Genomic DNA, 230,686 nt, shown 5'->3' on the forward strand with positions numbered 1-230,686 from the left:
AATGCCCTTAGAAAGGGTAATTTTCGGAGATAATACCTACCTTGTACCCAAACAAGACGGCAGATTAATTGTCGGGGCAACGGTAGAAGATAAAGGATGGCACGAAGGCAACACCGCCCAAGGTATTAATGAACTATTGAAAAGAGCGATAAAACTTTATCCTCCTTTAGCAGATTGGCAATTATTAGAAACATGGTATGGCTATCGCCCCGGCACTCCCGATGAAAAACCAATTTTTGGTTATGGAGATGCCCAAAATCTGATTCTAGCGACAGGGCATTATCGCAATGGTATTTTATTAGCACCGATTACCGCCCAACTAATTAGTAACCTAGTAAGTGATAAAATTACAGAACCTTTAATTAAACCTTTTACTTATCAACGTTTTCAAGAAAATTTATCCCCCTCTACTTCTTCGATTATGAACTATCCTACCCCTCTTAATAACGGTAAACTAATTTCTACTTCTACTCCTGATTTGAGTAGCGATGATGATACTTTGATAATTGCTGGACGAAAATTTAATTCTCGTTTAATGACAGGTACAGGTAAATATAAAACTATCCCCTTAATGCAACAAAGTGTGATTGCTAGTGGTTGCGATATTGTTACGGTTGCCGTTAGACGAGTACAAAGTAATGCACCGGGTCATGAGGGATTAGCCGAAGCCCTTGATTGGAAGCGTATTTGGATGCTCCCGAATACCGCAGGATGTACTAATGCAGAAGAAGCCATCAGAGTGGCGCGTTTAGGAAGAGAAATGGCAAAATTACTTGGTCAAGAAGATAATAATTTTGTCAAACTGGAAGTTATACCCGACTCTAAATATTTATTACCAGATCCGATCGGAACACTACAAGCGGCGGAGCAGTTAGTTAAAGAGGGTTTTGCGGTGTTACCCTATATTAATGCAGATCCTTTACTATGCAAACGTTTAGAAGAAGTCGGATGTGTTACAGTTATGCCATTGGGTTCTCCCATTGGTTCAGGGCAGGGTATTAAAAATTTAGAAAATATCAAAATTATTATTGAGCAGTCTAATGTTCCTGTTGTGATTGATGCGGGGATTGGCACTCCTAGCGAAGCCTGTTTAGGTATGGAAATTGGTGCAGATGCTTTATTAATCAACAGTGCGATCGCACTTGCTCAAAATCCCGTGAAAATGGCAAAAGCTATGGGATTAGCTACCCAAGCAGGTAGAATGGCTTATCAAGCAGGACGTATTCCGATTAAAACTCATGCTAATGCTAGTTCTCCTTTAACTGGAGTTATTAAATAGGGCAAAGTTAAAAGGGGAAAGGGTAAACCCCCCTTTATCCCCCCTCGAGAGGGGGGAGGGCAAAGGTAGATAGTTGATAATTAAGAATTAAAAACCCCTAACTCTTGTACTGGCGAATAGCCATTCGCCCCTAACTAACTCCAAACTCTCTCTTCTGTCATCTCCCTATCCTCCCAATACCCCAACACCCTAAAACCTAACTAAATCAAACATTTCTGCTGAACAACAGAGGTAAATTAATGATGATACCCGGTTGCTTCTTGGGCAGTTAAAGGTTTAGAAATGGGATGTTTTTCAAAATAATCAAGACAACGCTTCATATCTTCAACTAATAAAGATGCTAAGTCTCGACTGACACCATGGCGAACTAAAATACGTTGAATAACCATATGTTGGCAATTAGCAGGTAAGGAATAAGCAGGAACTTGCCAACCACGAGAACGGAGGCGATCGGCAAAATCATAAAGGGTATAGCCTTTTGTGTCATAATTATCTTTGATTTTCCAACTTATGGCTGGAATCCCTGATTTTTCATCACCATTATATAGAATCTCGAAAGGCTCTATTTTTGCTATTTCTTCAGCTAAATATTGGGCAGTTTCATAACAGGCCATTTGAATTTTGCGGTAGCCTTCTTTTCCCAGACGCAAAAAATTATAGTATTGACAAATTATTTGACCCCCAGGACGAGAAAAATTGAGAGCGAATACCGACATTTCTCCGCCTAGATAATTGACTTTGAAAATTAGTTCTTCGGGTAAGTCTTCTTTATCACGCCAAATAATCCAACCACATCCCAGAGGTGCTAAACCAAATTTATGTCCAGAGCTATTGATGGATTTAACACGAGGTAGGCGAAAATCCCATTCTAATTCTGGAACACAAAAGGGAGCAAGAAAAGCACCACTAGCCCCGTCCACATGAATTGGTATATCCCAACCTTTTTCCTCTTGTAGTTTATCTAAAGCATCACTAACCGCTTTTACTGGTTCATAGCCACAGGTGAACGTTACTCCAAGGGTTGGCACAACACCGATGGTATTTTCATCACAACGCTTAATCACTTCTTCAGGAGTCATTAATAAACGGTTTTCTTCCATCGGAATTTCTCGCAACTCTATATCCCAATAACGGGCGAATTTATGCCAACATATTTGCACAGGTCCACAAATTAAATTAGGTTTGTCTGTTGGTTTGCCTAGGGCTTCCATTTTTTTGCGCCAACGCCATTTCATCGCTAATCCGCCAAGCATTGCCGCTTCGCTAGAGCCAGTGGTAGAACATCCCATGGTATTTACCGCATCAGGGGAATTCCAAAGGTCTGCTAACATATGAACACAACGAGATTCTAGTTCTGCTGTTTGGGGATACTCGTCTTTATCTACCATATTTTTATCTATGCACTCATCCATGAGTTTATGAACTTCTGGTTCGAGCCAAGTTTGACAAAATGTAGCTAAATTCTGACGAGCGTTACCATCAAGCATTAATTCATCGTGAATCAATTGATAAACATGGCGGGGTTCGTTTTCTTTGTCAGGAAACCGATACTTCGGCATCGCTTTAGATAAATCGACTGATGCGTAAATATCATCGTTGATATATTCACGAATAAAATCTTTTTCTGAAAGTGCCATAACTAAAATTTATTGAATCCTCAACATCAGGTTAGCTGACAAATTGATGATTTCAACAAAAAATATCCTTGATTAATTTAAACTTAGTTTAGGTGGGAGAACTAACCGAAGCGATGACAAAGGGTTGCACAATCAAGGTTTTAAATTTTATTTCTGGTTCTTCATTCCAGTTACTCAATTCTTCTGAAGAGGGTTTTTTTATTAACTGCTCACTAATCCAATTTTGTACTAAGAAAGTATCATCAAGTGCGATCGCACATCCTACTTCAATAAGATCTAGTTGAGGGTGTACAATAATAAGAGCATCTCTTTGAGCGTGGGGTATTAAATCTTTCCAATCAACTTCTGCTAACTGTTCTTTTAATTGTGCTTTAAAATCTGACATGAATCAATAATTACTTAATATCACTTTTGGTTATTGTACCAGTGATTGATAATCGGAAAAATAGACTATTTAGAAATAATTATGCTTAATAATCAACAATTTTTAACTCAAGAAGAATCTTTAGCGGTGGAGGCAAGTCTATTAACTTCGGAAGAAAAATTTTTAACTCGATTGACAATTTCTTCCTTGAGAGTTTTACAGTTAATAGCTCAAGATTTAGGTGTTTCAGTAGATTCTTTAAGTAGTGAACAAATTATTGCTTGGATGGAAAAAGATAGCAAAGTTAGACGAGAACAAGGAATAGATAAAGCTATTTTAAAATGGTAAAGATGTTTCACAACTAATATAGTATTACCATATCGAACTTTTTTAGTTCTTCTGCTGAAAAAAGTTTAATTATTTTTGATCAATATTTCCCTATTTTTGACTTGAGCAATTTTATTTTTAATTAAAGTAGAAGTAGCAGTGAGGTTAGGGGATTCAATTAACTTAACAACCGCTTCTATCTGCTCAAAATTAGGCATCTTTTGCAAGTTTTGGGCTAAAAAATCCTTAACAATTCTTCTTTGGAAATTAAGACTAATTTTTCTGAGTTCTTCACATTTTAAGCTGTTATTTTCTGGATTATAAACTTGTTCATAAAGTCTGGCTGTTTCCCGTTTTAAATAGGTTAAATCTGCCCTAAGAATTTCGGCAGTTTGGGTTAAATGTTTTTCTATTTGAGGATTAAATTCTGTTTGTAAGTAAGGCATTAAATCTAAACGAATGCGATTACGAGCAAATTTACGCTCTTGATTATATTTATCTTCCCATACTGGTAACTGCCACTTATGACAAAATTGCCCTGTTTCTTGCCTTGTAAAATCGAGCAAAGGGCGTACAAGGGTTAAATTATCATTTATTTTTCTCCTCCAATTCAACGCAGTTAACCCTTCTATTCCTGCTCCTCTCATTAAATTATAGATAAATGTTTCGGCGCGATCGCTTCTTGTGTGTCCTGTTAAAAGATAATTAAAATCATACTCATTAGCAATATTAATCAAGGCTTCATAACGATATTTTCTTGCCTCTCCTTCCCTTTCCCTAATTTTTTCTTGGGCTCGAGATAGATAAAAATTAACCCCCCAATCATCACATATCTTAGCAATATGAGAACTTAAACCTCGATCGCATTCCCATTGATGATCAAAATGTGCGATCGCAATTTTCCAAGACCATTTAGACTGTAAATCTAAGCACAAACGAGCTAAACAGAGAGAATCCTGGCCACCAGAAACAGCAATCAAAATTCTGCTCGATTTAGGCAATAAGTCTCTATCTTTTAATAACTTATGCAACCTAGCATGATTTAAAGTCCAAACAGATTCACCCATAAATACAGATTGAATAAAATCTTGATTATGATTAACCAGATATAAGATTAAGTTTCTTTTGTTTAAGAACAGTATATTTAGCGATTGCTTCAAAATCTCTATCACAATGATATAAGATAAAATTACTCTCCATAGCCATAACTGCGATGGCACAGTCAATATTACTGCGAATAGTAACTCCCTTACGGCGAAGCTCAAAATATAACCTAGCACAATTATCCCAAATGGAAGAATAATCAGGTTCAAGATAATTTTGTCTTGTTAGATAAGAACTTATTTTTATCCACTCAATCTCGTCTTTGCATCCTTGTAAAAGTTCCATTCTGGCAAAAATAGGAAGGAAATAATTTCTTCCATCAATCATCTTTTTGAGTTGTGCTGACTTAATCTTGGACTTATCCCGTAACACTTCAATCCAAATTGACGTATCAATCAATAACATAACGATTTGTTCTTACCATATTAGTGCCAAAACCATCGATAAATTCAATCTCCCCCGCCAATTCTAAAAGGTCTTTTTGAGTGTGATTTTTGACTAATTCAGCTAAAGCAAAATTCACTAATTCTTTTTTGGTTCTCAATCCTGTGATAGCAAAGCCTTTTTTTACAAGTTTTTCATCCAGATCAATATTTGTTTTCATAATAGCAAACAATCAACACAATATACAATATTATAAACACTATGTACAAAGTTAGCTGAATTCCCAACACCCTTAACACTCTAACACCCTAACTTCAAACTCCGAACTATTCAATAATTATCATTGTCTGATTGACCATTAACCAATAAACTTTCTAATAAAAGCTATTTGATAGAAAAATTTTATGAAAAGAGTACTAAGCATCATCTTAGGCGGAGGCGCAGGTACAAGACTTTACCCCCTCACCAAACTACGGGCAAAACCAGCCGTGCCTTTAGCGGGGAAATATCGTTTAATAGACATTCCTATTAGCAACTGTATCAACTCAGAGATATTAAAAATCTACGTTTTAACCCAATTTAACTCTGCTTCCTTAAACCGTCACATTAGCAAAGCCTATAACTTTTCAGGCTTCAGTGATGGATTTGTAGAAGTATTAGCCGCCCAACAAACCAAAGAAAATCCTGATTGGTTTCAGGGTACAGCAGATGCAGTACGTCAATACTTATGGCTATTTGAAGAATGGGATGTAGATGAATATATTATCTTATCAGGAGATCATCTCTATCGCATGGATTATAGTAAATTTGTGCAACATCACCGTGACACTAATGCCGATATTACTATATCCGTTGTACCCATTGACGAACAAAGAGCCTCAGCTTTCGGTTTAATGAAAATCGATGATAGTGGCAGAATTATCAGCTTCAGTGAAAAACCAGAAGGAGAAGCCCTCAAACAGATGGCTGTAGATACCTCTATTTTAGGTTTAAATCCTGAACAAGCTAAAGAAAAACCCTATATTGCTTCAATGGGTATTTATGTCTTCAAAAAAGAAGTATTAGAAAAACTACTAAGACAAAATCCCAATCAAACAGACTTCGGAAAAGAAGTTATCCCCTTTGCCGCAAAAGATCATCGCATTCAGGCATACTTATATAAAGGTTATTGGGAAGATATTGGAACTATTGAGGCTTTCTATGACGCAAATTTAGCTCTAACCAATCAACCTCAACCTGATTTCAGTTTCTACGACGAAAAAGCACCTATTTATACTCGTTCTCGTTATTTGCCTCCCACCAAACTCTTAAATTCTAATGTAACCCAATCCATTATCGGCGAGGGTTGCATCATCAAAGAATGTCGTATTAATCACTGTGTATTAGGAGTTCGTACTCGCATAGAAAACAACTGCATTGTCGAAGATACTTTAGTAATGGGTGCTGATTTCTACGAGCCTTTTAGTGCCAGAAAAAGCAAAATTGAACAAGGTAGCGTTCCAGTTGGAATTGGAGCAAACTCCACCATAAGAAGAGCTATTATCGACAAAAATGCACGAATAGGTCAAAACGTTATCATCACAAATAAAGACAGAGTGGAAGAAGCTAATCGAGAAGATGAAGGTTTCTTAATCCGTAATGGCATTATCGTCATTATCAAAAATGCTGTTATTCCTGATAACACAGTTATTTAGAGAATTTATCGTAAAGGTTTAGGGTGTTGGGGTGTAAGGTTGTTGGGAGATTAGGGGATTGGGGTATTAGAGAGAAGTTAATTATACACTTTTGCCCTCACCCCTCGAAAGGGGGGATAAAGGAAAGGGGGTTTACCTCTTGCCTACCCTAACCTACAATTTTGGATTAAACTTAGATTAACTCCAATCTTCTCTGTCTTCATCCCCTTTCACTTTTTTGCGATAGATAGATCTATCTTGATGCAACTTCCTTGATTCTGCAAATAATTCATCTTCCGTCATTTCCCATTGTTGTAAGATGGAGTCCAAGTCAAATTGAATATCTCTAGCACCGGGAAAATTTTGGTAGCGTATTTTTAGCCTTGCCACTTCCGCTAAATTATAGTCATTTTTCCCCTCAACAAATATTTGTTTAACTATTTCTCTATCTATGTGTCCTAAAGGATGTTTTTGATCTATTGCCATGATGTTATAAAAATTATTTTTATCATTTATTGCCCTTAATCCAAAGTATTATAGTAAAAAGTCATATTGAAGATGAAACAAAGTAGATGTTTACTGGATTAGTACAAGGGATTGGACAAATCAGAAATTTAGGAAATGATTTATATCAGATAGATATTGACTCTCAAGCCCAACATCTTATTTGTCATGATTTGGAAATAGGAGATAGTGTTGCTGTTGATGGTATTTGTTTAACAGTAGAAAAGATTTTGCAAGGAGGCTTTACCGCTACTGCTTCCCCTGAAACTCTGCAACGTACAACATTGGGAAAAAGTACTATTAAACAGAAAAAAGTTAATCTCGAAACTTCGCTCAGAGTGGGTAGTAAGATTGGGGGACATTTTGTGAGTGGTCATGTAGATGGAATTGGTTGTTTAATAGAGTCAGTAAATAAACAGCAGTCGTGGGAAATGACTTTTTCTTTCCCCTCTGAGCTAAAAAGGCAATGGCAAGAATATATTGCTCCTTATATTGTTTCTAAGGCTAGTATTGCCGTTAATGGGGTTAGTTTAACTATTGCAAGGTGTGATAGTCAATCTGGGGAATGGTTTACTGTTGCGGTTATTCCTCACACTTATGCTCAAACTAATTTATCTTTATTACAAGCGGGAGATTGGGTTAATTTAGAGAGTGATATTTTGGGTAAATATGTGGACAGATTAATTAGTCATCGTCTCGGAAAATCTATTCAAGAAGATATTAGCTTAGATTTTTTGGCAACTCACGGTTATCTATAAAATCGCCTCAGTTTGACCCCAGGTCGATATAAAATTGTCGGTTAAGGTAGGCAAAGAAAAACCCCTCTGTATCTCCCCTTAAAAGGCAGGACTGTTTCAAAGTAGAAATACAAAAACGCTAAAACTATTGCCAGTAAAAGAATATAGGATTTTAGAGCTTTGAGGATTAAGAAGTAGTTAAAAATGTTTAGATTATCAATTTATAACCATAAACCATTAAAAACTATTGCAAGAGTGCCTATTCCCCATTCCCTGCCCTTAAAAGGGGAGAAGGGCAAAAGGCAATAGTACTAATAATTGATTGACATAAACTACCTTGTTTAAAGCTATTTGATTTAGCTAAGTAAGGCTTTAGTTTCAGACTCTCCAGCTTTATTCAACATTTTTTTAAGCTGATAATTAAAACCAATAATTACCACAATCTGAGTTAAGAAACTAACTAACAAGGGTAAAAATGAAACCTCTGCTACTGCTACTGCGGGGAAAGGAGAAAATAGCCAAAAATTAGCCAATCCAGAACTACCTGTAATAATAACACTCCAAAATGGAGCAATAATTAAGGTACTGACTACAGTGGTAGCAATGAGATTTCTTTTTTTGGTTTTTAATAATAATAATAGTTGATAAATCGTAGCGTAAATTACCATCATCAGTGCCCCAAGAATTAATCCTGTGAGCATCAATACCTTATCTTCACCCCATGAAAAAATTACAATAGCAGGGGTTACATATAAGTTTATCAGTAAAATATTAAGTGCGATCGCACCTATAGCAGGACTTTTCTCTCCTAATAATAAATCTTTAGCTAAATGTCGATGGTTAAAATTTTCGTACCGAAAACGACTCCAATCAAGTAAAGTTTGTCGTTGAGGAGTTAAAGCAAGAGTTATCAATAAAAGATAAAAGAAATTAACAATCAGAAAAACGATTAACTTATCCTTAAAATCAGAACCTGAAAGACTATTTTCTTGTAACGTAAAACCAAGGTTGAAGACAATAAAACAAGCGGAAATTAAATAACTATGATATTTGGAAATCGCTACCTCATGGGGATTATGAAAACGACGTTTAACACCCTTCCATAACCAGAAAGTCCAAACACCATAATTGGCGATAATTAAAGCAAAACCACTCCAACTATTTTGCCACCAAAAATTACCATACCAATTAAGATTACTTAATCCTTCTGCAGATAAATAGCCAATGGTATTAGGAGAAAGAAAAGTTGCTTTAACTAAATAGACTAGAAACATTCCGGGATAAAAAAGTGCAAACCAATCAAAAGACGTTGCACTCCAGCGATAAGCCTCTAAAGAAACCCCCATATTGGTTAAACAGAAAAAGAAAATAGCTAAACTACCTAGCCATGCCTGAAAACCACCTAAACCATTAGAAACTAAACTAAACAATAAACTAGCTGTATAGAAGAATAAACAACTAGCCCCTAACACTAGATAAAAACCGAAAATTAAAATAGGGGGGATATTTGCTTTCAAACCTGTGAAAAAATGTAAAGGAAGAGCTAAAGCACCAAAGAGATAGACTAATATAGGTACACCAAGCATTTTTCCCGCCAGAATAGTCATGGCAGATTGAGGAGTTAGACGGAGAAAATTAAGAGTATTTCGAGTATTTTCTTTACAAATATCGTCAATTAACATATAACTACCAACTACCAAGAGAATAAAAATACCCATAATGCTCATGGTAGTAAATACATCTAACCACCATAATTCTTTCAGAGTCATAATATTGCCTAATAAATCTTCTTGGCACACTCCAAAATGAGAATAAGAATCGGCAGGAGTAGCAGTGCAATAACGGTTACTATATCGATGTTTTACCGTAGGTAATAAATTATTGAAGTAAAGATATAGTAATATTTGACCAATAATTGATGCTAAAGAAACGATGGCAACATTTTTGGGTTTCAACTTACCTTTCACTTCTCTAAACAATTGGGGGTTTCTCGCACCTATAGAATCAACAACATGGGGATAAAATTGCCTGAACATACTCCCTATCTCTCCTTATTTATTTACTCAATGAATTATTCTTTTCTCATAATAACGTTAGTTATGGTTGTTAAGTTCCTAAATTTCAAGTCAAAAAGTCAAAGGGCAAGGATAACGGGCAAAAGGCAAAAATGCTTAATTCACTTCTCTCTAATACCCTAATACCCTAAGCCCCTACTTACTTCTCTCACCTAATCACCTATCTCGACTCAAAGTTAGACAAGAGGCCCTAAACCAACTTTAGGAGCATAGACAGCTCGATCGCCCAATTCATGTTCAATGCGCAATAATCTATTATATTTAGCCACTCTCTCGCTACGACACAAAGAACCAGTTTTAATCTGCCCTGCACGAGTAGCTACCGCCAAATCAGCAATAGTAGTATCTTCTGTTTCTCCAGAACGATGACTAATTACAGAAGTATATCCCTTACGGGTCGCTAAATCTATAGTGAGTAAAGTTTCAGTTAAAGTACCAATTTGATTTAATTTGATTAAGATGGAATTGGCAACTCCTAAATCGATACCTTTTTGTAAGCGGGTGGGGTTAGTTACGAATAAGTCATCTCCCACTAATTGAATTTTTGAACCTAATTTTTCAGTCAAAATTTTCCAGTTATCCCAGTCTTCTTCTTGTAAACCGTCTTCAATGGAAATAATTGGATATTTACTTACTAATTCTTCTAAATATGAGATAAACTCACTGGGAGAATGGGCAGAACCATCATAGACATATTGTCCATCCTTGTAAAATTCACTAGCCGCTACATCCATCGCTAAAGCTACATCCGTGCCGGGTTTGTAACCAGCAGATTCGATCGCAGCTACTAATAAATCGAGAGCTTCTTGGTTAGAAGCCAAATTAGGAGCATAACCTCCCTCATCACCCACACCAGTTAGTAAGTTTTTCTCTTTTAAGACTTTACTCAAACAACCAAAAATTTCAGCACCCCACCTTAAAGCCTCAGAAAAAGACTCCGCCCCAACAGGCATAATCATAAATTCCTGAAAGTCCACATTATTATTGGCATGAGAACCACCATTTAAAACGTTCATCATCGGCACAGGTAAAACATTAGCCAGAGGGCCACCTAAATAACGATATAAAGGAATTCCCAACTCAGCCGCCGCCGCTTTTGCATTAGCCAAAGAAACCGCTAAAATGGCGTTTGCCCCCAAATTTTTCTTATTTGTTGAACCATCTCTATCAATCATTGCCGTATCCACAGCAACTTGATCAAAAGCATCTAAACTTAACAATACAGGGGTAATTTTTTCAATGATGTTATCTACTGCCTTTAAGACACCTTTACCTTCGTAACGACGGGAATCACCATCACGCAATTCATGGGCTTCAAATGTACCAGTAGAAGCACCACTGGGAACTTGAGCAATACCTACCGCACCACTTTCTAAACGCACCTCAGCTTCTACAGTAGGTTTTCCCCGAGAATCTAAAATTTCTCTAGCGATAATATCTTCAATTAACATGGACTCTTGTTCTAACATAAATCAACTCTACTTAATTTCTTGTCTATTGTTCAACAAAATCTAAACCAATAATACTCCTAGAACTGTCAAAAATAATGACAATTTGCTCATCAGCACGATTGAATTGCAAATCCATCACAACTATATCCGTACTATCAATAGTCGAGCCTAATCTAACTCGCATATCCTTAATGCCTTTAAAATCACCATTTTGAGCAATAATTTGATTCCATCCAGTTTCTATTTGCTTGGAAAAAATAGTTTCCTTGAGGAAGGGATGGAGAAAACCTCTAGCTTCACCATAATTCCCTTGTGCTATATCTTCCACAAATTGTTGGGCGATGGTTTCAATATTTTCAAAGGTAGGAAAGTCAACGCCTACAACTTCTTGGCTATCATTAAAAATAACCATCCAATCTTCGGTGATATTTTCAAATTCTAAGGTAACGATAACTAAATCACTGCCGGGGGTTTCAATAACTCGAGTTTGCTTTCTCGCTTTGAAGTTACCGTTATTGGTATTCACTCTATTCCATAAACGCTCCATTCTTTCTTGAGATAAATCATCTCTTAACTCTGGAGTTGCATAAGGAGTTATTTTCTCAAAATCCTGAGCGAAAAAAAGCTCAATCATTGTTTCCGCTTTTTCTTTGAGGATTGCTGATGTATCTTGAGTGTCTGACTGTGCCGCTAGGAAAGGTAAATGTAACTTTTGAGCATAGCCAGAGGTTTGATAACTAAATCCTGCCAATAAAGCGGATAAAGTACCAACAGCGATAAAACGACTAATTTTCATGAAAATTAAATAACTAAATCTGAGTAGGTTAATACTAAAAATAATCGTTAGCCTAGTCTTTATTAGACTACTGCTTAATCTTACACCATTAGAATTACCATTTCTCTTTTAGTAATTGGACAAAATAGGTTGTAAATTTTAACTTTGTCTGCTTTTAATTTTTGTTTAGGTCATGGGAATTATCTTGATCTATAGTCATTAATCATTGATAATTGATCAAGAATCAGATCAAAGCATACATCGTAATTATATTGTCAATACAATGGTAAAAACCGATATTAAACCTAATATAAATAGCCCTTTTAACTTAAAAGTTTATTTACAAGAAAAGAAAGAAATTGTTGAGAAGGCACTAGATGACTCTTTGCCCATAGAAAAGCCGGAGAAAATTTATGAGGCAATGCGCTATTCTTTGTTGGCTGGGGGAAAAAGATTACGTCCTATTTTGTGTTTAGCGGTAGCTGAATTGTTAGGACAAACTGAGGATGTGGCTATGCCTACGGCTTGTGCTTTAGAGATGATTCATACTATGTCATTGATTCATGACGATTTACCAGCGATGGATAATGATGATTATCGTCGGGGAAGATTGACAAATCATAAAGTTTATGGTGAAGATATTGCAATTTTAGCGGGGGATGGTTTACTCGCTTATGCGTTCGAGTTTGTGGCTATCAAAACATCTTGTATTCCATCGGAAAGGATTGTTAAGGTTTTGGCTATTTTAGGTAAAGCAGTTGGGGCAAATGGTTTAGTTGGTGGGCAGGTTTTAGATTTAGAGTGTGAGGGAAAAGCGGATGTTACTGCAGATACTTTGAGTTTCATTCATCGTCGTAAAACAGGAGCTTTATTAGAAGCCTGTGTTTCTTCTGGTGCTGTTTTGGCTGGTGCTTCTGAGGATGATTTAGCTAGATTGTCGGTGTATGCCCAAAATATTGGTTTAGCTTTTCAAATTGTTGATGATATTCTTGATGTTACTGCTACTTCTGAGGAGTTGGGCAAGACTGCGGGAAAAGATATTTCTGCTCAAAAGGCTACCTATCCTCGTATCTGGGGTTTGGATACTTCCCGTCAAAAAGCAGAAGACTTAATCAAAAATGCGATCGCACAGTTGGACATATACGGAGATAAGGCTCAACCATTACGTGCTATTGCTGAGTATATTATTAACCGTAAAAATTAGGAAAAGGAAGAAAATGGAAGTATTAAGGGATATATTTTCTAATAAACTTTTAGTTATCCCCTTATTAGCCTGTTTTTTGGCTCAAATTATTAAGGTTTCTGTGGATACTATTGCTAATCAGAAATTTAGTTTTCGCTATATCGTAAGTACAGGGGGAATGCCTAGTGCTCATTCTGCTTTAGTGGGTGCATTGGCTACAGGTACAGGACAAATTTTAGGTTGGTCATCTCCAGAATTTGCGATCGCAACTATTTTTGCGGTAATAGTTATGTATGATGCGGCAGGAGTTAGACAAGCGGCGGGAAAACAAGCGAGAATTTTAAATCAAATTATGGATGAATTTTTGCGTCATGAGGACTTTAACGAAGAAAGATTAAAAGAATTATTAGGGCATACTCCTTTTCAAGTTTTAGTAGGCTTGTTATTGGGGATATTAAGTTCTTTATTTTTACTTCCTTTATTCTCTAAATAAATTCTGTTAAACACAAATTATCTATGTCAATTGTGTGAGGAAAAATAACAATAAATTTTACTTTTAATAAACCATTTTTAGTTTATTTCCAACTTTAAACCTGGTAGAAACTTCTGTAAATTTTTTAGAGATTTTTTTTGCCAAGGAATCTGCTCTGATCCTAAAATAATTAATTGTAATTTCTTTTTTTTTCTCAAACTAATTACGAATTTTGACAACATACTAATACCAGAACTGTTTAAAAAATGTAGCTCTTTGAGATTAATTGTCATATTTTCTGGGTCATTATCTGCGACTGATTCTAGCAAATCTTTAATGGGGGAATATTCTTGAGGACCACTTAAACTCAATTCTCCTTTGAATGTAACTGCCCAATTATCAGCGTTAAACTCTACTAAATAATCTTCTCCTTGAATTTTTTGATCTTGCATATTTTCTATGTTTAGTAAATACTTTTTTAATTACTATTAAATATTTTATAACAAAAAATGAGATTAAAATTATTGATAATAATATAGATAGTATATAGGAATTTAAACCTCTATCTGTACCATTGTAGTGACTAGAAAAAAACTTTTATGGTTTTGAGAAGACATTTTTTCAAACTTCCAACCGACTTCCCCGTTATAATCATTAATAATAGTTAAAATTCCCAAACCAGAACACTGTTCTTCTTCTAAGGCATTTTTTTCTAAGTGTTCTATATACAAATTTTCTGGGTCATTATTTTGCAGTTTATTAATAAAATTTTCTAATTTTTTTTGATTATTAATAGTAACACTATTACTGGCAAAAACAACAGCTATTAAACTACTATTTTGCAGAAAGTGAACTCCAAATTTTATTTGGGAATGTGCTTCCTCGTAATTATATTTCATTGCATTTTCTAAAAGTTCATTAGCTACATAAGAAACTGCAGATTTACTTTCTTGAATGCGTTTTTGTTCCTCTATTTGGCTATCATCTAAGGGTAAAAAAGTAGTAAAATAATCTGCAATAAAATAAGCAGATAAGCGATTATTACGCCAACGTTTTTTAAGAGGAATAGAAGTAGGTGTAAAAGTTAATTCTAGGGAATCTTGTTCTGGAGGAAATTTATCAATAAAGTTACCAAAAGTTTGCATTCTATGACCAATTTTAATTCTATGATATTGCATCTATTTTTATTATAATATTTTGCTTAACTCTCAGAACTAAAGAAGTTGAGTAAATCTTTCCTGATTCTGCACCGAACATACTTAATAATTTATTCGCAAACTCTAAAGCATTATTTCCCACACAAATTGATAATTTAAAATGTAGAATGTAAAAATAGCGGAAGTAGCGGGGAAATTTTTATCAGCAAAATCCAATTCTTGCCCTTACTGAAAGAATGTGACTAACTAGACACTTTTTCCGCTTCTTCTCATTGAAAAAAGACCAATTACATTTATTCTCAGACTTATGAATCAGTCAGGTAACGAATCTAGCAGAAAAAAACACCCCCTTTTAAAGTCGTTTCTCGCTTCTTTTGCCATTGGTGGGTTTTTAACCTCTTCTATTCCTCAACAAGCCCGTGCGGAAATGGTGGATAGCCCTAAAGTAGTGGTAGATGAGGTGTGGCAAATTATTAATAATGAATTTGTCGATCGCAATTTTAATCGGATTGATTGGATTAAGAAAAGAGAAGAATTATTAGAAAAGAATTATAGTAGTAAAAAACAAGCCTATCGTGCCATTAACCAAGCCTTAAAAGAATTAGGTGATCCCTATACTCGGTTTTTGCCTCCCGAACAATTTGAAACTCTTACCAGTCAGACATCGGGAGAAGTATCAGGGGTAGGTATTCGTATTGCTATTGATCCTCGTACCCAAGATTTATATATTATTGAAACTATTCGTCAATCTCCTGCAGAAGAATCAGGTTTACAAAGAGGCGATCGCATCGTCAGAATAGATGGAAAACCAACGGCTTTAATGGATTTAGATCAAGCCTCAGAAGCCCTGAAAGGAGAATTAGGAACAGATGTAAACCTAGAAATAGCCAGAAGAGGAAAACCTGCCTTTAATGTAAGCGTCACTCGCGCCCAATTTGAAGTTCCTTCCGTAGATTTTGCCATGAAAAGAGAAGGAGAATTGAATATTGGTTATATCAAACTAGAAGAATTTAGTTCTCATGCCGCCGAACAAATGCAAAAAGCCATCAGAGAATTAAATCAACAAAAAGCCCAAGGTTTTGTCTTAGACTTACGGGGTAATCCGGGGGGATTATTATTTGCCAGTGTGGATATTGCCAGAATGTGGATGTCTCAAGGAGAAATTGTAGATATAGTTGACCGCCAAGGAGGACATCAAACTTTTTCTGCAGATAATTCCGCCATTACTGATTTACCCTTAGTGGTTTTAGTCGATGGTGATTCTGCTAGTGCTAGTGAAATTTTGGCAGGGGCATTAAAAGAAAATAGTCGAGCTACTCTTGTAGGTACAAACACTTTCGGTAAGGGTACAGTTCAATCAGTTCATTCCCTTTCAGATGGTTCAGGGTTAGCTGTGACAATTTCCCGTTATTACCCCCCTAGTGGCACAAACATCAACAAAAAAGGTATTGCGCCCGATATTGTTCAAGCCTTAACCAGAGAAGAACAGTATTTATTAAGTCAAGACCCATCATTAATCGCTACTAAAGCTGATTCTCAATACTCAAAAGCGATCGCAATCTTACGCACAGTGGGTAAGTTAAATCATAACAATAATAGTTATGGCAGTATTTTAAAATAACGTCAGTTCGGTTTAAGAATATCGGATAAGGTTAGGTTTCAGGTTTCAGGTGCTAGGGAGAAATGAGTTCGGGGAGTTCACCTTCGGCTCTTACACTCCTTTCAGTCGTGAACGAAATTAGGAGTTTTTAATTCTTAATTCTTAATTATCAACTATTTAACGTCAGTTCGGGTTAAGGCAATTTTATGGTTATTTCTAAGAAGCTATAAGGTTTTCCGATTACGAGAAAATAACGCTTTCAGCTTATCCAAAACTCAGGTTAAAATTAGGCAAAGAGCAAAGTAAAAAAGGCAAGGGGCAAGAGGCAAAAGAGTTTAATTAACTTCTCCCTAATGCCCCAATTCCCAAATTCCTCACCCCAAACTCCCTATTAACTACTCAAAAAAATATACTAAACAGAAATATCACTTAACTCACGAGTAAGATGGTCAAAAGGAGCATCCACTAAATTAACATCATCCATTCCCGCTTGAAATGCCATATCCTTAATCATTTCTTTCATGATTTGAATACCGCGCACAGTGGGGCCAACAGGTACACCTAAAGAGTTATAGGTTTCCTTTAAACCCTGTAAAACACGCTCATCTAAAATAGCGTTATCTCCTGCCACTAAAGCATAACTAGCATAGCGAAGATAATAGTCCATATCTCTTAAACAAGCCGAATAACGACGAGTAGTATAAGCATTACCACCAGCACGGATTAATTCGGGTACTTCTTCAAATAATTGACGAGAAGCATTTTTAACGATGTCGGGAGAATTACCGTTAATCATCGTAGCAAGTTTAATTCTGGTAGTGCCAGACTGAAAATAGGATTTTAAAGAATCTAGGGCATTACGATCTAAATAGCGCCCCGTAACATCATAGTTTTTGATTAAACTGGTGACAGCATCAACTAACATTTTTTTCTCCTAAACAAGATTTTATAAATTCAAGTTAAACAGTTAGTTTTGATCTTATATCTGATTATGTGATAAAAGCCAATATGCTAAGGAATTACCTTTTTACAAATAAGACTACTGTTAACTCATTCAAGGAAAGAGTGGCTTCCTTTTACAATAATGATTATAAACAGCGAGACTATTATCTTATTTCTTTACCTCAATTGATAAGAAAAGTATAAAATCTTTACATCTTGTTGATAGTCTATGAAAATCCACCAATTCTATCCGCAAGTTTATTTAATCTGAGTAAAAAGGGCAAAGGGCAAGAGGCAAACCCCTCTCTTTATCTCCCCTTAAAAGAAACCCCCCTTTATCCACCCTAAGCAGGGGGAGGGTAAAAGTGTTTAATAAACTTCTCCGAATACCCCAATCCCCTAATTCCCTCTACTTAGACCTTGAGATATGCTAAGATTACTTAGTTGAAACTCTGAAATAATTATCGGAAAAATTCAATATCAATGACTAAATTAAAACGCCCTAGCTACCCCCGCTTAGAAATACATCTCCTCAGAGAAGGAATTGTCGAATCAATACATCAAGCTGAGGTTGTAGTTGCTGATGATCGAGGAAGAGTTCTTGCAGTGGCTGGGGATGCAGAAACATTCTCTTTTATGCGTTCAGCAATGAAACCCTTTCAGGCTCTTGCTGTTACTAGCACAGGAGTTATTGAGCGTTTTGATTTAGATGATCAGGATTTGGCTATTATTTGTAGTTCTCATCAGGGTACGATTGAACAAGCTAGGCAAGTTTTTAATATACTTTGGCGTGCGGATATTGAGCCTAGTTTTTTGAAATGTCCTATTCCTGCGGGAAAAAATAGTGCTTTACAACATAATTGTTCAGGAAAACACGCTGGAATGTTAGCTACTTGTAAGCAGAGAAACTGGAATTTAGACACCTATTACTACAAGTCTAATCCGATTCAAGAGTTAATATTACATAAAATTGCGGAATTATTGTCTATTCCTGCCGATGAGATTATGAGTGCTAGAGATGATTGCGGTGTACCCACCTATGCTTTAGAATTATCACAAATGGCCACTCTTTACGCTAAGTTAGCAAATGGCAATAGTATTGATTTAGAGCGAATTGTAAGAGCAATGACGAATCACCCCACTATGGTGGCAGGAGAGGGGGCTTTTGATACGGAATTAATGAATTTAACTGATGGTATGTTGGTAAGTAAGTCAGGGGCCGAAGGTATTCAATGCGTGGGAAATATTGGACAGAATATGGGGTTAGCAATTAAGGTTTTGGATGGTGCAAAAAGAGCAAAATACGCCACTGCAATTCATGTTTTAAAACAAATGGGGTGGATAACTCCTACAGTAGCGGAAAATTTAGGAGAAATGTTCTTAAGAATTGATGATTATAGAAGGTTGGAAGTAGCAGGGGAATTAACTTTATTATAAGTTGGAAAATTTACTACTTATTTATTAGAACCTATTGAAAGAGTTATAGTTTTTCCTTTAAAAATCATTAAATTAAATTGAGGAAAAAACGCATTTCAAATCAATTCAACCCTAGTTAACATCAATTAGAAATTTAGAAATAATGTTACCTATTCCCCACCCTAACCAACAATTTTATATGCAACTCTGATGAAATCAGTTTAAATTGATAAGCAAGAAGAAGATAACTGAAGAAAAATAAATTGCTTAAATTGCTCCCATAATTCAGGATTACGCCATCCTTTGATTACTTCTTCTTCAAGAATAGCGAGGGCAGATGAAGGAGTATAAGTGGTTTTATAATGACGGTTTTGAGTTAGTGCATAGTATATATCAACTAATTGAAAGACCTGTGCTAAATAAGGTATCTGCTTCATCGTTAAACCATCTGGGTAGCCACTACCATCATATTTTTCATGATGATGACGAATGATTTTTAATAAGTTGGGGCGGTTATGTAGAGGTTGGCAAATTTGTTCTCCGATAACACAGTGTTGATGAATTATTTGTTTCTCTTCTAATGTTAATGCTCCATGTTTGTGGAAAATATAATCAGGAATATTTACTGTTCCTATATCATGAAGATAAGCGGCGAATACTAAGTCTTCTATATCGCTATGAGGTAATTCTAAATGCTCTGCAAAACCTCTAACTAAATTGGCTAACTGAAATGATGATTGATGATCATAACCAGATTTTGTTTTGATTAAGGTGGCGAGATTGAGTAAAACTTTTTGAGTTTGATTTAAAACTTCATTGAGGCGTTTTTGTTGAGCGAGATTTTTTAGTTTTGGATACAAAATAGTGTGATCAAGAGGTTTTAATACTACATCTTCTGCACCAGCTTTTAAGGCTTGATGACGTAGTTGAGATTCTTCTGTAACAGACATCAATAAAACAGGGATTGATTGAGTATGAGGTTCAAGTTTTAGATGTTTAGTTAATTCCACACCATTAATTTCTGGCATTACTACATCCGCCAGAATAACGTCGGGTTGTTCTTCAAAGGCGATTTTTAAGGCTTGACGACTATCATTGACTTCTACCACTTTATAACCTTGGTATTGGACTAAATCAACAGCGTGAAGTAAGCTCAAAGGTTGATCATCTACTACCATAATAGTGCTAGGTGTAGAAACGGTGGGAAGGGCTATTTCTTGAGTGCTTAGTTCTTGCACTTGTTTGCATTTAATCATAATTAATCACAACCCTCTATATTTTTCTGTTTTTTATCTAATTTGTATAGCAATTCGTAACAACATTTATTCCTGTAAAAAAGAAGGAATGAAAGGAGTATTTTCCACAAATGATTGAGAAATGCTACATAAAAATAAAAGAAATATTAAATTTAGATTTTTTACTTTATTTATACTTCTATTGTTAGATATTTATAATTGATTGTCATCAGTTAATTTACGCAATTTTTTCGGATTAAACCATCTTTTTTTCCACTTACTTGTTGGTTCTAAATTGCTTAATAGTTGCTCTTTTTCTCTTCTTTTTTTGATAATTTCCGCAGTATCCCTTAAGGATAAATCTCGAAAGGGAATTGATGCTCTAGTTTGTAAATGCTCTAATTCCATTAATGATAGAGGGGGTAATATTTCTTCAGTATAACTAGCTAAAGTTCCGGGCGATCGCCTCCCGATACAAAAGTTTGCACCTAGTTTTAATCCTGCTAATTGTAGGGCTGTGCGTACTGCGGCAGAACAGGAATAAGTTGCTAAAATACCTTCCTGATTAAGACATTTAGCTACTAAAGACAAAAATTCTACTGTCCATAATTGAGGGCATTTAGGAGGAGAAAAAGGGTCAAGAAAAATAGCATCTCCTTGCCAATTTTGTTCTACTAAAGATGTGATCGCATCTCTTGCATCTCCAATTAATAAACTTAATTTAAAGTTAGGTGAAATTACCTGTTTGTTAATAATTAATTCTTTTAAAATATCAACAACTGCTGGTTGCCAATCATTTAGCAGATTATTATTTAAGGCTTGAATGGGAACATTTTCATCTAATTCTAAACCAATGATTTCTATATAACACCGAGGATTCTCTTTCAGAATATAGTCTATAGCCGCCGCCGTGTTATAACCCAAACCAAAACAAATATCGAGAATACGTAAATGATTTTGATGTTTAATTTTTTCTGGTATCCGACAACCTTTTATATAAGTTATTTCTGCTTCCGTTTTTGCTCCATATTTAGTATGGAATGTTTCTCCAAACTCTGACGAGTAAAAAGTTTTTGAACCATCTTCCGTGATTCTTGTTTCAAAAGATGTCATAAAGAAAAAAGAGTTAAGAATTGGGATTTGAGGTTTTTAGAATTCAGAGATTAACTAGAGAAAAAATCATTAATAGTTTGAGCAACAAATTCTATATTTTCCTGAGTTAATTCAGGGTAAATTGGTAAACTTAAAACTTCCTCAGCTAACTTCATTGAAATAGGATTCGGAAAGTATTTATCTTTATACACAGGTAATTGATCTTGAGGAATGGGATAATAAATCATTGAGCCTATGCCTTGTTGAGCTAAATATTCTTTCAGTTGATCCCTTTTTCCATTTATTACTCTGATGGTATATTGATGAAAAACATGACCTTTACTAATATTAGGAGTAATAATATTTTCGTTATTTACTAATAATTGATTATAAATTTCTGCAACTTTTTGTCTTGTTTTATTCCACTGATTTATATACTTTAATTTTACTCTTAAAATACAGGCTTGTAAACTATCAAGACGTGAGTTATAGCCTAATAATTCATTATGATAATTCTTTTTTGAACCGTGAACTCGCAACATTTTAGCTAACTCAGCGAGTTCATCATTATTCGTGACAATCATTCCTGCGTCTCCGTATGCCCCTAGGTTTTTGGTGGGATAGAAAGAATAAGCACCAACATCGCCTAAATTACCCACATATTTACCAACTAAAGAATCCCTTAAGGGTTGCTGACAATAATTTTCCTGACAATCTGGACAATCACCATAGTATATTGCACCAAATGCTTGAGCACAATCTTCGATAACCCTTAAGTTATACTGTTTGGCTATTTCTTGAATTTTAGCCATAGCGGCAGGTTGTCCATAGAGATGTACGGGTATAATTGCTTTGGTTTTCGGAGTAATTTTTTCTAAAATTGAGTTGGTATCAATGTTGAAAGTGGTAGTAGAAATATCAGCAAAAATAGGTGTAGCCCCGACAATACTGATAGATTCAGCCGTAGCATAAAAAGAAAATGAAGTGGTAATAACTTCGTCTCCCGCTCCTATATTTAAAGCTCTCAAGGCAATAACTAAGGCATCTGTCCCAGAATTTACCCCAATAGCGTGTTTTACACCTAAATAATCGGCTACTTCTGTTTCTAGGGCTGTTACTTCTGAACCTAGAACAAATTGAGTTGATTCTAACACAGAGGCGATCGCACTATCGATTTCCCCTTTTAAGGATTGGTATTGAGGCTTTAAATCAAGAATGGGAATTTTCATGAATGACTACTAAGAGGATGATTAATCTAAGAGTTTACACTATTTTTTCATCGGAAAAAACTATCATCATTCAGAAGATTGAGAAGGAGGATTTGGCGTATTTGTAGATGGATTATTTTGCTGTGCTAAACCTTGTTTAATAAAACTGAGGGCTTCTTGATAACTTTGGTTTTCTGGTTGAAGACTTACTAATTTCTCCATCGAGGGTAAAGCAGACGCTAAATCTCCACCAGATAAGTAAATTTGAACTAGCTTTTCTAAAGCAAAAATGTTATCAGGTTCTCTTTGCAAAACCAATTTATAACCCTGAGCCTCTTTTTCTAAAAGTGCTTGAGCCGAATCAGTTTCTTGTTGTTGAGGTTGATTGGCATTACTAGGGCTTTTCAGCATTTTTATAACGCCAAAAATTGAAAAAGAGAAAAAAGAAAGCCCAGATAAAATAACAAAAACTCGGCGAAAAACTTGTTTAGGAGTGGTTTTTTTGTTTGCGTTAACCATTAGTTATAAAAATATTTTTAAGCAAGTGTTATTAACTATTTTACCCTCGACAAATCCAAAACCATGCAACATTTAGGGTAGAATTATTTTTATACTCGTAATGTGATTGATGTTTATAACCCATGATTTTTCCCGATTTTTCTGCATTTTCTAACCTTGTTCATCAGGGAAATTTTATTCCTGTTTATCGAGAATTGGTAGCGGATTTAGAAACCCCTGTTTCTGCTTGGTATAAAGTTTGTGCAGATCAACCTTATAGTTTCTTATTAGAGTCAGTAGAAGGTGGGGAAAATTTAGGAAGATATAGCTTTTTAGGATGTGATCCTGTTTGGATACTAGAAGCAAGAGGAAGTCAGACCAAACAAATTCATCGTGATGGTAGAATCGAAACTTTTTCAGGAAACCCCTTTAACATCCTTTCTCAATGTTTAGAAACCATTAAACCTGTTAAATTACCAGAGTTGCCTCCCGGTATTGGTGGACTATTTGGCTATTGGGGTTATGAATTAATTTCTTGGATTGAACCACGAGTCACTGTTTATCCTGCCTCTGGGGAAAGTTTGCCCGATGGTATTTGGATGCAGGTAGATAATTTATTGATTTTTGATCAAGTTAAAAGAAAAATATGGGCGATCGCATATGCAGATTTAAGACAGAAACATTTAAGCCTAGAAGAAATCTACAATCAGGCTTGTGACAAAATTTCCAAATTAGTTTTAAAACTACAATTACCTTTACCCGTTTCCGCAAAGCCCCTTGAATTTAACCCTCCCCCAAAAACTCAAAAAAATCCCCGCATTCAATACAAAAGCAACACCAGTAAAGAAGCCTTTTGTGCCAATGTGGAAAAAGCTAAAGAATACATTAAAGCAGGAGATATTTTTCAAGTAGTCATTTCTCAGAAATTACAATCTAATTATCAAGGTCATCCTTTTGAGTTGTATCGCTCCTTACGTTTGATTAACCCTTCCCCTTACATGGCTTACTATAACTTTCACGGATGGCAGTTAATCGGCTCTTCTCCCGAAGTAATGGTTAAAGCAGAAAAAACCAATGATGGCAAAACCAAAGCCGTAGTCCGTCCCATTGCAGGAACACGTCCAAGGGGCAAAAACTATCAAGAAGACCAATTTTTAGCCCAAGACTTACTTAATGATCCCAAAGAAAGGGCAGAACACGTCATGTTAGTAGATTTAGGCAGAAATGACTTAGGCAGAGTCTGTGTAAAAGGAAGTGTGGAAGTCGATGAATTGATGGTTATTGAACGTTATTCCCACGTAATGCACATAGTTAGTAACGTTGTGGGAGAGTTAGCAGGGGATTACTGTGCATGGGATTTATTGAAAGCGGCTTTCCCTGCTGGTACAGTCAGTGGAGCACCTAAAATTCGGGCAATGGAAATTATTAATGAACTTGAACCCGAAAGAAGAGGTCCTTATTCTGGGGTTTATGGTTACTATGATTTTGAAGGGCAGTTAAATACTGCTATTACCATTAGAACGATGGTTGTGGAAACTCTTTCTGGGAAGGAAAATCATTTAGTATCTGTTCAAGCTGGAGCAGGTTTAGTCGCCGATTCAGATCCAGACAAGGAGTATCAAGAAACTTTGAATAAAGCTAGAGGTTTGCTAGAGGCGATTAGTAGCTTAAGCTAAGTGAAAATTCGTAATAAAAAAAGGGCAAAGATAAAAGGCAAACCCCCCTTTATCCCCCCTATTTAGGGAGGAGGACAAGAGGCAAAAGTGTTTAACCAACACCCCAATATCCCAACAACCTCACATCTGCAACCGTCAAACCTGTTTCATAACTCCAAACCTAAATAATGATTCAGGTTGCTTAAACTCAGAGAATACTTAATAATTGATTCTTGTTAACTCAATTGTCATTTTTAACATGGGTGTTGAACTCCGAAGCTATGTCTATCTCGATCGATTACAACCTCAACACGCTTCCTATATAGGTACGGTTGCTCTAGGATTTTTACCTTTACCCGGTGATGCTTCTTTATGGATTGAAATATCCCCCGGAATTGAAATAAATCGAATCACTGATGTGGCTTTGAAGTCTGCGGTAGTCAGACCGGGAGTTCAATTTGTGGAACGTCTTTATGGCTTATTGGAGATTCATTCCAGTAATCAAGGGGAAGTGAAAACTGCTGGAATGGCGATTTTAGATGCTTTAGGAGTGAGTGAAAAAGATTCTCTGAAGCCAGAGGTGGTTTCTAGCCAAATTATTCGTAATATTGACCCTTATCAAGCTCAAATCATTAATCGTAATCGTCGAGGACAAATGTTGTTAGCAGGAGAAACTCTTTATGTGTTGGAGGTAAAACCAGCTGCTTATGCGGCATTGGCGGCAAATGAAGCGGAGAAGGCGGCTTTGATTAATATTTTGACAGTTCAGGCGGTGGGTAGTTTTGGACGACTTTATTTAGGGGGTGCTGAAAGGGATATTAAAGCGGGGGCGGCGGCGGCTTTAGATGCGATCGCAAATATCGGTGGAAGAGTTAGTGTTTCTAAAATACATGAATAAACTTGGGTTCAGATTTAAAATTAATAGATTTTGACGAAAACATTTAACATAAGCTCATTAAAAAAACTCTTTGTTTATGGTTGTTATAAATAATCCTCATCCTCAGTTAAGTTAAGACAAACCTATAATGGTTTAATAAGATAAAAAATTATTATTAAAGAGGATTTAATTTATGGTAGCAACCACCGTTCAAAAAACCTCTCATCGTTTAACTACGCAAATTGATATTATTGCTAAGGATACTACCGCAATTCGTTCTTTAGATTGGGATCGCGATCGCTTCGATATAGAATTTGGTTTGCAAAACGGCACAACTTATAATTCCTATGTAATTGAGTCAGAAAAAAAGGCTTTAGTTGATACTTCCCATCTCAAATTTAAACAGTTATACTTTGAAGCATTAAATCAGGTTATTAATCCCCAAGATCTTGATTATCTCATTATTTCCCACACTGAACCTGATCATAGTGGCTTAGTTAAAGACTTGTTAGAAATTGCCCCTCATATTACGGTCGTGGCTTCTAAAGTTGCTATTCAATTTTTAGAGGGATTTGTTCACCTCGATTTTAAAAAACAAATTGTCAAAAATGGCGATCGCCTCGATTTAGGTAATGGTCATGTAATTGAATTTGTTAATGCTCCTAATTTGCACTGGCCTGACACCATTTTTAGCTACGATCATGGCACTGGTATTATGTTTACCTGTGATGCTTTTGGGATGCACTATTGTAGTGATTATCTCTATGATGAAAATTTACAAGACATTGAACCAGACTACCGCTTTTATTATGAGTGTTTAATGGCACCTAATGCCCGTTCGGTTTTATCCGCCATGAAAAGAATGGACGCATTGGGGGAAATTAGTCTTGTCGCTAATGGTCACGGACCTATTCTCAAGTATAATGTCAAAGAATTGCTCGATCGCTATCACCGTTGGAGTAGTGAACAAAGTAAAGGAGAAAAAACGGTTGCAGTATTTTATATTTCTGATTATGGATACAGCGATCGCATCTCTCAAGCCATTGCCAAAGGAATTACCAAAACTGGGATTACAGTAGAAATGTTCGATCTCAATGGTATAGAAATTCAAGAAATACCCGAAATAGTAAGTTCTAGTGCAGGAGTAGTCTTGGGAATGCCCCCCCTATCATCTCAAGCCTTAAACAACAAAGTTGGTACAATTTTAGCTACAGTTAACAGCAAACAATACTTTGGTTTATACGAGTCTTATGGTGGCGATGACGAACCTATTGATCCTTTAGGGACTAAATTAAGAGATTTAGGCTTAAATGAAGCCTTTGCCTCTATTCGGATTAAAGAGACTCCCCAAGAAACCACCTATCAAATATGCGAAGAATCTGGAGTTGACTTAGGACAGTTTTTAACCAAAAAAGCAACCATTAAACAAAGAAAAGCCCTTGATAGTGACCTAGATAAAGCGATTGGGCGTATAAGTGGCGGTTTATATATTATCACTGCCCAAAAAGGTGAAACTAACGGGGCTATGTTAGCTTCTTGGGTAACACAGGCTAGTTTTGAACCCCCCGGATTTACCGTTGCCGTTGCTAAAGATCGTGCGATCGAATCTTTGCTACAAGTAGATGACACATTTGTCTTAAATATCCTTGAAGAAGGAAACTATCAAAACTTAATGAAACACTTTTTAAAACGTTTCCCCCCCGGTGCTGATCGTTTTGCAGGGGTGAAAGTCCAAACAGCCAATAATGGTTCACCTATCCTTATTGATGCCTTAGCTTATTTAGAATGTCAAGTCGTTAGTAGAATGGATTGCGGAGATCATTGGATAGTTTATAGTAAAGTTACAGCAGGTAGAGTTTCAAAATCAGACGCTTTAACCGCCGTACATCATCGCAAAGTCGGTAACTACTACTAAAAATAGGAAAGAGGTGTCAGGGTGTTGGAAGATTGGGGTATTAGGGTATTAGGGGGAAACAAGTGATGAGTTCGGAGTTCGGAGTTCAGAGTTCAGAGAATTCGCTACGCTCGTACACTTCTTTTAGTCGTGAACGGAGTGTTCGGAGTTTTTAATTATTCACCCCAACACTATTTACCTTTGCCCCTTGCCCTTTTAACTTTGCCCTTCTAACAAAAAAAGAATTAAAAGCTAATCAAAAGTGAGAAAAATAGGCAGTTTAGGAGAGAAAATAATTGCCCAGTGGTTAACAGATAAGGGTTATTCTGTTATAGAATCAAATTGGCATTGTCGTTGGGGTGAAATTGACCTCATAGTAATAAATAAAAGTTTGAAAGAAATTATATTTGTTGAAGTTAAAACTCGCAGTAAAAACAATTGGGATGATAACGGGCTTTATTCTGTTAATCATAAAAAACAAGAAAAAATCTGTTTAACAGCTAGTTCATTTTTAGAGAAAAATCAAATATTTACTGATTGGAATTGTCGTTTTGATATTGCATTATTGACTTACAAAAAATTAACTAACTCTGAGGTAATATCTTCCATTAGTGATAATTGTCTAAAACCAAAGTTCAACTATGAAGGCTATCAATTTGAAATTTTTGATTATCTGGAAAATGCTTTTTAAGTCTATTTTAGAATATTTAGTATCAATGTACTTATGTGTGTTCTCCGCCTCTCATCCCGAACTTAAGTAACTCTATTGCATCATATATAAATTAGTTATTACACTATTAGACTTAATCTAAAAAACTTTTTCTTTACAAAAAAACTGATCGCCAGAAGTAATATATAAGCAAATAATGAACCAACAAGAAAAACAAGGGAAACTAATTGTTATTACAGGGCCTAGCGGTGTGGGAAAAGGAACAATAGTCAAGCAATTACTGGCTAAACATTCACAAATTTTTATCTCTACTTCGGCTACGACTCGCAAACCCCGTGAGGGAGAAATTCATGGTCAGGATTATTTTTTTCTTTCTCAAGATGATTTTAAACAGATGATTGATAACTCTCAATTGTTGGAATGGGCGGAGTATAGCGGTAACTATTATGGAACTCCGAAACAACCAGTTATTGAACAAATTGAACAAGGGAAAATCGTTATTTTAGAAATTGAGGTTTTAGGGGCAAGACAAGTTAAGGAAACTTTCCCAGATGCCCTTAGAATCTTCATTTTACCCCCTTCAGAAGGGGAATTGGAACGGAGATTAAGAGGTAGAGGAACAGACCCAGAATCGTCGATTATTAAGCGTTTAGAAAAAGCTAAATTTGAGTTATCTACCTGTAATGAATTTGACTATCAAGTTATTAATGATCAATTAGAAAATGCGATCGCATCTATTGAGCAAATTATAACAGGGGTGCAGGGTTAATATTACCTAAAACCTGTTACCTGAAACCTGCCTAAATCCAGATACTTTTGCTGAACAAATGAGATTAAATTATGTTTAATTATTTTAAGGGAATAGTTAATAGTATAAATGCTTATAATAATCGTTATTTTCTAATATTAGAAGTTAATAATACTGGCTATGAAATTCAAGTTCCTAGTCGCTTTATCAGACAATTAGAGTCAAATTCAGATCAGATTATCAGTGTTTTTACTCATTTTCAAGTAAGAGATGATCAATACATACTATATGGTTTTGAAAATTCTGCTCAAAGAGATTTATTTCGACAATTAATCAGTGTTTCTGGAGTTGGTTCTCAAACTGCGATCGCACTTATTGATACTTTAGGATTAGAAGACTTAGTTCAAGCCATTGTTACGGGAAACATTCGTTTATTATCAAAAACTCCCGGTATCGGACAAAAAACCGCCGAAAGAATAGCCTTAGAGTTAAAAACGAAACTTGCCCAATGGCGAGTTAATGCGGGGGTTAGAGTTGACAGTGGTAATTTTTTACCTAGTGAGGAAATTATGGCAGACTTGGAAATGACTTTATTGGCACTAGGATACACCAACAACGAAATTCAACAAGCGATTTCTGTTATCAGTCAAGATAATTTATTACAGAAAAATCCCCATGTAGAGGAATGGATTAGAAGCGCGATCGCATTTTTATCTCTGAATTGATAAATCTTGATTTTTATTTAAAATCTAACAGAGAAACTGGTTCTAAAAGAAAACGACTGGCATTAGAAGCGATAGCCTCCCTAACATTCATTTGTTTTAAGGTAACTAAATTATCAGCAACAAAAGCATCTCGCACTAATAACTTATTTCCTGAATTAAAATTAGTCTCGTAAAATACTTCTCTAATTCCTGCTGAAATAATTAATTTCAAACAAGCAATACAGGGTTCAAGAGTTACATAAATAGTTGCCCCTTGGGTAGCAATACCGTGTCTGGCCGCCTGTGCGATCGCATTTGCCTCCGCATGAACCGCCCGAGAAGGTAGAGTTTTACTTGCATCACAACTGCTCAACCCCTCATAACAATAACCCTGTGTAGTACAATGGGCAGAGCCTGATGGCGAACCATTATAACCCGTAGCTAACACTTGACGATCCTTAACAATTACCGCACCAACGGGAAAAGCGAGACAAGTTGATCTAGTCGATGCTAACTTAGCCATCAACATAAAGTATTCATCCCAAGTAGGGCGATGTATTTCTCTTTCTAATGTGGACATGATTTTGAGTTCGAGTTCAGAGTTAGTTAGGGGCGAATGGCCATTCGCCCGTACAGGGATTCGGGGTTGAGACAGAGGTGTCAGGTTTAGGGGAGTAATGAGTAACGAATAAGGAGTAATTATCAACTATTCACCTTTGCCCATTGCTTTCCCCCCTCTCGAGGGGGGAAAAAGGGGGGTTTGCCCTTTGCCCTTTGCCTATTGCCTTGTCTTAATTACTAATTACTAATTATTTTTCCTACCATAAAGATAAGTTAAATAACGAAAATGACCAGTAACATCAAGGTTTAAAGCCCCTTCAGGAAAACGCCAAGTCCAATTATTCTCTATAGTGCCGGGGGTGTTCATTTTTGCATCTGAACCTAAACCTAATAAGTCTTGTAGGGGGAATATTGCCCAGTTAGCAACAGAGGATAAGGCTAATTGAATCATACTCCAGTGAATACCGCGATCGCAAACTGCCCCTAAATAATCAATTACTTTTTGTTTATCTTCGTGAGAACGTTTTTCAAACCAACCGATAGTCGTATCATTATCGTGAGTACCAGTATAAACAACGCAATTATTCTGGTAATTATAAGGTAGAAAAGGATTATCTCGATCAGAGTCGAAGGCAAAATGTAAAACTTTCATACCGGGGAAACCATATTTATCCCTCAAAGCCTCTACTTCAGGAGTAATAACCCCTAAATCTTCCGCCACAATAGGTAAAGTACCTAATTCCTGCTTTAATACCGCAAAAAATTCATCTCCGGGGGCTTCCTTCCATTCTCCGCTCATAGCAGTAGTTTCTCCTTGAGGTACTGCCCAATAAGCCTCAAAACCCCTAAAATGGTCAATACGCATTACATCTACATATTCCAACATCCCTTTAATGCGTTTAATCCACCATGCAAACTTAGTTTCCTTGAGCTTTTGCCAATTATAAACAGGATTACCCCAAAGCTGACCAGTGGCACTAAAATAATCTGGTGGGACACCTGCCATCGAAGCCGCTTCCCCTGTTTCTTCATCCAAACAAAAAATACTTTGATTAGCCCACACATCGACGCTATCATGAGCAACGTAAATGGGAATATCTCCAAAAATACTGATTCCTCTTTCATTGGCATAGTCTTTTAAATTACACCATTGACGAAAGAAACTGAATTGTAAAAATTGATGGAAAAGTATTTCCTCCGCCAGTTTTTCTTGCCAAGTTTTAATGGCTTCTGGTTTTCTTTTGGCAATATCTTCATCCCACTGAAACCAAGGTTTATCTTGGTAGTAATCTTTTAAAGCCATGTAGAGAGAATAGTTTTCTAGCCAGTCTTTATGAGTTTGGCAAAAATCAACAAATTCTTTGGCATATTCGTCTTTTTCTCTTTCTTGGAAAGCGTTAAAGGCTTTGCGTAAAATAGGATACTTAGTTTGAATAACTAAATCATAATCAATATGAGTGGGAGAGTGAGAAGCGAAAGCATTGCTAAGATTATCTAAATCTTCTTGAGTTATTAAACCATCCCCAAATAAAATATCTACACTGATTAGAAGAGGATTCCCCGCTAAAGCAGAATAAGCTAAGTAAGGTGAATTTCCAGCCCCCGTAGGACCCAACGGTAAAATCTGCCATACCCCTTGATCACTTTCGTTCAAAAAATCTACAAAACGATAAGCACTATTTCCTAAGTCTCCAATACCGTAAGCATTGGGCAAAGAGGTGGGATGGAGCAAAACACCGCTCAATCTACGATTTAACATAAAAACTATATCCTAAAAATGTTGTCTATAAGCCTGTTTGCGTAACTTGCAGGGGCAATGAAAAATAAAAACAAAGAATATTCTGACTCTACAAAGGGGTTTTGTGTTGTCAACTGTCAAGGGTCAATTGATAGTAATAATTACTCGAACTAAAGTAATTTAGAGATCTCCACGCAAAGCATAAAGAATAAACACAATTACAGGACCGGCAATTAATATAAAACTAACAGAGGTCAATTGTAAAATGACTTCTAAGTTTAGATTACTAAAAAAATTGCTAATAAAATCCATAGTAACTCCTAGCTTTTTAATTGATAATTTTAAATTTTATTTCTTAGTCTCACCAGAATATATCATACTAGGAAAAGTTCTCCTATTCATCTGTCTGTTTAGGGAAAATTTATTAAGTTTTGTTACAGATTTTATCTTCTATGAATCAATGGCGTTGTATTGAAAACTGTGGTGCGTGTTGTAATTTAGATCCGAGCGATCGCCCCGATTTAGAGCAGTATTTAACTCAGGAGGAATTGACCTTATATTTGAGCATGGTGGGAGAAGATGGTTGGTGCATTAACTATGATCATGAGCTACGGAAGTGTAATATTTACGATGATAGACCTCGTTTTTGTCGTGTAAAACCTGATATTTTTGAGCAGATGTATGACATACCCTTAGAAGAATTTGAAGAATTTGCGATCGATTGTTGCCATCAACAAATTGAGGCTGTTTACGGTGAGGAAAGTGAAGAAATGGAGAGATATATTAGTCAAGTTAATTAGGTTTCAATATTCCATCGAACTGAAATTATATTTTTGTCCAACAACTTTTTAATTGTTATACCTTGTCATACTGAATGTAACACCATTATGCTTTATATTCTAATCTCAGGAAAGTTAAGGGGTGCGATGCCAAAGGCACAGCGTAATGGTAATTTGAGAAATTTTTGTGCAAAAATAGCCTAAAATACGGTCAGCGTAAGGGATTTAGGTAAACACGATAAAAATGGCTGAAACTCCTACTATCAAAGGAAAAGTTATCAATCGATGTAAAATCTTTAATTCATAAGGATTTGAGACTCATAGTTTGATATTTTTAGCTTAAGTACCGCTAATTCCCCAACAACCTAATACTTACCCTATATTCTTAAACCAAACTGAGGTTAGATAATAACATTCTCCTTCAGCCACTTGCTAAACATTTTTAATATTGAGGTAATGTTACAGCCCCTTTGAGAAAATTTAGCTCATTGGTGGTGCTAAGAATTTAACTGTTAAAGTGATGACTGCTAGGAGTAATCCACTGACAACGGTTATAAAAATACCTCTGTTAGTAAACTCAAGATTATCAAGTCTTTTGCTAAACCCTTCTTGATTACCCTTAATTGATGCTATTTCCACTCTCATATCATTTAATTTGTTATCTACTTGCTCAAAACGAGAGTCTATTTTTTCATTAACTTGCTCAAATTTGCGATCAACTTGCTCAAATTTAGAGTTAATTAAATCCTTTAACTCTTTTAAATCGTTATCTGTTACTGTACTCATGTTAAAATTGTTAATGGATAAAAGAACTCAGAGGATAGAAGTATTATTAGCCTTACTCCCGTCCTTGCTTCAATTTTACACCGACCGAATGAATTTATCTAACCTACTCATTCCTTTTTCAATGGTTGTCATATCCGTTGCGTAAGAAAGACGGATGCAATTATCATCACCAAAAGCAATACCGGGGATAGTAGCAACTTTTTCTTGTTGTAAGAGTTTTTCACAAAATTCGAGGGATTTTAAGCCAGTTGAGCTAATATCCACAAATAGATAAAATGCTCCGTAGGGTAAAGGGCAACTAATACCCTGAATAGATTGTATGGCAGAGTACATAAATTTTCTTCTTTCGGTGAAGGCTTCTAGCATTTCTTTCACACAGTCTTGGGAAGATTCTAAAGCTGCGATCGCGCCATATTGAGCAAAACTACAAACATTAGAGGTGGTGTGACTTTGAATTGTTGTCATGCCTTTGATGATGTCCACGCTACCTGCAATATAACCCACACGCCAACCAGTCATAGAATAGGCTTTGGCAAATCCATTACAAACAATAGTCCGTTTAAAAACTTCTTCGTTGACAGCACCGATACTCAGATGGGTTGCTCCTTCGTAAAGGATTTTTTCATAAATTTCATCTGATACTACTAATATATCTTGTTTGACAACAATTTCTGCAAGAGAGCGGATTTCTTCGGGGGTATAGACTGCTCCTGTGGGATTAGAAGGGGAATTGAGGATTAAGAGTTTAGTTTTAGGAGTAATAGCCGATTCTAACTGCTCAGGGGTGATTTTATAATTATTTTCTGCGGAGGTAATAACAAAAATAGATTTTCCTCCAGCTAACGTCACCATTTCAGGGTAACTTAACCAATAGGGTACGGGGATTATAACTTCATCTTCAGACTCAATTAAGGCGAATATAAGGTTAAATAAGGCGTGTTTTCCCCCATTAGTAACAATGACATTTTCCGCTTGATAGTTTAAATTATTATCCCTTTGCAATTTAGATGCGATCGCATTTTTGAGGGGTAATTCTCCCGCCGCCGCTCCATACCTAGTTTTACCCTCATCTAGCGCTTTTTTCGCCGCTTCTTTAATATGATTGGGGGTATCAAAATCTGGCTCTCCTGCACTGAAACTACATACGTCTAAGCCCTCAGCTTTCATTGCTTTAGCTTTTGCAGAGATGGTTAAGGTAATAGAGGGAGTTACTTGGGAGATGCGTTCTGCGAAGCAGTTCCCTTTGGGGTCGGCTAATTGTGTCATGGAATTTATTATAAGAAAAAAATTATCTATTAGTAAATAATAATTATTTAATCTTGATCAGTAAAAAACATTACCATAATTTGCTAAAAAAGTATTAGCCATGTTCAGAAAGAGCTGTCAGGTTTCGGGTTTGACGGTTGCAGGTGGTAGGGGGAAACAAGTTAGGAGTTAGGAGTTAGGAGTTATTAATTATCAACTATTTACCTTTGCCCCTTGCCCTTTTCCCTTTCCTTTTTGCCTTTTTTGTCTTACCCCTTGCCCTTTGCTCTTTCGCTGTTAGAATCTTAACAATTAATCAAAATCAATCTCTAATTAATTCATGTTAAATGTTAATGAAGTAGAACAAATTATTTCTAATTTAATTAAACCCATTAAAGATATAGAATTAGTTTCTCTCTCTTCAGTTGATAATCGTGTTTTAGCGCAAGATATTACCTCTGATTTAGATTTTCCTTATTGGGATAACTCGGCAATGGATGGTTATGCTGTTAAATATAGTGATGTTGCCCTTGCATCTGAAAAAAATCCCGTAATCTTAAAAGTAGTAGAAGAAATTAAAACAGGATATAGCCCCAAAAAAAAATTAAAAATGGGAGAGGCGGCTCGAATTTTTACAGGGGGGATGTTACCTAAAGGGGCTGATACTATCGTTATTCAAGAAAATACCCTCCGTCAAGGGGATAATGTCTCAATTACTCATCCCCCTCTCAAAGGAGAATTTGTAAGGCATAAAGGTTCATTTTATCAGGCAGGAAAGTGTTTAATTTCCGCAGGAAGTCGCATTAATGCTCCTGAAGTGGCTATTTTAGCTACGGCACAATGTTTAGATATACCTGTAGTGCGATCGCCTCGTATTGCCATTATTTCCACAGGAGATGAATTAATTAGTCCTCAAGATACCCTACAAACAGGGAAAATTATCGACTCTAATCAATACTTGATTGCCAGTTTCTTGAAACAAAATGGGGCTATTCCTTTACCATGGGGCATTATTCCTGATGAATTAGATGCCCTTGAAATAGCTGTAACAAGAGCTTTAGCTGAAGCTGACTGGATTATTTCCACTGGGGGAGTGTCTGTAGGAGAATATGACTATGTGGATAAAGTGATTAAAAAATTAGGGGGAGAAATCAAGGTTAAAAATGTCAGAATGAAACCGGGTAAACCTTTAACTATAGCTACATTTGGAGAGAATAAATTATATTTTGGTATTCCGGGAAATCCTGTTTCCACTATGGTTACTTGTTGGCGTTTTCTTAAAGATGCGATCGCAAAATTATCAGGGGAAATAAATCCTTCTTCTTTACCCATTGTTAAAGGTATAACTTGTAATCATTTGCGTTCTCAAGGAACAAGAGAAACCTATTTATGGGGCTATACTAATCTTGTGGATGGTTACTATCAATTTAGTATGGCAGAAGGTTCTCATAATTCTGGTAATTTAATTAATCTGCAAGGAGTAAATAGTTTAGCAATTATTCCAGTGGGAGTTAATTTAATTGAAATGGGGGATGATGTTTCTATCTTTCTTATAAATTAATTGAGACTCGTTTATGCAATTCTCAGATTATGGTAAGCAATGGTAATTAACAATCAGTGATTCGTAATGATGCACTTTAATTTAAGTTAAAAATTAGTTTCTCCCTAAATACCCCAATACCCTAATCTCCTAATTCCCTAACGAATAAATCTTAGTTGTGGCTATTTCTGATTTTTCCATTAGAATTATCGCATATATAAATAAAACTTGTCGGATTTTTGTACAATGAAAAGAAAATCATTGCGATTAATTGACAGTTCTCCTTTTCTCTCAGGAGTATTAGGAATTACTGCTACAGTTATAACCTCATTTTCTCTGCTCTATCCAACAGTGGCTCAAAATGTTGCAACAGAAATTAATATTGTTGCAGGAGATGAGTCAGGAGAATATTATGGGGCGGCTAAAGATATTGAAAAATTAGCCCGAGAAAATAATCTTGATATAGACATTATTGCGACAAAAGGGGCTTTACAAAATATTGATGATGTTTTCCGCTATGACAGTGTTAGTTTGGGATTAACTCAGAGTGATATTCTTGCTTTTTACAACACCTTTGCTAATGACAATGAGGAAATACGTCGCAAAGCTGAAAGTTTAAGAATAGTTTTACCTCTTTATCAAGAAGAAGTCCATCTTATTACACGGAAAGATATTAAGTCAGTGCAAGATTTAGAGGGCAAGATAATTTCTATTGGTGATGAAAATAGTGGAACAAGTGCAACCGCTACAACTTTACTTTTTCAATGGGGAGTTAATCCTCAAGAGTTGTTGACTTATGATGTAAAGCGTAGTATTGATGCTCTACGAGATGGAGAAATTGATGCGATGTTTTATGTGGTGGGAGCTCCTGCAAAGGTTTTAACAGAACAAATTTTGAAGGAAGATAATTTTCAGATTCTGCCCATCAGTTTAGCTATAAATGAAGATGATGATTTTTTCTCCCGTTTATATTCTCCTGCTACTCTCCGAGGCAATACTTATGAGTGGCAATCGGAGGAAGTTCAAACTCTTGCGGTTCAATCATTATTGTTTACAGTAGAAAATGATAGTTGTGAACAAGTGTCTCCTGTGGCTTCTTTGATTAAAAATAATTTATCTTGGTTACAGGCAAATGGTAATCCGATTTGGAAAAAAGTGGATTTAAAACTATTCCACGATGAAACCCCAGAAAGAATGTCTCAGTGTGTTAGTCAATAAGGAGGAGAAATTAAAAATGAAGCATTGGTATAAGTTAGCTTTAATTAGCGTCATTAGCTGTGGATTTTTTGCTCAAGCAACTCCTGCATCTGCAGAAAGTCGTCTTACCTGTGAGTCTTACAAAGGGCGTTATAAATTTTGTGATGCTGACACTAGAGGGGGTGTCAAATTAATTCGTCAATTGAGTCAAACAGAGTGTCGTCAAGGAAGTACATGGGGCTACGATCGCAATGGTATTTGGGTTGATCGTGGTTGTAGTGCTGAATTTGCTGTCAGAGGAAGAGGAGATAATTACAACAACAATAATAATAGTAGTGGAAATAATACGGCGGCAATTATCGGTGGTGTTTTAGCGGTAGGTGCGATCGCAGCCGCTATTGCCAGTGGTTCAGATAATAACAGTGGTGGTAATTACAATAACTATGATGATCGAACAATTACTTGCAATTCTGACCGAGGAAATTATACCCGTTGTGGTGCAGATATTCGCAGAGGCGATCGTGTTGTGATGAGACGACAACTTAGTAATTCTGGATGTTGGGAAGGTAGTACGTGGGGCTACGATCGAGATGGTATTTGGGTTGATCAAGGATGTCGTGGGGTTTTTGAAATTAGAAGACGATAGTTTCGATGAGTGATAGATAAGATAGAGGTTTTAGGTATCAGGTGTTTTCCGTTAGGCAAGGAGAGTCTATTCTCTTGTTGCCCTCTTGTTTTATCAACTATTCATTTGTACTCTTTGCTTTTTAGCTATTATTACGATTGCTTATTGCCCACCTAAAAGAGAAATCATATCTAAAGTCAGCAACGACTGATAATATATTCATGTCTGAAAAATTACCCTCTTTATCCAAAAACATCCAACTCAGATTAGCTTATGACTTAGATTATTTGTTTTTAATAATAGGTTTCTTATTCTTTTTTATCTCACACCCATGACTCAAATTTATAGTGCTTTTACTTTATTTACCAGTTTATTAGTTGAGGCGATGCCCTTTTTATTAATGGGGGTGTTATTATCTAGTAGTTTAATTCTTTTTTTTGATGAAGGTAATTTAATTAAAAGAATCCCCAATCATCCTTTTTTAGGTTCAATAATTGGCAGTTTATTCGGTTTTTTCTTTCCTGTATGCGAATGTGGAAATATTCCCGTTGCCCGTCGTTTACTATTGCAGGGCTTACCTACTTCTGTAGCAATTTCCTTCCTTCTTGCCGCCCCTACCATTAATCCTATCGTTTTATGGTCAACTTATGTCGCTTTTAGAGGACAACCTGAAGTTTTTTGGTTAAGGATCATCTTTTCTTTGACTATCGCCATTGCAGTGGGTTGTATTTTTAGTTTACAAAAAGATCCTCGACCCCTGTTAAAACCTTTACTAGCAAAGCGTTTGACTGCTATTTTTGAGCAAATGGAAGCAAAAAAATCCCTTCAGACATCTTCCTCTCAACCAGAATACAGTCTTTTACAATCTGGTAGCTTTCTTCTTTCTCCTCAAGGGCAGACAGTCAAAATGGATCAAACTTTGTTAAAGTCTCCGGTTAATCCTAAAAATCAAGTTAGTAAGTCTTACAAGTGGAATTTATTTATTAGCAATGTTACGAACGAACTTAGAGAATTGGGTGGTGTGTTAATATTAGGAAGTGCGATCGCAGCTTCGATACAAGTTTTTGTCCCCAGAGAGATTATTTTAAATTTAGGACAAGATACCATCACTTCTATTATCTCAATGATGATTTTAGCCGCAGTTGTCTCTATTTGTTCGACGGTTGACTCATTTTTTGTTTTATCTTTTGCCTCCACTTTTACCACCGCTTCTTTAGTTGCATTTCTGGTTTTTGGACCTATGATTGATATAAAAGCGATCGGCTTAATGTTATCTATTTTTAAACCAAGAATGATTATTTATTTAATGGTAATCGTTGCTCAGTTAACTTTTATATTAACCCTTTCCTATAACTATTTATTCTAATTTTTATTATCAAAACCATGATTAACAACCTAATAAATAATAAAAAACAATGGTTTAATATTATAGATATAATAGCTATTTTTTCTTGGTCAATATTATTGTTCAAATATTGGGTAACAGGACAGCTTTATTTATTAATTCATCCTAATTATTTCTTATTAGTACTTATTAGCAGTATTGTTTTATTATTACTAGCTATAGCGAAGATATATCAAGTTTTTATTTATCATCAAAAAAATCCTAATTTTGAACAATTAGCAAATAGTCAACATAGCAACTTACTACCTAAAGGATGGGGAAGTAGCCTATTGATAGCTGTTGCGGTTTTAGGTTTAATTATCAATCCAATGGTTTTAAATAGCCAAACTGCAATGCAAAGAGGCGTAACAGACACCTTACCTCCCACAACCCTACAAACTCAATCTTTTCTCAATCAAATTCCCCCTGAAAAACGCTCTTTGATAGAATGGGTTAGAACCTTGAATGTATATCCTGAGCCAGATAATTATATAGGGCAACCTGCCAACATAACAGGATTCGTGGTACATTTAGATCATCTTCCTGAAAACTATATCTATCTTTCTCGCTTTGTTTTGACTTGTTGTGCAGTGGATGCCTACCCCGTGGGGATTTTGGTAGAATTACCTGATTCTCGCAACGAATTTCCTCCCGATAGTTGGTTAGAAGTTCAAGGTTTGATGAATACAGTTACCCTACCAGCTTTAGAAGTCAGCGAAAATAAATTAATCAGGGAAAAAAGACAATTAGTGTTACAGGCACAGATGGTGAAAACGATTCCGACTCCCTCTAATCCTTATGCTTATTAGTGTGTTGATAACCTGAGTGCAATATAACATTGTCGGCTAAGTTTGGCAATAGGAAAAACCCCTCTGTATCTTGCATTTTAAGGGAAGAAAGGCAATAGGCAATAGTATTTATAATTTACATAAACTACGCTTACATTGATTTTAAATACATTTTTTTTTAATTTAATGGGCTTTGTTGAATTAAGCTATTATTTCCAGTTTAGAATCGAGATTTTTAGGATAGAATTGTCGAAAACAATACTAGAAAACCATGAAAATAGATTTAATAGGTCATGCTTCCCTCTTTGTCGAAACGGAAGATTGTCGGGTATTAATGGATCCTGTTTTTTTTGATCCTTTTTGTGAAGGTTTGAACGAATCTTGTCCAAAACGAGTGGTTTTCCCTGAAAAAATACCCGGTTTTGATTTTTTGGTCATTTCTCACCAACATTTAGATCATTTTGACATTCGCACCCTCGCTTCTTTACCGAAAAATGTCGATGTTTTAATTCCTCAAGATAAATTGATTGCTGAAAGTCTTGTTCAATTAGGATATAAGTCTATTTATCCTCTCAGGGAATTTGATAAAGTCAGGATTGGTTCAACTGTATTGATGACTACTCGTTCTGAGGTTCGAGTGCCTGAATTTGGCATGGTATTTGCTGATTCTTCTGGGGTTTTTTGGAATACTGTTGATACTTATTTTGCTCCTCCTACTATCCAAAGAGTCAAGAAGGATTATCCCCACATTGATTTTTTATTGAGTGTTTGGCACATTAGTATGGAAGGGAAATATCAATATAATCAAAGTCTCTCTTTTCCCTTTGGTTTATACGGAGAATTATTCCATTTAATTAGTTTAATTGAACCAAATGCGATCGCACCGGGGGCAAATGGATTTAAGTATATTAATCAATCATCATGGCAAAACCGCATTGTATTTCCCGTTACCAGAGAAAGATTTTGTCGAGATTTAGAAACTGCTTTTCCTGAATTGAAAGAAAATATTTACACCCTTGATCCCGGTGACGTTTTTACTATTGATCAAGGAAAATATAGCTATAATCGTGGTCAGAGTGAATATGCACAAATGATTTTAGATGATCGGGAATGCTTAGAATTTTCCCCTGTTAATGTGGAAAAAAACTTACTTGACGGCAACCCCGAAAATTATGATTTATCGAAAATGAAATCTCACATAGCCGAAGAAATTGAGATCAATTTGCTGAATTTTATTACAGAATATCAGGATTTAATCTTTAAAGAACATTGTCGATGGTCTGTTATTTATCAATTAGAGGTTATTTTTCCCGATGGTTCACAAAAATGGTTTATAGACTTTTCCCAAGATAAAATTAAAGTTGAACAAGGAAGAAATGCGATCGCAAATTTGTTTAGTTACATCACCGCCTCTAGTTTATTTAGCCTAATAGAGAAAAAGCGAGATTGGGATTACCTTCTGTGTAGTGGAGAATATAGAACCTTTCAAAAAGTTTATGCAATCAATAAATTGGGAATCATTCCCGCCGATGCCTCCCTATTAAAAGACCCCCTTGAATTAAGACTATCTTCTCAGTATGTACAAGGTAACAACATAAAACTAGAAATTGCGAAATGGGGTAATATATCTCAAGACAATCTTGATACAGAAGAAAATATTAATCCAATGTTAAGAATAGGGAATCTTTTGATCAAAAAAAGAAACAAATAAAGCCATCTAACATCCCTTCGACACACAAAAAACTATTATCAAACTTAAAAACTTTTTTCAGAAATATTATTTCATTAAGATTATTTAAGTCTTATCAGTTTTATATTTTATGAAAAATTAGTAAATAAAAGCTATTTTCACCAAATACTATCATTTTCACCTTAAAAAATGTTCTTGTTTTTTTTATCTTTCTTTTACTTCAAAAAATATTAAAAAGCTCAAATAATCAACCAACAAAAATAATAATTTTCCATTTCTCATTTCTCCTAGCCGATATTGGTACTTATTTTTAAACTTATATTCACAAAACCTAGCTATAATAATTGATATTATTTAAGAGCGAAACATAATTGTTTTTGACTCTTTTTGATTAAAAACTAATTAACTACTTATTAAAAGATTTTAAAGTTAAATATAAAATTGTCAAATCAGCACTAAAATCAAAAGACAAACTTTTGAGATTTTTTGTCACACAAAACCCATGGATGTAGAACAAATAATTCAGTTAGTAGATGACCAAGTTTATATTAAAAGTGGACACTATCTAAGTGATCTACAAAAGCAGTTATTGTTAATATCCTTATCTGAACCTCGTAAGCGCTATGAAGAAATAGCCCAATCTTGCGGTTATTCCGTTAGTTATCTCAAAAGAGACGCAGGACCAAAACTCTGGCAATTGTTATCAGACATTTGCGAAGAAAAGGTTAAAAAAACCAACTTTCGCACCATCTTAGAAAAAAAAATTAAAATCCTAGAACAAAAAAAACTCGATCATAATCTCAACTTATCTTTTTCTCCTCAATCTCCAGAAGTGATTGGTAATAATGTCGATAATGTCAAGGAAAATATTAACTATTGTTACAATACTCAAAAAGATTGGGGTACTGCCCCAGATGTAAGTTATTTTGTTGGCAGAGAATCCGAATTAACTCAACTACAAACATGGATTGTTCAAGATAAATGCCGTTGTGTGGGTGTTGTGGGCATGGGAGGCATGGGAAAAACTTATCTGAGTGTTAAGTTAGGGGAAAATATAGAGCATGACTTTGAATATGTTATTTGGAGGTCTTTAAGTAATGCAACTTTGCTTAGTGATTTGCTTTCTGATATTTTGCAATTTTTCACTCAACAAGAAAAAGATTTAGTTATTAATATTGATGAACAAATTTCCCGTTTAATCAATTTTTGTTCTCAACATCGCTGTTTAATTATTCTTGATAATTTAGAAACAATCCTCGCCACTGGAGTTAATTCTGGCTATTTTCAAGCAGATTTTCAAGACTATATTAAATTATTTCAAAAATTAGGAGAATGTCGCCATAAAAGTTGTTTATTAATCACCAGTCGAGAAAAAATTAAGGAAATGGTTTTGATGTGCGGTGATACTTTACCTGTTCGTTGTTTTAACTTAGGAGGTTTAAATACTCAAGCAGGTTTAGAAATTCTTAAAATTAAAGGTTGTTATTGGTCTAATTATGCTCAAGCAAATCAACTAATTGAAAACTATAATGGTAATCCTCTCACATTGAAAATTTTAGGAGCAACAATTAAAGAATTATTTGATGGTTCTTTATCTGAGTTTATTAAAAATAAAATTTTTATTTTCGATGAAATAATTTGTCTTTTAGAAGAACATTTCCAACGGTTGTCGGACTTAGGAAAAAAAATTCTCTATTGGTTAGCCATTAATATTGACGAAGTTACTACCAATGATTTGGAAAGGGATATTTACCCCAAAATCTCTCGTTTACATCTAATTACAGCAATTAAATCATTGATGGGGCGTTCTTTAATTGAATGTCATGATAATCGATTTTCTTTGCAACCAGTGGTAAAAGAATATTTAATTAATAAGTTAATTCAGGAAATTATCAACGAAATAATCACAGAAGAATTAGATTTATTTAATCATTATGCTCTCTTAAAAACAGATATAAAAGAACATACTAGAAAATCTCAGGTAAATTTTATTGTTAGACCTTTATTAGATAAATTAATTATTATTTTTAAGAATCAGTATTATTTAGAAAGTAAATTAAACAAAATTGTACGAAAATTGCAAGAAGAAAATCTCACAGGCTCAGGCTATGCCGTGGGTAATATTCTTAATTTATTGTGTGAATTAAATACAGATTTAAGCGGATGGGATTTTTCTAAATTAACTATCAGACAGGCTTATCTACAAGAATGCAAACTTCATAATGTTAATTTTGCCCATTGTGAGTTTCAACAGTCGGTTTTTCCTCAAAGGTTGAGTAATATTCTTTCGATGGTTTACAGTCCTAATGATCAATTTTTGGTGACAGGGGATGTGAATGGGGAAATTTGTGTTTGGTCTTTACAGGAAAATCGTCTTATTTCCATTTTTAAGGGTCATGCGGGGTGGGTTCATGGGGTGGCTTTTAGCCCTGATGGTAAGTATTTAGCCAGTGGTAGTAGTGATCAAACCATTAAAATTTGGGAGGTTAGTACGGGAAAATGTTTAAATACTTTGTTTGGTCATAACCAAAGAGTCAGGTGTGTTATTTTTACTCCAGATGGTGAAAAATTGATTAGTGGTGGCAGTGATTGTTCTATTAAAATTTGGGATTTTGACAGTGGTATTTGTTTACAAACTTTAAATGGTCATAATAGTTATGTTTGGTCGGTGGTGATTAGTCCAGATGGTAAATATTTGGCTAGTGGTAGTGAAGATAAATTAATTAAAATTTGGCGATTAGATACGGGGGAATGTCTGCGGACTTTGAAAGGGCATACTCTTTGGATTCGCACTCTTGCTTTTAGTGGTGATGGAAAAATTTTAGCTAGTGGAGGAGGCGATCGCATCATTAAAATATGGGATTGGCAAACAGGAAAATGTTTAAAGGAACTGCATGGACACACACAAAGAATACGCTCATTAGCATTTCATCCAGAAGATAACATTCTAGCCAGTGGAGCAGGAGATCATACAATTCGTTTATGGGATTGGCAACAGGGTACTTGTCGTAAAACACTTCATGGACACAATAGCAGACTAGGTGCGATCGCATTTCGGGGAGACGGACAAATTCTAGCTAGTGGAGGAGAAGATAATGCTATTAAACTTTGGGAAACCAGCACAGGTCAATGTATCAAAACATGGCAAGGTTATGCTAGTTGGATTCAGGCAGTGACTTTTAGTCCCGACGGCAACACTTTAGCTTGTGGCAATGAAGATAAATTAATTAAATTATGGGATGTAAGTAATTTAAATACAAAAAATAATAATACACAAACATTTACCTCTCTACATGGACATAAAGGTTGGGTTTGTTCAGTGGCATTTAGTCCCGACGGTAAGATTTTAGCCAGTGCCAGTAGTGATTATAGTTTAAAAATATGGGATATGATTACAGGAAAATGCCTCAAAACATTAGTAGGACATAATCGTTGGATTCGTTCAGTAGCATTTAGCCCCGACGGCAAAAAAATAGCTAGTGCCAGTGGAGACTATAGTTTAAAAATATGGGATATAGTGACAGGAAAATGTCTCAAAACCCTACGAGGTCATCAAAGTTGGCTTTGGTCAGTAGCATTTAGTCCTGACGGCAAAATTCTTGCTAGTGGCAGTGAAGATAGAACCGTGAAAATATGGGATACTGATACGGGTAGATGTCTACATACTTTAGAAGGTCATCAAAGTTGGGTGCAGTCTGTTGTATTTAGTCCTGATGGTGAATATATAGCCAGTGGCAGTTGTGATTATACTATTCGACTTTGGAAAGCAAAAACGGGAGAATGTGTCAAAACTTTGATCGGTCATTACAGTTGGGTTCAATCAGTAGCATTTAGTCCTGATGGAGAATATTTAGCTAGTGGTAGTTGCGATCATACTATTCGACTTTGGAGTGCCAAAACAGGAGATTTTTTAAGAATTCTTCGAGGTCATAATAGTTGGGTTTGGTCTGTTTCTTTTCATCCCAATAGTAAATATTTGGCTAGTGGCAGTCAAGATGAAACCGTCAAAATTTGGAATGTGGAAACGGGTAAATGTATTATGGCATTAAGAGGAAAACGTCCTTTCGAGGATTCTTGTTTTATAGGCATCAAAGGATTGACTATTCCAGAAATGATTACCTTAGAAAATTTAGGGGCACAAGTAACTCTTTAAGTACCTCAGTTCGGTTTAAGAATATCGGATAAGGTTAAGAGTTCGGAGTTCGGAGTTCGGGGTTTTTAATTCTTAATTCTTAACTATTTACCTTTGCCCTTTTCTCATCACTCATAGATGAAAATTTATCCCGAACTCAGGTTACATATTACTTCGACTCAAAATATAACTTTGATTTTAAAGGATCTGGAATCATGGTTTTATCACCTTCCTGCCAATCAACGGGACAAACTTCATTATCATGGGAGTGAACGTGTTGAATGGCTTTTAAATTTCTCAACGTCTCATCTACACTCCGTCCACAAGAAAGATTATTAATAGTAATTTGTTGTATATTACCCTCCGTATCAATAATAAATAATCCTCTAGCGGCAACCCCTGCATTTTCATCTAAAACCTCATAGGCTTTACTAATTTCTTTAGATAAATCAGAGATTAAAGGATAATTAATGTCACCTATTCCTCCTTGTTTTCTTTCTGTTTGAATCCATGCTAAATGAGCAAATTCACTATCAACAGAAACCCCTAAAATTTCAGTATTTAAACTGCTAAATTCTTCGTAACGCTCACTAAAAGCAATAATTTCTGTAGGGCAAACAAAGGTAAAATCAAGGGGATAAAAGAATAAAATTACATACTTTCCAAGATAATCAGATAGTTTAACTACTTTAAATTCCTGATCAATAACGGCAGTTGCTGTAAATTCTGGTGCTTTTTGTCCTATTTTTAACATCTTTTATAGGTATTTTTATACATTAATAATATTTAGAAAAACACAGGCAAGATACCTGTTTAACTGCTAATTTTTTATTTTTATTCTTCATTTTTTCCATGACTAATTACTGATATTACTAATAGCTAATTCTTTATCTCCTTCATGGACTGTTTTAACCCATTTTAAACGTTTTTGACGAATGGACATTCTGCCAGTGGTAACAGGCATTACAATAAACCAGTGAGTCATATATATCATGCCTAAGATGCTCTTTTGTATCAATTGTAAGTAATCAGCAAATTTGTATTCTTTCTCTGGATTGGTACGTTTTAAGCCGATAATCATACCCCAAAAGGCGAGAAATAGGGTTAAACTACTCAAGGGCGCAATTAAGGGATAAGTGTGATGGGTAGTAACCATAATTAAATCGGGAATGGCGGCGGTAGGAAAGATATATTGCACCATGAAAAAGTATAGCAAATCGAATTTTTTTTGCCAGTTGAGACGGTTACTGATGATAAAGCGCCAATAGTCAAGATAGCGCTGATAGCCTCCTTCTGCCCAACGACTTCTTTGATGCCAAAGTGCGATCGCACCTTTTACTCCTTCTTCTTCTACAGCAGGATGAGCTAAAATACCTATATCCCAATGATCAAGGTGTAAACGGATAGTTAAATCCAAATCATCGGTGATGGTTTCTTCATTCCAACCGCCACAACTTTCTAAGGCTAATCGACGCACAAATTGCCCATTTCCTCTCAATTCTCCCATGCCACCACAGGCGATTCTCTGTTGTTGAAAGTAGCTATCTAAAGACATTTCCACCGATTGCCCTTTTGTCCAAAAATTATCGTTACTATTAGAAATAGACTTTCTGACTTGAATCGCACCTATTTTTTTCTCTGCAAATAAAGGCACAGTTTTTAAGAGAATATCCCGGGGAATAATCGCATCAGCGTCAAATACCCCGACTATTTGCCCTTTGGTTTGTAAAAATGCCTGATTTAATGCCCCAGATTTGCCTCCTTTAGCGCTAGAGTCACGGTGTAAAACCTTTAATTGGGGATATTCCTGCTTTAATTCTTCTAAAATAATACCAGTGCGATCGCCGCTATTGTCATTAATTACCCAAAAATCGTATAAATGTTGAGGATAATCCACATTTGCCAACATCTTCACTAATTTAGCCACCACTGCTTCCTCATTTTTTGCCGACACCATCAGAGAAACAGAAGGCAATTTTTCTAATTCAGGAGTTTCTACAACAGAAGAAGCCACAAACATTAACCGTAAAGCCTGAATAGTGACAAAAATCCCCAAAATCGCCATAATCCAGATACTCCAAGAAACAAGATGGAGAGTCACCGTCACAATCCAGATAACCCCCAAAGCAAAAGCGGCTTTCTTTCGTCTTCCCGACAATCCTTGAAAAAAGTCACTTCTAAACTCTTCTTCTTCCATTTCTGGATCAGAAAATTCGTCTATAAAGGAAGTTATGGGATCTAATTCTTGATTTTCGTAGTTATCTTGGTGATTATTTGACATCTCTTTTGAGTAAATTGGTTTGTATCTTAGGTTAACTGGCTAGGATAGGGAACAGGGAACAGGGAACAGAAAAGAATGTATAATGAGATCTTAGAATACTCTCCCTACTCCCCACTCCTCACTCCCCTACTTTTAAAAACTCCGAACTCCGAACTAAATATTCTTCATTCTGGCACTAGAGCGCGATCGCACTGAGGGGGTTTTCAAGGGCTGATTACCGCCTTCTGGAGTCTTCTGTTGCTTTGCTTTTGCCGCACTACGTCTTAAAGCCTGTAAACGCTCCTCATATTTCTTCCGTTGACTACGGTTAGGAGTTTGCTCTATTAAAGTTTTAAAAGCACTTCCTAAACTTTGATAGGCATTTTTTAAGGTGTATCCGAAACGAGTGGCAATTTGAATCGCTTTTTCGTCGGCTTCAATAGCTTCTTTTAAGTTTTTCTCCCCATTATTTTTCTGCCAAAGACGATAACCAGAAATACCACACAAAGCCAAAGCTAAAAGTAACAATAAACCATCCTGTACCCATAACTCTCCTACCGCACCGCCTAAACCAATAGCTAAGGCCGCCATTTCCCATCCTTCTCTGGGAATGGTATCATTTTGAATTCGGGCTACTTCATGCCAGAATAAAAGATTACGTTGATCTATCGCTAAATTCTCCCATTTCGCTAAATCAATTTGAATTTCTACCTCATCCTTCCCTAATTCTTCTGTACAAACTAGAGGAGGATTGACTTCTGTAGAGGCTTCAATCATCACCCAACTTTGTAACTCAGGCGGTAGTAAAGTTTTTAACCTTCTCAATTCATTCATTTCAGCCCTTGCGGAGGAAGTTGTATAAGAAGTCATATAAATATTTACTCTCTAAATTATATAATTTTCGATAGACTATGATTTTCGATAGACTATGATCTTAATAACTCAGGGTCAAATTTTAATTATTTTCTGAGATAAGATCAATTTTTATTCTATGCTAGTCCTAATAAAGTTTAATTGCCAATTTTAACATGGAACGTGGTTTACTCTGGTTGCCGTTACTCATACTATTCTTTTGGTTAGCGTGGAGTGGAAAAAAAGAATATGATAAAGTTCAGGCTTATCAAGCATGGGCAGAACAATTTGATAAGTCAAAATACGACATTTATTCAGTATTAGGGAAAAAAGGCGATTTAATCACTATTGGGATACCAACAATTAAGGGTATTAAAGATCAAAAAACCTTTTCTCTACAAAATTTATCCCAACTGAATTTATTAGTCAAAAATCAAGTCGTTGAGATAGATAATCTCCCTGAAAAAGGGGAAGCAACCCTCCAATTTAGTTTAAAGGAAAATGAAACTATTGATGTACCGTTTACCGATATTAATATTGCCAGTCAGTGGTTCAAATATTTAAAAAAATCAATTATTTAACTTCAGAATAATTTATAATCATGGACAGAAGTAAAAAAATCATCGTTATCGGTGCGGGATGGGCAGGTTTAGGAGCAACTTATCACCTTGTTAAACAGGGTTTTGATGTCACTTTACTGGAAGCCTCACCCCATGCTGGAGGGTTAGTAGCAGGTTGGAAAACGGCACAAGGTAAGAGTGTAGAAGCAGGAATACACGGTTTTTGGTATCCCTACCGCAATATTTTCCATCTAGTTAAAGAGTTAAATTTAGAGCCTTTTACCCCCTTTACTCAATCTAATCAATATTCTCCCTATGGCTTGGAAACCACTTCCCCTATTTTTCAAAATCAACCCTATTTACCCTCCCCTTTAGGTACTTTTGTCTATCCTCAATTCCATCGTTTACCATTGTGCGATCGCATCTCTGCGTTACCTTTGATGTATGCAGTAATAGATTTTGATAATTCGGAAGAAGCATGGAGAAGATACGATAAAATCACTGCTAGGGAATTGTTTAGACAATATGGAGTCTCATCCCGTTTATATCACGAATCTTTTGAACCGATGTTATTGGTAGGTTTGTTCGCACCGGGTGAGCAATGTAGTGCGGCGGCGGCGTTGGGGATGTTATATTATTTTATCTTGGCACATCAGCCCGATTTTGATGTGGTTTGGTGTCGTGGTACAGTGGGAGAGAAAATTTTTCAACCCTGGATAGAGGAAATCGAAAAATTAGGGGGAAAAGTCGTCACTAATCAAAGGGTAACGGATATTGTTGTCAATGAGCAAGGATTAGCCACTGGGGTAGTTTGTGGAGATAATTTCTATGAAGCCGATGGTATCATTTCAGGGGTGAGTGTTTCGGGGATCAAAAAAATCGTTAGCAGTAGTAAGTCTCTCAATCGCTATCAGCAGTTTAGAAACCTTAATAACCTAGGTGGCATTGATGTTTTAGCCGTCAGACTGTGGTTTGATAAAAAAGTGAATATTCCCCAACCTTCTAACGCTTGTTTTGGGTTCGATCGCACTACTGGTTGGACATTCTTTGATCTTAATGCTCTTCATGATCAATATCAAGGGGAAAAAGGAAGCGTTGTGGAGGTAGATTTTTACCACGCCAATCAGTTTTTATCCATGACGGATGATGCCATTGTGGAAAGAGTGCATCAATATCTAAAAACCTGCTTACCAGAATTTGGGATGGCAGAAATTATCGATAGTAGCGTCATTAGGATACCCCAAGGAGTGACTCATTTTGCCCCCGGTAGCTATCAACACCTTTTAAAAGTGCAAACAGCTATTCCCAATTTATTTATGAGTGGTGATTGGATTATAACTAATCATGGTTCTTGGTCGCAAGAAAAAGCCTATGTAACTGGTTTAGAAGCGGCAAATAAGGTAATAGAATATTTCCATCAGGGTAAACAAGCTGATATTATCCCTGTTCAAAAAGATGAACCTCATATAGAAATAGCTCGTATAATAAACAAAAACCTACGTCAGGTAGCGGAAGGCTTTTTTCCTAATTTTTCTCTTTAGAAAACTTTATGGCAAATTTATTAAGGTGAATTGCTTAGGTTACAATTTTAAAAGATAGCTTATAATCAATGTTTTATTTATATTTATCATTAGAAACTCTCCAAATATAGCAATGTTTAGTAAAAATAACCCTGATAAAAACCCAATGGCAACCTCTGAAATAGAAAACCTAACTAATGAGAATAATGAGAATTTATTTGATACGGAATTAGAAGAAATCGACTCTCCACCATTGGTTAAATTAGTGGAAAAAATTAGCGGTATTTTATCACCATATTTTATTGTAATAGTTGGCTTATATTTATATGATAATAACTTTTTATTCGGTTCTATTTTAATCTTAATAGGTGTTTTATCTTTACTAAAAATTTCTTATGAAGATGTTTTGGGATGGGTAGAAAAAATTAAGGGGATGTTTAAAAGTTAGTTCTCTGAGTAATTAAAATTATTTTTATTCCCCTGTTTAATTATGTTATGTTGGGCTTTGATTTATTCAACCCAACCTATTTTAAGTTATTCTATTCCACTGAAACTGCGTCCACATCAACAGTTTTTTCTGCTGGTTTTTCTTCTTCTTTTTTCTGACTATTAAACACCATTTGGATAACTTCGATCGCCATTATTGATAATAATAAAAAATCATCAATTTGTCCTGCTAAGGGGAATATATCGGGAGAAATATCAATAGGACTTAAAACATAAATTAATGTGCCGAGAATAATCCAATTACGATATTTAGGGTTACGAATAGCGTTGCTATAAAGACTATAAATTGCTTGGGGGGTAATTTTCATAATTTTTTAAAAGCCAGAAAAATTTTATTTTCATACTTCTATCATATATTAATCTCTAATCAGTTGTACAAAATGCGATCGCTATTAAGCGTATAATTAACTCTTTATAAAGAGTATAAGGAACAAACAAAGAATTTTAGGAATCTTATTATTAATTGTCAGACAAGAATAAAAAAAACATCATGAATATTGCCCTACCTTATTTTAAGAATTTATGGACACATCATAGTAATGTCATTCCGATTTCTGAATCCCAAATAAAGATTAATCAATATTTTGCTGTTAGAAAAGAACAAATATTTCCTCAAAAATTAAAAATAGTTCTTTATTCTCATGACACCATGGGCTTAGGGCATAAAAGAAGAAATCAGTTAATCGCTCAAACTTTAGAAGAATCTGGTATTTCTGGCAATATTTTAATAATTAGTGGTATGGGAGAGGGAAATCAATTTTTTTCTTCTTCTGCTATCGATTACTTAACTCTTCCTGCTTTATATAAGTCTAGTAATGGGCAGTATCAGGCTAGGCATTTTGATATGTCTTTGAAACAAATTACTAAGATGCGATCGCAACTTATTTTAACAGCAATGAAGAATTTTCAACCGGATATTTTTATTGTTGACAATGTGCCTAGGGGTGCAATCAATGAGTTGAATCCCATTCTGAAATATTTAAGGAAAAAGACAAAAACTAAATGTATTCTCGGTTTAAGAGATATTTTAGACGATCCTGATGTCATTAAGAATAGTTGGCAAAAAAATAATTATGAAGATGCTATTCGCAAATATTATGATCAAGTATGGATTTATGGGGATGAGCAAATTTATAACTCGATACAAGAATATACTTTTAGTTCTGATATAGCCAGTAAGTTTCACTATACAGGTTATTTGGATCAAACTGTCCGTATTCAATGGTATCAAAAACAGCATCATAAAACAGATTTACATTTCCCCTCAGAGTCTGTTGCTTTATGTATGGTAGGGGGAGGGCAAGACGGCGGAAATTTAGCTTTAGCTTTTGCTCAAAGTAAGTTACCAAAAAATACTCATGGTATTATTATTACAGGTCCTATGATGCCCTCTTCTGTGCGACAACAAATTCAGAAATATTGTGAAATGCCATCACAAAATGGTGCGGTGCGATCGAATCTGCAGGTGTTAGAATATGTTAATGAACCTACCTTCTTTCTAAAAAAAGCCGATTGGGTAGTGTCAATGGGAGGATATAATAGCACCTGCGAAATACTTTCTTTTCAAAAACGGGCTTTAATAGTGCCACGAATTACCCCTCGCAAAGAACAATTAATTAGGACAGAAATACTAAACAAACTAGGTTTTGTCGATATGTTGCACCCCCAAGAATTGAGTGCCGATGCCTTAAGTCAATGGTTTAGGCAAGAGAAAAACCACCATCAGCAAACAGTAAATATAGATTTAGACGGCTTAAAAAGAATTCCTCAATTAATCACTGAAATGGTCAAAAATAACAAAAATTCCGCCAAAATTTTCTTAAAAACCTGAATTAATAACTCCCTGAAAGTTACAATTAATCAAAAATATATTAAATTCAGCGATGAAAAAAACTATAGTTATTACAGGAGTTAGCAAAGGTTTAGGACGAGCTTTAAGTGAAAAGTTTATTAGTCTGGGTCATAATATCATAGGTTGTTCCCGCTCTCAAAATTCCATCAAAGATTTACAACACAAATATCCTCAACATCATTTTAGTAGCCTTGATGTCTCTGATGATGAACAAGTAAAAATATGGATTCAATCTTTTCCTGATATTCCCGATTTAGTGATTAATAATGCGGCGGTAATTAATTATCCTGCCCCCCTATGGGAAATTAGTGCCGAAGATTTCTCTTATTTAATTGATGTTAACATCAAAGGAACAGCAAATGTTATTCGTCATGTTCTCCCCGTAATGATGAAGAGGAAGCAGGGTATCATTGTTAATATTAGCTCAGGTTGGGGGCGATCGACCTCTCCTGAAGTAGCTCCCTATTGTGCCTCAAAATGGGCTATAGAAGGATTAACCCAAGCATTAGCCCAAGAATTACCTTCTGGTATCGCAACCATTGCCCTTAACCCCGGTATTATTCATACCCAGATGTTAGATATTTGTTTTGGGGATGAAGCTCAATATTATACTCCCATCAATCAATGGGTAGAAAAAGCTGTACCCTTTTTGCTGAAATTATCTACGAAAAATAATGGACAATCTTTGACTATATCTTAATTGAAATTATTAGACATAGTGTATAGTAATTTTTGTTATGCAGAGGTACAAGGCTTATTATTATCAGGGAATAGGGAATAGGCAATGGGCAATAGTAAATAGTATCAAAAACTATACCTTATATTTTTTTTGGCTCTTCTACAATGGTTATGATACATTAAGGCTTTTATCTTTAAATCTGGAAAATGAAACAGCCATGTAAAATAGCTTACATCCTAAAACGTTATCCCCGTTACTCAGAAACCTTTATCGTTAATGAAATCTTAGCCCATGAATCCGCAGGTTTAGCCATCGATATTTTCGCTTTGCGCCCTCCTACCGATACTCATTTTCAAAATATTATTTCCCAAGTTAGGGCTTCTGTTACCTATATCCAGAAACCAACTCAAGGCAGAAAAAGTAATTTTCTTAATACCCTTTCCCCCACTCCCGCCAGTTACTTTTGGGCAGAATTACAAGAAACCGCTCAAATAATACCCGATATTTGGCAAAAACTCCCCTTAGCCACAGGAGAAAGGGCAAGTGTTGTCTATCAAGCATTATGGTTAGCCAGAGAAGTGCGTCAGAGAAATATTACCCATTTACACGCTCATTTTGCCTCGGTTGCCACTAGCGTCACTCGTCTAGCCTCTCATTTTACTGATATTCCCTACAGTTTTACTGCCCACGCTAAAGATATTTACCATAAAAGTGTTGACTTTAACGATCTCCATAATAAAATCAGAGATAGTAAAATTACTATTACCGTAAGTGACTATAACCGTCAATATTTGCAGGAAAACTACGGAAAAGTAGCTCAATCAGTTAAAAGAATTTACAATGGTATTGATTTGGCTAAATTTACCTATCTTTCCCCCGAAAATCGTCCATCAAAAATAATTTCAGTGGGGCGTTTAGTCGAAAAAAAAGGATTATCAATCTTAATTAAGGCTTGTGATTTACTTAAACAATGGGGATGTGATTTTTCCTGTCAAATAGTGGGGGGTGGAGAGTTAGAGACATCCCTAAAAAATCAGATAGAGGAACTAAATTTATCAGATAAAGTCATTTTAATCGGTTCACGCCCTCAAAATGAAGTTTGTGAATTAGTACAAAATTCCGCAGTATTTGCCGCCCCTTATATTGTTGCCAAAGATGGTAATAGAGACGGTTTACCAACGGTGTTATTGGAAGCAATGGCATTAGGCACTCCCTGTATCGGTACAGATGTAACTGGTATCCCTGAACTAATCAAAGATGGAAAAACTGGTTTGATTGTACCTCAAGAAGATGAAAAGGCTTTAGCAGAAGCATTAAAACAACTTCTCTACAAATCCGATTTAAGGGTGAAATTAGCTCAATCAGCAAGGCATTTACTCGAATCAGAATTTGATATTCACAAAAATACTGCTTTATTGAGGAATATATTTTAGGGGTTTAGGGGATTGGGGTGATTGGGAGATGAGGAGAAAGGAAGAGATGAGTTAGAGGTTAGAAATTAGGAATTTTTAATTATCAACTATTCATTATTCACTACAACAGGGGGTTTAATTTGAAAGTTGCTTATGTCTGTGCTGATGTGGGTATTCCCGTATTTGGGCAAAAAGGATGTGCAATTCATGTACAAGAAATAATCCGCTCATTATTGGCGAAAAATATCGAAGTTTCCCTATTTACTCCTCGTTTAGGGGAAAAAATCCCCCATGATTTTGAAAAGGTTAACATTTATCCTCTTCCTCCTATTCCAAAGGTAGAAAAGGGTGAAAGGGAAAAAATGGCTTTAAGTATTAATTCTGATTTAGATTCCTTATTAACTTTAACTCAACCTTTTGATTTTATTTATGAGCGTTATTCGTTGTGGAGTTATGCAGGAATAGAGTTTGCCCAACAAAGACATATTCCCAGTATTTTAGAAGTTAATGCTCCTTTGATTATAGAACAAGATCAACATCGGGGTTTGGTTCATCGTCAGAAGGCAGAAAAAATTGCTCAAAGGGTATTTGAATTGGCAACTATCATTATTGCTGTGTCAAAAGAAATTAAAAGTTATGTTAGTCAATATGTGAGCAATCCAGAGAAAATTAAAGTTATTCCTAATGGAGTTAATGCTCAAAGATTTTCTGATGATGTCATTAAAAATAGCCATAAAAAGTCTAATTATCCTTTTACTGTGGGTTTTGTGGGTTCTTTGAAGCCTTGGCATGGTTTACCAATATTAATCGACAGTTTTGCTCGTTTTAATCGAGATTATCCTGAAAGTCGTCTTTTAATTGTGGGAGATGGCACGGAAAAAGATTTTTTAGTGGAGAATGTTAAGCAACGTCAATTACAATCTGTGGTGCAATTCGTGGGGGCGGTATCTCCCGACATGATTCCTTATTGGTTAGGGAAAATGGATGTAGGTATTGCGCCTTATCCTTCTTTAGATAATTTTTATTTTTCTCCTCTCAAAGTTTATGAGTATATGGCGGCAGGTTTACCTGTCATTGCGAGTAATATTGGGCAAATTAAGGAATTGATAGAGGATGGGGTTGATGGTTTACTGTGTGAGGCTGGAGATAGTTTTGCTTTAACTAATGCTTTAATAACTTTAGCTCGATCGCATCTTCTTCGTGATAAACTAGGTACATCTGCTAGAGCAAAGATTTTAAGTCATTATACATGGGATAAAGTCGCCGATAAAATTTTAGCCTGTGTCGCAGAATCTAGTTTAAGGATAAAGGAGGGTAATTCATGACATCCGCAAAATCCTTAACAAAAACTCTGCCCATTCTCTCAGAATTATTAAGCTATTTTTCGCCCTATCTACATCAACAAAAGTGGTTAGTGATTATAACCTTTATCGCTATCGTGGCAGAAGTTGGGTTAAGAGTTTTAGAGCCTTTACCCTTAAAATTTATATTTGACTACGTTTTAGGAGATACTCCCACTCCCCTTATTCTGAATCAAATTTCACCTCTTTCTCTATTAACCTTAAGCAGTCTTTCTATTTTACTGATTACCTCTTTGAGAGCTTTTGCAGGGTACTGGAGTACTGTAGTTTCTGCGATGGTTAGTAGTAGGGTAATGACACAGGTAAGGGATGATTTGTATTGCCATCTACAACAACTTTCTCTCAATTATCACAACCAAGCCAAAAGTGGAGATTTAATCATCCGAGTTAGCAGTGATGCTAGTCGGTTACAAGAGATTTTATTAACAGCTACTTTACCCCTGATAATCAGTAGTTTAACCTTAGTGGCAACCGTTGGGGCAATGTTGTGGATTGATGTTAAGTTGACTTTACTGTCTTTATTGACAGTACCTTTGTTCGTATTAGCTGGAAATCTTCTTAGTTCTAAGATACAAGAATCTTCTCTTAATCAACGAAAAAAAGAGGGGTTAGTTGCTTCAACGGCGGCGGAGTCGATGATGGCAATTAAACTGATTCAATCCCTATCCTTGGAAAATGCCTTTGCTCAAATATTTTTTCATCAAAATCAGGCTAGTTTAACAAAAAAAGTTGAAACTCAACGTTTATCCGCTTCTTTAGAAAGGATTGTCGATATGATAATTGCTTTGGGTATTGCTTTGGTTTTATGGTATGGTTCTTATTTAGTATTGCAAGATAATTTGACGGCAGGAGATGTAATTGTTTTTTTTACCTATCTCAAAAATGCTTTTAAACCAATCCAAAATTTTGCTAAATATACTGGGCGTTTAGCTAAGGCTTCGGCTTCTGGAGAAAGAATTTTAAATATTTTCAAGGAAACTCCCGAAATTCGAGATTTACCCCATACTATCAATGCTTCTCCTCTACAAAGGGAAATAACTTTCAAAAATCTTAGTTTTACTTATCCCTCAGGGAAACAAACCCTTAATAATATTAATTTAACGATAAAAGCAGAGCAATTTGTTATGATTACGGGGATTTCTGGGGGCGGAAAATCTACTTTGATGAGTTTATTATTACGTCTTTATGAGCCCACTTCAGGGGCAATTTTAGTTGATGGTAAGGATATTAGAAATTATACTCTTAAATCGTGGCGATCGCAAATTAGTGTAGTTTTACAAGAAAGTCTGTTGTTTGGAGCGACTATCAGAGAAAATATTGCTTACGGGGTGAAGAATGTCACTGATGAGGAAATTGTTGAAGCTACCAAATTAGCCAATATTCACGACTTTATCTCCAATTTACCCCAAGGATACGATACCATGATTGGAGAAAGAGGTACAACCCTTTCAGGAGGGCAAAGACAGCGAATTGCGATCGCACGGGCGGCTATTCGACAAACTCCCATCTTAATTTTAGACGAACCAACCACAGGACTCGATCGTCAAAATGAAGAAATTGTTATGGAATCCCTACAAAAATTAGCTCAAAATCGCACTACTTTTTTAATTACCCATGATTTATCTTTAGCAGAAAAAGCCGATTTAATTCTTTATTTAAACAATGGTAAAGTAGAAACTTTATCTAATTGTGAACATCTAAATAAATTAGTTAAATTGTAATATTATTCAAAAAAATCAAGAAAAATAATGAATTGTATTATTATTAATAATTATCAAATTAATCCAGAAGATAAACTAAATAACTATATTAAAGATGCCATTAATCCTCACAAAGTTATCAAAACTTTTAACGAAAATATCTCAATTATTCAAGAAGATAATTATAAATTAACTCAAATTAAATTAATTCGTTATAGACAACAAAAACGCTGTTTAATTGAATATCATTTTCAAAGCAAGAATAATTTGATTTTAATAGGAAAAATTAAAGCAAAAAAAACAGATTTTCATAGTTTTCAATTACAAGAAAAACTGTGGCAAAATGGCTTTGATGAAAATAGCCAAGATAATATTTCTGTCCCTAAAGCTGTTGGTATAATTCCTAAATGGCAAATGTGGTTACAAAAAAAAGTATCGGGGCAAATACTAAGTAAATATTTAACAAAAAATCAACCCATTAATATTTATCAAAAAGTTGCTCATATTGCTGATAAACTGCACCAAATAAATATTCCTACTAATCGCACTCATACTATTAAAGATGAATTAAATATTTTGCATGAAAAATTACCATTACTAACTAAAGATTATCCTCATTGGCAAAAAAGAATTGAAAACTTACTCAATCAATGTGATATTTTAGCATCAAAAGTAATAGAAATAGAATTATGTGGTATTCATAGGGATTTTTATTTTGATCAGATTATTATTGATAACAACCGTTTTTATTTATTAGATTTAGACTTATATTGTCGAGGAAATCCTTGTTTAGATATTGGCAATTTTATCGGTCATATTAGCGAATATAGCCTACGTCAACTTGAGGATATATCAGCATTAAAACATCAAGAATTAGCTTTAAAAAATGAATTTATAAACATTCATACGAAAGAAAAACAGGATTCTCTATCACTATGGGAGTTAAAAGACTTAAAAACTATGATTGAAAATAATATTGATATTTATACTCTATTAACTTTAGTGCGTCATATTTATCTTAGTACTCAATTTAATGAACGTCATACTTATACAAAAACTCTATTTAATTTCTGTGAAGAAAAAATAAAATTGGCTCTCTCATATTGAGTATGAAAAAAAAGAAAAATTTTGAAGTTTTAATTATTAACCATTAATGTTTGAGAAGTTTTTAAAGAATTTATATTCTTATTTCCTGTGCAGAAAAGCACTGTTTTTATCTCTGCAATTAATAGCTTTACTAACTCCTCAATAGCTTCTTCTGAAGTAATAGCGGTTTTCAGAAAAGGATAAGCCAAACCCACCATATCTGCACCTAAAGCCAACATTTTTGCCACTTCTAAACCATTACGAATTCCCCCCGAAGCGATTAGGGGTATCTCAGGATATTTTTGCCGAATATCTTTAACACAATCAGCAGTGGGAATTCCCCAATTAGCAAAGGTTTTACCCAATTCTCTCTGAAGAGGATTTTTTGCTCTTTCACTCTCTACCATTGCCCATGATGTGCCACCCATACCAGCTACGTCAATAGCTTTAACACCAACATTAATAAATTTTTCTGCCATTTTTGCCGATATACCGTTACCTACTTCTTTGGCAATAACCGGTATAGATAATTTATCACACACTTGCTCAATCTTTTTCAATAAGTCTTTGAAATTGGTATCCCCTTCAGGTTGGATACATTCTTGTAAAGGATTAAAATGGAGAATTAATGCGTCTGCTTCTAAAATATCGACTAATTTTAAGCATTCTTCCCAACCATAACCATAATTAAGTTGAACCGCTCCTAAATTAGCTAATAATATTATATTTGGAGCATAGTCACGCACTTGAAAAGTAGGAGCAATTTCTGGTTTTTCAATGATAACACGTCCTGAACCGATCCCCATTGGTAAACCATATTTTTGGGCAATCCTCGCCAATCGTTGGTTTATTAATTGGGCGTTTTCCGTGCCTCCTGTCATAGAAGAAATTAGCAAAGGAGTATTTAATTGACGGTTTAAAAAAGTGGTACTAATATCGATTTCTTGATAGTTTAATTCTGGTAAACAAACATGGGTAAATTGATATTTTTCTAAGCCGTTAGTAATTTGGTTTACTTGTACTTTTTCATCTAAACAAATGCGAATATGATCATCTTTTCGGCTTTGAGTTTCTGTTAAATTCACCATAATAAACCTGATTAAATATAAAAATAAAATTTTTCTGATAATGTATTTTGACTTTCATTGCCATAATTAGTCACAGTACCTTTTAAGGTTTTGCCATCAATAGCAATATAATCTTATATGTATTTGTGGTTACAAAAAGAATCAATAAATAACCCTCTTTTGTCAAACTCCGCAAACACTTATAATTTATAGATTCTGGAACTATGGCATATCAATTGATCGATACAATCTTTAATATTATAAAATCAATCAAAACTTTAAATTGGTAAATTTTACTCTGTAACATACTTTTATCATTAGTTACCAAGGTGTTTGAAAATATTTAATAATAGTTAAAGTTGGAAACTGACAAAAGAGGGATAATCGCTCAAGCAGGTTATGAAGTGACAGGAGTTGATGATTCTCCCTCTGGAATTAAGTTTGCTCAACAGACTTACGGTAATTGCCAGTTTATTCAAGAAAGTACATACGATATTTCTCCTGAAAAATTAGGTAAAAAATTTGATGTTATAATTGCGATCGATGTGATTGAGCATTTATTTTATCCCAAAGAATTAGCTAAAGTTGCGAAAAAGTGTTTAAATCCCGACGGATATTTGATTGTAACGACACCTTACAACGGCTATTGGAAGAATTTAGCCCTTTCAATCATGGGAAAATGGGATCAACATTTAACGGTTTTATGGGATGGTGGACATATTAAGTTTTTTTCCATAGCTACTTTGACAGAATTATTAAAGTCTCAAGGTTTTAGCAATATTAACTTCAAATTTGCGGGAAGATTACCTTTTCTTTGGAAAGACATGATATGTTATAGCCATATTTAAACTCTATAAACTGCTTTTTTCAAATATTCTCCTAATCGAACTGGAGTAAAATAATTGAGTAGGCATTGTCGATATAAAGGTAACTATCTATGACCCTAACTACCTATAAATGGACAACAGAAACTTATCATCAAGCCCTTGATAGTGGCATCTTTAATGGTGAAGCGGTAGAGTTATTGCGGGGAGAAATAATTATTATGTCACCAGAAAGAGAACCTCATGCCTATTATAATAGCGAAGTTGCTGACTATCTCCGCAGTTTATTGGGAAATCGAGTTAAAATCAGAGATGCGAAACCTATCACACTACCTCATAATTCCGAACCAGAGCCAGATATTGCTATAGTTAAACCGCTAGGTAAAGAATACTTAAAACACCATCCCTATCCTGAAGATATTTTCTGGATTATCGAATTTTCTCAAGCAACCCTCAGTAAAGATTTGAATGAAAAAAAAGACATTTATGCTGAAGCTGGTATTAGAGAATATTGGGTGGTAGATTTAAAAAATCTACAGCTAAAAGTATTTAGAGATTTAGTTAATAGTCATTACACATCAGAATTAACCATGAAAACTGGTCAAATTTCACCTCTTTCTTTCCCTGAAGTCAAGATAAATATTCCACAACTAATTGCGTAATAATCTATTACTATTTAATTACTGTAAAACTATTTATTAATCATTAATAAAAATCTATGACAGCAGTTATCACTAAACCGAGAGGGGAAAATATAGTTAAGTTAAATTCAGTTAGTTGGGAGACTTTTAATCGCCTTCTCAATGAATTGGGTGATAAAAGAAATCAACGTTTAACTTACCATGATCATATTTTAGAAATTATGAGTCCATTAGGAAAACACGAAAATAATAACCGTTTTATTGATGATCTTATTCGTGCGATCGCAGATGAATTAGGATTAAATCTCAAAAAATTCGGCTCACTCACTCTAAAATCTGAGCAATTTCAACAAGCAGTAGAGCCTGATTCTTGTTATTATTTACAAAATGAACCAAAGGTAAGAAATAAGCAACAAATTGATTTAACCATCGATCCTCCCCCTGATTTAGTATTAGAAATAGATATAACGAGCGGTTCATTACATAAATTACCTATTTATGCTAACTTAGGCATACCAGAAATATGGCGTTATGATGGGGAAAAATTAACTGTTTTTATCCTTGAAAAAGAGACAAATAATCACCGAGAGCTTGAGGAAAGTTTAGCCTTTCCCTTTATCAATATAGACTTGATTCCTAAGTTAATTCAACAAAGTTTAATCGATGGAGAAACAGCAGTTTTAAGAGCTTTTAGAAAGTATATTAAAAATATATAAATATTAACTAATAAAATAATATGATAAATACTTTAACAGAATCAAAACAAATATTAAATAAAGATAAAGTATTAAGGGAATTCGTCTGAGCAGTTCTTTTACAACAGTTACTTCTGAGGTTTTTTTCCTTCAAAACTGCGATAATCAATAATAAAGATTCTTTTATAACTCATGAATGAAGATAATTTTTTTGATATTTATCACCATAGTTTAAATAAACATAAAGAGGAATTATGTGGGGATAAAGTCAAATTTACTAAAGGAGAATCTAAAAGTACTATTGTTCTTTCTGATGGTTTAGGAAGTGGTGTTAAAGCAAATATATTAGCAACTCTTACTACGGAGATGTTAATTACTATGCTTGATGCAGATTTGCCCTTAAAAGAAGTAATAGAAACCATTGCGGGGACTTTGCCGCGGTGTCAGATGCGAAATATTGCTTATGCCACTTTCACTATTATTACAATTAATCATCATGACAATAAATTTGAGGTAATTAACTTTGATAATCCCCCTATTTTTCTTCTGAAAAAGGGCAGAATAGAAAAACTTATTCCGACAACGGAAGTGATTTTAGATAAAAAAATTAACTATTATCAAGGAATATTAGAAAGGGGCGATTTTTTAGGAGCAATTAGCGATGGTATTTTGTATGCTGGATTAGGTAATACCATGAATTTTGGTTGGGGATGGGATAATATTGCCAAGTTTTTAGAAAGTGTTTTTCTGACAAAAGCTAGTAATTCTCGTAAAATTATTGAACAGGTGGTTCAAGAAACTAAAAAACTCTACTGTAATCATATCGGTGATGATGCAACTTTTGTAGGTGTGTATGTACGCAAACCTAAGCCTTTAATGATATTTACAGGGCCTCCTTTAGATCCTAGCAAAGATGAAGATTATGCGGAACAATTATTGAGTTTTGCTGGACGTAAAATTATTTGCGGTGGTACAACAGGTAATATTGTTGCTAATTATATGGCAGAAACTATTGATATAGATATTGCTACGATGACAAAAGAGCTACCTCCCATTGGTAAATTGAAAGAAATTGATTTAGTCACGGAGGGAATTTTAACTATTTCTAAAGCGAAAGAGTTGTTAAACCGTTGTCAATTTGATGTTAGTAGATTACCAACGGTGCGTAATAGTGCGGTATTATTAGCCAAGGAAATTTTAGAGGCTGATTCTATTTATTTTTTAGTGGGACAACAAATTAATGAATTTTATCAGAATCCTCTTTTACCTAAAAATATTTCTATTCGTCGTAGTTTAATTGAGGAATTAGTGCAGTTATTAAGGGAAAATCAAAAAAAAGTTATTCTTGAATATTGTTAAGTTATGACATAAGTTTTTTACACTAAATTAAAAATGATTGAAATCGAGAAAAAATCAACTTTAGTTATTGGTTATGGTAATTCCTTACGCAGTGATGATGGTATAGGACAAAAAATTGCGATCGCACTTTCTCAATTGAATTTAAAGAATTTAACCGCTATTGCCACTCACCAATTGACACCAGAATTAGTAGAGAAAATTATTCAATTTGAACAAATAATCTTTATTGATGCTCAGATAAATAGTGAAAAGATAAAAATAAATAAAATAGAAAATATAAACTCTTATACTCAACAAAATTGGACTCATCATCTCAATCCTATTTCATTAATTAATTTAACCAACAACTTATATAATAAATTCCCTCAAGGATGGTTAATTACTATTCCTATTAAAAATACTAATTTTGGTGAACAAATATCTCCAGAAGTAAAAATAATGGCGGAAAATATTATTAATAATATTGGCAAAAATTTTCTTAATTAATCATCTTTGATTAAAGAATAGCAAGACTCTTTTAATAAAGGTAAAGTTTGCCCTGAAACAGAATAAACTAGGGCTTCTCGATAAACTCTATTGGCAGGATTATAGTCTATATTAGCTGTTCCTTTTGATGTTATGATAGATGCGATCGCACTTTTGTGAGCTAAATTAATAGCTTCTACTCTCAACTTTAATTTTTCTGCAAAACTAACATTGTTATCAATCATAGCTGTTAACATTTTGTCTTGCAAATTTTCTACTTGATTTTTTAATTCAAAATAAGTTTCTTTGATTTCTTGATAATCTAATTTGACTAAATTTTCCTCCATAATTCTCAAACTAGCAAAAGTACAACCCAAAGGAAAAAAGCCATGATGTAAAATATTTTCTTGGTCTTTCAGATGAATATTATTGCTAGGTTTAATTGTAACAATATCTTCTTTTCTCAACAAATAATTATTTAATTTACCCGTGACAGTATTAGTGCTTGTCATCGCACATAATTGTAAAGGTTTACTTAATTCTAAATATGAATTTTGATGGTGAAAAGGAATGATACCATAAAGTTCTTGACCATCGGGTAAAGTTGCCCCGATAATAAAATGAGAGAATATATCATAACCAGTAATCCAAGGAATAAACCCATTTAATTCATATCCTTTTTCTGTGACAGTAGCAGTTACTAAAGCCTTTTCTTTTATTCTTAGATGAGAAAAACCCACTCCATAAAAATAATTTTCTTTTCCTATTTTAGTTAAATATTTTTCTTTCAAAATCTCATTATCACTACTGTTCAAAAATGCGATCGCACTTTGATGTTGAGTTTGTAAAAAAGCAAATGCCCCAGAATATTTTGCCATCATAATTTGCCATGAATAAAAACCTAAATTGCTCATAGCTAAACCTTGCCATTGAGAATCTATTTTCAGTCTTAAGAAAGAAGAATCTATAGTATTAAAATCATAAAAATAAGTTTTCAATAATTGGCTATCCTTATCTAAAATATTCCCTTGAGGTAAGATATTTTGTTCTAAATAAGCCTCTGCTTTATCAATAGTCTTCAATTCCGTTAAAGACAAATTTACTTTTTTGTTTTTTTCAGAATTTCTACAATTGATTAACTGTAGCTTTTTGTTGAACTTTCCCTTAAGTTGTGCTTTTTTTTCTTTAACTAAATTAATGTCATCTGAAGTGATATTATTTGCTTCGATAATAGCCTCTATAACTTCATAAACATCCGCTATTTCTTCTATTAAATCTTCCTTCTTATCTGTGGCAAAAACTTCTTTAGCTTCTTCAATTAACTTCCGTTTCAATTCTTGCTTATACTCATCATTATTTAATATTGTTAGTTGATAGTTTAAATTATTTTTATCAAGAAAATCAGGTATATTATCTCTAATTAATTTAGAATATTTACTCATAAAATATAGATTCCTAAAAATTCAAACAATAAATATTAGGCTATGATTTTTAGTTTAAATCGGTAATGAGGAATAGGCAATCAGCAATGGTAATAATATTTGAATATTAAGGCGTGTCATCAATTAAGCCCCTCTAAATATATATTTGTTGTTCTAGCCATAAAGATCATTAAAAATCATCAAGCCTGAAACCTTTTAGTTGAAACCTTCCTAAACTCCATATTCTTGCAAAAAAATTGAGGCGATACCTACTATGTGCCTGAAACCCCTATTTGTTAACAATACTTTAGCAAAATGATTTCGAGGTCGTGCATTTGATAGTATTTGAAGATAGAACCTAATTATAATGTTTAATTATAAGTAACTAAAAGCCCCATATGTCCATGAGCGATTTTGACACCACTATTTATAAATGTATCATTAGCACTCCTGCCGATAAAACCCCTTATATCCCTTTTAAAACCCCAGAAGAAACAAAAGGTAAATTACCTAACAAATATGCCCTAGTAAATCCATTAGAACTAAATTCCCTCACCCCTTATATAACAATTAATAATCGTCAATATTTTGCTTTAGAAGTTATCGATATAAATCCCGAACAAAAAAGCATATTAGATGAAAATTTGGAAAAAATAGAAGATTTTGAGAAGGATAATTTAAAAAAAGTAGGTATTCCCGACTTAGCTTTTGTTTATCTTACCCTAACCGAATATAATCCCACCGTACCTGAACTTTTAGATGCTTGGCAAGATTCCGAATTTGATCAGGAAGTGGTAATTGTCACCAACAATCAAATATTTAAAACCCTGACAGAATATTGGGAAAATAACACCCCTGATAAAGCAACTATATTAGGTTATTTACAAACCATGACTAAGTTATGGAGAACTCTTGGTAAACTTAATTGTCGCTCTACACTACTACATATCAATAATCTAAAAATTGATTTTAATCAAACACTCTTAATAGAGCATATATACCAAGACCCTGAGAATGATCCTCCGTTATTGAGGGAATTAGTAGAAACATGGGCTAATTTAATTGCTGATTTCGGTGGAGATTATGAGTCATTAATTACAGATTTAATGATCAAAATTGAGTCAGGAGAGGTAGAAAATGCGAAACAATTACGCTCTGAAATAGAGTTGCTAATTCAACAAACAGAAATTGAATCATTATTAGAAGAGGAAGATTTAAGTTTTCTCAATGAGAGTGATGAGTTAAACACCATTGCTGAGTCATTTGGAGATGATGATTTATCTTCTGAATCTCAAGCTACACAAATTAACAGTGATGGAGATGACCAACCTACTTTAGTTTTGCCGATGCGTTTATTGAGCGTTAAAGAAGTGGGATTGACGGATATTGGTCGTCGTCGGGGACATAATGAAGACTATTTTGCGATGGATACAACAATCAAAAAGTCTGAAAGCTCTCGTGGTACTTATGTTTCTGCAAAAGGACTCTTTTTAGTTTGTGATGGTATGGGAGGTCATGCAGGAGGTGAAGTTGCAAGTGCTACGGCAGTCAAGTGTTTATCAGAGTATTTCCAGCAAAATTGGGACGACGAATTGCCTTCTGCTCAAACCATTCGGGAAGGAATTTTAAGTGCGAATGAAACGATTTATTCTCTTAACAAGGATAAAGGACAAGTCGGTGCTGGTAGAATGGGAACAACTCTCACTTTAACTTTAGTGCAAGACACAAAAGCTGCGATCGCACACGTGGGAGATAGTCGAATTTATCGAGTTACCCGTAAATGGGGTTTAGAGTTACTGACTGTAGATCATTGTGTTGCTCAAGCAGAAATCAGACAAGGAGTTGATCCAGAAATTGCCTATGCGCGCCCCGATGCTTACCAATTAACCCAAGCCCTAGGCCCCAGAGACAATAGCTTTGTTAATCCAGACATCAGATTTTTAGACATTAAAGAGGATACCTTATTTTTAATGTGTTCCGATGGTTTATATGACAATGATTTATTTGAAAGTAACTGGGAAAAAATCCTTTTACCCTTAATTAGTTCCAAGGCTAGTTTAGAAGAAGGAGTTGCCCACATAATTGACCTTGGCAACCAAGTAAATGGTCATGATAATCTAACTTGTGTTTTAGTGCGCATTAAAGTACAACCTAATTTAGATGGGCAAAGTGGATTTTTTTAATCTCAGTTCGGTTTAAGCACATCGGATAAGGGAAGTGGGGCTTAGGGTTTTGGGGTATTAGGGGGAAACGAGTTAGGAGTTAGGAGTTAGGAGTTAGGAGTTATTAATTATCAACTATTTACCTTTGCCCTTTGCCATTTTTACTTTGCTCTTCTGAAATCGATTCACCGTAACACTATTCAGCAAACATATATTAATCAGAAATTAGGCATTAGGAACTAAGTTTTTGATCAAATTCTTTCTTTATGACCAATAAAAAAAATATTAGCTCAATATCAACAGTAGAGTTGAGTAAATTAATTCACAGCAAGGAAATTTCTCCCTTAGAAATTCTTGAATTTTACGCTCCACAAATAGAAGAAAAAAACCCAAAACTAGGGGCTTTTACTTATTTAAACTTAGATTTAGCCTACAAAGAAGCCAAAGAAAAAACTGAAATCTTAGCTCAAGTTGACGATACCTCTTGCTTACCCTTTTTTTTTGGTATTCCCACCGCTATTAAAGATTTATACCCTGTTAAAGGTATGCCAACAAGTTATGGTAATGGTTTTGTTAAAGACCAAATTGCAGATTATGATTGTAGTGTCACAGGTAAAATAAAGGAAGCAGGGTTTATTATTGTAGGCAAAACTGCAACTTCTGAGTTAGGTTCACTACCTTACACAGAATCTATTGGTTTACCTCCTTGTCGCAACCCTCATAACCTTGACTATACAGCCGGAGGATCAAGTGGGGGAGGGGCTTCCGCAGTGGCGGGGGGGTTATTGCCCATCGCTCCGGGTTCTGATGGAGGAGGTTCTGTGAGAGGACCTGCTTTTTGTTGTGGTTTAGTGGGTTTAAAGCCCAGTCGAGGACGAGTTTCTAATGCTCCTGTGGGAGATTATCAAGGAGGAATTGCAACTCATGGTTGTTTAAGTCGTACGGTGGCAGACAGTGCTGCTTTATTAGATGCGATCGCAGGTTATATTACGGGTGATCCTTATTGGCTACCAAATCCTGAGACTTCGTTTCTTTCCGCTTTAACACAAGAAACAGGTAAGTTAAAAATTGCTTTTGCTACTTCTGTATTACCGGCTGGAGAAGTTGACCCCATTTTAAAAACTCAAGTAGATGCGATCGCACTTTGTTTACAAGAAATGGGTCATGAGTTAGTAGAGGCTTGTCCAGATTTTACAACCTTGGTTGAACCCTTTAAAATCATTTGGCAATCGGGCATTACGGCGGCAGGATTCCCAGAGCAAATCCTCAATCCGATGAATCAGTGGTTAAAACAAAACTCCCCTGATTTAGGCACTTACTTAAGGGCAGTTCATCAGATGCAAGTTATTTCTCGACAGATAGTCGGCTTTTTTGACCATTTTGATTTATTGCTTTTACCTACTTATATGTCACCACCAATCAAAATCGGTGCATGGGCAGATTTACCTGCCGAAAAAACCCTAGAAAAGATTATTCACTGGATCAATCCCTGTCCTCCTTTTAATGCGACAGGACAACCTGCGATCGCACTTCCTACAGGATTTACAGAAGATAATTTACCCATCGGAGTGCAACTAATCGGGAAACCAGCAGATGAAAAAACCCTCTTACAAATAGCCTATCAACTGGAGACAAGAAACAAACTGAGTTCAAAGTTAGGGTAAAGATAAAGGCAATTAACAAGCAATTAACAATTAGTGATTAAGACAAGAGAACGGATAAACCTCTCTGTATCTTCCCTTAAAAAGGTCAAAGGGCAAGGGAAGGGGCAAAGGTAAATAGTTGATAATTAAAAGGTGACAGGTTTCAGGTTTCAGGTTTCAGGTTTCAGGTGTTAGATGTTAGAAAATTTCCGAATTTTTAATTCTCCCTACTCCCTACTCCCCACTCCCCTACTTTTATAAAACCCCTAACTCCTAACTCGTTTCCCCCTAATACCCCAAAACCCTAAGCCTCCACTTCCCTTATACCCTGATACCTGTACCCTCTTTCTAAACTCCGAACCCCTAATTAACTGGCAACGATATACTCTTTGACACTACTTCTTTTTTTGCGTAAATGAGCTAATGCCTGTTGCTCCAACTGACGTACTCTTTCACGACTAATATTCATTCTTTGTCCAATTTTTGCCAGAGATAATTCCTTACCATCTTCTAAGCCAAATCTGAGTCTGACTACTTGCTGTTGTTGAGGAGTTAATTCCCCCAACAGTTTTTGTAAGTCCTGACGCATCAACTCTTGAGTAATATAATTATCTGGAGATACTCCTTCATCTTCTAAAAGCTCTGATAACTCGGTATCTTGGTTATCTCCCACTTTGACATCTAAAGAGATGGGTTGACGAGCAATACTGAAATACTCCCTAATCTGAGCTGGTTCTAACTGCAAAGCCTCTGCTATTTCATTGGGGCTAGGACTTCTACCCAATTTTTGAGATAATTCTCTCTGAGTTTTTTTAATTTTATTCAGTTTTTCTGTGATATGAATAGGAAGACGAATAGTTCTAGCCTGTTGTGCGATCGCACGAGTAATCGCTTGACGAATCCACCAGTAAGCATAAGTAGAGAATTTAAAACCTTTGGTGGGGTCAAATTTTTCCACCCCTCTTTCTAGCCCAAGACTACCCTCTTGAATTAGATCTAAAAACTCCATATTACGCTTTTGATATTTTTTTGCGATCGCCACTACAAGCCGTAAATTAGCTTCGATCATTTTCTGTTTTGCCCGTTTGCCCTGATGAATTATTTTTTTCACCTCATTGGGGGTTTTATCTGCCTTCTGAGCCCATTCTTCCAGGGTTATTTCTCGACCCAACTTTTTTTCTAAGCTCTCTTTCACATCGTAGAGAGACATCATGTGTTGCACCTGTTTCCCAAAAACAATTTCTTGCTCATGACTTAAAAGAGGAACTTTCCCAATTTCTTGCAGATAGGTACGTACCATATCTACGGTATTCACTCTTCTTTTATCAACATCATTAATATTTGCAGTAACTTTAGCATTGGACATAGGGCTTTTTCTCTCCTAACTTTCAGCTCAATGTAGTTTTTCTGGGCAGGACTTTTCCAACCTTTTAATAATAATGCTAGTTTTAATGGCTTAAACTATTTTTTTAACATTATTGTACTTTCTATATAGACGTTTATTTATTTACAAAAGTTCACTTTTACAAAAATATTTTTAAATTAAAGCACCAAATCAATTTAAGCTATCGACTATTATGAATAGTGTTAATTTTCTTAACAAAAATAACTAGATTGCGCGCCTTGCTTCTATGATGACAGATTTATCTAAAGAAGGCTAGGATAATTTTTTGTGTGATCACCGAACTTTACTGTAGTGATATTCCCCTGTTCAGTAACGGAAAATGGGGGGAACGAGAAGAAATTGTCTTCATTACTAATTACTAATTGCTGATTGCTGATTGCTAATTGTTAATTACCTTTGCCCTTTTATTGCTTGAATTAATAGGAAGGTACAGAAGGATCAACTTCCTGACTCCAAGCCAAGATGCCTCCTTTGACGTTAATACCCTCAATACCCGCTTCTTTGAGAATTTGCAATGCCTTAGTCGAACGTCCACCCATTTTACAATGAGCAATTAAACGATGACCTTTTACATCAACTAATTCTCTAATTTTTTGTACTCCTTCTCCACTTTCAATATCAGATAAAGGAATCAAAACAGAGCCGGGGATACGAGCAATTTCATGCTCATTAGGATTACGCACATCAACTAATACGTAATCATGAGGATGAGATTCTAACAAGAATTTTAGCTCTTGTACCGTAATTTCTGGGAGTTCTTCCTGAGCTTTTTCTGACTCTGCCTGAGCTTGAGGAATACCGCAAAACTCTTCGTAATCAACTAATTTTTCAATTACAGGGCGTACAGGATTGGGACGTAATTTCAACTCTCTGAATTTCATATCCCAAGCATTAAATAATAATAAACGACCGCTTAAAGTTGTCTCTGCCCCTAAAATAATTTTAATAGCTTCAGTGGCTTGAATTGTACCGATAATTCCGGGTAAAACCCCTAAAACTCCTCCTTCTGCGCAAGAGGGTACCATTCCTGGTGGTGGTGGTTCGGGATATAAGTCACGATAGTTGGGGCCTCCCTCATAGTTAAAGACTGTTGCTTGTCCTTCAAAGCGGAAAATAGAACCATATACATTAGGTTTGTTCAACAAAACACAGGCATCGTTAACTAAATAACGGGTGGGGAAATTATCTGTACCGTCAATGATAATATCGTAGGGTTCAAAAATAGAGAGGGCATTTTCTGAACTCAAACGAGTCTCATATAAGTCAACTTGACAGGCAGGATTAATTTCTAAAATACGATGTTTTGCCGATTCAATTTTGGGTTTTCCAACCCATGAAGTACCGTGGATAATTTGTCTTTGCAGGTTGGAAGTGTCAACCACATCAAAATCAACTATACCGATTCTACCAATACCAGAGGCGGCTAAGTAAAGAATTAAAGGAGAACCTAGTCCTCCTGTTCCAACACAGAGTACACTAGCGGCTTTCAGACGTTTTTGCCCTTCTAAACCCACTTCAGGCAAAATAATATGTCTGGCATACCTTTCGTACTCTTCCTTATTAAGTTCTATTGCTTCTAAGTTCGGATTAAGCATTATTTTGTTTAATTATCAGAAAATCGATTCTGCCATTTATTCTCTAATTTTCTATTCTAACTTAAATTGGAAATACTCAGTTCACTGGCTAGTAAGGCACTGCCATAAGCCGCTTCGGTGTTAGCAGAAATGGATACGGGTACTTGTAGGTATTTTTCTCTGATTAAGTGCCATGTCTCATTTTTAGCTCCTCCTCCAGCAGTATAAACTTGAGAAAGAGGTGTTGCACCTAATTGTTGTAATAATTTGTAACCTTGAGATTCGATCGCAGCTATGCCCTCTAATAAACCTTGTAGGAATAAGATTGGGTTATCGGGGCGGGGGGATAATTTGGGTTCTAAATCAGGGTTATTGATAGGGAAGCGATCGCCTTTTTCTAATAAGGGATAGTATTGTAAATTAGTACAGGTATTATGATCAATTTTTTGGCTAAGGTCATTTAATTCATCATCGGAGAAAAAATGTTTTAAAACTGCCCCTCCTGTATTTGATGCTCCACCCACTAACCATAAATTCCCCAATCGATGGCTATAAATCCCATAACGACTGTCATCAATTTTTGTTTTACTCAACAACTTCAAAACTAAAGTTGAACCCAAAGAAGTAACTGCTTCCCCTGAAGTTTTTATACTACTGGCAAGAAAAGCGGCGATACTGTCCGTTGTTCCAGCTTTAATTAAGCAATGGGGATTAATTTGGTATTTTTTCGCCACAGAAGGTATTATTTCCCCTACAGTCTCACCCGGTGCTTTTATCTTTGGCAAAAGAGAGAAAAACGGTAAGTTTTCTAGCCAAGAAGAGTAACTCAAAGACTCCACATCATAACCTAATTTAAGAGCGTTGTGATAGTCGCTAACGCCCATTTTACCGTGTAATAGCAATCCTAACCAATCTGCTTGATGTAGTAAATAAGTTGCTTTTTCGGTTAATCCTTGATGATACCACCAAAAAATTTTTGCTAAGGTAGAAGTGGCACTCACAACTAAATGATTTTCTGGGGCAAAAGATTTAATTTCCTCTAAGTATTGTTTTCCCCTTACATCGTTGTACCAAAGTGGCTCACTCAACAGTTGTCCATTTTTATCTAACAAAAGAGTAGTGCTAGAAGTTGCGTCAAGTGCGATCGCATCTAATTTTTGAGTAATATAAAGAGGTATTTGTGAGAGTAACTCATCTAATCCTTTCCGCCAATAATAGGGAATTTGGGCAGGAAAATCAGCCGTTTTTAGACAGAGAATTTGATTTTTATTTTCATCGATAACGATGCCCCTTGCCCCCGAAGTACCAAAATCAAGCCCTAAATAATAACTAACCATAAAAAACTTCAACTATAACAAGGTAATAAAAAATAATAGAGAGTAGGGAAGAAAGAAGAGAGAAAAGTGATGATAAATTATAAAAAACTTATGTTTACTGATTTTTTTCTTTTTAATTTTTTCACTGACTTACTAAATGTTAGTGTTGGAAATGGAAAACCTGAAACCTGCCACCTGAAACCCACTGTTGTCCAATAAATATTATGTAAGTCGAACTCAAGTTAAGTATTTATTAAATTATGGACATTGAAAAATCGTTAAAACTACGCCACTTAAAATGTATTGATGAGTAACTGTGATAAGTCCAGCCTGTGAAGCTAATTTTTGTCTTTGAGCTTTATTATAAAAACGAATACCTCCCGGAGTAAAAAATACTTTTTTCATTTGATTATTTCCTAAATAATCCGCCAAATAAAAATAACCGCCTTTTTTTAAAACCCTTGCCACTTCCCGAAAAACCTTTTCTGGCTGTAAATAATGCAAAAAGCTAATTGTATTAAAAACCGCATCAAATTGATTATCTGCAAAAGGTAAATCATGAGCATCCGCACGAACAAAGATTAAACGGGGATGATGGGTATTTGCTAAACGAGCATTAGTCAGCATCTCTGGAGATAAATCCGCCCCTATCCCTTTTAAATCGGAAAATTCTTCTGCTAATCGATTTAACAATTTTCCCGTACCACATCCTAAATCCAAAATCAAAGGAGAAGAAGGTAAATTAATATAATCCAATAAACGGGTATGAATTGCTTGATAAAAGATAGTAGTGAAGGTGAAATCGTAAAATCTAGCCCAAACATCAAAAAAAATCCGTTTTTGCCGAATAAAAATCTCTTCTTGCATCTTTCTTTATCTTGTATAAATTTACTCAGAAAAAGATTTAATAAATCTTTAGATTATTTTATATTAATTAATGTAAACAAAAACATTAAAATAATTAAATTATGATAAGTTTTTCGTGCTAATAAATTACTTATAGTTTATCAGTATAAATAGTGATAAATAATTATGCTTTAGACAAAATTAATAAAAAAATACAGTGAATACCCTGTTGTTTTGAGATAACTTTATCAAATACAATAAAAATAGATTAAAAATGAAAGTTTAAATATAATTTTGATAGTATCTTGCTTTGATATTAATTATTGTGCGGGTAATATGTGTTGACTCTAGTATAAATTGAAAAAAGAACTATGACTACTTTAAAAACACACTCTGAATATAAACAAGAAAACGAGAAACTTTTTGTAAATTATCGACAAAATCATGATTTGAAGATAAGAAACCAAATTTTAGAGTTAAATATGGGATTGGTGCGCAAAGAAGTGTGTCATTGGTTGAATCAGTGTCAGGAGAATTATGATGATTTATTACAGGTAGGTTGTATTGGTTTAATCAGAGCAATTGATCGCTACGATATAGAAAAAGGTTTTGCATTTAGTTCTTTTGCTGTTCCTTATGTCAGAGGAGAAATACAACATTATTTAAGAGATAAAGGCTATTCTATTCGGATTCCTCGTCGTTGCTTAGAATTAAAGAATCAGTCTAACCGCATTGTGAGAAAACTCAGAAATGAATTAAATAGACAGCCTACAGATCAAGAAATTGCAAGGGAATTAGGAGTTTCTTTACAGGAATGGCATGATGTTAAACTAGCCCATCAAAATCGTGAACCGATTAGCTTAGATATTAATGCCAATGATGAAGATGAGCGTAGCACTTTAGGAGACTGTTTACCTGATCATCAATATCGTAGTTTTCAATTAGCACAGGAAGACAAAATTCGTTTACAAAATGCTCTATATCAATTAGAAGATGGCACTCGTAAGGTTTTAGAATTTGTATTTTTACAAGATTTAACCCAAAAAGAAACTGCTGATATTTTAGGGGTGAGTGTAATTACTGTATCCAGAAGAATTAAAAAGGGTATTGTGAAAATGAGAAATTTAATTAAACTCGATGAATTCTAAGATGAAAGATGATTTGATATTCAAGATATGTTATGATTATTAAACGATAGCGGGATGTAGCGCAGCTTGGTAGCGCACTTCGTTCGGGACGAAGGAGTCGCAGGTTCAAATCCTGTCATCCCGATTGTGGATCTGTACAGTGCCAAATTCTTGTCTTTGAAGTAGCAATGACAGATTAATAATGAACTCTTGCCGAAAATTATCGATGTGATATTTTCCTTTATCTCTTCTGCTAATCGTCACTAAAGCAGTTAAACCTTTTTGTAGTACACGGTTATTTATTGTTAATTCCTAATTCCTAGCTAATTAAAACAGATTCTATTGTGTTTTCAAAGTAGATAACTTAGCATTGCGATAATAATGAGCTAAAATTTGACGATAGTTAACACCATTTTGGGCTAAATATTGAGCTCCCCACTGACTCAACCCTAAACCATGACCAAATCCTCTACCAGATACTTGTAAGCTATTTCCCCCTAAAGAGACACGGAATAATGTACTTCTTAAATCAAGGGCTTTGCGTAAATCACTACCAGCGACATTTTTAGTAGTGCGATCGCCCACAACTCTCATAGTTACGATTCTGCCTTGGGGGGTAGTTTTTTGGGGAATTAGGGCTTGGATATTGCCGACTCCTCCGACAATTCTACTCATGGTAGAAGGAGAAACGCTTTTATTCCAACTAAAAACAGGGGAATTTTGATCGTAATCGACTACTCCTCGAAGATAGGGTAAGGGAGATACCCAAATATCTTCGACATTTTCAGTATGACCACCAGAAGAAGAATGAAATACCGCTAAAATGATTTGGTTATTGTAAGTCATAACCTCTCCCATGGTTTCCCTTACTGCTTGATGAGTGGTGGTATATTCACTGCTTAAACCTTTATAAACCTGAGTAGCGGTAGTTGTATCTAAATCAAAAAGTTGATTACGTCCACTATTTCGTTTATATAGAGCATAAGTTCTGGCGGCCACGGCTTGAGCTTTCAGTGCGTCTTTAGGCCAACTAGGAATAGCCTCTGCACCGACAACACTATATAGATAATCCTCTAAATCCACATAGTTAATTGCTGTAATTCCTTTACCTTGAGGTACTAATAACACTCTCCCACGATACCAGCGATCTCCAATCCAGACAACCCCGTCTCCACTAGGCTCTAACCATAAACGATTGGATTTCCATTGATTAAGATTAACATTGCCTCCTTGTACTTGAGATACAAAAGAATTCATCCCTGCAACTTGTCCGACAACTCGCCCCGCATTATCTTTTACAACTGCCGGGGTTGAACTACCTATCTGTAAAGAATTAGCACCTTTTTTGATTGCAACCCTTAATTCTAAAGCGGCTTGGGCAGATGGACTAAAGATTAACCAGAGCAAAGATAATAAGCTAAACTTGGCCAACCATTGTAATATTAATTTTTTACCCATAATCTCACACCGTAATTCGTTTTTTGATGATTGTTAACTGAATCTTACTTAATTTCTGCGAGTGTTGTTTTTTTGTGTTAGGAATATTTAAGCAGAAAAAATGACTTTACAAATAGTATTTTTGTTTCCATTCTTTCAAGATCGAACTCAGGTGGTGATAAAATAGCAAGACTGAAAATAAAGCAGAAATAATCAGTAAAAAAGTAATGATTAGAGTTGGTTTAGTTGGTACGGGATATGCGGCTCAAAGACGGGCGGAGGCTTTTCAAGCAAATCCTTTAACTGAGTTAGTGGCGGTGGTGGGCAATAGTGTGGAAACAACAGCTAGTTTTTGTGAAACCTACGACATTCCTTCGATTTCTAGTTGGCAACAGTTAGTAAATGATTCTAGTTTAGATTTAATTTGCATTTCTAATATTAATCGAGATCATGGAATGATTGTAAGAGGTGCTTTATTAGCTGATAAACACGTTATTGTTGAGTTTCCTTTAACTATCAATCCTGATGAGGCAGAGGAGTTGCTAAATTTAGCACAAGACAAAAATAAGTTACTTCATGTAGAACATATCGAAATTTTGGGGGGAGTGCATCAAGCTATTAGGGCTAATTTATCAGCCATTGGCGATCCTTTTTTAGCTCGTTATACGACTATTTTGCCGAAGAGTAGTTTAATGAATAAATGGACTTTTAACTATGAGTATTATGGTTTCCCTTTTATAGCGGCTCTTTCTCGTATTAGTCGTTTTACTGATTTATTTGGAGAAGTGGATTCGGTAAGTTGTTATGGGCGTTTTTGGGATGCTGAAAAGGTTGGTTATTTTTCTGCTTGTTATACTCAGGCACAGTTATCTTTCAAGAATGGTTTATTAGCTTGTTTAACTTATGGCAAGGGTGAACAATTCAAAAGTAGCGATCGCACCTTAGAAATTTATGGTACTCAGGGGACGTTAAAATTCGAGGGAGAAACAGGTAAGATTATCAGGGATGGAGAAGAAAATGCGATCGAAGTTGGTACAAGGCGAGGACTCTTTGTTAAAGATACGGAAGCAGTGATCGACTATTTAACGACAGGAAAACCTCTTTATATTGAAAATAAAGCCAGTGTTTATGCTCTAAAAGTAGCCAATGCAACTCTTAAGGCTTATCAAGGTCAATCAATATGTAAGGTTTAAGGAAATAGATGTTAAAAAGGGCAAAGGTGAATAGTTGAGAATTAAGAATTGAAAACCCCGTTCACGACTGAAAGGAGTGTACGAGCGAAGCGAACTGTTCTAACTCAAATTTGCTTAGTATAATTTTAGTAAAAAAAAGTCAATGGATAAGGAAGTGTGATTTATCATTAAAACTTAATATTAACTAATAAAATAATTAAATAAAAAGCAAAAATGTTTGAAATTGATATAGAAGCCCTCCAAGCAGAATTCGATCGCATCGTTGCCTCTTTTGGTACTCCTTCCGACAGTTTTATTGAAGATACAGAAAGATGGATAGAAGATAATTCTATTATCCTACAAGAAATTAATGGCGGTGGTGGTGGATTAGAAAAAGTCTTTTTGACTGTAACTACTTTTGAGGATCAAAATGACGGCGGAGACAGAAACGGTTTATCCCTTCGAGATGCTATTTTAAGGGCAAAAGCAGACCCTAGTAAAGAATATGTTATCAGCCTTCCTGCCGGAGTTTATGAGTTGTCTATTCAGGGTAACGAAGACTCCTTATTTCCTAGTGACAATCCCAACTTACCCGGTGAAGTAGATGACATCGTTGCTCGTACAGGAGACTTAGATGTTGAAACAAGAGTTACCATTTTGGGAGTAGGTGCAGGATCAACTATTATCAATGGTATAGCATTAGGCGATCGCATTTTTGATGTTCGAGAAGGAGGATTACTTTCTCTTAGTGGAGTTACTATCGAGGATGGAATAGCCGAAAATGCCCTTGATGAAAACGGTAGTAGCGGTGGTGGTATTCGCATTAACACAGGGGCTTCCGCTATTATCAATAACAGTATTATCAAAAATAATTCCACTGCCATTAATACCGCCACAGATAATAACAATGGAGGTGGTATAGCCAACTTCGGAGATACAGAAATTATTAACAGTATCATTTCAGGCAACCTCTCAGGAGACGACGCAGGAGGTATCTATAACGAAGGTACATTAAATATTCGTAATAGCACCATAGCTGGTAACTTCGCCAATGCCGCCGCCGTAGAAGTGATTGAAGCAGGAGGAGGGGGACTTTATACCTTCGGAGGAACAGTACAAATACTAAATAGCACTATCTCTGGTAACATTACAGGAGACGCAGGGGGCGGTATTCTCAGCCAAGATGCCACCGTTTCCATTATCAACTCAACTATCACGAATAATAGCTCTCAAATTGGCTCAGGTATTACCGTTTTAGGAGCAAATAACCCCCTTTTACTGCAAAACAGCATTGTTGCAGGAAATTTAGATAGTAGTGACATAGAAGGATTTTTTACCCCAAACAGTTCCTATAACCTTATTGGTGATGGTAACGGTATTATTTTAGATGGGTTTAATAATAATATTGTCGGAGACATCGTTAATCCATTAGATCCTCTCCTCGGAGATTTACAGGATAATGGTGGTTATACTCCTACCCATTTGCCCCTCAGAGGTAGCCCTGCCATTAATGCAGGAAATAACGAAATTGCTTCGTCTCAAGTAAGCAATTCAGACCAAAGAGGCTATGCCCGTATAGTGGGAGGTACAGTAGATATAGGTAGTACAGAAAGCGGTGCAACCCCTCGCTCTGGCTTAAATAATCCCATATATCGCTTCCAAAATACAGAAGTACCCGGTACATATCTTTATGTGGGAGAAGAAGAAAGACAAAGCATTTTAAACAATTATCCTAAATTTCAAGAAGAAGGATTTGCTTTTAGTGTTGCCACTCAACCGGGGGATGGATTAATTCCCATATATCGTTTCCAAAACACTCAAATACAAGGAACATATCTTTATGTAGGGCAAGAGGAAAGACAAAGTATTTTACAAAGTTTTCCTCAATTCCGAGAAGAGGGATTAGCTTTTTATGCTTTTGGGGCTAATGCTAATCAAGCTGACAGCTTATACCGTTTCCAAAACGATAATTTACCCGGCACTTATTTATTTGTAGGGCAGAATGAAAGACAAAGCATTCTTCAAAACTATTCCAATTTTGCCGAAGAGGGCATCGCTTTTGAGGCGGCTTTTTAATTAGGGGTTGATGAAAAAAGATGTTGGGGTATTAGGAGTTAGGAGCTAGAAGTTAAGAGCTAGAAGTTATTAATTATCAACTATTTACCTTTGCCCCTTGCCCCTTGCCCTTTGACCTTTTTTCTTTGCCTTTTGCCCTTCATCTATTCCTCCGTTTTTTATTTTTGGCGACGACATTTTTCAGAACAATATTTAACCTCATCCCAACATTTAGACCATTTTTTGCGCCATGTAAAAGGTAAACCACAAACAGGACAAATTTTAGTTGGGAAATCAGATTTTTTTCTCTGCTTTGCCATTTTTGCTCTTAATTATTGAAATTAAACCATTTTTCCAGTTCTTCCCACCCTAAACCTTGTCGCACTACGGCAGGATTTTCTGTAGAAAAATCTAAAATTGTTGAAACGTCATAACCTGGGTCTGTATAATCATCGATAATAATGTCAACCAGTTTATCAAAGTAATCAAATAATTTCGCCTTTTCCCAGTCATCGGAGGGGGAATATCCTTCTTCATCGTTAATATGAGCAGAGGTGGAAACAACTGGATTATTAAGAGTTGTTAAAATTGCTTGACAAACGTTCTGATCTGGTACTCGAATACCTGTAGTTTTGCGTTTTGGTGACATAACCAGTTTTGGGACTAATTTTGTGGCAGGTAAAAGAAAAGTATAAGGACCGGGTATTAATCTTTTCATGATATAGTAGGCTTCATCAGTTACGATCGCATATTCGGAAATTTTCGATAGAGAAGAACAAAGAAAAGTTAATGGTTTGTCGTTGGCAAGACGTTTTAAAGTTCTCACTTTTTCTACGGCACTTTTAACATTAATATCACAACCAATGGCATAAACTGTATCTGTGGGATAAAGCATGATTGCTCCATCTTTTAATGCTGATGCTATTTGCTCAATACTTCTGCTTTGAGGATTATCAGGATTTAATTCGTATAAAATAGCCATAAAATAATTTAAAAATTAATAATAAAACAGTGACAGAAGGCTAAAGCCTTTGATTTTTTATGTAATAGCTCAAAGCTATAAAACTTATCAGTTAATTGTATCTTATATGAGTAAAATCGCTTATTTACAATGTCATACAGGAATAGCAGGGGATATGTTTTTAGGGGCATTAGTTTCCGCTGGTGTGCCACTAGAATATTTAGAGAAAAGTTTAGAGAGCTTAAATATCAGTCAAGAGTATAAATTACAAGAAGAAACTGTAACTAGAAATGGGCTTTGTGCGACAAAAATTCATGTCCATTTAACATCTCATTCTCATCATCACCATCACCATAGACATTTAGCAGATATTGAACATATTATTAATCAAAGTAATTTAGCCCCTCAAATTAAGGCTAATAGTTTAGCTATTGTTCGTCAACTTGCGATCGCAGAAGCAAAAGTTCATAATACAAACATAGATAAAGTCCATTTTCACGAAGTGGGGGCAGTAGATGCCATTGTTGATATTGTTGGTACTTGTATCGGATTAGATTATTTAGGGATAGAAAAATTATACTGCTCACCTTTACCCACAGGAGGAGGCACAGTCAAAGCCGCTCACGGAATATTACCAGTACCAGTACCCGCCGTGCTAGAGTTGTTACAAAGCCGTAAAATCCCAATATATAGCAACGGTATTGAAAAAGAATTAGTTACTCCCACAGGGGCGGCAATTGCGGCGACGTTAACGGAAAGTTTTGGACAACCTCCCAAAATGAATTTAGAGAAAATAGGCAATGGTGCAGGAAGTCATGATTTATCTCTACCTAATGTTTTACGTCTTTGGATAGGGGAAATAGAGTTATCTGATTTAGAGGAAATAGCAGTCTTAGAAACTCAAATTGATGATTGTAACCCCCAAATTTTGGCTTATGTCTTAGAAGATTTATTAAATATTGGTGCAAAAGATGTCTTTACTCAACCTGTGATGATGAAAAAAAGTCGTCTTGGGGTTTTGTTGACAGTAATTTGTGAGCTTGACAAAATCAGTATATGTGAAAATCTTATTTTCCGAGAGACTACGACTTTAGGCATTCGCAGACAAATTCAACAAAGATCGATACTAGAGCGAGAAATTAGAACTATTAAGAGTAAATATGGCGATATAAGATTAAAAATCGCTAAAAAGAACGAGAAAATTGTGAATGTCTATCCTGAATATGAAGATTGTGCAACTATTGCCCGTCAATTAGATATTCCTATTAATAGAATTCAATGGGAAGTGGTAAGGGAATTTTACGAGAAGCAAACCTGAGTTTTATTAAGGGCGAGGGGCAAACCTCCTCGAGAGCAGGTTTTTTTCAAAAGTTCCAGAATCTATAAAATTGCAAGTGTTTGCGGAGTTTGACAAAAGAGGGATAAAGGGGGTTTCTTTTAAGGGGAGACATAGAGAGGTTTGCTTTTTGACTGTTGCCTCCTGCCCCTTACTCTTTGCCCTTTTACCAATTTATCCAGAACTCAGATTTAAGAATTAAAATTCCAAAATTTCAGTTAATGCTATACTGATAACTTAAGCAACTAATTTGTTGTTTTATTCGACCTAATTAAACTATATATCATTAATTTCAGCATTTCTTCAGGAAGACTATGAACACTTCCCTCCAATCATCAAGTAAAGAAGCAATCTTACAATATTTGCTGAAAGAAACTCAGGCTTCGGCACAAAATATAGCAGAAGCTATGAATATTAGTACCCAAGCAACCCGCAGACATTTGAAGGATTTGCAGGAACAGGGTTTAATTGAATATGATTTAATTCGAGTGAAAACAGGCAGACCCCAATATTTGTATTCTCTGTCACGTCAAGGGCGCGATCGCTTCCCCCAGAATTATGGAGAGTTTGCCGTTTCTTTTTTGGATACTCTCACCGAAACAGTAGGAGAAAATGAAGTTAGTAGGGTATTGCAAAAACAATGGGAGAAAAAAGCTGATAACTACCGTAAATTCATGGAAGGTAAATCTTTAGAAGAAAAGGTAACTCAGTTAGTGAAAATGAGAAAAGAAGAAGGTTACATGGCTGAATTATTTATAATCGAAGAAAATCCCCCTCAATTTTTTATTTCTGAGCATAATTGTGCTATTTCTGATGTAGCTGAATCTTATCCTCAAGTATGTAGCCATGAATTAGAAATGTTTAGTTCTCTATTTCCTGAGTGTTTAGTAGAGCGTACAAACTGGATTCATCAGGGTGAACATCGTTGCGGTTATTTAATTAAGGTTGACTGAATAAATCTATTTACCACAACAGAGAATAAGGTCATAATTTGAGGGTTGTAAAATAATGTTTTTCTTCTTTCCGTTCCTTTACAACTCATCATTATTTTTTATTTCTTTACTGAGTATAATATAAAGAAGTGTGTAAATTTTATCTGAGTTATTTCAAAAATTATGCCTCCACGTTGGCCTAGAAAACCTGATCGTCAAAATGATCCTGAATTTCGTAAATTAGATGATCTCATGAATTTTGCTGTCCATACTGCACTCTTTATCGCTACTAATTCGGGGGTATGGTTTTTTCACAATTTTAATCATCCTGAGTGGTCTTGGGCTAGTCAGTTTAGTCTAATTTGGGGCGGAGTTTTAATTATACATCTTCTCTATATAAGTGCGATCGCAGATTATTCTAACAAGAGCTAGTTGGCGTTGAAGTTATCTCATGAGGGCAGGTATCAGGTTTTAATTAATTACTAATAGTTAATTACTTGTTGCCTACCCTAACTAATAATGTACATCTTCAGAGTAATGAAGCCACTTTGTTTGTCGCTATTATTGATTATTAAATAATTGTAATAACTTAAATAAATTAACTTTTGTTTCTGCCGTTGTTTCTCCCAAAAGTCCTGCAATTTCTTGAGCAACTTTCATCTGATTATTAACAACATTATTGACTTGCTTAATCATTTCTTCCTGCATTTTTGTTAATTCTTTCTTTTGTTTAATTTCAGAAGTCAAGTCTATCATTATGCAGAGAATCAAATTTTTTTCTTCTATGGGGTAAATAAATTCTTTAACAAATATCTCTGGTTTAGGATATTCTTTAATTGAATTTTCTATATTTTTTTTCTCTTTCCAAGCACTTTTTAAATGTTCTATATCGCCGAAAATATTAACAGCTAATTGACCTTTGATTGCACAGCTTTCCAATTTGAATAACCTGCAGAAAGCAGGATTCACCAACTGAATTTCTAAATCAGAATTGACAGCAATTAGTGCATTAGGGTGATATTCCCACGCTAATTTATAGAGATAGTGATGGTTATTTTCTAACATTATTTTAATTTAGTGCTTTGAGGAAAATATTACTTTAGAGGGAATATAATTTAGGATTTAAACTTAATAACTATGGACAAAAATAGCGATAAATTGGTTTTATTTTATCATGGGTAAAATTTCATGGATAAATTTTTCTTCTAAATTTTGAGGACTAATATTAATAAATAAATGGTCTTTAAATTTCATAACAATTCCTGAGCTACAAGTTTCTAAGCAAAAACAACCTTTTAATTCAACTATTTGGTCTATATCATACTCACTTATTAATGTTTGTAGTTTTGGTAAAACTTCATAAACTCCTAACTGATGACAAGCTGAACCCATACATAAAAATAAGTTTTCTTTTAGCATTTTTCCTCTTTGAAAGGCGTTAATAAATGTTATTCCCCATCAAGCTAAAAATCTTTTTATTATCCTCCTATTTAATAAATTTTCTAAGATCGAAATTATTATTTTTGACCGTTGAAAGACACTCTTTTTCTTGAGTAAGAATTAATAATATTCTCTCACTATAGTCAACTGCTCCTTTTAACTGTTGTTGTAATCTATCTAATCCGCCATTGGCATATTCTTCAAAAATTTTAATTCTGGCTTCTTCTTGATTTTCTTCATAGCTAGAAATAATATTTAAGTCGTGGGTGCTAGTAATGCCTAATAGTTTAAATAAAGATTCATAACCACGGGAGTTAAAAACCTCTATACTGATGGGGGAAGGTTCTTTTGCGATCGCACCTAAAGTCATAGGACAATTATAACTCTTACCTAAAGAAGCGGCGAAAGCCATTAAATCTGCATAAGTAGAAAATACTCCTTGAGGATTATGGGGAGATATTACTAAATTTTGGACTAAATCAGCTTTGTCCTGAGATATTCTAACTCTATTAGACATAATTTTTATGAATTAAAAGGCAAAGTAACAAGGGCAAGGGGCAATTTGAGTTCGGAGTTAAGAGTTAAGATAAAAAGAAATTTCTCCCTAAAACCCTAACACCCCAACCCCCCAATTTCCCAATTCCTCAACATCCCAAACAATAAATTAATTGCTATTTTTCTCCTTTTTCACTGATTCTTTTTTACTAATAGAAGGAATTTCAGGGTCTGTTAAATCAATATAGATAATATCTTCTCGACGCACTTGGGCAGTAATAACTTTAAGTTTTTCTAACACCATTAATTGCTGTGAAAATTTTTTCGGGGTATAAGCACCTAAGTATATTTTTCCTAAGTCTGTAAGTAGCACTAAGTTAGTGGGATTTTGCCAGTCAACGGTATTAATCTTGACAGTGGACTGAGTCAGAAAGCTATATAATTCTTGCCAATAAGGAAGATAAGTCTGGGGTGCTCCAATGATTTTTAGTGTTGGTAGTTGCTCCGGATTTTCTTTTAAATTGTGATACACTTCATTGGAAACAAATACTCCATCTTTGTCTAAATATCCGATAGTTTGAATTGTTAATTTATTGGTTTTTTCCTCTATTTCAGGAGCAAGTGCGATCGCAACTGGTTTTTTCTCTTCCAAAGAAATTTTTAAATGAGGGGGGAATAATTCTTTTTGAATAACAACATTTTCAACAGGCACTAAAGTCTGTAAATTTTTACTCAACTCTTGGGTAGATAACTTTAACAAAGATTGAGGATATTGCAAAGGAATCAAACTACGCACCTCATCATCACTCAGTAAACTATTACCTTCTATATCTATTTGCTGACTATTTTTAATTACCCAATTAGGTAAAGTAATAAACCAAAACACTCCCCCTGTTATAGATAAAATCATCAAAAAACGAACTACCGCAATAAAATCTCGCCATCTACGCTCTTTTTTTCTTTCTTCTCGGCGACTTCTAATAGTAGTAGTGGAAACAAAAGTTTGATTAGCCATTGATTTACCAATGATGGTTTCAACCACGATAATAAATAATTGACCCTATTCTAGTTAACAATGGACAATTCTTCACTAATTTTCACCTATTTACCTTCGCCCTTTGCCCCTTGCCCTTTTGAATTTGCCTGTTGCCTATCTCCTAACGATTTAGACATTTCCTAGCTCATCTATTTTTACCAGTCTTAACATTTCCTTTATAATTGAACCTAGGTAAATTTATATTGAGAAATTAACAATAAATCTTTTACCTAAATAATTATCTATATCTTTAAGTATTTATAATGATTTCTCGCCAACATTCTTCAGGTAATGTCATGAAAAATCCTATTTCTGCTACTTCATCTTCATCGACACAAAAATTATCTGACTTAGTAGGACAAAATAGGTCAGAAGAAGTGACATTGTTGGCGGCGGCGGTTCACAGCGCCCATGATTCTATCGTCATTACAGATACACAATTAGATTATCCGGGGCCAAGAATTGTATTTGTGAATAAGGCTTTCACGAAAATGACTGGGTATCAGGAGAATGAAATTATAGGCAAAACTCCTCGTATTTTACAAGGACCAAATACTGATCGCACCATCTTTAAGGAATTAAAGAATAAGTTGAGAAAGGGAAAAGTTTTTTTTGGAGAAGCAATCAACTATCGTAAGGATGGCACAGAATTTTATAATCAATGGCATATTGAACCTATTTATAACTCGGAAGGGACATTAACTCACTATTTAGCTATTCAAAGGGATGTAACCGAAAAAAAAGAAGCGGAGAAAAAATTAATCTATGATGCCTTTCATGATTCTTTAACGGGTTTATATAATCGGGGTTGGTTTCTCAAAGAATTACATAAAAGTTTGATACAAGCCAATCAATGTCAAGATTCTATGTTTGCTCTTTTGTTTTTGGATTTAGACGGTTTTAAATTAATTAACGATACTTTAGGGCATTCGGTGGGAGATGTTTTTTTACAAGAAGTAGCCAGAAGAATCAAAAAAAGTATTCGCCCTCAAGATAAACTAGCTCGTTTGGGAGGGGATGAGTTTACAATTATCATTGAAAATGTAAATGATTTAAGTATTGTTTCTCAAATTGCCGATCGCATCCAGTTTAATCTACAGAAACCTTTAACTTTAGGCTCTCAAGAGGTATTTACATCTTGCAGTATCGGGATTGCTTTAAGTAATGTGGGTTATGAAACTCAAGAGGAAATGTTAAGAGATGCAGACTTAGCTATGTATCGGGCAAAGTCTCTGGGGAAGTCTCGCTCGGCGATTTTTAATAAAACCATGCACCAAGTGGCAGTCAAGCGTTTAAATTTAGAAAATGATTTGCGTAAAGCCCTTGAAAGAGAACAATTCGAGCTTTTTTATCAACCCATAGTTTCTGTTAATGAACAAACCATAGTCGGTTTTGAGTCTTTGTTGCGTTGGCATCATCCCGAAAAAGGTGCTATTTCCCCCGCCGAGTTTATTCCTTTAGCTGAAGAAACAGGTTTAATTATTGATATTGGTAAATGGGTACTAACTAAGGCTTGTGAGCAGTCGAGACATTTTAATCAGTTAAATTCAAGTAATTCTTTATTTATGAATATAAACTTGTCTCCCCGTCAATTTAAACAGTCTGATTTAGTGGCAACAGTAGATGATGTTTTACAAAAAACAAAATGCGATCGCCACTTAATTAAATTAGAAATTACCGAAAGTGCTATTTTAGAAACTGATAGTATTGCAGATGTAATGTTAAGAGAACTAAAAGAATTAGGTATAAAATTGTGTATTGATGATTTTGGTACGGGTTATTCCTCTCTTAGTCGTTTATATCAGTTTCCTATTGATATTTTGAAAGTTGATTCCTGTTTTATTCGTGCCATTGGGAAGCATGAGAGAAAAGAAAAAATCCTTGCAAGTATAGTTAATTTAGCCCATAACTTAGATATGGAAGTAGTGGCGGAGGGGGTAGAAACAGAATTTCAACTAGACAAAGTTAAGCAGTATCAATGTGAATATGTGCAAGGTTACTTATTTGGTCATCCTCAGTCAAGTCAAGACATTGAAAAACTCATTAGAAGTTAGTAACTCGTAATTCAAATAACTTATACTGAAGATGGAAAGATTTTAATTATAATGGCTTTCTTTATCAATGAAATATTCGAGACTGTTATGGGGGTTTTTTGTCTTTGTTTGTCCGTTAAAAATGTCAGAAGTTTTAGCACAAAATTCCAGCGAAACAGTTACTATTGGAATTTATGAAAATCCGCCAAAGGTTTTTTTAAGTAAGGATAAGAAGTCTTCTAATTTTTGGAAGCCTTCTGGCTTTTGGGTGGATATTGTCAACGAAATAGGTAAACAAGAAAATTGGTCTATTAATTATATTCCCTGTGAATGGAGTCAGTGTTTAAGTTTAGTGGAGCAGGGTAAATTAGATTTGATGTTAGATGTAGCTTATTCTCCAGAGCGCGATCGCATCTTTGATTTTAACAATGAAGTAGTTTTAGCCAGTTGGTCTCAAGTTTATACTCGTAAAGGTCTTAAATTAGAGACAATATTAGACTTAGACGGTAAAAAAGTAGGGGTTTTAAAAAATAGCATTCAAGAAGAAGCCATTAATAAATATATTAAATCTTTCGGCATTTCTCCTGAGTTAGTAGAGATAGGAAGTTTTGAGGAGATATTTGTACTTTTAGAAAAAGGAGATATTGATGCAGGAATTATTAATCATCTTTTCGGTAAAATCGCTCAGAGTAAATTTGATGTAGAAAAAACAAATATTTTATTAAATCCAGCTCGTTTACATTTTATTGTTAAGAATAAAGACCCAAAATCACTATTACAAAAATTAGATCATCAACTGGAAAAACTCATAGATAATGGCGATTCTGTTTATTATCAAGCAAAAAAGCAATGGTTAGAACCAGAGCCTAAATTTAGTTGGGTAACTGTTAAAAAAGAAGTAATAAATTCAGTTTTTTATCTGCCTTTTATCGGCTTATTCTTTCTCCTACTTTGGAATTTTTCCCTCAAGAAAGAAGTTAATCGCCGTATTGCCTTAGAGAAAAAATTAAAAGATAGTCAGGAAAGTTATGCCAGTCTGGCTTCTTCTGTACCAGTGGGAATTTTTCGGACTAATAATCAATTTCAATGTATTTATGTTAATCATCATTATACAAAGCTAACGGGCATTTCCTATGAAGATGCTGTGGCGGATAAATGGAAAAATGCCTTTCACCCCGATGATAAAGAATCAATTTTAAGATTATGGGAAAATTCCATTAAAGAGAAAACCATATTTGAGATGGAATGCCGTTTTCTCCACTCTGATGGCAAAATTGTTTGGGTTTATACTCAATCGTTACCAGAATATGACAGCGAAGGAAATTTAAAAGGTTATGTGGGAACTTTAACGGATATTAGCGATCGCAAATTAGCAGAATTAGCCCTAAAAGAAAGTGAACAAAGATTCCGCAACATGGCGAAAAATGTACCGGGAGCAATTTTCCGTTATATCTTACATCCTGATCATACTGATCAAATTATTTATATGAGTGAGGGATGTTATGAACTTTGGGAAATCAAAGCTGAAGAAGCTATTAATAATGTGGCAATTCTTTGGGATTTAATTCACTCAGAAGATATACCCGCCATGCAAGAATCTATACTCAAATCAGCACAAACTTTACAACCTTGGTTTTGGCAGTGGCGAATTAAAACCCCTTCCGGTAAGAAAAAATGGTTACAAGGCTTTGGCAGACCGACAAAACTCGATGATGGTGCGGTACTTTGGGATAGTTTGATTATGGATATTAGTAACCGTAAACAAGCAGAAATAAATTTGGCTAAAAGTGAAGAACGTTTGCGCTTAGTCACAGAAAACATGAGTGACTTAATTTGTTTATTTAATGCAGATAAAAAACTTGTTTATGCAACTCCTTCTTGTGAGTTTTTATTGGGTTATACCGCAACGGAGTTAAAAGAAATAGACTTAGAAACACTTTTTCACCCTGATGACCATAGTTATATTTATGATAATTGTTCTGTATATTCTACAGATAGAAACGAGGATAGTCGAACTATTACCTATCGCATTCTCTGCAAATCAGGTAACTATATCTGGTTAGAAACCCTCAGCAAAAAAATTTATGACAACCAAGGAAATTTAGTCTATATACAAACCACATCAAGGGATGTGAGCGATCGCATCTCCATGGAAGTACAACTAAAGCATGATGCTCTCCATGATAAATTAACAGGGTTGCCCAATCGTAATCTATTAATCAAAAGACTTGATTTAGCCTTAAAAAGAAATCGCCGTTACACTCAATCTAATTTTGCTCTTTTATTTTTTGATCTGGACAATTTTAAATTAGTCAATGATAGTCTTGGTCATTTAATTGGTGATGAATTATTATTACAAATTGGGGCATTATTACAAACTTTTATTCGAGATACAGACATAGCCGCCCGTTTAGGAGGAGATGAATTTGTTATTCTCCTTGAAGATATAACAGAAGTAGAACAAGCTGTAATAGTTGCTCAAAGAATTTTAGACTCGATGCGATCGCCATTTATCCTTTCCCATCGTCAAGTATTTACTAATACTAGCATTGGCATCGTCATTGGTAACACTAAACATAAAACACCTCAAGATGTTCTCAGAGACGCAGATATAGCCATGTATAAAGCAAAGCATCAAGGTAAAGGGAAATATGCCATTTTTGACCCTCAGATGCACCAACAAACGGTTCTGAGATTAAATTTAGAAAATAATTTAAGAAAGGCGTTAGAGGAAAATCAATTTACACTTTACTATCAACCAATTGTTAATTTGGAAAAATTAACTACAGAGGGATTTGAAGTCTTAATTAGATGGCAACATCCCCAAGAAGGAATTATATACCCCTGCGATTTTATTAATGTAATGGAGGAGATTGGTTTAATTAACGATTTGGGAGAGTGGATTTTTAAAACTGCCTGTCAACAGTTATTTCAATGGCAACATCAATTTAATTTACCCTTAAAAATTAACATTAATCTTTCGGTGCAACAACTCACAGAATCGATTATTCCTTTACTAGACAAAATTCTCGATATTTACCCTATTCAACAAAATACATTAGTGTTGGAAATTACCGAAAGTATGTTGATTAAAGATTTTGAAGACACGAATAATTTATTAAGCCAGATAAAACAAAGAAGCATTCAAATCAGTATTGATGATTTTGGTACGGGATACTCTTGTTTAGGATATTTACATCAATTATCTGTGGACGCTTTAAAAATCGATCGCAGTTTTATGAATTTTTCTTCTTCTAAAAACCATAATCAAGTAATTGTTAGCTCTATTTTAGCTCTAGCTCAATCTTTAGGCATACGTGCGATCGCAGAAGGCATTGAAACTGAAGAACAAAGACAATGGTTAATCAGCCAAAAGTGTAAACTAGGACAAGGATATTTGTTTTCACCTCCCATAGCAAAAGATAAAGCAACAGATTGGCTAAAAATTGACAAGTAATATATTGGTATTTAACTTTATTTCAATTTAAGAATATCAGTTAAGTGTCAGGTTGTTGGGGGATTGGGGGATTAGGAGTTAGGAGTTATTAATTATAAACTATTTACCTTTGCTCTTTGCTCTTTTGCCCTTTTTACTCTGCCTTTTGCATGAGTGCCTACCTTAACCTTAATTGACAATTTTATATCCAACTAAGGTTACTGAGAAACAATACCACTCCATTGAATATTTTTCTCTTTAGTGCGACGATAGGAAAAGAAATCTTCTGGGGTTTGATAAGTACAATAGGGCGCGATCGCAATTTTATTTAAGTTTATACCTTGTTGTTGAATTTGTAAATTAATCACCTGAGTAACATTTAATCTAACTTTATTTTCTTCCTCATCAGGTAAAATCGGCTGATTTTCTATTTGTAAGGCTTTTTCAATGATTAATTCTGAGGGAGTATCTGAAGGGAAAATAGTTTTTAAAACCTCAACAGCAACTTCCTTATTGACTTGATATACCTTACCATGAATAGCAGGACCTAAAGCAAACAGTAAATCTCCTAATTTCGACCCTTGAGATTGTAAAAGTGCGATCGCCTTTGGTACAATTGCAGTAGAAGTGCCACGCCATCCCGAATGAATCGCCATCACCCTACCACTACCTTGATCAGCAATAAGAACAGGTGTACAATCAGCACTAGCACACCAAACTGAATCCAAAGACTTACTAGAGACAATACCATCCCCTTCCAATAAATCAGCACTAGATAAATAGTGGCTATCTAATGTTGCAGTAGAAAAGAGAATATCGCTATGAATTTGCTTAAGACGATAAACAGAAGCATTTGGGTTTAAATAACTAACAAGAATATTTGGGGAATCCCCCTGAAAATGACAAGTAAAAAACCCGTGTTGCCAATTCCTCAGCAAATCACAGGTTAAAAATCTACCTTTTTCCGTCTCTCGCCATTGCCACATAGAAGAATTAGTCATATACAATGAAGAATTAAAAATGAAGAATGAAGAAGTAAAGGCATTATTCCTTTATCATCTCAATGATTAATATAAATTTAACTAAACATTTTTCTACATTCTACATCGTACATTTCAGATTCTTTCAAGCAATTAATACTGAGTAATACTACAAGTTAAAGGGCAAGAAGCATATAAAGCTCTGCGAGTCACTTTATCATTATCTTGTAACCATCCTAACCATTTTACCTCATTAGGATGAACACCTTTAAGAGTTAGAATAATCGAACTGAAAAGAATACAGGATAGAGTTACTCCTAGCATACCACTAGACACAAGCACGATCGCACTAGCGGGGAAAACTGACTGTAAAACCACTGCGGCTAAAACTCCCACCGTCATCAATATCACCACTAACGGAAAGCCCACAACCAAAAAACAAACAGTTAAAGTCAAATTCCAGATGAGGAAACTCTTAGTCATAGACAATAAATAGCTATCGCGCCAAGTGTTTTGATTCGACATTTGCATTTCTTTTCGCTCCTTCAGATTTCTAACGACAACAAACAGACAACAAACAATATAAAGTTTAGATAAAGTTTCAGTATAAACAACTAGATATGTGTTCCCATATTGCCAGTATAGGCAATGAAAAATGAAAATGAGGATTTTTGTAATATTTTTTTACATATTATCCGAAAAAGATGTGCTAATAAATGACTTACAAGACTTAAATTCATTGATTCTGAGGCTTATAAATTCTCTATTTTGAAAATTTGTTACATTTATATACAATCCGAGGGTTTTTTCTCAGTTTTTGTTTTCCTCAAGTTTACCTCGGTTAATATCTTGAGGTTTGAGAGTTCGCAGTAATGAAAGAGGTTTCAGGTTTCGGGTTTCAGGTTTTAGGGTATTGGGGCAGGGCTGTTTCAAAGTAGAAAGACAAAAACGCTAAAACTATTACCAGTAAAAGAATATAGGGTTTTAGAGCTTTGAGGATTAAGAAGTAGTTAAAAATGTTGAGATTATCAATTTATAACCATAAACCATTAACAACTATTGCAAGAGTGCCTATTCCCTACCTGAGTTCGATGAAAAAGTATCGAAAAATAAAGCGCCCTCGAGTTATCATCGAGCCAATTTTGGAATAAAAAATTATTAAATTTAGGAAAAACTCATTTAAAATCAATTTATTCAGCTTTTTTGTCAATAATTATTACTTTTAACTCCGTTCACGACCGAAGGGAGTGCATGAGAGCAGCGAACTCTCCGAACTCCGAACTCCGAACTCAGGTATTCCCTGCCTTAACCAGAAAAATTTAGAATGAAACAGCCCTGGGGTATTGGGGGGAAACTTATTTCTTAAGTTATCAATTACTAATTACTGATTATTAATTACTTTTGCCCCTTGCCCTTTTAACTTTGCTCTTTTAAAATCTACTAACCTCAACACTAATTCTCAATTAATCTTTCCTTTCGTTCAAATTCTTTGCTAATCTCTAAAAATAGTCCTATAAACATCCTTACCTCATTATATTAAGCAAAAATACTCATGGCACAACAGTTAAATTTATTGAATCAAGGTCAAATTATTCCTACTGCTTTACACACAGAAATGGAGAGATCCTATTTGGAATATGCTATGAGTGTTATTGTAGGGAGAGCGTTACCAGATGTGAGAGATGGTTTAAAACCAGTTCATAGACGTATTCTATATGCTATGTATGAATTAGGACTAAGCCCCGATCGCCCTTTCCGAAAATGTGCTAGAGTAGTGGGGGATGTGTTAGGAAAATATCATCCTCATGGTGATCAAGCGGTGTATGATGCAATGGTGCGCTTGGTGCAAGATTTTTCTAGTCGTTATCCTTTATTAGCAGGCCATGGCAATTTTGGCAGTGTGGACAATGATCCTGCGGCGGCTATGCGTTATACTGAAACTCGTCTTGCCCCTATTTCCTATGAGAGTCTATTAGAAGAAGTTAACGATTCTACTGTTGATTTTACCAGTAACTTTGATAATTCTCAACAAGAGCCTGTTGTCCTTCCTGCTAAGTTACCGATTTTATTGTTGAATGGATGCTCTGGTATTGCTGTGGGTATGGCTACCAATATTCCACCCCATAATTTAGGTGAAATTGTTGATGGTTTAATTGCTTTGATTGACCGCCCCGATTTAGATGATAATAAGCTAATAGAGTTGATACCGGGTCCTGATTTTCCCACAGGAGGAGAAATTATTAACCCAGATGGTATCAAAGAGGCATATTTGACAGGAAAAGGTATTGTAACCATTCGAGGAGTGGCTACCATTGAACAATTAAGAATAGAAAAGAAACGTATTCGGGAAAAAACTGCCATCATTGTCACAGAATTGCCCTTTCAGGTAAATAAGGCAGGGTGGATTGAAAAAGTCGCAGATTTAGTTAATCAAGGAAAAATTACTGATATTGCGGACATCCGAGATGAGAGCGATCGCACTGGTATTAGAGTTGTGATAGAATTGAAAAAAGATGCTCAACCTCCACAAGTATTGCATCAACTTTATAAACAAACTGCATTGCAAAGTAATTTTGGGATAATTATGCTTGGTTTAGTTAACAATAAACCTTGTCAGTTGTCTTTGAAAGAGGTATTAAATGAGTTTTTACAATTCAGAGAGCAGACTTTAACAAGACAATATAGCTATGAATTAGAAGAAAAAAGAGAGAGAATCCATTTATTAGAAGGATTATTAAAAGCATTAAAAAATATCAAAAAAGTCATTTCTATTCTTAGTAATTCTGCTGATGGCACAACGGCAAAAAATACATTGCAAACAGATTTAAAAATTTCTGAGGCACAGGCTAACTCTATTCTGGCTATGCCATTGAGAAGAATTACAGGGTTAGAGAAGCAAAAATTAGAAGAAGAATACAGTCAACTCCAAGAGAGAATTAACCAATTACAACAGTTACTTGAAGACAGAAACGAATTACTAAAAGCCTTAAAAAAAGAATTGCGGAGTTTAAAACGTAAATTTGCAGATAATAGAAAGACAAAAATTTTAAACTTAAAGAGTATTAAAGAAGAAAAAATTTCTAAAACTGCCTCTAAACAGAAAAAAGAATCATTACCTTCCCTCCCCCTCGATTTTTCCCAAAAAATGCCAGAGGATGCTTTAATTCATATTACTGCTAAGGGCAAAATTTATTGGCGTAAACCTGCCACTATTTCTGATACACCCATTGTTAAAAAAAATACTGATTTAGTTATCTATCAACAAACCGTTAACCCCAAAGCAGAAAAATTGATTGTCTTTTTTGATAGCGGTAAGGCTTACCCTCTTTCTCTGGCGGATATTCCTGCTTATCCCACCAAACAAACCATTGATAGACTGGTTTCCAATAGTGCTACCCAAAACGATGCGAAACCCATTGCCTATGTTTGTTTAGAAGAGACAAAAGCTAGTGGTTTACTGATGTTAACTCAAGGAGGTTATCTGAAGCGAATTAGTATCGGTGAATTAGATGGTTTAGGTAATAGAGGCTTTCAACTGATTAAATTAAAACAGAAAGATTCCCTCCAGTTTATCTTACCAGTAAGCGAAAACTCAGAAGCTGCGATCGCAACTAATGGAGGAAGAATTTTAAGACTAGGAATAACAGAAGATAATGTTGCCACTATGGGTAAAAGTGCGCAAGGAAATGTCGGTATTAAATTAAGATATGGGGAAAGAATCATTGGCTGTGAAAAAGTTGATAATAAAAGTAATTTATTATTAATTTCTGCGTTGGGATACGGTAAATTATTACCCATTAAAAGTTTACGCAAAATTCGTTTAGGAGATTTGGGAAATCAGGCATTTAAGTTTAAGAGTAAAGAAGATTATTTAACTAATATTCTCTTAGCAGATGACACTGATATTCTTGTGGCAAAAACTGAAACTGATAACCGTTATTTATTAGATATAAGTAAACTTTCCATTAACAATCAGACGGAAAAATCTTTAATCAAATTAACCAATGATGAAAAAATAGAATTAACCATTAAATGGTGGGGAATTGACTAAACTAATTTAAGTTAGGTTTAACTCAAATCCTGCACCTCGTTTAAAATTGGTTTGTGAAGATGGGCAAAAGTGAATAGTTGATAGTTAATAACTCCTAACTCCTAACTCCTAACTCCTAACCCCTAACTCCTAACCCCTAACTCCTAACTCCTAACCCCTAACTCCTCTTCCCTAATCCCCCAATAAATACCCTGATACCTGCCCTTAACAGATATTTTTACATCGAACAGAAGTCTATTTAAGCTATAATTGCCTAGTTTAAGGCTATATTGATTGTTCCATGATAGAGAAATTAAGAAATATTTTTACTACCGCTTTAGTTAATGCGTTTGGAGAAGAATTTGCTAATATTGACCCATTAGTTGTACCGGCTAGTAATCCTAAATTTGGTGATTATCAATGCAATATTGCCCTACCTTTAGCTAAAAGTTTACAACAAAAACCAAGGGCGATCGCAGAAAATATTGTTAATCATGCCCAAACTCAAGATTTTTGCTTACCCTTAGAAATTGCAGGACCCGGTTTTATTAATATTACTATTAAGCCAGAATATGTTGCAGAAAAAATAAAATTAAACCAAAAAGATGAGAGACTAGGAGTAGAAAAGGTAAGTGAAAAACAAAAAGTAATTGTTGATTTTTCTAGTCCAAATATTGCCAAAGAAATGCACGTTGGACATTTAAGATCCACTATTATTGGAGATAGTATAGCTCGTTTATTAGAGTTTAGAGGACATGATGTTTTAAGACTTAATCATGTAGGAGATTGGGGTACACAATTTGGAATGTTGATTGCCTATTTACGCTTAGAAAAACCTGAAGTTTTAACCACAGCTAATGCAGTTGATATAGGTGATTTAGTTACTCTTTATAAACAAGCAAAAATTAAGTTTGATAATGATACAGAATTTCAAGAAACTGCTCGTCAAGAAGTAGTAAAACTGCAAAGTAAAGATTCAGAAAGTATCAAAGCATGGCAGTTATTATGTGAACAATCCCGTAAGGAATTTGAAATTATTTATCGACTATTAGATATTAAATTAACAGAAAGAGGAGAATCTTTTTATAATCCCTTTTTACCCGATGTTATTAAAGATTTAGAGACTGCTAATATCCTAACAGAAGATCAAGGAGCAAAATGTGTTTTTCTCGATGGTTTTGTGAATAAAGAAGGAAATCCTTTACCCCTAATTGTCCAGAAATCTGACGGTGGCTATAACTATGCAACTACTGATTTAGCGGCAATCAAGTATCGTATTAAAGAAGATGAAGCAGAAAGAATAATTTATGTAACAGATGCTGGACAAGCTAATCATTTTGCTCAAGTTTTTCAAGTAGCAAAAAAAGCTAATTTTGTACCTGATAATGTGGAATTAGTCCATGTACCTTTTGGTTTAGTTTTAGCAGAAGACGGTAAAAAAATCAAGACTCGTTCAGGTGAAACTATTAAATTAAAAGACTTATTAAAAGAAGCGGTAAATAGAGCAAAACAAGACTTAGAAAATAGACTAACAACCGAGGGGAGAAATGAAGAAGATGATTTTATTAATGAAGTTAGTCAAGTGGTAGGATTAAGTGCTGTAAAATATGCCGATTTAAGTCAAAATCGCACCACTGATTATCGTTTTAGTTACGATAAAATGTTAGCACTACAAGGCAACACTGCACCTTATCTTTTATATGCTTATGTAAGAGTGCAAGGTATTAGTAGAAAGGGTAATATTGACCTAGATAAATTAGAGTCAAATCAAGATATTCTTCTCACAGAGGAAACAGAATTAGTTTTAGCAAAACATCTTTTACAGTTAGACTATATCATCAAAGAAGTAGAGAAAGATTTGTTACCTAATCGTCTTTGTTTATATTTATTTGAATTAAGTCAAAAATTCAATCAATTTTATGATCAATGTCCTATTTTACAGGCAGAAGAAAAAGTTAAATTGTCTCGTTTAATTTTGGCAGATTTAACAGCAAAAACGATTAAATTAGGTTTATCTTTATTGGGAATTTCTGTTTTAGAAAGAATGTAATAAAAGTTAAATATTTAAAAATAAGCAAGTTGAATTAACCTGTTCAAAATCAATATTTTTGCTTTTTGTCTCTAAATTTGTTGATTTGAAACCTGAATACTTAATTTTTAAATTCTAAATAACCTCAGTTCGGTTTAAGAATATCCGATAAGGTTAGGTGTCAGGTTTCAGGTTGCAGGTGTTAGGATGATGACCAGATGAGAAGAGAGGATGAGAGGAGAAAATAATGCTTTCAGCTTATCCAAAACTCAGGTTAAATAAGTAGATTTCTAGCTGTATATTATTCTAATTATCATAGAAAAAGGTGGGCATTGCCCACTCTACTAACGCCTTGTAATTTAGCATAATTTAAAATGCTAGACTTAGATTATTTAGAACTTTTTAAGATAGTAATTGAAAAAATAAACATAATGTAACCAACTGCATAAGAAGCAATAATGTCACTAACCCAATGAACTCTTAAATAAGCACTACTTATCCCCATTAGAATTAATAAAAATACTGCTAGACTGTATAAAAATACTTTTAATTTAGGGTAGGATTGAGAAATAAAATAACAAATTAAAAAGTATAACAGTAAATTTCCTGCCGCATGACCGCTAGGATAGCTATTACCAAAAGCATTTTCAACTAAACGATCTAATGGTCGAGGAATTGCAAATAAAGGTTTAAAAATTTTATCAATTAAAATTAAAATAAAGAGACAAGAAAAAGCCATTACTTGAGCTTCTTCCCAGTATTTTTTCCAGACTAAAACACCTAAAGTAAATAAAACAAAAAATACGGCTACTTCCGCTTCTCCGAGAAAATAAGATGCTCTAGCAATATAAATAAACCAATTTGGTAAGTTTTCGTGAATGGTTTGAAGTAAATATTCATCTAATTCTTTCAGCCTTCCTGTTACGACAAACGTTGTCAATATAACAAAATATAGAATAGTTATTGAACAAATAATAATTTGATTTTTACTAATATTGTTGAGAACTTTTTTAGGCTTTATAATATACTTTTTTATCATATTTATATTTTATCTTGACCTTCAAAAAATAACACATAAAAATGTTAATTAAGTTTAGTATCTGTATCGATTTTGTTTTATTAATAAAAAATATGTATTTTGTTTCAAGGAGGCGATGTCTGAAGTGGTAGGCTTCTCCTAATCGCAATACTCCTTATTGGTTGTTATATCAAGGTCACTCAATTAGTTATAAATAACTTCTCTTGTGTTTTTGGACATCAATAATAACAAGTTAAGTCTTCAATTATAGTCGTTTTAATGCCTAAAATCTATTATCTTTGTCCTTTATAACTTATTCATCTTCAACAATAGAATCTGCATTTATATCCACAGAGGAGGGAGATTGATTAGGAATTGCTAAAACGATCGCATCTATGACTTTTCCGACACAGAGAATCTCTAAACCTAAATCACTGGGGTAAGTTTGACCTTTAGGAACGATCGCTCTTTTAAAACCAAGTTTAGCCGCTTCTTTAAGCCTTAACTCCATTTGCGAGACTAGGCGCACTTGTCCTCCTAAACCGATTTCCCCAATTAAAACCGTACGAGGATCAACGGTGCGATCGCGAAAACTCGCCACAATGGCAATAGCCATACCTAAATCGGCGGCCGGTTCTTCTACTCCTAATCCCCCTGCGGATGCAACATAAGCATCTAATTTTGAGAGGGGAATTCCCACTCGTTTTTCTAAAACCGCTAAAATCTGTTGCAGTCGATTATAGTCAACCCCTGTGGTAGAACGACGGGGAGAAGTATAACTGGTGGGACTTACTAAGGCTTGTAACTCGACCACTATACATCTTGTCCCCTCACAGGAAACGATTGTAGCCGTACCGGGGGCTAATTCATCTCTACTGCTTAAAAACAACTCAGAAGGGTTAGACACTTCGTCTAAACCATGATCCACCATCTCAAAAATACCGATTTCATGGGTTGCCCCAAAACGATTCTTCACAGATCTTAATAAACGATGGGAGGCATAGCGATCGCCCTCAAAATATAGTACAGTGTCCACTAAATGCTCTAAAACTCTAGGACCTGCGATCGCACCTTCTTTAGTTACATGACCGACAATAAATAAAGTAATTCCCTCTCTCTTTGCAACCTGCATTAAGGCAGAAGTACATTCTCTTACTTGAGAGACAGAGCCGGGGGCAGAGTTGAGAGTGGCAAAATGAAGAGTTTGAATACTGTCAATAATAGCAACTTGAGGCTTAAGAGACTCTAATTCCCTTAAAATTTCTTCTAAATCTGTTTCAGCTAAAACGTAGAGATTCGGCTCACTATAGTCTTGATTAATCTGATTGGTTTTGTGTCCATTGCCATTATGATTGTGATCAAGTTCCTCCTCATCTTCTTCTATCACCCCTACCCCTAAACGAGAAGCCCTTAATTTTACCTGTTGTCCTGATTCCTCAGCCGAAACGTAAAGAATGCGAGGAAAACGTATCGCCAATTGATTAGCAGTTTGTAACAATAAAGTTGATTTGCCAATACCGGGATCTCCCCCAATTAGCACTAAAGAACCCGGAACGATTCCTCCCCCTAAGACTCGATCGAGTTCTTGATAGCCAGAATTCATGCGAGGCTGCTCTTCTTCTTTTATATCGGAAAACTTGACAGAAATTCTCGGTTGTGCAGGGGTAACATTTTTTTGGTGAGGACGGGCATTCGACTGCCAACCACCTCGACTAAAGTTTCCATTACCATTAAGGATGACTTCTTCCAAAGAACCGTAAGTATCGCAACTAGGACATTTTCCAAACCACTGAGAAGATTCTGCACCGCAAGAGTTACAGATATAAACAGTTCTGGTTTTTGCCATATTTCCTTCGCCCTATTGCCAACAATTACCCCATAATGCTACCAAAAAAGTTCTTCCTACTATCGGGTTTTTACTAATTCTTAACTAAAATTTCATCTTCAAGAGATTTTAAATTTACCTCATTTTGGTTTAAGAATATCGGGTAAGGTTGGGAGTTAGGGGTATTGTGTTAGGAGTTATTAATTATCAACTATTTACCTTTGCCCCTTGCCCTTTTCTCATCACTCATCGATGAAAATTTATCCCGAACTCAGGTTAGCTTATTTATATAACGTTGCACTAACAGTATTGCCACTAGGTCATCAATGGGGCGGGGAGGAACTTTCAGGCTTTGAGGAATCAATCTTCCTAAACCTTTTGGAGGATACATTTGCCAGTATAGCTCTCTTGCTTCTAATGTGCTGTTTTTTTCATCTACAAACTCAATAACAGATGATAAGTTTAGTTTATCTATTATTTTCTGTTTCCACTCTTTAGAAGTGGTCAAGTTCCCTATAATTAATTTATTTGGTTGATAATTAGACCATAAATTCTCAATAGATGCGATCGCATCTTCACTTTTTACCACCTCATGCCATAGGATTTGCTTATCTATTGTTACTATAGCCAAACCACACTTATCTCTACCCGGATCAAAACCTAAAAATATCATAAATGACAAACCCCGCAAAAATATAATAGACTTTTTACAAAACTAGAGAAGAAAATAGTATTACCCTCAAAAAGTTAAAATATAAATAAAAAAGTAAACATCTGGAAAAAGGTAAAAAATCTGAATGTTAGAGCAAATTTTACATCCTTCTATCGATTTCGGTATTGATACTGCTTTTATTTTAGTGATTTTGGTTGCCTTAGAAGCTGTATTGTCTGCGGATAATGCCATAGCTTTGGCCTCCATTGCCCAAGGCTTAAAAGACTCTAAACAACAACGATACGCCTTAAATGTTGGGTTATTAATGGCTTATGTTTTAAGAATAACCTTGATTATTACCGCCGCTTGGATTGTTAAATTTTGGCAGTTTGAATTGTTAGGAGGATTATACTTACTCTGGCTAACTTTTCGTTATTTCGTCAATTCAGATCAAGAAAACGGCGAAGACGATGAAAACTCTAAACTGAATTTTAAAAACCTGTGGCAGGCGATACCGATTATTGCTTTTACCGATTTAGCTTTTTCCTTAGATAGTGTCACCACTGCCATTGCCGTTGCCGATGAAATTTGGTTAATTATAGCAGGAGGTACGATTGGAGTTATTGCCCTACGTTTCTTAGCAGGTTTATTTATCCGTTGGATTCAAATATTTACTCATTTAGAAGATGCAGGATTTATTACTGTTGGTTTAGTAGGCCTCCGTCTTATTCTTAAAGTGGCTTATCCTTCTTTAGTGCCTCCAGAATGGCTTATGATTGGTATTATTATTGGAATGTTTACTTGGGGATTCTCGGAAAAAAATGATTTAGAAGTTAAAGATTCTCCTGAATCCTAAATTTATAGGTTGTAATATTATGGTGAGGGTAGGGGAAAGAAGGACAAAGGGGGAGAGGAGTAAACTAATTATTAATTCATCATTCATCATTTTTAATTCTTAATTTATATAAGGGGATTGATGTCCATTTCTTTCCGTAATATTGCCTTAGTGGCGATAACTGTTTTACTAATTCTTCTGCTGTGGCAGTTGAGAAGTTTACTGGTTATCTTAATGATTTCCGTTGTTTTAGCGGCTACTCTTGCTCCTATTGTCGATTGCGGGGAGAAAATGCGCATTCCTCGCTGGTTAGGAGTTATTTTGGCTTATTTATCTATTATCTTAATTATTACAGGGGGAGGATTAGTAATTGGACCTACTGTCATAGCTCAAATAGAAAGGTTATTACAAAAACTTCCCGGATATTTAGACATTATTACAAATTTAACTCAGTCATTAATTATTCGTTTTGGTATTACTGAGCCTCAAGCCTTAAATTTAATTGATCAGTGGCTTGATTTACAGGCTTTGGCATCTTGGGCAGTGCGATCGAGTCAAAAGCTCATTTTAAGTTCTTTAGGGCTTACTAGAGGCATTGTTGGAGCTATTTTCAATATCTTATTATCAATTATTCTTTCAGGTTATTTATTAGCTGGTTCAAAAAAATTAATTAAAGATTTTGTCAGCATTTTTCCTTCTCCTTGGGATGCAAAATTAGAAGCCCAATTCCCACCAATGAGCGATCGCATGGGAAAATATATTCAGGGTAGAATTTTAGTCTCTCTTATTCTTGGTGTTGCCATTACTATTGGCTTAAAATTTATCGGTATCAGTGAATTTGCCCTTGGTTTAGGGGTTATTGCTGGTTTTACTAACCTTATCCCTTTTTTTGGACCTGTTATTGGCTCTATCCCTGCCTTAATAGTTGCGATCGCCCAAGGAGGGTTGACTTTTTGGTGGGTTCTACTCTTATTTGTTATTATTCAAAATGTAGAGACTTATGTACTAGATCCTTTATTGGTGGGTTCGAGTGTAGAAATTGAGCCTTTATATCAGCTTTTAGCAGTGTTAGGTGGAGTGCAAGTTTTGGGTATTATTGGAGCATTAATAGTTCCTCCTTGGGTAGCAGGGGCGGGGGTAGTATTAGAAAATCTTTATCTGAAACCGAAATTAGTCAAAGATAATTCTAGTAGTTAGTCTTGACTCCTTCCGCCAATCTCTCAAATCACCCCATAGATTCTCCATAAACCAATTATCGAAAATCAAGTTATCTTTAATGTTATAAGCCTCGATCGAAGCTAAACCCATTGACTTTTATACACCCATGATTATTAGTTATTGTCTAAATCCTAATTGCCCTCAGCCAAAAAACCATCCAAAACTAAAACAATGCTATACCTGCGGTGCAAATCTGATTTTAAACAATCGTTATCGTGCCATTAAAGTTCTAGGAAAAGGAGGATTTGGTGCGACTTTTATCGGAGTGGATTTAACTTTAACTGAAAATCCTTTATGTGTTATAAAACAATTACGACCTAATGCAGATGACCCCCAAGCGGTTAAAACGGCAATTAATTTGTTTGAAAGAGAGGCGAAAATTTTAGGTCAGATTAATCATCATCAAATACCAAAATTATTAGACTATTTTGAAGATCAAGGACAATTTTATCTGATTCAAGAATTAGTTAATGGTCAAAATTTACAACGGGAAATAAAATATGAAGGGGTTTATGGAGAATTAGCTTTACGAAGATTCCTCCTAGAAATTACCCCTGTTTTAAAATATATTCATTCTCAAAAAATTATTCATCGTGATATTAAACCTGCAAACATCTTACGTCGCAAAAAAGATGGAAAATTAATCTTAATTGATTTTGGTGCTGTAAAAGATGAAGTTAATACTAAATTAGCAAAAACCTTTGGGCAAACAGCATTAACTAAACTATCTGTTGGTACGATGGGTTACGCACCTCCCGAACAATTAGCTATGCGTCCAATATACTCTAGTGATATATATGCCTTGGGGGCAACGTGCCTTTATCTATTAACAGGAAAATCTCCAAAAAACTTTCCCATCGACTCGGATAATGGTGAATTACTATGGCAACAAGAAGTTTCTTTAAGTGATAAAATGGTCAGGGTTTTGGAAAAAATGTTAGCCATTAATACTAGAGATCGTTACAAAAGTGTGGATGATGTAATTATTGCCCTTGATGCGGAATCCCTTGAAGGTAATATGTTGAGTATTCCCACTCCTATATCGAGTGGCAGAACAAATATTTCTTCTTTGCCTGAAACAGAAATTACTGTTGGTGATATTAGTAAAACCATGTCTCCTGCCCAACAATTAAGACAAGCAATCCAAAAACGCAAAACAAAAAGCGACCGCCCCAAGAAAATGTTATTAAAATGGAATGAGGAAAGATTTTTTAATGCTCATAATAACGGCAAAAAAGACTTTAGTGATCAGGAATTGCAAAACCTCAATCTACAGGGAAGTAAATTAATTAAATGTATTTTTCGCTATTCCCAATTACAAGGAGTAAACTTCAAAGATAGTAGCTTATCTCAAGCCAATTTCTACTCTGCCGATTTAACTAATGCTAACTTTATTAATGCCAATTTGTTTCAGGCTTATTTTTCTAAGAGTAACCTTGAAAACGTTGATTTTACTGGTGCAAATTTAGGTAGTGCAGACTTTACTAATGCCAATGTTACTAACGCTAATTTTTCAGGGGCAAACTTAAAAAATGCCAAAATTAATCAGCAACAATTAAAATCTGCAAAGGTAAATCGAAATACAACATTTCCTGATGGTAGTCGTCTTTGGTGGAAGATTTTTTAAGCATAACCTAGTTAGTAATTAGCACAAGGCAAGAGGCAAAAGTGTTTAATTAACACGCTTCCCTAACACCTCAACAACCTCACACCTGAAATCTCTTTCCGAAACCCGAAATCCTGACTCCCGACTTCTGCTTATAACTTATTCAACTTCCAAAAGAAATTTAATTGTTTCTTGTCCTAAATTAACATGATTTAAACGGTCTATTTCCCTAATACCAGTCGGACTGGTAACATTGATTTCTGTAAGATAACCGCCAATTACATCTATGCCAACAAAAATTAAACCATCATCAAGGAGAGTAGGTGCGATCGCATCACAAATTTCCCATTCCCTCGGAGTTATTTCTGTCTGAGCTACCCTGCCACCTACAGCCATATTACCTCGAAATTCTTTGCCCGTAGGAATACGATTAACTGCTCCAATGGGTTTACCTCCTAAGAGAATAATTCTTTTATCCCCTTCTTTTGCTGATGGTAAATATTCTTGAACCATAATTGGTTCTTGTGCTTGTTTGGTGCTAATTTCAATTAAAGAGTTAAAATTGCGATCGCCTTCTTGCATAAATAAAATACCCTCTCCTGCTTTGCCACCCAAGGGTTTAAGAATTAAGGCTTGTTTTTCTTGTAAAAAGTCGGCAATTACTTCCTTACTTTGAGTGACAATAGTTTCAGGAATAACATCGGTAAATTGTAGAGCGTACATTTTTTCATTAGCCCCACGAATTCCTTGAGGAGAATTAACAACTTTTGTTTTTCGAGAATCAACTAAATCAAGGATATAAGTAGCATAAAGATAAGCAGTTGTAACAGGTGGATCTTTACGCATTAACACCACATCACAAAATTCCAGAGGAGAAAAAAAAGTCTCTCCTACTTGATACCATTCTTTTTCAGCAATCCACTTTCCTTCAATTAATTGAACAGGTTTTAAGGTGACAGGGGAAATATGCCCATAGGCTTTACCATCAACAACGCTTAATTTATCAATGGTAGTAATATAAACCTCATGCCCTAAAACTTGGGCAGATTCCATCATTGCCACACTACTATCATGGGTAGGATCTAATCGTGCGATCGGATCTATAATAAAAAGAAACTTTTTCATTTTAACTATACAAAATTTGGTCTAACTTTCCAGCGCGATCGAGGGCATAAATATCATCACAACCGCCAATATGTTGATCATCAATGAAAATTTGAGGTAAGCTACTACGCCCATTGGCTCTTTCCGTCATTGCCATTCTAGCGGCGTTATCTCCATCAATACAATATTCGGTAAATTCTATCTGTTTTTCTCTTAGTAACGCCTTTGCACGGATACAAAAAGGACAACTACTCCAAGTATAAATTTCTACTTTTGCACTCATGATTACTCAATTTTGATTAATGGTCAACATTAAGTATTGTAAAGTATATTGCTCTCATTAATCTCAGTTACTCAGTAAGAATATCGGTTAAGGGCACATTGCATGAGTCTTGTCGGTTTCGGGTTTGATGGTTTGATTTTTTCAACATTTGGCGGCGCTTAATCATAAGTATTAAATGTACTGAAATTATGCCAAAAATCGAGACATCAAAATATTATCACTATTCCCCACCTGAATGAGAAATTATATCTACAATCAACAACGCCTAACATTTAATTAAATCCGTTAGAAAGACTTAATAAGTAAATATGCTTATAACTTTTAATATTAAATTTGATAAAGAAAATGATCTCTAAAAAAAAAGATTTGATAAGGTGAAATAATTTGTAGAAAAGATAAATTTCAGGGATAATGAAGCATTTTTGTGATGATTGGATTCAAGAGTGGTGTGATCATAATGGTTGGACAGACTGGTTTTTAGAGTGTCGTGATTATTGGGCTTTCCCCCCTCACAGTGTAATGCCTTTACCCATTCCCAAAGAAACATTAATGGAAATTAAGGCAGAAAAAGGTTTTTCTCCAGAGGAAAAAATATGGTTGTCAATTAGTGTTGCCATTAGTCTTACAGGAGGAGTTTTCAGTTATCTTTTAAACTGCCCTATGCCTCTTGTTTTAGCTTTCGCTTTTACTGCTATTATCATCGCTAATTTTGAGTTAGATTAATTATTATAGGTTTAGTCAGATGTTAAGGTGGGGCAAAGGGTAAAGGTGAATAGTTAATAATTAATAATGTTACTCCTAACTCCAAACCTTAAACCCAACTAACTTGCCTTAGAAAAATTTTGTGCAACGAAATCCCAATTAACTAATTTTTCCAGAAAATCATTGATGTAGTCAGGACGGCGATTTTGATAATCTAAATAGTAAGCGTGTTCCCAAACATCCATCGTTAAAAGAGGAATTTGATTTTTAGTAAAAGGATTATCAGCATTTGGTGTTTTTGTAACTTTTAGAGTGTCTCCATCTAACACTAACCACGCCCAACCACTACCGAATTGAGTAGCACCAGCATTTTTAAAGGCTTCTGTAAATTTCTCAAAAGAACCAAAATCTGCGTTGATTTTATCTGCTAAAGCACCAGTGGGATTACCTCCACCATTGGGTTTCATACATTGCCAATAAAAACTATGATTCCATGCTTGGGCGGCATTATTAAATATTCCTTGTTTGGAAGCGTCTTCGGCAAGGTTTTTGATAATAGTTTCTATGGGTTGGTTGTCTAATTCTGTACCAGCAACGGCCTCATTAAATTTATTCACATAGGCGGCATGGTGTTTATCATGGTGGAATTCTAAGGTACTTTTAGAAATATAAGGTTCTAAAGCATTGTATTCATAGGGGAGATTTGGTAATTGATATGCCATAATTTATTTATCTTTATCGGTTACAGCATTGATCCTACCTAAATGATTTTTCTCTCACAATGCTCATCGGTGGTTGGGGGATATAGTTTTTTATCGCTCCTTTTAAGGGAAGAGAGGAAATATCATAAATAATTGACAGAAAACTTATGTTAATTGATTTTCTTCTTTGAAACAGCCCTGCCTTGTTACCTCTGCGTTGTTTATAAATTGAATTTTGATTTTAATGGTTAATTTTGATCTGAAAAATTATGGGGAAACTTATTGAAGGAAAGTTCGTCTAATAAAATATCGAAGAAGAGTAGGTTTCAGGCATCAGGTTTCAGGTTGTAGGTGTTAAGGTATTGGGGTGTTAGGGAGAAACAAGTTGGGGGTATTGTGTTAAGAGTTAGAAGTTATTAATTATCAACTATTTACCTTTGCCCCTTACCCCTTGCCCTTTGACCTTTTCGCCATCACTCTATAGATGAAAATTTATCCTGAACTCAGGTTAATTAACTCTCAAAATAAAGCATTTATTGTCGTTTAATTATATTGATTATTGCCGTGTTTAAATATTATCGAAAGTTAGTTTATCTATTCACATCTGTCTTTGTTGCTTCTAGTTTAATTATCACTGATGTGCAACCTAGTAATGCTATCCCTTGGCAGGAGTTAATTTTTAGGGGTATTCAGCTTATTCAGATCAATAATATCAGTGATCAACAAGAGAGAGAAATTGGTGGTCAAATTCGCCAACAACTATTATCTCAAGGCAAAGTTAAGTTGTACAGAGATGAAAATTTATCTGCTTACGTTAATCAAATTGGACGCAGGTTAGTGGCCGTCAGTGGCAGGCCAAATATACCTTATCGTTTTGAAATAGTTGATAATCCTCAAGTTAATGCTTTTGCTACTATGGGGGGCTATATTTATTTGCATACAGGTTTAATTACCACCGCAAATAATGAAGCAGAGTTGGCCAGTGTAATTGCCCATGAAATTGGTCATGTTGTTGCTCGTCACTCTCAAAAACAAATGCAACAACAAGCACTAACTCAGGGTTTATTAAGTGTAGCAGGTTTAGATCGCACTCAGGTAGTACAGTTAGGGGTCGCATTAGCTGTTGATTTACCTTATTCTCGTCAAGACGAATATGAGGCGGATACTTTGGGGTTGGAAATGTTGAAAGCGGCAGGTTATGCACCTCAAGCGATGGTTGATTTTATGCGTAAGTTAGCAAAAACGGGGGGAAGAACTCCTACTTTACTTAGTACCCACCCCGCTTCTGGAGATCGTGCGATCGCACTTGAACAAAAAATTCCAGCTTCGAGAGGTTATCAAGGAGATGGTTTAGACGAACAAGCCTACCGCTATCAAATTCGCTCTTTACTCTAACTTCAGTTAATATTAAGAATATTTGATTTGGGTAGGTTTTAGGTATCAGGTTTCAGGTGTCAGGTTTAAGAAAGTTTCTTCAAGAGATTTTGTGTTACTTCTTTAGGGTTATGGGCAACCATAATCGCCCTAACTACGGCAACATTTGTCGCCCCTGCCTTCACAACGTCTTCAATATTTGTTTCATCGATGCCACCAATGGCAAACCAAGGAATAGAGGCATTTTCTTGGGCATAACGCACATATTCTAAACCTGCGGCTTTTTTTCCTGCTTTGGTTGGGGTTTCATAAACAGGCCCTACCCCAATATAATCTACTTGATCTGCGATCGCATTTTTCATTTCTTCGGGGTTAGTTGTTGATTTGCCAATAATTTTATCTTTACCTAATAATTGACGGGCTACGGAAATAGGTAAATCTGTTTGTCCTAAATGTACACCATCGGCGTTTACTGCTAAAGCTAAGTCGATGCGGTCATTTACTAAAAATAAAGCATTATACTGATTACACAGTTGTTTTAATTTACTAGCTTGTTCATATCTCACAACGTCAGTTTCATCTTTATGACGATATTGAACTAATTTTAAGCCCCCCTGTAGGGCAGATTCTACCACTTCATATAAATTTTCTACGGGGGAAGTAACTAAATATAGAGAAGATTGCGATAATAACTGATGGTTGTTTTTATTCATGAGTTGACTTTCTAAAGTGTAAACCTGATAGCGCATTTGTTTCATCGTAAGGGCGAATTTGCCGTTAATCAATTTACTATATTCTTCCAAAACCCTTAAGGCTTCTTGAACACGACATAAGTTAGCCAATAATACACTATCTAAATTTTCTCTCTTTTCTTCCTTGGGATGGGTTAAAGTTGTACCGACATCATTAATGGTATCCCTAGCGGCTCGAATTTCTGGGCTATGCCATTGAGATAATTCTTGACGCATTTGTTTACAAGATTCTGCCATTGTTTGATTATTCAAGCCAAAACGACACCATTCCTCAATGATTCTTAATCCTTCTCTAGCTCGATCTAAGTTAGCATCTAAAATACGGTAAATAGCTTGTTTGTGCTTCATTTCTACTTAATCGTTTAAATTTAATCCTACCAATTTCAATTCTTCTTTCAAATTTTCAGCAACAGAGCGATTTTGTTGTTTATGCAAATTGTATGCTTTTTGAAAAACCTCCGCACTTTCTTCCATATATCCTTGTTGAAGTAATAAAACCCCTAAATTTTGATATGCCCAAGGATATTCGGGATTTAATTTTATTGATTGGCGGTAAGTTTCCATGGCTAAGGAAATATTACCCATCGCTCGGTGAGTTAAGCCTAAGTTGTAGTAAGCAAGGGCGTAGTGAGGTTCAATGATGATACATTGTCGATAAAGGTTGAGGGCTTGTTGATACTGCCCCCTTTGATAACAAAGACTACCAAAGTTATGATAAGCCCCTAGTTTTAATTTACCTAAGATAGGAGATGCGATCGCTTTTTGATAATGTTTAACTGCTAAGGAAATTTGTCCTTCTTTCACATAAGCATTAGCTAGATGGTAGTGCAGTTCAAATAGTGTCGTAGCAGTAGCTAGATTCGATTTTAAGCCTGTTTTCAACAGTTTTAGACCTTTTTTGACCTCTCCTAAAGAAACGTACAAAGCACCCAATTTACTGCAAACATAAGCATCATGGGGATTTTCTGCCAAATAACTTTCCATGGCTTTACGAGCCTTTTGGGCTTTCTCTTGTTGGGCAATCACTTCTGGTTGATAACCATAATGTGCGATCGCAACTTCATTAGAATCAAATATTTTCCATTGTTTCTCTTTTTCTTGTAAAGCAATGACAGAATCATCAATCAAGGCGTGATAAGGACGAGAAAAACTAATCTGAGGGTGACGACGGAAAAAACGAGAAAGAGAAGAATAAGGAGAAGAAACCGTACCAATTTCATGGCGAATAAGATTAATAACTAAACAGTCATCTTTTTCCATTAAAGGGGTTATCTGAGAAATAATTTTCGGGTTAAAAACCTCATCTGCATCTAAAACTAAAACCCAATCTCCTGAAACATACTGTAAACCAAAATTTCTTGCTTGGGCAAAATCATCATTCCACTGATAATCATAAACTTTTGCTCCATAGCTAATCCCTATCCCTTTGGTATTATCGGTTGAACCAGTATCAACAATAATCATTTCCCCGACAATATCTTTAACGCTATCTAAGCATCTAGGAAGGTTATGAGCCTCATTTTTGACGATCATTGCCAAAGAAATACTATTGTGTACCATTTTTTCCTTGCTCAAAATAAATATAAAGAATCAAACTTAAATTAGTGAATGAAAGGGCAAGGGGCAAAGGGCAAAGGTAAATAGTTGATAATTGATAATTGATAACTCCTAACTCCTAACCCCTAATACCCCAATACCCTAACGCTCCAATTTTCTCACTAATTTTTCTCTAATAGCTTAAATAATTTTAAACTATAACAGTTCGTGACAAACTTTCTTTTGACAAGATTCCCTTACAATCTATTCAATAAGTAATTACAAATACATAAAAGTAAAAATAATCATTGCTATGTCCAAAAAAATCGTTGAGAGTGAATATTATCGAGAACAAGAAGCAACCAGAGTCAGAATTTTAAGCGAAGCCTTACCCTATATTCAAAAATTTTCAGGACGTACTATTGTTGTGAAATATGGTGGTGCGGCGATGAAAGATGGTACTCTCAAGGAATATGTGATTCGAGATATTGTTTTTCTCGCTTCTGTGGGGGTTAACCCAGTAGTGGTACATGGTGGTGGTCCAGAAATCAATACATGGTTAACAAAATTAAATATAGAGCCTCAATTTAAAGATGGTTTGAGGGTTACGGATGCTCCTACTATGGATGTTGTGGAAATGGTTTTGGTGGGTAGGGTGAATAAGGAGTTAGTGTCTATGATTAATCGGGCAGGAGGAAGTGCTGTTGGAATCTGTGGAAAAGATGGTAATTTAGTTAAAGCAAGATCAGTAGATCAAGAAAATGTTGGTTTTGTGGGAGAGGTTACTAATGTCGATATTAGTTTGGTAGATGCCCTTGTTAAAAGTGGATATGTGCCGATTATTTCTAGTGTTGCGGCGGATAATGAAGGACAAGCCCACAATATTAATGCGGATACTTTTGCGGGAGAAATAGCGGCGGCGTTGGGAGCGGAAAAATTGATTTTGTTGACCGATACTCCCGGTATTCTTAAAGATTACCATGATCACTCCACTCTTCTTTATAAATTAACGATTCAAGAAGCTCGTGATTTAATTGATGATGGTATTGTCAGTGGCGGTATGATACCAAAAGTAAACTGTTGTGTGCGATCGCTCGCTCAGGGAATAAAGGCGGCTCATATTATTGATGGACGTATTCCCCATGCGTTACTATTAGAAATTTTCACGGATGATGGTATCGGTTCAATGATTGTACCTTAATTTTACTTAGTAGTTTTTAAGGATAAAAAATTAGCAGTTAGTAATTACTAATTATCTCTGATAAAATGTTTTATTAACATAAGTATTAGTTAGAAAATGAGTTCAGTTAATTATATAGTTGTTTATGACGGAAACTGTAATTTATGTGTCAATTTTACTAAATTATTAGAAAGATTCGATCGCGGTAAATTATTCAGATATATTCCCATGCAAAATAGCGCAATTTTAAAAACCTTAAATATTACTCCCCAAGACTGTGAACAGGGGATGATATTGAAAAATATGGAAGATAACAGTTTAATATGGCAAGGAAGCGAAGCCGCAGAAAAAATTATAGAATTATTACCGAATGGTCAATTATTTATTAACGCTTATCGTTCTATCCCTAATCTTAAATCCATAGGAGATAAAAGCTATCTAAAAATTAGAGATAATCGTTATCAGTGGTTTGGTGGTAGGGAAAAAACTTATTATTCTTCCTATAATTTAAGTTGCAAAAATAACTCGGATTGTTTGCTTAATTAATAATTAATATTTCCCCTTATTTATTATATTAATGAATAGTAAAAGCCCAGAAATTTTTGTAAAAACTATTAATATAAATGATTATATTATTCTTAATCAAGAAAAACTATTACCAGATTGGAAAGAAGTACCTAAAACAATTATTTTCTTATTTTTTCGTTGTCAATATGTCTTAAATGGTAGTAATTTAAAATATGAAGAACTAGAAAAAGAAAGACTGCTTTTAGAATTTTATACGTTAGGAAAAAAGTTTTATTATCATAGTCAAAATCAAAAAATATTATCGGAAGTAATTTGTCCAAAAACAGGTTTTCCTCTCTATTCAAGCAAAGGAAAAGAAATATTTATCACTCAGCAATTAGTCAAAAGATATTTGCCATCATTTAAGGTGAAAACAAAAGAATGTGGTTTATTTCATCCTCTTTGGGGTCAAGCAGTTTACCCTTGTATAATATTGTCTGGGGCGGAATTAACTATAAATAAATCAATAATATCAGCCATAACTTGATCAACTCTGCTATTAAGAATTACATAGAAAAAGTATTGCTCAAATTGCCACGATAGTTCAAAATTTGATAATCTAAACTAATAACTTATAGTAGAAAGAATAAAGTGAGTATTATTATAGGACGTGGCAAATCCGCTCGTAGAGCGTATGGTATAGACGAAATTGCATTAGCACCTGGAAATAGAACCCTCGACCCTAGTTTAGCAGACACCCGTGTTAATTTAGGAGGTATTGAAAGAGAAATTCCTATTATTGCCAGTGCGATGGATGGCGTGGTAGATGTGAGAATGGCAGTATTACTCTCCGAATTAGGAGCTTTAGGAGTACTAAATTTAGAGGGGATTCAAACCCGTTATGAAGATCCTAACCCTATTCTCGATCGCATTGCCTCTGTTGGCAAATCAGAATTTGTGGGCTTAATGCAAGAATTATATAGTGAGCCGATTAAACCCGAATTAATCAAACAAAGAGTTATTGAAATTAAAAAACAAAAAGGTATTGCCGCCGTTAGCTTCACCCCTGCCGGTGCTAGTCAATACGGAAAAGTAGTTGCAGAAGCGGGAGCAGATTTAGTCTTCATTCAAGCAACAGTAGTTTCTACAGCCCACTTATCTCCTGAATCTATCACTCCTCTTGATTTAGCTGGTTTTTGTGCCGAAATGCCCATGCCCGTCATTCTCGGTAACTGTGTTACTTATGATGTTGCTTTAAATCTGATGAAAGCAGGTGCGGCAGGTGTTTTGGTGGGAATTGGCCCTGGTGCGGCTTGTACTTCGAGAGGAGTACTTGGTGTCGGTGTACCTCAAGCAACTGCTGTGGCTGACTGTGCCGCCGCTAGGGATGATTTTGAGAAAGAAACAGGCAAATATGTGCCAATTATTGCGGATGGTGGCATTATTACTGGGGGGGATATTTGTAAATGTATCGCCTGTGGTGCTGATGCTGTAATGATTGGTTCACCCATTGCTCGTTCAGAAGAAGCCCCGGGCCGTGGTTTCCACTGGGGTATGGCAACTCCTAGCCCTGTTCTCCCTCGTGGTACTAGAATTAATGTTGGTACTACGGGTACAATTAAAGAAATCCTTAGAGGTCCTGCAAAATTAGATGATGGTACTCATAATCTTTTAGGTGCATTACAAACCAGTATGGGTACTTTAGGGGCTAAAAATATTAAAGAAATGCAGGAAGTTGAAGTGGTAATCGCACCTTCTTTGTTAACAGAGGGTAAGGTTTATCAAAAAGCCCAACAATTAGGTATGGGTAAATAATTGAATTAACCTGAGTTCAATATAAAATTTTTGGTGGTGTAAGTAAAAGTGTCAGGTATCAGGGGATTAGGAGATTAGAGTGTTGGGTTGGGGTGTTAGGGAGAAGTTAATTAAACATTTTTGCCCTGCCCTCTTGAGAGAGCAGGGCTGTTTCAAAGTAGAAATACAAAAACCCTAAAACTATTGCCAGTAAAAGAATATAGCGTTTTAGAGCTTTGAGGATTAAGAAGTAGTTAAAAATGTTTAGATTATCAATTTATAACCATAAACCATTAAAAACTATTGCAAGAGTGCCTATTCCCCAACTGAGTTCGATGAAAAAAGTATCGAAAAATAAAGCGCCCTCGAGTTATCATCGAGCCAATTTTGGAATAAAAAATTATTAAATTTAGGAAAAACTCATTTAAAATCAATTTATTCAGCTTTTTTGTCAATAATTATTACTTTTAACTCCGAACTCCGAACTCCGAACTCCGAACTCCGAACTCAGGTATTCCCTGCCTTAACCAGAAAATTTTAGAATGAAAAAACCCTGCTTGAGAGAGGGAATAAACCGGGGTTTCTTTTAAGGGGAGACACAGAGGGGTTTTTCCTCTTGCCCACCTTAACGGACAATCTTATATCGAACTTAGGTGATGAAAATTGAACTTTTGCTTAACTTGTGCGTCTGATGAATATAGTTAATTAATGAAAGTTATTTAACCTCAGTTTAAGATAATATTTTGAGGTTGAAAGGGAAATACTATAAGAATGGACATAAAATATATCAAAACATCTCGCACTAATAGCAAATATGGATTATCTTCAATGCAACTGCTTTTCCGTCGTTGTTTGGGGGTTGTTGCTTTTTCTTCTGCCATGTTAGGGCTTGTTTTCCCTGTAAATGCCTCAGAAAAAGTTATCCTTAAATATGGGATGTGGCAAGAATCTCTCCCTGTTTCCGATATGACGGTTTTCTGTGATACTGGGGAAATTTCTACTACTTTAAGTTATTATATCCGTTTATCGAATCAAAGTTCCGATCGCATCAATAATGTTTTATGTAAACCGATTTCGGTTAATGGGGTAACTCTTTCTAAAATGCTCAATAATCCTGTGGGTGGTTTTATTTTAGATTTATTTGGTGAGGTGATTACTACCCCTAGTAAAAAAGCCAGTCGAGAATCTTTGAGGGGAGCTTTAGTTACTTCTGCCCTAAAAAATAATGATATTAGTATTATAGAGGTATTAAATAATTATCCTACTAATGAAGTACACCTGAACGGCGATCGCCTTGTGGAATTTTACCGTCAGGTAGAAGATGTTTTAAAAATAATTCCTGTTAATCTATAGAGTATTCCTGTAATATTTCCAATGGAACAAACTCAAGGGTTTTTTCATGGGTAGCCTCAAGGATAATCGGGGGTGCAAATCCTGCTTTTAAGGCTTCTACCCAACGACTAACACACAAACACCATTTATCCCCTGCTTTTAAACCGGGAAAATTAAACATCGGCACGGGGGTAATTAAATCATTACCTTGTTTCTTGCTATAAAGCAAAAATTCTTCTGTTACCTGTGCACACACGGTATGCAAACCTCTATCTTCCAATCCTGTGTCGCAACAACCACTACGATAAAATCCTGTCATCGGTGATGTGCAACAAGTTTTTAAAGGTTTTCCATAGACGTTTCTGGAGTTAGTCATTTTTCCTCACTAATAATCTTACTCTCTAAATATTGTAAGTCTTCGGGGCGATCGATGTCTTTTAAAGTGGGTAGTTCATATATGCTACATTTTAAGTTCGATGCAGTCCCAACTGTAGTTTCAAAAACAGAATTAGAACCCCATTTGATATTAGTAAATAATTCTTTTTTTAGCTGTTTTAAAGCAATTAAATAATAACCACCATCCTCTGCTTTTCCAATAACTAAATCATAAAAATCAAGTTGATTAAAAGCATTATTTAAAATGTTTTCATCCAAATCAACACAATCAGTTCCAATTAAAACCACATGAGAGAAATTATTGTTGAAACTGTTAGCAAAAGCAGAATACATTTTCTGTCCTAAATCATCTCCATTTTGATGATGATAATTATAATTACTTCCTAACCATGCTTTCATCAAAGTTTGATCCCCACCAGCAAAATAAATACTAACATCTACATCAACTTTTTCTTTTAATTTTTCAGCTTTTTTCATCGTCATTTCTGTCATTAACTTATGGAAAAAACAGGCTTTTTCTGCCCCAATTGCTGGAATTAATCTGGTTTTTGTTTTACCTATTTCTGGATAACGAGTGAAGATAATTAGATTTTTTTTCATTAATCAACTAATTTTTTACACAAAATTTTGTCTCTTATTTATGAATTTATCTTTCATTTCAAAAGAAAACTGAAAAATATTTATAATCCTATTGAGCAATCAATTATATAGACGACTCACATACAAAAAAGAAAATATTAATTATCATTAAATATGATTCTACCTAAACGAACTATAGTAGATCCAGCCTCGATCGCATATAAGTAGTCTTCTGACATTCCCATAGACAATTGATTAAATTTATCCGAAAAATAACCCTCATTTCTAATTTTTTCCTGCAAAATTTTCAACGATTTAAAAGTAGAAAAAGTTTCTTCCGGAGACAAGCCTAAAGGTAAAATAACCATCAAACCTCTAACACTAATAGAATGTAACTCTTGCAGTAAAGGTAAATCATTCCACAATTGCTCTATCGTCCAACCATATTTATTATCATCAGGTAATGGCTTAACTTGCAAACATACTTGAGGTTGCTGTAGAATCACCTTTTCATGTAATGCCTGTTGTGCATAAAAATCAAGACGTTGAGCAATTTTCAAACTATCCACCGAGTGAATCCAAGCAAAAGACTCTACCGCTTTTTTTGCCTTGTTACTCTGCAAATGCCCAATAAAATGCCAAGTAATATCTTTTAAATCTTGTAATTGAGCTTGTTTATTAATCGCTTCTTGTAACTTATTTTCTCCGAAATCTTTAATTCCTTGCTCATAAACCCATTTCATTACCTCCACATCAACTTTTTTTGTCACTGCCACCAATCTCACAGAGATAGGAATAGTATTTCTGATTTCATCTAAATTTTTTACCAATTGATTCTGATTCATTCCAATGAGTAATAAATAACGAGTAATGAGTAGAAGTCAGGAGTCAGATTTAGGGTTTTAGGGTTTGGGGTATTAGGTTTAATTAAACACTTTTGCCCTCTCCCCTTGAGAGAAGGGATAAAAAGAGGGAAATTTCTTTTTTATCTGAACTCCGAACTCTGAACTCTGAACTCAAATTATTGCCCTTTGCCCCTTTGACTTGATTTAACTAGCTTTAGCTAAATAAACCACAGCCCCTAAACCAGAAGCCATTTCTTCAGGAGTAATTTTACCATCATGGTTGGCATCAAGGGCATCAAAAACCACATCCGCGCCTGCCCATTCTTCACGGGTAATAAAACCATCTCCATCTAAATCATAGACATGGAAAATATCATCTACTGCATGGGCTAGGGTTTCTTCTCCTTCTAATCTAGCTAAACGACTAGCTAATAATTGCTCCAAAGTTTCCAAAGCCTTTGTAAAACCTTTTATGCCCTCGTCTAACTTTTCATTTGCCATCCTGTCCTCACTGTGCATTTTATCAAAAGTCGCTTTGTCCACAGTAATTTTTTCAATATTCATTTTTTGTGCTTTTTCTACAGACAACTTGAGGGGTAATTCTTCTTCTGTGTTTTGTAATTGCTCTAATAGTTTAGGAGAAATGGTTAATAAATCACATCCAGCTAACTCACAAATTTCGCTAATATTACGGAAACTAGCTCCCATTACCTCTGTTTTATAACCAAACTTTTTATAATAATTGTAGATTTCTGTAACAGATTGTACCCCGGGGTCTTCTGCTCCGGGAAAATCCTCTCTACCCGTTTCTTTTTTGTACCAATCAAGGATTCTACCCACAAACGGAGAAATTAAAGTAACTCCCGCTTCGGCACAGGCTACGGCTTGATGGAAACCAAATAAAAGAGTTAAATTACAGTGTATTCCTTCTTTCTCAAGAACTTCGGCGGCTCTAATTCCTTCCCATGTAGATGCAATTTTGATTAAAATACGCTCCCTACTGATACCTGCTTTTTCATATTGGGAGATTAAATAACGAGCTTTTTCGATCGTAGCTTCAGTATCATAAGATAAACGGGCATCAACTTCAGTGGAAACCCTCCCCGGCACAATATCAAGAATTTTTCTACCAAAGGCAACCGCTAACCAATCAATGGCTAATTTAACCACTTCATCAACCTTCGCATCTGCCCCCAATTCCTTTCTCGCTTCAGTGAGGGTATCATCTACAATACTTTGATAATCAATCATTTGAGCGGCGGCGGTAATCAGAGATGGATTTGTCGTAGCATCTTGAGGGGTAAAGGTTTCAATGGCTTGAATATCTCCTGTATCCGCCACAACGGTGGTGTATTGTTTTAATTGATCTAATAAGTTAGTCATAGTAGAAGTTATGTGATGTTTGTCCATAATTACTATTTACAGCTTAACTTCAGTCTAGGAAAACCAACGTTTTAGGGATAACATTATTTACTATTTTTAACCAAATCCATATAGGCAGATCAAAAATAAGAGAAAATCAACGGATAAATATTTCTTTGCTCCTTGCCCTTTAAACTTTGTCTGCTTCACTATGACGAAAAACTAAATTTTAGATATTATTGTTAATTGCTTACCAAAAAAATGTAAACTAAGAAACAGTCCAATGATCTGCTTTTAGCTTTGATTATTCATACAAACTAAGTAAGCAGAATATAAAACCTATATAGATAAGGAATATGAATCAAGAAATATTAGAAAAAGTAAAAGAAATCGTTGTTGAACAACTTGATGTTGATGCTGATAAGGTAACTCCTGAAGCTAATTTTGTTAATGATTTAGATGCTGATTCCCTTGATGTAGTGGAGTTAGTTATGGCTTTAGAAGAAGCATTTGAAATTGAAATTTCTGATGAAGAAGCGGAAAAAATTGCAACCGTTGGTGCGGCTGTTGAACATATTGAAAGCAAAACCACTGCGGCGGCTTAGTTACTGCATTTAATTAACTATAACTTACATTGAGTTAGTTAAAGACATTTTTCAGGGATAGGACATGGGGAATAGTAGTGTTGATTTTTTGAATTTACACTGTTGCCTCTAACCTGTTACCTGATAATTTTCTTAATCAATTTAGTTACTCAATTTGAGGGCTAATTAATCGTTAATTGTTAAATTTATATTTTCTGCATACTATCGATTGTTTCCTATTTTTAAGATCAAAGTCGATTGGTGTGACTCTATTTTTCTATAAGAATTATTTAAGTATTATTTTTACCTGAAATAGGTATATTTTAAGTTTTATATATATATTAGAGAATTATGACTAATCCACAACTAAAAAGAGTCGTAGTAACTGGTTTAGGTGCTATTACTCCTATTGGTAATAATTTAGATGAATACTGGCAGGGATTAATTACTGCCAAAAATGGTATCGATAAAATTACCTGTTTTGATACTTCTGATTATGCTTGTAAAATAGCTGGTGAAGTTAGAGGTTTTGATCCTTTAGCTTACATGGAAAAAAAAGAAGCGAAACGCATGGCTCGTTTTTCTCAGTTTGCAGTGGCGGCGAGTAAAATGGCTTTAGAAGATGCCCAATTAATCATTAATGATGATAATGCTAATGATGTTGGTATTGTCATTGGTACTGGGGTTGGCGGTTTAAGTGTTATGGAAGAACAAAATGAGGTTTTATTAACTAAGGGGCCTGGGCGTGTTACTCCTTTCCTCGTACCGACTATGATTTCTAATATGGCGGCGGGTTTAACGGCTATTCATACGGGGGCTAAAGGTCCTAATTCTTGCTCTGTAACGGCTTGTGCGGCGGGTTCAAATTCCATTGGTGATGCTTTTCGTTTGGTGCAGTCTGGCTATGCTAAAGCGATGATTTGTGGTGGCACGGAGGCGGCAATTACTCCCCTTGCAATGGCTGGTTTTGCCTCGGCAAAGGCTCTCTCTACTCGTAATGATAGCCCTGAATCTGCTAGTCGCCCTTTTGATGTGGATAGAGATGGTTTTGTGATGGGAGAAGGTTGTGGTATTCTGATTCTGGAAGAAAGAGAAAGTGCGATCGCACGTGGAGCAAGAATTTATGGGGAAATGGTGGGTTATGGTATGACTTGCGATGCTTACCACATGACTGCCCCTGTGCCTGAAGGTTTAGGTGCAACTAGGGCTATTGAGTTAGCTTTAAAAGATGGTGGTTTAACTCCTGATCAGGTATCTTATATTAATGCTCATGGTACAAGTACCCCTGCTAATGATACAACGGAAACAAAGGCAATTAAAAGAGCATTGGGAGATCATGCCTATAAAATAGCCATAAGTTCTACTAAATCCATGACAGGGCATTTATTGGGTGGTTCTGGAGGTATTGAAGCTGTAGCCACTGTAATGGCGATCGCATCTGACATTGTACCTCCCACAATTAACTTACAAAATCCTGATCCAGATTGTGATTTAGACTATGTGCCTCATGAAAGCCGTAAATTAAAGGTTGATGTGGCTTTGTCTAATTCTTTTGGTTTTGGTGGACATAATGTCACCCTCGCTTTTAAAAAACACCCGTAAATCATAGTTCGGAGAGTTCGCTGCGCTCGTACACTCCTTTCCGTCGTGAACGGAGTTCGGAGAGTTCGCCTTCGGCTCTTACACTCCTTTCAGTCGTGAACAGAGTTAAGATAAAAAAGAAATTTCCCCCTAATACCCTAATCCCCTAATCCATGAGTTATCAAGTAGAATTAAGGGCGGCAAAAATTCCCTACATAGGTGCGATCGCAGTTCATTATTGGTTTATAATTCATGAACAAGTATCGGAAAGATGGGAAATTTGGCAAACTAAAAGCCTTGTTAGTAGTAGTTGGGGACATTTGCATAAAAATTTAATGAATCCTACTCGTGGGGTAGGTAACGGAGAAAGTTGGCAAGAATATATTTGGCAAGGAGAAGAAGCCGATAATTTGCAAACAATTATCCGAAAAACGCCCCAAATTTACCCTTATAATTATTTGTATCGCTACTATCCTGGTCCCAATAGCAATACTTATATTCAATGGATTTTAGATAAAAGTCAGATTAAGTATTCTTTAAGTGGTAAAGGCTTAGGAAAAAATTATCATCGTTTCTTTAGCAAATACGAGGCAATTGCTCTCCCGTCAACATTTCAATAACTCTTTTTGACCCCAATTTATTTTCTAAAATGACCCTTCCCTTTTCTTTTTTTTCAACCTTTCCAATAATAGTAGCAAAATCATTTTCTTGCTTAAAAATAGACAGTGCTTTTTCTGCTTCATTTTCAGGAATAAAAGCGACAAATCTTCCTTCATTAGCAATATATAAAGGATCAAAACCCAGAATTTCACAAGCACCTTTTACTTCTTCTTGAACAGGAATAAAACTCTCTTGAATAATTATTTCTGAGTCATTATCTATAGCGATTTCATTCAAAACACTAGCTAATCCTCCTCTGGTTATATCCCTTAAACAGTGAATTTTGATGCCTGAATTGATTAACTTTAAAACTAAATGATTTAATGGGGCGCAATCACTTTCAATAGTTGTTTCAAACTCTAATTCCTCTCTTAGTGCCATAATTGCAATGCCATGTCTGCCAATATCACCACTCAAAATAATAACGTCTCCTTCTTGAATTTGTAGAGGATTAATTGTTAAATTATGCTCAATAATACCAACTCCACTGGTATTGATAAATATTCCATCTCCTTTTCCTTTTTCAACTACTTTTGTATCTCCTGTAACAATCTTTACCTGACTAATTTCAGAGGCTTGTTTGATAGATTTTATTACCTCCCAAAAAGTAGCCAAAGATAATCCCTCTTCCAAGATAAAACTAAGGCTTAAATAAAGAGGTTTTGCTCCCGCCATTGCTAAATCATTTACCGTGCCATAAACTGCCATTGAGCCAATGTTTCCCCCGGGGAAAAACAGAGGATTGACTACATATGAATCCGTTGTAAAAGCTATTTTATGACTGGCTAAATTTAAAACTGCGGAATCATGTTCTACAGAATTATTGCTAGAAAAAACAGGTAATAACATATTATCAATTAACTGTCTCATCAACTTTCCTCCCCCCCCATGAGCCATTAAAATATGAGGGTATTTAGTGATAGGTAAAGGACAGTTTAAGGAAAAATTTGTTTGATTACTCACTATTTTTTATAGCTCAAAAAAAGATAATTCATACTTCAAATATGGTAGTGCATATTCCTAAAAATTGCTATATATTTTTTCCTGCTCTAATTATGAATTCTTCATATAGAATAAAACTTAAATGTTGTCGATTTAGTCTTTATATAAAGAATTATTATGTTTGAAGAAATTAATGATCAAATGAAAAGTAAGGTTTTAGCATCATTTTTTCTCAAGTTTAAAATATCACCTACTTATTCTTTGAAAATTATTGAACAATGGTTTGGCGAAAATTCTTGGGCAGATTGGGAGGTTTTATATAATGCAATGCAAAACGCATTAGTAAGAGTTGAAAATAATAATTTGATTAGTTTATATGATCCAAAAATTTGTCAATTAGTTAATGATATGAGAGGTTTAGAAGGTGTTGAAATAAAGAACAGAAATTATCGTTTAAAAACTTATCCTCTTTGCTTTATTGGTTCAGAAGCGGTAAATTGGATGGAAAAAAAGTATGATATTTCTAAGGCGGAAGCTCTAAAATTAGGACAAACTTTAATTAATGAAAAGATTATTCACCATGTAACTGATAATCATGATTTTAAAAATGATTATTTATTTTATCGGTTTTATCTTGATGAGTAATTGAACAATTTTTTATTTAGATTTTTCTACAGTGATAAAATATGTTTTTCTCTATGAAAATAATTATAAATATTTTGAAAGGTTAATGTTATGTTTCTTGAAAGTATCCGAAAAATTTTCCCGTTTATTTTTAATATTAAATTAAGGAGAAATAAAACTTTTAAAACTTTATTTTTATCAACTTTTAGTTTGACTATTATTATTAATATTCTAATGAATTCGATCGCAGTTTTTCTTTTTTCTGGTAGTATAATCTTAAGTGCTAATCCTAGCCTAGCTCAGACTGCTATTAATAGTGGTCTTAATCCTCAACAATGGTTACTTAATGCTCTACAATGGATTGACAGTCTTGGGGTAATAGGTGCGATCGCATTTATGCTTATTTATGTAATTGCCACAGTTGCCTTTTTACCCGGCTCAATTTTAACACTCGGTGCGGGAGTGGTTTTTGGCATTTTTTGGGGCTCAATTTACGTTTTTATTGGTGCTACCATTGGGGCGACTTTAGCATTTTTAGTGGGAAGATATATTGCACGGGGATGGGTTGCTAGTAAAATCGAAGGAAATCAAAAATTTAGGGCTATAGATGAAGCAGTAGGCAGAGAGGGTTTAAAAATAGTTTTGTTAACCCGTCTTTCTCCAGTTTTTCCCTTTAATTTACTTAATTATGCCTATGGAGTCACAAGAGTTACTCTCAAGGATTATGTTATTGCCTCTGTGGGAATGTTTCCAGGTACGATAATGTATGTTTATATCGGCTCACTAGCAGGTAATTTAGCCACCATCGGCACACAAAGCACATCTGTTAATCCCGTCGCTCAATGGAGTATTAGAATTATTGGTTTTCTTGCCACTGTTGCTGTCACCGTGTATATAACCAAGATTGCCAAAAAAGCCCTCGATAAGTCAATTTTAGATGAAGTTTAGAAAAATCATCGCTCTCTTATTTTTTATCATGAGACATCTTTACAGAAATTAGGTAAGGGTAAAAAAAGCAATTCTTAACAGGTGGAAATTAATTATAATTGTAGCTTCAGATTTAAAAAATAGATCTTAATTAAAAAACTAATTTATCTTAATTTTAAAATTAATAGAAAGACGAAATAATGAACAGTAAAATAACAGAAATATTGCCTTCTGACCAGTATAATCAACAATTGATTTCCCTTGTACATCCTCATGATTGGATCAACCCTAAACCCCAAAAGCAATATGATTTAATCGTTATAGGTGCTGGTACAGCAGGATTAGTAGTGGCCGCAGGAGCGGCAGGTTTAGATTTAGGCTTAAAAATAGCTTTAATTGAAAAGCATTTAATGGGAGGAGATTGTTTGAATTTTGGTTGTGTGCCTTCTAAAGCAATTATCAGATCTGGAAAAATAATTGGGGATATTTTAAAAGCAGAAAAACTGGGCATAAAAACCCAAGAAAAAGAGGTTGATTTTGCTTATGTTATGGAAAGAATGAGAAAAATAAGAGCAAGTATCAGTCATCATGATTCAGCACAAAGATTTAAAAATTTAGGTATAGATGTCTTTTTTGGTTCGGCTCATTTTTTTGATCAAAATACTATCGAAGTAGAAGGGGTAAAACTTCATTATAAAAAAGCTGTTATTGCCACTGGTGCTAAACCAATTATTCCTAATATTGAAGGTATCAACGATGTTAATTTTTATACCAATGAAACTATTTTTTCCCTAACTAAATTACCTCCTAGTTTAGCAGTTATGGGAGGAGGTGCGATCGGATCTGAATTAGCCCAAGTCTTTAATCGTCTTGGTTCACAAGTAACACTCTTACATAAACATGATTATATTCTCAATAAGGAAGATAAACAAGCAAGAGAAATTATCCAAAATATATTTCTGCAAGAAGGGATTAATTTAATTTTAAATTCACAAATATTAAAAGTAGAATTAACTGAAAATGGTAAAAAAATTGACTATATTTCTAATGGTAAAAAAAAATCAATTACGGTATCTGATATTTTAGTTTCTATTGGCAGAGAACCAAATATAAAAGAGTTAAACTTAGAAAAAGTAGGGGTAGAATATGACCTTAAAAAAGGAGTTAAAATAAACGATTATTTACAAACAACAAATCCGAGAATTTTCGCCGCAGGGGATGTATGTTTAGGAGAAAAATTTACTCATACTGCCGATGCCGCCGCCCGAATTGTCATCAAAAATACTCTCTTTTCTCCCTTTGGTTTAGGTAAAGCAAAATTCAGTGATTTGATTATTCCCAGAGTAACATATACTGATCCTGAAGTAGCTCATGTGGGAAAATCCCCTCATCAATTAGTAACAGAAGGATTAGATTTTAATACCATAACAATTTTAATGGATAAAGTCGATCGCGCCATTACCGATGAAGAAACAGAGGGATTTGTCAAAATATATCATCAAAAAAATTCGGATAAAATTTTAGGTGCAACTATTGTCGCCAGTCATGCAGGAGAAATGATTTCTGAAATTACCCTAGCAATGGTAAACAATATCGGTTTAAATGGCATATCCAAAGTTATTCATTCATATCCCACTCAGGCAGAAGCAATCAAAAAAGCCGCCGATGCTTACCGTCGCACATTATTAACCCCTCAATCCCGCCGAATACTCAAATTACTAAGCAAGTTAACTTAAAAGTTAGGGATTAGAGAGCAAAAAAATAAGCCATCTACCGGACTTGAACCGGTAACCTTTCGATTACAAGTCGAGTGCTCTACCAATTGAGCTAAGATGGCGGAGTGGGAAATATTTTCCACTGAGTTATATATCGTAACGAAATTTGATTCTATTGTCAAGAAAATATAATTTTGCTTTGTTGATAGTTTACAATTTTCTTGAGTCGGATATTTAAAGGTAAAAAACCATAGCTGATAATGCTTAGAGAATAGTCCAAAGATTTAATTATTCTCCATTTTCACTTTTCATGAGCTTTACAAATTCATGAATTATTTATCATTACTACAAATAATTTTAGATATAATTTCGGCAGTTTTCGGCTTTTGCCATAATGGTTTTAAGGGTTTGTTAATTAACAAGCGATAGCGATAAAAATTCAAAGACTCGAATAATAAACCTGCGATCGCACAAGTAACCGCTATAATTAAAATACCGAATATACCAGAACCTTCTCCAAAGATAGCCAGAAATTGCCAAATTTGTGCATAAACGTAGTTAATAAAAGGAGAAATGAGGGGTAAATGCCCCATAACACCCAAAATAGCTAAAACTACCGTAAACAAAACTATAGGTAAAGCAAAGCTAACTAAAGAAGTTAGTAATAAAGACAAAAGTAAAGATAACCATATATTCATTGTTTTGACTCCCAAACATATATTCTAAAGGGAAGAAATTGAGCCACCTATCATAATACTTTTTTGCTTACGGTAACTAGCTTTTTCTATCTTCAGAGTAATGCTAAAACCTCTAATTGTCATCAATATGTCAAGAATCTTAAAAAAAGATTAAATAAATTGACATAAATAAGAAAATAGTGTAAAGAAAAATTGACTTGTATGAATAAAAAAGAATTAATGTCCTCAACCCTTTACCTTGTCAGACACGGAAATAGATTAGATTTTGTTTATCCAGAATGGTTTAACACTGCCCCAAGAAAATATGATCCTCCCCTATCAGAAGATGGTAAGATACAAGCTCAACAATTAGCACAAAGATTAATCAAAGAGAAAATAGACTATATAGTTAGTTCTCCTTTTTTACGAGCGATTCAAACAGCACATATTGTTGCTGAAAATCTTGATTTAACCATCAAACTAGAAGCAGGGTTAGGGGAATGGCATAATCAGGATTGGATGAGTTATCCTCCAGAAATACACCCCCGTGAAGAATTAGAAGAAGTTTATCCTCGAATTGATTGGAATTATTCTAGTTTATTAACCCCAATCTATCCTGAAAGCGAAACAGAGATGTTAACAAGAATGAAAAAAACAGGGGAGTTATTAGTCAATAATTTTCAAGGTAATTTATTATTAATTGGTCATAGTATGACTGTTTTGGGAATTACTAATGGTTTACTTAGGGAAAATAGAGCCATTAAAGCCTCTGTTTGTTCTTTAACAAAGATAGTTAATCGAGAAGGTCATTGGCAACTAGAATTAGAAACTGAAACTTCTTTTTTATCTGAGTTCGATATAAAATTATCTGATGGTGGTGGGGAATAGGGAATAGGCAATAGGCAATAATTTTTATACCTCAACAATCTATGATGTTTGAAAATTCATAGGATTTTGATCTCGACGATGACGTAAAGGCAGAGCTTCAGGTTGTCTATCTCCTGCTAAACTGGCGGTATATTCTAAAGCGGTGCGGAGTCGTTTGGCGGCATAGATTGACATATCACGGGGTACAGAGATGCGATCGCGCAAATATCTTAGGGCTAAATCCATTTCAGGAGGAGAAGAGCATTCCTTATCTGTCATCATATAAGTTAAAGCACAACGTAAAGCCAAATCAAACATTTCATTATCGGCTGGATTGACTTTAATAATGTTATGGCGATGTTTGATCACACGATATAAGGCTTCTTGACGGGAATTTTCTGGTTCATTGTATCTTACATCTGGTAAACTAAACCAATCACCGCGATCGACTCTTTCTTGATTAATCAAAGTTTGTTTTTCATTATTAGAATAACATCCCCCCATTTGTGGCGGTAAATCATGGGCATGGGTATGAAAGTCGCTTTGTGTACCTCGATAAGTTGAACGCTCTTCCAAAGCAGAAAACCAACGAGACAAAAGGGGATTCTCTTCTCTTAAAGAATAACCCTTATAGTAGTAAAGACTAGCATTCATTCTTTCCACATAAGGAACAAAAACAACATCAGCGACACTAAAATCATCCAAGAAAAAAGGGCTATTAGTAACAGATAAAGCCTCCTCAACCTCCTTAATCACCTGCAAAAAACCACGACGGTTATTCATCTCTTGTAAAGGAAAAATTGTGGGATAACATAACCATGTACACCAAGCCCTAAATAATAATCTTTCTAAGCGACGTAAAGGAATCACTTTTTCATCTTCCATACCATAACCCAAAACTCCAAACTCTTGTTCTAAAGCCTTAAGAATATCATCACTTTCGGTAATAATATACCCATCTAATTCTAGGGCAGGTAACATTCCCGAAGGCACTTTTTCTTTGTACCAACTTTCTTTCTGCCCATAGCAAAACATAGTTACTTTACGAATACGGTAAGGAATTTGTTTTTCTTCCAACCATAACCAAATTTTTTGACAATAAGGACACCAAGCATGATGATCTCTATAAAGGGTTACTCTTACTTTTTCTTCTGGTTGATTAAATAACCTCAAAATAGATTGAGAATTAGTAACACCATTTACCCTATCAATCTCAAAATCTGTCAGAGCTTCTAATTCTTGCCAAGAAAGAGGATTTACCATTTATTTTTACTGTGTTTTGCTAGTTTACATTTAAGTTTACTGGTAATGGCAAAAAAAGGGCAAGGGGCAAGGGGCAAAGGTAAATAGTTGATGATAATTAATAACTTCTAACTCTTAACACCGAACTCATTTCCCCCCAATCCCCCACTTCTACTTATTACTCATTATTAACCCTGCATCCATTCTGTATGGAAAAATTCCCCTCTAGGTTTATCGGTGCGTTCGTAGGTATGTGCTCCAAAATAGTCTCGTTGGGCTTGGGTTAGATTTTGAGGGAGGCGATCGCTCCTATAACTATCAAAGTAATCTAAAGAAGCACTAAAAGCAGGAATAGGAATGCCCAGACTATTAGCTAAAATTAACACATCTCGCCATGCCTGTTGACGATCGAGAATACTTTGTTTAAATTCAGGGGCAAGAAGAAGATTGGGTAAACTAGGATTATCGGAAAAAGCCTTATTGATTTTGCCTAAGAAACCAGCCTTGATGATACAACCTCCTTTCCAAATACGAGCCACTTCAGGAAGATTGATATTGTAGTCATATTCAGCAGAAGCCTTGGCAATTAAAGCCATTCCTTGGGCATAAGAACACATTTTGGAGCAGTATAAGGCATCCCGAATTTTATTGATATATTCGTTAACATCTCCGTCAAATTTTCCTGTTATCCCCGTTAATTCTTTACTAGCAGAAATACGTTCATCTTTATAGCCAGAAATAACCCTTGCATTCACCGCCGCATAAATAGTGGGAATGGGTACACCTAATTCTAAAGAACTTACAACAGTCCAACGTCCAGTACCTTTCTGTCCTGCCGAGTCAAGGATATAATCAATTAAATGACCATCCGTTTGATCATCTTTTTTACGGAAAATATCAGCAGTAATTTCAATTAAAAAGGAATTTAGTTCATCAGTTTGATTCCAGTCCGCAAAAACTTCGTGTAACTGCTCATTGCTTAAATTAAGACCTTTTTTTAGCAAATCATAAGCCTCAGCAATTAACTGCATATCGCCATATTCGATACCGTTATGAACCATTTTCACATAATGCCCTGCACCACGAGGGCCAATATAAGTCACACAAGCCCCATCGTCCACTTGAGCGGCAATTTTAGTTAAAATCGGCTCTAATTCTTGATAAGCTGAAGCTGTACCACCAGGCATTAAAGAAGGACCATGTAAAGCCCCCTCCTCACCACCACTCACTCCCATACCCATAAAACCTAAGCCCGTGGGTTCTAATTCATTTGTACGTCTTTCCGTGTCTTCATAGAGGGAATTTCCTCCATCAATAATCATGTCTCCTTGTTCAAGAAGGGGTTTAAGTTGTTGGATAACAGCATCAACAGGCGCACCTGCTTTTACCATTACCAAAATTTTACGAGGACGTTCTAAAGTTTGCACAAATTCTTCTAAAGAGTAGGCAGGTTTGATGTCTTTGCCTTGTGCTTTTGTCGCCATAAATTCTTCTGTTTTTGAGGCAGTGCGATTATATACAGCAATAGGAAATCCTCTACTTTCAACGTTAAGGGCTAAGTTTTCCCCCATTACTGCTAATCCGATTACTCCAAATGTTCTTTTGGTCATAAATATTTTTGAGTGAATAATGTCTTTTACCTTCAGGTTAACTTGATCTTCTCCATTCGTTACCTAAGATTTTGTTAAAATTTTCTTTCTGTTTTTCAATTTTTATTCTCTTATTATTGAACTTAAACTACAGTTATCACTTAGAGTATATACAAGATAGAGAGCAAAGTTAAAAGGTTGGCATTAAAGCGAGGGGCAAAGGCAATTAATTCCTCCTAGTCGTTATTTGAATATATTTAAATGAACACAAGCTAGATACCACATATAATCATCGATTTTGACTTCTATCGCTTTTTGAATATATAAATTGGCTTGAGTATTATCTCCGTGAGCAAAATAATATAATCCTGCATAAAGAAAGTAAAAGAAGACCTCTTTTAGACTGCTGTTAGTGTTAATGTTAGTCAGAGTCGAAATATCAGATTTTCCTGCGAATACTTGATAAATTTGTCTCATAAATCCCCTTGTGTCATATTTGACGGGTAGTAAACATTCTTGGGCATTTTGAGGGTTTTCTAATTTAGCAATAGCCAAATATAACCATAAAGTTTCTTCTATATCTTGAGAATTTACGCTTAAATCTAACTCAAACTGTCTTCCTGCTTTGGCGTATTTTCCTAAGTAATAGTAAGTTAGTCCTCTCTGCCATAAATAAGGGGTTAATTGGGGGTTTAATTCTTCTGCTTTGTTGAAATCCTTGAGGGATTCATTTAGTCGGGCTAATTTAAAAAAAATCATTCCCCTTTTGATATACAATCTGGGATCAAAGGGAAATATCTTTAATTTTTTATTACACTTACTTAAGTCTAATTCTAATGTGTTCGCATCGATTATGGTCAAATCCAACACCTCGCAAATAATTTATTGGTGAAGTTATTAAGTTTTTAGGGAAGGGATAAAACTATAGCAAAATTGACTCGGCTAGTTTTTTATTTCCTTTTTTTGCAGTAGCCTAAAGACATTTCACCATAGAATGAAATAATTAAAAAATATCGGGAAAATCTTGGTATTATTTACCAAAATCAGTATATCATTAAAGCAAATTTATCATAACGACAATATTTTGGTGTGATAGGAGCAATATTATGTCAGGAATAGATCTACAAGGTAAGCCTTTCCACTTCATTGGTATCGGTGGAATCGGTATGTCAGCTTTGGCTTATATTTTGGCAAAAAGAGAGTTGCCTGTTTCCGGTTCAGATATTCGTGCTAGTCATATTACTAATCGTTTAGAGGCAGTTGGTGCAACTATTTTTACCAGTCAGAACGCAGAAAATTTTGAGCGTATTTCATGGGGAAATCATGAGCATCACCATAAGCAAGAGGTTCAGGTAGTTTGTTCTACCGCTATTAATCAGGATAACCCAGAATACAAAGAAGCGATCGCGCAAGGTTATCCTATTTACCATCGCTCAGATTTATTAGCCGCTCTCATAAAAGATTACCAGAGTGTTGCGGTGGCGGGGACTCATGGTAAAACTACTACTAGCAGTTTAATTGCTTATTTATTATTAGAGTCTGGTTTAGATCCTACTGTTATTATTGGTGGTGAAGTAAGTGCATGGGAAGGAAATGCTCGTTTAGGGGAAAGTAATTATTTGGTGGCGGAGGCGGATGAGTCTGATGGTTCTTTGGTACAACATCATCCTGAGTTTGGTATTATTACTAATATAGAATTAGATCATCCTGATCATTATGAATCTTTAGATCAGTTAGTTGGTATTTTTCGACAATTTGCTCACCAGTCTAAAAATGTCATTGCTTGTGTTGACTGCCCTATCACCCGTAAATACATTCAAGCAGATATTACCTATAGTTTAAACCCCCAATCTGGGGCTGATTATATTGCCACAAATATTGTTCATAGTCCTTATGGTAGTGAAGCAGAAGTGTGGGAAAATGGTATCTGGTTGGGTAATATTTCCTTAGAACTCTCTGGAGATCATAATATCAGTAATGCTCTAGCTGCGATCGCAGTTGGCAGAAAATTGGGTTTAAACTTTGCTACCATTGCCGATGCCCTTAGCACTTTTGAAGGAGCAAAAAGACGTTTTGAATATAAAGGCACTTATCAGGGTGCAACTTTAATTGATGATTATGCCCATCACCCCAGTGAAATACGATGCACTTTACAGGCAGGACGTGCTAGACTGAAACAATATAATGCTCAAAGATTAATTGCTATTTTTCAACCCCACCGCTACAGTCGCACCTCGGCATTTTTGGAGGATTTTGCTCAGTGTTTTGCTCAAGCTGATGTAGTTATTGTTACAGACATTTACAGTGCAGGGGAGAAAAATACAGAAGATATTAACGGAGAAATAGTAGCCGATTATATTAGTAAATATCATCAAGAAGTTTATTTCCAACCCAATTTGCATAGTTTAAGGGATTTTCTTGCGGATTTTCTCGAACCTGAGGACTTAACTTTATTTTTAGGGGCAGGAAATCTCAATCAAATTATTCCTCAATTAATAGCTTTAGAAGAGAAATCTTTTGCACAAGTAGCTTAATTTAAACTGAGACGAAACCTTACACCAATACATAAAACTAATTAAAAGGTAATAGGTGAGAGGGATTGAATAAAATTTGACCTTTGCGGTGTTGGGTTTGATGATTTTTGACTATTTTTAAGATTTAGGCAACAACAAAAATTTTGGGTTGGAATAACCTAAGTTTAATGCCTCTTTCTTAACCAAGAAAAGATTTTAACCTTTTACCTCACCGTCAAACCTTTTCACATCCCATATTATTGCCTCGAATTGGGGCATAAGTTGCATAATTTTTCTCCCTTAGTTATCACTTATTAACTATCAATTAATTATCACTCCGAAACTACTATAAAAGCCCAATGAATTTAAGAGAAAATTATCATGACTATTACTATAAAAACTGACTCGGAAACAAAAGTTATTACTCTCAAAGATACTGAGTGTAATATTTATAAATCTGTCTCCCTTTCTCCTTTCACATCTTATCGAGTCGGTGGCAATGCTCAGTGGTATGCTGAACCTAAATCATGGAATGATATACAAGCAATATTTACATGGTTACAAAAAGAGCAAATGCCTTTTACTTGTCTAGGAGGCGGTTCTAATTTACTAATTAGCGATCGCGGCATAGAAGGATTAGTTTTAAACACTCGTCATCTTAAACAATATCTTATCGATGAGGAGAATCTTACTATTACCGTAGGTGCAGGTTATCCTCTCCCTAAATTGGCATGGAAAGCGGCGAAAAAAGGTTGGCAGGGGCTAGATTGGGCTGTGGGCATACCGGGGACTGTTGGGGGTGCTGTGGTGATGAATGCGGGGGCGCATAAGGGCTGTATGGCTGATATTTTCAAAAGTGCGATCGTGGCTTATAGTGATGGAAGAATAGAAACTCTATCAAAAAAAGATTTAGAATACTCTTATCGCTCCTCTCGATTACAAAAAGAAAAAGCCTTAGTTTTACAAGCTACCCTAAATTTAGAATCAGGGCAAAGTAAAGAAGAAATGATGGCATTAACTACCAGTAATTTCAAAATGCGTAAACAAACACAACCCTATGATAAACCAAGTTGTGGTAGTGTCTTTCGTAATCCAAAACCTCAAGCGGCTGGGTGGCTAATTGAGCAAATTGGCTTAAAAGGTCATCAAATAGGTGGTGCACAAGTTGCCCATCGTCATGCTAATTTTATCCTCAATGCAGGTAATGCAACTGCTAAAGATATTTTTAACTTAATCCAATATGTGCAAGAAAAAGTGGAAGAAAATTGGTCTATTTTGCTCCATCCAGAAGTAAAATTTTTGGGTCAATTTTAAGATTGGGTTTGGTGAATTAAGCTATTATTTTTAGTTTAGATCAGACATGAGGAATAGACACTCTTGCAATGGTAATAATATTTTGAGTGTTAAGTATTTAGGGTGGGTTATAGCCCACCATTATTAACCACAATGGAAAGTCATATTAATAAAAAATTAGTCTAAATATTTAGTGAATATTATTTTATTTCTTCTTACTAATAGCCTCAAAATTTTTGGATTATTCTGGATTGCTGGAGGCTTATTTGTCTGTATTGAGGTGTTAAAATCCTCTCGTATGGACAAGTATATAAAAGCGATCGATTTTAACTATAAAACTGATTATCAAGAATATATTTTTAGTTTAGGCATCGGATTATTAACCTTATTAAGTGGCATTACTTTACTTATTTTTCAAGATAGTGCAATTCTATTTTTAGGGTTATTAATAATTACTCAATTAATGTTTTTCGACTTTAGAGACAAGAAATTTAAAGCAAGTAAAAATGACTCTGATAAAGAATATTATTCTATCAGTTCCCAAACTTATAATGCTTACTTAACTTCTATCTATGTTACTATTTTTGCCCTGATTAGATACTGCTTAAATATTTTTGTTAACTAATATATTGTCAGTCAATAATCAAATATTCTACTTTCATAACACCTTAAACCTAAACCCTAAACCTTGTACAATTAACACAAGTTTTGACTAGAAAATATTAATATATTGCTGATAATTTTCATAGATAGATAATCCGGGTATTTCTTGAGTAAACTCTTCTGGTAAATTATATTGGTTAGCAGAATATTGTTCTCTAATATCTGTAATAGTACGATAAAACCCCTGCCAAGGTTTTAAAACTTGTATTAATTTAATAAATTGCTCTCTAGTTTGTTCATGTTTTTTACTTAGTGCTAAATACTGTAATAGCTTGGCATAAGTATCTGGTGTTTCTTTCGTTTTTGGGACACCAATTATTCTTCCTAATTTTATAAAAACATCTTCATTTTTAATAACTAAATCCTGCATTGCTTTCATATTCTGCATATTTTTATCTTGGAGATAAAGAACCATGTCAGAAATAACTCTTAACACGGAAAAATCAGTTAAATTAAATTTTTTAAACAGATATAAAAGTTTTAAACCAATATCTTTTTCTTCTGCTAATCCTTCTAAAGATTCGGTATAATCTTCCAAAGCCTCTCTACCTTGTTCTGTTTTAATGGTTGGTTTAATTTCTTCTAATTTAGTTCTGATTTGTTGTTTAAATTCCTCTGGAGAGTATTTATTTTCTTGCCTTTTTTTAGCAACAATTTGATTATTTTCTAAATCATTATTATCATCATCATCACCAAATTTTTCCCCTAAGAAGTTTAATACAAATTCATAATATTCTTGTTGTTTCGTACTTCGATAACGCAACTCTGTCTGTTCAATCTTCAAAAAATTACCTTGGGCTTTTACTGCTAAACGTAATAATTCTGCACTTGTTTCTAACCCTTGATAAGATTCTTTATTACGAGCAAAAAGAGATTTTATTTGTAGATAAAATTTAAAATCAGACTGCTGAAAATTAGGATTATCAATGGTTTTGGCAATGGATGCTAATATCTTGGCTTCTGATATGGCTTGATTATGTATATTAATACTATTTTCGGAAATATCTTCTTTTTGGGAATTATTTTGAGTTAAGGTGGTTATATCTTGATTTAAGAAAGAAACAATTTTTTTTAACATCTTTTTTACCTTTATCTTTATTTTATTACCCTTAATCATATTATATCGATAAAAACTTTATTTCTTTTTTTATAAATTTATGTAAATAAAACATCTAATATTATCAATTTTTGCGTAGTTGATAATACTGAAAATATAAATGAAAGAATAGAACGTGAAATAAAATAGTCTTTGTTAAATTTTGATTTCAAAAAATACTTAAGTAATAATGAAAAATAATTATTTAGAATATCTTGATGAAAAGCTAGAGCAATGTTAAGTGAGCTGAGGAAGGTTTGATTAATAAAATCAAAGAGTATTAGTAGGAAGTTTTATATGGAAAAAACTGAAATTATTTTTACTAGGTTTTATTTGATTGAATCTATATATAATTACTTTTTTATTTTCTAATTTGACCCTTATTAATTACTTGCTGATGTGCTATTTTGAGAAAGAAGTTATAATGATTCATAAATAATTAGTTTCTCGATTAATTTCAATTGTATAAATAATGACAAATATCACCTATACAGTGTCAATTACAAATCCTCAGTTACATTTATTTGATGTTGAATTAAAAGTAGATAAATGGGAAAAAAGCCAATTAAATTTAAAAATGCCAGTGTGGACTCCGGGTTCTTATTTAGTGAGAGAATATGCTAGACATTTACAAAATTTTCAAGTAAAAGGGAAGAAGCAAAATAGCTTAATTTATCATAAAAAAACTAAAAATCATTGGTTAATAGAAACCGAAAATGAAACAACTATTAACGTAAAATATCAAATATATGCTAATGAGTTGACAGTGAGAACAAATCATCTGGATGAAACTCATGGTTTTTTAACTGGTGGGGCTTTATTTTTTTATATTCCCAATCTCGAAAATAATGCCATTAAAGTTGTTATCAATTCTTCTAAAAAGGATTGGAAAATTACTACTTCTTTACCTAGAATAAAAGAGGAAAATAATAGTTTTTTTGCAGAAAATTTTGATTGTTTAGTGGATAGCCCCTTTGAAATAGGTTTACAAAAACAATATGATTTTTTAGTGGAAAATAAGCCTCATCAATGGGTTATATGGGGTAATGGAAATCTTGATGCGAAGAGAGTTATAGAAGACACAAAGAAAATAATAGAAACTGAGTCAAAAATTTTTTCAGGTTTACCTTACGAAGATTATAAATTTATTTTACACTTATCAGCTTCAGGTTTTGGTGGTTTAGAACACAAAAATTGTTGCGTTTTAAATTATCCTCGTTTTGCTTTTAAAAAAGAAGAAAAATATTATCGGTTTATGCAGTTAGTAGCCCATGAATTTTTTCATTTATGGAATGTTAAAAGAATAAGACCTAAAGCGTTAGAAAAATTTGATTATGATCAAGAAAATTATACAACTTCTCTCTGGTTTTCTGAAGGAACAACTAGCTATTATGATATGCTTATTCCTTTAAGAGCTGGTATTTACAATCGTTCAATATTTTTAGATTTATTGAGTAAAGATATAAGTAATTATTTGAATATTTCGGGAAGGAAAATACAGCCTTTAGCGGAGTCTAGCTTTGATGCTTGGATTAAGTTATATCGTAGAGATGCTTATAGTAATAATAACCAAATTTCTTACTATTTAAAAGGTGAGTTAATAACATTATTATTAGATTTAATGATTAGAAAAAATAGCAACAACCAGAAATCTTTTGATGATGTAATGGCAGTAATGTGGGACAAATTCGGGAAAAAAGAAATTGGTTTCACTCCTGAAGAATTAAAGACAGAAATAGAAAGGGTTGCGGATACTAATTTAAAAGAATTTTTCCATCTATATTTAGAAACCACAGAAGAAATCCCTTTCAACGAATATTTAGAGCCTTTTGGTTTAGTTTTAAGAGCGAAAAAAGAAGATAATAATTGTCCTTATCTCGGATTGACAGTACAAAAAGAAGGATGTATCGAAAAAATAACTTTTGTAGAAGCTCATTCCCCGGCGGGTAAAGCTGGTGTTGATGCTGGAGATGAGTTATTAGCCATAGATGGTTTTCGAGTTAACAGTGAAACGTTATCAGAAAGACTACAAGATTATCAAGCAGGAGATGCGATCGCACTTACTATTTTTCATCAAGAGGAATTAAAAACCATAAAAATTAAATTAGCACCCCCTCAAGCTAGTAGCTATCAAGTTACAGTCATGAAAAATTTGACTAAAGCTCAGAAAGAAAACTTACATAGTTGGCTAGGGAAATAGAAGATTTGGGAATTAGGGGCTTAGGGTATTGGGGGATTGGGGAGAAACGAGTTAGGAGTTAGGAGTTAGGAGTTAGGGGTTTTTAATTCTTAATTCTTAATTATCAACTATTTACCTGTGCATCGTTGCCCTTTTAACTTTGCCCATTGCCCTTTTCCTAATTACTAATTGGTCTATTATTCTCTTACTGAGTATATGTTAAAATAAAGCAATGATTTTGACATTCTTAGGAGTTTAAAACCTAAAAACTGGCGATTTCGACTATTTTTCAGTTTAAATATCTTTTAAACAGGTCAAATCACTTATTTTCATCCTCAAATCAGTTATTACTGTAAATAACTCATCTTAACACTTATGACATCTAGCCAAGAACGCATAGTACCTACTAACTTAACCAATGAAATGTCTCGGTCTTACTTAGAATACGCCATGAGCGTTATTGTAGGACGAGCGTTGCCTGATGCCAGAGATGGACTCAAACCAGTTCATAGACGCATTCTCTACGCTATGTATGAATTAGGTTTGACTGCTGATCGCCCCTTCCGTAAATGTGCGAGGGTAGTAGGGGAAGTTTTAGGTAAATATCACCCTCATGGTGACACGGCGGTATATGATGCTTTAGTGAGAATGGCGCAGGATTTCTCTATGCGCAACCCGTTGATTAACGGTCATGGAAACTTCGGTAGTATTGATAATGACCCCCCGGCGGCGATGCGTTATACCGAATGTCGTTTACAGGCTTTGGCGGTGGAAGGTTTACTGCGGGATATTGAATCAGAAACCGTTGACTTTATTGATAACTTTGATGGTTCACAACAAGAACCTGTTGTATTACCTGCTCGTGTTCCTCAACTGCTTCTTAATGGTGCGACGGGGATTGCGGTGGGTATGGCGACTAATATTCCTCCCCATAATCTCGGTGAATTGATCAACGGTGCGATCGCAATGATTCACAATCCAGATATTACGGACTTGGAGTTAATGGAATATATCCCTGGTCCTGATTTTCCCACAGGAGGGCAAATTTTAGGTCGTCAGGGAATTAAAGATGCTTATACCACTGGTAGAGGCTCAATTACTATGCGTGGGGTTGCCAACATTGAAACCGTGAGGGCGGCAGGAAGACAAGAAAAAGAAGCAATCATCGTTACAGAGTTACCCTATCAAACCAATAAAGCAGGTCTAATTGAAAAAATCGCCGAGTTGGTTAATGATAAAAGGATTGACGGTATTTCTGATATACGGGATGAGAGCGATCGCACTGGAATGCGTATTGTTATAGAATTAAAAAGAGATGCTTATCCCAGAGTTGTTCTTAATAACTTATATAAACAAACAGCTATTCAAAGTAATTTTGGGGCAAATATGTTGGCATTAGTCAATAACGAGCCTCAATTACTCACAATAAGTCAATTTTTACGGGTATTCTTAGATTTTCGTGTGGAAGCTATCACCCGACGCACCCGCTATCAACTGAGAAAGGCAGAAGAAAGAGATCATTTATTACAAGGATTATTAATTGCCCTAGATAACCTCGATGCAGTCATTAGACTAATCAGAGGGGCGGCGGATAGTGCCACTGCTAAACAAGAATTAGTTAACGATTTCAGCCTCTCAGAAACCCAAGCTGATGCTATTTTACAAATGCAATTGCGTCGTTTAACTGCCCTAGAAGCAGAAAAAATTGAAGCGGAACATCAGGACTTATTAACCCAAATTACCGATTTTCAGGATATTTTAGCTCGTAAAGAAAGAATTTATAACATTATCGAATCAGAATTAGAAGACATCAAAAAAGTTCATGCTACTCCCAGACGCACGGAAATAGTCCAAGCTGACGGAGATTTAGGAGATATTGATTTAATTGCTAATGAACAAGTTGCCATTATCCTGACCAACCAAGGCTATTTGAAAAAAATGTTGGTAAATACCTTTGAGGCACAAAATAGAGCCACCAGAGGTAAGTCTGGAGCGAAAATCAAGGAGGATGATGTAGTTGAACATTTTCTCACGGGTTGTGATCACGATCGCATCTTATTCTTTAGTGACAAGGGTGTTGTCTATGGCTTAAATGCTTATCAACTACCTGCCCTGTCGAGAAATGCTAGAGGTGTACCCATTGTACAGATGTTACCCATTGCCAGTGATGAAAAAATTACCTCAATGATAGCAGTAAGTGAATTTACCGATCATGAATATTTAGTCATGTTAACCCAAAAAGGTTTAATCAAAAAAACTGCTCTCTCTGCCTTTGCCAATATTCGCAGTAATGGTTTAATTGCCATTTCTTTGGGAGAAGGAGACGAACTACGGTGGGTAAGACTAGCCACAGAAGATGATAGTATTCTGATTGGCTCTCGTCAGGGTATGGCGATTCATTTCCACGCCGACAATGAACAATTACGCCCTCTTTCCCGTACTGCTAAAGGGGTTAAATCCATGAAACTCCGAAAAGGAGACGAAATTATCAGCATGGACATATTACCATCTCAAGTAACTGCCACCATTGCCGAAGCAGATGATCAAGAAGATGATACCCTCGAATTGGAAGAAGAAGAATTAACCAACGACACAGGGAAAGAAGCTCCTTGGGCATTAGCTGTAACTACTAGCGGTTTTGGTAAAAGAGTACCTGTATCTCAATTCCGTTTGCAAAGACGAGCAGGAATGGGCTTAAAAGCGATTCGTTTCCGCAAGAAAAGTGATGCTCTAGCGGCTCTACGCATTGTTAACCCTGAAGATGAGTTTATGATTATCACCACCAGAGGTATTATTATCCGTTGTGATGTCAATGCGGTTTCTCTCCAATCTCGTCAGGCTAGTGGGGTAAGGGTTCAAAAATTAGATAGTGAAGATGCGATCGCCGCTATTGCTTTAGTGCCACCCTCTGCCGAGGAAGAGGAAAGCGAGTAATTTAATCAGTAGATAAGGGCTTGGAGTATCAGGGTATTGGGGAGAAACGAGTTAGGAGTTAGGAGTTAGGAGAATTCGCACCGAAGGCTCTTACACTCTCTTCGGTCGTGAACGGGGTTTTTAATTCTTAATTCTTAATTCTTAATTATTTACCTTTACCCCTTTCTTAAATACTTTTCAAATTTAAACCTCGCCACTGCCGACAACAATTTGTTTAACTGTGGTGAAAGTTTCCAAACTGATTAAGCCTCGGCGATTTCCTTTTTGATTAGAGATGCCTAAAAATACAGAATTACTACCGGGTAAATAACGATAAAAACGAGGAGAAGAATTAACATATACTAAAGCAGAATCCGTTTCCATAGCAAAAATTCTTCCTTCTTGATAAGAGTCTGTTATCAAACAATTCGCATGACCACTACTATAATTATTTATCCAAGCAATGGCAGAAGATAAATCATCGACTACACGAAAAGCGATTGTATGGTTTAAGAAAGGTTTACCCCACATTGGAGTTGAGATTAACTGCAAATGTTCTGGATATTCATTAACTAATATTTCATCACCTAAAAGGGTAAATTTCTGCTCTTGTAAATGGTTAAATAGACGAGTGATAGAATTAGATTTTTGTTGACAATTAATTAACACTTTTTCGATCGCATTTACTGGATCGGGAATAGTATTATAACTATCAGTAATAATATGTTTAACTAACTCCAAATCATGACATAAAGACCAATATAAATAACAATTGCCCATAGCAGATTTTAAAACAGGGGCAGTGGCAAATTGAGTCACTTCTTGAATTAAACTAGGTCGTCCATAGGGTATGATGAGGTTGATATATTGATCCTGAGTTACTAAGTCTTCAATTTTAAAGCCCTGTTCAGAAGGTAAAAACTGTAAACAATATGACGGAAAATCAACGTCTTCTAAAGCAATTTGTAAAGCCTGAGCAATGATAGAATTAGTGTTACTCGCTTCGCTACTACCTCGCAAAATGAGGGAATTGCCCGTTTTCATCGCTAAACCAGCAGTAATAATGGCTAGTTCGGGTAAAGCCTCGTAAATCAAAGCTATAACCCCTAAAGGCATTAATTGGGAGTAATTTTGACAATATGTGACTTGATAAGGAGAATTAATAACTTTTTGAAAAGGGTCTGGTAACTCAGCTAAAGTCTCAAGTATTTCGATCGCACTTTCCAATCTTTGAGGAGTTAACTTTAACCAATTAGAAATTAATTCAGGTACAGCCATTTCCTTGCTAATTTCTAAATCAAGGGTATTAGCCTGTAAAATATCATCAAGGCACTCTTTGAGTTTTATCGCCATTTGCCTAATAGCCTGAGAACGTTCAACGCCTTTGATACTGCCCATTTCAATAAATGCTTGGTGTGCCCGTTGGGTAACAATATCAATCGGTTGCAATTCAGAATCATTCATAATACTAAAGTTAGCGGCTATAAACAAACCACAAAGAAAAACAAACTGATAGAAATATCAATCCCACCATCATACCAGAGATTAAGTTAAATCCCCCCGTCAAGGTAATTAGTAATGGAGTAGCAACCAAAACAGAAAAGAAAAAGCAAACAATTCCTAAGAGAAAATAACTTTCCTGCCAAGGTTTTTGCGCACTTATCCAACGCTTTCCTAACCAACGCCATCTTTTTTTATAGGGATAAGTTGGGTTGAGTTGTTCGATATATTCTTTGTTTTCTGCCAAGACAAAAATTTGTTGACATTTATCGCACCCCATCGCTTCTGTAAGGATAATGGGCTTTAGTCTTCCTTTACGACGACAAGGGCAGGGGTATTCACAGTTTAGATCAATGGGAGTATTTTTTCGCAGACGCACGGCAATTACTTCACAATTTTTTCAAGTTAGATTTATCCTCATAGTTTTATTATAGATAGCTAAACAATAATGGAAATTTAAGATTAGTAACGGCTTTAACTATTAAAGATTTATCTATACTCATCATTCATTATTTATTATCTCTAAATAAATATGTTGCAGGTTGATATTGACTTTTGTTACTGAAGTTAAATAAATTTCTGAAAATATATCAATTATCGTGGATAGTTCTAATATTTCCTCACTTAAAATAGCTATTTCTCCTTGATAATAACGATACTTTAAACCTTGTTTTTTTGCTATTTCAATTAATTTTTCTTCTTGCTCACATTTAATAAAAATAAGCTCTTTTGCAGGTAAAATATTTTTTAAATCATTTAAACTTCCTTCTTTAACAATTTTACCTTGCTTAATAATACAGAGGCGATCGCACAATTTTTCAGCTTCATCTAAGAAATGAGTCGTTAGTAAAATAGTCATGCCTTCTTGTTTTAAACGAAGAATTAATTGCCAAATATCATAACGGGCCTCAATGTCTAATCCTGTAGTTGGTTCATCTAAAATTAATAATAAAGGATGATGAATTAATGCGATCGCAATATTTAATTTTCTTTGCATTCCCCCACTCAAAGCGGAAACAGTATCATCTTTTTTATCAAGGAGATTAACAGCTTTTAGACATTCATAAATAGAAGATTTTAATTGAGTACCTTTTAACCCATAAAGTTTACCAAAAAAAGCTAAATTTTCCACACAAGTAAGATGAGAATAAAGCAAATTCTCTTGGGGAGAAACCCCTAAATAATATTTACTTTTTTTAGAGAGTTTTTGTCCGTTAATAAATATACTTCCCTCATCATAATTTAAAAGACCACAAATTATATTAATAGTTGTTGTTTTCCCCGCACCATTTGCCCCTAATAATCCACAAATTTCTCCTTTGTTAATATGGAGATTAAGACTATCTAAAACTTTCTTACTTTCATAGAATTTGGTTAGTTGATTTATTTCTAGCATTTTAAAATAATAAATAATCTTGAAGGATAATTTTAATTAGTGAATAGATTTCCAGAAGGCAAAGTAAAAAATTTTAATTCTGACAGATAATAATCTAAATTAGGATATATATGTATATTTTTATTTAAAAGTTTTCTAATACTATGTCTAAATGGCAAAAAAAAGCAAGAGAATTTCATACTTTGATCGCACCGATTATATTATTACCTCTGTTTATCACAATGCTGACAGGAGTAGTTTATCGTTTAGGGAAAAGTTGGTTTGGTTTATCCAGAGATCAAGTACATTTTTTGATGGTAATTCATGAAGGGGAATATCTGGGCAAATTTTTAGAGCCAATTTATGTTTTGCTTAATGGTTTAGGATTATTATGGATGTTATTAACGGGCTTATTAATTTTAATCAATTCTTGGCAAAGGCATCCTTTATTTAAGAAATTATTTCACAAACAAGCTAATAGTGAATAGTTGATAATTAAAAATTCCTAACTCCTAACTCCTAACCCCGAACTAATCTGTCTAATACCCCAACACCCTAAGCCTATATCTCACCCTCTCTCTAGCATCCCATAAATTATCATATGATTGATCCCCATTATCCTCATATCGTCATTGCCTTTGACTATCGTGGTTGTCGTGTGGAAGTAGAAAAAGATAGTTTTCAGGGGGAAGAAATTTATTCTGTGTGGGTTAATTATGGATTTCAATGTGTCGTAGTTACTCCTTGTTGTTATAGTAAAACAGAAGCGATTAGAAAAGGCAAACATTGGATTGATAGTCAATTGATATTTGACGAATAGCAATAATTTGAGGATTCCATGAAAATTTTACACTTAAGCGATATTCATTTAGGAAGTAGTTTTAGTCATGGTAAGATTAACCCTGAAACTGGTTTAAATACTAGGTTGGAAGATTTTACCCGCAGTTTAAGTGCTTGTATTGATGATGCGATCGCATCTGAGGTAGATTTAGTTTTATTTGGTGGTGATGCTTTTCCTGATAGTACTCCTGCACCATATATACAGGCGGCTTTTGCAAATCAATTTCGTCGTTTAGCAGATGAGAATATACCCACCGTGTTATTAATTGGTAATCATGACCAACATTCTCAGGGTATGGGCGGGGCAAGTTTGTCAATTTATGATCGCTTGGGTGTACCTAATTTCATTGTGGGAGAAAAATTAGAAACTCATACCATTAACACCAAATCAGGGGATATACAAGTAATTACCTTACCTTGGTTAACTCCCAATGTTTTACTTACCAGTCCTGAAACACAGGGAGCATCTATGGATAAGATTTATGGTCTTTTAATCCAAAAAATTGAACCCATTTTGGAAGGAGAAGTTAGAAAATTAAACCCGAATATCCCCACCATACTATTAGGGCATTTGATGGCAGAAAGAGCCACCCTAGGGGCAGAAAGATATTTAGCGGTAGGAAAAGGTTTTCAAGTTCCCCTATCCCTATTAATTAGACCTGAATTTGATTATGTTGCATTGGGTCATGTCCATAAACATCAAAATCTGAATCCCAAAAATAATCCCCCTGTTGTGTATCCCGGAAGTATTGAAAGAGTGGATTTTTCCGAGGAGAAAGAAGAAAAAGGTTATGTTTTGATTGATATTATCGAGAAGGAAGTTAACTGGCAATTTTGTCCTTTGCCAACCCGACCTTTTGTTACTATTCAGGTGGATGTTACCGCTAGTGATAATCCCCTTCAAACTATCATAAATGCGATCGCATCTAAAAAAATCGAATCCGCAGTGGTAAGACTAATTTATCGTTTACGCTCAGAGCAAATAGAATTAATTAACATCAAAGAAATTCATCAAGCTCTATCAATGGCTCATACTTACACCATCAAAGCCGAATCCGTGAGTGAATTAGCCAGAGCCAGATTACCAGAATTGGGCATTGGTAAAAGTTTAGACCCCCTCGAAGCCCTTTCAACGTATCTTAATAATCGAGAAGATTTGCAAGATTTAGTCCCAGAAATGTTAGAAGCCGCCAACCAATTACTCAATAATGTCACGATGGAAGTTTAATTAACCTCAGTTCGGTTTAAGAATATCGGGTAAGAGTTCGGGGTTCGGAGTTCGGAGTTCGGAGTTATGAAAGAGGTGTCAGGTTGCAGGTTTTAGAAGAAAGTAATAAGTATTCGGAGTTTTTAATTCTTAATTCTTAATTCTTAATTATTCACTATTCACTATTTGCCCCTTGCCCCCTGAAAGTTAATTACGATGATTATTTTGATAATAAATTCTCGCCCCTGCCCATTGTAGTTTATCTCTAAGGGTTTTATAAAAAGAATGGGAATCTCTGAGGATAATGAATTGAGCATTACAGTCAGCCATTTTGACATTTACCCACTGCCCGGGCCACATAGTAGTTGCCAATGCGCCATCAGTCCATAGTTTATTATTTAACTCATAATCTCCCAAACTCCAAATAGTAACTACAGACCTCGGAGGCAATATCAAAGAGCGACTGGATAAACTTAAAGGACAAATAGGAGTAACTGCGATCGCACTCATGCCAGGGTGCATAATCGGGCCATTAGCGGAAGCCGTATAACAGGTTGAACCAGTAGGAGTGGAAACAATTAACCCATCACCATGATACTGATCTACTACTTCTCCATCCACTTCCATTTCTAACAAAGAAGTTGGCATCCTATCCAAACAAGCAGGTTTCACACACATTTCATTTAAACAAAAAAAGCGATCGCTCACAGGCTCACAATTATCCTTTTCTCTTTCCCAAACCTGTGCTTCAAGCATCATTCTTCTTTCTACCGCATATAAATCATTCTCCAAACGATGCCACAATTTTTCGGTATCTTTAAACAACTCAAAAGGCTCAGTCAAAAACCCTAAATGTCCTCCCACATTCACCGCCAATAAAGGGATACTTTCAGGAGATAAATGACGTGCCGCCGCCAAAACCGTACCATCTCCCCCCAAAATAATACCTAAATCTATTTTTTGTCCTGCCGAAGCTAAAAAAACGGGATAAGGGTTATCTTTAACTCCACTAGGTCCTAACAACACCTTACATTGACGAGCTTCTAACTCTCTAGCACATCTTTCAGCCCACTTTTTACTTTCTTTATCCCCTGCCTTGTAGGCAATAATCACTTGTTTGAGACGCACGGATTTATCTATCTAGTATTTCTCTCAATTTTAGCTTAAATATTCTGAAAAAATCCTTAATTTAAAAGCAAACGGAGCAAATCTATTATGATAAAATTAATATCTCCTCAGTAGGAAATTAGGAGTAAAAATGAAGAGATATAAACAAAAAAAGTATATAAATTGAGCATTTTAAAAACCTCTCTTGTTATATGAACTTTTGCCTCTAGCTCAAGAAAGTCAGAAGTTTCTTCTCTCCACAGAATCTTTGCCATATTGTTAATGATTAATTTTTAGTTAATAATGAAATTGTCATTAATTTATAAACCAATAACAAAGAGAAATTGTGTTACAACGCATAAAGCAAGATTTAAAAAATGACCTGATTGCTGGATTATTAGTCGTTATCCCCCTAGCGACAACTATTTGGTTGAGCTATGTCATAGCGAATTGGGCGATAAAATTTTTAACCCAAATACCAAAACAAATTAATCCTTTTGATGGTTTGCACCCTATCTTAACCAATTTTCTCAATTTTTTCGTAGGCTTAACAGTACCTTTTGCACTGATTTTATTAATCGGCTTAATGGCAAGAAATATTGTTGGACAATGGTTGCTGGATGTGGGCGAAAGAATATTACAAGCGATTCCCCTTGCAGGTTCAATTTACAAAACTCTCAAACAAATATTAGAAACACTTTTTCAGGATTCACAAACAAAATTCCGACGGGTGGTAATGGTGGAATATCCCCGCAAAGGCGTTTGGAGCGTAGGATTTGTAACAGGTAAAGTAAGTGGAATGATACAAGATCATTTTGACAAAAATATGTTGAGCGTTTTTATTCCCACTACTCCTAATCCAACTTCTGGATGGTACGCAGTAATACCAGAAGAAGAAGTAATTAACCTTTCTATATCCATTGAAGACGCTTTTAAAGTTTTAATTTCAGGGGGAATCGTTAGCCCCAATACTAATAGCACAACCTCCAGTAATAATTCTGGGAAATCTTTGCCTTTAAAGGATTCGAATATAAGTGTTTCCAATCAATCATAACTCTCTTTATTAACCTGAAATATAAAAATCATCATTAAAAATTAATTAAACAACAAAATTGTTGCTAAAGTACCCTAAAATAGATACCCAGATATTAAATAAAAGCAATAAACTAAAAGACACCGATTATGAATCAACCTATATTAACTGTTCGTAACTTAACTGCAAGTGTTGATGGCACTCCCATTCTCAAAGGAGTTAACCTCGAAATTAAAGCAGGGGAAATTCATGCTATTATGGGGCGCAACGGTTCAGGAAAAAGCACCTTTTCCAAGGTATTGACAGGGCATCCCGAATATGAAGTTACAGGGGGTGAAATCATCTATCAAGGAGAAAACCTACTAGAAAAAGAACCAGAAGAAAGAGCCTTAGCAGGTATTTTCCTCGCCTTCCAATACCCCTTAGAAATCCCCGGAGTAAGTAACCTCGACTTTCTCAGAGTTGCTTATAATGCCCGTCGTAAACATTTAGGCTTAGAAGAATTAGACGCATTTGATTTTGAAGACTTAGTCGAAGAAAAATTAGAAGTAGTAAAAATGAACTCTATCTTCTTGCAAAGAAGTTTAAATGAAGGTTTTTCTGGGGGAGAGAAAAAACGTAACGAAATCTTACAAATGGCTTTACTTGAACCCACATTAGGCATTTTAGATGAAATCGATTCAGGATTAGACATTGATGCTTTACGCATCGTTTCTGAGGGTGTCAATCAATTACGTAAACCTGATAATGCTTTTCTTTTAATTACCCATTATCAAAGACTTTTAGACTATATAACCCCTGATTTTGTCCATGTTATGTATGAAGGAAAAATCGTCATGAGTGGTGACAAAAATCTAGCCCTTGAATTGGAAGCAAAAGGTTACGATTTCCTCGATAAAGAGCAATTAACCACCGTTTAACTTAATTTTAGAAGATTGAAAATTTAGGGTATTAGGGTATTGGAGTGTTGGGGAAAGTTAATTAAACACTGTTGCCCTCTCCTCTCAATAGACACAGAGCCTCTTATTCTTTGCCCTTTGCCTTGTCTTAATTACTAATTATTAATTGAAGTATAGATGATGATATTGACACAAGAAAATTTAAAAAGCACAATAGATGGATATTTAGGCTGTTTACTGCAAATTGCTGAAAGTCAACCCCTTCATCTGGAAGGAAAATTACAAACTATTGTTGAAGAAATTAGAAGAAAAGCGGCGAATAAAGTTGTTAAATTAAATTTGCCTACTACCAAAGATGAATCATGGCGTTTTACGGATTTATCTGAATTATATAAACAAGATTTAGTTTATGCTCAACCTCAAGATTTAGAAAACCAAACTTTACAAGAATTTATCCTCAGTGAAGCCCCTAATTCTCGTTTAGTATTCGTTAATGGTTATTACCAAGCTAATTTATCGGATACTTCTGGTTTAAATTCAGAGCAAATTTATGTGGGCAATCTAGCTAATTTAGATGACGATAAACAAGAAAAAATAGCTCAATATCTAGCTAAAAATGAGCCTGAAAATGAAGTTTTTACCGCTTTAAATTCCACCAGTTTAAATGATGCTTTTGTGGTGTGGGTAAAAGCTAATCAAGAAATCAAAACCCCTATTCATTTACTTCATCTTAGCGTTAAAGAAAAGATAGGAAGTTGGCATCAACCTCGTATTTTGGTGGTAGCGGAGGCGAATTCAGTTTTAGAGTTTATTGAATATTACGGTGCAACTTCTTTTGGTTGTTCTGATTCAGCAAGACAACAATATTATTTTACGAATGTCGTTACAGAAATTCATTTACTAGAGAATGCCCAAGTTAATCATAATCGTATTCAAAGAGAATCTGGAGATGGTTTTCACATTGCTCAAACTACGGTAAATCAGGCAAAAAATAGTCGTTATACCATCAATGAAATTAGCTTGGGAGGTAAGTTATATCGTCATAATTTACAAGTTAATCAACAAGGAGAGCAAACAGAAACTTACTTGCATGGATTAACAATGTTACAAGGAAAACAATTGGGAGATACCCATAGTGAGGTTAACTTAAATCATCCTTATGGCACTGTTAATCAACTTCATAAATATATTCTTGATGATGCAGGGCATGGGGTTTTTAATGGTAGAGTTTATGTGCCAAAGTTAGCCCAGTTGACTAATGCGGCACAACTAAATCGTAATTTACTTCTTTCCCCGAAAGCAAGAATCAATACTAAACCTGAGTTACAAATTACTGCTGACAATGTTAAGTGCGCTCATGGGGCAACGGTTAGCCAATTAGAAGCGGATGAAATCTTTTATCTTCGTAGTCGTGGCTTAAATGAATATGATGCCCGTCATTTGTTAATTGATGCTTTTGCGGCGGAGATTATTGATAATATTCCTTTTGCTTCTTTGCGTCAACGTTTAACTCAGTGTGTTACTTGTCGTACAATTAATGATTAATCAAGAAGCATGACACTATAATTTAACTTTTTCTTATAGCAAGGAGTTGAGGTGAAGATTTAGGAGTTAGAATATTTTATCTTCTAATTATTTCTTTTGCCGGGGGGAATAAAACGAATTTCAATTCTTCTTCGGGCTTCATCTTCCTTGCGATTTACATCTGCTAAATCTCCTGATGGTAAATATAATTGAGCGGCAGAATAGGCTCTAAAATTAATCCCTTTTAACTCTTCTTGTTGGGATAATTCTTGCACTACGGCTAAGGCTCTCATTAAGCCTAAATCTGCATTTGAACCAGCTTTTAAAATACCTACTTGGACTTGATTTTGAGCAACTTTTTCTAAGGTTAAATCTAAATTTCCACTACTACCAATTACCTGCCCATCTGTATGTCCAATTACTTGGATAAAGTCAATATCTTGGTCATTTATTACTTCATTAACTTGTGGAGTAATGGTGTTAATTATGTATTGTTTTAAATCGGAGCTTAGTTCTGCACTTCCTGAAGGAAACTTGAAATTACCAGATTTTTCATCAATGATAATTGGAGAAGCACTAGCAAGATTTTTTTTTTCTTTTTTCAATCTTTCATTAATTTGTTTTAATTCATTATTTTCTGCTTTAATTCTTTTCAGTTCAGCATCAATTTTTGGTAAATTTTCTGTTTGATTTCTTAATAATAAATTTTCTTTTTTTCCCTGCCATAATTGAAAAATTATTAATAGAAGAAAAAAGCTAAGTATCATAAACGCATTGGACATTAAATCTGTAAATGCGTTATTAATATTTAAGTCTTCTGTATGGTCTTGATTTCTTCTTCGTCTATTCATTTTACTTAGCTATTATTTAAGATTTAATTTTTATATTTTGTTCGATTAATCGAAAGGAAATATTTTTTTCTTCTAACATATTAAAGTTTTTTACCTCTTGTCTTATATCTTGTAAAATTTTGAGAAATAGAGCTAATGTACCATTTATTTGTTTTAGATTGTCTGATTCATTAATTGATTCATTAATAGTTGATATTTGCTTATCAAGCATCTTTTGTCCTTTTTCTTGAAATCCATTTAAAAAATCTTGATTGTTTGATTGCCAAGAATGAAGATATGATTCTAATTTTCTCATTTCTTCACTAATGATATTATTTAATTTAGATAAAGTTGTTAAGTTATTATTTAAACTGTCTATTCCAGCTAAAGATTGAGGTAGTTTTTCTATGTTAGAATCAAGAGATTTTATTCTTTCTTCTAATAATTGATTTAATTCTTTAAATTGTTGTTGGCTAGAATGCAATGCTTGATTCATTTGCTGAAGCATACTTGTTAAATTTTGATCTTTTATACCCTCCGTTAAATCACTGAATACAGATAAACTTTTTTCTAGTTTTATCACTAATAAAGCTAAATTTTGATAAATGTTATCAGACAAGTTTTGAGAGCGTTGATTTTGAGAAATAAATTCTTGAATGTTAGTTGCGATCGCACTTATAGATTTGCTTAAATTATCTTGTAAACTAAACAAATTATTAGTCAATTTATCTAAGTTATTCCCAAATTTGCTATTTTCAATTTTAATGGCACTATCTTTGATTTTTGTAGCACTTAATTCTAATAACTCAACACTGTCACTAAATTTTGTTGATAAATGCCCCATTTGATTCCAATGATTATCTAAATTATCATTTAATTGATCGATGGATGTTTTAAAGACATTTGCACCAGTATGAAGCGCACTAGCTGAACTCAAAAAATTCTGATATACTTCTAGGCTTAATTGATGATTTCTTTCATTTTGTTCCATCATTTGATCTGTCGCTTGTTGAAAAGTTCGTTCTAAAACTTGACCTACTTTTTCATGAAATCTGGTTAAAAATTCTTCCTGCTGTCTAACCATTCTATTAACAGCTTTGTCTAATCTGGTTTCTTCTCCAGCTTCTAATTTATATTGATTGTCAAAATAATTTTCTAAATTGTTAAGTAGCGAAACTTTTTCTACATTTACATTCCAAAAAATATTAATTATGATTAATACAGAACTACAAGACAAAGCAACCAAACTACTAACAAAAGCGATACCCATACTTTCTAAAGGAGTTTGTAATTGAGTAATCAAATTCGTTATATTCGCAGTATCCTCACTAATGAAATCTCCATTTATGATATTATTAATACTATTTAAGTTAAGGGTAATACCAAGAAAAGTTCCTAATAATCCGAAACCTAGTAGTAAATTTGGCAATACTTTAGTTATATATTCTGCTTTTTCAAAACGGACTTGCCACCAAAAAAAACTAAAAATTTCTTGGTAAAAAAAACCATCGATTAAAGCAATGGTATTAACATTTTCAAATTGTTTTAATACATCTTTAAATCTTTCTTCTAATTCCGTGACAAATTTTAGGTTTATGCCATGATTTTTTTTGTGGACTAGTTCGCAAATTTTATTATTTAATTTTGCTAAATTATAATACAAATAAAAACGCAATAATCCTGAAAAAATAGCAGGAATGACTATAAAAATTAAGAGAGCTTCAACTAAGTAATGTTAGTCTTTGATTTATTAACGAATCGATCGTTCCATTTACTCTAAATTTTGCAAATAGTCCCATTGTTAAATCCACCATTTCTATTGATTTTGATACTACTTTTGTTTTTCTATGAAAGCGAGCAAACCAATGACGATTATCGGAATTATTTCTTTCTATGGCTATAGTTTCGCTTTTTGTCATCACATGATACGCATCTGGATGTTTAGATAATAACTCTTGGTACGGTTTCCAATCATCAGTACAGTAGACTGTTACATCCCATTTTAGTAATCTAATTAAAAGTTTTTTGAGGGTTTCACTATCACGCTTTCCCAATTCCCAGTCGATAAGTCTGTTAGTATTACGGTCATAAGCTTTCCAGATCCATAACTTGTTTTTTTTGACTCTATAAAATGCCAAAGTTCATCTAGTTCCACAACCACCGCTTCGCAGGGTTCAGGCTTTTCATAATTTTCTAGTGCCAAAGCTCTAATCCAATTTAAAATAGTCTGAGCAGAAACATTGAGAAGCTTTGCGATCGAATTCATAGACATTCCACTGCAATACAGAATTGCTGTTTCTAGTTTCATCCACATAGGTTTACCTCGATCAATCTTATCAGTGGTGAACTGATAGTTACAGTGCTTACATTTAAACCTTTGTTGACCACGAGCAAAACCGTTTTTGATGATTTTAGTATTATGACATCGAGGGCATTGATGAGACATGGTTAATTAATGATGATAGGATCAGTCTATATCATAACATTACTTAATTGATACTCTCGAAAAAGGATATTTTTCCATGAAGCGATTAACAACAGATTTCGTTAAATCAACAGTTTTTAGTCCAAATTTTACTTCAATAGTAGTTGAGATTACTTCATGTAGCTCCTCTTTTCTAATCATTCTTTCATTGATAAAAAAATTAGCTATTGATTGAGAAATAATCGTTTTTTTTGTAATATTTTGACTAATTTCTACTAATAGGTTATGTTTCTCTATTTCAGGGAGTAAAATTTGATAATATTCTTCATGATCTTGAATACTAAAAATTGCTTCTCCGTTAATTTCTTGATGATTTATTTGACTTAATTCCTGTTCCCTTTTATGGTAGTAACTATTTAATTCGTCTAACAAATTATAAAAACTATTTATTTGTGATCTTCTTTCTTTTACTTTTCTGAGCAAATTACCAACTATGTTCATACTTTCATCTAGTAAAACTAGCTCAAAATTGCGTATCAGTAACTTACTATAAATGTCCTGCATTCCCCGTATAGCAGAATCTTGAAATTTCTGATTTTTGGCTTTATTGGACATAAAGCCTAAGCCAAGACATCCTGCTTTTTCTGTTTCAATCTCTTGTAAAATGTCGATTATCTTTTTTGTTTCTTTTTCTATTTGTTCTAAAGTAATAAAAGATGGTACTCTTTCTTTTTCTTCCTGTAAATCTCTTAAACATTCATTCAGTTTAGTGATCATTGCTTCTAACCAAGATCTACTATTTTCAATAGAAAAATTAGTATCAAATGGATCTAATAAATTCTCTAAATGACTATCAATATCAGCATTAAATTCTCTATTAATTTTGATACTGCTCTGTTGTAATAAAGTAAGCCATATTCCTCTAATATTTTCTGTTTGCCCTTGTTGAATATCTTTAAATTGATTTCTTACTTCTCCTAGCAAAATATTAGTAAACTGTTGTCTATCTTCAAAGGTTCGACAATTTTCTATTTGAGTGATTAGGCGATTTTGCCATCTTTTCAGTTTTTGTTTAAAAGTTTGATTATTTTCTAAGCTAATTTCTTCTATTTTTGTGGCAAAAATTTGATAATCTTTTTCATCTCTTGTTCTCCATTTTAATAAAAATGTCTTTAATAATTCATCCGCATAAATAACTTTTTCTTCTCCATATAACCAAAAATATAGAATGTTTAGTTTTAATTTATTAAGACAATTAGCAATGATTAAATCACGGGGAAAATAAATTTTTGCCAATCCAAAAGTTATATATCTTTGAATATTGGGGCGAGAATGGCGATCGAAAAGTTCCATTGCTTGACTATTATTATCTCTAATTCCTCTAAAACGATTACTAATGGCATTTTCCTCCGCAAACTCAGCAAAAATACGATGGGCAATGAGATAAGATAGATTTTCCCTACTTGTGATTTTATGACCATTATAAGTACGATTACCTACAAGATAGCAAAAATCAAAGGGGGAGCGAGATTCATTAACGGAAAAGATACCTTGTGCATCATAATCACACTGGAATCTATTTTTTTCTGAGCTATAGTAATCTAGTTCTTTTAGTGCCGCATAGGTATTGGCTTTACTTATATCATTATTTCCATACAATTCAGGACTAATAATAAAATAACCGATAAAGTCTGTACCAACTTGGTTATCGTACATTTTTCTTAGGGTATAAGCCATATCAATAAATGTTCCACTGCCCGTACCACCACAAAGAGAACCAACTACAATAATGTTTAAGCCTTGTTCAACGGCAATATTTCTCCTCATCAAGGTTTCTGAATATCCATTAGTTCGATTATCAGCACTTTCAATGATGTTTCTGATTTGATTGTGATTGTGGAAAAATCCTAATCTTCCAACAGATCGAACTGCACCAGCACCATTTTCGATGGATTGTAAATTTTTGCATAACTTAGGATGAAACCATTTAGCAATATGATCATAGGGGGATGTTTGTTGATTTTTTTGTGTCTCCTGTAATGTGTTACTTAGTTCATTTATTTGTTGTCGATTCATGGTTGCCGTAACCACTTCGGCGGGTTTAAATAAAAGATTTTCTCCCCTGTGAGTATCCCCTGTTTTTAATCCTGTGGTTTTATGTTCATTTTGGTTGGTATCGATGTGAATAAAACTAACGATGGGTAAGTTTTCCAGTTTTCCGTGGCGATCGACTATTAAACGGCGAATTTGCATTAATATTTCTTTTCCTGTGCCACCTAGACCAATACAGATAGTGCGTTTAATTTTTTGAATTTCTTGTGGCATGATTCTTACAAAATAATGGAACTACTAACTAATTATCAGTAACAAATTGGGAATTTATGCAAAATTTGAGATTTTTTTATTTTTTCTTTCAAAAGGCTAAATTAAAATAAGATTAGAAGTATCATAATGAAGTAGCATTAATTGTTCTACCCTAAGAGATACTAAAGCATAAGTTTGCCCATTGGAGTCCGAAAATTCTACTTCAAATGCTTTTTCTTCGGGATAAACTTCAACTATTGTACCAACTTGCCCTCTGGGTATCACTATTTTTTTATCAGTCATAAATTGATTAGTTGTGATATTTTCAGTTAAAGCTACAGTGTCATGTAATTTAATTTTATTCATATATTTTTGCCTTATTTTAAAGGATAAACTGTCGTTAAACGGGGATAATTTTCTTTATTAAGTATAATCCAAGCACTTCTGATGATCGAAAAACCATCAGGAGTTGTTAATAAAAAATCAATAACATATTTTTTGCCATAAGGGCTATTTTCACTATGACAAATATCTTCTTCTTTAGCTATTTTAATTAACGCCTCAATTAAGAGATATTTATTGTTCAGTGTAATTCCTAATATTGATTTGAATAAAAGAGCTTTATGTTTACCATCTTTATGATCTTCTTTTAAAATATAAGTAGTTAGTTTTTCGTTAATTTGACTAGGGTTGACTTTATCCCCATTCGGTAATTTCATCTTTTAATAAAACTTAATAGTTCAACTAATTTTTAGATACAATAATTGTAATGTAAAAATCTCGATCTTTATAAGGGCAATTAAGTCTAATAATATTCCCTTCAATTAACTGTTTTTTTCTTAATTCTCTATCTCTATAAATAATAGGTAAAGTGTTAGTAGGCTCGATAAAAAGTTTATTGCCTTCTCGTTTTAAATAACCTCTAATTTCTCCTCCTTTACACTCTATATCTTCCCCAATAGATAGACTATTTTTATTTTTTAAAGAAGCATTTAGTCTATCTTCATCATTAGGTAATTCTATTTTTAACGTCCATATTGTCTTTAAACTTAAATAGTATTTAATGGCAAATATTCCTCCTCCTAATAAGCTAAGAATAATCACAGATAAAATTGTAGTGGATAGCCATAATTGATCAAAAATATATTTATTGACAAAACAGGTTTCTTTACCTCCGGGGGCTGGAGTACAAAATTCTTGCACCGTTGCAGGTAAGTCGATAACGGTTAAATTATAGTTTTTTCCTTCTAATTGTCTGGTATTTTCCGCAGTTTTGAGGTGATTTATCCAATTTTGTCTGTTTTGACTCTCAGGGGTGCTAGAGTCTCGATAAGGGCTATTAGGAGGGGTTTCTATCCACTTTTCAGAGGTGATACCAGCCGATGTATTTAACGGTGCATCCGTCAACCAGACTACGGATTGTGTTTTTATGGGTTGATTCTTGCAAAGACGATTTTGATTGATTTGGGCTAAATTTTCGTAAATAAAATGCTCCGCTAGTTGAATATCTGTATTTTTCTCATTTAAGTTCGTTTTTAAAGGTATTTTCTCAATAATTCTTTCAATATCTTCTTGAGGGTTGAGGAATGGAATGGAATCTTTTTCTGTGAGGGGATTAATATTCGGGTTAGTGGGGTTAACTTGGGAAGAAAAGGGTACAATATAAACCGTGTCACCTTTATTGAGACTATCAGTAATAATTTGTTTTAGTCTAACTCTAGCCTCATCATCAAGATTAACACTTTCAGTTAAATCAATGGCAAAAACTACATCTCTACCTCCCGACAAAAGGGAAACTAACTCTAAACCCTGTAACTGATTAGGAGATAATTCTTCACCAATAGCAATTTTTTGTTGGCAATAGTCACTCACTATTTTTTCCTCTCTAACAGGCAAATTAAATGAATAGCTAAATATAGAATCAATCGTTTGTTTGAAGCTATGAGATAGTTTTAATTAGTAATTAAGAATTAAAAAACCTATTACTCATTTCCCCTGAAACCCACTAACTAACATTACCTTTTCTGCAACCTCGTTAGGAGTGTGTAACTTGTGTTAATGGTTAGAAATGGGCAAAAATGAAAAATCAAACTAACCTTTTAATTGAAAGAAAGATGTACTATAACTGATGCCATCTTGAGTTCCTTCTGTGGTAATGGTAACAGATTCGAGATTATCAAACAGAGGCTTAAAAGCTAATTCCCCTATTTTGATGATGGGGAAGCGACTACGTAAATAAGGGGCTAAATCTTGCCATCGAATGAATAAGTAACCGTTATTTGCTTGGGGTAAGGCTTCAATACTTTCTTGAAAGTCGCTAGATTGTAAAAGACTCTCGAAGGAGGTGGAAAAAACTTTGCTAAGAAGATTGACAGAATTAGTAATAATTTCTTCGTTAGATGTTTCCGAGTGTACCCCTTTGACTTCTGCTTGTAAGCGAGAAAAGTTATTTTCAGAGGTGGTGACTAATTTTGTCCATGCCGTCATGGTAGTATTCTCAAGGGGGAGTTTGCCTACGCTTAAACCTTTATTTTGAGCTATGTTATCAAGGTTTTCGGCTAGGGAGTTTTCTTGTTTTTGATTGATAAATAACCAATCTAGTGAATTGTTGATAGTATTTTTGCTTAGGGATAAGGCGTATTCTCCACTAACAGAGGAAAAAATTTCTTCGTTGAAGTCTAATTCTGTTTTTAATTCGAGAGGATGAATGCCCTGATAGATAATTTCTGCAAGGGGGTTGTGATTGGTGATGCCATTATTGATATTTTCTCCTAATTTGGCTAGGTTAATTCCAGCTATGGTTAAAATACTGTTTTCAGGAATGTAGTTGAGAGTTTGAGGGGGAGAGGTTAAGGAAGGTGTTTGATTGTTTTCTGTATTTACACCTGATAAGGCTGTATGAGTAATTAATCCTTGAGGATTTAAAGCAAGGGAAAGGGTTAGGCTTTGATTGATGTCGGGGTTTGCAATGATGCTTTGATTGGTAATCCATGCGGAGGTTAAGGGTAGATTACCATAAACGATACTAACTTTTTTTGGGGGTAAAGATGCGATCGCACTTTGATAATCTAAATCATGTGCTAAATTAAGATCTACAGCCTGAGCATTGTTAATGGCATCTTTTAAAACAGGTAAATCGTTAGCAAATAAGACAAAATCAGCAACAACGGCGGCGGCTACTTGTTTCACGGGAGAATCATCTGTCAGAGGATGTTGATAAATGATGCTAACTCCCTGATAGTCTTCGAGAGTTAATTCCACGTCATTGGATACCACTTCACGACTGTAGTACGTTTGCAAAAATTCTTTGGCTAATTCAGGAGATTTATTTTTAACTACCAATAAATAACCGGGCTGAGTGCCGTTTTCTGGAGAGTAATCATAATCAAGAGATGTCACCGCTAAAGTAATTTCGTCTCCTAACCAAGATTTGACATCTTCGGGAGAATCCACTCTAGCAGAGGCTAGTAAATTTGAACGCAATTGTTCCATTGCCCTGACAACTCGTTTTTGTTCACCATTGTTAGGCAGTAATTGAGCTAAACTGCTTAATTTATCAGGATTAATTAGTAGAGATACCATTAAGGGAGATTTTTTAGGAATAAACACTACTCCTTCTGGATTTTTTTTCACGCCTCCTGTTTTCAGATAAGAGGAATTACTGGTAATCAAACCTAAGCTGATAAACACTAACAAAATTACACCCATAACCGCAAGAATAACTTTGGGTGTTGTAGAACGAGTTTTCATAGCAACAATAAATACCAATTACATTTGATACTATAGCAACAAATCTGTAAGAGATTTTACTTTACCATTAAACAAATTCTTTTTCCGTTAAACGCCATGATGCAGATATTACTTTGGGTTCAAGACTAAGTCGGCTGATAACTTGTTCTATTAGTTGATCATTATTAGATTTACTGACTATTTCTGCTTCTATTTTTACTTTCCCTTTTGTCTCATCCTCTAAGCATTCTCTATACATAGAACGTAGTTTAAAAGTACCATTTTCTCTTAAGGATTGTAATAACAAAGCCCTAATTTGAGTTTCATGTTTACTATTACAGATAACATCACACTGATAGCATAAATGTAGTTCTGTATTTTCTAGGGGTTGTTGATTAATCATTTCTCCAAAGGGAGGTAAGATAAGATGAGCGATCAAAACTGCGATCGCACCTAAAAAAGCCTGAGACATAAAACCAGAGCCAGTTAAAGCACCAATAGCCGCCGCACACCAAAGAGTTGCCGCCGTATTCAATCCCCTAACATTTAACCCCTCTCTTAATATCACCCCTCCTGCTAAAAAACCAATACCAGAAACCACTTGAGCAGAGATTCTCGAAGGGCTACTATCTCCTTCAATTAAAACCGATAACATCACAAATAAACAAGCTCCCACCGAGACAAGAGTATTCGTTAATAATCCTGCCATTCTTTGGCGCCACTGACGCTCAAACCCCAAGGATGCACCTAGGGTAAAAGCAACGGTGATACGGATAATAAATTCTAAATTAGTCATTTAGCAATTAGAAAAATAAAAAGGGCAAAGGGCAAGGGGCAAAGGGCAAGAGGCAAATTTAATTAACACTAACTCTAAGCGCCAACTTCCGATTTCTAACTCCTGATTTCTTTTCAATCTCTCAATCCCCTAAAACCTCGATCATTATTCATAATAGACCTCTTGCAAAATTAAAATCAATTTATATGGGTTTGGGTTCGATTTTTTAATGTTACCCGTTGCCTGTTGACTGAGAGAGCAAGAAGTCTAATGAAATGGGTTGAAAAAGTTAGACTACGACAAAGTTAACTAATTTATTCGGCACAACGATTACTTTCTTAATTTCCTTGTCAGCAATGTATTTTTGAGCAATATCCGAAGCACGGGCGATCGCCTCTAGTTCGTCTTTACTAGCGGAAGCAGGAGCGGAAATAGTACCTCTGGTTTTGCCTTTGATTTGAATAACAAGGGTGATTTCATCAACAGTTAAGGCTTCTTCATCGATGGTTAACCAGTTGGCTAAATGTACCGATTCGCTGTTGCCTAGTTTGTGCCACAATTCCTCACTGATATGGGGGGCAAAAGGTGCTAATAATAAGATGAGGGTTTCCACTCCTTCTCGATAGACGGGAGAGTTTTTGATTTTGGCATCCCTTAAGGCGTTACTTAACTTCATCAACTCCGACACCGCCGTATTAAACTGATAATCGCCGTTTAAGTCTTCGGAAATCTCTTTAATTGCGGTATGAATCGCCCTTCTTAAGTCTTTCTCCTCTTTGCTCAAATTTGCTTTGTCAATGGCTTTATCCTTTGCAGAATCAGGATTTTCGTTAAATTCATTCACCAATAACCAGACTCGGTTAAGGAAGCGATACTGCCCTTCCACGTCTGCGTCATCCCATTCTAAATCTTTCTCAGGGGGTGCTTTAAAGAGGATAAACATTCTAGCGGTATCTGCACCGTATTTTTCCAAGACTAATTTCGGATCAACGCCGTTATACTTGGATTTTGACATTTTTTCGTAAAATACCGAGAGGCGATCGCCGCTTTCTTTGTCATAATAAGCAGTAACCGTTTTACCGTCTTTGCCTTCTTCCTCTCTCGATTCGATATTTTCAGGAATTACATATTTCCCTGTTTGGGGATTTTTATAGGTTAAACCCTGTACCATCCCTTGAGTTAAAAGGCGTTTGAAAGGCTCATCCACATTGACTAAACCCCTATCTCTGACGACTTTGGTGAAGAAACGAGAATAAAGTAAGTGTAAAATGGCGTGTTCAATACCACCTACATACTGATCCACCCCCATCCAATCATTCACTCTATCGGGGTTAAAAGGCTCATTTTGGTTCGTTGCGTCGGTATAACGTAAAAAATACCATGAGGAGTCGATAAAGGTGTCCATAGTGTCGGTTTCCCTTTTAGCTGGTTTACCACATTTGGGACAAGTAACATTAACCCAATCATCAAGTTTAGCAAGGGGAGAAGGACCTCGTCCAGAAAATTCCACTTGTTCAGGTAATTGTACGGGTAATTGTTCTGTAGGTACAGGAACTGTGCCACAATCTTCGCAGTGAATGACGGGAATTGGACACCCCCAGTAACGCTGGCGGGAGATTAACCAGTCTCTGAGGCGATATTGGATGCGTTTTTTGCCAAATCCTTCATTTTCCGCTAGTTTAATCACCGCTTCTTTACCTTTCATGGAATTCATGCCGTTGAAGTTCCCTGAGTTGATCATTGTACCGACTTCGGTATAGGCTTCAAGGAAGCAAATATCACCGTTATCCGCATCATCAGGCAAGATAACCACTTTCATGGGGAGGTTATTTTCTTTGGCAAATTTGAAGTCTCTGACATCGTGGGCTGGTACACCCATAACTGCCCCTGTACCGTATTCATACAACACATAATTAGCAATCAAAATGGGGATTTCTTCTCCCGTGAAGGGATTAATGGCTTTACCCCCTGTCAATGTGCCTTTTTTTGGTTTATCATCGGCGGTGCGATCGATCTCGCTTTCACTGCTTACCTCTTGGATAAAGGCTTCTACCGCTTCTTTTCTGTCAGGAGTGGTTACTTTTTCCGTGAGGGGATGTTCAGGGGCTAAAACTACATAAGTCACCCCATATACTGTATCAGGACGGGTAGTAAAAACGGCGATTTTCTCGTCACTGCCGACAATAGGAAATTCTAAATAAGCCCCCACAGACTTACCAATCCAGTTTTCCTGCATGGTTTTGACTCGATCGGGCCATCCTTGTAACTGTTGTAAGTCGTTTAATAACTGTTCGGCATAATCAGTAATTTTCAAAAACCACTGTCTTAATAATTTACGCTCGACTTTTGCACCACTACGCCACGAATAGCCTTCTGCGTCAACTTGTTCGTTAGCTAACACCGTTTGATCGATCGGATCCCAGTTAACGGCTGCTTCTTTCTGATAGGCAAGTCCAGCTTCATAAAATTGCAAAAATAACCACTGTGTCCATTTATAATAGTCAGGGGAACAGGTTGCAACTTCTCGACACCAATCGATGGATAATCCTAACTCTTGAAGCTGCGATCGCATCTGTGCAATATTTTCATAAGTCCATTTTGCAGGGGGGATACCTCGATCAATTGCCGCATTTTCCGCAGGTAAACCAAAAGCATCCCACCCCATAGGATGTAAAACTCGATGCCCTTGCATTCGCTTGAAACGGGCGATTACATCAGTAATAACATAGTTGCGCACATGACCCATGTGTAATTTCCCTGAAGGGTAAGGGAACATAGAAAGAGCGTAAAATTTAGGTTTATCTTGATTTTCTTCTGTTAAATAAAGGTTAGAATCAGACCATTGTTGTTGCCATTTTGATTCTATATCACTAGGTTGATAAGGAGATTGCATAATATAAAAGAAAAACTATTTATAATACTTTAATTTAGTCAATGTTCTATTCTAATTGAAATTGGAAATGTCTTTTTATTATCTATCTTGCTTCTTTGTATGAATTATTTAAAAACAAATAACACTTTTGAACAATCAAATATTTATTCCCTTCTCAAAACCACTCAAAGAGTAAGAGTCAGTGACGGGAAAAAAATTTCTATTCTTAATGGTACTTCTTCTGCTAACTATATTCTCTTACTCGTCTTACCTCAATTAGGAGATTTTGATAGTCTTGAATACGCTTGGTGGTTAAATAAATATCAAAATATTTTGAATGGAAAAAAAATTGCCCTAAGAGCGATCGCAATTGGTAACTTAAAATCAGGGGAAAAGTATTGTCAATATACGGGATTTAACCCAGAAAATTTATTTTTGGACGAAACAGCAGAAATTCATCAACAATTAAACTTATACCAAGGTTTAAACTGGAAATTTCCCACCTTTAATTGTAGTCAAAATCAATGGCTGAATTTGATCTTGATGTGTGCAGGAATAGGCAGTAAAGGAACATTAAAAGAAGTTTTACGTGGTTATTTTGGAGATAAAAAAGCACCATCTCTATTGCAAGAAAACGAAGTTATTAACATCAAATTGTTACCCCCCATTAAAGGCACACTATTTAACAAAATAGGGAAAAACTATCAACGCCCTTTCGAGTTAGCAACCATCAGATTAAAAAATATGATAGAGGTGTTGACTAACTGGCGAACCTATGTACCTAACGATAACTATTTAACCCAAAGAGGAGGTACTTTTTTATTTAACAGTCAGGGAAAAATTATTTATCAACATCGAGACAAAGGCATACTAGGATTTGCCGAAAACAAAAGTAATCCTCTCGCCTTTTTACCTTAACAAGGGGCAAAGTTAAAAGGGTAATAGTGAATAGTTGATCATTAAGGAAATACAAAAACGCTAAAACTATTGCCAGTAAAAGAATCTAGTGTTTTAGAGCTTTGAGGATTAAGAAGTAGTTAAAAATGTTGAGATTATCAATTTATAACCATAAACCATTAAAAACTATTGCAAGAGTGCCTATTCCCTACCTGAGTTCGATGGAAAAAGTATCGAAAAATAAAGCGCCCTCGAGTTATCATCGAGCCCATTTTGGAATAAAAAATTATTAAATTTAGGAAAAACTCATTTAAAATCAATTTATTGAGCTTTTTTGTCAATAATTATTACTTTTAACTCCGAACTCCGAACTCCGAACTCCGAACTCCGAACTCAGGTATTCCCTGCCTTAACCAGAAAATTTTAGAATGAAACAGCCCTGCCCTTAACACCCCAATACCTCAACAACCTATCTCTTAACTTCGAACTCATTTCCCTCGACATTAGGAAAGTATTTTCTAATTTATTCATTTTAAAAGTAAAGTAGATTACCTTTTTATGTCATAATCATTAATAATCGTCTATTTTAGATTTAATGCCCGTGGTAGCAACGAAACTAGATCAACCATCAACAACTTATCATGTTAAAGCAGGGTGGAAAGGCTTAATAGAAGAATATAAGCACTATTTGCCTGTCACAGAATCTACTCCTATTATTACTCTCAGAGAAGGAAACACGCCTCTAATACCTGTGTCCTCCATCTCGAAAATGATTGGCAGAAATGTCAAAGTTTATGTTAAATATGATGGCTTGAATCCCACGGGTTCATTCAAAGATAGAGGAATGACAATGGCTATTTCCAAAGCCAAAGAAGCAGGGGCTCAAGCTGTGATTTGTGCTAGTACAGGCAATACATCTGCCGCCGCCGCCGCCTATGCCACCAGAGCGGGAATGAAAGCATTTGTAATTATTCCTGATGGTTATGTTGCCCTTGGTAAGTTAGCACAGGCTTTAATTTATGGAGCGGAAGTATTAGCCATTGATGGTAATTTTGATGACGCTTTGACAATTGTTAGAGAAATGGCAGAAAGTTATCCTGTTACTCTCGTAAACTCCGTTAATCCCTACCGTTTGGAGGGTCAAAAAACAGCCGCTTTTGAAGTAGTTGACACCCTTGGTTATGCTCCTGACTGGTTAGCGATTCCTGTGGGTAATGCAGGAAACATTACTGCTTATTGGATGGGTTTTTGTCAATATCACAGTGAGAATAAGTGTGATATATTACCTAAAATGATGGGTTTCCAAGCCGCAGGTTCAGCTCCTTTTGTGGAAGGGCATCAGGTATTAAAACCAGAAACCATCGCAACAGCCATTAGAATCGGTAATCCTGCAAATTGGGAAAAGGCTTTATCTGTTAGAGATGCTTCTCAAGGACAATTTAATGCGGTTACAGATGCGGAAATATTGGAAGCATATCGCATTTTGGGAAGAGAAGAAGGAGTTTTTTGTGAACCGGCAAGTGCGGCTTCTGTGGCTGGAGTTTTAAAACTGAAAGAGCAAATTCCTGATAATGGTACTGTTGTTTGTGTTTTAACGGGTAATGGATTAAAAGACCCTGATAGTGCCATGAAATTAAGTGAAAGTGGCATTAGAGGAGGCATTAAAGCTGATTTGAATGAAGTTGCCCGAATTATGGGATTTATTAGTTAACCTCAGTCTGGTATAAGAATTTCGGAGAGTTGGAGAGTTAATCTAAGTTCAGACTTCAGAGTTAGGAGTTAAATTTAAGGGATTTTAACAAAAACAGTTAATAAATTGACTTTCTTGTTTTTAATGTATTAATACACATTTAACTTATATTCTTCTTCGTTCTTGAAAACAACTCAAACACTGACAAGAGTGCTTAGTTTATAGCTCCCCATCCCCCTAAAACCTGATACCTGCAACCTGAAACCTATCCTAATTCGATATTTTTAAACTGAACCAAGGTTATACTAAAGTCTAATTCCATCAGTTTTATTTTGATAATTTTGACTTAGCCAAGCAAAGGTTTTTTCTAAACCATTTTTTAATGAAGTATCGCAAGATAAACCAAAAGAATTAAGACGAGAAACATCAAAAATCTTGATCATTTGTCCATCGGGTTTTGTGCTATCCCAACTCAGTTTTCCTGCAAATCCTGTTACTTCTTTTATTGTTTCAGCTAATTCTTTAATAGGAGTTGTTGTACCAGAGGAGATGTTAACAGGTTCACTAGAATCATAATTTTCAATGAAATAAGGAATGACTTTTGCCACATCTTCCGCATAGACAAAGTCCCGTTGAGGTGTCCCAGTTCCCCACATTGTAACTTCATCCAAACCATTTAATTTAGCTTCATAAAAACGTCTTAATAATGCTGGTACAACATGAGACTCGTTATTGCGAAAATTATCATATTCTCCATATAAATTTCCCGGAATCAATACTACAGAATTTAAACCATATTGGGTACGATAGGATTGAGAGGCAACAATACCCATTTTTTTTGCACTAGAATAACCCGCACTTTCTGGTTGAGGATAGCCTTCCCACATTTGAGATTCATCGATGGGAGATTTTGCGGTTGCAGGGTAGCTACATCCTCCCATGGTATAAATCATTTTTTTGACGTTAAATCTAGCCGCCTGTTCAAATACTAAGGCAGTTAAGAGGGTATTACGATAATAAAAATCTGCAGGGTAAGCACGATTTGCCCCAATTCCTCCAGAGTAAGCGGCGAGGTGTATTAAGATTTCTGGGTGTAAGTCTTCAAACATCTTTACCACCGCCACAGGATTCATTAAGTCATAGTCTTTTGAAGATAAACCAATAATTTCTGCATGGGGGTATTTTTGCTTAAGTTGGGGTAATAGATGTCTGCCTAAAAAACCGCTTGCACCTGTAACGACTATTTTCATATTTATTTATTTTGCTTTATTTTCCCTTGATTTGACTCTCAATGATCATATAACAAAACTAAAACTACACCATTTTTTTACTAAAAATTGCTACTAGAATCACAACTCCAAAGGCTAGACGATACCAAACAAACACCCATGTATCTTGACGTTGTAGATAGCGGATTAACCAAGCAATGGCTAGATAGGAAAAAATCCCAGAAGAAATTAAGGCAACGATTAAAGAGACGATGGAAGTTGAATTATAACCTGCAGAAAAAACATCTTTGAATTCTACTAAACCAGCTAAAGTTATGGCGGGAATACCTAATAAAAAGGAAAAACGGGCGGCGGTTGCCCTTTGCAGATTCATGAACAAACCTGCGGTTATGGTAGAACCTGAGCGAGATACTCCGGGTATTAAGGCTAAAGATTGAGCAAATCCCATTAAAATGCCGTCTTTTGTCGATAAATGTTCAAAATCCCTTTGATGTTGGCTGAATTTTTCACTTAATGCTAGTAGTATAGCCATCACAATAGATGCGATCGCAATTGTTGTCATACTACGGAAAGCAGAATTATCTAAATCTTTAACAAAGAGTTTGAGCATTAAACCCAAAATAACAATGGGAATAGTACCAATAATAATGCCTACTCCGATTTTAAATTCTTGTGTTTGATAATTTTGGTTACGAATTGCCTTAGTAATACCGACCCCTAAATCCACCAAATCTTTCCAAAAATACCATAAAACTGCCACAATACTACCCAACTGAATTATCGCAGTAAAAGTCACCCCCGGATCACCCCACCCCAAAGCCACAGGAATCGCCTTTAAGTGAGCTGTGCTACTAATGGGAATGAACTCTGTTAACCCCTGTACCATCCCCAAAATAAAAGCCTGAAAAACATTCATGGATGACACCGAGTTATTGGAAATATTCTCTACTGGTTGAGAGAGGGTGACGGATTGAGAAAAAAGCACCAATAATATCCCCCCAGTGATACCAGAAGCAATGGTATAGAGATGAGATTGAGAAATGGATTTCGACATAAATGAGAAAATAAACAGCAGTGATTATGTAAGGGGTTGTTACCCCCTTGTCAGCATACATTACAAGAAAATATGAACGTATATGCTTTAGTTCCGATAATTGAACCAGAGTGATTATAACTCTTTTTGCACCTGTGCCACTGCTTCGCTATTTCCTTGTTGTTGATAAATAGTTAAGGCTTTACTCAACATCTCTTGGGCTTCTTGATTTCTACCTCTAGCTTTTAATAACAAACCCAAGCGATGATAGCCATAAGGATTTTGGGGTGCTAACTCTACAAAACGACGATAGGCAACAATTGCCCCAAATTGGTCTTCTTTCTGCTCTAAAATTCTAGCAATACCCCCATAGGCTTGAAGGAAGTTATTGTCCAAAGCAGAGGCTTTTTCGTAGGCTTGGAGAGCGTTTTCCCAGTCTTGGGTTTGTTCATATACCATGCCCATTTTGAAAATGATTTGGGGATTATTCGGTTGAGAATCTTCTAATATTTTTAATTCTTTTAATCCTGCATCAAAGTCTTGCTCTTTGAAATATGCCGTAGCGAGTTTTAACCTTAAATCTTGATTGTAGGGAAATTTTTTTAAGGCAGTTTCCAGAAAAGCAATTGCTTCAGTATTTTTTTCCTGTTGATAGAGTGCGGTTGCCATCATATCATAAGCGGTTTCATTTTTAGGATCAAGGGCGATCGCCCTCTGAAAATAAGTTTCTACATTCCCATATTCTCTATTACGCACTAACAAAACCCCTAAAGCAACAAAATTATCAGCTTTTTGAGGTTGAACTACTGTTGCTTTCTCATAAGCTGCGATCGCACCTTTATCATCTCCCAACTGTGCCAAAGAATAACCCAAAGCATAATAAAAATCACCATTATCGGGAGCAAGAGAAATGGCTTGTTGATAAGCCTCCACCGCCGATGAGAAATTTCCTGCAGAAGCATAAAGATAACCAATACTAGAAAATATTTTTGGATTACTTCTATCTAAACTTGCCGCCTGACGGTAAATAGATAAAGCATTATCAACATTTCCAGCCACTACATATTTTTCACCTTGTTGTAGCAATTTATATAACTGTTGTCTCTGTTGTGAATTTAAAGACGCTTTAGCCTGTGCCTGTGCGGATAAATCCCCAGAAAATAAACCAATACCTCCTATAAGCAAAGAAATCATGATTTGAGGGATAATTGTCTTAAACACGACTTTTCCTACCTCCATTAAACTTAAAGAATCTTAATCTTACCATGAAAAATTGCGATGATACCTTTTATTGATCTTTCTCCTTAAGACAAGATAGCACAGGACTCTAATTCTAGGGCTATTTTTTCAGTAATACCCTGAATCCAAGTCTCATCCTGTTTAGTATAACTACGGGGAATATTTGTCGCTACCATCAAAACTCCTTCCTGATTGAGAGGTAAACAAATTAAACCCTGAATATTGCTGGGAAAATAGTCAAACTCAATTTTTCCCGGATAATGTTTCAAATCAACTAAATATACTGGTTTTTGAATTTCCATTACTCTCTTGACGATACTTCCGACTTTCACTTCATCAATTTTCCCTAAAATTCCCCTCCGCATTAGAGTTTTTCCCTGATAATAAACAATCATCGATTTCGTAACAGTGTTGGTAAGAATTAAATGACTAGCCCATGCTAATTCTGTTTTAATGTTAGAGGGTAAATCTTGTGACAAAAAAAACTCCTCTTTACCTTCTAATGTGACACTTTCGGGGGGATTCGGATTAATCTGACGCATTAAAACGCTAGTTAACAAAAGTGCGGCACAAAGTATTACTCCCAAAGCATCGGATCTTGCTTGTGAATCCATGACAGTTACAGTTGTGAGACGATTTATCATTAATAAGAAGCCACCCACAACTCCCGCAATGAGAGGAAAATTTTTCAACCATTGATTTTCTTTTTTTTGTGTCATCTTTATCCTTGCATTTTCTCTTGAGATTAACTTTGATAAAATTAAAATATTCTTTACAATAGTTAATATTTTACACTCAGTAAGGAATTAAAGGATATTGATGAGAAGAGGGCAATGGGAAAACGGTAAAGAGTAACAAAGTATAAACTGCAAAATTAATAACCTTATCAAATTTTTCTTATCTGTGAGAGATAATATAAATATTAACTATAATTATTTTTAAGGGTAAAGTTAGGAATGAAGAAAATATAATTATTTTGATTATTTCAATAATAAATTGATGAGTACTTTCCTGAAATTATTAGACATCGATCAAATTTAAAATAAAAATCAATTTTTATTAATAAAATGTCAATATCAACTCTGTTGCCTCTGTGATGACTTCTAAAATAAGCCTATTATATATAAAACAATACTGATCTTTATATTTGATATTAATAAATATAGCAATTTCCAAATTTATGAGGTACAGTTTTTCTATACCAGTGCATTATCGTCTATTCCTCATTTCCACATATGAATGAGTGGTTTGCCTCAGCATTTAGAGAAACGCTATATAAACTGTGGAGATTTCTGGATATTTTTTTAACCATTATTTAATTAATAATACTATTCTATATGCACGATAGGAGTTATTTTTATTCATGTGAAAATTTATTTTATGAGCTTTTAAACCCTATATTTAGGTCAATTAGAGACAATATTAATGGTGTATTTCAGGATAGAATTGGCTGTTTAAATTCGGGAAATGTTATTAATCAAGAAGATTATATATCTTTATTAAGAAAAACTATCAGAGAATATCAAGAAAGCCAAATTCAATTAAAATTAATAGAGATAGATGCACAATGGGATTTGCATCATTGGCAGGGAATTTTAAGTAGAAGAGAAACAGAGAATTTATTGGGTAAAAAAGATACATTATTAATTTTATTTTCCCCCCCAGAAATTAGCCCAGATGTTCCTGCTTCTATTCAAAATAATTTACCGATTGAATTCAAATCAATTAAAGATAAGTTGAAACAATTTTATCCTGAAAAAGATAATAACTATGGAGTAAAGTTTTATACAGACTATTTTAAAAAATCTATTGGAGATATTTATATTGAGCAGTTATATAGTATTTTGTCTCCCGTACCGACTGGAATTTTTTATACTGATATAACAGATTATAATTGTAGATTTAGTCTAGGTTTTTGGAATGATAAAAGTAATGAACCAACTATTATTTCCAGTCCTTTATGGAATTGGGAAAAAACGTTTAATAAGTTTTTAAAAATAGGATTAGAGGAAAAACAATCTTTTAGATCTATTAGAGAGTTAATTGTTATTTATAATCAATTATTGGTTTCTTATTTTATCGATACTTTTTATTTAAGCATTGATCCTTACTATCAATTCAGATTTCCTCTATTTACTACTCATTTAGCAAAAGAATTAATTAGAAATAAAGAATGTGTTGAATGTTATTTTCTTCAGTTAAAACAAATGCAAGAAGAAGAGTTAATAATATTAGAAGAAACCGCAAAAAAAAATGACCAAAATCTTAAAGGGAATGTTAATCAGTGGAAAGTATTAAATACAATTAAAGTGAGAGGAGATTATCCTATTTATAGTATTGCTATTCATCCTCATGATGACATTGTCGCTAGTGCTTGTGGTTATGATGGTATTCAAGAGTTTGATATATATTCAGGTGAAACTTTAAAAATAACAATGAGTAATCATCACTCTGTTATTGCTGTAGCTTATGACTGTAGTGGGGAAAGTCTGATTTGTGGAGGGGGAAAACAAACTATTTATGTCCATGGTAAAGCTAAATATAAATTAGTGGGACATACAAATGCTGTCAAGGCTTTGGCGGTGAGTTGTCGAGAACATATTTTAATTGCTTCAGCAAGTTATGATAGTACAGTGAGATTATGGGATTTAACCAATAAAAAACTAGCTAAGGTTTTAAAAAGACATACGAAGGGAGTATATGGGGTGGCATTTAGCCCAGATGGCACTATGTTGGCTACTGGAGGAGGAGACTATAGTGCAAAGCTATGGAGTTTAACAGATTATAGAGTAATACACAATTTTAAGGATCATTTCAATTCTGTTTTATCGGTGGCATTTAGTCCAGATAGTAAAATATTAGCCACAGGTAGTATGGATAAAATGATTCGCCTTTGGAATACAGAAACGGGGGAATTAATTAATACTTTGATGGGGCATTCTTTTTGGATTGAATCTCTTGCTTTTAATCCTCAAGGTATGATTTTGGTTAGTAGTAGTAATGACAAAACGATTAAATTTTGGAATTATATATCTGGAGAGTGTATCAGAACAATTATACAGAAAGATAGTTGGACAAGTGCGATCGCATTTAATCATGATGGCAGTCTTCTGGTTACAGGAAGCAACAATGGTGTTATTAAAGTTTGGCAAAATCATTAATTTAGAGAGTAACTAACCTTTTAATCCTATCAAACTTAGATCAACGTTTCCTGACAAATAAATGTTAGATACTACCGTCTTCGCAAAAATTAGTTGATCCCAAAATAAGTTTTAAAAATAAAATATATTCAGTAGGATTAAGATTATAAAGTAAATTATTGATATTAACATCTAATCCATAAGTAAATAAAAATAATATTATTTATAACTATAAATTATTAATAAAGAAAATAATCAAGATAAAAAATCATGACTGAACAAAAACAAACCCTAGAAGAAATGACTTTGAGGCAACTCAGAAAAATAGCCAGTATTCTCAATATTCCTCGATATAGTCGAATGCGCAAACAGCAACTATTAAACATTATTAAAACTAAAAAAAATGATATTGCCTCAGAAAACACTGACCCATCCAACAATATCGATAATCAAGCAAAAAAGTCATTTAATAGGCTTTCTCCAGAAGAAAAGTCTTTTCTTAATAGGCGAACCCAAGAAAATAATCCCCCTGATTTAACTACCGCTAGTGATATTTTTCGTCAAAATTTGAGACTTTCATCACTAAAAAATTTACCTGACAATTTTTTTTTCGGTATTGACGAGAATTTAGGAGATTTACCAGAAAGTTATGGAGAGGATAAAGTTATGCTTCTTCCTCTTAGCCCCCAATGGGGTTATATTTATTGGGATATTTCCCCTCAAAAACAAAAAGAATTACGTAATCAAGGAGGGAAATTTTTAACTCTACGCTTGTATGATGTGACTGACATAGATTATGATTTGGAAACACCCCATAATGTGAAAGAATTTTTGTGCGGAGATGTAGCTAGGGCTTGGTATGTGCCTATTCCTGTAAGCGATCGCACCTATGCTGTGGACATCGGTTATCGCTGTGAAGATGGACGTTGGTTAGCCATTGCTCGTTCCCCCCAAGTAAAAATACCTAGTGCTTATCCCAGTGAATGGGTAGAGGATGTATTTGTTACCATTCCTTGGGAAGAAGATTTAAAAGAAAGAAAACAATGGCAATTATCAACAACGGGTAAAAGTAATTTAACTAAAGAGAAAAAAGACTTAATTCCCGTGAAAAACAGTTCTATTCCAGAAAATCTCAAAAATCACAGTTTTGGCTCATGGATGCTTCATCGGGGGGGTGATTCTCCCAATATTTGGGCTTCAGGGATGGGCTTAATGTCTGGCTCTGGTGCTGGTTTTTCTGGTGATTTGGTTTGGAATCGTAAATTTTGGTTAATCGCTAATGCAGAATTAATTGTTTATGGTGCAACTGACCCTCGTGCTAAAGTAATCGTAGGAGACACACCGATTAGTCTCAATCCTGATGGTACATTTCATTTTCACATTCCCTTTCCCGATGGTCAAATTGATTATCCCATAAAAGCGATCGCACCTGATGGAGAACAAACCCGCTCTATTTATCTTCGTTTTAACCGTGACACCATTTCGGAAAATACGAACAAAGAAGAAGAAGCAACCCTAGAATGGTTCACATCACCCAAAAATATTAATTGATAGTTTTTAACGGGGAATCACACAACGAATACCGTGTTTTTTTCCTTGATTATCTCCTCGATAGCGAGGGATTAAATGAATATGGGTATGTTTAACTTTTTGCCCTCCTGCTTGATTAACATTAAAACCAATATTAAACCCATCAGGTTGATATTTTGCACAGATGATTTCTTTTACTCTATTCACCATTTGCCAACAGTGACTTTGTAAGGAAAAAGATAAATTAAAATAATTTTCTTCGTGATGTTTAGGAATAATTAAACTATGTCCTTTAGTTAAGGGATAACCATCTAAAATTGCATAAGCTAAAGTTGATTCTGTGAGTAAAGTTAGCTTAGGATAAGGTTTACAGAAAATACAAGAAAGAGATGAATGTTTAATTTGATTAAAATGTTGATACTCATAAATTTCGCAAGACTCATCAAGATGTATGGATTTAAAAGGTAGTTTAACTAATCTTTGATAGGTTTTTTTTTCATAAACATAATGGTTTCTAAATCCTTCTATTTTTATATCCCTTCTCACGGCAAAATAAGCCTTTCCTTTCGGCTTTAAAAGTTGTGATATATTCATAATCACTTCTTCTTGACTTTCTAAAAACAAAACATTTAAGACATAAAAACAGAGTATTGTATCAAACTTCTCTTGAGGGTATTGAGGGTAATAATGAGGATCATAACCAATAATTTCATAGCCTTTTTTTGAGAGTATTTCCACATCTTTACCAAAACCGCAACCAAAATCGAGCATATTACCTTTTAACAGTTTTTTTCGATGTAAATATCTTGCAGGAAATGACAATTTTTCCCTTTCAATTGCCGTTAGATGACTATATTTATTCTCCATTGATTTAATATTAATAACAAATTTAGGTAGGATATTCACACCTTCTAAAACTAACTATTAGAAGAAAAATCTCTTAATTTATAACTATTTTTACGGACTTCTACCTTCTTGATAATCTTATAACTCAAACAATCATTCGATACAATTATTTACGGCTAAATCTAAATACTTCAATGGATTGAGAAGTGAGAAATAAACCGAGAAAAATATAAGTTAAAAATACAATTAAATTACTACTATTAAAAACACCCATCACAAAATTTTCATAGTTTTTTAATAAAGAAAAATGGGCTAAAAATTCTCCTAATTGACCTCCAATACTATTGGCTAAAGCGTCTAAAATAGAAAGAGTAATAACTAAAATAAAGGTGATAATTGCTGAGAAAATAGTGCTATCTGTTAAGGAAGAAATAAACATTCCTAATGATAAAATTGATGCGGCCATTAAGATTAAGCCCAAATGTGCTAATAATGGTACTTGAAAAGAAATCGGAGGGGTTGCTCCTTGAAATGCGATCGCTTCATAGAGTATAATCGGCATGATCATGGTAATAAAAAAGATCAAAACCCCCATTAATTTGCCCAATGCCACCACCCAATTAAATAGTGGAGATGTGGCTAATAATTCAATAGTACCTCTTTTTCTTTCTTCTGCATACAAACCCATTGAGAGAATTGGTAATATAAACAGAGTCAAAGATGCGATCGCATTAAAGTAAATTTGCATAAATTCATACACCACATCTACAGGGGTAGTGTTACCTAATTGCTCTTGAATTGCCACACTTTGAATGATACCCTGTTCACTCAGGAGAAGGAAAACAAAAAAGATGCCCGAAATTAACCAAAAAACGGCGGCGATACTAAAGGCTAAAGGAGAGACAAAATAGCCGTGCAACTCTTTTTGGATAATGGCAACAATATTCCAAAATACTTTCATCAATTAAAAATTATGAATTATCAATAATAGTTTAAAACAAATATTATCTCATTTCAGATTTAAGTATTTATAAAACAATTAATGAAAGACTCTTAACAGAATCAAATAAAAAAAAGATAAACTAAAATAATCGTTAACAAGTGTCAAACCATGACAAAGATAGAATTTATAATTCCTCTTCATAGTTTAAGTCCCGTTAAAAGAGCAGGGCTGTTTCATTTTCAAATTTTAAAAGAAAAATAAAGGCGATCGCTTGATAAAATAAAAGGGCAAAAGATCGCATTTATTATAGGTTGAAAAAATGTTAAATAATTTAGTTAACAAATTACCAGAAATTCAAGACTTATTAAAGGAAGTGACCACAGAAAATAAAACATTTAGTTTTGATGCACTTCATTGTCAAAAACAAACAATTAAGATAATTATTGAAGGAAATAATCATTATTTAATTCCCGTAAAAAAGAATCAAAAAACCTTATATTACTCTTTAGAGAAAATTATAAAATAAAAGAGACCAAACACAATATATATAGAGGAAGATAATAGTCATGGAAGACAAATAACACGTCAAGTATCCACATGGAATAATTATCAAGATTTGCCAAAAAAGATGAGTGATAAATTTAAAGAAATAAAAAATATAATTGAAGTAAAAAGAAGTGGAATGAGAGGAGAAAAACCGTATGAGGAAAAAAATTATTATATTAGTAGCAATTCAGAAACAGCAACAGAAGTAGGAAAAAAAAGAAGAAATCATTGGAGAATAGAAAACCAACTACACTGGGTAAAAGATGTAATAATGGATGAGGATACTTCAAAAATAAAGCAGAAACAAGGGGCGATAAATATCTCAGTATTAAAAACTATTGGCATTAATTTTTTTAGACTGTTAAAATTTGAATCGATAACAGAAGGAGAAGGGCGTAGATGGCTTGGAGCAAATCTTCCAGCTTTTTTGCTTTTCTAAAATGAAACAGCCCTGCTGGGGGTGAGAGGGGGAAACTAATTCTTCTTAATTCTTCATTTTTCCTTTGCCCATGCCCTTTTTATTTCTAATGTTTATAAGCACCTAATTCAGGATAAAAAGGAGCAGTTTCTTGACAAAAACTAATCCCTAATTTAGATAACATAGATTCTAAAACATGGTCAGGAGAAAAACGTAAATAATCATTATTAATTTCTAAACTAACATGACGATTTCCCAGATGATAGGCCGCTTTTAATAAATCTAATGTGTTTGGTGACTTCACTGTGATAACAGATTCTAATTTCGCTTTTATTTCTACAAAAAAACTTCTATCATCATTAGTTAATATATCTCCTTCCATCAGCACATCTCCCCTTTCTAAATTCAATTTAATGTATTTATTTCCATTTTCACTAATCGCATCAAGCTGTATTTTTTGTTTAACTTTTGTTCTTTCTTCTGCTGTTAAATATATCTCTAAATCTACCCTAGTATGAGGTAATAATTCACTTTTTTTAGTCAGAATAATCATTTCTCTAATGATAATAAATCAAAATTAATTAATTGGGTGATGAACTGTTACTAACTTTGTACCATCAGGAAAAGTTGCTTCCACTTGAACTTCTTCCACCATTTCTGAGACACCTTCCATAACGTCATTTTTAGTTAATAAAGTACGCCCGTAGCTCATTAACTGTGCCACTGTATGCCCTTCCCTTGCACCCTCTAAAATAGCCGCAGAAATATAGGCAACTGCTTCAGGGTAATTTAGTTTTAAACCTTTTGCTTTTCTTCTCTCTGCTAATAAACCTGCAGTAAAAATTAACAATTTATCTTTTTCTTGAGGTGATAATTCCATAATTTAATAATAATTGATAATTACTATATTTTCTAATAATATAATAGAGAAAGTCTAAATAACCAAATATCTTGACATGAAGATATAGTGTGCTTACCTAGGTTTTTGTATTTTTTAAGCAATTAGCTATCAACATAATAACGACAATGGTTATCCTTTACTTTCAGTACTATTTTACTGTCATTTATTATATAGCGTTCGTCAATCATTTGTCATAATTAATTATCGCAAATCCTCCAATGATGAAGCCTAGTCACTTCCTAATTTTTAATTCTTAATTTCCTTCTTTTAAAGAAATATTATGAATCTAATAACATTATTATATATATTGTCTGATTAACAATTGAATCCGCTAAAATTTTTCGTAATAGTCATAAATATTTTTCTTTGTTAATTCTGAAAAAATATTAATTACAAATCAGCTATACCCTTTTAAAACTTAATTCAAAAGAAAGGTAAAAACAATTAATGAACATCAATCAAAACTATATTAAACATATTTTAGCAGTTGAGTGTGGCAGTTGGAAAAAAACTTTTTTCCTAGATAAAGATAATTATTCTATTGGGCGAAATTCTACTAATACTTTTTTCTGTCATCATAGAGTTATTTCTCGTAATCATGCCCATATTATTAAAGTAAACTATCAGAGTTTAGTTGATTCAGAGCAATCGGAAAATATTTTTTGGTTAATGGATGGGGATTTTTTTGGAAGAAGAAGTACCAATGGTATTTATGTCAATGGAAAAAAATGTTTTTGTGCAAAACTAAATCCGGGAGATATTATCTTTTTTGGTGGGATAGATGTTAAGGCAAAATATGATATTGTCAACCTTCAATCAAAGACTTTTTATAGTATTGCTTCTCCCGATTATAAATCAGTTTTTACTGAAAAAGTAAATAATTCAGAGATTTCAGATTTAAGCATATTTAGTACTTTTACTGATGATAATTTTGGTATTTTAGAGCTTATTTCTCAGGGGGTATTTATCGTTAATTTAAAATCTTCTGAGATTATTAAGGTAAATCAGAATTATGCTCAAATGTTGGGCTATTTAAGTTCAGAAATAATAGGCTTAAAGTTGCAGGAATTAGATTGTTCTGAAAAAGAGATGATTAACTATGATTTATCAATTTTAGCAAAAAATAATGTTAAGAGTTGTCGATATTCAATTCATCAAGGAAAAGATAAGAAACTAATCAATGTTTTAGTGAAAAGTGTTCCGATTAATTATCAAGAACAAAAATGTCTTTTAGTATCTGTCGAAAATAATAGTAATTTACAAAAGTTAGAAGATGCTTTGCGTTATCAAACTTCTCATAATTTGAGTACAAATTTAGGGAATAAAAATTTACTCGAAAAACAATTAGCATGGTCTTTAGGTTTTAATAGTTTAAAAGAAAGTAATATAGCCCTAATTAAAATAAAGGTTAATCAATGGGATAATATTAGCAATTACTTCTCTCAAGAAAATGTAAGTAAGTTATTAGAAAATTTAATTTTTATTATTAAAAAATCTCTTTCTTCTATTGATTGCTTATGTCAAATATCTGCTGATGAATTTATTATCTTAAAAGAGGAAATCATTAACGAATCTCAGATTAATAATATTATTGGGCAAATTTTAACTGATTTAAAACAACCTATAATTATTAATGGAAATTCAATTATTTTAAATGTTAATTTAGGTGTCACTATCCATCCCCAAGATGGTAAAAATTTTCATGATTTAATGAAAAATACGAATATAGCCTTAGAAAGCAGTTATGAATATGGTAATAGTAGCTGTCAATTTTTTAGGGACAATATAGTTGAGACAACAACTATTAAAAATAAAAATTTCACGTTAATGGGCGACAGTATTAGTAATAATAAGTTTGTCTTAAAGTATTCTCCGATAGTCAGCACAAAAACAGAAATTTTAAGTGGTTTTAATGCAACCATTAATTTGTCGCAAGAAAAAATAGATTTACAAGAATTAGATATTTTATTACAAGTTAAAGAGTTTAATTATGATGAAAATTTATTACTATGGTCATTAGAACAAATATTAAAAGACTATAATTCGTGGATGGAGGATAGACAAACTTTTGACCTAAAAATAAGTTTAAAAGTTCTGTTATCAACTCTAATGAAAGATAATGTCATTGATAAAGTCAGTGAGTTAATTACTCCCGAAAATCAGTTTCCTTCTGTAGAATTAGAAATTGTATTGGATAATAGTTTGTTTGAAGAAAATATTGTAATTGAGGGTTTAAATATACTTAGCAATAGTTCTTTAAACTATGGTTTATTTAGTCCAGATATTCAGACATTTTTCGCTTTTATGAGAGAAAAAATAAAAGTGAATACTTTAAAAACTTCTTCTCGTTTGATTGAAAATTTAGAGGGCAATTCAGGAGAAGAAAAATTCATCACTTGTGCTGTTGATTTGGCTCAATTCTTAAATGTAGATTTAGTAATAGAAGGGGTTAACTCTGAAAATCAGAAAGATATTTTATCGAGTATTGGTTGCGATAGAATGCAGGGTTTATTCTTTTCTCCTGCTTTAGAATCAGAAAAAGTACCTAACTTTTTGAAAAAATCAAAGGTTGAATAGTTTTTTGTTTTTGTATAAATATTCAATGCTTTGTAGTTCAGATTTAAGAGTTATAATTGTCGCTTTTGCCGAAAATGGTGGCGGTATCAAAAAAGTTTCTAAAGTAGTTCAATTTTCCTAGACTTCCATCTATAGGATGGTTAAGTTAAGGAAAAACTGATTAAGTAATTATTATTGCTACGCTTTTGTCTGCCACAATCTTTTAACTCCTAAAGACGCTTTAAAATATTGTTACCGTGGGTATCTGTACCGCAGGTGGTATATAAGTTGTATTTACGGGCTAATTTCAGGGCTTGAGTTGTCTGTTTAAGGCTAGGTATCCAAGGTTGAGGATTACCATAGGCATAATAGGCTTCTACTCCGTCAATACCCAGCTCATAAGCCTCTCTAATCAATTCCTCAGCACTACGACGATAACGGAAGGGGTGAGCTAAAACGACTAATCCTCCTGCTCGATGTAAGGATTTTATGACTTTTTCCGCTTTGGCATTTTCTCCTTCAGGATTTTCCCCTGTCAGATATTTTTGTAGATGTTCATTTTCAGGATCAAAACCATAACCCAAAATATGCACATTTGTTCCGTTTAACTCTGAAGTAATTTCGATTCCAGTCCACAAATAGGGCAAGCTAACTCTTGGGTTAAATTTTGATTTCTCTTGTAACCATTTATAAGCACGATAAAAACCTTTGACGCTGTGATGATCAGAAATAGCTAAACCTTTCAAGCCAAGTGCGATCGCTTGTTCTATTAAGGATTCAGGGGTTAATTGACCATCAGAACAACTTGTGTGTAAATGAAAATTATATTGATAAGGACAACTATTATTATCTACTCTTTCCCATACATTCGCTAATCTCACAGTATCTTGAGGACGCTCATCTAATAATTGAAATGGATTTGTTTCTGCTTTTAGTAACATTGTCTTAGCAACTATTACGAATTATTAAGTTTAATTTAACAAAAATTTTCCGTAATTGACTGTAATTTTTAAAAAAATTGGCAAAATATTTGTTATCTCGATCATTCTTTTTTTTTATATAAGTCTAAATACTTAGTCCTCCATATACTCTTTTTTCTCAATAATTAAATTGGTAACTAATTTTTCAGAATCAGGGGTTTAGTAGTTAATAATATCCAACTCAGCTTTGATACTTAAGTGTTTATAATGCCCTAACTTATTTTGTTTTTTCTGAAAAGGAAAGGGCAGAATTTTATTTTTCACAACATTTAATAAGATTAAAATAGACTGTATTTCATTGGGAACAATTTTCGTTTGCCATCTGTGAGGACTACAAAATAAAAACTCGACCAAAGCTCGATACTCAGATAAATTTAGTTGCGGATATTCTATCAATAAATCTACTTTTCTGTTTCTAAAATTAACATCTTTAATTATGCCGTTTAAGGTTAAATCTAACTCATTAAAATGTAATTCGACAGTTGAATTATGTTTAATTAATGGTAAGGAATAGTTGTCAGGAAAAGATACTTTGACTCCTTTTTCGGAGAGGGAATAACTAAAGCCATGTAATTGTATATGGTTATTAATCTTAAGGTTAATGGAAGTATTAATATTTAACCAAGGATAAAAATCTTTTTGAGGTTTTTCGACAAAAGCTAATATTGCCACAGTTAAAAGTATTAAATAGTATAAGTTCCAAAAAATACCTATTTCTAAACTACTGTAAGCAAATCTTAATTCTACTATCAAGCTATTAACCGATTGACTATTAAACAATAAATAAATACAAATAATTAAACTAGATAGTGTAGAAATAAAAGCATAAATTAGAGGTAGAGCTAAATTCCAACGAAAAATAGCTTTATCGGTGCAAATTCCTTTTGGAGTAACTTTAAAACCTCCAGAAAAAGGCTTAACCAGAGTTTTTATGATTGCCCACGAAACGGGAAAAGCTAAAATTAAACTATAAATATCAGCGACAATTTTTGCAGTTGAATTATCACAAAGTCGATAAAAAATCGTAAATTGAAATACCATTAATGGTAGGAAATATGAAAGCCAATCATGAACATTGGTAACTAAGGGAGGCATTTTAAAGATAAAACAAAGAGGAAAAATAACCAGAGAAATTAAGATACTAATACTGGTAAACCAATGAATAACTCCTGTTAAATAAATAATTCTTTGATGAAAGTTTAAACCCTTAATGGTGAGGGGATTTGCAGAGACAAAAAAACCTTCCATTGTGCCTTGAGCCCATCGCATTCTTTGGCGAAATAAAGCGGGAATATTCTCTGGCACTAATCCAGCACTTAATCTTTCTGTTAAATAAATTACTTCATATTTTTTCCCTAGTAAAAGAATTGTTGTAAAGTAGTCTTCTGCAACAGAATCAGTATAAAAACCATTTACCTCATTAAGGGCGGATCTTCTGACAATAAAAGAGCTACCATAACACATAACGCTGTTATAATAGTCTCGCATTGGTTGATTAAGTCGGGAAGAGCATTCTTCTGTGGGATGTCCTAAGATATTTTCTAAGCCTAAATTTCGGGCAACAGTGTCTTGATTATAGTAATGTTGATGGGTTTGTAATAAACCTAATTCTGGTTTTTGGAAAAATCCTACTGTGCGAGAGAGAAAATTTTTACAAGGCACAAAATCGGCATCAAATACTGTCACTAAATCACCGTTGGTTAATTTTAAAGCATGATTTAAGTTTCCTGCTTTTGCGTGTTGATGTTCTTCTCTGGAAATATAGTTACAACCTAATTGAAACGCTAATTCTTCTACTTCTTTTCTATTGCCGTCATCTAAAAGATATACTTTTTTGTTGGGATATTCTATGGCTTGACAACCAATTATTGTACGTCTTAAGATTGCGATCGATTCATTATAGGTTGGAATCAAAATATCAACGGTGGGAGAATATTGATTTTCTCTGACGGTTGCTTCCCAAAAATCAGCTTCTTGATGACGATAGTTTCTTTTGATACCTAAAAATAACTCGAAATGGGGAACAATTAAAGTGATAAATTCAAGAATAAAAATAAATAAACTAATTGCGGTTGTGAGTTTTGTTGCTAAATTTAGGGTGTAAAAACCTCTCCATAGAAGATACCTAACGGTTAACAAAAAGAAAACAGAAACTAATATTCCTCTACCTAATGGTGATTTCTTGTCGAAAAATTGAAGAATAATAATACCAAAAACAAACACACCCATAGTAGGTGCTAAATATAAAAAATCATTCATATTTTATGGTAATGATTATTTTTTGAATAGTTTTTTGTGGTTTAAATAAACTCAAAATCACCGATAAATTTGTTTCAAGATATATCCTGAAAATGAAGTTGTGATATTTGACACATCAATCTTAACAAATCTTTATAATTCTTTGAGGATGGCAAAACCAAGAAACTCCATTAACTGCCTATTCAACCTTGGTAAAAACACAACTTAAATAAATGATTTCTCCTTTCACAAAACCATTATAAATTTTTCCTTCTTTCATCCCCGCAAATTCTGCTACTGCCTGACGCAAAAACTTCGGCACGTTAGTGTTAATCAAATTTTGCTTAGTATCATTAACTAATTCCAAAGCCCTAATTACATTAGCGGTAATTTCTTTCCTTTTAATCTCCTTTAGCCCAGATTTTGTAAAACTAATGTTAAGTTTATTTAAATCTCCTATGGGGCGTAAATCAGCCCAAGAAAAAATCCCATTCGGTTTCAACACTCTTGCCACTTCTTGCATAAACTTCGTCATTGAGCCATAACAGTGGGATGATTCTACATTGATTATGACATCAAAACTATTATCAGCAAAGGGTAAATTCTCACTATCTCCTTGTAAATAGGATAAATTGTGATGTTGATACAGTTTATTTGCTACGGTAATATTTTCCGAGGATAAATCTACTCCTTTTATTTCTTCTGGAGAGAAGGTTTTAGCCAAAAAAAATGCCCCTGCACCTCTACCACAACCAACTTCTAATACTTTTTTTCCTTTCAAGTCAGTGGTGCTACTCACATACTGATAAAGTTGAATATAGTAGCGATTGGCTTCATCTTCTGGGGATAAAATTAAAGGTTTCAATTCGGAGTTAAAATCATCAAAACCATAATTCATGAATTGTAAATCTGGTTTTTGATAAGAATTTGCCAGTAAATCGTACCACCAACGCCATAATTTTCGTTTTAATTTTGGTGATATTTCTGTTAATAAGATAAAAAAGTTTTCCAGCATTTTTGTTACTAAATAAGCCTAGCAAGATATTGAATAAAGGCTCGTGAGAGGGATGTTTTCGGCAATGGATTCGGCTACTATAATACAATCAAAAGGATCTCTTCGATAGCTAATATTATGGCTCTCTTACTTCTCGTTGTGTAAATTATTGGTTAAGGTAGGCTGAAAGGCAACAGAGAATTCTTAAACATCTTCATATAAATCTAAGACAGAGCAAGTAAAATTAATACTATTTAAAGTTAAGTTTTCTCCCTCTGAAAATGAGCTTAATTCCCATGAATTACAATTTTTTCTAGTGAATAAATCAACCCGTTTTTTTGTTTGAGAAATCAAAAAATATTCTTGTAAAGTTTCTATGGTACGATAATCAGCAAATTTATCGCCTCTATCAAAAGATTCTGTACTTTCTGATAAAACTTCAATGATAATTTATGGTGCTTTTTTGTAATAATTTAATTCTCGATCTTTTTCGTTACAGGTAACTATTACATCAGGATAATAAAACACATTTAAACGATCAATTCTTACTTTCATATCTGAAATAAAAACTCGGCAATTACTACCTTTTAAATGAGCTTTTAAGAGAGATGCCACATTAAGAGAAATTGTAACATGAGCAGAACTTGCACCATCCATTTCATAAACTTCACCATTGAGATATTCATGCTTTGTTAAGGCTTTTTCCTCTTGGGTCAAATATTCTTCAGGGGATAAATTAGAGCCTTTAATTATTTCTTGAATTGCAACCATGACTTAAATCTGTATGGGATTTTATTTTTACTTTATCTTAACTTTCTTGATCATAATTTTATTATTTATTAACCTGAATTTGGAGAATAACTTGTTAGGCTATAGGGGAAATACTGATTCAAGAATAATGATCTAATGAGGAGGTATCAATGAATATTTTTGATAATTTTATGAAAAAAACCACCGAAATCACAGACGATAAAAAAACCTCTAACAATTCTCTTCCTCCTAACAATAATAACGTTACTGTAGAAGACGATCGCACTGGTTTAAGTATTCCTACCCTCAAAAGAGCGATCGCAGATAACCTGTTTTATATCCAAGGGAAATTCCCCACTATTGCCACCGAAAACGATTACTACATGGCCTTAGCCTATACCATCCGAGACAGAATGTTACAAAGATGGGCAGTCACCGTTGATAGTTACTTACAATCAAAAACCCGTGTAGTTTCTTATCTTTCTGCCGAATACCTTTTAGGACCTCACTTGGGCAATAATTTAATCAACCTAGGCATTTATGATCGAGTTAAACAAGCAGTAGAGGAATTAGGCTTAGATTTGGAATATCTGATCGCCCAAGAAGAAGAGCCGGGGTTAGGAAATGGAGGTTTAGGTCGTTTAGCGGCTTGTTACATGGATTCTTTAGCTACTTTGGAAATACCTGCCATTGGTTACGGTATTCGTTATGAATTCGGTATTTTTGACCAAGAAATTCAAGACGGTTGGCAAGTGGAAATTACAGACCAATGGTTGCGTTACGGTAATCCTTGGGAAATTCGCCGTCCTGAAGTAACCCACGAAGTAAAATTAGGGGGTCACGTGGAACATTATACCGACTCTCACGGACATTATGGCAGTAATTGGGTTCCTGATTTGGTGGTGAAAGGGGTAGCTTATGATACTCCTATTCTCGGTTATCAAGTTAATACCGCTAATACCTTGCGTCTCTGGAAATCTGAAGCCCCAGAATCCTTTGATTTTCAAGCCTTCAACGTGGGGGATTATTACGGGGCGGTAAATGAAAAGGTTATTTGTGAAAATATTAGTAAAATTCTCTATCCCAATGATGAGCAAATACAGGGGAAAGAATTACGATTAAGGCAACAATACTTTTTTGTTTCCTGTTCTTTGCAAGATATGATTGCCTTACACTTAAGACGAGGTGGTAAAATTGAAAACTTTTATGAAACTTTTGTTGTTCAATTAAATGATACTCACCCTGCCATTAGTGTAGCGGAGTTAATGCGTTTATTACTCGATGAACACGAATTAGATTGGGAAACGGCTTGGGATGTCACTACTCGTACTTTTGCTTATACTAACCATACTCTCTTACCCGAAGCCTTGGAGAAATGGAATTTAGACTTATTTGCTTCAATTTTGCCCCGTCATTTAGAAATTATCTATGAAATTAATCGCCGTTTCTTAGATGAAGTCGCCATTCGTTTTCCGGGGGATGAAGGCAAGTTATGGAGTTTATCTTTAATAGAGGAAGGGGAAGAAAAATCCATTCGTATGGCACATTTAGCCTGTGTCGGTAGTTTTGCCATTAATGGGGTGGCTCAATTACATTCAGAGTTGCTCAAGGAAACGGTTTTAAAAGATTGGTATGAGCTTTATCCTGAGAAGTTTAGCAACAAAACCAATGGGGTGACTCCCCGTCGTTGGATGGTGTTAAGTAATCCTCGTTTGACGGAGCTAATTACCAGTAAAATTGGCGATGATTGGATTAAAAATCTTGAGGAGTTGAAAGGTTTAGAAAAATTTGCTGATGATGAGGCATTCCGTAAACAATGGATGGATGTTAAATTGGCGGTGAAGAAAGATTTAGCCTCTCAAATTGAGCAACAGCAGGGTATCAAAATTAATCCTGAGTCATTATTTGATGTGCAAGTAAAACGGATTCATGAATATAAAAGACAACATCTCAATGTTTTACATATCATCACTCTCTATAACCGTCTCAAGCAACATCCTGATTTAGACATTGTACCCCGTACTTTTATTTTTGGTGGTAAAGCCGCACCTTCTTATCATGTGGCTAAGTTGATGATTAAATTAATTACCTCTGTGGCGGAAGTGGTTAATAATGATCCTGATATGCGCGATCGCATCAAAGTGGTATTTATGCCCGACTATAATGTTACTAACTCGCAAAAAATCTATCCTGCGGCGGATTTATCAGAACAAATTTCCCTTGCAGGAAAAGAGGCATCAGGCACAGGTAATATGAAATTTTCCCTTAACGGTGCGTTAACCATTGGTACTTTAGATGGTGCAAATGTGGAAATCAGGGAATGTGTAGGGGAAGAAAACTTTTTCCTTTTCGGTTTAACCGCCCAAGAAGTTGAACAACTTAAATCCAGTGGCTATAATCCTTGGGACTATTATCATGATAGTTTAAAACAGGCGATCGACCAAATTTCTTCTGGGTTTTTCTCCCACCGTGATGGTAGCCTATTCCAACGTCTGGTTAATTCTTTACTTTATGATGATCGTTATTTACTATTTGCCGACTATCATTCCTATATAGAGTGTCAAGATCGAGTAGCAGAAGCCTACAGAGATAAAGATAAATGGGCGAAAATGTCTATTTTAAATGTAGCACGGATGGGCAAATTTTCGAGCGATCGCAGTATCAAAGAATATTGCGAAGACATTTGGAAAGTAAAACCTGTACCCGTTGAATTATATGATTTATGTCCTGATGGAGAATGTAAGCTAGTTTAACTCAAGGGGCAAAGTTAAAAGGGCAATGGGCAAAGGAAGAATGAAAAATTAAAAACTCCTAACTCATTACCCCCATGTTATCAACAGAATATAGTTCTAATTCTCGTTCAAAAATATCATCAATAGCTAACATTTGACCATCTTTTGTCATCATTTTATGGTCTTTTGTTGCCTTAATAATTCTACCATCTTCTAATTCATATTCAAATAATTCCTGTGAGCCTCGATCGTGCCATTGAGCAATATTTTGAGTATAAATAAAGCCATTTTTATCCACACTATAAACTTGACAATTAATCTTTTCTTCCACTATTTTACCTATAGACATTGCCCCATATTCTACCGTTAAAATCTCTGTATCATAACTCAAACAATACTCAGCAAATTTTACCATTTGCTCAAACAAATTTTCAGCAATAGCCTGATTTACTCCATTTTTTATCGCACCATCAATAAAAATCTCTCGATGTTTTTGCATTTCGGAAGCCTTTTTCTTACCCATCGCACGACGCAATAAGTCTGCTTCTCCCAATGAATATCCTGCCAAATCCTGTGCCATTTTCATAATTTGTTCTTGATAACAATTATGGGTGACAATATTATTAGCAAGAAAATAAGGAGAAGTTTGATCCTCCATTTCTATGTCAAAACATTCCTCTTTTCCTATTTCTTCTATTTTAGTTACATAAACAGGGCGAACATCTTGAAGATAGGTTTTTTGATATAAATATTGATAGAAATTATCCCAATTATTTAGTTTAATGCTATACTCTGACTTGATAGGTTTGAATAAAGTTGAGTTTGCTAAAGAGCGTTTTACAGTTTTTCTTGTGAGTGAGTCTGTTTCTATGATAGAATCTGATAGTAATTCTCTAAACTTTTCACTTTTAATCGGTAAATATCCTTCTACAATTTGATACTGTTTATTAGGTAATTTTGCCCCTTGTATCAATTGTTTAAATCTATTTTTATCTTGGATATAAACAGCATTATCTTTTATATAATAAGCAATTTTTAATGTGCTTAATAAATCCCCTACTTGTTTCAACAACTTCTGAGAAACACTGCGAAAATAAATTATTCTACCCCCATAACAACCATCACTATCCCAAATTCCTCTCAATAACTCGATGCGATCGCACTCTGAAAAATCAATAGAATTATAGGGTAAAGAGTGATTAGTAGATAATCCTAATAAATAGGCTTCATTTTGTTTCAGTTTAATTTTATTACTACTAGCTAACCATTTTTCGTATAAAACAGAGTTATAAATGTGAGCATTTTTTAAGTTATTTTCTGCATTTAATTCCCCTGCAAACTTATCTCCTTCAGGAGTTAGAAAACGATGATTTTTTGTACAACAAATTTCCGTACCAGTGGATAAAGTAATTTTGATAATATCCTTAATACCACTTTGCCATTGCTTTGCAACCTTTGCTTTCCAAACATTTTCCCCATTAGAAGTTAAAATAACATCCCCTGCCTTAATATTTTCAATTCTCTCCCACTCACCATTAGGCTTATTAATTAATGTACCTTTAGCTAAACATAAAACCCCATAAGTTTCTGTTAAAATAGGCTTCAACATTGGATGCTGAAACTCAATTTTTTCTCTACCATGTTTGCGATTAATAAAGATAGGAATTAACCCTGCATCTAATGGACCTGGACGATATAAAGCTAAAATAGAAGAAATATCCTCAATACCCGACGGTTTTAAATCCCTTACAATCTGTTTCATCCCGTCAGACTCAAGCTGAAAAACCCCTTCCAAATCCCCTGATTCAAGCAGTTGATGAGTTTTAGCCACATCCGCAGGTAACTTTTTACTTGTGCCTTTTGCCAGAATTTCTAAGGCTTTTCTCTCCCCTAAAGGCAACTCATCCACATCTATTTCTAAGTTTTGATTATAGCGAATTAACTCCGCAGTTTTTTGAATTGTGGTTAAATTTTTTAAGCCTAGAAAGTCCATTTTTAATAAGCCTAAAGACTCTAAATCTTCCATAAAATATTGAGTAATAACCGCACCTTCATTATTTTTTTGTAGAGGTACAATTTCATCTAATGGCTGACTAGAAATAACCACTCCAGCCGCATGAACTCCAAAGGTTTTATTTGTACCTTCAATTCTAATTGCCATATCAATCCAACGCTTAACTTTGGGATCTGTATCGTATTTTTCTTTAAATTCTGGAGAAGGAGTTTCATCGGAAATCATCACCTTTAACTTAGCAGGTTTTCCCCTCGAAACGGGAATCAATTTTGCCATATAATCGGAATCAGCATAAGGAATACCAATCACTCTAGCCACATCTTTTAATACTGATTTGGAAGTTAAACGGTTAAAAGTAATAATTTGAGCAACGTTATCTTCTCCATATTTATCTGTGACATATTTTATCATTTGATCCCTTTTTTCTATGCAAAAATCAGTATCAATATCAGGCATAGATTTACGTTCAGGATTTAAAAATCTTTCAAATAATAAGCCATGATGAACAGGATCAATATTGGTAATTCCTAAAGCATAAGCTACCAAAGAACCTGCCGCCGAACCTCTGCCAGGTCCTACAGGAATATTATTATCTCTAGCGTATTTTATATAATCCCAAACTACTAAGAAATAAGTGGAAAAACCCATCTTTTCCATCATCTTTAATTCATACTCTAAACGCTGACGATATTCGGGATTTATCTCACTGCGTTTAATACATTTAAGTCTGTTTAATAAGCCTTGCCATGTCACTTCTTCTAAGTAGCTTTCGGGAGTATGCCCTGCAGGTACTTTATAATCAGGAATACGAGGTTCACCTAATACATTATAGGGCTTAACTTTATCTGCTATTTCTAAGGTATTAATGATAGCTTTTTCAATGGTTTCACTATCAATATGATCCCTAAATAATAGCCTCATTTCTTCGGGAGATTTAAGGTATTCTGTGCCTGAATATCTAAGTCTTTTTAACTCATCAATATTCTTATTAGTTTGAATACATAAAAGGGCATCATGGGCTTCTACATCATAACAGGAAATAAAGTGAGAATCATTGGTTGCAACTATTTTTATATCTAATTCTTTGCTGATTTTGACAATTTCAATATTGACAATTCTATCTTCTTGTGATCCATGATCCTGAATTTCTAAATAAAAATCATCGCCAAAAACATTCTTATACCACTTAGCGACTTCCCTCGCTCTTTTATCATCTCCCTGTAAAATTGCTTGAGGAATTTCTCCCCCTAAACAAGCACTGGTTACTATTAATCCTTCATGATACTTTTCTAACAATTCTTTATTCACACAAGGGCGAGAAAAAATCCCTTTTCCTTGCATTCCTTCGAGGTGAGAAATAGTGGTTAATTTGACTAAATTTTGATAGCCTTTTTTATCTTTTGCTAAAACAATTTGATGATATTTTCTGATTTTTTTGTGGGGAATGGTTATATCATCGTTAATCACATACATCTCGTTACCGATAATCGGCTTAATTCCTTTATTCAAACAATTTTTAATTAGTTGTATTGCTCCATACATTACACCGTGATCCGTAACTGCGATCGCAGGCATATTGAGTTCTGTAGCACGTTCTACCAGAGCAGGAATTTGAGAAGCACCATCGAGTAAACTATAATCAGTATGGATATGTAAACCAACAAAAGACATTTTTCAGCGAATCAAGAATTAAGAATGAAGAATTACAAATGGACATCTCCAGAGTTTAGGCACGAAACCTTAAGCACAGGAAAAGATGTTAAATTATAGGAGAAGTCTAATTAATTATTATATACCAGCCTAAGCATTTGTTACTGATTAAATAACTTAATTTACCCATGACTACCGAAGATATTTATATTAAGTATTAGCAAAATAAAATTATTCAACAAACGCAAAAGCATCTGGAAGAAAAGCAAAAAGCAAGGAAAGTTTTACAGAAAATAAAGCAAGTTTTAATCGAGGAATTTAACGTAGATAAAATTATCCTATTTGGTTCACTATTAACAGATAAATTTGATGAAGAGTCTGATATAGACTTAGCAGTAAAAGGGATTAAAAAAAGTGACTTTTTTCATGCTTTCGCAGTGGTTAATGACTTAGGTATAAAATATATGATTGATTTAAAACCATTGGAAGATTTAGAATCTTATTTCTTAGAAAAAGTATTAAAAAAAGGGGAATGTATCTATGAGAAAAATTAGTGTTAATCAAATAACCGAAATAATCACCGATATTGAAAATGAGTTATCTAGGATGAATCAACTAGAGAAAGAAATAAGAGAAACCTATCAAAAAATCTCACAATATCCAGAATTAAAGATGATGCTATTTGAAAGTTTAGCTCTAAAATTGCATAATTTTTATAAGGGTTGTGAGCGTATTTTTCAAATAATAGCTGATGAATTAAATGGAGGAAAACCATCTAGTTTTGATTGGGATAGACGGTTATTAGAAAGGATGTCAAATGAACAAAGCGATCGCCCCTGTGTAATTACTAAAAACACAGCAAAACAGTTAAAAGATTATTTAGGTTTTCGGCATATTGTGAGAAATATTTATGGGTTTGAATTAGATATTGATAGGTTAGAAATTTTAGTGAATAATTACTTTACTGTATGGCATAATTTTAGGGAAGATATAAACAACTTTTTACATTGGCTTCATCAATTAAAAGATGCGATTAAACCTTAAATTAATAAATATAGTGAGACAGACATCTTATCTGTAAATGAAATCATATTCAATATAAAATTTTCAAAAATTTTGGTAATAAAACAGAGGAAAAATTGTGGCATATTGGTTAATGAAATCTGAACCTAATGTATATAGTATCGATGATTTAGAAAGAGAAAAAACCACTATTTGGGATGGGGTACGTAACTACCAAGCAAGGAATTATCTGCAACAAATGCAAGAGGGAGATATAGCTTTTTTCTATCACTCTAACTGTAAATCTCCCTCAATAGTTGGTTTAATGACCATTGCTGAAGCTAATGTGCCTGATCCAACACAATTTGACCCAAAAAGCTCATATTTTGACCCAAAAGCGACTTTAGAGCATCCTCGATGGTTTACGGTTAAAGTTCAATATCAGGAAAAATTTTCTCAGGTAATTTCTTTAACAACATTAAAAGCTAAGTTTTCAGGAGATGAATTATTAATAGTAAGAAAAGGAAATCGTTTATCGGTTATACCTGTTGCTGAAGAGATAGCCCATAAAATTAGACTTCTTTAATTTATATAATTATTTTATTTCTCTGAGATGAAGATAATAGGAAAAATCAAGACAAAATCATACATAATACTATTTTTATAGTGTTATAAATAATAAAAAATAGAAATATTAAAACAGAATTAAAAATAACAATATTAAGATATTTTTCAAAAAATTTAAAATATCTGATAACAGAAAAATAATAATAGTAAACTTACATAAATTAAAATAATTGAAATCTCTTTTATGGAAATATTTGCTGAAATCACGGGGATAAAATATCGAAAAATATTTCCCTCAGCACTAAAATTAATAAATGATTCAGAATTTGATATAAATTTAATACCCTCTAACTGTTTATTAATTTATTCTAACAACAATTTAAGTTTTGGTATTTGTAAATGGGTATCGCCAAAAAGAACTCGATCGTATCCCTATGAAAGAGTGTATAATATCTTATCATCTTCAAAAAAAATCAGTGTTATTCCAGTTATTAAAGACGAAGGAATAAAGGGCGATCGAGATTTTATTCAATGGGATACAATATCTTTAATGAGTTTATTAGATGTGTATGTTATTTTAGGATATTATGACAGTGCAACTAAGCATAAAACCAGACAAGATAAAATTACGAATCAAAAATTTAATAGTGGTTATGTTAACAATAAAATAGATGAAATAAAAAACTATCATAGTTCAGCATTGCACTGGAATTTAAAAGAAATCAGAGAATCTTTGCCTAGTTTAATAGATAATGTTAAAGAATCTTATCAAAATATTAGTAATGAATTAAACGTTAAATTACACGATGAACAGGGAATTAATAAATTTCAAGAAATAATCTTTAAAGGCTTAAACAATTTTATGGAAAATTCCAGAGAAAAAGCCCATTTAGCACAAACAAGAGAAAAACAAATCATTCAACCAAAGGAAGTTTTAAATACATTATCAAAAGCAACTATTACTATTAAAAATTATTTAGGAGGTTTATACTTTTTTACGGTGGACGAAGTCAGTATTATAGATGATAAGTTATATTTAATAGAATCAAAACATAGTAAAAGTTCTAAACTACCTAGCCTTAGTGATATTAAAGATGGATTATTAAAAATGATTTTATATAGCAATCTTGAAAATACTATACTTAATAATAATTTGATTGAGCAAATTCCAATTTTAAATTTATCTTCTAATAAGCTATTGGGTTTAATTGATTCTTCAAAACATAACCAAGAGGAAGTTAATATATTTTCTCATCACAACAAATTATCAAATAAACAAATCGATATTATTCATACCTTATTTAAAGAAGCAAATACAAATAATTTTATTGTAAAAATTGGAGGAATATAACATGATTAAAAGTCCTTTAAGATACCCCGGTGGTAAAAGTAAAGCTATCAAATTTATCGCTCCTTTAATTCCTAATTTTAAGGAATATAGAGAACCTTTTTTAGGGGGAGGTTCAGTGTTTATTTATCTTAAACAATTATACCCCGATCGCATCTATTGGGTTAACGATATTTACACTAATTTATTTTATTTTTGGCAATCTTGTCAAGAAAATTTAGAGGATTTAATTGAGCAAATTATTGCATGGAAACAAGAATTTCAGGATGGAAAATTATTATATAAATATTTGACAGAAAATATAGAAAAATTTAATGAATTAGAAAAAGCATCAGCATTTTTTGTTTTTAATAGAATTACTTTTTCAGGCACAACCGAAAGCGGAGGTTATTCTCAAAAAGCCTTTGAAAAAAGATTTACAGATTCTAGTATTGAAAGGGTAAAAAATCTATCTCAAATAATCAATAATGTTCGTATTACTAATTACGATTATCACAAAGTCTTAGAAACGCAAGGAAAAGATGTATTTTTATTTTTAGATCCCCCTTATTATAGTGCAGAAAAATCAGCTTTATATGGAAAAAGAGGGCAATTACATAAAGGATTTGATCACGAAAAATTAGCCTACATTCTCCAACATACTAATCATAAATGGTTGATAACCTATGATGATAGTGATTATATTAGAAATCTATTTTCTTGGGCTAATATTCAATCGTGGAATTTAACTTATGGCATGAGAAATATTAACGGTAATATTAATCAAAATGGGAAAGAATTATTTATTGCTAACTATGATTTATCTTTAAAAGAAATTAATAATAATAAGCATCAACAGTTGGAAATTTTTACCAATGTCTGTTAAGAAAAATAACTTTGAGAAAAGATGAAAAAAACTACTCCGATATGTTGTCTGGATTTTCTGTTCTTAATAAAGGTAATTGGGCTAGAGGTACAGTAAATGTTACAGTTGTACCCAAAAATTCTCCCATACTATAAAATGATATTTTTCCCCCCATGGCTTCAACTAAACGTTTGGAAATAGCTAAACCTAAACCTGTACCACCATAGGCTTTAGTACGTGAACCATCAACCTGATAAAATGTTTCAAACAGTCTTTCTTGCTTATCCAACGCAACTCCTATCCCCGTATCCTCTACACTTATTTTCAATACTCCGGGTAAAATAACATCATTAATTTCGATTTGTTTGGGTACTATTTCCCCTTTTATTTCAATGCCCCCCTCTTGAGTAAATTTTAAAGAATTACCCACTAAATTTAACATTACTTGTAAAAGTCTTTGATAATCGGCGTAAAGTAGTATCTCATCGTAAGTGGAGGGTAGCTCAATATGAAAATAAAGGTTTTTTTTCTGTGCTTGGGAGTGAGCGAATTTCTGAATTTCATCACAAATCTGATTCCAAGAAATGGATGTCAATTCAAATTCCATCTTCCCGGCTTCAATTTTGGCAATATCTAAAATATCATTAATTAGATTAAGTAGATGTAGTGCTGAATTATATGCTTGATCAATAAACTCCCTTTCTTCCTCCTTATCATCAGCCATATCATCTAAAACCAATTTGAGAAAACCCAATATACCATTTAATGGAGTTCTCAATTCATGACTTGTACTAGCTAAAAACTCACTTTTCAACCTTGATGCTTCTTTAGCTTCGTTATTGGCAATTTCTAGTTTTTGATAAATAGTAGCGTGTGCCATAGCTGTACCCACTTGATCAGCCAATTCCTGTACTAATTCTTGTTCGGCTTCATTCCAACTACGAGGGCGATCGCACTGATGTAAACAAATAATACCATTCAATTCTTGTTGATAGAAAGTAGGTACTAACAAAATAGATAAAGCATCACAATCAGGATAATGACTGGGATTAAAAATCATTGCATTACGAGACATAATTGCCTCTTTCATTTCCTCATAGTCATTGTATTTAATCTGCACGGTTAATAATGACTTATATCTGGGTTCACAATACTCTGCTTTCACCTCCAAAATTTGACTATTAGAGTTTGTCGGCATAAGTAATAAACAACGACTAGCTTTTAATGCTTTACCAATACTGTCAACAGTTTGTTGTCCGATAGTTTCTAAATCGAGAGTGCGACGAATTTTACGGGCAATACTGGTTAATAATTGCTGATAAGGATCAGGATTTGTAGGTAAAGCTGATGTAGATTCAATGGACAAATGAGAAGCATTATCCAAACTTCTACCCATCACCAAAACAGATTCTACTACACCATTACTCAAGATGATAGGACTAATAATCAACTCAAAGGGCAAACAAAACTGCTCATGACAAAAAACATAATTACATTGCTCAGGTATTTTCCGCTTGATTACTCGCTGAATACGCTCTAAATAAGTCTGTTTAACTAGGGGTTGAAAAGTATTTTGATCCAGATTACTTTGATTGTAAATATCAGATTTCCAGTAAAAAGAAAGATATTCCCCCTGTGCATTTTGAGTGAAAACTAGCTCTGCTCCCAATTGAGAGAAAATATGACCATTATTATATTCCACAATATTTGACATCATGATTTTTTGTGATCTGTTCCTCTCATCAATTTATAACTATTTGCCTATTTACTATTACATTTTTATCGATCTAACTCATAATTAATTTTTCCCCAAAACCCCAAAACCCCAATCCCCTAATACTTCAATACCTTATCACCTCATTTTTTTACCACTCTTAATTTTTTCCCGTTTTAATCATTCCATTCCCCTCTAGGAGGCACAGGAGGGTTGCGGCGGAGACTGCGAGTTAAATCATCATCCTGTTGTCTTTCACCCCGAAGCCATTGTTTTAAAGCAGACTCGATAATTCTACTAGGGTCATTAGTAAGATGACTCACCTTTTCTAATAATTCAGAATCAATATGGATGGAAATTTCCACCTTTTCTGCTCCACGTCCTTCAGACAAAGTGTTATTATTCATAATAATTACTTTCGATCTTATACTTATCTAATTTAACAAAATCATCTTAATTCTATTTTCCTAAATAAAGAGCGTTTTTCCTAGCTCACCATTACAATAAGTTAAGAAACGTTAATTTTTGACTAGCCCTTTTATTGAAATTCAACCAACGACATCTATGACTGACACTCCCGTAAAACGCCTGCGCAATTTTTGTATTATTGCCCATATTGATCACGGTAAATCTACTTTAGCAGACCGTTTGCTACAGGTAACTGGTACTGTGGCAGATCGGGAGATGAAGGCTCAGTTTCTTGATAATATGGAGCTAGAAAGAGAAAGAGGCATTACTATTAAACTCCAAGCCGCACGGATGAATTATAAAGCAAAAAATGGAGAGGAATATGTTTTAAATTTAATTGATACCCCCGGCCACGTGGACTTTTCTTATGAGGTATCTCGCTCTCTAGCCGCTTGTGAGGGTGCTTTATTGGTGGTTGATGCTTCCCAAGGAGTAGAGGCTCAAACCTTAGCAAATGTCTATTTAGCCCTTGATAGTGACTTAGAAATTATCCCTGTGTTAAATAAAATTGATTTACCCGGGGCAGAGCCTGAAAGAGTCATCAATGAAATCGAAGAAGTCGTCGGTTTAGATTGTAGTAATATTATTCACGCTTCCGCAAAAACAGGTATCGGTGTTGATGATATTTTAGAAGCTATTGTTGCTCAAGTACCACCACCTCAAGATACTTTAGACAAACCTTTTCGAGCTTTGATTTTTGATAGTTACTATGACCCCTATCGAGGAGTTATTGTCTATTTCCGTGTGATGGATGGCAGTCTCAAAAAAGACGATCGCATCCGTTTAATGGCATCAGGCAAAGAATATGATTTAGATGAAATTGGGGTGCTTTCCCCCACTCAAGTGCAAGTTGACGAACTTCACGCAGGAGAAGTAGGCTATCTCGCCGCCGCCATTAAAAGTGTGGAAGACGCACGGGTAGGAGATACCATCACCCTAGTTAGTAAACCAGCAAAAGAACCTCTCCCCGGTTATACAGAGGCAAAACCAATGGTATTCTGCGGTTTATTCCCCACTGATGCGGATCAATATGCCGACTTGAAAGACGCTTTAGAGAAGCTAAAACTCAATGATGCCGCCCTTTCCTTTGAACCCGAAACATCTTCAGCCATGGGCTTTGGTTTCCGTTGCGGTTTCTTAGGCTTATTACACATGGAAATTGTCCAAGAACGTTTAGAAAGGGAATATAATCTTGATTTAATTACGACTGCTCCTTCTGTAGTCTATCGAGTCACTACCACTGACGGCGAAGAAATCGAAATTGACAATCCCAGTGCCTTACCTCCTCCACAAAAACGAATCAAAATCGAAGAGCCTTACATCCGAGTAGAAATGATTACCCCTGAAACCTACGTTGGCCCTTTGATGGATTTATGTCAAACCCGACGGGGGGTATTTGTGGATATGAAGTATTTTACCCTCAACCGTACTAATTTAATTTATGAATTGCCTTTAGCAGAGGTAGTTACAGACTTTTTTGACCAGTTAAAATCTCGTTCTCGTGGTTATGCCAGTATGGAATATCACTTAATTGGTTATCGAGAAAATCATTTAATTCGCTTAGATATTATGGTGAATAAAGATCCTGTGGATGCTTTAGCCATGATTGTTCATCGAGATAAAGCCTATCAGGTTGGACGAGCTTTAACGGAAAAATTAAAAGAATTGATTCCTCGTCATCAATTTAAAGTACCTATTCAAGCTGCGATCGGGTCTAAAATTATTGCTAGTGAACATATTCCAGCTTTAAGAAAAGATGTTTTAGCGAAATGTTATGGCGGTGATATTAGTCGTAAGAAAAAGCTACTACAAAAACAAGCCAAAGGTAAAAAACGCATGAAGTCCATTGGAACTGTGGATGTACCTCAAGAAGCCTTTATGGCGGTTTTGAAACTAGAATCTTAAGGTATTGGGGATTAGGGAGAAACGAGTTAGGAGTTAGGAGTTAGGAGTTAGGGGTTTTTAATTCTTAATTCTTCATTATCAACTATTTACCATTGCCCATTGCCCATTGCCTTTTTAACTTTGCCCTTTTTCCCCATAGAAGCGAAGAAAAAGAGTTGCACAAAATAAGAAAACAATTGCTATCTTAAGTTAAGATTACCATACCCAGCTATCTTAAGTTAAGATTACCATACCCATAACTTAAAACAGAATCATTTGCAATACTCTTATTATGGCTAAAGCTCAGACTCAAAACAAAACTCAGGAAATACATTCCACCACTTCTCATCCTCACAAATCAGAAATTCAGGTTACGGAAACTCGCCCTTGGGGAAGTTTTACCACCCTAGAGGAAGGATTTGGCTACAAAATTAAACGTATTGAAGTTAACCCAGGCCATCGTCTAAGTTTACAAATGCACCACCACCGCAGTGAACATTGGATTGTTGTTTCTGGCACTGCTAAAGTAGTTTGTGGAGATGAAGAAAAAATATTAGCGGCAAATCAGTCAACTTATGTGCCTCAATGCACCGCCCACCGTTTAGAAAATCCGGGGGTTATTAAATTGGTAATTATCGAGGTACAAAATGGCGAATATTTAGGAGAAGATGATATTATTCGTTTTCAAGATGACTATTCCAGAGGGTAAAAACTCTATTAGGAATTAGTGACTAGGAATTGTTTTTCACTCCCTACCCCTTACTGCCTTCAACAGTAAACTTAAATGTAGATTATGATCAATATTAGCAAAAGAGCGATCGCAGAACTAAAAAGAATTCAAAAAAATCAATATCCTGACTGTAATCATATCCGAGTTGGTATCAATCAAGGAGGATGTCTTAACTATGCCTATAATATCGAATTTGCTCAGGAAATTAACGAAGCAGATTTAACCTTTAACCACGATTCAGGAATGGTGATAGTAGCTAACTCAGAAATTTATTCCCGTCTGCAAAATTTGACGATTGACTATTTAGAGGATTTAATGGGGGGAGCATTCCAATTTAAAAATCCTAACATTGCTCATCATTGCAGTTGTGGATTATCTTTTGACCTAGAATCATAAAATCTTCTCATGACTTATCCGAATCTTAACCAATTTTCTTTATCTTTAAATCATGATTTATGTGCAGAAAAATTAATTAACACCAAAAACAAATTAATTATTCAAGACTTGGATGGAGTTTGTATGGGGTTAGTCAAAAATCCCCTTCATCGAGTTATTGATTTTAATTATGTCAAAGCCGCCCGTAACCTAAATAATCATTTTTATGTATTAACTAATGGTGAACATATTGGCAAATTTGGCGTTAACCACATTATTGAAAAATCCGCCCCTAATCCTGAGATGGTAAGAAAAGAAGGTTACTATCTATCTGGTTTAGCAGGAGGGGGAGTACAATGGCAAGATAATTACGGTAACATTACTTATCCGGGGGTAAAGCAAGAAGAGTTGACATTTTTATCGGCGATTCCCGCTATTTTTGAGGAAAGATTGCGAAATTTTTGTCAAAATCAAGCTCCATTTTTAACTAAGGAAGTTATTAATAATGCCCTTGATGCAGTAATTTTAGTTAATCAAGTTTCCCCCACAATTAATCTAAATACTTTTTTCTCCTTATTTGCAGATCATCCTCATCTTTATCTTGCCCTACAAAAAGAGGTAAAGGTGCTGATGGATGAGTTACTACACAAGGCACAAAAAAACGACTTAGAACATTCTTTCTTTCTCCATTTAGCCCCTAATTTAGGCAGAGACGATAAGGGAGTCGAAATAATGAAAGAAGCCACACAAAACGACTCAGGCACAACAGATTTTCAATTTATGCTCAAAGGTGCGGTTAAAGAAGCGGGAGTTTTATATATTCTCAATCATTACTATTATCTGCATACGGGAGAATATCCTCTTGGTCAAGATTTTAGCCCCCAACAAGCACCCAATAATCATCAAGAATTAGTTAATTTAGTGATTGATAAATTTTCTCCTGAATCGATGCCCTTAATTATGGGAGTGGGAGATACCGTTAACAGTCAAGTAACTTGGCAAAATGGTAAAAAAATAGTGAAAAGAGGAGGAAGCGATCGCAATTTCTTACAATTGATTCAAGATATAGGTAAAGGGTTTAATACTGATAATATCATTACTTATGTTGATAGTTCTGGTGGGGAAGTGAAAAACCGTAAACCGATTAAAGTAGGAAATATTGACGGTAACTTAATAGTAACAGAAGGAATAGCTCACCCAGATGATCCCGATGAACCATTAAATGTTAACTTTGTATTTCCTGAAGGACATCGACAATACTGTCAGTTTTTTCAAAAAATCACCAGTTAAAAATTAAAAATTTATAATTAATGAATAATTACTCCCTATTTATTGCTCATTACTTAACTCAAAACTATGGTGACAACAGTTAAACCGAAATTAACCTTAGAAAACTTTTTACAACAACCCGAAATAAAACCAGCTTCTGAATTTATTGATAGTAGAATTACTCAAAAACCCATGCCTCAAGGACAACATAGCGTAATTCAATCAGAATTGGTATCAATTATAAACCAAACAGCAAAATCCGATAAAATTGCCTATGCTTTTCCCGAATTGCGTTGCAATTTTGAATCAAGGTCGATCGTACTTGATGTGGTAGTATTACAGTGGGACAGAATTCCTTTAACCGATACGGGAAAAATTGCTAATCGGATAAATATTTATCCTGACGGGTGTATCGAAATCTTATCTCCTGAACAAAGTTTAACTCAAGTGTTAGATAAATTATTATTTTGTTCTCAAATTGGTACTCAATTAGGTTGGTTAATTAACCCAGAAGAAGAAGCTATTTTCGCTATTTTACCAGAACAAAAATTAAGGTTATTTAAAAATGATGATACTTTACCTGTTTTAGAAAAAGTTAATTTAAAATTAACGGTAAATGAAGTATTTAATTGGTTAAAATTTTAGTGACTATTGATAACCTAAGTACAGGACAAAAATTTTACACAGTGAATAAAATCACTAGATCTTATAGTAGTCTTAATTAAAACTACTATAAATGATATTGAACATGATTTTGCCACATTAAAAAAAATGAGAATGTATGCCCCTTCAGGAACATCTTTAGATGAAATTATCCGTGATTATTGCACAAGTTAAATGTAACTTTCTTATTTGAAATTACTATAACTCAAACCCTTATCTATTGCCCATTCCCTGTCTTAACCGACAACTTAAACGCAAACTAGCTTATTGATGCAGTTGAAAATATTAGTTTGTTAGAGAATCAATATGTGCGATCGCAGCCTTAACTGTCACAGGTAAATTGTATCCTCCTCCATGAACAGAAAGAATAGAGCAATCTGATTTGATCGCTAAGTCAAGTACAATTTTGGTTAAACGACAAAATGAGAAATTAGTCCAATCAGTAATTCCCCACCACAATCGTCTTGATGGGAGTCATAACCAGAAAATATAGTAATAAGATCAGGTTGCCACGGTAAATTACTTAGGGTTTCTTCAAAAATATCGATGCTTTCTTCCCCAGTATAAAACTCTCCTGTCATTCCTTCTAAATCTAAAATATAACGGGGAAAATTAGCAGGTAAAAGGGGAATATTACAATGTCCTAAACTTTTCCCTACTTATGTTGTTCCTGCTTTTAAATCCGATATTTTCGCCATGTATAAATCCATAGCATGATGAATACTGACACAATAAGTGTTCTTATCATCAGCAAAAATAGATTGTGTACCGTCTCCGTGGTGAATATCCCAATCAACGATTAATACTTTCCTGAAGCCTTGAGATTGAGCATATTTTACCGCCGCCGCCTGTGGATTCAATAAACAGTAACCATGACCCCAATTTTTATGGCTATGATGTCCTACCATACTAAAACAATAGGCTCGATCTAGTTTTCCTTCTTTCATTAAATCAATAGCAGATAACATTCCCCTACATTCAGTGCTTAATTCTGGCAAAGATAAACTAATTGCGTCCAAAGATTGATTATTTGCCATCAAATTAATTTTGTGGAAATATTCGGGGGAATGGACAGTTAAATAATCATTAATATTCGCTTTTTTTAGAGGTACAATAGGATAATCACTTAAAGCATAGGCTAAAGCCTCTCTAACTTGATTATAGTAAGGATAAGAAAATTTAGTAAAATTAATTTCTGTTAAAGGTTTTTCTGCTGAAAATACTTGGGGATGTAGATAAATAGCAACCTTATTCATAAAATGGATAAAGGGAAATCTGAATAGTTATAAAGATAAAAATAGGAAAAGAAAAAAGTGATATAGATTGTCGTTCTTGAAAGAGAGTAAGAGTAACAAAATACTCCTACCCTCTTATTAGTAGTGCATTGACTTTGAACAAAATGGGTAACAATGAAATTAAGTCAGCTTTTCCAAGTTGCCGTCGCCAAAACAACAATCAACAACAATTAAAGGGCAAACGGCGGATTTACGTCTTAGGTATTGTTAGGTATTCGGCAATGCACTTCGGATGTACATAAAATGTACTTAATGGCTAACCGAGTAGCCAAGAGATGAATTTCACCTCCACTTATATATCAGGAGAGAAATCAAAAATTATGCGCTTTTCTTGAAAAAATTTGGCGAATTTAATCTAAGCCTAGTAATTTCCGACTCGCAGGGGTAAAATCAATGTCAATGGTGGTTTGATTATTGATGGTAGCAATATCATCTTCTGCTTGGTTTATTTGAGTAATTGCCTCTTGACGTTCTTGAGCTAATCTGTCAACATCAAATACTTGAATATATAATTTTCCCGAACCATCCTGCCCTGATAAGTTTTCCCGTAATAACTCATAGTTAATATCTTCAACGGTTAAAGTAACCCTTTTATTGCGTTTCTTCTCGTTAATCAAATCATCGTATAAGCCTACTTTCGAGGTTAAAAACTCAATCTGACTTAGCTTTTCAGAAATGCCCGTGCGTTGATTATTAATAAAAATCGCCTCTTTGAGTTTGAAAAAATCCGCTTCAATATCCAAACATTCTTGCAGTTGATTACGATAAGTATTGATCATTCTTTGAATTTCATCGGCTACTCTGGGAGTAAGGTTAGCTAAACTCACTTCAACGGAGGTAATGGCTTCTACTTTTTGGTCTTCATGGTAGTAACGCACACGATTAAAAACTGCTCGTAAATTCTTGCGTTCGGATTTAAACTTATTGAGTAGCTTATTGGCTTTATTTAAGGTGATTTCCATATTTTTGTTATGGGTGATGTTTGCCTATTTATATATCAGGGAAGAATCGGAAAATTATGCAAATTGAGAGTAATATATTCGGTGTTAGGAAAAGACGATATTATGTTATGTTAGCTTTTCATGATCCTGAAACTCTTAAATATACAGATTTTCCAATGGCTTAAACATCGTCTCAAGAATATTTGTTTAAGGATTTTTAGTAGTTAATTATGTTTTTTCTCAATTTCACTAAATAAATTTTGCATAAATCAAAAAAATGAGACTGATAATTATAGAGAGAAAGAGAAAATATATTTCGCTTCGATCGAACCTTAAATTAAGTATTTTTACTTATTGATGGAGTTTCCAATATGCTAAACAATATCGATTTATCCCAAAGTTTTAATATCGCCATCATGGGAAGGGCTAACACAGGCAAAAGTTCGTTAATGAATGCCTTGTTACAATTAAGTCGCCAAGAAGCCTTACAAGTTACGAAAGTAGGAGAAGAATTTGGCACAACTAGAAATATAATTCCTTATAAAATTAAAGATCAAGTTTATTTAATTGATACACCAACATTAAATAGTGAGTCTTTTGAATCTAAAACAATGATTGAAAAATTGAGACAAATTAACTTAACAATATTTGTTGTAACAGGATTTCCTACCCTTTATGATCAAGAGTTAATTAATAAAGTAAAAAAATACTCAAATAATCCTCTATTGATTGTGTTAAATCAAATTGATAAATGGGATAATTGTGGTGCTGAATATCTTGATTATATAGTTAATAAATGGAAAAAAGTATTGGACATAAATGATCTTTATTTAACTTGTACGAAAGGATGGGATTCAAAAAGTAAAATTTCATCTATGGATGTCAGAGGAGTCGGACTTCTCAGGAAAGATATATTTAATTTTATTGATGAAAAAATTAAGGAAAAAACCTTTGTTAAATCTATAGAAATTATTGATAATAAAGCTGACTTATCTCAAGAAAAAATTAACGATAATATTTCCATTGACTCTATTTTAGAATCCTGTCAAAAAACTGCGATCGCATCTTACAATACTAACTTAAAATATAGTCAAGAGTTAGCCAAAATTTTAGCTATTTTTAAGAATAATATCAGTAAAAAGAATTATAGTAATTCTCAAAATAAACATCGATAAATTAAAAAACTATTTAATGATATGACTCAACTGATAGACAATATTTTAACCCAAGATTTACAACAATTAAATGAATCTTTAGCTATTAAGAAAACACACCTCGAAGATTATAGTATAGCCTTATTTGGACGCACAAGGGCAGGAAAAAGCACTATTCGAGAAGCCTTAACTAATGGTGATGGTAGCACGATCGGCAAAGGAGGGCAACGCACCACCAGAGATGTCCAAGAATATCGATGGAATCATCTACGATTAATTGATACTCCGGGTATTGATGCCTACGAAGGAGAAGAAGACACCGAAAAAGCCAATAAATCGATCGACGAAGCGGATATGGTATTATTTCTTACTAGCGATGACTCTGTACAACCTTCAGAATTTGAACAAATGGGGAGGTTAACTCACATTGAAAAACCTTTTATTGTCTTATTAAATGTCAAAGGAAAACTGGAAAATGAAACCCAGATAAAACGATTTTTAGCTAAACCTGAAAAAACCTTTGACGAAGAAAGATTATCAGGACATCATAACCATATTAAGACTTATGTTAAACAACATTTAACCATTGAAGAAGTGACAATTATTGATATTCATGCAAGGGCTGGATTTTTGAGTAATCAATCAGAATATCAAGAATATAAAACCGAATTATGGCAATTAAGTAAACTAGATAAAGTTTATTCTATCATCGCTGAAGATATTGATAAAAATGGGAATGAAAGACGAGCTTCTACTTTTTTTGAAGGCACAAAAGTATTAATTAACGACATAAGAAAAAAACTCGATATTATTGAGCAAAATATTAATGATCAAATTAAATTTTTTCAAAGTAAAGAACAAGAAATCAAAAAAATATTTATTCAACAAATAAAGGATAGTAAAATAAAAGTTGATAATGAAATTAAACAGCTATTTAGACAATTTAAACAAGAAATACTTGTTTTTGTCGAGGATCATGTCGGAAATCCAAATGCAGAAAAAATATGGCAAGAAAAAACTAAAAATTTTTCTAAGAAATTAGAAGAATCCGTTAAAATACTTTTTGAAAAAAATGGGATGGAATTAAAAGAAAAATTCATAGAATTTGAAAGAGAATATAAATATGATACTGAGCATACACAATCTTATTATTATTATCAATTTGAAAATATTTATAAGGCACTACTTGGTTACTTTTTTGAAAATTTCAGTTTATTATTGAGTGGTATTGCCTCTGTTGCTTTTATAATCGCAAATTTTTGGAATCCCATCGGCTGGGTTGGTATAGTAGGAGGATTAGGATTGGTTGCTACGGGAATGAGTGTAGTTGCCGGATTATTTTCAGGAGGTTTAAAATATCAAGAAAAAAAAGAGTTTCAGCAGAAAAAAGATAAGTTAAAAAATGACTTAATTAAAGATATTGACTCACAACAAACAAAAATTATTGGAGATATTTACAAAAAAATTGAAACTCAATTTGAAGATATTGAACAAAAAAGTTTATCTTCTTTTTCTTTATTTCATCAAGAATTAAACTCTGTCAATAATGAACTTTTAACTATTAAAGTTCGTATCAAAGATATTTTTAATCGATTAGATATAGATAAATCTTTGATTTTACAACAATCAGCTAAAAAAAATGAGAGCTTCAACTAAGTAATGTTAGTCTTTGATTTATTAACGAATCGATCGTTCCATTTACTCTAAATTTTGCAAATAGTCCCATTGTTAAATCCACCATTTCTATTGATTTTGATACTACTTTTGTTTTTCTATGAAAGCGAGCAAACCAATGACGATTATCGGAATTATTTCTTTCTATGGCTATAGTTTCGCTTTTTGTCATCACATGATACGCATCTGGATGTTTAGATAATAACTCTTGGTACGGTTTCCAATCATCAGTACAGTAGACTGTTACATCCCATTTTAGTAATCTAATTAAAAGTTTTTTGAGGGTTTCACTATCACGCTTTCCCAATTCCCAGTCGATAAGTCTGTTAGTATTACGGTCATAAGCTTTCCAGATCCATAACTTGTTTTTTTTGACTCTATAAAATGCCAAAGTTCATCTAGTTCCACAACCACCGCTTCGCAGGGTTCAGGCTTTTCATAATTTTCTAGTGCCAAAGCTCTAATCCAATTTAAAATAGTCTGAGCAGAAACATTGAGAAGCTTTGCGATCGAATTCATAGACATTCCACTGCAATACAGAATTGCTGTTTCTAGTTTCATCCACATAGGTTTACCTCGATCAATCTTATCAGTGGTGAACTGATAGTTACAGTGCTTACATTTAAACCTTTGTTGACCACGAGCAAAACCGTTTTTGATGATTTTAGTATTATGACATCGAGGGCATTGATGAGACATGGTTAATTAATGATGATAGGATCAGTCTATATCATAACATTACTTAATTGATACTCTCGAAAAAAGTTATAATTTATTAGTAACAGATGATAACTCCATTGTTGATTTCTTAGAGTTATTAACAAGAAAAAAATTTATTATAGAAGCCTCTCAAATTAGAGCTAAAAATATTTACAATTCAGCTTTAAATCAACTTGAACATGAGATAACGATGATTGGTGATAAAGTAGCTGATAAAATCGATGGATGTCACAATGAAGATGAAATTAATAAAGAAAGCACCAATGCTGAACAACAAATTAATTTATTAATAGAGAAAATAATTACAGAGATAAATAATGATCTTAAATCAGAGTTAAATAATTTAAAAAATGAATTACAACAACTAGGAGAATCCCCTTTAGGACAAAAAGTAGAAGTTGAATTTAGAGAAAAGAAAAAAACTCAAGATTATAATTTTAATGAGTCAAATAGTAATTATAATTATGGTAAATATGCTGGTAACGCCTTTAATTTTATGGGTAATTTTGCATCTAAAGCGACAAGAGATGTTGTTTATAATGTGGGTAAAAATTTAGGGGTAAAATTTAAACCTTGGGGTGCGTTTAAAATGGCTAAAAATATTCGAGGATTTGCTCCTATTTTTGCAGGATTAGGCTTTGCTGTTGATATATTTATGAATGAGAAAGAAAAAGATGAAGAAAGAAAATATGAGCAAAGATTAAAAGAAGCTAGAAATCAATGTCGTCAAAATTACCATGATTTAGCTGAAGAAATAAGAAATGATTATCAGGTTAGTATCGTGGAATCAATTAAATTTTATGATGAACTATTATGGGATATTAATTTGACAAAAAATGAATTGCAAAAAAACAACACTAACCAACAAGAGAAAGGCAAAGAAATAGAGACTCAATTATTAAAAGTTAAGCAAAAAATTAGTAGTTTAATATAGTAGTCATAATGGTTGAAATTAAACTTAATTCAAAAAAATGATTAATTATTCCTTCGCTTTATCAATTTCGCCGATTTTTTGATAATCAGAGATAATAGTCAGGGTGCGATCGTGCTTTGGTACAAGTTGAAAGTGCGATCGCTTCTTAAAGTGTAAAAGTTATTGTTGCTTACTGCCTAAGTTGACACCAGTGAATAATATTCAACCCCTACAAAATGATAAAAATACATTAAGAGTCTTTACTATTGTTAATATTTAAGCCAATGACACTCATGGCTGTGAGACAATTTAATAATAAAAATCCAGTGCCTTCTGCCACTAAATTGATTCGATGATGTATGGAGACATCATAATTTTTTTCGACATTATGAGAATACTCTAAAGCCTTCCAATCACGCAAAATCCACCAACCTAAATAAGCAGAAAAACTTATACTATAGATAAAGGTAATCAAGTAAAATAAATTGAATATTTGCTTCATATTTTTTATAGGGGATATTCCTGAGTTTCAATCTGATTTAATTTAAGTTGGGTATTGTTCATCAATTCGTATCGGGTTAATTCTTCTTCAAAATTGTCTAACATTTCTAACAGTAAATTAAGTTGATTAATTTTTCTCCTCATTAAGTCTCGGTTATGTTTATCTTTGGATTCAAGGTTGCATAATTCGTTGTAAACATAGTCTCTAATTTCTTTGATATTATCCATAGTTGATTTTTTCATAATTTTATATCCCATTTATTTATCCGCAAAGATTGAGGAATTTATGCGTTTTAATACTGGTAATCAGAAGAGGTTTGTAATCGTTTTTGAATTTCTAGGATGTCTTCAGGGGAGTCATCAAAACATCTTTCTTCTAACCACACTTTTATATGGATAGGCATTATTTTGCCGAAGATATAGGGAATGGAGAAATTATAGGCTTTTTCATAATCCCATGTGCCGGGGAGGGGAAATCTTTCGTCTAAAGCATAGCTTGTCATTCCATGATATTTAATTTCTACCGCATCACCAATGGCATAGGCAGATTGAATACAGGCGTGTTCCCTGACTGTAGGTCCCCCTGATAAGTCACCTAATTTACTTAAATACAAGATGCGGATGCGATCTGGCATTGAATTTTTGACGTTATCATGGCACAGCATAGCAACACAAGAGCCAAAGGTTTTATATTTTTGTTCATCTTCATAGGGTTTTTCGGTAGTAATTTGATGGTAGGCTTTTCTATAGGTGGATTTGAGTTGTTTCCAAGTATCCATAATTTTTACTCTCTGATTTTTCTGCTACTTATATATCAGGGAATAATTTGTAATTTATGCAGATTATTTAACGAGGTTTCGTAACTTCTATAAAATTTGAGGAGGTAATTTGAAGTTGATTACCGATTTTACTAACAGTATAATTTCTTTTTTCTGTTTGATATGTATTGTCTAAATAAATGTAATTATTTTCTCCAATAAATTTTATTATATTCATATCTTGATAGCTCACTTCTAAGTTATTAACTGTCACTTTACTAAACTGTTTAAAAAAATCAGGATTAAATTGTTGTTTTAAAGAGACATCATAAAACGTCTCAGCTAGAGGAAAATCTTTATTTGATAATGCTTGGTATAAGTTCTCAATTAGTATCTTTCCTTCCTCTTCAAAAGTTATATTTTCGGACTTTAATTGATTATTTACCAATAAATTAGATATGATTGAAGATAATTTATTTAAGGAATAATTATCATAATTTTTAACAGCAACAAATAGTATTAATAATAATAATAAAATAGAATAAAAAAATATTTTTACATTCGACTTATTTTTCTTAGGAACTTCAATTTTATCATCAAAAGATATTTTAAAAATAGAATCATTAGGTATTGATAAATTTTGACAAATCATCGGTAGCCAACTGCCACCGGGAAAATCGTTATCCCATGCCTGTAGTCTTTCTCTCGCTTCTCTTAATGAGCAAAAAACAGATTTATTTTGTTGTAAAGCAGATAAAAAATATTTCAGAAATTCTTGAGCAATTAAATCTGGTACGCCCTCACGCATTACAATGATTTGAGGTAAGTTTAATTTACTTAATTCTTCTGCTAATCCTATACCGTCACAGGAGTTAAAAATAGCTAATTGTAATCCTTGTTTTATAGCTTTATTGATGGCGGTTTTTAATTCTTTAATGTTTAAACTTTCTTGGGGATTAATAAAGATAATTCCTTGATGATTTTCTGTATGACTATGACCTGCAAAAAATAATATATCCCATCCTTTTTCATCCCATAATATCTCATGAAATTCGGCTGATTTTGGTTCGACTAAAAACACTATTTCTGCATTGTTTATTTGAGCAATTAATACCTGATCTGCTTTTACATTTATGCCTTCACTATGCCCTAAAATAGTTAATATTCTCGGTTTATTTCTCGGTTTATTTCTCTGCTTTTTCTCAAGGTTAATGGGGCTATATTCAAGGTTACTTAAGCCAATTTCTGCCTGTTGATAATCCTCTAAAAAATGCCATAAATGCCACGGAAAACGATGTAAGGTGCGATCTCCCGTTTCTATGATTATTTGTACTTCTTCATTTTGGTCTAATTTGGTTCTTAATTTATGATCGACCTTCAAAAATGAGGGAGAATCAAGCCAAAGGTTAAATTTTGTTTCAATTTCTTGACAAAGCTCTTGAAATCCTCTTACAGAAATATTTGTAAGTCCTTTTTCTTCCACTTCAAAAAGTCTGCGTCTAGCCACGTCAAAACGCTGATGTAGGGCATAATATAAGAGTTGCCATTGTTGGTTAAGGGTTGCCAATTCGGGTGCTGGAGGTAAACTACCGATAAACTGCTCTATTTTGCCGTCTTTTAACCTTAATTGAGCGATAACATTACGAAATCCATCATTTAAGTTTCCTGCACCCAAGTTTAACACTACTAGCTTACTCATATCATCAAATCACCCTTAAATCCTCCATTATTTATTGTAAGGGCGATCTTTCACAAAAATCCGAATTTAATTTTTCTCTAATAAAAAAGATGAAAAATAAGCTAGTATGATATTAGTCATACTTACACATAATTATCATGAAAAAAACTTTATATATCCCCGATGAATTATGGGAAGAATTAACTAATTACTTAAAACAGCATCCTCAAGAAAATGCCTCCAGCGTCGTACAAATGGCATTAAAAGAAAAATTACGTCCTCGTAACGGTGAAGGGTTATTAAAGTTAGCAGGAATAGTTAAAAATGCGCCAAAGGATGCCTCTACAAATATAAATAACCGCTAATGAAACGATTAGTATTAGATGCAGGACCATTAATAGCGTTAGTATCTGAAAGAGATAACTATCATAGTGAAGCTAAACTCGGTTTTAGCCAAATTTCCCTTGTTTTTGGGGAAGTTTTAACTCCTTTACCCATATTATTTGAGGTTTATAAGTTTGTATCTCGCAATGAATCACCCAAGATAGCACAGAAATTATTAAGTGTTATTCAGGAGGAAACAGTAATTGTGACTATCTCTGAATCAGATTTTGTGAGTATATCCGATTTAGTGTTGAATTTTCCCCATTGGGGAGGTACTTTGGAGGATGCTTCGGTAATAGTAATTGCTAAAAAATATCAAAGTCAAATTTGGACTATTGATTATAAAGATTTAGGTTTTTTTGGTGATATAGAATTTTGGAATCCTTGACTTAATTATCTTTTTTCAGTTACTTTAATATTAAAATTATCTTCTAACCAAGAAAGATCTAATTTCCAATTATTTTGGCTTCGTTTTTGCCATTGACTCCAAACAGTTGTTAAATATTTTTCAACCTCTAAATTTGACCAATTATTAACGTTAGCTAAATGTTTTTTTGCTTCTGCTTCTTTTCCTCTAACTCTTGCTAATCCTATATGTTTGACTTGATGACAACTCGGACAAAGAGCAGTTAAACCAATTAATTTTTGGATATATTTTTCATCATCATAGTGCCAAATTTCGTGGCATTCTACGGGATGTTTTTCTCCTACTCCTCCACAAATTTCGCATTTATAATGAGCTTTTTTATAGGTATCTTTTCTGAGTATATCCCATGTTTTTTTATCGACATGATCTCTGACATTGGAAAACCAACAGCTTTGAGGCACAAGTTCGATCGATAATTTACACATAATTTAATATTTTGATAATAGAATTTAAAAATTAATACAAGATAATTTTGGAGTTGAGGATAAAAAAGACTCAAAGAAATTCTGATAACGAGTACCATCTAAATCTATAATAAATAATTTATTACGACAACGAGTAATTGCTGTATAAATTAATTCATCTGTCATAAAAGTATCATCCGTTGATTCTTTTTCAATTAATAAAAATAAGGTATCAACTTCCCACCCTTTAAAACTATGAATTGTTGAGAATTTAGTGTTACCAGTATTCATCCAAAAATGTCTTTTCTTATATTTCCTAATTGTATTTAATTCATTAATCCAGCGATTTTTTATCAGATCATGATATTTTAAGTTATTTATAACAATACTTATATTTTCAAACCACTGCCAATAAGAATTTTCTGATATTTCATTGACTTGTAAGTAATTTAACAATTGTCTTTTAATTCCTAAAATATTAGCTTTTTTTCCAAAACAACAAAGAATAGCCATTTTATCTATTGTATTGTCTTTTATTTTTTTAGAATTATTGCTTTCACCGAATAGATAAGTTAATCCTAATAACTGATCAAATATGTTTTTGAGTCTCATTAATTTTTGATCTTGAGTATCTTGGCGATAATATTTTTTGACATAATCTTGGCAAGATTTAATTAAAACTCTATAGTACATTTCTTCATATTCAGACATAATTGTTGTCATTAGTTGATTATTTTTTCTGAGATGATAATCTATATCTCTTATAAATTCTACTCTAGATCCTTGGATAGAAATATCGTTAGGATGAATACAATATTCTTCTGTTTTGGCTTTGATAAAATTGACTACTTTTTCCAGAGAATATATTGGCATTGATAGATATTCAATATGTTCTTGTCCAGAAAATATTTTTTGATTATCAATCTCTACTTTTTCTACTTCATATTTTTGATTAAAAAAAGTTTGTTGAAATTGACTAGCTAAATCAGCAATATTTGATGATAAACGAAAAGATGTTTTTAATAAATTCCATCCTCCACCTATTCCTGTATAGGGTTTTTTATCCTGTTCCATTTTTCTTTCATAAACATTTTGTTTTTCATCTCCAAAAACTACATATTCACCATTATTTTGTAGGTAACATTTTTTGATTATTTCTACCCATTCTCTTTTATAATCTTGAATTTCATCAACAAAAATTACTGGATAGTCATAGTTATTTTCTGTGATGGTATCAATTCTACTCGTAAACAATCTAACATTACTATAATAATTTTCTTCAAAATATCGTGATCTAGATTCACTATCCCAATCATCAAAATCATCAGGAATATCTATTTTTACCCCTAAATTATTTAACTCTTGAGTTATAAAATCGTTATAATTAATAATATGAAAATGACCCCAATAAAAATCTTCTCTGACTTCACTGATCCGATCATGAATATAATTAATTAAAGTTATGTTATATGTTAGTATGAGAATTATTGGTTTATGAGTTCGATAATCTTTTTCAATTCTTTTTAAAGCATTTACTGCCCTTTTTGCTAAAACACAAGTTTTTCCTGAACCAGCACTGCCTTTAGCTTTTTTTTGTCCTACTTGACTGACAATTAACTCTTTTTGTTTGTCAGTATAATTTAATTCTTTTCCTTCTTCTTTTGTGTGATAAGGAGGTTGTAAATAACGTTTAAAACTGCTGTATAATTGATCATCAAAATATTTTGATGTACGACTTAAATAATTTTTATATAAGATCTTATTGAAGTTTTGTTTTGTTAAAGAATCATGCCCTAATATTACTTGGTGTCGTAAAAAGTTTAAATATCCATTATCTTGGGAAAAATTAGCTGTTAAAAAGTGGTTAATTTTTTCTTCTGTTTCACAATGAAAATAAACTGCACAAGTGACGATCGCCCAATATTTTGGTTCTCTGATATTTTTTTCTAATAAATTCTCAATATGTAAATCATAGAGGTTTTGTTTATAGGCTAAAGCCTGATCTATTGGGGATTTTATCCCATACCAATCATTGCCATTTTTAGTGACTTCCCATTGTTTTTTCTGATTAAGTCTATAATTTCTTAAGTGCCAATCTTTAACCTCAATAATCATCACTCCTGAATTTTTCCTCATCAACACAATATCGGGGCGATCGCCATTTAGAAAAGGTTGAAAATATATCTCATAGGAATCATCTAAATTATTGACTAAAAAATTGATTAAATGAGATTCCCCTTCCGTTGGTTTTTGACGAAGATTTGGAAATTGTTCTAAAGGAGGGAATAATTGTGCCATAGTTTACCAAGTCTGTTTTTCTATTTACATATCAGGATAGAGTAAAAAAAATATGCAGAATCAAAAAAAATGACCTGCATACTTTCCGTTAATTAATTAGCTAATTTAAAATCCCAATAAACTGTCGAAATAAGCAATTTATCAGAATCTTCCGTTAACTCAGCAATAATTCGCAACCCCCGTAAATGATCGATTAATGAATTATAGATAGTATCCTTGAGACATTTATCAAGAAGTGTCCATGTACGAGCATGACTATGAAATTGATATTTTCCATAAGCCAAAGCAATACGAATCATATCTGACAATTCTGAAAATGGCTGAAAAGCTGAAAGTGTTAAGAATCAAACCGTATGCTTAAATGAAAATGCCCAAAATATTTTTCCTAAATCATGAAATTTCATCTATCTAGCATAATTCAGATTTTCTTTGTCAGATTTAATAGATTATTTCGCTCTCATAAAATTGAAGCATTTGAAGCTATTATGATTTTAGCAATCAGTCATGCCTATGGCTGTTTTAATCCTAAGCAATTGGCAGATTTCTTAGGAGTTAATCATCAAAAAATATATGCAGAAATTTCTTCATGGACATTATACAAGCTCCAAAAAGTTTTAAAATTATTGATGGTCAATGTGGCAGTAGAACAGTTACAAATTATTGAAAAAAAGAGTAATTCTACACAGTCAAGGGCAAAGATAACATTTGCTGTAGATGATAGTGTTATTGACAGAGTAGGAAAGACAGGGCGAACGCATACTCCATTATTTTCGCAATAAGAGTCAAAAAAGCAGGTTTTATTGAGAAAATTACTAGCATTTTATCATTAGTGATCGTTCAAAGTATTATGACTTCGTTGACCAAAAATTAGTATGCGATTGCCCTGAGTAGGAAAGAGGTTACGCTGTACATTTACTTGGTATAGTGGACGTTGGAAAAAAGTGGTAAATGGACAAAATATATTAGGAATCATATTAACAATCAATGGAAAAGCAATACCCATTGGATTAAAATATTGCTCCAAACAGGGAAGAAAAAATACGGATAAACCAAGTATTTTAATTGCGATGTTAAAGGAAATTAAAGAAGAATGTCTCAAAGAAAATATCAATATTAGTAAATATCCTATTACTCTCGATTCTTGGTATGTATCAAAACAATTAAAAGAACAATTAGATGAACTAGGATTCACCAAAATTATTATGGCTGGGAAAAGTAGTTATGTATTTGAAGGAGAAGATTTTAAAGGAAAAGGAAGTGAATGGAAAAAAAGAGTGGATTATCAAGAAAATCAATGGGGAATAGATGTGCTTTGTGTGAGAAAAAAATTATCAAATCCGACTTTTGGGGAGTTAAATTGGTTATTTTTTCAAAAAAGTAATAGTAGTTGTTATTTATTGATGGATTTAAGTAGTATATCGTTGAGAGGAGTAGAAATATGGCGGATATGGTCTGCACACAATATTATTGAACAGTTTTGGAAAATGTTAAAATCGGTACTAAAAATTGCGGAGATGAAATTAAGGAAACAGGGAATTTATATAGGATTATTAATTAAAGTAATAATGTATTTAATACTGTTATCAATGCAGTTTATGCCTAGTTTAGGTCGTTTATCATTGACGCAAATAATGAGAAAAATAGAATCAACAACTAAGCTACCTGATGTAATCAAAGAGCATTTTCAGCACGATTTTCTAGGGGTTTCAGCTATGGCATAGCTTTTCAGGGTTTTTGGAATTATCAGCATATCCTCATTAATCGCCCGTTGTTGCATCCGTCTTTGAGCGTGGTTTTCATCACTAGGTTTGCCACTAATGACAAAATCAGGAATTTCCACGATTTTAGGATCTTTTTCCGTCAGAGAATGTAAAATCTTGCTAAGTTTCATGGTTTTCTCCGCTAATTAATTTCACTTTCTATTTATTTATCAGTAGCGAAATGAGAAATTATGCACCATCAACTTAGTTTTTTTCTGTTACTTTGCTAAAGATTGCGATTTACCCGAATTAATTTACCCTGTAATGATTCTACAGATTAAGTCTTTTTTTCACCTCATTTAATGTCACCATTAGAGTTAAAGGATTAACGGGAGAAACTTTAAAGCCACATTTATTCTGATAAAATTGTTTTGCCGATTCATCTAAAGCATGGACTAAAATAGCTCTAATTCCTGCAATCTCTGAGGCTTGTAAAGTCCGCAAAACCGCATCTTTGACTAAACCAAAGCCGATACCACTCCCTTGATAATTAATATCAACTGCTAATCTTCCTAAAACCATCACTGGAATAGGTTCAGGCATATTTCTTCTTATACTTCCGTGAGCAATATTTCTAGTAATGCTTCCCGTCGCTAAGGAATAATAAGCAATTACTTTATTATTATAACAAACAACATAAGTACGAGAAGCCCCCTTTAACTCATTTTCATAAGCCTTTTCTCGTAACCAATCATTAAGCAAGGGTTGCCCACAATCAAAGTCTGTAATGTTGTGGAATGGTTTTAAGGGTGTTGGTGCGCTATATTTCATTCCCACGGTGCTTTATGGTTGAGTAAATGAGATAATTGTTCGTTATCGGCGGGGGAAGTCTCCAAAAGTTGGTTAAAGGTTTCCCATTGTTTTTCGTCTAAATAAAATAAACGTCTGTCGAGTAAAGTTTCTTGAGCTTTTTGATAGGCGGCATCTAACATAAATGCACTGCGAGTTTTGCCTGTGACATTGGCGGCTAAGTCGATTAAATCTTTGTGACTTGATTCAATTCTCAGATTAATGGTTTCTGAGCGTTTATTTTTTTCTACTTTACTAACTTTCATAGCAATCTCAGGTATTAGTATCTACATTGTATGGACATTTAACGAAATAGTCAATATGATCATTTTGTGGTAAGGGCTTTAGCCCCTATTCTTGATGGATGTATTAGTGATAATATTCCTCAAATACTTTCTGCACTAATTCACCATTTAACTTTAATATCTCATCGGTAAGGCGGATAATTTCTATATTCGGCATGGCTTGGGGGCGTACATCATTAATTGTATTTATTGCACTTTCAATATCTTTAGTAAGATGAGTAAGAATAGCCAAAGCCATACCAGTAGAGCGACTTATCCCCTCATGACAGTGGATTGAGAGAGTGCCTTCTCCCTTGTATTTTTCTTGAAAATCATCAGCAAAATCTAAAACTTGATAAATTATGTCTTTAGTGACGATTTCTAGCCCTAATTCATCTTCTTCCGCCCAAATATCATCAAATTCTAACTCTAACACACTGTGACGGTTTTCTTCTTTTTTCTCCTCCATCGAACTTGGGGCATAAATACGCCAAGCAGGATTCATAATGGAGATAACCCCATCCACATCATCAATATAGTCATTAACTTCAGACACACCGCAAATAATAATTTCCATAAGCAATTTTTAACCAGTAAAAGCAACATTTATTTATCAGAAAAAGATTTAATTTTTATGCAAGTTTTAAGTTTAAATATCATTTAGCCAATTTTGAATGATACTAAATAAGTTAATTTGATTAGGAGAAAATCCTCGTATAAAAGATGGTACAGATTCATTTGTTACCCAACCAATATTAACGGCGTTACTTATCTTTTGGCAGAAGTTAACTAATTCTGAATAGGGTTCATGGTTATAAAAAATTAGGGCTATTTTTTCTTTTTTTACCCATTGTTTTATTTTGCCAATAATTCTTTTTAATTGGGGGGCATTATTAATTTCTGGAATGTCTAAATCTTCGGGAAAGACTTGTTGATATATTTGATAAGAAATTTCTTGGGTAATGGCACTTTGATCTGTTTCTCCTGCTAAACTAAAGAGATCAATTATGATAGGATAAACTGCCTCAGTAGGTTGTAATTGTTTTAAGGAATTAACACTAATTTGTTGCTGTAAAGTTTGAGTTAAATTATTTTCCCCAACGGGCATAATTTCTTGCATTTCTGGGTGAATATTAGGTTGAGAATGCCATGCTTTATAAAATTCAAGATAATTTATAGTTTGTGCATAACCTAATAATAATTCATGACAAGCATCATAACGATATTTCTCAGATTGTTTAATTTGTGGTGATAAATAGTCTTTTAATTCAGAAATTACTACATTATAGAAATTGTCTATATTAGTCTTCTGTAAAGTTTGTGCTGCTAAGGTAGCTATACATACAAAAGTTTCGTCTTCTATATAATCACCCTCGTAATCCCAATAAAATTCCATTTGATAACTCCGAGTATCTATTTCTGTACTATATTTAATTAAATTGATTAAAGTTGTTATTCCTTCCTGAAATTTTGATGAATCGCCTAATTGGTACCTGGCACACTGATAGGCTATCCAATCTTGATTTTTCTGATCTTTTTGTTGTTTTATATTTACATATTTTTCTAAGTAAGCATTAATATTTGCTTCTAAAAATTCTTCCAATTGTGTTACCAAATCTATATCTTCAGATTTTTCAACTATTTCTACTAATATATTTGTGGCTAACTGATGATTTTTATCTAATTCTAATATCTTATTTGCGATAACTGCTTTTGCTTTTTCTTCCTCTTGATTTTCTAATAATTCTTCTGAGAGTATCAATTAAGTAATGTTATGATATAGACTGATCCTATCATCATTAATTAACCATGTCTCATCAATGCCCTCGATGTCATAATACTAAAATCATCAAAAACGGTTTTGCTCGTGGTCAACAAAGGTTTAAATGTAAGCACTGTAACTATCAGTTCACCACTGATAAGATTGATCGAGGTAAACCTATGTGGATGAAACTAGAAACAGCAATTCTGTATTGCAGTGGAATGTCTATGAATTCGATCGCAAAGCTTCTCAATGTTTCTGCTCAGACTATTTTAAATTGGATTAGAGCTTTGGCACTAGAAAATTATGAAAAGCCTGAACCCTGCGAAGCGGTGGTTGTGGAACTAGATGAACTTTGGCATTTTATAGAGTCAAAAAAAACAAGTTATGGATCTGGAAAGCTTATGACCGTAATACTAACAGACTTATCGACTGGGAATTGGGAAAGCGTGATAGTGAAACCCTCAAAAAACTTTTAATTAGATTACTAAAATGGGATGTAACAGTCTACTGTACTGATGATTGGAAACCGTACCAAGAGTTATTATCTAAACATCCAGATGCGTATCATGTGATGACAAAAAGCGAAACTATAGCCATAGAAAGAAATAATTCCGATAATCGTCATTGGTTTGCTCGCTTTCATAGAAAAACAAAAGTAGTATCAAAATCAATAGAAATGGTGGATTTAACAATGGGACTATTTGCAAAATTTAGAGTAAATGGAACGATCGATTCGTTAATAAATCAAAGACTAACATTACTTAGTTGAAGCTCTCAAAGAATTATAAGCTATTTCATTTTTTCCTTGAGATATAGTCCATAATCTTTCTGCTATAATATATAAATTTTTAATGTTTTTTGTTAATTCTACTTTTTTTATTAGTTTTTCAAGAAATAAAATACTATAATCTTCATTATTTGTTATCCCTGTTAATGGTATTTCTGAACTGGTTTGTGGCTCAAATTTTTCAAATGAATCAGAAATAAAAAGCGAGAAAATTAATGGATTACTTGGGCGTGTCTGCAAATTATCAAATTAAGCTGTTGTATGTTTGGTGCTATACAATTACTTAGATTTTGAAATATGAAAAAGTCTCTGATAATTAGTGTAATATCTACGCTAATTAAAATTGCCCATGCTTTTAGGCCCTTCATTACTGTAGAAGTTACGCTAACCAGTTTTTTTTGATAAAATTTAGTTATAACCAGATAAAAATTGAAGCAATTGTAAGCATAGCTAAGTAATTTACTGCATACTTCTCGTAACGAGTTGCTATTCTTCTATTTTGTTTGAGACGGTTGATTAATCTTTCTACTTGGTTTCTCTCTCGATAAAGACCTTTATTAAAGCGTTCTCGTTTTTTTTCATTACTTTTGCGAGGAATTATGGGAGTTACACCTTTTTTTCGGAGTTTTTCCCGAATTTCTTGACTACTGTACGCTTTATCACCTAAAAAATAGCGAAACCTACTCTTTGGTCTTCCTCTGCCCCTACGTTTTACTTTTCCTCCAGTCAGTAAATCGTCAAAAGCTACGGTGTCATGACGTTCCCCTGAAGTTAGACTCAAAGTTATTGGTTTTCCGAATCCCTCCACTCTAACATGAACTTTGGTGGTAAATCCCCCTTTACTACGCCCTAAATCTTGGTTTTGTTGCCCCCTTTTGCACCCCCTGCCTGTTGATGGGCCCTGATAACTGTACTATCTCCAGAATGGACTTCCCAATCAATCCGTTCCTCATAGTCTGCGATCGTTTGAAGTTTTGCGAGAATTTGCTCCCAAACTTCTGCTTTTCGCCATCGATAGAATCGGCTAGAAACTGTGCTATGAATCCCATAACAAGGTGGTAAATCCCTCCAAGGTGCACCAGTTCTCAAAATCCAGAGAATTCCATTGATTATTTGCCTATGATCTAGATTAGGTCTTCCTTTTGATGGTTTCTGTGGTGGTAATAATGGTTGTAACTTTTCCCATTGTATATCCGTTATATCTTTTCTATTAATTGCTTGGTTAGGATTAAGAGCGATCCCGACGGGATCCGCTTCGCGGCGTGCTTCCATAACATTAATTATTTTAAGTAGTTTTACTCATTTTACCATTTTGCAGACACGCCCTAATCTGGATTGGGCGTGGTGACTGGAATGCAATACTTGTATTTGCTCCATCAATTGCCGATAATTTTTGACGGTAGCTTGTTCGCTTCCTTGTAACCTTAAATGTTCTGGGATTTGGTAAAGTTGAGCTATTTGTTCTCCGTCAAAACTAGCACAGGGTAAGTCTTCTGTGGCATTTTCCACAGTACCATAGGTGAGATTTTCCCCTAATTCTGGTCGATTAGCACAAAATTCTAATATCTGGCAACTGGGGGCATAACGAATTAAGAAGCGATCGCCCAAGGTTTCTTTTTCATTAATTGGGATGGCACTAAAGGGAATTAAATGTAGATAAATATGAGGAATAATAATTAATTCTTCAATTCCTTCAAGATAGTTTTCAACAAGTTCGTTTATTTTTAATTTTTTTCCAATTTTTGGTAGTAAATCAGGTATAGCGTTTCCCACAGTTATGAGGTACAGTAACAACAATGAGTAAACCAATTATGAATATCTGTTTGTGTTACTTCACTCATTGCTAAATCGCTCGCTTCCACCAACTCACAATTTGTTCGAGGTGATATTTTTTTCAGTATTTCTTTGACCTTTGACCAAAAATTTTCGATGGGAGAAAAATCCGGTGAATATGGTGATAGATAAACTAATTTTGCTCCCACTTTCTCTATTTCTTTTCTGATTATTTCCCCGAGATGAATTGTCCCATTATCCATTACTACACAAGCACCTTTCCATAGTTTTGGAATCAGTTTTCTCATAATAAATGCTTCAAAAGTTAATCCATCTACCGCTCCATATATATTTGTGGAAGTGACAACTTCTTTTAATGATAAAGCAGTTAACATAGAAACGTTTCTTCCCCTTTTCTGTGACTTTTCTCCCCTTGCTCTTTTTCCTTTTAAACTTCGAGCATATAATCTTAATAGTGCTAAATTTACTCCTGATTCATCTATAAATATTAGGTCTTCTTCTTTTATTTCTCTGATTTCATTCCAATATTCACAACGTTTTAATTGAACTCTATCACTATGTTTTTCCGTGGCATATAGTGTTTTTTTTAACAGTAAAATTTAACTTCTTACAAAGTCTATCCATTGTAGATGTACTAACGGTGATTCCTATTTTTGATTCTAACAAGGAACATAGTTCCCTTAATGTACAATCATTATTTTGTTCCATAATCTCTTGAAGAATTATCAAATTTTCAGGGGACACTTTTGGTTTTTGGGCACCTCCTCTTTTACGAGGAGATATATTGCCTGTCTGTTTATATTGTTTGACAATTTTTTGTACAAAACTTTTGGCAACACAAAAGTGAGTGGCTAATGCTCGAATAGACAATTTTTCTTTTTCTTGAATATCAATAATCTTTTGCCTAAGATCGATCGAGTAAGATTTCATATTGTGATAATTTTCAATTAATTTAAGAAATTGATTAAGTGTACCTCATAAAGCTGGGAAACGCTATAATTTCTAATGTTGCTTCTAAATGTGGTTTTCAAGAAGTTAGTCGAATTAATCGGAGAATGCAAGATACAAAAAAAGCCGTTAACCCCTCGATTGGCAGAATTAAGCAAGAAAATATTTTAATTCTCAAAAATAAATAAAAAGGAGTAAGATATTAATTCATGATCATAAAATGTAAACTTAAACCTTATATTCAACCTTTTGAGAAAGAGTTAGCTTTAAACGAGCTTGCTTCTATCTCTAATTCTACGCCTAAGCTTTTACCTACACTAAATTCAGAACCTTTAGAATATGAAATATTATCTGATATTCTAGCTAATGTCATAGCTGAAAAATTAGCATACTGGGAGTATATTTTAACTGAAAATAAGTGTTATTTTACAACTCAAGTGATCCGAGAAGCAACAGTTAATATTGTTTGCAGTGATATTGCACCAGAAAAAATTGTTAAAGAAATAGTATTTAGAGGCGAAACGTCTTTACCTAATCGGCGTTGTTTAAGATATGGTACTCATGGGATTCATGAATATCGTGGTAAATTTTTCCCACAATTAGTGCGTTCCTTAATTAATATTTCCCATCGAGGAAGAATTCCCTTTGAGAATTGAAAGCGAATCCTGTCGCACCCCCTTTAATTAAACGACACTAATTTGTTAAGACAACACGAATCTGTTACCGATGACAAATAATTTATTACCGTACAAAAACCTTAGAACTATTGACACAAAAAGACGGGTGCGACAGGATTCGAACCTGTGACCGACTGCTTAGAAGGCAGTTGCTCTATCCAGCTGAGCTACGCACCCACTTGTAAAATACGCTTACATATTATAGCAAACTATTTTAGTATTTGACAATATTTTACTTTATAAACTTGAAAAGAATTGTCCTAATTAGAAAATTTTAGAGTAATTATTAATGACTAAAAGACCGAATTTGAGTTAATATTTTTTCAGATCAAAGAATAATTCAATTAAATAATAAAATAACTTTAGAGGTTATTGGGAATGAATGAACCAGTAGAACTAAAACATATAATACATATTACTTATGGAGATATAAGACAAAGAATTGTATTGAGCAATGAAATATATTCTATTGGTCGTCATTCTAGTAATAAAATTGTTATTCATCATCCAACAATATCTCGGTTTCATTGTACAATATTACCAGTTAAATATAAGGGAGAAAATCAACAAACTCTTTTTTGGATTATTGATGGTGATTTAAAAGGAAATCGTAGTTCTAATGGTATTTTTATTAATGGTAACAAGTCTTTGTCTCATGAATTAATATCAGGAGATTTCATTAAAATTGGTGGAAATGAAGTTGAAGTTTTTTATGAAATTTTTAACGAAGAAAATGGTGATTATCTATCTATTTCAGAGGCAAATATATCCTCTACCAATTTATCCAATATAGTCATCAATCCTAAATATTCTAAAGTATCTTCTTCACAAACTACTGTTACGGAAGAAAATCAAGAGCAAGAGGAAAAGTTTATCAGAGAAATTTTATTTACTTTTCATCATAATCATAATCATATTAAAGCCCCTTATATTCACATAAATAAAGAGGGTAAAATCATTCACTTTAACTCATTTTTCAAAGAAGTTTTTCCCGATTTTAACCGTAATAGTTATCCCAATCCTTTTGTCGATAATTTACAGGGGATTGTGAAATCAAGTAGTAATAATTTTTGTATTCGAGAAATTAAGCACCAAAATAAATATTATACTCAGTATGCTTATTATCAGCAGGAGCAAGATATTATTGAAAGCTATATTTTTTGTTTTGAAGATAGATATACGTTAGAAAAAAACCTGCAAGAAAATGAGGAAAAATATCGTGCAGTAGTCAGGCAAATATCTGAGGGTATAATCTTAGTTGATCCTATTTCTAAACAAATTATTGAAGCAAATCAGGCTTATTGTAGTCTAATTGGTTATAGCAACGAGGAAATTTTAACCTTAAAGATTTATGATGTTTTAGCTACCGATCCAGAAGTTCATGATAGCATAATCCGTAAAGTTCAGAAAAATCGCCTTAATTTAGTTCAAGAGTCCATTCATCGTCATCGCAATCGTCATTTCATTGATGTTGAGGCAAATATTAGCAGTATCTATTATGGTGCAAAAGAATATATATGTTATGCAGTTCGAGATATTACAGAAAGAAAAATGGCACAGGAGATGTTATGTTATCAAGCCTGTCATGATTTACTTACACAGCTAGGGAATCGAAATCTATTTAATGAACAACTCTATAAAGCGATCGCACGTTCTCAGAGGTACAAAAGTAGATTAGCTGTAATATTTATTGACTTAGATCGTTTCAAATATATTAATGATACTTTAGGTCATGATATAGGCGATCGCTTCTTACAAGAAGTAGCCATAAAAATTAAAAACTGTCTCAGGAGTGCGGATATAATTGCCCGTTGGGGAGGGGATGAATTCACCATACTGTTATCAGAAATAAAAAATCCCCAAGATGCCACTATTGTCGCTAAAAGGATATTTAATAGCCTTAAACAACCGATAATTATTTCCGAATATCAACTATACTGCCATTTAAGTATGGGTATCGCTATTTATCCTCAAGACGGTGAAAACCCAGAAAACTTACTCAAAAATGCCGATATAGCCTTATATCGCAGTAAAGACAGTGGGGGGAATCAATATCAGTATTATAATCCCTCCATGAACAAAAGAAATACAGAATTATTACACCTTGAAACAAACCTTTATCAAGCCATAAGAGAAAGCCAACTTTGCTTATACTATCAACCGCAGATAAATATTAATACAGGCAAAGTAACAGGAATGGAAGCCTTAATTCGTTGGCAACACCCCGATTTAGGAATGGTATCACCAGAGCAATTTATACCTATTGCCGAAGAAACAGGATTTATTAATAGTATTGGAGAATGGGTTTTATTTACAGCTTGTAAACAGAACAAAAAATGGCAACAATCAGGTTTAGCACCCCTTAAAATAGCTGTTAATTTATCTCCCAGACAATGTCAACCAAACTTAGTCACATCACTCAAACAAATTCTTAAAGAAACAAAATTAGAGCCAGAATATTTAGAGCTAGAAATAACAGAAACAAGTATTATTGTTCATCCAGAATTAACCAAAGAAATTTTAGAAGAATTGACAGAAATAGGTATTTCTATTACTATGGATGATTTTGGCTCTGGTTATTCTTCAGTCGGTTATTTAAAAAAATTTCCTTTTCAAAAAATAAAAATAGACCAGAGTTTTGTTAGAGATTTAAAAAATGAACCTAGTGAATTAGCCATTATTTCGGCAGTGATAACTCTAGGAAAAGGCTTCAATTTACAAGTGGTAGCAGAAGGAGTAGAAAATCAAGAACAAGCCTACCTACTTAAAAATCTACAATGTGACACCATGCAAGGTTATTTTTTCAGTTATCCTTTACCAGTAGATGATGCAACAAAATTTATTCAATCTGTTGCCAATGAGGGAATTTTCCTACCATAAATTAAATTTGTGGCTTTCTTATTTCTCGTTATGTAATAAATTATTGGTTAGGGTAGGCAATAGGCAATTATTAAATGTATAGTTTATAGACTTTTAACTTTATATTTAACCTGCTACTTATCACCTGAAACCCGAAGCACTATCTTGCATCAAATTGGGGTGATTAAAATAAATCTTATTAATTTTTTAGATAAAAATGAATCAAAAAAAAGTATTAATGGTTCACGGTATTACAGATACAGGAAAAATATTTCAATCTATGGGTAAAGTTCTGGAAAAATATGGTTATCAAACCCATACTATTGACCTAATTCCTAGTATTGGTATTGCCGATTTAAGAGATTTAGCACAACAACTGAAACAATTTATAAATAATAATTTTCATGAGCAAGAAAAAATAAACTTAATTGGTTTTAGCATGGGAGGATTAGTTACCAGATACTATTTACAGAGATTAGATGGTATTCATAAAGTTAATAAATATGTCAGTATTTCTGCTCCTAATAACGGCACAAATAACGCTCATCTTTTACCCTTAAAAGGTATTCAACAGATGCGTCCCAATAGTGAATTTTTACAAGACTTAAATAGTGATGTAAAAGATATATTAAGTAAGATTGAAACCCTAATTATGTGGACTCCTTTTGATGTTATGATTTTACCTCCTAAAAGCTCTATTATGGGAGTAGGAAAAGAGGTAAATTTCCCTGTATTAATTCATCGATGGATGCTGGAAGATGAAAGAGT

The 230,686-nt window shown here is 34.2% G+C and carries 211 protein-coding genes, 3 tRNA genes and 3 pseudogenes (2 of these 217 cut by a window edge); 107 read left to right on the plus strand and 110 right to left on the minus strand.

Annotation, left to right across the window (positions count from 1 at the left end; translation table 11 throughout):
- Positions 1 to 1,279: the 3' portion of a glycine oxidase ThiO gene (gene thiO, locus Dongsha4_RS09515; RefSeq protein WP_330202171.1), read on the plus strand. 671 nt of this gene lie to the left of the window's left edge; the window shows 1,279 of its 1,950 coding nt (coding positions 672–1,950); the start codon falls outside the window, past its left edge; it ends in the stop codon at positions 1,277 to 1,279.
- A gap of 236 nt (positions 1,280 to 1,515) precedes the next feature.
- Here thiO and Dongsha4_RS09520 read toward each other — a convergent pair whose 3' ends face one another.
- Both Dongsha4_RS09520 and Dongsha4_RS09525 read right to left on the minus strand, forming a co-directional pair.
- Entirely contained in the window at positions 1,516 to 2,916 is a 1,401-nt protein-coding gene (locus Dongsha4_RS09520; RefSeq protein WP_330202172.1) for a glutamate decarboxylase, read from the minus strand.
- 88 nt (positions 2,917 to 3,004) lie between these two features.
- Positions 3,005 to 3,301, minus strand: coding sequence for a DUF2288 domain-containing protein (locus Dongsha4_RS09525; protein WP_330202173.1), 297 nt, complete (start codon positions 3,299 to 3,301; stop codon positions 3,005 to 3,007).
- 81 nt (positions 3,302 to 3,382) lie between these two features.
- On the opposite strand from Dongsha4_RS09525, the gene Dongsha4_RS09530 reads away from it, so the two are divergent.
- Entirely contained in the window at positions 3,383 to 3,628 is a 246-nt protein-coding gene (locus tag Dongsha4_RS09530; RefSeq protein ID WP_330202174.1) for a hypothetical protein, read from the plus strand.
- Between the two features lie 65 nt (positions 3,629 to 3,693).
- Here the strand turns inward: Dongsha4_RS09530 and tilS are convergent, their stop codons facing one another.
- From tilS to Dongsha4_RS09545, 3 genes are read right to left on the minus strand one after another with little or no spacing between them, the layout of a single operon-like run.
- Positions 3,694 to 4,674 carry a tRNA lysidine(34) synthetase TilS gene (gene tilS, locus Dongsha4_RS09535; protein ID WP_330202175.1) on the minus strand — a complete coding sequence of 327 codons (981 nt, stop codon included), beginning with the start codon at positions 4,672 to 4,674 and terminating at the stop codon, positions 3,694 to 3,696.
- Between the two features lie 31 nt (positions 4,675 to 4,705).
- Positions 4,706 to 5,116, minus strand: coding sequence for a type II toxin-antitoxin system VapC family toxin (gene vapC, locus Dongsha4_RS09540; RefSeq protein ID WP_330202176.1), 411 nt, complete (start codon positions 5,114 to 5,116; stop codon positions 4,706 to 4,708).
- Positions 5,103 to 5,315 carry a type II toxin-antitoxin system VapB family antitoxin gene (locus tag Dongsha4_RS09545; RefSeq protein ID WP_330202177.1) on the minus strand — a complete coding sequence of 71 codons (213 nt, stop codon included), beginning with the start codon at positions 5,313 to 5,315 and terminating at the stop codon, positions 5,103 to 5,105. Before Dongsha4_RS09545 ends, vapC begins: the two co-directional genes overlap by 14 nt.
- Positions 5,316 to 5,499: 184 nt before the next feature.
- Here Dongsha4_RS09545 and Dongsha4_RS09550 point away from each other — a divergent pair, with 184 nt between their 5' ends.
- A complete protein-coding gene (locus Dongsha4_RS09550; RefSeq protein WP_330202178.1) occupies positions 5,500 to 6,789 on the plus strand; it encodes a glucose-1-phosphate adenylyltransferase in 1,290 nt (429 codons plus the stop codon).
- Between the two features lie 177 nt (positions 6,790 to 6,966).
- On the opposite strand, the gene Dongsha4_RS09555 is transcribed toward Dongsha4_RS09550, so the two are convergent.
- On the minus strand, positions 6,967 to 7,254 hold the full coding sequence (locus Dongsha4_RS09555) for a DUF3288 family protein (RefSeq protein ID WP_330202179.1): 288 nt from the start codon (positions 7,252 to 7,254) through the stop codon (positions 6,967 to 6,969).
- A gap of 86 nt (positions 7,255 to 7,340) precedes the next feature.
- Here Dongsha4_RS09555 and Dongsha4_RS09560 point away from each other — a divergent pair, with 86 nt between their 5' ends.
- Entirely contained in the window at positions 7,341 to 8,030 is a 690-nt protein-coding gene (locus tag Dongsha4_RS09560; RefSeq protein WP_330202180.1) for a riboflavin synthase, read from the plus strand.
- A 335-nt stretch (positions 8,031 to 8,365) separates the two neighbouring features.
- On the opposite strand, the gene Dongsha4_RS09565 is transcribed toward Dongsha4_RS09560, so the two are convergent.
- The 3 genes from Dongsha4_RS09565 to Dongsha4_RS09575 all read right to left on the minus strand — a co-directional run bounded on the left by Dongsha4_RS09565 (position 8,366) and on the right by Dongsha4_RS09575 (position 12,331).
- The gene (locus Dongsha4_RS09565) at positions 8,366 to 10,045 is read right to left on the minus strand and encodes an ABC transporter permease (protein ID WP_330202181.1); all 1,680 of its coding nucleotides are present in this window, start codon (positions 10,043 to 10,045) and stop codon (positions 8,366 to 8,368) included.
- A 215-nt stretch (positions 10,046 to 10,260) separates the two neighbouring features.
- The gene (gene eno / locus Dongsha4_RS09570; RefSeq protein ID WP_330202182.1) at positions 10,261 to 11,553 is read right to left on the minus strand and encodes a phosphopyruvate hydratase; all 1,293 of its coding nucleotides are present in this window, start codon (positions 11,551 to 11,553) and stop codon (positions 10,261 to 10,263) included.
- A gap of 25 nt (positions 11,554 to 11,578) precedes the next feature.
- Entirely contained in the window at positions 11,579 to 12,331 is a 753-nt protein-coding gene (locus tag Dongsha4_RS09575; RefSeq protein WP_330202183.1) for a DUF3887 domain-containing protein, read from the minus strand.
- Between the two features lie 262 nt (positions 12,332 to 12,593).
- Between Dongsha4_RS09575 and crtE the strand changes: the two genes are divergently transcribed.
- Together crtE and Dongsha4_RS09585 are read left to right on the plus strand one after the other, a co-directional pair.
- Positions 12,594 to 13,514, plus strand: coding sequence for a geranylgeranyl diphosphate synthase CrtE (crtE, locus tag Dongsha4_RS09580; RefSeq protein ID WP_330205416.1), 921 nt, complete (start codon positions 12,594 to 12,596; stop codon positions 13,512 to 13,514).
- 13 nt (positions 13,515 to 13,527) lie between these two features.
- A complete protein-coding gene (locus Dongsha4_RS09585) occupies positions 13,528 to 13,986 on the plus strand; it encodes a divergent PAP2 family protein (protein ID WP_015219155.1) in 459 nt (152 codons plus the stop codon).
- 77 nt (positions 13,987 to 14,063) lie between these two features.
- Here the strand turns inward: Dongsha4_RS09585 and Dongsha4_RS09590 are convergent, their stop codons facing one another.
- The gene (locus Dongsha4_RS09590; RefSeq protein ID WP_330202184.1) at positions 14,064 to 14,417 is read right to left on the minus strand and encodes a slr1659 superfamily regulator; all 354 of its coding nucleotides are present in this window, start codon (positions 14,415 to 14,417) and stop codon (positions 14,064 to 14,066) included.
- A gap of 102 nt (positions 14,418 to 14,519) precedes the next feature.
- Positions 14,520 to 15,143, minus strand: a complete 624-nt coding sequence (locus Dongsha4_RS09595; protein WP_330202185.1) for a DUF6272 family protein — start codon at positions 15,141 to 15,143, stop codon at positions 14,520 to 14,522.
- 286 nt (positions 15,144 to 15,429) lie between these two features.
- Here Dongsha4_RS09595 and ctpB point away from each other — a divergent pair, with 286 nt between their 5' ends.
- Entirely contained in the window at positions 15,430 to 16,743 is a 1,314-nt protein-coding gene (ctpB, locus tag Dongsha4_RS09600) for a carboxyl-terminal processing protease CtpB (protein WP_330202186.1), read from the plus strand.
- 391 nt (positions 16,744 to 17,134) lie between these two features.
- On the opposite strand, the gene apcB is transcribed toward ctpB, so the two are convergent.
- Positions 17,135 to 17,647 (minus strand): allophycocyanin subunit beta, encoded by a 513-nt coding sequence (apcB, locus tag Dongsha4_RS09605; protein WP_015219151.1) that lies wholly within the window; start codon positions 17,645 to 17,647, stop codon positions 17,135 to 17,137.
- Positions 17,648 to 18,147: 500 nt separating this feature from the next.
- Here apcB and Dongsha4_RS09610 point away from each other — a divergent pair, with 500 nt between their 5' ends.
- Positions 18,148 to 19,101 (plus strand): asparaginase, encoded by a 954-nt coding sequence (locus Dongsha4_RS09610; protein WP_330202187.1) that lies wholly within the window; start codon positions 18,148 to 18,150, stop codon positions 19,099 to 19,101.
- Positions 19,102 to 19,301: 200 nt separating this feature from the next.
- Here the strand turns inward: Dongsha4_RS09610 and Dongsha4_RS09615 are convergent, their stop codons facing one another.
- From Dongsha4_RS09615 to Dongsha4_RS09630, 4 genes are all read right to left on the minus strand, one after another.
- A complete protein-coding gene (locus Dongsha4_RS09615) occupies positions 19,302 to 20,336 on the minus strand; it encodes an HD-GYP domain-containing protein (RefSeq protein ID WP_330202188.1) in 1,035 nt (344 codons plus the stop codon).
- A gap of 192 nt (positions 20,337 to 20,528) precedes the next feature.
- Positions 20,529 to 21,428, minus strand: a complete 900-nt coding sequence (locus Dongsha4_RS09620; protein WP_330202189.1) for a tRNA (5-methylaminomethyl-2-thiouridine)(34)-methyltransferase MnmD — start codon at positions 21,426 to 21,428, stop codon at positions 20,529 to 20,531.
- 50 nt (positions 21,429 to 21,478) lie between these two features.
- Positions 21,479 to 22,636 (minus strand): DegT/DnrJ/EryC1/StrS family aminotransferase, encoded by a 1,158-nt coding sequence (locus Dongsha4_RS09625; RefSeq protein ID WP_330202190.1) that lies wholly within the window; start codon positions 22,634 to 22,636, stop codon positions 21,479 to 21,481.
- A 66-nt stretch (positions 22,637 to 22,702) separates the two neighbouring features.
- On the minus strand, positions 22,703 to 23,134 hold the full coding sequence (locus Dongsha4_RS09630) for a tetratricopeptide repeat protein (protein ID WP_330202191.1): 432 nt from the start codon (positions 23,132 to 23,134) through the stop codon (positions 22,703 to 22,705).
- 122 nt (positions 23,135 to 23,256) lie between these two features.
- Between Dongsha4_RS09630 and trpE the strand changes: the two genes are divergently transcribed.
- The 6 genes from trpE (at position 23,257) to ruvA (ending at position 29,682) form a co-directional block, all read left to right on the plus strand.
- A complete protein-coding gene (gene trpE, locus Dongsha4_RS09635) occupies positions 23,257 to 24,789 on the plus strand; it encodes an anthranilate synthase component I (protein WP_330202192.1) in 1,533 nt (510 codons plus the stop codon).
- 238 nt (positions 24,790 to 25,027) lie between these two features.
- On the plus strand, positions 25,028 to 25,666 hold the full coding sequence (locus tag Dongsha4_RS09640) for a hypothetical protein (protein WP_330202193.1): 639 nt from the start codon (positions 25,028 to 25,030) through the stop codon (positions 25,664 to 25,666).
- 172 nt (positions 25,667 to 25,838) lie between these two features.
- Entirely contained in the window at positions 25,839 to 27,560 is a 1,722-nt protein-coding gene (locus Dongsha4_RS09645; RefSeq protein WP_330202194.1) for a diflavin flavoprotein, read from the plus strand.
- A 241-nt stretch (positions 27,561 to 27,801) separates the two neighbouring features.
- Positions 27,802 to 28,230 (plus strand): YraN family protein, encoded by a 429-nt coding sequence (locus Dongsha4_RS09650; RefSeq protein WP_330202195.1) that lies wholly within the window; start codon positions 27,802 to 27,804, stop codon positions 28,228 to 28,230.
- A 175-nt stretch (positions 28,231 to 28,405) separates the two neighbouring features.
- On the plus strand, positions 28,406 to 28,978 hold the full coding sequence (gmk, locus tag Dongsha4_RS09655) for a guanylate kinase (protein ID WP_330202196.1): 573 nt from the start codon (positions 28,406 to 28,408) through the stop codon (positions 28,976 to 28,978).
- 71 nt (positions 28,979 to 29,049) lie between these two features.
- Positions 29,050 to 29,682 carry a Holliday junction branch migration protein RuvA gene (ruvA, locus tag Dongsha4_RS09660; protein ID WP_330202197.1) on the plus strand — a complete coding sequence of 211 codons (633 nt, stop codon included), beginning with the start codon at positions 29,050 to 29,052 and terminating at the stop codon, positions 29,680 to 29,682.
- 13 nt (positions 29,683 to 29,695) lie between these two features.
- Here ruvA and Dongsha4_RS09665 read toward each other — a convergent pair whose 3' ends face one another.
- The 3 genes from Dongsha4_RS09665 to psb30 form a co-directional block, all read right to left on the minus strand.
- Entirely contained in the window at positions 29,696 to 30,241 is a 546-nt protein-coding gene (locus Dongsha4_RS09665; protein WP_330202198.1) for a dCMP deaminase family protein, read from the minus strand.
- A gap of 225 nt (positions 30,242 to 30,466) precedes the next feature.
- Positions 30,467 to 31,981: a 4-alpha-glucanotransferase gene (gene malQ / locus Dongsha4_RS09670; protein ID WP_330202199.1), complete on the minus strand. Its 1,515-nt coding sequence runs from the start codon at positions 31,979 to 31,981 to the stop codon at positions 30,467 to 30,469.
- A gap of 159 nt (positions 31,982 to 32,140) precedes the next feature.
- Positions 32,141 to 32,272, minus strand: a complete 132-nt coding sequence (psb30, locus tag Dongsha4_RS09675) for a photosystem II reaction center protein Ycf12/Psb30 (RefSeq protein WP_015220078.1) — start codon at positions 32,270 to 32,272, stop codon at positions 32,141 to 32,143.
- 140 nt (positions 32,273 to 32,412) lie between these two features.
- On the opposite strand from psb30, the gene Dongsha4_RS09680 reads away from it, so the two are divergent.
- The gene (locus Dongsha4_RS09680; RefSeq protein WP_330202200.1) at positions 32,413 to 32,760 is read left to right on the plus strand and encodes a YkgJ family cysteine cluster protein; all 348 of its coding nucleotides are present in this window, start codon (positions 32,413 to 32,415) and stop codon (positions 32,758 to 32,760) included.
- Between the two features lie 459 nt (positions 32,761 to 33,219).
- Here Dongsha4_RS09680 and Dongsha4_RS09685 read toward each other — a convergent pair whose 3' ends face one another.
- Positions 33,220 to 33,525: a hypothetical protein gene (locus tag Dongsha4_RS09685; RefSeq protein ID WP_330202201.1), complete on the minus strand. Its 306-nt coding sequence runs from the start codon at positions 33,523 to 33,525 to the stop codon at positions 33,220 to 33,222.
- A gap of 75 nt (positions 33,526 to 33,600) precedes the next feature.
- On the minus strand, positions 33,601 to 34,791 hold the full coding sequence (locus Dongsha4_RS09690; RefSeq protein WP_330202202.1) for a pyridoxal phosphate-dependent aminotransferase: 1,191 nt from the start codon (positions 34,789 to 34,791) through the stop codon (positions 33,601 to 33,603).
- Between the two features lie 319 nt (positions 34,792 to 35,110).
- Between Dongsha4_RS09690 and Dongsha4_RS09695 the strand changes: the two genes are divergently transcribed.
- The 7 genes from Dongsha4_RS09695 (at position 35,111) to Dongsha4_RS09725 (ending at position 46,147) form a co-directional block, all read left to right on the plus strand.
- A complete protein-coding gene (locus Dongsha4_RS09695; protein ID WP_330202203.1) occupies positions 35,111 to 36,331 on the plus strand; it encodes a molybdopterin-binding protein in 1,221 nt (406 codons plus the stop codon).
- Between the two features lie 225 nt (positions 36,332 to 36,556).
- On the plus strand, positions 36,557 to 37,528 hold the full coding sequence (locus Dongsha4_RS09700; protein ID WP_330202204.1) for a TAXI family TRAP transporter solute-binding subunit: 972 nt from the start codon (positions 36,557 to 36,559) through the stop codon (positions 37,526 to 37,528).
- A 16-nt stretch (positions 37,529 to 37,544) separates the two neighbouring features.
- Complete coding sequence (locus tag Dongsha4_RS09705; protein WP_330202205.1) at positions 37,545 to 38,153, plus strand: DUF3011 domain-containing protein; 609 nt, start codon at positions 37,545 to 37,547, stop codon at positions 38,151 to 38,153.
- A gap of 310 nt (positions 38,154 to 38,463) precedes the next feature.
- A complete protein-coding gene (locus Dongsha4_RS09710) occupies positions 38,464 to 39,498 on the plus strand; it encodes a permease (RefSeq protein ID WP_330202206.1) in 1,035 nt (344 codons plus the stop codon).
- A gap of 17 nt (positions 39,499 to 39,515) precedes the next feature.
- A complete protein-coding gene (locus Dongsha4_RS09715; RefSeq protein WP_330202207.1) occupies positions 39,516 to 40,325 on the plus strand; it encodes a TIGR03943 family putative permease subunit in 810 nt (269 codons plus the stop codon).
- A 250-nt stretch (positions 40,326 to 40,575) separates the two neighbouring features.
- Positions 40,576 to 42,015, plus strand: coding sequence for an MBL fold metallo-hydrolase (locus Dongsha4_RS09720; protein ID WP_330202208.1), 1,440 nt, complete (start codon positions 40,576 to 40,578; stop codon positions 42,013 to 42,015).
- Between the two features lie 481 nt (positions 42,016 to 42,496).
- Positions 42,497 to 46,147, plus strand: a complete 3,651-nt coding sequence (locus Dongsha4_RS09725) for an NB-ARC domain-containing protein (protein ID WP_330202209.1) — start codon at positions 42,497 to 42,499, stop codon at positions 46,145 to 46,147.
- 148 nt (positions 46,148 to 46,295) lie between these two features.
- Here Dongsha4_RS09725 and Dongsha4_RS09730 read toward each other — a convergent pair whose 3' ends face one another.
- From Dongsha4_RS09730 to Dongsha4_RS09740, 3 genes are all read right to left on the minus strand, one after another.
- Positions 46,296 to 46,880: a peroxiredoxin gene (locus Dongsha4_RS09730; protein ID WP_330202210.1), complete on the minus strand. Its 585-nt coding sequence runs from the start codon at positions 46,878 to 46,880 to the stop codon at positions 46,296 to 46,298.
- 102 nt (positions 46,881 to 46,982) lie between these two features.
- Positions 46,983 to 48,407, minus strand: a complete 1,425-nt coding sequence (locus Dongsha4_RS09735) for a glycosyltransferase family 2 protein (protein WP_330202211.1) — start codon at positions 48,405 to 48,407, stop codon at positions 46,983 to 46,985.
- A 153-nt stretch (positions 48,408 to 48,560) separates the two neighbouring features.
- Positions 48,561 to 49,256: a DUF3318 domain-containing protein gene (locus tag Dongsha4_RS09740; protein ID WP_330202212.1), complete on the minus strand. Its 696-nt coding sequence runs from the start codon at positions 49,254 to 49,256 to the stop codon at positions 48,561 to 48,563.
- A 158-nt stretch (positions 49,257 to 49,414) separates the two neighbouring features.
- Here Dongsha4_RS09740 and Dongsha4_RS09745 point away from each other — a divergent pair, with 158 nt between their 5' ends.
- From Dongsha4_RS09745 to Dongsha4_RS09755, 3 genes are all read left to right on the plus strand, one after another.
- The gene (locus Dongsha4_RS09745) at positions 49,415 to 49,819 is read left to right on the plus strand and encodes a hypothetical protein (RefSeq protein ID WP_330202213.1); all 405 of its coding nucleotides are present in this window, start codon (positions 49,415 to 49,417) and stop codon (positions 49,817 to 49,819) included.
- 20 nt (positions 49,820 to 49,839) lie between these two features.
- Positions 49,840 to 51,339 carry a hydroxysqualene dehydroxylase gene (locus tag Dongsha4_RS09750; protein WP_330202214.1) on the plus strand — a complete coding sequence of 500 codons (1,500 nt, stop codon included), beginning with the start codon at positions 49,840 to 49,842 and terminating at the stop codon, positions 51,337 to 51,339.
- A 112-nt stretch (positions 51,340 to 51,451) separates the two neighbouring features.
- Entirely contained in the window at positions 51,452 to 51,766 is a 315-nt protein-coding gene (locus Dongsha4_RS09755; RefSeq protein ID WP_330202215.1) for a hypothetical protein, read from the plus strand.
- A 91-nt stretch (positions 51,767 to 51,857) separates the two neighbouring features.
- Here Dongsha4_RS09755 and Dongsha4_RS09760 read toward each other — a convergent pair whose 3' ends face one another.
- A complete protein-coding gene (locus tag Dongsha4_RS09760; RefSeq protein ID WP_330202216.1) occupies positions 51,858 to 52,133 on the minus strand; it encodes a YkvA family protein in 276 nt (91 codons plus the stop codon).
- 182 nt (positions 52,134 to 52,315) lie between these two features.
- On the opposite strand from Dongsha4_RS09760, the gene Dongsha4_RS09765 reads away from it, so the two are divergent.
- The 6 genes from Dongsha4_RS09765 (at position 52,316) to Dongsha4_RS09790 (ending at position 59,936) form a co-directional block, all read left to right on the plus strand.
- Positions 52,316 to 53,656, plus strand: a complete 1,341-nt coding sequence (locus Dongsha4_RS09765; protein WP_330202217.1) for a glycosyltransferase family protein — start codon at positions 52,316 to 52,318, stop codon at positions 53,654 to 53,656.
- 52 nt (positions 53,657 to 53,708) lie between these two features.
- On the plus strand, positions 53,709 to 54,377 hold the full coding sequence (locus Dongsha4_RS09770; RefSeq protein ID WP_330202218.1) for an SDR family oxidoreductase: 669 nt from the start codon (positions 53,709 to 53,711) through the stop codon (positions 54,375 to 54,377).
- A 185-nt stretch (positions 54,378 to 54,562) separates the two neighbouring features.
- Positions 54,563 to 55,789: a glycosyltransferase gene (locus Dongsha4_RS09775; protein ID WP_330202219.1), complete on the plus strand. Its 1,227-nt coding sequence runs from the start codon at positions 54,563 to 54,565 to the stop codon at positions 55,787 to 55,789.
- A 119-nt stretch (positions 55,790 to 55,908) separates the two neighbouring features.
- Positions 55,909 to 57,093, plus strand: coding sequence for a glycosyltransferase family 4 protein (locus Dongsha4_RS09780; protein WP_330202220.1), 1,185 nt, complete (start codon positions 55,909 to 55,911; stop codon positions 57,091 to 57,093).
- Positions 57,090 to 58,850 carry an ABC transporter ATP-binding protein gene (locus Dongsha4_RS09785; RefSeq protein ID WP_330202221.1) on the plus strand — a complete coding sequence of 587 codons (1,761 nt, stop codon included), beginning with the start codon at positions 57,090 to 57,092 and terminating at the stop codon, positions 58,848 to 58,850. The genes Dongsha4_RS09780 and Dongsha4_RS09785 overlap by 4 nt, the downstream gene beginning before the upstream one ends.
- Positions 58,851 to 58,877: 27 nt before the next feature.
- Positions 58,878 to 59,936, plus strand: a complete 1,059-nt coding sequence (locus Dongsha4_RS09790; RefSeq protein WP_330202222.1) for a phosphotransferase — start codon at positions 58,878 to 58,880, stop codon at positions 59,934 to 59,936.
- Positions 59,937 to 59,965: 29 nt separating this feature from the next.
- Here the strand turns inward: Dongsha4_RS09790 and fni are convergent, their stop codons facing one another.
- Positions 59,966 to 61,003: a type 2 isopentenyl-diphosphate Delta-isomerase gene (gene fni / locus Dongsha4_RS09795; RefSeq protein WP_330202223.1), complete on the minus strand. Its 1,038-nt coding sequence runs from the start codon at positions 61,001 to 61,003 to the stop codon at positions 59,966 to 59,968.
- 338 nt (positions 61,004 to 61,341) lie between these two features.
- On the opposite strand from fni, the gene Dongsha4_RS09800 reads away from it, so the two are divergent.
- From Dongsha4_RS09800 to Dongsha4_RS09820, 5 genes are all read left to right on the plus strand, one after another.
- Positions 61,342 to 61,830 (plus strand): class I SAM-dependent methyltransferase, encoded by a 489-nt coding sequence (locus tag Dongsha4_RS09800; RefSeq protein ID WP_330202224.1) that lies wholly within the window; start codon positions 61,342 to 61,344, stop codon positions 61,828 to 61,830.
- A gap of 89 nt (positions 61,831 to 61,919) precedes the next feature.
- Entirely contained in the window at positions 61,920 to 62,468 is a 549-nt protein-coding gene (locus tag Dongsha4_RS09805; RefSeq protein WP_330202225.1) for a Uma2 family endonuclease, read from the plus strand.
- A 56-nt stretch (positions 62,469 to 62,524) separates the two neighbouring features.
- Positions 62,525 to 63,163, plus strand: coding sequence for a Uma2 family endonuclease (locus Dongsha4_RS09810; RefSeq protein ID WP_330202226.1), 639 nt, complete (start codon positions 62,525 to 62,527; stop codon positions 63,161 to 63,163).
- A gap of 171 nt (positions 63,164 to 63,334) precedes the next feature.
- On the plus strand, positions 63,335 to 64,501 hold the full coding sequence (locus Dongsha4_RS09815) for a SpoIIE family protein phosphatase (protein ID WP_330202227.1): 1,167 nt from the start codon (positions 63,335 to 63,337) through the stop codon (positions 64,499 to 64,501).
- Positions 64,502 to 64,534: 33 nt separating this feature from the next.
- Positions 64,535 to 64,987 (plus strand): hydrogenase maturation protease, encoded by a 453-nt coding sequence (locus tag Dongsha4_RS09820; protein ID WP_330202228.1) that lies wholly within the window; start codon positions 64,535 to 64,537, stop codon positions 64,985 to 64,987.
- Here Dongsha4_RS09820 and Dongsha4_RS09825 read toward each other — a convergent pair.
- Positions 64,984 to 66,408, minus strand: a complete 1,425-nt coding sequence (locus Dongsha4_RS09825) for a nucleoside triphosphate pyrophosphohydrolase (RefSeq protein WP_330202229.1) — start codon at positions 66,406 to 66,408, stop codon at positions 64,984 to 64,986. The two genes, Dongsha4_RS09820 and Dongsha4_RS09825, sit on opposite strands and share 4 nt — an antisense overlap.
- 383 nt (positions 66,409 to 66,791) lie before the next feature.
- Here Dongsha4_RS09825 and Dongsha4_RS09830 point away from each other — a divergent pair, with 383 nt between their 5' ends.
- On the plus strand, positions 66,792 to 68,570 hold the full coding sequence (locus Dongsha4_RS09830) for a serine/threonine phosphatase (protein ID WP_330202230.1): 1,779 nt from the start codon (positions 66,792 to 66,794) through the stop codon (positions 68,568 to 68,570).
- Positions 68,571 to 68,815: 245 nt separating this feature from the next.
- Complete coding sequence (locus tag Dongsha4_RS09835; protein WP_330202231.1) at positions 68,816 to 70,213, plus strand: amidase; 1,398 nt, start codon at positions 68,816 to 68,818, stop codon at positions 70,211 to 70,213.
- Between the two features lie 346 nt (positions 70,214 to 70,559).
- Here Dongsha4_RS09835 and Dongsha4_RS09840 read toward each other — a convergent pair whose 3' ends face one another.
- The 4 genes from Dongsha4_RS09840 to Dongsha4_RS09855 all read right to left on the minus strand — a co-directional run bounded on the left by Dongsha4_RS09840 (position 70,560) and on the right by Dongsha4_RS09855 (position 75,354).
- Positions 70,560 to 71,558: an RNA polymerase sigma factor, RpoD/SigA family gene (locus Dongsha4_RS09840; RefSeq protein ID WP_330202232.1), complete on the minus strand. Its 999-nt coding sequence runs from the start codon at positions 71,556 to 71,558 to the stop codon at positions 70,560 to 70,562.
- A gap of 455 nt (positions 71,559 to 72,013) precedes the next feature.
- Complete coding sequence (gene moeB, locus Dongsha4_RS09845; RefSeq protein ID WP_330202233.1) at positions 72,014 to 73,192, minus strand: molybdopterin-synthase adenylyltransferase MoeB; 1,179 nt, start codon at positions 73,190 to 73,192, stop codon at positions 72,014 to 72,016.
- 56 nt (positions 73,193 to 73,248) lie between these two features.
- The gene (locus tag Dongsha4_RS09850; protein WP_330202234.1) at positions 73,249 to 74,508 is read right to left on the minus strand and encodes an FGGY-family carbohydrate kinase; all 1,260 of its coding nucleotides are present in this window, start codon (positions 74,506 to 74,508) and stop codon (positions 73,249 to 73,251) included.
- Positions 74,509 to 74,745: 237 nt separating this feature from the next.
- Positions 74,746 to 75,354 carry a class I SAM-dependent methyltransferase gene (locus Dongsha4_RS09855; protein WP_330202235.1) on the minus strand — a complete coding sequence of 203 codons (609 nt, stop codon included), beginning with the start codon at positions 75,352 to 75,354 and terminating at the stop codon, positions 74,746 to 74,748.
- A gap of 350 nt (positions 75,355 to 75,704) precedes the next feature.
- Here Dongsha4_RS09855 and Dongsha4_RS09860 point away from each other — a divergent pair, with 350 nt between their 5' ends.
- Together Dongsha4_RS09860 and Dongsha4_RS09865 are read left to right on the plus strand one after the other, a co-directional pair.
- Positions 75,705 to 76,481 carry an RNA polymerase sigma factor SigF gene (locus Dongsha4_RS09860; RefSeq protein WP_330202236.1) on the plus strand — a complete coding sequence of 259 codons (777 nt, stop codon included), beginning with the start codon at positions 75,705 to 75,707 and terminating at the stop codon, positions 76,479 to 76,481.
- A gap of 50 nt (positions 76,482 to 76,531) precedes the next feature.
- Positions 76,532 to 76,605, plus strand: a tRNA-Pro gene (locus tag Dongsha4_RS09865).
- A 194-nt stretch (positions 76,606 to 76,799) separates the two neighbouring features.
- Here Dongsha4_RS09865 and Dongsha4_RS09870 read toward each other — a convergent pair.
- A complete protein-coding gene (locus tag Dongsha4_RS09870) occupies positions 76,800 to 77,918 on the minus strand; it encodes a SpoIID/LytB domain-containing protein (protein ID WP_330202237.1) in 1,119 nt (372 codons plus the stop codon).
- 206 nt (positions 77,919 to 78,124) lie between these two features.
- Here Dongsha4_RS09870 and Dongsha4_RS09875 point away from each other — a divergent pair, with 206 nt between their 5' ends.
- Complete coding sequence (locus Dongsha4_RS09875; RefSeq protein ID WP_330202238.1) at positions 78,125 to 79,090, plus strand: Gfo/Idh/MocA family oxidoreductase; 966 nt, start codon at positions 78,125 to 78,127, stop codon at positions 79,088 to 79,090.
- Between the two features lie 213 nt (positions 79,091 to 79,303).
- A complete protein-coding gene (locus Dongsha4_RS09880; RefSeq protein WP_330202239.1) occupies positions 79,304 to 81,145 on the plus strand; it encodes a right-handed parallel beta-helix repeat-containing protein in 1,842 nt (613 codons plus the stop codon).
- Positions 81,146 to 81,303: 158 nt separating this feature from the next.
- Here the strand turns inward: Dongsha4_RS09880 and Dongsha4_RS09885 are convergent, their stop codons facing one another.
- Together Dongsha4_RS09885 and Dongsha4_RS09890 are read right to left on the minus strand one after the other, a co-directional pair.
- The gene (locus Dongsha4_RS09885; RefSeq protein ID WP_330202240.1) at positions 81,304 to 81,444 is read right to left on the minus strand and encodes a DUF2256 domain-containing protein; all 141 of its coding nucleotides are present in this window, start codon (positions 81,442 to 81,444) and stop codon (positions 81,304 to 81,306) included.
- An 8-nt stretch (positions 81,445 to 81,452) separates the two neighbouring features.
- The gene (locus tag Dongsha4_RS09890) at positions 81,453 to 82,106 is read right to left on the minus strand and encodes an L-threonylcarbamoyladenylate synthase (protein ID WP_330202241.1); all 654 of its coding nucleotides are present in this window, start codon (positions 82,104 to 82,106) and stop codon (positions 81,453 to 81,455) included.
- Positions 82,107 to 82,212: 106 nt separating this feature from the next.
- Here Dongsha4_RS09890 and larC point away from each other — a divergent pair, with 106 nt between their 5' ends.
- The 3 genes from larC (at position 82,213) to Dongsha4_RS09905 (ending at position 84,785) form a co-directional block, all read left to right on the plus strand.
- Positions 82,213 to 83,403, plus strand: coding sequence for a nickel pincer cofactor biosynthesis protein LarC (larC, locus tag Dongsha4_RS09895; protein ID WP_330202242.1), 1,191 nt, complete (start codon positions 82,213 to 82,215; stop codon positions 83,401 to 83,403).
- Positions 83,404 to 83,735: 332 nt separating this feature from the next.
- Positions 83,736 to 84,374 carry an iron-sulfur cluster biosynthesis transcriptional regulator SufR gene (sufR, locus tag Dongsha4_RS09900; protein ID WP_330202243.1) on the plus strand — a complete coding sequence of 213 codons (639 nt, stop codon included), beginning with the start codon at positions 83,736 to 83,738 and terminating at the stop codon, positions 84,372 to 84,374.
- Between the two features lie 162 nt (positions 84,375 to 84,536).
- A complete protein-coding gene (locus Dongsha4_RS09905; RefSeq protein ID WP_330202244.1) occupies positions 84,537 to 84,785 on the plus strand; it encodes a hypothetical protein in 249 nt (82 codons plus the stop codon).
- 129 nt (positions 84,786 to 84,914) lie between these two features.
- Here the strand turns inward: Dongsha4_RS09905 and Dongsha4_RS09910 are convergent, their stop codons facing one another.
- The 4 genes from Dongsha4_RS09910 to Dongsha4_RS09925 all read right to left on the minus strand — a co-directional run bounded on the left by Dongsha4_RS09910 (position 84,915) and on the right by Dongsha4_RS09925 (position 87,303).
- A complete protein-coding gene (locus tag Dongsha4_RS09910) occupies positions 84,915 to 85,418 on the minus strand; it encodes a PAS domain-containing protein (protein ID WP_330202245.1) in 504 nt (167 codons plus the stop codon).
- Between the two features lie 99 nt (positions 85,419 to 85,517).
- Entirely contained in the window at positions 85,518 to 85,805 is a 288-nt protein-coding gene (locus Dongsha4_RS09915) for a (2Fe-2S) ferredoxin domain-containing protein (RefSeq protein WP_330205417.1), read from the minus strand.
- A 34-nt stretch (positions 85,806 to 85,839) separates the two neighbouring features.
- Positions 85,840 to 86,310 (minus strand): DNA phosphorothioation-associated protein 4, encoded by a 471-nt coding sequence (locus Dongsha4_RS09920; protein WP_330202246.1) that lies wholly within the window; start codon positions 86,308 to 86,310, stop codon positions 85,840 to 85,842.
- Between the two features lie 147 nt (positions 86,311 to 86,457).
- Positions 86,458 to 87,303, minus strand: a complete 846-nt coding sequence (locus Dongsha4_RS09925; RefSeq protein WP_330202247.1) for a cell division protein FtsQ/DivIB — start codon at positions 87,301 to 87,303, stop codon at positions 86,458 to 86,460.
- 284 nt (positions 87,304 to 87,587) lie between these two features.
- Between Dongsha4_RS09925 and Dongsha4_RS09930 the strand changes: the two genes are divergently transcribed.
- Together Dongsha4_RS09930 and Dongsha4_RS09935 are read left to right on the plus strand one after the other, a co-directional pair.
- A complete protein-coding gene (locus tag Dongsha4_RS09930; protein WP_330202248.1) occupies positions 87,588 to 89,378 on the plus strand; it encodes a putative bifunctional diguanylate cyclase/phosphodiesterase in 1,791 nt (596 codons plus the stop codon).
- A 121-nt stretch (positions 89,379 to 89,499) separates the two neighbouring features.
- The gene (locus tag Dongsha4_RS09935; RefSeq protein ID WP_330202249.1) at positions 89,500 to 92,814 is read left to right on the plus strand and encodes an EAL domain-containing protein; all 3,315 of its coding nucleotides are present in this window, start codon (positions 89,500 to 89,502) and stop codon (positions 92,812 to 92,814) included.
- Between the two features lie 197 nt (positions 92,815 to 93,011).
- Here the strand turns inward: Dongsha4_RS09935 and pgeF are convergent, their stop codons facing one another.
- Together pgeF and Dongsha4_RS09945 are read right to left on the minus strand one after the other, a co-directional pair.
- On the minus strand, positions 93,012 to 93,794 hold the full coding sequence (pgeF, locus tag Dongsha4_RS09940) for a peptidoglycan editing factor PgeF (protein WP_330202250.1): 783 nt from the start codon (positions 93,792 to 93,794) through the stop codon (positions 93,012 to 93,014).
- Positions 93,795 to 93,926: 132 nt separating this feature from the next.
- On the minus strand, positions 93,927 to 94,304 hold the full coding sequence (locus tag Dongsha4_RS09945) for a hypothetical protein (protein ID WP_330202251.1): 378 nt from the start codon (positions 94,302 to 94,304) through the stop codon (positions 93,927 to 93,929).
- Between the two features lie 1,021 nt (positions 94,305 to 95,325).
- Between Dongsha4_RS09945 and Dongsha4_RS09950 the strand changes: the two genes are divergently transcribed.
- Both Dongsha4_RS09950 and argS read left to right on the plus strand, forming a co-directional pair.
- On the plus strand, positions 95,326 to 97,824 hold the full coding sequence (locus Dongsha4_RS09950) for a DNA topoisomerase (ATP-hydrolyzing) (RefSeq protein ID WP_330202252.1): 2,499 nt from the start codon (positions 95,326 to 95,328) through the stop codon (positions 97,822 to 97,824).
- 280 nt (positions 97,825 to 98,104) lie between these two features.
- Positions 98,105 to 99,853, plus strand: a complete 1,749-nt coding sequence (gene argS, locus Dongsha4_RS09955; protein ID WP_330202253.1) for an arginine--tRNA ligase — start codon at positions 98,105 to 98,107, stop codon at positions 99,851 to 99,853.
- 367 nt (positions 99,854 to 100,220) lie between these two features.
- On the opposite strand, the gene Dongsha4_RS09960 is transcribed toward argS, so the two are convergent.
- From Dongsha4_RS09960 to Dongsha4_RS09970, 3 genes are all read right to left on the minus strand, one after another.
- A complete protein-coding gene (locus Dongsha4_RS09960) occupies positions 100,221 to 100,772 on the minus strand; it encodes a phosphatase PAP2 family protein (RefSeq protein ID WP_330202254.1) in 552 nt (183 codons plus the stop codon).
- Between the two features lie 391 nt (positions 100,773 to 101,163).
- Positions 101,164 to 102,696: a DNA repair protein RadA gene (radA, locus tag Dongsha4_RS09965; RefSeq protein WP_330202255.1), complete on the minus strand. Its 1,533-nt coding sequence runs from the start codon at positions 102,694 to 102,696 to the stop codon at positions 101,164 to 101,166.
- A 250-nt stretch (positions 102,697 to 102,946) separates the two neighbouring features.
- Positions 102,947 to 103,348 (minus strand): pre-16S rRNA-processing nuclease YqgF, encoded by a 402-nt coding sequence (locus tag Dongsha4_RS09970; protein ID WP_330202256.1) that lies wholly within the window; start codon positions 103,346 to 103,348, stop codon positions 102,947 to 102,949.
- A gap of 124 nt (positions 103,349 to 103,472) precedes the next feature.
- Here Dongsha4_RS09970 and Dongsha4_RS09975 point away from each other — a divergent pair, with 124 nt between their 5' ends.
- From Dongsha4_RS09975 to Dongsha4_RS09985, 3 genes are all read left to right on the plus strand, one after another.
- Complete coding sequence (locus Dongsha4_RS09975) at positions 103,473 to 104,183, plus strand: TerC family protein (RefSeq protein ID WP_330202257.1); 711 nt, start codon at positions 103,473 to 103,475, stop codon at positions 104,181 to 104,183.
- A 120-nt stretch (positions 104,184 to 104,303) separates the two neighbouring features.
- Entirely contained in the window at positions 104,304 to 105,359 is a 1,056-nt protein-coding gene (locus Dongsha4_RS09980) for an AI-2E family transporter (protein ID WP_330202258.1), read from the plus strand.
- A 127-nt stretch (positions 105,360 to 105,486) separates the two neighbouring features.
- On the plus strand, positions 105,487 to 107,007 hold the full coding sequence (locus tag Dongsha4_RS09985; protein WP_330202259.1) for a serine/threonine-protein kinase: 1,521 nt from the start codon (positions 105,487 to 105,489) through the stop codon (positions 107,005 to 107,007).
- Between the two features lie 138 nt (positions 107,008 to 107,145).
- Here Dongsha4_RS09985 and gshB read toward each other — a convergent pair whose 3' ends face one another.
- Both gshB and grxC read right to left on the minus strand, forming a co-directional pair.
- Entirely contained in the window at positions 107,146 to 108,111 is a 966-nt protein-coding gene (gene gshB / locus Dongsha4_RS09990) for a glutathione synthase (protein ID WP_330202260.1), read from the minus strand.
- A gap of 1 nt (position 108,112) precedes the next feature.
- Positions 108,113 to 108,373: a glutaredoxin 3 gene (gene grxC, locus Dongsha4_RS09995; protein ID WP_330202261.1), complete on the minus strand. Its 261-nt coding sequence runs from the start codon at positions 108,371 to 108,373 to the stop codon at positions 108,113 to 108,115.
- Between the two features lie 411 nt (positions 108,374 to 108,784).
- On the opposite strand from grxC, the gene Dongsha4_RS10000 reads away from it, so the two are divergent.
- Entirely contained in the window at positions 108,785 to 109,096 is a 312-nt protein-coding gene (locus Dongsha4_RS10000; RefSeq protein WP_330202262.1) for a hypothetical protein, read from the plus strand.
- Positions 109,097 to 109,194: 98 nt separating this feature from the next.
- On the opposite strand, the gene Dongsha4_RS10005 is transcribed toward Dongsha4_RS10000, so the two are convergent.
- A complete protein-coding gene (locus Dongsha4_RS10005; protein ID WP_330202263.1) occupies positions 109,195 to 109,797 on the minus strand; it encodes a superoxide dismutase in 603 nt (200 codons plus the stop codon).
- Between the two features lie 543 nt (positions 109,798 to 110,340).
- Between Dongsha4_RS10005 and Dongsha4_RS10010 the strand changes: the two genes are divergently transcribed.
- The gene (locus Dongsha4_RS10010) at positions 110,341 to 111,171 is read left to right on the plus strand and encodes a M48 family metallopeptidase (RefSeq protein WP_330202264.1); all 831 of its coding nucleotides are present in this window, start codon (positions 110,341 to 110,343) and stop codon (positions 111,169 to 111,171) included.
- 65 nt (positions 111,172 to 111,236) lie between these two features.
- Here Dongsha4_RS10010 and Dongsha4_RS10015 read toward each other — a convergent pair whose 3' ends face one another.
- Together Dongsha4_RS10015 and Dongsha4_RS10020 are read right to left on the minus strand one after the other, a co-directional pair.
- Positions 111,237 to 112,250, minus strand: a complete 1,014-nt coding sequence (locus tag Dongsha4_RS10015; protein ID WP_330202265.1) for a thiamine phosphate synthase — start codon at positions 112,248 to 112,250, stop codon at positions 111,237 to 111,239.
- A gap of 6 nt (positions 112,251 to 112,256) precedes the next feature.
- Complete coding sequence (locus Dongsha4_RS10020; protein ID WP_330202266.1) at positions 112,257 to 113,462, minus strand: glycosyltransferase; 1,206 nt, start codon at positions 113,460 to 113,462, stop codon at positions 112,257 to 112,259.
- Positions 113,463 to 113,751: 289 nt separating this feature from the next.
- Between Dongsha4_RS10020 and argB the strand changes: the two genes are divergently transcribed.
- The 5 genes from argB (at position 113,752) to Dongsha4_RS10045 (ending at position 118,272) form a co-directional block, all read left to right on the plus strand.
- Positions 113,752 to 114,639 carry an acetylglutamate kinase gene (argB, locus tag Dongsha4_RS10025; protein ID WP_330202267.1) on the plus strand — a complete coding sequence of 296 codons (888 nt, stop codon included), beginning with the start codon at positions 113,752 to 113,754 and terminating at the stop codon, positions 114,637 to 114,639.
- Positions 114,640 to 114,735: 96 nt separating this feature from the next.
- Positions 114,736 to 115,164, plus strand: a complete 429-nt coding sequence (locus Dongsha4_RS10030; protein WP_330202268.1) for a thiol-disulfide oxidoreductase DCC family protein — start codon at positions 114,736 to 114,738, stop codon at positions 115,162 to 115,164.
- Positions 115,165 to 115,195: 31 nt separating this feature from the next.
- Positions 115,196 to 115,672, plus strand: coding sequence for a hypothetical protein (locus Dongsha4_RS10035; RefSeq protein WP_330202269.1), 477 nt, complete (start codon positions 115,196 to 115,198; stop codon positions 115,670 to 115,672).
- 104 nt (positions 115,673 to 115,776) lie between these two features.
- Positions 115,777 to 116,940 carry a GuaB3 family IMP dehydrogenase-related protein gene (locus Dongsha4_RS10040; RefSeq protein WP_330202270.1) on the plus strand — a complete coding sequence of 388 codons (1,164 nt, stop codon included), beginning with the start codon at positions 115,777 to 115,779 and terminating at the stop codon, positions 116,938 to 116,940.
- 750 nt (positions 116,941 to 117,690) lie between these two features.
- Complete coding sequence (locus Dongsha4_RS10045) at positions 117,691 to 118,272, plus strand: alpha/beta hydrolase (RefSeq protein ID WP_330202271.1); 582 nt, start codon at positions 117,691 to 117,693, stop codon at positions 118,270 to 118,272.
- On the opposite strand, the gene Dongsha4_RS10050 is transcribed toward Dongsha4_RS10045, so the two are convergent.
- From Dongsha4_RS10050 to Dongsha4_RS10065, 4 genes are all read right to left on the minus strand, one after another.
- Complete coding sequence (locus tag Dongsha4_RS10050) at positions 118,262 to 118,627, minus strand: DUF2237 family protein (RefSeq protein WP_190362159.1); 366 nt, start codon at positions 118,625 to 118,627, stop codon at positions 118,262 to 118,264. The two genes, Dongsha4_RS10045 and Dongsha4_RS10050, sit on opposite strands and share 11 nt — an antisense overlap.
- Complete coding sequence (locus Dongsha4_RS10055) at positions 118,624 to 119,247, minus strand: TIGR04282 family arsenosugar biosynthesis glycosyltransferase (RefSeq protein WP_330202272.1); 624 nt, start codon at positions 119,245 to 119,247, stop codon at positions 118,624 to 118,626. The genes Dongsha4_RS10050 and Dongsha4_RS10055 overlap by 4 nt, the downstream gene beginning before the upstream one ends.
- 137 nt (positions 119,248 to 119,384) lie before the next feature.
- Positions 119,385 to 120,071 (minus strand): YggS family pyridoxal phosphate-dependent enzyme, encoded by a 687-nt coding sequence (locus tag Dongsha4_RS10060; RefSeq protein WP_330202273.1) that lies wholly within the window; start codon positions 120,069 to 120,071, stop codon positions 119,385 to 119,387.
- A gap of 204 nt (positions 120,072 to 120,275) precedes the next feature.
- Complete coding sequence (locus Dongsha4_RS10065) at positions 120,276 to 121,454, minus strand: transaldolase (RefSeq protein ID WP_330205418.1); 1,179 nt, start codon at positions 121,452 to 121,454, stop codon at positions 120,276 to 120,278.
- Positions 121,455 to 121,789: 335 nt separating this feature from the next.
- Here Dongsha4_RS10065 and acpP point away from each other — a divergent pair, with 335 nt between their 5' ends.
- From acpP to Dongsha4_RS10080, 3 genes are all read left to right on the plus strand, one after another.
- Positions 121,790 to 122,038: an acyl carrier protein gene (gene acpP / locus Dongsha4_RS10070; protein ID WP_015218661.1), complete on the plus strand. Its 249-nt coding sequence runs from the start codon at positions 121,790 to 121,792 to the stop codon at positions 122,036 to 122,038.
- Positions 122,039 to 122,368: 330 nt separating this feature from the next.
- The gene (fabF, locus tag Dongsha4_RS10075; protein WP_330202274.1) at positions 122,369 to 123,619 is read left to right on the plus strand and encodes a beta-ketoacyl-ACP synthase II; all 1,251 of its coding nucleotides are present in this window, start codon (positions 122,369 to 122,371) and stop codon (positions 123,617 to 123,619) included.
- 152 nt (positions 123,620 to 123,771) lie between these two features.
- Positions 123,772 to 124,218 carry a DUF3750 domain-containing protein gene (locus tag Dongsha4_RS10080; protein ID WP_330202275.1) on the plus strand — a complete coding sequence of 149 codons (447 nt, stop codon included), beginning with the start codon at positions 123,772 to 123,774 and terminating at the stop codon, positions 124,216 to 124,218.
- Here the strand turns inward: Dongsha4_RS10080 and hypE are convergent.
- Positions 124,175 to 125,221, minus strand: a complete 1,047-nt coding sequence (gene hypE, locus Dongsha4_RS10085; protein ID WP_330202276.1) for a hydrogenase expression/formation protein HypE — start codon at positions 125,219 to 125,221, stop codon at positions 124,175 to 124,177. The two genes, Dongsha4_RS10080 and hypE, sit on opposite strands and share 44 nt — an antisense overlap.
- A gap of 156 nt (positions 125,222 to 125,377) precedes the next feature.
- Here hypE and Dongsha4_RS10090 point away from each other — a divergent pair, with 156 nt between their 5' ends.
- The 3 genes from Dongsha4_RS10090 to Dongsha4_RS10100 all read left to right on the plus strand — a co-directional run bounded on the left by Dongsha4_RS10090 (position 125,378) and on the right by Dongsha4_RS10100 (position 128,487).
- Positions 125,378 to 125,845, plus strand: coding sequence for a hypothetical protein (locus tag Dongsha4_RS10090; RefSeq protein WP_330202277.1), 468 nt, complete (start codon positions 125,378 to 125,380; stop codon positions 125,843 to 125,845).
- A 213-nt stretch (positions 125,846 to 126,058) separates the two neighbouring features.
- Positions 126,059 to 126,772, plus strand: a complete 714-nt coding sequence (locus Dongsha4_RS10095) for a TVP38/TMEM64 family protein (protein WP_330202278.1) — start codon at positions 126,059 to 126,061, stop codon at positions 126,770 to 126,772.
- Positions 126,773 to 126,951: 179 nt separating this feature from the next.
- Complete coding sequence (locus Dongsha4_RS10100; protein WP_330202279.1) at positions 126,952 to 128,487, plus strand: mercuric reductase; 1,536 nt, start codon at positions 126,952 to 126,954, stop codon at positions 128,485 to 128,487.
- A 28-nt stretch (positions 128,488 to 128,515) separates the two neighbouring features.
- On the opposite strand, the gene Dongsha4_RS10105 is transcribed toward Dongsha4_RS10100, so the two are convergent.
- Positions 128,516 to 128,588: transfer RNA gene (locus tag Dongsha4_RS10105), tRNA-Thr, on the minus strand.
- Positions 128,589 to 128,798: 210 nt separating this feature from the next.
- Positions 128,799 to 129,164 carry a hypothetical protein gene (locus Dongsha4_RS10110; RefSeq protein WP_330202280.1) on the minus strand — a complete coding sequence of 122 codons (366 nt, stop codon included), beginning with the start codon at positions 129,162 to 129,164 and terminating at the stop codon, positions 128,799 to 128,801.
- A 201-nt stretch (positions 129,165 to 129,365) separates the two neighbouring features.
- On the opposite strand from Dongsha4_RS10110, the gene Dongsha4_RS10115 reads away from it, so the two are divergent.
- Positions 129,366 to 130,031: a histidine phosphatase family protein gene (locus Dongsha4_RS10115; protein ID WP_330202281.1), complete on the plus strand. Its 666-nt coding sequence runs from the start codon at positions 129,366 to 129,368 to the stop codon at positions 130,029 to 130,031.
- 39 nt (positions 130,032 to 130,070) lie between these two features.
- Here the strand turns inward: Dongsha4_RS10115 and Dongsha4_RS10120 are convergent, their stop codons facing one another.
- The 3 genes from Dongsha4_RS10120 to Dongsha4_RS10130 form a co-directional block, all read right to left on the minus strand.
- Positions 130,071 to 131,273, minus strand: a complete 1,203-nt coding sequence (locus Dongsha4_RS10120) for a glutathione S-transferase family protein (RefSeq protein ID WP_330202282.1) — start codon at positions 131,271 to 131,273, stop codon at positions 130,071 to 130,073.
- A 167-nt stretch (positions 131,274 to 131,440) separates the two neighbouring features.
- On the minus strand, positions 131,441 to 132,862 hold the full coding sequence (gnd, locus tag Dongsha4_RS10125) for a decarboxylating NADP(+)-dependent phosphogluconate dehydrogenase (protein WP_330202283.1): 1,422 nt from the start codon (positions 132,860 to 132,862) through the stop codon (positions 131,441 to 131,443).
- 222 nt (positions 132,863 to 133,084) lie between these two features.
- Positions 133,085 to 133,711: a hypothetical protein gene (locus Dongsha4_RS10130; protein WP_330202284.1), complete on the minus strand. Its 627-nt coding sequence runs from the start codon at positions 133,709 to 133,711 to the stop codon at positions 133,085 to 133,087.
- A 236-nt stretch (positions 133,712 to 133,947) separates the two neighbouring features.
- Between Dongsha4_RS10130 and murC the strand changes: the two genes are divergently transcribed.
- The 3 genes from murC (at position 133,948) to Dongsha4_RS10145 (ending at position 137,272) form a co-directional block, all read left to right on the plus strand.
- Positions 133,948 to 135,375: a UDP-N-acetylmuramate--L-alanine ligase gene (murC, locus tag Dongsha4_RS10135; protein WP_330202285.1), complete on the plus strand. Its 1,428-nt coding sequence runs from the start codon at positions 133,948 to 133,950 to the stop codon at positions 135,373 to 135,375.
- Between the two features lie 360 nt (positions 135,376 to 135,735).
- Positions 135,736 to 136,668, plus strand: coding sequence for a UDP-N-acetylmuramate dehydrogenase (gene murB / locus Dongsha4_RS10140; RefSeq protein ID WP_330202286.1), 933 nt, complete (start codon positions 135,736 to 135,738; stop codon positions 136,666 to 136,668).
- Positions 136,669 to 136,840: 172 nt separating this feature from the next.
- On the plus strand, positions 136,841 to 137,272 hold the full coding sequence (locus Dongsha4_RS10145) for a hypothetical protein (protein WP_330202287.1): 432 nt from the start codon (positions 136,841 to 136,843) through the stop codon (positions 137,270 to 137,272).
- Positions 137,273 to 137,359: 87 nt separating this feature from the next.
- Here Dongsha4_RS10145 and Dongsha4_RS10150 read toward each other — a convergent pair whose 3' ends face one another.
- Positions 137,360 to 138,388: a hypothetical protein gene (locus tag Dongsha4_RS10150; protein WP_330202288.1), complete on the minus strand. Its 1,029-nt coding sequence runs from the start codon at positions 138,386 to 138,388 to the stop codon at positions 137,360 to 137,362.
- A gap of 490 nt (positions 138,389 to 138,878) precedes the next feature.
- Here Dongsha4_RS10150 and Dongsha4_RS10155 point away from each other — a divergent pair, with 490 nt between their 5' ends.
- Together Dongsha4_RS10155 and gyrA are read left to right on the plus strand one after the other, a co-directional pair.
- Positions 138,879 to 140,606, plus strand: coding sequence for a M61 family metallopeptidase (locus Dongsha4_RS10155; RefSeq protein ID WP_330202289.1), 1,728 nt, complete (start codon positions 138,879 to 138,881; stop codon positions 140,604 to 140,606).
- Between the two features lie 354 nt (positions 140,607 to 140,960).
- Positions 140,961 to 143,519, plus strand: a complete 2,559-nt coding sequence (gyrA, locus tag Dongsha4_RS10160; RefSeq protein WP_330202290.1) for a DNA gyrase subunit A — start codon at positions 140,961 to 140,963, stop codon at positions 143,517 to 143,519.
- A gap of 183 nt (positions 143,520 to 143,702) precedes the next feature.
- Here gyrA and Dongsha4_RS10165 read toward each other — a convergent pair whose 3' ends face one another.
- The 3 genes from Dongsha4_RS10165 to Dongsha4_RS10175 all read right to left on the minus strand — a co-directional run bounded on the left by Dongsha4_RS10165 (position 143,703) and on the right by Dongsha4_RS10175 (position 146,394).
- The gene (locus Dongsha4_RS10165) at positions 143,703 to 144,962 is read right to left on the minus strand and encodes a gamma-glutamyl-phosphate reductase (RefSeq protein WP_330202291.1); all 1,260 of its coding nucleotides are present in this window, start codon (positions 144,960 to 144,962) and stop codon (positions 143,703 to 143,705) included.
- A 10-nt stretch (positions 144,963 to 144,972) separates the two neighbouring features.
- Positions 144,973 to 145,377 carry a hypothetical protein gene (locus tag Dongsha4_RS10170; protein WP_015218500.1) on the minus strand — a complete coding sequence of 135 codons (405 nt, stop codon included), beginning with the start codon at positions 145,375 to 145,377 and terminating at the stop codon, positions 144,973 to 144,975.
- Positions 145,378 to 145,500: 123 nt separating this feature from the next.
- Positions 145,501 to 146,394, minus strand: a complete 894-nt coding sequence (locus Dongsha4_RS10175) for an ABC transporter ATP-binding protein (protein WP_330202292.1) — start codon at positions 146,392 to 146,394, stop codon at positions 145,501 to 145,503.
- Positions 146,395 to 146,537: 143 nt separating this feature from the next.
- Here Dongsha4_RS10175 and Dongsha4_RS10180 point away from each other — a divergent pair, with 143 nt between their 5' ends.
- The 3 genes from Dongsha4_RS10180 to Dongsha4_RS10190 all read left to right on the plus strand — a co-directional run bounded on the left by Dongsha4_RS10180 (position 146,538) and on the right by Dongsha4_RS10190 (position 148,441).
- Positions 146,538 to 146,861, plus strand: coding sequence for a PepSY domain-containing protein (locus Dongsha4_RS10180; protein ID WP_330202293.1), 324 nt, complete (start codon positions 146,538 to 146,540; stop codon positions 146,859 to 146,861).
- Between the two features lie 113 nt (positions 146,862 to 146,974).
- Positions 146,975 to 147,193: a hypothetical protein gene (locus Dongsha4_RS10185; protein ID WP_330202294.1), complete on the plus strand. Its 219-nt coding sequence runs from the start codon at positions 146,975 to 146,977 to the stop codon at positions 147,191 to 147,193.
- An 18-nt stretch (positions 147,194 to 147,211) separates the two neighbouring features.
- Entirely contained in the window at positions 147,212 to 148,441 is a 1,230-nt protein-coding gene (locus Dongsha4_RS10190) for an exonuclease SbcCD subunit D (RefSeq protein WP_330202295.1), read from the plus strand.
- A gap of 186 nt (positions 148,442 to 148,627) precedes the next feature.
- Here the strand turns inward: Dongsha4_RS10190 and Dongsha4_RS10195 are convergent, their stop codons facing one another.
- On the minus strand, positions 148,628 to 149,548 hold the full coding sequence (locus Dongsha4_RS10195; protein WP_330202296.1) for an NAD(+) kinase: 921 nt from the start codon (positions 149,546 to 149,548) through the stop codon (positions 148,628 to 148,630).
- Positions 149,549 to 149,873: 325 nt separating this feature from the next.
- Between Dongsha4_RS10195 and Dongsha4_RS10200 the strand changes: the two genes are divergently transcribed.
- From Dongsha4_RS10200 to sufD, 3 genes are all read left to right on the plus strand, one after another.
- A complete protein-coding gene (locus tag Dongsha4_RS10200) occupies positions 149,874 to 150,581 on the plus strand; it encodes a DUF502 domain-containing protein (RefSeq protein ID WP_330202297.1) in 708 nt (235 codons plus the stop codon).
- Positions 150,582 to 150,709: 128 nt separating this feature from the next.
- A complete protein-coding gene (sufC, locus tag Dongsha4_RS10205) occupies positions 150,710 to 151,480 on the plus strand; it encodes a Fe-S cluster assembly ATPase SufC (RefSeq protein ID WP_330202298.1) in 771 nt (256 codons plus the stop codon).
- Between the two features lie 156 nt (positions 151,481 to 151,636).
- A complete protein-coding gene (sufD, locus tag Dongsha4_RS10210; RefSeq protein ID WP_330202299.1) occupies positions 151,637 to 153,004 on the plus strand; it encodes a Fe-S cluster assembly protein SufD in 1,368 nt (455 codons plus the stop codon).
- 83 nt (positions 153,005 to 153,087) lie between these two features.
- Here sufD and Dongsha4_RS10215 read toward each other — a convergent pair whose 3' ends face one another.
- The 10 genes from Dongsha4_RS10215 to leuS all read right to left on the minus strand — a co-directional run bounded on the left by Dongsha4_RS10215 (position 153,088) and on the right by leuS (position 165,939).
- Positions 153,088 to 153,834: a hypothetical protein gene (locus Dongsha4_RS10215; RefSeq protein WP_330202300.1), complete on the minus strand. Its 747-nt coding sequence runs from the start codon at positions 153,832 to 153,834 to the stop codon at positions 153,088 to 153,090.
- Between the two features lie 16 nt (positions 153,835 to 153,850).
- Positions 153,851 to 155,476 (minus strand): hypothetical protein, encoded by a 1,626-nt coding sequence (locus Dongsha4_RS10220; RefSeq protein ID WP_330202301.1) that lies wholly within the window; start codon positions 155,474 to 155,476, stop codon positions 153,851 to 153,853.
- Between the two features lie 58 nt (positions 155,477 to 155,534).
- Positions 155,535 to 156,259 (minus strand): IS1 family transposase gene (locus Dongsha4_RS10225; RefSeq protein WP_330202302.1). Its coding sequence is split into 2 segments (ribosomal slippage): positions 155,535 to 155,935 and positions 155,935 to 156,259, totalling 726 coding nucleotides; the frame shifts between segments, so codons are not numbered across the junction.
- Positions 156,260 to 156,298: 39 nt separating this feature from the next.
- A complete protein-coding gene (locus Dongsha4_RS10230; protein WP_330202303.1) occupies positions 156,299 to 158,563 on the minus strand; it encodes a tubulin-like doman-containing protein in 2,265 nt (754 codons plus the stop codon).
- 96 nt (positions 158,564 to 158,659) lie between these two features.
- The gene (locus Dongsha4_RS10235) at positions 158,660 to 158,908 is read right to left on the minus strand and encodes a DUF4926 domain-containing protein (protein WP_330202304.1); all 249 of its coding nucleotides are present in this window, start codon (positions 158,906 to 158,908) and stop codon (positions 158,660 to 158,662) included.
- 11 nt (positions 158,909 to 158,919) lie between these two features.
- On the minus strand, positions 158,920 to 159,261 hold the full coding sequence (locus tag Dongsha4_RS10240; protein WP_330202305.1) for a DUF6883 domain-containing protein: 342 nt from the start codon (positions 159,259 to 159,261) through the stop codon (positions 158,920 to 158,922).
- Positions 159,262 to 159,286: 25 nt separating this feature from the next.
- Entirely contained in the window at positions 159,287 to 160,414 is a 1,128-nt protein-coding gene (locus Dongsha4_RS10245) for a vWA domain-containing protein (RefSeq protein ID WP_330202306.1), read from the minus strand.
- A 219-nt stretch (positions 160,415 to 160,633) separates the two neighbouring features.
- Positions 160,634 to 162,292 (minus strand): DUF3352 domain-containing protein, encoded by a 1,659-nt coding sequence (locus Dongsha4_RS10250; RefSeq protein WP_330202307.1) that lies wholly within the window; start codon positions 162,290 to 162,292, stop codon positions 160,634 to 160,636.
- Between the two features lie 67 nt (positions 162,293 to 162,359).
- Entirely contained in the window at positions 162,360 to 163,067 is a 708-nt protein-coding gene (locus tag Dongsha4_RS10255; protein WP_330202308.1) for an MgtC/SapB family protein, read from the minus strand.
- A gap of 268 nt (positions 163,068 to 163,335) precedes the next feature.
- A complete protein-coding gene (gene leuS, locus Dongsha4_RS10260) occupies positions 163,336 to 165,939 on the minus strand; it encodes a leucine--tRNA ligase (RefSeq protein WP_330202309.1) in 2,604 nt (867 codons plus the stop codon).
- A gap of 99 nt (positions 165,940 to 166,038) precedes the next feature.
- Between leuS and Dongsha4_RS10265 the strand changes: the two genes are divergently transcribed.
- Complete coding sequence (locus tag Dongsha4_RS10265; RefSeq protein ID WP_330202310.1) at positions 166,039 to 166,836, plus strand: peroxiredoxin-like family protein; 798 nt, start codon at positions 166,039 to 166,041, stop codon at positions 166,834 to 166,836.
- 574 nt (positions 166,837 to 167,410) lie between these two features.
- A complete protein-coding gene (thrC, locus tag Dongsha4_RS10270) occupies positions 167,411 to 168,526 on the plus strand; it encodes a threonine synthase (protein WP_099434625.1) in 1,116 nt (371 codons plus the stop codon).
- A 284-nt stretch (positions 168,527 to 168,810) separates the two neighbouring features.
- Here thrC and Dongsha4_RS10275 read toward each other — a convergent pair whose 3' ends face one another.
- The 4 genes from Dongsha4_RS10275 to Dongsha4_RS10290 form a co-directional block, all read right to left on the minus strand.
- Positions 168,811 to 169,755, minus strand: a complete 945-nt coding sequence (locus Dongsha4_RS10275) for a GDP-L-fucose synthase (protein ID WP_330202311.1) — start codon at positions 169,753 to 169,755, stop codon at positions 168,811 to 168,813.
- 64 nt (positions 169,756 to 169,819) lie between these two features.
- Positions 169,820 to 170,788, minus strand: coding sequence for an undecaprenyl-diphosphate phosphatase (locus Dongsha4_RS10280; RefSeq protein WP_330202312.1), 969 nt, complete (start codon positions 170,786 to 170,788; stop codon positions 169,820 to 169,822).
- Positions 170,789 to 170,902: 114 nt separating this feature from the next.
- Entirely contained in the window at positions 170,903 to 171,961 is a 1,059-nt protein-coding gene (locus Dongsha4_RS10285) for a tetratricopeptide repeat protein (RefSeq protein ID WP_330202313.1), read from the minus strand.
- 110 nt (positions 171,962 to 172,071) lie between these two features.
- Positions 172,072 to 172,725 carry a cofactor assembly of complex C subunit B gene (locus Dongsha4_RS10290; protein WP_330202314.1) on the minus strand — a complete coding sequence of 218 codons (654 nt, stop codon included), beginning with the start codon at positions 172,723 to 172,725 and terminating at the stop codon, positions 172,072 to 172,074.
- Between the two features lie 618 nt (positions 172,726 to 173,343).
- Between Dongsha4_RS10290 and Dongsha4_RS10295 the strand changes: the two genes are divergently transcribed.
- Positions 173,344 to 175,167, plus strand: a complete 1,824-nt coding sequence (locus Dongsha4_RS10295) for a WD40 repeat domain-containing protein (RefSeq protein ID WP_330202315.1) — start codon at positions 173,344 to 173,346, stop codon at positions 175,165 to 175,167.
- 249 nt (positions 175,168 to 175,416) lie between these two features.
- Positions 175,417 to 176,697 (plus strand): DUF4912 domain-containing protein, encoded by a 1,281-nt coding sequence (locus Dongsha4_RS10300; RefSeq protein WP_330202316.1) that lies wholly within the window; start codon positions 175,417 to 175,419, stop codon positions 176,695 to 176,697.
- 6 nt (positions 176,698 to 176,703) lie between these two features.
- Here Dongsha4_RS10300 and Dongsha4_RS10305 read toward each other — a convergent pair whose 3' ends face one another.
- Positions 176,704 to 177,543: a bifunctional class I SAM-dependent methyltransferase/HIT family protein gene (locus Dongsha4_RS10305; RefSeq protein ID WP_330202317.1), complete on the minus strand. Its 840-nt coding sequence runs from the start codon at positions 177,541 to 177,543 to the stop codon at positions 176,704 to 176,706.
- A 145-nt stretch (positions 177,544 to 177,688) separates the two neighbouring features.
- On the minus strand, positions 177,689 to 178,483 hold the full coding sequence (locus tag Dongsha4_RS10310; RefSeq protein WP_330202318.1) for an ABC transporter permease: 795 nt from the start codon (positions 178,481 to 178,483) through the stop codon (positions 177,689 to 177,691).
- Between the two features lie 301 nt (positions 178,484 to 178,784).
- Here Dongsha4_RS10310 and Dongsha4_RS10315 point away from each other — a divergent pair, with 301 nt between their 5' ends.
- On the plus strand, positions 178,785 to 178,991 hold the full coding sequence (locus tag Dongsha4_RS10315; protein WP_330202319.1) for a hypothetical protein: 207 nt from the start codon (positions 178,785 to 178,787) through the stop codon (positions 178,989 to 178,991).
- Between the two features lie 21 nt (positions 178,992 to 179,012).
- Positions 179,013 to 179,450: an ISAs1 family transposase gene (locus Dongsha4_RS10320; RefSeq protein ID WP_330205419.1), complete on the plus strand. Its 438-nt coding sequence runs from the start codon at positions 179,013 to 179,015 to the stop codon at positions 179,448 to 179,450.
- 85 nt (positions 179,451 to 179,535) lie between these two features.
- On the opposite strand, the gene ureE is transcribed toward Dongsha4_RS10320, so the two are convergent.
- The gene (gene ureE / locus Dongsha4_RS10325) at positions 179,536 to 179,982 is read right to left on the minus strand and encodes an urease accessory protein UreE (protein ID WP_330202320.1); all 447 of its coding nucleotides are present in this window, start codon (positions 179,980 to 179,982) and stop codon (positions 179,536 to 179,538) included.
- Between the two features lie 24 nt (positions 179,983 to 180,006).
- The gene (gene ureA, locus Dongsha4_RS10330; RefSeq protein WP_190360427.1) at positions 180,007 to 180,309 is read right to left on the minus strand and encodes an urease subunit gamma; all 303 of its coding nucleotides are present in this window, start codon (positions 180,307 to 180,309) and stop codon (positions 180,007 to 180,009) included.
- A gap of 468 nt (positions 180,310 to 180,777) precedes the next feature.
- On the opposite strand from ureA, the gene Dongsha4_RS10335 reads away from it, so the two are divergent.
- Positions 180,778 to 182,907 carry an EAL domain-containing protein gene (locus Dongsha4_RS10335; RefSeq protein ID WP_330202321.1) on the plus strand — a complete coding sequence of 710 codons (2,130 nt, stop codon included), beginning with the start codon at positions 180,778 to 180,780 and terminating at the stop codon, positions 182,905 to 182,907.
- 209 nt (positions 182,908 to 183,116) lie between these two features.
- On the opposite strand, the gene Dongsha4_RS10340 is transcribed toward Dongsha4_RS10335, so the two are convergent.
- From Dongsha4_RS10340 to Dongsha4_RS10355, 4 genes and pseudogenes are all read right to left on the minus strand, one after another.
- Positions 183,117 to 183,827 (minus strand): PHP domain-containing protein, encoded by a 711-nt coding sequence (locus tag Dongsha4_RS10340; RefSeq protein WP_330202322.1) that lies wholly within the window; start codon positions 183,825 to 183,827, stop codon positions 183,117 to 183,119.
- A gap of 198 nt (positions 183,828 to 184,025) precedes the next feature.
- Complete coding sequence (locus tag Dongsha4_RS10345) at positions 184,026 to 186,125, minus strand: glycosyltransferase family 2 protein (RefSeq protein ID WP_330202323.1); 2,100 nt, start codon at positions 186,123 to 186,125, stop codon at positions 184,026 to 184,028.
- Positions 186,126 to 186,303: 178 nt separating this feature from the next.
- Positions 186,304 to 187,119 (minus strand): class I SAM-dependent methyltransferase, encoded by an 816-nt coding sequence (locus tag Dongsha4_RS10350; protein WP_330202324.1) that lies wholly within the window; start codon positions 187,117 to 187,119, stop codon positions 186,304 to 186,306.
- Between the two features lie 183 nt (positions 187,120 to 187,302).
- Positions 187,303 to 187,869 (minus strand): annotated as a pseudogene (locus tag Dongsha4_RS10355) (Uma2 family endonuclease).
- A gap of 149 nt (positions 187,870 to 188,018) precedes the next feature.
- Here Dongsha4_RS10355 and Dongsha4_RS10360 point away from each other — a divergent pair.
- Positions 188,019 to 190,601, plus strand: a complete 2,583-nt coding sequence (locus Dongsha4_RS10360) for a glycogen/starch/alpha-glucan phosphorylase (RefSeq protein WP_330202325.1) — start codon at positions 188,019 to 188,021, stop codon at positions 190,599 to 190,601.
- Positions 190,602 to 190,659: 58 nt separating this feature from the next.
- On the opposite strand, the gene dnaE is transcribed toward Dongsha4_RS10360, so the two are convergent.
- Positions 190,660 to 194,265, minus strand: coding sequence for a DNA polymerase III subunit alpha (dnaE, locus tag Dongsha4_RS10365; protein WP_330202326.1), 3,606 nt, complete (start codon positions 194,263 to 194,265; stop codon positions 190,660 to 190,662).
- 212 nt (positions 194,266 to 194,477) lie between these two features.
- On the opposite strand from dnaE, the gene Dongsha4_RS10370 reads away from it, so the two are divergent.
- From Dongsha4_RS10370 to Dongsha4_RS10390, 5 genes are all read left to right on the plus strand, one after another.
- Positions 194,478 to 194,798, plus strand: coding sequence for a nucleotidyltransferase family protein (locus Dongsha4_RS10370; RefSeq protein ID WP_425590793.1), 321 nt, complete (start codon positions 194,478 to 194,480; stop codon positions 194,796 to 194,798).
- Positions 194,785 to 195,288: a hypothetical protein gene (locus Dongsha4_RS10375; RefSeq protein ID WP_330202327.1), complete on the plus strand. Its 504-nt coding sequence runs from the start codon at positions 194,785 to 194,787 to the stop codon at positions 195,286 to 195,288. The genes Dongsha4_RS10370 and Dongsha4_RS10375 overlap by 14 nt, the downstream gene beginning before the upstream one ends.
- A gap of 112 nt (positions 195,289 to 195,400) precedes the next feature.
- Complete coding sequence (locus tag Dongsha4_RS10380) at positions 195,401 to 195,832, plus strand: EVE domain-containing protein (protein WP_330205421.1); 432 nt, start codon at positions 195,401 to 195,403, stop codon at positions 195,830 to 195,832.
- Between the two features lie 225 nt (positions 195,833 to 196,057).
- Complete coding sequence (locus Dongsha4_RS10385) at positions 196,058 to 197,164, plus strand: hypothetical protein (RefSeq protein ID WP_330202328.1); 1,107 nt, start codon at positions 196,058 to 196,060, stop codon at positions 197,162 to 197,164.
- A 1-nt stretch (position 197,165) separates the two neighbouring features.
- Positions 197,166 to 198,026: a DNA adenine methylase gene (locus Dongsha4_RS10390; RefSeq protein ID WP_330202329.1), complete on the plus strand. Its 861-nt coding sequence runs from the start codon at positions 197,166 to 197,168 to the stop codon at positions 198,024 to 198,026.
- 31 nt (positions 198,027 to 198,057) lie between these two features.
- Here Dongsha4_RS10390 and Dongsha4_RS10395 read toward each other — a convergent pair whose 3' ends face one another.
- Both Dongsha4_RS10395 and Dongsha4_RS10400 read right to left on the minus strand, forming a co-directional pair.
- Positions 198,058 to 199,722 (minus strand): ATP-binding protein, encoded by a 1,665-nt coding sequence (locus Dongsha4_RS10395; protein ID WP_330202330.1) that lies wholly within the window; start codon positions 199,720 to 199,722, stop codon positions 198,058 to 198,060.
- A 173-nt stretch (positions 199,723 to 199,895) separates the two neighbouring features.
- Positions 199,896 to 200,126, minus strand: a complete 231-nt coding sequence (locus tag Dongsha4_RS10400; protein ID WP_015218295.1) for a type II toxin-antitoxin system CcdA family antitoxin — start codon at positions 200,124 to 200,126, stop codon at positions 199,896 to 199,898.
- 157 nt (positions 200,127 to 200,283) lie between these two features.
- Between Dongsha4_RS10400 and lepA the strand changes: the two genes are divergently transcribed.
- The 6 genes and pseudogenes from lepA to Dongsha4_RS10430 form a co-directional block, all read left to right on the plus strand.
- Positions 200,284 to 202,092, plus strand: a complete 1,809-nt coding sequence (gene lepA / locus Dongsha4_RS10405) for a translation elongation factor 4 (RefSeq protein WP_330202331.1) — start codon at positions 200,284 to 200,286, stop codon at positions 202,090 to 202,092.
- A gap of 271 nt (positions 202,093 to 202,363) precedes the next feature.
- Complete coding sequence (locus tag Dongsha4_RS10410; protein WP_330202332.1) at positions 202,364 to 202,780, plus strand: phosphomannose isomerase type II C-terminal cupin domain; 417 nt, start codon at positions 202,364 to 202,366, stop codon at positions 202,778 to 202,780.
- An 84-nt stretch (positions 202,781 to 202,864) separates the two neighbouring features.
- The gene (locus Dongsha4_RS10415) at positions 202,865 to 203,197 is read left to right on the plus strand and encodes a HesB/IscA family protein (RefSeq protein ID WP_015218292.1); all 333 of its coding nucleotides are present in this window, start codon (positions 202,865 to 202,867) and stop codon (positions 203,195 to 203,197) included.
- A gap of 9 nt (positions 203,198 to 203,206) precedes the next feature.
- Positions 203,207 to 204,466: a glucosylglycerol 3-phosphatase gene (gene stpA, locus Dongsha4_RS10420; RefSeq protein WP_330202333.1), complete on the plus strand. Its 1,260-nt coding sequence runs from the start codon at positions 203,207 to 203,209 to the stop codon at positions 204,464 to 204,466.
- 66 nt (positions 204,467 to 204,532) lie between these two features.
- On the plus strand, positions 204,533 to 205,090 hold the full coding sequence (locus Dongsha4_RS10425; RefSeq protein ID WP_330202334.1) for a Uma2 family endonuclease: 558 nt from the start codon (positions 204,533 to 204,535) through the stop codon (positions 205,088 to 205,090).
- Between the two features lie 87 nt (positions 205,091 to 205,177).
- Positions 205,178 to 205,282, plus strand: a pseudogene (locus Dongsha4_RS10430) (IS630 family transposase); the annotation flags it as partial.
- A gap of 111 nt (positions 205,283 to 205,393) precedes the next feature.
- Here Dongsha4_RS10430 and Dongsha4_RS10435 read toward each other — a convergent pair.
- The 4 genes from Dongsha4_RS10435 to Dongsha4_RS10450 all read right to left on the minus strand — a co-directional run bounded on the left by Dongsha4_RS10435 (position 205,394) and on the right by Dongsha4_RS10450 (position 207,365).
- Positions 205,394 to 205,567, minus strand: a complete 174-nt coding sequence (locus tag Dongsha4_RS10435) for a hypothetical protein (protein ID WP_330202335.1) — start codon at positions 205,565 to 205,567, stop codon at positions 205,394 to 205,396.
- A complete protein-coding gene (locus Dongsha4_RS10440) occupies positions 205,519 to 205,689 on the minus strand; it encodes a hypothetical protein (RefSeq protein ID WP_330202336.1) in 171 nt (56 codons plus the stop codon). Before Dongsha4_RS10440 ends, Dongsha4_RS10435 begins: the two co-directional genes overlap by 49 nt.
- Before the next feature lie 78 nt (positions 205,690 to 205,767).
- A complete protein-coding gene (locus Dongsha4_RS10445; protein WP_330202337.1) occupies positions 205,768 to 206,364 on the minus strand; it encodes a hypothetical protein in 597 nt (198 codons plus the stop codon).
- A 389-nt stretch (positions 206,365 to 206,753) separates the two neighbouring features.
- A complete protein-coding gene (locus Dongsha4_RS10450) occupies positions 206,754 to 207,365 on the minus strand; it encodes a hypothetical protein (protein ID WP_330202338.1) in 612 nt (203 codons plus the stop codon).
- Positions 207,366 to 207,715: 350 nt separating this feature from the next.
- Between Dongsha4_RS10450 and Dongsha4_RS10455 the strand changes: the two genes are divergently transcribed.
- Both Dongsha4_RS10455 and Dongsha4_RS10460 read left to right on the plus strand, forming a co-directional pair.
- On the plus strand, positions 207,716 to 208,519 hold the full coding sequence (locus Dongsha4_RS10455) for a GTPase (RefSeq protein ID WP_330202339.1): 804 nt from the start codon (positions 207,716 to 207,718) through the stop codon (positions 208,517 to 208,519).
- A 21-nt stretch (positions 208,520 to 208,540) separates the two neighbouring features.
- A complete protein-coding gene (locus Dongsha4_RS10460; RefSeq protein ID WP_330202340.1) occupies positions 208,541 to 210,154 on the plus strand; it encodes a GTPase in 1,614 nt (537 codons plus the stop codon).
- On the opposite strand, the gene Dongsha4_RS10465 is transcribed toward Dongsha4_RS10460, so the two are convergent.
- A protein-coding gene (locus Dongsha4_RS10465) for an IS1 family transposase (protein WP_330202302.1) occupies positions 210,147 to 210,871 on the minus strand; the annotation gives its coding sequence in 2 pieces (ribosomal slippage) (positions 210,147 to 210,547 and positions 210,547 to 210,871; 726 coding nt in all). The genes Dongsha4_RS10460 and Dongsha4_RS10465 overlap by 8 nt on opposite strands.
- Before the next feature lie 211 nt (positions 210,872 to 211,082).
- Here Dongsha4_RS10465 and Dongsha4_RS10470 point away from each other — a divergent pair.
- On the plus strand, positions 211,083 to 211,826 hold the full coding sequence (locus Dongsha4_RS10470; protein WP_425590759.1) for a LeoA/HP0731 family dynamin-like GTPase: 744 nt from the start codon (positions 211,083 to 211,085) through the stop codon (positions 211,824 to 211,826).
- Positions 211,827 to 212,055: 229 nt separating this feature from the next.
- Here the strand turns inward: Dongsha4_RS10470 and Dongsha4_RS10475 are convergent, their stop codons facing one another.
- The 4 genes from Dongsha4_RS10475 to Dongsha4_RS10490 form a co-directional block, all read right to left on the minus strand.
- On the minus strand, positions 212,056 to 212,307 hold the full coding sequence (locus tag Dongsha4_RS10475; RefSeq protein WP_330202341.1) for a hypothetical protein: 252 nt from the start codon (positions 212,305 to 212,307) through the stop codon (positions 212,056 to 212,058).
- Positions 212,308 to 212,312: 5 nt separating this feature from the next.
- Entirely contained in the window at positions 212,313 to 212,549 is a 237-nt protein-coding gene (locus Dongsha4_RS10480) for a hypothetical protein (RefSeq protein WP_330202342.1), read from the minus strand.
- Positions 212,550 to 212,599: 50 nt separating this feature from the next.
- Entirely contained in the window at positions 212,600 to 213,085 is a 486-nt protein-coding gene (locus Dongsha4_RS10485) for a hypothetical protein (RefSeq protein ID WP_330202343.1), read from the minus strand.
- Between the two features lie 67 nt (positions 213,086 to 213,152).
- Positions 213,153 to 214,763 (minus strand): CHAT domain-containing protein, encoded by a 1,611-nt coding sequence (locus Dongsha4_RS10490; protein ID WP_330202344.1) that lies wholly within the window; start codon positions 214,761 to 214,763, stop codon positions 213,153 to 213,155.
- A 137-nt stretch (positions 214,764 to 214,900) separates the two neighbouring features.
- Between Dongsha4_RS10490 and Dongsha4_RS10495 the strand changes: the two genes are divergently transcribed.
- Positions 214,901 to 215,107 carry a hypothetical protein gene (locus Dongsha4_RS10495; protein WP_330202345.1) on the plus strand — a complete coding sequence of 69 codons (207 nt, stop codon included), beginning with the start codon at positions 214,901 to 214,903 and terminating at the stop codon, positions 215,105 to 215,107.
- Complete coding sequence (locus tag Dongsha4_RS10500; protein ID WP_330202346.1) at positions 215,107 to 215,514, plus strand: type II toxin-antitoxin system VapC family toxin; 408 nt, start codon at positions 215,107 to 215,109, stop codon at positions 215,512 to 215,514. Before Dongsha4_RS10495 ends, Dongsha4_RS10500 begins: the two co-directional genes overlap by 1 nt.
- A gap of 5 nt (positions 215,515 to 215,519) precedes the next feature.
- On the opposite strand, the gene Dongsha4_RS10505 is transcribed toward Dongsha4_RS10500, so the two are convergent.
- The 3 genes from Dongsha4_RS10505 to Dongsha4_RS10515 all read right to left on the minus strand — a co-directional run bounded on the left by Dongsha4_RS10505 (position 215,520) and on the right by Dongsha4_RS10515 (position 218,554).
- Complete coding sequence (locus tag Dongsha4_RS10505) at positions 215,520 to 215,978, minus strand: HNH endonuclease (protein ID WP_330202347.1); 459 nt, start codon at positions 215,976 to 215,978, stop codon at positions 215,520 to 215,522.
- A gap of 24 nt (positions 215,979 to 216,002) precedes the next feature.
- Entirely contained in the window at positions 216,003 to 218,255 is a 2,253-nt protein-coding gene (locus tag Dongsha4_RS10510; protein ID WP_330202348.1) for a nuclease-related domain-containing DEAD/DEAH box helicase, read from the minus strand.
- Positions 218,256 to 218,347: 92 nt separating this feature from the next.
- Positions 218,348 to 218,554: a hypothetical protein gene (locus tag Dongsha4_RS10515; RefSeq protein WP_330202349.1), complete on the minus strand. Its 207-nt coding sequence runs from the start codon at positions 218,552 to 218,554 to the stop codon at positions 218,348 to 218,350.
- Between the two features lie 93 nt (positions 218,555 to 218,647).
- Here Dongsha4_RS10515 and Dongsha4_RS10520 point away from each other — a divergent pair, with 93 nt between their 5' ends.
- Positions 218,648 to 219,034, plus strand: a complete 387-nt coding sequence (locus Dongsha4_RS10520; RefSeq protein WP_330202350.1) for a hypothetical protein — start codon at positions 218,648 to 218,650, stop codon at positions 219,032 to 219,034.
- Between the two features lie 162 nt (positions 219,035 to 219,196).
- Positions 219,197 to 219,976, plus strand: coding sequence for a hypothetical protein (locus tag Dongsha4_RS10525; protein WP_330202351.1), 780 nt, complete (start codon positions 219,197 to 219,199; stop codon positions 219,974 to 219,976).
- Here Dongsha4_RS10525 and Dongsha4_RS10530 read toward each other — a convergent pair.
- From Dongsha4_RS10530 to Dongsha4_RS10550, 5 genes are all read right to left on the minus strand, one after another.
- Complete coding sequence (locus tag Dongsha4_RS10530) at positions 219,940 to 220,146, minus strand: hypothetical protein (RefSeq protein WP_330202352.1); 207 nt, start codon at positions 220,144 to 220,146, stop codon at positions 219,940 to 219,942. The two genes, Dongsha4_RS10525 and Dongsha4_RS10530, sit on opposite strands and share 37 nt — an antisense overlap.
- A gap of 139 nt (positions 220,147 to 220,285) precedes the next feature.
- Positions 220,286 to 220,786 carry a GNAT family N-acetyltransferase gene (locus Dongsha4_RS10535; protein ID WP_330202353.1) on the minus strand — a complete coding sequence of 167 codons (501 nt, stop codon included), beginning with the start codon at positions 220,784 to 220,786 and terminating at the stop codon, positions 220,286 to 220,288.
- Positions 220,783 to 221,070: a DUF1778 domain-containing protein gene (locus Dongsha4_RS10540; protein WP_330202354.1), complete on the minus strand. Its 288-nt coding sequence runs from the start codon at positions 221,068 to 221,070 to the stop codon at positions 220,783 to 220,785. Before Dongsha4_RS10540 ends, Dongsha4_RS10535 begins: the two co-directional genes overlap by 4 nt.
- A gap of 103 nt (positions 221,071 to 221,173) precedes the next feature.
- Entirely contained in the window at positions 221,174 to 221,665 is a 492-nt protein-coding gene (locus tag Dongsha4_RS10545; protein WP_330202355.1) for a hypothetical protein, read from the minus strand.
- Positions 221,666 to 221,737: 72 nt separating this feature from the next.
- Entirely contained in the window at positions 221,738 to 222,850 is a 1,113-nt protein-coding gene (locus Dongsha4_RS10550) for a hypothetical protein (protein ID WP_330202356.1), read from the minus strand.
- A gap of 47 nt (positions 222,851 to 222,897) precedes the next feature.
- Between Dongsha4_RS10550 and Dongsha4_RS10555 the strand changes: the two genes are divergently transcribed.
- Positions 222,898 to 223,622, plus strand: a protein-coding gene (locus Dongsha4_RS10555) for an IS1 family transposase (protein ID WP_330202302.1) whose coding sequence is annotated in 2 segments (ribosomal slippage) — positions 222,898 to 223,222 and positions 223,222 to 223,622 — 726 coding nt in all. Because the reading frame shifts where the segments join, the coding sequence is not laid out codon by codon here.
- Here the strand turns inward: Dongsha4_RS10555 and Dongsha4_RS10560 are convergent.
- The 4 genes and pseudogenes from Dongsha4_RS10560 to Dongsha4_RS10575 all read right to left on the minus strand — a co-directional run bounded on the left by Dongsha4_RS10560 (position 223,611) and on the right by Dongsha4_RS10575 (position 226,364).
- Positions 223,611 to 223,880, minus strand: a complete 270-nt coding sequence (locus tag Dongsha4_RS10560; RefSeq protein WP_330202357.1) for a hypothetical protein — start codon at positions 223,878 to 223,880, stop codon at positions 223,611 to 223,613. The genes Dongsha4_RS10555 and Dongsha4_RS10560 overlap by 12 nt on opposite strands.
- Positions 223,881 to 224,052: 172 nt before the next feature.
- A pseudogene (locus Dongsha4_RS10565) lies at positions 224,053 to 224,855 on the minus strand (IS5 family transposase).
- A gap of 84 nt (positions 224,856 to 224,939) precedes the next feature.
- Entirely contained in the window at positions 224,940 to 225,413 is a 474-nt protein-coding gene (locus Dongsha4_RS10570) for a CHAT domain-containing protein (protein WP_330202358.1), read from the minus strand.
- 2 nt (positions 225,414 to 225,415) lie between these two features.
- Positions 225,416 to 226,364, minus strand: a protein-coding gene (locus Dongsha4_RS10575) for an IS630 family transposase (RefSeq protein ID WP_330202359.1) whose coding sequence is annotated in 2 segments (ribosomal slippage) — positions 225,416 to 226,022 and positions 226,021 to 226,364 — 951 coding nt in all. Because the reading frame shifts where the segments join, the coding sequence is not laid out codon by codon here.
- Between the two features lie 227 nt (positions 226,365 to 226,591).
- Between Dongsha4_RS10575 and Dongsha4_RS10580 the strand changes: the two genes are divergently transcribed.
- The gene (locus tag Dongsha4_RS10580; RefSeq protein WP_330202360.1) at positions 226,592 to 227,038 is read left to right on the plus strand and encodes a hypothetical protein; all 447 of its coding nucleotides are present in this window, start codon (positions 226,592 to 226,594) and stop codon (positions 227,036 to 227,038) included.
- Between the two features lie 124 nt (positions 227,039 to 227,162).
- Here the strand turns inward: Dongsha4_RS10580 and Dongsha4_RS10585 are convergent.
- Positions 227,163 to 227,236: transfer RNA gene (locus tag Dongsha4_RS10585), tRNA-Arg, on the minus strand.
- Positions 227,237 to 227,437: 201 nt separating this feature from the next.
- On the opposite strand from Dongsha4_RS10585, the gene Dongsha4_RS10590 reads away from it, so the two are divergent.
- Both Dongsha4_RS10590 and Dongsha4_RS10595 read left to right on the plus strand, forming a co-directional pair.
- The gene (locus Dongsha4_RS10590; protein WP_330202361.1) at positions 227,438 to 229,939 is read left to right on the plus strand and encodes an EAL domain-containing protein; all 2,502 of its coding nucleotides are present in this window, start codon (positions 227,438 to 227,440) and stop codon (positions 229,937 to 229,939) included.
- A gap of 196 nt (positions 229,940 to 230,135) precedes the next feature.
- Positions 230,136 to 230,686 carry the 5' portion of an alpha/beta fold hydrolase gene (locus Dongsha4_RS10595; protein WP_330202362.1) on the plus strand. Its footprint extends 40 nt past the window's final position, so 551 of the gene's 591 nt are visible here — the first part of the coding sequence; its start codon is at positions 230,136 to 230,138; its stop codon lies off the right edge, out of view.

The organism is Cyanobacterium sp. Dongsha4 (genome assembly GCF_036345015.1).
Classification (GTDB): Bacteria; Cyanobacteriota; Cyanobacteriia; order Cyanobacteriales; family Cyanobacteriaceae; genus PCC-10605.

Bases quoted from the DNA above. Each gene is read 5' to 3' on its own strand.
- Dongsha4_RS09875 (WP_330202238.1), top strand. From the start codon at position 78,125: ATGATTAGAGTTGGTTTAGTTGGTACGGGATATGCGGCTCAAAGACGG.
- Dongsha4_RS10250 (WP_330202307.1), bottom strand. From the start codon at position 162,292: ATGAAAACTCGTTCTACAACACCCAAAGTTATTCTTGCGGTTATGGGT.
- moeB (WP_330202233.1), bottom strand. From the start codon at position 73,192: ATGCTTAATCCGAACTTAGAAGCAATAGAACTTAATAAGGAAGAGTAC.
- argS (WP_330202253.1), top strand. From the start codon at position 98,105: ATGATAGAGAAATTAAGAAATATTTTTACTACCGCTTTAGTTAATGCG.
- sufC (WP_330202298.1), top strand. From the start codon at position 150,710: ATGAATCAACCTATATTAACTGTTCGTAACTTAACTGCAAGTGTTGAT.
- Dongsha4_RS10275 (WP_330202311.1), bottom strand. From the start codon at position 169,755: ATGAAAATAGTCGTTACAGGTGCAAGCGGTTTTTTAGGCAGACATCTA.
- Dongsha4_RS10390 (WP_330202329.1), top strand. From the start codon at position 197,166: ATGATTAAAAGTCCTTTAAGATACCCCGGTGGTAAAAGTAAAGCTATC.
- larC (WP_330202242.1), top strand. From the start codon at position 82,213: ATGAGTAAAATCGCTTATTTACAATGTCATACAGGAATAGCAGGGGAT.
- Dongsha4_RS10295 (WP_330202315.1), top strand. From the start codon at position 173,344: ATGCACGATAGGAGTTATTTTTATTCATGTGAAAATTTATTTTATGAG.
- Dongsha4_RS09775 (WP_330202219.1), top strand. From the start codon at position 54,563: ATGAAACAGCCATGTAAAATAGCTTACATCCTAAAACGTTATCCCCGT.
- Dongsha4_RS09520 (WP_330202172.1), bottom strand. From the start codon at position 2,916: ATGGCACTTTCAGAAAAAGATTTTATTCGTGAATATATCAACGATGAT.
- Dongsha4_RS10315 (WP_330202319.1), top strand. From the start codon at position 178,785: ATGTTAAATAATTTAGTTAACAAATTACCAGAAATTCAAGACTTATTA.
- Dongsha4_RS09550 (WP_330202178.1), top strand. From the start codon at position 5,500: ATGAAAAGAGTACTAAGCATCATCTTAGGCGGAGGCGCAGGTACAAGA.
- radA (WP_330202255.1), bottom strand. From the start codon at position 102,696: ATGGCAAAAACCAGAACTGTTTATATCTGTAACTCTTGCGGTGCAGAA.
- Dongsha4_RS10500 (WP_330202346.1), top strand. From the start codon at position 215,107: ATGAAACGATTAGTATTAGATGCAGGACCATTAATAGCGTTAGTATCT.
- acpP (WP_015218661.1), top strand. From the start codon at position 121,790: ATGAATCAAGAAATATTAGAAAAAGTAAAAGAAATCGTTGTTGAACAA.
- Dongsha4_RS09970 (WP_330202256.1), bottom strand. From the start codon at position 103,348: ATGATATTTTTAGGTTTTGATCCGGGTAGAGATAAGTGTGGTTTGGCT.
- Dongsha4_RS09575 (WP_330202183.1), bottom strand. From the start codon at position 12,331: ATGAAAATTAGTCGTTTTATCGCTGTTGGTACTTTATCCGCTTTATTG.
- Dongsha4_RS09925 (WP_330202247.1), bottom strand. From the start codon at position 87,303: ATGGCTAATCAAACTTTTGTTTCCACTACTACTATTAGAAGTCGCCGA.
- Dongsha4_RS09595 (WP_330202185.1), bottom strand. From the start codon at position 15,143: ATGCAATATCATAGAATTAAAATTGGTCATAGAATGCAAACTTTTGGT.
- Dongsha4_RS09985 (WP_330202259.1), top strand. From the start codon at position 105,487: ATGATTATTAGTTATTGTCTAAATCCTAATTGCCCTCAGCCAAAAAAC.
- Dongsha4_RS09705 (WP_330202205.1), top strand. From the start codon at position 37,545: ATGAAGCATTGGTATAAGTTAGCTTTAATTAGCGTCATTAGCTGTGGA.
- Dongsha4_RS09840 (WP_330202232.1), bottom strand. From the start codon at position 71,558: ATGTCCAATGCTAAAGTTACTGCAAATATTAATGATGTTGATAAAAGA.
- Dongsha4_RS10340 (WP_330202322.1), bottom strand. From the start codon at position 183,827: ATGTTACTAAAAGCAGAAACAAATCCATTTCAATTATTAGATGAGCGT.
- Dongsha4_RS10300 (WP_330202316.1), top strand. From the start codon at position 175,417: ATGACTGAACAAAAACAAACCCTAGAAGAAATGACTTTGAGGCAACTC.
- gshB (WP_330202260.1), bottom strand. From the start codon at position 108,111: ATGAAAAAGTTTCTTTTTATTATAGATCCGATCGCACGATTAGATCCT.
- Dongsha4_RS10350 (WP_330202324.1), bottom strand. From the start codon at position 187,119: ATGCTGGAAAACTTTTTTATCTTATTAACAGAAATATCACCAAAATTA.
- Dongsha4_RS09860 (WP_330202236.1), top strand. From the start codon at position 75,705: ATGACTACTTTAAAAACACACTCTGAATATAAACAAGAAAACGAGAAA.
- Dongsha4_RS09870 (WP_330202237.1), bottom strand. From the start codon at position 77,918: ATGGGTAAAAAATTAATATTACAATGGTTGGCCAAGTTTAGCTTATTA.
- Dongsha4_RS10055 (WP_330202272.1), bottom strand. From the start codon at position 119,247: ATGAAAAAAAATCTAATTATCTTCACTCGTTATCCAGAAATAGGTAAA.
- Dongsha4_RS10505 (WP_330202347.1), bottom strand. From the start codon at position 215,978: ATGTGTAAATTATCGATCGAACTTGTGCCTCAAAGCTGTTGGTTTTCC.
- ureA (WP_190360427.1), bottom strand. From the start codon at position 180,309: ATGGAATTATCACCTCAAGAAAAAGATAAATTGTTAATTTTTACTGCA.
- Dongsha4_RS10515 (WP_330202349.1), bottom strand. From the start codon at position 218,554: ATGATTCGTATTGCTTTGGCTTATGGAAAATATCAATTTCATAGTCAT.
- Dongsha4_RS09945 (WP_330202251.1), bottom strand. From the start codon at position 94,304: ATGCAAATGTCGAATCAAAACACTTGGCGCGATAGCTATTTATTGTCT.
- Dongsha4_RS09835 (WP_330202231.1), top strand. From the start codon at position 68,816: ATGACCAATAAAAAAAATATTAGCTCAATATCAACAGTAGAGTTGAGT.
- Dongsha4_RS10425 (WP_330202334.1), top strand. From the start codon at position 204,533: ATGGTGACAACAGTTAAACCGAAATTAACCTTAGAAAACTTTTTACAA.
- eno (WP_330202182.1), bottom strand. From the start codon at position 11,553: ATGTTAGAACAAGAGTCCATGTTAATTGAAGATATTATCGCTAGAGAA.
- Dongsha4_RS10530 (WP_330202352.1), bottom strand. From the start codon at position 220,146: ATGAAACTTAGCAAGATTTTACATTCTCTGACGGAAAAAGATCCTAAA.
- sufR (WP_330202243.1), top strand. From the start codon at position 83,736: ATGAACACTTCCCTCCAATCATCAAGTAAAGAAGCAATCTTACAATAT.
- Dongsha4_RS10100 (WP_330202279.1), top strand. From the start codon at position 126,952: ATGAACAGTAAAATAACAGAAATATTGCCTTCTGACCAGTATAATCAA.
- Dongsha4_RS10175 (WP_330202292.1), bottom strand. From the start codon at position 146,394: ATGCTAGAAATAAATCAACTAACCAAATTCTATGAAAGTAAGAAAGTT.
- Dongsha4_RS09785 (WP_330202221.1), top strand. From the start codon at position 57,090: ATGACATCCGCAAAATCCTTAACAAAAACTCTGCCCATTCTCTCAGAA.
- Dongsha4_RS09790 (WP_330202222.1), top strand. From the start codon at position 58,878: ATGAATTGTATTATTATTAATAATTATCAAATTAATCCAGAAGATAAA.
- Dongsha4_RS10290 (WP_330202314.1), bottom strand. From the start codon at position 172,725: ATGACACAAAAAAAAGAAAATCAATGGTTGAAAAATTTTCCTCTCATT.
- Dongsha4_RS10385 (WP_330202328.1), top strand. From the start codon at position 196,058: ATGGAAATATTTGCTGAAATCACGGGGATAAAATATCGAAAAATATTT.
- sufD (WP_330202299.1), top strand. From the start codon at position 151,637: ATGATGATATTGACACAAGAAAATTTAAAAAGCACAATAGATGGATAT.
- Dongsha4_RS10545 (WP_330202355.1), bottom strand. From the start codon at position 221,665: ATGGAAATTATTATTTGCGGTGTGTCTGAAGTTAATGACTATATTGAT.
- Dongsha4_RS09625 (WP_330202190.1), bottom strand. From the start codon at position 22,636: ATGAAAATTCCCATTCTTGATTTAAAGCCTCAATACCAATCCTTAAAA.
- Dongsha4_RS10150 (WP_330202288.1), bottom strand. From the start codon at position 138,388: ATGTTAAAAAAAATTGTTTCTTTCTTAAATCAAGATATAACCACCTTA.
- Dongsha4_RS09750 (WP_330202214.1), top strand. From the start codon at position 49,840: ATGGACAGAAGTAAAAAAATCATCGTTATCGGTGCGGGATGGGCAGGT.
- Dongsha4_RS10395 (WP_330202330.1), bottom strand. From the start codon at position 199,722: ATGATGTCAAATATTGTGGAATATAATAATGGTCATATTTTCTCTCAA.
- tilS (WP_330202175.1), bottom strand. From the start codon at position 4,674: ATGGGTGAATCTGTTTGGACTTTAAATCATGCTAGGTTGCATAAGTTA.
- Dongsha4_RS09690 (WP_330202202.1), bottom strand. From the start codon at position 34,791: ATGACACAATTAGCCGACCCCAAAGGGAACTGCTTCGCAGAACGCATC.
- Dongsha4_RS10120 (WP_330202282.1), bottom strand. From the start codon at position 131,273: ATGGTAAATCCTCTTTCTTGGCAAGAATTAGAAGCTCTGACAGATTTT.
- Dongsha4_RS10510 (WP_330202348.1), bottom strand. From the start codon at position 218,255: ATGGCACAATTATTCCCTCCTTTAGAACAATTTCCAAATCTTCGTCAA.
- Dongsha4_RS10400 (WP_015218295.1), bottom strand. From the start codon at position 200,126: ATGAATAATAACACTTTGTCTGAAGGACGTGGAGCAGAAAAGGTGGAA.
- Dongsha4_RS09820 (WP_330202228.1), top strand. From the start codon at position 64,535: ATGATTGAAATCGAGAAAAAATCAACTTTAGTTATTGGTTATGGTAAT.
- Dongsha4_RS10015 (WP_330202265.1), bottom strand. From the start codon at position 112,250: ATGAAGCACAAACAAGCTATTTACCGTATTTTAGATGCTAACTTAGAT.
- Dongsha4_RS09850 (WP_330202234.1), bottom strand. From the start codon at position 74,508: ATGGTTAGTTATTATTTAGGGCTTGATTTTGGTACTTCGGGGGCAAGG.
- Dongsha4_RS09680 (WP_330202200.1), top strand. From the start codon at position 32,413: ATGAATCAATGGCGTTGTATTGAAAACTGTGGTGCGTGTTGTAATTTA.
- vapC (WP_330202176.1), bottom strand. From the start codon at position 5,116: ATGTTATTGATTGATACGTCAATTTGGATTGAAGTGTTACGGGATAAG.
- Dongsha4_RS10255 (WP_330202308.1), bottom strand. From the start codon at position 163,067: ATGACTAATTTAGAATTTATTATCCGTATCACCGTTGCTTTTACCCTA.
- Dongsha4_RS09645 (WP_330202194.1), top strand. From the start codon at position 25,839: ATGGTAGCAACCACCGTTCAAAAAACCTCTCATCGTTTAACTACGCAA.
- Dongsha4_RS10335 (WP_330202321.1), top strand. From the start codon at position 180,778: ATGAACATCAATCAAAACTATATTAAACATATTTTAGCAGTTGAGTGT.
- Dongsha4_RS10190 (WP_330202295.1), top strand. From the start codon at position 147,212: ATGAAAATTTTACACTTAAGCGATATTCATTTAGGAAGTAGTTTTAGT.
- Dongsha4_RS10475 (WP_330202341.1), bottom strand. From the start codon at position 212,307: ATGAAGCAAATATTCAATTTATTTTACTTGATTACCTTTATCTATAGT.
- Dongsha4_RS09685 (WP_330202201.1), bottom strand. From the start codon at position 33,525: ATGAGTACAGTAACAGATAACGATTTAAAAGAGTTAAAGGATTTAATT.
- Dongsha4_RS10080 (WP_330202275.1), top strand. From the start codon at position 123,772: ATGAGTTATCAAGTAGAATTAAGGGCGGCAAAAATTCCCTACATAGGT.
- Dongsha4_RS10005 (WP_330202263.1), bottom strand. From the start codon at position 109,797: ATGGCATATCAATTACCAAATCTCCCCTATGAATACAATGCTTTAGAA.
- Dongsha4_RS10045 (WP_330202271.1), top strand. From the start codon at position 117,691: ATGGACATAAAATATATCAAAACATCTCGCACTAATAGCAAATATGGA.
- Dongsha4_RS10415 (WP_015218292.1), top strand. From the start codon at position 202,865: ATGATCAATATTAGCAAAAGAGCGATCGCAGAACTAAAAAGAATTCAA.
- malQ (WP_330202199.1), bottom strand. From the start codon at position 31,981: ATGTTAAATCGTAGATTGAGCGGTGTTTTGCTCCATCCCACCTCTTTG.
- Dongsha4_RS10165 (WP_330202291.1), bottom strand. From the start codon at position 144,962: ATGAATGATTCTGAATTGCAACCGATTGATATTGTTACCCAACGGGCA.
- murC (WP_330202285.1), top strand. From the start codon at position 133,948: ATGTCAGGAATAGATCTACAAGGTAAGCCTTTCCACTTCATTGGTATC.
- Dongsha4_RS09730 (WP_330202210.1), bottom strand. From the start codon at position 46,880: ATGTTAAAAATAGGACAAAAAGCACCAGAATTTACAGCAACTGCCGTT.
- pgeF (WP_330202250.1), bottom strand. From the start codon at position 93,794: ATGACTAATTCTTCTATGTGGCAATGGCGAGAGACGGAAAAAGGTAGA.
- Dongsha4_RS10235 (WP_330202304.1), bottom strand. From the start codon at position 158,908: ATGAATAAAATTAAATTACATGACACTGTAGCTTTAACTGAAAATATC.
- lepA (WP_330202331.1), top strand. From the start codon at position 200,284: ATGACTGACACTCCCGTAAAACGCCTGCGCAATTTTTGTATTATTGCC.
- Dongsha4_RS10285 (WP_330202313.1), bottom strand. From the start codon at position 171,961: ATGATTTCTTTGCTTATAGGAGGTATTGGTTTATTTTCTGGGGATTTA.
- Dongsha4_RS09770 (WP_330202218.1), top strand. From the start codon at position 53,709: ATGAAAAAAACTATAGTTATTACAGGAGTTAGCAAAGGTTTAGGACGA.
- Dongsha4_RS10230 (WP_330202303.1), bottom strand. From the start codon at position 158,563: ATGCCACAAGAAATTCAAAAAATTAAACGCACTATCTGTATTGGTCTA.
- Dongsha4_RS09735 (WP_330202211.1), bottom strand. From the start codon at position 48,407: ATGTCAAATAATCACCAAGATAACTACGAAAATCAAGAATTAGATCCC.
- dnaE (WP_330202326.1), bottom strand. From the start codon at position 194,265: ATGTCTTTTGTTGGTTTACATATCCATACTGATTATAGTTTACTCGAT.
- Dongsha4_RS09815 (WP_330202227.1), top strand. From the start codon at position 63,335: ATGAATGAAGATAATTTTTTTGATATTTATCACCATAGTTTAAATAAA.
- Dongsha4_RS10455 (WP_330202339.1), top strand. From the start codon at position 207,716: ATGCTAAACAATATCGATTTATCCCAAAGTTTTAATATCGCCATCATG.
- Dongsha4_RS10520 (WP_330202350.1), top strand. From the start codon at position 218,648: ATGAAATTTCATCTATCTAGCATAATTCAGATTTTCTTTGTCAGATTT.
- Dongsha4_RS09700 (WP_330202204.1), top strand. From the start codon at position 36,557: ATGAAAAGAAAATCATTGCGATTAATTGACAGTTCTCCTTTTCTCTCA.
- Dongsha4_RS10410 (WP_330202332.1), top strand. From the start codon at position 202,364: ATGGCTAAAGCTCAGACTCAAAACAAAACTCAGGAAATACATTCCACC.
- Dongsha4_RS09560 (WP_330202180.1), top strand. From the start codon at position 7,341: ATGTTTACTGGATTAGTACAAGGGATTGGACAAATCAGAAATTTAGGA.
- Dongsha4_RS09950 (WP_330202252.1), top strand. From the start codon at position 95,326: ATGGCACAACAGTTAAATTTATTGAATCAAGGTCAAATTATTCCTACT.
- Dongsha4_RS09980 (WP_330202258.1), top strand. From the start codon at position 104,304: ATGTCCATTTCTTTCCGTAATATTGCCTTAGTGGCGATAACTGTTTTA.
- Dongsha4_RS09615 (WP_330202188.1), bottom strand. From the start codon at position 20,336: ATGATTAAATGCAAACAAGTGCAAGAACTAAGCACTCAAGAAATAGCC.
- fni (WP_330202223.1), bottom strand. From the start codon at position 61,003: ATGGTGAATTTAACAGAAACTCAAAGCCGAAAAGATGATCATATTCGC.
- Dongsha4_RS09530 (WP_330202174.1), top strand. From the start codon at position 3,383: ATGCTTAATAATCAACAATTTTTAACTCAAGAAGAATCTTTAGCGGTG.
- ctpB (WP_330202186.1), top strand. From the start codon at position 15,430: ATGAATCAGTCAGGTAACGAATCTAGCAGAAAAAAACACCCCCTTTTA.
- argB (WP_330202267.1), top strand. From the start codon at position 113,752: ATGTCCAAAAAAATCGTTGAGAGTGAATATTATCGAGAACAAGAAGCA.
- thrC (WP_099434625.1), top strand. From the start codon at position 167,411: ATGCCCGTGGTAGCAACGAAACTAGATCAACCATCAACAACTTATCAT.
- stpA (WP_330202333.1), top strand. From the start codon at position 203,207: ATGACTTATCCGAATCTTAACCAATTTTCTTTATCTTTAAATCATGAT.
- Dongsha4_RS10590 (WP_330202361.1), top strand. From the start codon at position 227,438: ATGAATGAACCAGTAGAACTAAAACATATAATACATATTACTTATGGA.
- Dongsha4_RS10240 (WP_330202305.1), bottom strand. From the start codon at position 159,261: ATGAAATTACCGAATGGGGATAAAGTCAACCCTAGTCAAATTAACGAA.
- Dongsha4_RS09890 (WP_330202241.1), bottom strand. From the start codon at position 82,106: ATGGCTATTTTATACGAATTAAATCCTGATAATCCTCAAAGCAGAAGT.
- Dongsha4_RS09545 (WP_330202177.1), bottom strand. From the start codon at position 5,315: ATGAAAACAAATATTGATCTGGATGAAAAACTTGTAAAAAAAGGCTTT.
- Dongsha4_RS10310 (WP_330202318.1), bottom strand. From the start codon at position 178,483: ATGAAAGTATTTTGGAATATTGTTGCCATTATCCAAAAAGAGTTGCAC.
- Dongsha4_RS09905 (WP_330202244.1), top strand. From the start codon at position 84,537: ATGCCTCCACGTTGGCCTAGAAAACCTGATCGTCAAAATGATCCTGAA.
- Dongsha4_RS10380 (WP_330205421.1), top strand. From the start codon at position 195,401: ATGAAATCTGAACCTAATGTATATAGTATCGATGATTTAGAAAGAGAA.
- grxC (WP_330202261.1), bottom strand. From the start codon at position 108,373: ATGAGTGCAAAAGTAGAAATTTATACTTGGAGTAGTTGTCCTTTTTGT.
- Dongsha4_RS09930 (WP_330202248.1), top strand. From the start codon at position 87,588: ATGATTTCTCGCCAACATTCTTCAGGTAATGTCATGAAAAATCCTATT.
- Dongsha4_RS10305 (WP_330202317.1), bottom strand. From the start codon at position 177,543: ATGGAGAATAAATATAGTCATCTAACGGCAATTGAAAGGGAAAAATTG.
- Dongsha4_RS10185 (WP_330202294.1), top strand. From the start codon at position 146,975: ATGATTGATCCCCATTATCCTCATATCGTCATTGCCTTTGACTATCGT.
- Dongsha4_RS10035 (WP_330202269.1), top strand. From the start codon at position 115,196: ATGAATAGTAAAAGCCCAGAAATTTTTGTAAAAACTATTAATATAAAT.
- Dongsha4_RS09880 (WP_330202239.1), top strand. From the start codon at position 79,304: ATGTTTGAAATTGATATAGAAGCCCTCCAAGCAGAATTCGATCGCATC.
- Dongsha4_RS10495 (WP_330202345.1), top strand. From the start codon at position 214,901: ATGAAAAAAACTTTATATATCCCCGATGAATTATGGGAAGAATTAACT.
- Dongsha4_RS09910 (WP_330202245.1), bottom strand. From the start codon at position 85,418: ATGTTAGAAAATAACCATCACTATCTCTATAAATTAGCGTGGGAATAT.
- Dongsha4_RS09610 (WP_330202187.1), top strand. From the start codon at position 18,148: ATGACTAAATTAAAACGCCCTAGCTACCCCCGCTTAGAAATACATCTC.
- Dongsha4_RS10180 (WP_330202293.1), top strand. From the start codon at position 146,538: ATGTCTAAATGGCAAAAAAAAGCAAGAGAATTTCATACTTTGATCGCA.
- Dongsha4_RS09715 (WP_330202207.1), top strand. From the start codon at position 39,516: ATGATTAACAACCTAATAAATAATAAAAAACAATGGTTTAATATTATA.
- Dongsha4_RS09555 (WP_330202179.1), bottom strand. From the start codon at position 7,254: ATGGCAATAGATCAAAAACATCCTTTAGGACACATAGATAGAGAAATA.
- gmk (WP_330202196.1), top strand. From the start codon at position 28,406: ATGAACCAACAAGAAAAACAAGGGAAACTAATTGTTATTACAGGGCCT.
- Dongsha4_RS10065 (WP_330205418.1), bottom strand. From the start codon at position 121,454: ATGACTAACTTATTAGATCAATTAAAACAATACACCACCGTTGTGGCG.
- Dongsha4_RS10110 (WP_330202280.1), bottom strand. From the start codon at position 129,164: ATGAATATATGGTTATCTTTACTTTTGTCTTTATTACTAACTTCTTTA.
- Dongsha4_RS10115 (WP_330202281.1), top strand. From the start codon at position 129,366: ATGAATAAAAAAGAATTAATGTCCTCAACCCTTTACCTTGTCAGACAC.
- Dongsha4_RS10280 (WP_330202312.1), bottom strand. From the start codon at position 170,788: ATGTCGAAATCCATTTCTCAATCTCATCTCTATACCATTGCTTCTGGT.
- Dongsha4_RS09525 (WP_330202173.1), bottom strand. From the start codon at position 3,301: ATGTCAGATTTTAAAGCACAATTAAAAGAACAGTTAGCAGAAGTTGAT.
- Dongsha4_RS09620 (WP_330202189.1), bottom strand. From the start codon at position 21,428: ATGACATCTTTTGAAACAAGAATCACGGAAGATGGTTCAAAAACTTTT.
- Dongsha4_RS09665 (WP_330202198.1), bottom strand. From the start codon at position 30,241: ATGTCCACATTAGAAAGAGAAATACATCGCCCTACTTGGGATGAATAC.
- Dongsha4_RS10095 (WP_330202278.1), top strand. From the start codon at position 126,059: ATGAATTCGATCGCAGTTTTTCTTTTTTCTGGTAGTATAATCTTAAGT.
- Dongsha4_RS10450 (WP_330202338.1), bottom strand. From the start codon at position 207,365: ATGGAAATCACCTTAAATAAAGCCAATAAGCTACTCAATAAGTTTAAA.
- Dongsha4_RS09710 (WP_330202206.1), top strand. From the start codon at position 38,464: ATGACTCAAATTTATAGTGCTTTTACTTTATTTACCAGTTTATTAGTT.
- Dongsha4_RS10360 (WP_330202325.1), top strand. From the start codon at position 188,019: ATGAATATTTTTGATAATTTTATGAAAAAAACCACCGAAATCACAGAC.
- Dongsha4_RS09810 (WP_330202226.1), top strand. From the start codon at position 62,525: ATGACAGCAGTTATCACTAAACCGAGAGGGGAAAATATAGTTAAGTTA.
- Dongsha4_RS10460 (WP_330202340.1), top strand. From the start codon at position 208,541: ATGACTCAACTGATAGACAATATTTTAACCCAAGATTTACAACAATTA.
- Dongsha4_RS09565 (WP_330202181.1), bottom strand. From the start codon at position 10,045: ATGTTCAGGCAATTTTATCCCCATGTTGTTGATTCTATAGGTGCGAGA.
- Dongsha4_RS09760 (WP_330202216.1), bottom strand. From the start codon at position 52,133: ATGAAAATTACCCCCCAAGCAATTTATAGTCTTTATAGCAACGCTATT.
- apcB (WP_015219151.1), bottom strand. From the start codon at position 17,647: ATGTTAGTTGATGCTGTCACCAGTTTAATCAAAAACTATGATGTTACG.
- Dongsha4_RS09725 (WP_330202209.1), top strand. From the start codon at position 42,497: ATGGATGTAGAACAAATAATTCAGTTAGTAGATGACCAAGTTTATATT.
- Dongsha4_RS09640 (WP_330202193.1), top strand. From the start codon at position 25,028: ATGGGTGTTGAACTCCGAAGCTATGTCTATCTCGATCGATTACAACCT.
- Dongsha4_RS09720 (WP_330202208.1), top strand. From the start codon at position 40,576: ATGAAAATAGATTTAATAGGTCATGCTTCCCTCTTTGTCGAAACGGAA.
- gnd (WP_330202283.1), bottom strand. From the start codon at position 132,862: ATGACCAAAAGAACATTTGGAGTAATCGGATTAGCAGTAATGGGGGAA.
- Dongsha4_RS10375 (WP_330202327.1), top strand. From the start codon at position 194,785: ATGAGAAAAATTAGTGTTAATCAAATAACCGAAATAATCACCGATATT.
- Dongsha4_RS10440 (WP_330202336.1), bottom strand. From the start codon at position 205,689: ATGACAGGAGAGTTTTATACTGGGGAAGAAAGCATCGATATTTTTGAA.
- Dongsha4_RS09765 (WP_330202217.1), top strand. From the start codon at position 52,316: ATGAATATTGCCCTACCTTATTTTAAGAATTTATGGACACATCATAGT.
- Dongsha4_RS09830 (WP_330202230.1), top strand. From the start codon at position 66,792: ATGAGCGATTTTGACACCACTATTTATAAATGTATCATTAGCACTCCT.
- Dongsha4_RS09885 (WP_330202240.1), bottom strand. From the start codon at position 81,444: ATGGCAAAGCAGAGAAAAAAATCTGATTTCCCAACTAAAATTTGTCCT.
- gyrA (WP_330202290.1), top strand. From the start codon at position 140,961: ATGACATCTAGCCAAGAACGCATAGTACCTACTAACTTAACCAATGAA.
- Dongsha4_RS10470 (WP_425590759.1), top strand. From the start codon at position 211,083: ATGATTGGTGATAAAGTAGCTGATAAAATCGATGGATGTCACAATGAA.
- Dongsha4_RS10215 (WP_330202300.1), bottom strand. From the start codon at position 153,834: ATGAATAGACGAAGAAGAAATCAAGACCATACAGAAGACTTAAATATT.
- Dongsha4_RS10060 (WP_330202273.1), bottom strand. From the start codon at position 120,071: ATGAATCAGAATCAATTGGTAAAAAATTTAGATGAAATCAGAAATACT.
- Dongsha4_RS10020 (WP_330202266.1), bottom strand. From the start codon at position 113,462: ATGGTACACAATAGTATTTCTTTGGCAATGATCGTCAAAAATGAGGCT.
- Dongsha4_RS10580 (WP_330202360.1), top strand. From the start codon at position 226,592: ATGATCATAAAATGTAAACTTAAACCTTATATTCAACCTTTTGAGAAA.
- Dongsha4_RS09590 (WP_330202184.1), bottom strand. From the start codon at position 14,417: ATGCAAGATCAAAAAATTCAAGGAGAAGATTATTTAGTAGAGTTTAAC.
- Dongsha4_RS09585 (WP_015219155.1), top strand. From the start codon at position 13,528: ATGGAAGTATTAAGGGATATATTTTCTAATAAACTTTTAGTTATCCCC.
- Dongsha4_RS10445 (WP_330202337.1), bottom strand. From the start codon at position 206,364: ATGAATAAGGTTGCTATTTATCTACATCCCCAAGTATTTTCAGCAGAA.
- Dongsha4_RS10050 (WP_190362159.1), bottom strand. From the start codon at position 118,627: ATGACTAACTCCAGAAACGTCTATGGAAAACCTTTAAAAACTTGTTGC.
- Dongsha4_RS10155 (WP_330202289.1), top strand. From the start codon at position 138,879: ATGACAAATATCACCTATACAGTGTCAATTACAAATCCTCAGTTACAT.
- Dongsha4_RS09935 (WP_330202249.1), top strand. From the start codon at position 89,500: ATGTCAGAAGTTTTAGCACAAAATTCCAGCGAAACAGTTACTATTGGA.
- Dongsha4_RS09825 (WP_330202229.1), bottom strand. From the start codon at position 66,408: ATGAGTAAATATTCTAAATTAATTAGAGATAATATACCTGATTTTCTT.
- Dongsha4_RS09740 (WP_330202212.1), bottom strand. From the start codon at position 49,256: ATGACTTCTTATACAACTTCCTCCGCAAGGGCTGAAATGAATGAATTG.
- Dongsha4_RS10000 (WP_330202262.1), top strand. From the start codon at position 108,785: ATGAAGCATTTTTGTGATGATTGGATTCAAGAGTGGTGTGATCATAAT.
- Dongsha4_RS10345 (WP_330202323.1), bottom strand. From the start codon at position 186,125: ATGAATGATTTTTTATATTTAGCACCTACTATGGGTGTGTTTGTTTTT.
- Dongsha4_RS10485 (WP_330202343.1), bottom strand. From the start codon at position 213,085: ATGGATACTTGGAAACAACTCAAATCCACCTATAGAAAAGCCTACCAT.
- Dongsha4_RS09805 (WP_330202225.1), top strand. From the start codon at position 61,920: ATGACCCTAACTACCTATAAATGGACAACAGAAACTTATCATCAAGCC.
- Dongsha4_RS09855 (WP_330202235.1), bottom strand. From the start codon at position 75,354: ATGCAAGAAGAGATTTTTATTCGGCAAAAACGGATTTTTTTTGATGTT.
- Dongsha4_RS10090 (WP_330202277.1), top strand. From the start codon at position 125,378: ATGTTTGAAGAAATTAATGATCAAATGAAAAGTAAGGTTTTAGCATCA.
- Dongsha4_RS09975 (WP_330202257.1), top strand. From the start codon at position 103,473: ATGTTAGAGCAAATTTTACATCCTTCTATCGATTTCGGTATTGATACT.
- crtE (WP_330205416.1), top strand. From the start codon at position 12,594: ATGGTAAAAACCGATATTAAACCTAATATAAATAGCCCTTTTAACTTA.
- Dongsha4_RS10480 (WP_330202342.1), bottom strand. From the start codon at position 212,549: ATGAAAAAATCAACTATGGATAATATCAAAGAAATTAGAGACTATGTT.
- Dongsha4_RS10490 (WP_330202344.1), bottom strand. From the start codon at position 214,763: ATGAGTAAGCTAGTAGTGTTAAACTTGGGTGCAGGAAACTTAAATGAT.
- Dongsha4_RS10030 (WP_330202268.1), top strand. From the start codon at position 114,736: ATGAGTTCAGTTAATTATATAGTTGTTTATGACGGAAACTGTAATTTA.
- Dongsha4_RS10535 (WP_330202353.1), bottom strand. From the start codon at position 220,786: ATGAAATATAGCGCACCAACACCCTTAAAACCATTCCACAACATTACA.
- leuS (WP_330202309.1), bottom strand. From the start codon at position 165,939: ATGCAATCTCCTTATCAACCTAGTGATATAGAATCAAAATGGCAACAA.
- psb30 (WP_015220078.1), bottom strand. From the start codon at position 32,272: ATGGATTTTATTAGCAATTTTTTTAGTAATCTAAACTTAGAAGTCATT.
- ruvA (WP_330202197.1), top strand. From the start codon at position 29,050: ATGTTTAATTATTTTAAGGGAATAGTTAATAGTATAAATGCTTATAAT.
- Dongsha4_RS10540 (WP_330202354.1), bottom strand. From the start codon at position 221,070: ATGAAAGTTAGTAAAGTAGAAAAAAATAAACGCTCAGAAACCATTAAT.
- Dongsha4_RS09695 (WP_330202203.1), top strand. From the start codon at position 35,111: ATGTTAAATGTTAATGAAGTAGAACAAATTATTTCTAATTTAATTAAA.
- Dongsha4_RS09630 (WP_330202191.1), bottom strand. From the start codon at position 23,134: ATGGTTAACGCAAACAAAAAAACCACTCCTAAACAAGTTTTTCGCCGA.
- Dongsha4_RS09755 (WP_330202215.1), top strand. From the start codon at position 51,452: ATGTTTAGTAAAAATAACCCTGATAAAAACCCAATGGCAACCTCTGAA.
- Dongsha4_RS09745 (WP_330202213.1), top strand. From the start codon at position 49,415: ATGGAACGTGGTTTACTCTGGTTGCCGTTACTCATACTATTCTTTTGG.
- fabF (WP_330202274.1), top strand. From the start codon at position 122,369: ATGACTAATCCACAACTAAAAAGAGTCGTAGTAACTGGTTTAGGTGCT.
- trpE (WP_330202192.1), top strand. From the start codon at position 23,257: ATGATTTTTCCCGATTTTTCTGCATTTTCTAACCTTGTTCATCAGGGA.
- Dongsha4_RS09920 (WP_330202246.1), bottom strand. From the start codon at position 86,310: ATGTCTAATAGAGTTAGAATATCTCAGGACAAAGCTGATTTAGTCCAA.
- Dongsha4_RS10265 (WP_330202310.1), top strand. From the start codon at position 166,039: ATGAATTATTTAAAAACAAATAACACTTTTGAACAATCAAATATTTAT.
- ureE (WP_330202320.1), bottom strand. From the start codon at position 179,982: ATGATTATTCTGACTAAAAAAAGTGAATTATTACCTCATACTAGGGTA.
- murB (WP_330202286.1), top strand. From the start codon at position 135,736: ATGACTATTACTATAAAAACTGACTCGGAAACAAAAGTTATTACTCTC.